The sequence below is a fragment of the Yersinia antarctica genome, assembly GCF_056636475.1.
Map to the genome: position 1 here is coordinate 3,859,534 of NZ_JBSJQF010000001.1, position 230,686 is coordinate 4,090,219.

Here is a 230,686-nt window from a genome sequence, read left to right on the forward strand (position 1 = left end):
TAATCTTTACTAGACACTCTGCTATCAGACGTTGATTATAACACCGTCTCATTTATATAAGCATAAATACTATTCTTAGCCAAGCAGGTGTGTGTAATAAAAAAAATAACAGGATATCTAATTTAATACCCTATCAGAAGTAATTATTATTCCCCTTGACGTTTATCAAGGGGAATGGGATAGAATTAAAGCAAACATATTACATAATGAACTCGACCACACCACCATTTAAGTTGTACATGCTACCTACTATTTTTACTTTCCCTTCTTTTTCTAAGTTTCTAATTATTTCGCTATTTTTACGTATCTCATCTATGGTGTGTTTGACATTATTCTTCGCTACAGCATCGACGTATTTTTCATTTTTACTGCTTTTCTCTCCATCAAATTGCGTCGACTCAATTGCTGGCTTAATCTTATTAAGCAGACCAGTCAGGTTGCCAAGTTCAACGTTATCAATAGCTCCCTTGATTGCACCACAAGCCGTGTGCCCCATAACCAGGATGACTTTAGCTCCCGCAGCAGCACAAGCAAATTCCAGGCTACCTAATAAATCATCATTAGAGATGTTACCGGCAATTCTGGCATTAAAGGTTTCACCGATCCCCGTATCCAGCACTATCTCTGCTGGTGCGCGGGAATCAATACAACTCAAAATGACAGTGGTAGGGAACTGCCCTTCTGCACTACTGCGTTTTTGTGCAAGATAATCATGTTGTTGCATTTTACCAGAAACAAACCGCTTATTGCCCTGTTTTAAACTCTCAACTATTTGATCTGGCGTTAACTTATCACGTTCTTCTCTGGTCATAGCCGCTGCATATGATATTTGGGGTAGCCCCAAACCAATCCCACCGATGACGCTCGCAGCAGTGATACCCAATGCAGCTTTTAGTACATTCCGTCGGCTATTCGGGTGGTTATCTTCTGAACAACAACTTGGTATTTTACTCATACTCTCTCCTTGAAACTATTGTTGCCATTTTTGTTACTGCCGAATTAGTGAGCAGTCTTTTAAATGTAGTACATACAACTTGTATTACGCGACTGCCAATAGCGGAATTGAGAAAAAATAGGATCTTCTTGGCACGACAATAATCCTAGTCACTCCTTGCCCTTGAGGGCTTGATGATGGTCTCTCATCCATTGGGCCAACGAATCCAATGTTGGCTGTAATGTTTTGCCCAATGACGTAATTTCATATTCAACACGTGGGGGAACTTCGGCATAGATCTTGCGATAGACCAAACCGCGTTGTTCAAAAGCACGTAATTGCCGGGTAAGCTCTTTTTGGGTGATAGGCGCAATTGCCCGCTGCAACTCACCAAATCGGATAGGAGCCGCAGTGACGATCAAACGATAAAGAATTGGGATAGCCCACTTCCCCGCGATAAGTTCGACAAATTGCACCATCGGACACTTTTCTTCCACAATCGAATTGCCCGGCTCTAATTTATTTTTTGCTGTCAGCGGCTGATAGGTTGTCATTGCTTTCCTGTTGCATCATTAGTATCCAATTGGTACCTACTATACTTTAGATACTTTTGTATTAAAAATGGTCTTCCATTGTTATTAATGAGAAGACTCACCATGAATCGTTTAAATGATAAATATGCACTAATTACAGGAGGAACCAGTGGCATCGGGCTGGAAACTGCTCGTCAATTTCTGGCTGAAGGTGCAACCGTAGCAATCACGGGTAGAAATAGCGCAGCCTTGCAGGCCGCATATGAAGAGCTTGGCGACCAAGTTTTGCTGCTAAATAGTGATGCCAGTAATATTGCCGATCAATATCAGCTAGCGACAAAACTTACCCTGGTTTGGCCACGTCTCGATATCGTCTATATCAACGCAGGCGATGTTACTCATCGTTCGATAGAAGAGTGGGATGAAGAAAGTTTTGAGCGAGTATTATCAACTAATCTGAAAGGCCCTTTCTTCCTGTTACAAGCACTGTTGCCACTGCTAGCTAACCCTGCCTCGGTGATTCTTTGTGGCTCCGCCAGTGTTCATATCGGTTTACCGCAAAGCAACGTTTATGCCGCCAGCAAGGCGGGGTTACTCTCTCTTGCGCGAACCTTGTCAGGCGAGTGGGCAGACAGAGGAATCCGGGTCAATGGCTTGAGTCCTGGGCCGACACAGACGCCGGCACTGCAAAAACTGGGATTATCCGGCAGTGAACAAGAGCACCTTGCTGAACAAATCCGCCAACTGGTACCGATTAAGAGAATGGGAACATCTAGTGAGATTGCCCATGCTGCGGTCTTTCTCGCCTCAGATGAATCCAGTTTTATCGTCGGAACAGAATTACGGGTAGATGGAGGCGTCAGCAGCCTTTAAATACCTTATCTAACAAGAAAATTAGTCACTTACTGGGCATATTGTCTTCATAATAAATTGGGTGCAGATTGGTGACTATTGCTAAATAGCACACTAATGTGAGGTGACACGATGAAGGCTGCAATAGTAGAGGCATTGGGTGAAGCGCCGGTTGTGGGGCAGTTTGTGGAGCCAACACCGCTGCACGGTGAAACGGTGATAAATGTTGCGGTTGCTGGTATCAAACAACTTGATCGCGGTATCGTTAAAGGCACCCATTATTCCAGCCCGAAAACATTACCTATCGTTCCTGGTACTGATGGTATCGGGCATTTACCTGATGGTTCACGTGTTTATTTTGCTTCATTTCGCCAACCTTTTGGTGCCATGGCCGAACGCACAGTAGCATCCTGGTATGTTCCGGTTCCGCCAGAAGTTGACAATGCGACTGCGGCAGCCTTGATTAACCCGGCATTGGCTGCCTGGTTACCGCTTTCCTGGCGGGCCAAGATCCAACCGGGTGAATCCGTGCTTATCCTTGGTACGACGGGCACCTCAGGCAAACTGGCCATCGCAGCAGCACGTCATTTAGGGGCGGGCAGAGTCATCGCCGCCGGGAGGCGTCAGGATGTATTGGCAACACTGGGGGCCGATGCCACAGTAGACCTGACATTGCAGGGTGCGGAATTGACGCAGGCATTTACTCAAGCGGCGGGTCCCGCTGGGTATAACGTGATTGTGGATTATATCTGGGGGCCTGCTACCGAGGCTCTCTTCGCCGCACTGACCCATCATGACCTTGCCTCTCATGCTGGTGGCTCTGATCAAGGCATACGTTTAGTCAATGTTGGTTCCATGGCATCTCAAACACTACAACTCCCCGCCGCGGTGTTACGCAGCGCAAATTTGCACATACTGGGTATGTGGTACAGGTAATTTCCCAGCGATCCCTGAATTAAAACAAATTGTTTCAGATATTTTCGTTCTGGCGGCACAACAAAAGCTCGCTATTGAGACCCAGCTTCATTCACTGGATGATGTCACGGCAATCTGGGATATCAATAAAAACAGCGATATCCGCTCGGTGCTATCCATCGGATAATATCTGAGATAGAAAGAGCAAAATACGGGTTGGCCGAAATGGGCACAACCCGTGCTATCGCATTAAGATATCTGCAAGAAACGATCGAGCTGCCTGCGCAGTTGGTCATTTTCTTTCTTTAGCTGCTCAACCCTTTCCAGCAATGTTAGGGTCATTGCTACACCAGACCAGTCCAGATCCAACTCATTTTGTAGCCGCTGGGCGCGTTGAAGGCAACTCAGTGCATCAGCGTCAAAAATCCAGACGCTGTCAGCAGGCTCAAGTGGCACAATCACACCCAACCCGACCACCTCGACCAGTTCATCCTGCATTATTCCTGTTGACTGACATAATTCAGTCACGGTATAGGTGATTTCTATTTCAGCCATAATCTGTTACTCCCACCCGGTGCGAGGATTAAACGATGCCTGATCTGACAGTTGTTGCCAGAGCGCTCGCATTTTCTCGTCCGGTTTTGGCGGCATCACTACCTTGAGGATCGCGTACAGATCGCCGGTGCCTTTTTTGCTGACTAGCCCCTTGCCTTTGATACGCAATTTCTGACCACTTTGGCTACCTGCCGGGACCGTTAACGTTATTTTGCCCGTCAGTGTTGGCATCTCGACATTGGCACCTAATGCTGCTTCCCATGGGGCTAACGGCACCACTATTTGCAAATTCTGACCATCAACATCAAACAATGGATGCGGCGCAATACGAATAACCAGGAATAAATCGCCATTGGCTCCCCCGGCAAAACCCGGTGCACCCTGCCCTTTAAGACGAATACGCTCGCCATCTCCCACACCCGCAGGAATTTTCACTTTTAGCGTTTTGGCGGTCTCCGCTCCCGGATACCCGGAAGCATCAACTGTCGGTATTTTATAAGAAATAGAACGCGTCTGTTCCGCTAAAGTCTCTTCTAAAAAGATGGGTAACTCCATCTCAAGATCCTGGCCGCGTACACCGCGAGGTGATCGCTGAGAGGTGTGATGAGCGGAAGCACCACGGTTGGCAAAGAAAGATTCAAAAAAGTCTGAGAAATCTTGGGAACCGGCACCCGCACTGCTGTGCCATTGTTGATTACCTGAATTATAGGCAGCCTGTTGCTGTGTAAAACGCGGGTCATTACGGTGTAGCCTTAACTCGTCGTATTCGGCGCGCCGTTCAGTATCTTTTAATACCTCATAGGCCTCAGCGACCTCTTTGAACTTACTTTCAGCATCGGGTTCAGAGCTGACATCCGGGTGGTATTTACGCGCTAACTTGCGATAGGCCGTTTTAATATCTTTCAGGGAAGCGGTTGGTTCTACTCCCATCACGGCATAATAGTCTTTAAATTCCATGCGGTAATATCCTTAAATTCAATGTGCTATACCCAATAGATTTCAAGGTGCAGGAAGGCGGCAAGAAAAAGACAAATCGGTGGTGAACCGATTTGAACAACGTTGATACTCGCCCCGTCAGGTGAGCCTTAATCAGGCTCACTAATCCCGATCATGCTCACTCACGACAACTCAGTGATTAGGGGGACAAATCTGTCGGGAGCAGATTTGAACGCTGCTTGCAGCGGCCCAGAGGCAAGCCCATGAATGGGCCAAGTAACGGGAACAGCCAACCCACCTGCATTCTGAAAGATGACGGGTAAGATATAAGATATCCCCATCTGACTTATATAAAACTCATTTATGCATATTTCTCTCTTTGCCCGCCGTAAACAGTGCAAAGCTAACTGTAAACTATAGCGGTAATTGCTATTTTATGAGATAGACATTGATGATTTTCCATACTAAGAATTACAAATCATATAACTGATCCAATGGCTTATTTGCCGTAGACATCACTCTTTTCTGATTGACCTGCTTGACCGAAGCACGAGCCACTAATTTGCCCTGCAATAAGGTATTACTGAAGGGCGCATCTGGGCGTAATAAGCGTCGTTGCAATAACTGTATAGCTTCAGCCCCCAACTCATCTCGGGGAACATGCACCGCCGTCAGTGGAACATCATGAATCTCTGCCAGATTAAAACCATCCATACTCATAACGGATACGTTATCAGGCACGTTCATGTTCAGTTTATTCAATGCATTAACCGCACCAACCGCCATATAGTCCCCCCCGGCTAAAATGGCTGTCGGCAGTTGGCTCTTATCTTCACAACCTATGATAAAAGCGGTTAACGCTTGCTCAGCCTCTTCCGCGCCAAAGCCATGAGTGGTAATCAGATGCTGCCCATCATCAAAGCGCATATTGTTATCGGCGAAAGCCTCTTTTATTCCCACCAAGCGCAGTTCCATTGTGTTGCGGCGTAAACATTGCAGGGTCAGAATGCGCCGATGCCCTTGCTGTATCAAGTAGTTGGCAGAAAACTCACCAATCAGTTGGTGGTCTGGCGACACACTATCCAATGACATTTCTTTGTCACGGCAATTAATTAACACCGACGGCTTATGCACCCCAGCTGCTAATGTATGAATGCGTGGATCGTCGATACCAATAATGATTGCTGCTTCGGTTTGAGGATGGGTTATTTTTTCCAAAAATAACCCAATATCACAGTGAGTTTCGGATAATCCACAGTAGCGAATCATGACTTCATGTTGGCTGACCGCCTCAATAATCCCCTGAATAACTTTGTAGTAAAAAATATCGGTACGTACATCAAAGGCGCGATGAGGAGCAAATACCATAATATTATTTAGCATCAACCGCCCGCTGGACAAATTCTGCAATATCCCCTGCGACTGCGCATACGCCATTACCTGCTGTTTTGCTTTCGCACTGGTATTGGCTTTACCGGCTAATACTCTCGATACCGTGCTAATTGAAAGGCCAGTCTGATTAGCAATTTCTTGTATTTTTAGCTTTCCATTCATTTTGTGATCTCTCTCAAATTAGCAAATGAAAAAATTCTCATAGCCGGTGAATAGCTTATTCAGGCCGTTATTCAATATAAATGCTGAAATATTGCCCAGCTTATGAAAATCCTTTCAAAAAAATGCGTATTAAAGCCAATTTAAGCTAGCTACCTTGTTTTGGTAAACCAATTTTAAAAACTTATCAGTCCGGTTAACTTTGATTAAACATACAAAAAACAAATATTATCAATAAGTTGAGTTTTTTAAATCGAGTTTAATGTGAACGGAGTCACATTAAAACTCAGCGTAATCTTAATAACCGAGAATAGATCATACCAAAACAATAAGTTGGTCCGGTTAATTTACTGCCGACTAACATCAGGAGGCTGGGATGAGTGTTGAGATTAATCAATCCGCTAAAGTTGTCGAGCGGCGAAAAATAAAATCATTACGCTGGTGGATGCTGGCACTATTTCTACTCGGGGTCACCGTTAACTATATTACCCGTAACTCTCTAGGTATTCTGGCCCCTGAGTTAAAAACCAGCCTGAATATGACCACTGAACAATACTCGTGGATTGTGGCGTCTTTTCAGTTGGCTTACACCGTCTTCCAGCCACTCTGCGGTTGGCTGATTGATGTCATCGGCTTGAAAATGGGGTTCCTGATCTGCGCCAGTGTCTGGGCGGTGGTATGCATGATGCACGCAGGGGCTGGTACCTGGTTTCAATTGGCGGTGCTGCGCTTCTTTATGGGTAGTGCTGAAGCGGCGGCAACACCGGCAAACGCCAAAGCGATTTCTGACTGGTTCCCGAAAAAGGAACGCCCCATTGCTGCTGGCTGGGCGGGGGTGGGGTTCTCTATTGGTGCGATGTTAGCCCCACCAATTATCGTATTGGCTCATGTGGCTTTCGGCTGGCAAGGTGCATTCTTATTCTCCGGTGCTTTGGCTATGGTTTGGGTTGTGCTGTGGTGGCGTTTTTATCATTCACCTGACACCCATCCAAACCTGAGTAAGGAAGAGTTTGAACTGATTCACCAAGACAATGAACCGGTACTCCCTCGACTGCCTTTCCTTAAATCATTGGCTATTCTGAGTAAGAATAAGAAATTTTACGGTATCGCTATCCCGGCATTTTTAGCCGAGCCAGCATGGGCAGTATTTAGCTTCTGGGTTCCACTTTATTTGGCAACCGAGCGGGGCATGGACCTGAAACAGATTGCCATGTTCGCCTGGCTCCCCTTCCTGGCGGCAGATATCGGCAGTGTTGCCAGTGGCTATTTAACCAAACTCTACCAAAAATGGTTCGGTTGCAGTCGTATCAACTCAGTGGTTGCCAGCTCCGTAACCGGTGCCTTTATGATGGTTTCACTGGCCTTTGTTGCCATCACCAAAGACCCTTATCTGGCTATTGCTTTAATCTCTATTGGTGGCTTCGGTCATCAGGTTATCTCTTGCATGCTCAGTGCGTTAGTAGTTGATTCTTTTGATAAAAACCAAGTGGCCACCGTCAATGGTCTGCGCGGCTCTTCCGCCTGGATTGCCAGCTTCCTGTTTACTTTATTGATTGGGGCCGTATCCGACACCATTGGCTTTAACCCGCTGTTTATTGCTATGGGTTTCTTCGATTTGATTGGTGCTGTGTTCCTGGTTGCCCTGTTTGCTGAGCGCCGCAATAAAACACAACCGGTTGCCTGATGCTATTAACCCGGCAACGGTGCACCCGTACTGTTGCCAGAAAAAAGATGAGCTGTGATGAAAACATTAAAAAACTGGCAGTTAATAAATCAATATCCCGACCATTTGGAATTACTGGTCGATGATCATCATATATTTTGTCTGTATATATTAGAGCCAAACCTCTGCCGTGTGCTGATTAAAAAGAATGGTGAGCTGGCCTTAAACCGCACCTGGAGCATTGCCCCACAAGGCGATGTGCCATGGTCTGGCCGTGACCGACTTAGCCTGGACGGTTTCTCCATCCCAGGTTATCAATTGGAACACCATGAACAACAGTTGATAGTCACCACTGAATGTTTGCGAGTGACCATTTATCAACCGCTATATCTGGCATGGGAATATAAAAATCAGCACGGCGAGTGGCAGCCACTGGCGGCGGATCGGCCCACCAGCGCTTATTTACTCAGCCCCCATGGAGAAGCCATTGCTCACTATCAGCGGCGATATCCCAATGAGCAATATTACGGATTAGGTGAAAAGGCCGGTGATCTTAACCGTGCGGGTCGCCGCTTTGAAATGCGCAATTTAGATGCTATGGGTTACAACGCCGCCAGTACTGACCCACTCTACAAGCATATCCCGTTTACCATCACTCGCCGTGATGATGTCAGCTTTGGTCTTTTTTATGACAATTTAAGCAGTTGCTGGTTAGATTTAGGGAATGAGATTGATAACTACCATCTGGCCTATCGCCGCTATCAGGCTGAAGCTGGCGATCTCGATTACTATATGTTCCTCGGCCCGAAAGTGTTGGATGTCACCAAGGCATTTGTCCGCCTGACCGGCAAAACCAAATTTGGCCCCAAATGGAGCCTTGGGTACAGCGGTTCAACCATGCACTACACCGATGCTCCCGATGCACAGGTGCAATTGCAAAAATTCATTACACTCTGTCAGCAGCATGATATTCCTTGCGACTCTTTCCAGCTCTCATCGGGCTATACCTCAATCAACAACAAGCGTTATGTTTTTAACTGGAATTACGACAAAGTGCCGCAGCCCAAGGTGATGAGTCAGGCTTTCCTGCAAGCGGGCATTAAGTTAGCCGCCAATATTAAACCGTGTCTATTACAAGATCACCCACAATATCAGCACGTTGCCGAACGCGGATTATTTATTCGTGATGGCGAAAGCGGGTTGCCAGAGCGCTCTTCATTCTGGGATGATGAAGGCTCCCACCTTGATTTTACCAATCCGGCAACCGTGGATTGGTGGCAGGAGAATGTGACCAAACAACTGCTGGAGATGGGGATCGGTTCTACCTGGAATGATAATAATGAATATGAAGTGTGGGATGGTGAAGCGCGCTGCAATGGATTCGGTGAATCTATCGCTATCAAACATATCAGACCGGTAATGCCTTTGCTGATGATGCGTGCCTCAATGGAGGCTCAACAAGCATTTGCACCAGATATACGCCCGTATTTAATATCACGCTCTGGTTGTGCCGGTATGCAACGCTACGCCCAGACCTGGAGTGGTGACAACCGTACCAGTTGGCAAACGCTGCGCTATAACATCCGCATGGGGCTGGGGATGAGCCTGTCAGGGTTATACAACCTCGGCCACGACGTCGGTGGTTTTTCGGGTGACAAACCCGAAGCCGAGCTATTTATTCGCTGGGTACAAAATGGCGTGATGCATCCACGATTTACTATTCACTCATGGAATGACGACCACACGGTAAACGAGCCCTGGATGTACCCTGCTGCCACGCCGATGATTCGTGATGCTATGGCGCTGCGTTATCGGTTACTGCCCTATTTTTACACCTTACAGTGGCAGGCCACCCATGATGATGAGCCTATGTTGCGCCCTACTTTCCTCGATCATGAGCACGATAGTCGCACGTTTACAGAAAATGACGACTTTATGCTGGGTCGCGACTTGTTAGTTGCCAGTGTGGTAGAAGCCGGACAACGCCTGCGGGAAGTGTACTTACCTGATAATAGCCAGCCTGATAATAATGGCGGCTGGTATTGTTTCCACACCGGCCAATGGTATGGCGGCGGGCAAAAGATCATCCTTGATGCGCCACTGGAGCGTTTGCCACTATTGGTACGAGCCGGCGCAGCGCTGCCGCTGTCACGCCGCATCGCCTTTGTTAATGCCAAGTTGGACTCACAACGCGAGTTGGCACTCTACCCCACCAAGGGCGCGGGGCGATCGAGTGGAATGCTGTTTGAAGATGATGGCGAAAGCCACCGCTGGCAGCAGGGCCATGCATTGTGGCTGAGTTGGCAGGTGACTACCGATAATCACCGTATTGATATCACCTTTGCGCGCACCGGCAGCTATCAACCGGCGTGGCGTGAATTATCCGTTAGCCTGCCCGCAAATGAATATCGCAAGTTGTATATCAATGGTGTCGCCAGTAACGTATTGCAATTAAGCCAGTTAACTTAACCCACTGATAGCCAATAAAGAAACGGGTTCCATGCCAGAACCCGTTTCTTTTCCATTGATAACCTACCTGACTAGCGCAGCAGTTTTAACGCGCCAGTCAATGAACGAATCCATTTTTCTGGCCCGACCAATCCCAAACCATCGAGCTGTTCATCACAGAGAGAGTGTTGCGGGAACGCATCTGCATAATCCTGAAAGCTGTGCATTGCACGCGCAAATGCCGGGAAAGGCACAATTGCCCGTTCATTGGTCGCCGCCAATGCTTTCAACAGCACCTCTCTCATCTGCGAAGCATTTGCCTGTAAAATAGGTACCGGTAATTTTGAGCTAACATCAATTTCTTTCCCCCCTGAATCGGACAACATTGTCCCCGCCAGTTGCGGAAATTTTGCTGCTAAACCAATCCCTACCGCGCTGGTGGTATTGGCAATTAAACCAACAGGGAGTTCAGGGTTAACCATAATCGCGATCCGCATTTGCTCTGCCACAGCCACTGTCCTTTTACCGATAATATTTGCTCATAATCATATCCCTCGCTGGCAGGTAAGTGCTTTCTTTTATCACCTGAATTCAGCTAATATTGGTAATACATTCCCAAATAAAATAACAATCAGGTAGAAAATGCCATCATCACTCATAACACCGGCAGATATTAAAATACTGAAACAGTTACAGCATGCTGGCCGTATGACGAACCAGGAACTGGCCGATAAAGTCGGGATGGCAACCTCCCCCTGCTGGCGGCGGGTAAAGCAATTAGAAGAGAGCGGAATTATTACCGGTTATCAAGCCAATATCGATCGACGAAAAATTGGTTTGGGAATCTTGGCATTTATTCGGGTGAAAATTGACAGCCACAGTGAAGAAGAAGCCAAGCTATTTGAAATGCAGGTAGGGGAGTTAACGCCGGTTATCGCTTGCTATGCTGTCGCTGGAGATGCTGACTTCCTGCTGCAAGTGGTCGCGGAAGACCTCGATAGTTTCTCCACTTTCGCCATGTCAGTTATCCGCCGATTATCGGGCATTAAAGAGATGCAAACCACCTTCGTCCTGCGCGAGGTAAAACCACTCGATCATTTGCCGCTGGAATAGATAAATGCTACGACCAGGCTATGGTGTTCGTATAGCGGCTAGTTATCGGTAAAGAGAGGTCAGCTAATCCCCCACTTATCGGCCTATGCCGCCAGCACCCTATTTCGCCCTGCCGCTTTTGCACGGTAAAGAGCCTCATCCATGCGTTTGAATAAGCTATCAGTATCTTCGCCAGCCTGATGTTGTGCTACACCAATGCTTACAGTGAGTCGCGGCATATTGGGTTGACAGACTAACTGAACAGCCTCACGAATAGACTCCGCCACTTGTAATGCGCCCGCTAAATTGGTTGAAGGAAGCAGAATGGCAAACTCTTCGCCTCCCCAGCGGAAAATCATGTCACTTTCACGAATGCGAGATTCCAGGGTTCTTGCCAGTAATATCAAGACTTCATCACCCTTATGATGCCCGTGCAAATCATTTACTTGCTTGAAATGGTCTGCATCAACCAACATCAAGCTGAAGCCTTGTGCATAACGTTGGCTTTGCGCATTAGCATGTTCAACAAGATTAAAGAATTGCCGCCGATTCCCCAAGCCAGTCAGTGGATCCCGTAAGGCCGCATCTTCTAATGCCTGTTCAAGGCGTTTTTGTTCAGTAATGTCATGAATGATACAAAGCATTAACCGCATACCATCCAACTCAACGGGGCCGGCGTAAGTTTGCACGTGACGGGTATTTCCATCGGCTAATTTATGGATGAAGTTGAGAGGCTTGTGCCCACCAGGTAGCTTGGCCACTTCACGCATTACGGGCAAAACATCCTTACCCATGGTATTAATTTCCCAAGTATGTTTCATACACATCTCATCCCGGGAATAACCATAGAAACGGGTTGCTGCTTGATTAGCATCCACAATTTGGCCATCGTCCGATGGATCAATCAATAACATCGGGGCGGTGTTGGTGTCGAAAAATTGCTCATAAAAACCCCGTTCGTCGCGACAGTAGGGTTTAGAGCACAATCGACCGACATTGGGGCGAGTAACCTCCACACCTGCAATATAAAGCCCTTCGAAAACAATAACGTCTCCGTGCGGTTCCAATTGTGTCAAAGAGAGCCGACAACTCAGGGGAAAGCTATTGCCTGCTGTTTGAATAGTCCAGATTTCAACGATTTGATCTTCTTCTGCCAAAGCCGGCAGGTATGCATCCAAATGCTGCTGTGCATGTGCTGAAAACCGGCCATTGCGCAGTAACTGGAGTGGGCTATCACCTGCAATTGTTCGGGCTTCCTTGTTAGCAAAAAGTATTTCCTGATTTTTGGGTAAAACGACCCAAACAGGCGTGCTCAAAATATTTAACGCATCTAAGTAGGCTATCAACATAGGGAATACCGATAGATATTTGGCATAAGAACAGAATACAGTTAATTACTTTGGTTTCACTACTTTTTAACGGCCGGCAAACAAACAGATCAGAGAGAATCACACTTCCTTCTTTTCTAGGTTATTCAGCGTAAAAACAATCACCTTCTAGCCGTAAATAGCGAGTGAATGTGATCTTTAAGCGATCTGATTCGTCACAGGTTAGTACCAACAGAACTGAACGTATCGGGTATTTTATCGTTCCTAGTGTTTTGGCTGGTTTTGAAGTGAGGAGCATAAAGAATCGCTCCTTTCAGTATGGCGATATCTGCGTTAACGTGCTCACGGTATCGAGCGTAATTTCATATTCCGAGAAGAGGTTTATAAAATAAAACAATAAGTTAAAAATAAATAATACAATCGAATCAGATTAATAATGCGTTTTCTCTCACATCTTTTCCAGAAAGTGCTCGCGTAGGCCCCTCTCCGTTGCCAAACTCGCTGAATATCCCAACAACTAGGGAGGGAATTCTCATGGGTGTGCCACAAACCAAATTAGAACTCCTATTAGCAATAGACAAAAACTTTAATAAATTGTCAGGTTATCTCGCATCAATTCCGCCCGAATCAGCATCAGATGAATCAATGGAAGGACATGCGAAAGACACTGTAATGAGCGTTTGCAATCTTGTCTCCTACTTACTTGGCTGGAACAATTTAGTTATCAAATGGATAACGCTTGATGAAAAGGGAAAGCCTGTTGATTTCCCGGAAACGGGTTATAAATGGAACCAACTGGGTCTTCTCGCCCAACGGTTTTATCGCGACTATAGCTATTTGGATTTACGCTCGCTAAGCAGCCAACTACAGAACGCTAAAAGCGAAATCGTTGAATTGATCAATAAGCGATCTGACGATGACCTGTATGGAAAAGCTTGGTATGGCAAATGGACCATGGGAAGAATGATTTCTTTCAATACATCTTCCCCCTACTCCAACGCCTGCGGCAGGTTAAGAAAATGGGCAAAGGAAAACAACCTCAAGCTATGAGGGAAGCTGCCGGGAAAGTGGGGCGCGGGAAGTGGTTCTTCTGGGTTTGGTACCTCCTCTCAGGTATAGCGTTCAAAAACTGCGACGACGTCCTTATCTCTGCACGACAAACTGGTTACCAGACTCAACCAGACGGCTATGTGCGCTTTGACTGGCGCGGTAAACCTATGGAAGGGGAGTTTTACCGGTATGAGTCGTTTGGCGCTGAAATTGATCCTAAACTTGGATATGTCCGGCCATTTGGTAAAGCGTTCAGACAGCAACTGGTTGATAATTTGCAGGTAACTCAGAGATAGCCTTAACTCCACACCATAACTTTTCATTACCCGGAATTAAAAACGTGCCAGGGAGGCTCCCGGCGGCGTTTGGTGCATGTCATGGTTTATGTCTGCAACGTGCATTGACGATATCTCCTCATCCGGCCCCTGCCAGAAAACGGTGATGAAAATAGGATGGCCTGCCAGAAAAGCCAAGGCTAATTTTCCAACAGTGTGAAAACGAGCGATTGGAAGGTGTCGGAAAACGGTCGTTTATTGGCAGCGAAACCGGGAGTAGCATTACTGGAACAGTTTGGCAAAGTTGATTATTCTTTTGTGTTCAACTTTCAAATAAGAATATGAACTAATGCGAACCCGTCGAGCCGCAAGATTACTGATCATCAACAACACTAATGACGTGCTACTTTTCCGCTTTACACATACTAGTGACGCGTTAGCAGGAAGTTCTTACTGGGCAACTCCCGGCGGTGGACTTGAAGGTCATGAAACTTTCGAACAGGCTGCTATTCGAGAGCTTTACGAAGAAACGGGAATAAAACGGGACTTCATAGGTAGCGCGGTCGGGAACAGCACTTTTGAAATGCTTCTTCCAAAGGGTGAAACCGTTAAAGCAGAAGAACGCTTTTTTGTCGTGAGGGTTACCGATACGAGCATTACTCAGGAAGGTTGGAGTCAACATGAAAAAAGTGTTATTTACCAGCATCATTGGTGGACTAAGGATGAACTTAAAAACACCACGGAAACGGTTTATCCATTGAATATTTTGGAAATGCTGTCTGATCTCCACTAGTCACCTGTCGTTTGTTGGCGCTTAAGTCGAACTTGAACATGTTAGGTTGAAACCTTCATTCACTGAGGATAATTGAATGATTAAAGACGCGATTTTTTCACCGTGTGGTAAATATCGTTACTCATTATCGAGAGTCTGGGACGAATCAAAACCGTATACACTTTTCATAGGGCTTAATCCTTCATATGCAGATGCGGAGAACAATGATCGCACATTAAGTCGCTGCATATCATTTGCCAAAAGCTGGGGCTACGGTGGAGGCTATGTGGCCAACCTATTCGCTTTTGTTCACACTCAACGCTTCGAGATGATGAAGGTTGTTGATCCAATTGGTGCGGATAACGACAGCCATTTAATACGGTTATCGCCGCCATCGATGCCGGTAATCTGTTACCGGTGGCGCTGGCATGCCGCACCCGTTGGCCTCGCGCGAAAATCATCATTGCGGCTGATAATGATGTGAACCCGCAAGGTGCTGCTAATACCGGCCAACTGGCCGCAGAAAAAGTGGCCAGCGTGGTCGATGGTTGGGTGACACTGCCGCCGACCCCGTATAAAGCCGATTGGGATGATTACCGCCAGCAAGCCGGTACCGGGCAGGCGCGTAACAGCTTCTATCATGGTTTGTATCAGCCGCCGCCGGAGAGTCAAGCGTCTGAAAATAAAGGGTTATATCCGACATTATCGCAAATGGCCGCCAGCCAGCGCGGGCAGTTATTGGCCGAACATTACGGGCAGATTGCGGTGCATACCGAGAGTGAAACGGTTTATCACTATGATGGCGAGCGCTGGGATAAGCTGCCCGATGGTGTGTTGCGGCGCGAACTGGTGATGATTTTCAACGCCAACGACACGCCTTATTCACCGGCCGGTATCCGCAATGCCATTGAAGCGATGAAGCTGCAAATCCCGATCATGGCCGAGCCGTCGCGCCACTTGATCGGCTTTCAGAATGGGGTTTATGACCTGAAAGCCAGACAGTTCTGGCCGCATTGCGCCAATGATTGGTTGCAGCATCATAACGACATCATATTCACCGAACCGCGACCAGACGAAAATCTGGCACGCCACGCCCCCCATTTCGCCAAGTGGCTGGCCCATGCGGCCAATGACGAATTACCCAAAATGGCCCGCATCAGAGCCGCGCTGTTCATGATCCTGTCTAACCGCTTCGACTGGCAATTATTCCTCGAGGTCACCGGCGAGGGCGGCAGCGGGAAATCGGTATTCACCCACATCGCCACCTTGCTGGCTGGCCGCCAGAACACCGCCTCCGGCAATATGGCGGCGCTTGATCAGGCCAGAGGGCGCGCGCAGTTTGTCGGCAAAAGCCTGATTACGTTGCCCGATCAGGTGAAGTATGTCGGTGAGGGGGCGGGTATCAAGGCCATCACTGGCGGAGATTTAGTGGAAATCGACGGCAAATATGAGAAACAATTCAGCACTTTAATAACCGCCGTGGTGCTGGCGACCAATAACGAGCCGATGAGTTTCACCGAGCGGCAAGGCGGTATTGCCCGACGGCGGGTGATTTTCGCGTTCAACCATCCAGTGAAAGAGGCGGATAAAGATCCGCTGATCGGCGAGAAAATCGCGGCAGAACTGCCGGTGGTGATCCGCTGCCTGCTGGCCGAATTCGCCGATCAGGACAATGCGCGAAAGTTGCTACTTGAGCAGCGAGATTCACGGGAGGCGATGGGGGTTAAGCGGGATGCCGACCCGCTTTATGGCTTCTGCGCCCACATTGTCGAGCTGGGCGAAGCGGTCGGTATGTATATGGGAACGCTGGCAATTTCCCCGCGCGCTCCGCGTATTTATCTGTATCACGCTTATCTGGCTTATATGGAGGCTTACGGCCATCAGCGTTCATTATCGTTAACCAAATTCGGCAAAGACTTTCCCAAAGTAATGAAAGAATTCGGTGCAGAATACAAAAAAGCCAGAACAGACAAAGGCTTCCGCTACAACATGGATTTATCCGACACCGCCAATGACTGGCTCCCCGCTCTGGCACTGCCCCACCATCCGCAACCGGAAGAGCCACCCCACTAATTATTTCTCACCTCTGGCTTATTCAGAGTGTTCAGAAATAGATTTAATTAATTGAAATACAAAGATAAAAACCGACTGAATAGTTTACCAATAACTGTTCAGTCAGTATTCAGAGGTATTCATTAATTCGTGGATGGCAGGTATTAAAAACTGAACACCTGAACAGTTGCTGAAGAGTCTGAGGGGGAGTATTCAGAGAGGCTGAGGCCAGAGCGGGCAAGGGGTGTGGGGGCGATCTTGTTGCTTGGTGAAGGGGGTGAAGGGGGTGAAGGGTTGGGAGTGGGGAGAAGATGGAGGAGTGGGGACGTTGCGTTATATCCCTATCCCATCAGCCGCAAAAATTACATTAAAAAGTATCTTGCTCCCCCAAACAACTACCTGATTTCATTCAATAACTCAGGGTGTTTATCAAGCACTTGCAACAATTTTATCGTTGATGGGTGTGGCAACGCCTTACCCTTTTCGTAACGCGAAAAAGCATTCACTCCACCTCCAAAAATCTCACTAGCTTCCCGCTGGTTTAGACCCAATTTTTTTCGCACCTGCACAATATATGCGGGTGCAATCGATTCTGTATTAACCATTTTTCGCAAAAGCATTGTTTTTGCTGCATAGGTATCGGACTCAGCTTCAGTCATGATTGTTTCACCGCATGCCGGGCAATGTTGTCCTATCACGCCTTCGACGATGAACTTACGCCCTTTATAGGTAAAGGGGACGTCACGCGCTTCGTGGATTAATTCTGCACCACCACAAACTGGACATTTCATCATTAAAACTCCTTAAACGAGACAATCAAAACATCATCGATAACCGTGATTTTCAAATAAACTCTACCGCACGAAAGCATGGGGCGGTAAACATCCTGCCAAATCGTATGATCTTGATGTGTCGTCATACTTTTATAAAAATCGGCGCTAGTCAGTTCGCAAACTACATCACACATATCCCTAAAACTCAGCCCCAACTCTTCAGCGCCATCTCTGGCAGTTCGAGTCGATTTAACATTCCCTTTCAATACCAATTCTTTTACTTTTAGTAAACGAGTATGCGGAGTCCGTTTCTCCATTTCATTGCCATCCTTGAGCAAGTTTTACTCGATAAATATAACCTATTAGGTTATTTATAGCAAGAAAATAACCTAGTAGGTTTGTTTTGCATATGATTTAATAAATATCAATAAGTTATGGTTATTGATGTGACGAAGCCAGTCATTTTTATTACAGCATTTACAAAATCATCTGTGCCGCCCGGCATTTATAAATTGCTGCTAATTTTTCTCTGGTTTTCTTCTGTGGGCGAGAATCTACGGCTTCCCATTGAGATACCGCGGATTGGGTGGTGCCAAGTAGTTCTGCTATTTCATATTGCGAAAAACCACGGTAGATACGCCATGCAGCCAGCAAACTGACACCATCGTTTACCATGATTTGAACAACTTCATTCGGGATGGTCTGATCATCATCGTGATCAGCAACATAGGGAATATCCTCGTACTTCGCATTAGAGATAAGTTGCTGGTACTCGGCGATGGGTAAAACCACAAACTGAGGCTTTCCTGTTTCATCATGAATGTATTGTAGTTTTGCCATCTTATTCACCTTAGTTTAGAAAAATAACGCCATGCCTTTGAGGGGAAACCTACTGAGCCAACCTAATAGGTTGTTGTGGTTCGGCGTTTAACTTCCTGAATCGTACATATCACAGGAGTTCCCTCTATAATCTGAAAAATAATCCTGTAATTTCCCACTCGCATCCGATATTGGCTATCACCGGTCTGTAACTTTTTGATATCCAAATCAACAGCAGGGAAATCTGTCAGTTTATTCACTTTTTCACTGATGGATTTTCGATATCTGACATCTATTGAAAGTAACTGCTTAACCGCTTTCCTCGACCAGTCAACCTTGACCACCGTTTCCTCACTTTTATAAGTGATCACATCCGCTGTTATGGTCAAATAGTAAAGCTATATGTAAGTATGGTCAACACAAAAACCTAATTATTTACTAATTTTAATCTTATTTAAAACTGTTTTTTGAATCCAAATAATAATTGATATCGATGCATTAAATACATATTACACCCACAAATGCGGCCCCTCTCGCATCTACAAAAATATTTGTCCTAATTTACCACTGGTTAATTGAACAGTAGAGAATGGCCGGATATAGTGCCCTCGCAGCGGCAAATTCCGCTGCCGTGATTAGCGTCCCGGAATTCAATAGAGCGCACGACCGCACAGGCGGTTACTATGTGCGGGTACAGTTACACCTGTGAAAAAGCAATGGTGGGCTGGACGGGGGCATCGAAAGATGCGCCGGGTTCTCTGTTGACCGGTTACGCTAACCTCGTTCAGCTCACCACCCTCTTGAGGTTAGCGTCTCTTGGTGGTGATTTTAAAGCCATCAACTGAGAGGTTGTCATCATGGATTCGACGACTAAAGCCCCTTGCCTTACCACTTTTCTTCACCCGCCAGCATCACTGGCCGCCACTCTCCGGTCGGAGGTGCGCCATGTACGATAACTCGCCCCGCGAAGTGGAAGACCTCATTGATCATTGCCGTGCGCTCATTTACGCCGTTGTCGTGCTTGATCAACCCGCTGCAAAAGAAATACTCAATCTCGTCCTATGGCAGCAAATAGACCTGCTACATCAAACATATCATCAAGCTATCAGTGAGCCTCTCGAGGCCGAATAACCCCTAAATGCAAAAAGGCATCGTGAGATGCCTTTAAAAAGTTTGGATAACTATTTCAGCCAGATAGCAAATATCCCTCCCCTATGCCCGTTTCCCAAATCTGCCATGAATTACATTCTCACCATTTTCCAGGCTATCCATATAGTCGGCATACCATTGCAGCATTTCTCTACGACCATCCAGATATTGAGCGTGATTATAGGTGCCGCGAATACTGTTTTTATCGACGTGTGCCAATTGTGTTTCTATCCAGGCCGTATTGAAACCCTGCTCATGCAAAATAGTGCTCATTGTGTGGCGAAAACCGTGGCCGGTGGCCCTGCCGCCATAACCGATACGTCGGATTAGTACATTGAGTGTCATCTCACTGATAGGCTTGCTGTGCTGTATTCTGCCGGGGAACACAAACTGATAGCGCCCGCTGATAGGTTGAATCTGCTTTAGTATCGTAATGGCTTGATCCGGAAGCGGCACCATATGTGGCCGACGCATCTTCATTCGCACCGCGGGGATCTCCCATAAGGCATTATCAAAATCAAACTCTGCCCATTCGGCCTGCCGCAATTCACCCGGGCGGGTACCGGTGAGGATCAGCAACCGCATAGCCAATTTAACCAACATGCTGCCGCTATAACTGGCAAGGCTAGAAAGAAATTCAGGGATTTCATTAATCGTAAGATGTGGATAGTGTTCGCGTTTTTGGGGAGCAAAAGCACTGGCAAGGTCAGGGGCGGGATTATATTCGGCTCGGCCTGTGATGATGGCGTATTTCCAAACCTCACCACATCGCTGCCGAACCTTACGCATTTTCTCAGTGGCACCCCGTTTTTCTAACTTGGACAGCACGGCCATTAGCTCAAGTGGTTTAATTTCTTTGATTGGCCGGTAACCGATATATGGAAAAACGTCTCTTTCAAACGTGCTCATCATTTCTAAACGATAGGATTCAGACCATCTATCATAACGCCGCTGATACCACTCTCGGGTGATAGCTTCAAAGGTATTACTACCCTCTCCTTGCTGCACTAACTTTTGTTCTTTTCTTAAATCACTGGGGTTAATACCCACCATAACCAGCTTTTTAGCCTCATCCCTTTTTCGCCTTACCTCAGTTAGCGAGACAGCAGGATAAGTGCCCAATGAAAGCATTTTAGGTTTGCCAGCAAAACGGTATCTGAAGCGCCAACCTTTCGAGCCATTTGGCTCCACCAGCAGCGACAATCCATTACCATCCGCTTTGGTGTAGGGCTTCTCTTGGGGTTTTGCACAGCGTATCTCAAGGTCCGTGAGTGCCATGTGTATAGAATCCAGAGTGTATAAAACATGATGTGTATAGAATTTGGAGTGTAGAGAATTTCTATACAGATAACTATACACGTTTGTATGTGGATTCCCGTGAGCAACAATAGCCGTCAAGAGACAACAACAGTGGCCTAAACCTTGCTCTGACTGGGTTTGATGTACTTCGGGAGATACTGCAAGACGTTAGATTGGAGCGGGTGAAGGGAATCGAACCCTCGTATAGAGCTTGGGAAGCTCTCGTTCTACCATTGAACTACACCCGCTTCGGTGTGCGGTTTGCATTATAACCGGTTCTTTCTCGTGGGCAAGCGAAGATATGGTCTAAGCGCCGGTATTTTAAGCGATTAGATTAAACCAAGTATAACTATGGCGGTTTTTGCTTAGTAAAAAGGGTGCCGTAGCACCCTTATAGATTACCGCTACCACAATAAACTTATTTAACCGGACGCATCGCTGGGAACAGGATAACGTCACGGATGGTGTGGCTGTTGGTAAACAACATCACCATACGGTCGATGCCGATGCCCAAACCAGCAGTTGGCGGCAAACCATGTTCCAGCGCGGTGACGTAGTCTTCATCGTAGAACATCGCTTCATCATCGCCAGCTTCTTTAGCACTAACCTGATCAGCAAAACGCTGAGCCTGATCTTCAGCATCATTCAACTCTGAGAAACCGTTACCAATCTCACGGCCACCGATAAAGAACTCAAAGCGGTCAGTGATAAACGGATTATCATCATTACGACGTGCCAGCGGAGAAACCTCTGCTGGATATTCAGTAATGAAAGTAGGCTGAATCAGGTGGCTTTCTGCGGTCTCTTCGAAGATCTCGCATTGAACGCGGCCCAGGCCCCAGCTCTTCTCAACTTTAATGCCTAATGACTCGGCGATAGCCAAAGCTTTGTCCATATCGTCCAAATCTGCCACATTGGTTTCAGCGCGATATTTGCAAATGGCTTCTTTCATAGTCAGTTTGGCAAAAGGCTTACCGAAATCGAATGTCTGCTCACCATACTGCACCACACTGCTACCCAATACGGTTTCAGTCAGAGTGCGGAACAGCTCTTCAGTCAGCACGATCAGATCTTTGTAATCCGCATACGCCATATAGAGTTCCATCATGGTGAACTCTGGGTTATGACGCGGGGAAACTCCCTCATTACGGAAGTTACGGTTGATTTCGAATACACGTTCAAAACCACCAACAACCAGGCGTTTCAGATACAGTTCTGGCGCGATGCGCAAGTACATATCGATATCCAGCGCATTGTGATGAGTCACAAACGGACGCGCTGAAGCACCACCAGGGATCACTTGCATCATAGGGGTTTCGACTTCCATGAAGCCTTTTTCCACCATGAAACTACGAATACCAGACATCACCTGCGAACGAACTTTGAAAGTATGGCGAGATTCATCGTTAGCGATCAGATCCAAATAACGCTGACGGTAACGGGTTTCCTGATCAGCCAAGCCGTGGAATTTATCCGGCAGCGGACGCAGCGCTTTAGTCAACAGGCGCAGTTCGCTACAGTGGATAGACAACTCACCGGTTTTAGTTTTAAACAGCTTGCCACGAGCACCCAGAATATCGCCCAGATCCCACTTTTTGAATTCTTCGTTATAAACGCCTTCCGGCAGATCATCGCGGGAAACGTACAACTGAATACGGCCACCGACATCTTGTAGTGTGACGAATGATGCTTTACCCATAATACGGCGAGTCATCATACGGCCAGCCACGGTGACTTCGATATTCAGCGCTTCTAACTCTTCATTCTCTTTACTGCCGTACTCAGCATGTAGCTGGTCAGAGAGATGCTCACGACGGAAATCATTAGGGAACGCAATTCCCTTTTCCCGCAGCAAGGCCAGCTTTTCCCGACGAGCTTGTAACTCACTATTGAGTTCTGGTTCTTGCGCTTGCTCAGCGACTTGTGGTTTTTGCTCTGACATCTCAGTTCCTCATAGCCCGGCTTTCAAACTTGCTTCAATGAATTTGTCCAGATCACCATCCAGTACCGCTTGCGTGTTACGTGTTTCCACGCCGGTACGCAAATCTTTGATACGGGAGTCATCCAGTACATAAGAACGGATCTGGCTACCCCAACCGATATCAGACTTATTGTCTTCCAGAACCTGTTTATCAGCATTTTTCTTTTGCATCTCAAACTCATACAGCTTCGCCTTCAACTGTTTCATCGCTTGATCTTTGTTCTTATGCTGAGAACGGTCATTCTGACACTGAGTCACGATATTGGTCGGAAGGTGGGTAATACGTACCGCAGATTCCGTTTTGTTGACGTGCTGACCACCCGCACCGGATGCGCGGTAAACGTCAATACGCAGATCTGCCGGGTTGATTTCGATATCAATATCGTCATCAACTTCTGGATAGACAAAAGCAGAACTGAAAGAGGTATGACGACGGCCACCGGAGTCAAATGGGCTTTTACGAACTAGGCGATGAACGCCAGTTTCAGTACGTAACCAGCCAAAGGCGTAATCGCCGATGATCTTAATGGTGGCAGACTTCAGGCCTGCAACATCACCATCAGATTCTTCGATGATTTCAGTTTTGAAGCCTTTTGATTCAGCCCAGCGCAGGTACATACGCAGCAGCATGCTGGCCCAGTCTTGGGCTTCAGTACCGCCAGAACCCGCTTGTAAATCCAGGTAGCAGTTGGCGCTATCATATTCACCAGAAAACATGCGGCGGAATTCGAGCTGGCCCAGCTTGCCGTCAAGGATCTCTAACTCGGCAATGGCTTCGTTAAAAGTCTCTTCATCGTCAGCTTCAATCGCCAATTCCAGCAAGCCGGAAACGTCTTCCATACCTTGATCCAATTGATCAATGGTCGAGACAATCTCTTCTAGCGCAGAACGTTCTTTACCCAGCGCTTGCGCACGCTCAGGTTCATTCCAGACGTCGGGCTGTTCCAGCTCGGCGTTTACTTCTTCCAGTCGCTCTTTCTTGGCATCATAGTCAAAGATACCCCCTGAGAACGTCTGTCCGATCAGACAGGTCCTGAATTCGGTTTTTTACCGGGTTTATTTCAAACATGGTTTTGAGTCTTACGTTGAGTCGTAGATGACGGAATGTCATTATACCCGTCATACTTCAAGCTGCATGGGTGTTGGCTGTCTTCGTTCACCCGGATCATTGACTGACGTCAACTCATCGGAATTTACTCAGTTGCCGCCTTCCTGCAACTCGAATTATTTAGGGCACAGAATTGGTAATTCTAACGGATCTGTCCGGCGGTTTATAGCTCGTTGACTATATTTCCTGCTTACTTGAAATCACAGTGGCGTTAACGCGACTTATTCACCCGAATCACTGGCCTGAGCCAGCTCATCGGGCTTCATTGGAATGTTGCCTAATAAGGCCACAAATGCTGGACCAACAACTGAACACTACGATTACCACGATATTCATTGATATCGAGTTTGTAAGCCAGCTTAACCTCACGCACACTGCTGTCCGGCCATAAGGTGGTATCGATATTAAACGCAATACCATCGAGTAGCGGACCGCCATTTAGCGGCTCAATCATCAGTTTTAGATGACGCTCCCCCACCAGCCGTTGCTGCAAAATACGGAATTTGCCATCAAATGCCGGTTCTGGGAAAGACTGCCCCCAGGGGCCACCATCACGCAACAACTCCGCCGTTTCCAGCGATAATTCGTTGCCTTTCAGTTCACCATCGGACCAAATAACGCCTTCCAATTGTGAGGCATCCATCCATTCACCGACTAAATCGGCAAAACGCTGACGGAACTCATCGAATTTATCTTGTTCCAATGATAATCCCGCCGCCATTGCATGGCCGCCAAACTTCAGCATCAATCCTGGGTTCAATGTATCCAGTCGCTCAAGAGCATCGCGCATATGTAACCCAGCCACACTGCGCCCCGACCCCTTCAGTAACCCCTCACCCGCTGGGGCAAAAGCAATGACTGGCCGATGAAAACGTTCTTTGATGCGCGAGGCTAAAATCCCTACCACACCCTGATGCCATTCTGGATGGTACATCGCAATGCCGTAGGGCAATGTCGTGCTGGTACGTTCCAGTTGGTCGCACAGTTGCAGCGCCTCAACCTGCATCCCCTGCTCTATCTCTCGGCGCGCCTGATTAAGAGCATCCAAATCGATTGCTAAAGCTCTGGCCTGAGCGATATCGTCAGTGAGAAGAAGTGCAACCCCAATAGACATGTCATCGAGACGACCAGCAGCATTAAGCCGTGGGCCAAGGGAGAAGCCGAGATCATTGGCAGCCAATTGACGGGCATCACGGTTGGCGACTTCCAATAGTGCACGGACCCCTGGACGGCATTTCCCCGCACGAATACGGCTTAATCCCTGATGGACCAGAATCCGATTATTGGCATCCAGTGGCACCACATCCGCAACCGTCCCCAGCGCCACTAAATCCAATAGTTCAGCCAGATTGGGCACGGCTAAAGCTCGTTGCTCAAACCAACCACTCTCTCGCAAACGGGCGCGCAATGCCAACATCAGATAGAAGGTAACACCCACCCCAGCCAGTGATTTGGAGAGAAAATCACAACCAACCAGATTCGGATTAATGATAGCTTCAGCCGCTGGCAAGGTTTCACCCGGCAGATGGTGGTCGGTAACCAGCACCTGAATGCCCAAGGCATGGGCCAAATCCACCCCGGCATGAGAAGAAATACCGTTATCAACCGTGACGATCAATTCCGCACCACGGGCAGCGACCTGTTCAACCACTTCCGGGCTAAGCCCGTAGCCATCGTCAAAGCGATTGGGCACCAGGTAATCAACATTACTGCCACCCATGCTGCGCAAAGCCAGTACTGCCAGTGCAGTGCTGGTGGCACCATCGGCATCAAAATCGCCGACAATCACGATACGCCGTTTGTCAGCCAGTGCTTGCTGTAACAGGGTAACCCCGGCATCAATACCATCGAGTTGCTGCCAGGGCAATAGACCTTTTACGCCTCGTTCCAGTTCTGTCGCAGTTTTAACCCCACGACTGGCATAGAGGCGGCGCAGCAACGGATGCAATTGCGCCGGTAAATGGTTGTCATCCGCCGCCTCACGACGACGAAGTTGAGTTTTGAGTGTCACGGGTGATTAACCCGCCGCTTTTAAGGAAGCCTGATGCTTATTCAGCATTGCCAACATCTCTTTCGGCTCCAGATAACCGGGAACGATAGTGCCGTTTTGCAGCACAATCGCAGGCGTGCCCTGAATACCAAACTGCACGCCGAGCTGGTAATGCTTGCTAATGTCTGTTTTACAGGTAGCCGGTGATATCTCGGTACCTTTCATTGCTTCATCGAACGCTTTATTACGATCAGCCATACACCAGATGGATCGCATATCTTTTTCTGCCTGAGAACTTAAGCCCTGACGTGGGAACGCCAGATAACGCACAGTAATGCCCAGCGCGTTATAGTCTTTCATCTGCTCATGCAACTTATGGCAGTAACCACAGGTGATATCGGTAAACACCGTAACAACATGTTTTTCCTGCGGTGCTTTATACACAATCATTTCACTGCTTAATGCTTCAAGTTTTTTCACCAACATCTGATTGGTCACATTGACTGGCTGGCTACCGCTCACATCATACAGTGGCCCTTGCAACAGATGCTGACCGTCGGCTGAGATATAAAGCACTCCGTTTTCGGTCATCACCGTGCTCAAACCTGGGATCGGCGAAGGCTGGACATCAGCTTGCTGAATATCTAATTTTTTTAGCGTCTGTTGGATAGCGGCATCATCTGCGTTAACCGGGCCGGCGAATGCGGCGATGAACACCGGCAGTAACAATAAACTTTTTCTCATTTATGAATCCTATCTCTTTCCACACAACATCGTTTTTCTACAAAACAATCATGCACGTGGATGATGCTGTTGATGTAGCTGTTTCAAACGTTCCGTAGCTACATGAGTATAAATCTGGGTTGTCGACAAATCGCTGTGGCCCAGTAACATTTGTACCACACGCAGGTCAGCACCGTGATTCAGTAGGTGCGTGGCAAAAGCGTGCCGTAATACATGGGGTGAAAGCCGTTCACTATCAATACCTGCAAGGATCGCATAGTGTTTGATGCGATGCCAGAAAGTCTGTCGGGTCATTTGCTGGCTACGATTGCTGGGGAACAGCACATCTAGTGACTGGCCATTAATCAACCATGGACGCCCATGCTCCATGTAGTTTTCAATCCAGTACACCGCTTCTTCGCCCAATGGCACCAGCCGCTCTTTATTTCCTTTACCAATAACTCGCACCACACCCTGACGCAGGCTGACATCACTGATGGTCAACCCCACCAGCTCCGATACCCGCAAGCCCGTGGCATAAAGCACTTCCAGCATGGCTTTATCGCGCAATTCTAGCGGAATATCAACATTGGGTGAGTTGAGCAGCCTATCAACCTGTGCCTCACTTAAATCTTTAGGTAAGCGTTGCGGCAATTTAGGTGATGAGAGCAGAGCCGTCGGATCATCTTCACGCAGCTTTTCGCGGTATAAATATTGGAACAGACGACGCATCGCACTGAGTAAGCGTGCCGAACTGGTCGCTTTATAGCCGCCTTCAATGCGCTCAGCAAGAAAGGATTGCAAGTCCTGCGAACCTGCACGCAATAAATCACTGCCGTGATGTTCTAACCATCCGGTTAATGCATGTAAATCCAGACGATATGACGCTAGTGTATTCTCAGCCAGGTTTCTTTCCAGCCATAAGGCATCAAGAAACTGTTCAATCAGCGGGTTATTTTGCTGTTGCATTGTTGTTTCTCTCTTTGATTGAACTCAAGCGCCATTATGCCTGATGACGAGACAAATCTGGTACACTCGATGCTATTCCTTATTAGTAATGCTATGGCTATACATCATGAAGATTGGTCTCTTTTACGGCTCCAGCACCTGCTATACCGAAATGGTGGCAGAAAAAATCCGCGATATTCTTGGCGAAGATTTGGTTGATTTGCACAACCTGAAGGATGCCAGCCCCCAGTTAATGGAAGCCTATTCCATCCTGATTTTAGGTATCCCTACCTGGGATTTCGGCGAATTACAGGAAGACTGGGAAGCCATCTGGCCACAGTTAACGCAGCTTAATCTGAAGGGAAAGATTGTCGCCATGTATGGCATGGGCGATCAATTCGGATATAGCGAATGGTTCCTGGATGCTCTTGGTATGCTGCACGATCATATCGCCCCACTGGGAGTGGAGTTTATCGGTTTTTGGCCGACGGAAGGGTTTGAATTTACTAGCCCAAAACCACTCAGCGCCGATGGTAAACACTTTGTTGGTTTAGCATTGGATGAGGTCAATCAATACGATTTGAGCGAAGAGCGCATCGAGCAATGGTGTGATCAAATTCTCTTAGAGATGGACGCGCTGCTGTAGTCAGCCAAACGGGCACCTGATGTGCCCGCTTCTGTATCCCTTGCGTTATATCAATCCCATAAGCGAAACGCGTCGGTACTGCTGCCCTCTACTGCTACCGGTTTATTCACCGTCTTATCGGTATTGGCTTCGGTCGATTTCTGCCCGGTCAATAGCTGTGGGTTAGCCACTTGATACCAGTCTAAATGCCGGGTTAACACCATCACTGCGGCCAGAATAATAAATAGCAACCCTGCGCCGAGTAACAATGCATTGTCTTCCGATTGCAGCAAGCCAAACAAAACCCCGTACAACAGCAATATACCACCAGCAAACAATCCGCCTCGCCGCCACCCGCCCAGCACCGCACTCAGGTAGATAGCGATCAACAAGCTGCAACTCAAACTGGCGATAGTATAAGCCAGCGTGAAGCCAAGATGTTCAGAGAACGCCAGCAACATTAGGTAGAACAGCACCAGGGCGGCCCCCACCAGCAGATATTGAATTGGATGCACACGCAGTGAGGTTAGACTTTCAAACAGGAAGAAGCTGAAGAAAGTGAGGCCAATAAACAAAATGGCATACTTAATGGCTCGTTCGGTTAACTGGTAGTGATCGACCGGTTCAATCAAGCTGGTGCTAAAAGCGGGTAACTCATTGAAGTCGACATGTGGGTCATCACCCGCAAAGTTGATATTTATGTTGTTGGCCAGCCAGTTAGTGCTCCAATGGGCACGAAAGCCTTTTTCGTCCACCTTGCGCTGCAACGGTAAAAACTCGCCGACAAAATTAGGATGCGGCCAATTGCTTTGTAAGGTTAGCTCACTGCTACGCCCGATAGGGACTACCGACAGACTATTGGTGCCAGTCAGCGTCAGTGTAAAGCTAATATCAAATTTTTTCTGTTGAATTTGCGCTAATGAAAGCTCTGCATGAACACCTTGCGCAGTCCGCCCCAGGAAAGCACCGGGTTCGAAGTTAATTTTTTGGCTGCCCACCGTGAGTGGCGAAATTTGCTGTATACCCCGCGAATCGCTCAGCGCCACCACCAGTGACGGTCTGCCGATAGTGACGCCGTCATGTATCAAGTCGTCCAATGCCGTAGCGTCAAATTGCGCGTTGAAATTAAGCGCCCCCTGATAAACTTGCGCTTTATAAATACCCAATCGCCGCACATCAACATCCGGCGCACCGCTAACGGTCATGACCTCCGGCAGTATGTAGCGACTGCGATTAACCCACTCTCTCTTTTTTTTGCCATCAACTTCGCTTTCTACCCATTCGCTATAAGGCACCACAATTAGCGGACCAAGGATCTTCTGCGATCGGCTGGTGCTGTCACTGACTTTATCGATAACACTTTGCCGATAACCACTGCGTTCAGAGATAACGTTCAGTAGCATCTCTTTCGGGATCATCATCAATAGAATTAAGCCCAGCAATGTGGCTATTTTCCAAAACAGTACGGACTTGAACATGACTTGCGCTCCTTTTAAGGTCAGGAGAGCAGCTTAAGTCAGTGAAGTGAAAGCAGAATGAGGCTATGTGAAGTGAAGGTGAAGGTGAAGTCAGCCAATCATGTGGCATCCAGCGGCAACGTTAAATAGGCACTCACCCCTTGTGGCAAGCGGTTCTCCAGCGAAATCCGCCCGCGATGAATAGCGGCCACCTCGCGCACAAAATTCAGCCCCAAGCCAGTACTTTTCGGGCTATCGGCCCTTGGTAATGAATAAAAACGGTCGAAAATTCTCTCTTGAGCGTAATCGGGAATACCGCTGCCATTATCTTCAACCGTTATCAGATACTCCCCCTCATGCCGATCGCCACTGAGTATCACGGCCCCGCCCAAAGGCGTGAAATCCAGTGCATTATCAATCAGATTGGTCAGCGCCTGACTGAGTAATAACCCATCCCCGGTTAATATTGCGCTATCGGCGCTTTTTAGTTGCAGGCAAATACCGCGGCTGACAGCTTGTGCCTCTTTCGCACTGAAGGTTTGCTTGAGTATGTGACTGATATCCAATGGAGAAAATTGTAAATCAACCCGGCTCTCGAGCCGTGCCTGCACCAACATTTTATCTACTAGTTGCCGGATGCGTGCACTTTGCTGCTCAATATTAACAATAAACCGCTGGGCGGTGGCTGGCGGGGGCGACTCACGTAGCAGTTCAGCTGCACCGGTAATGGCGGCTAATGGGCTTTTCAGCTCATGAGTCATGGTGTGAACATATTGTTCGATGTAGGCTTTGCCATCCAATTTAAGACGCATACTTTCCAGTGCGCGGGCCAAATCATTCAACTCGCTACTGCCGATCGCTGGCAGCGCCACAACCTGCCCCTCGGCCACCCGCTCAGCGTAATCTACCAATTTGCCGATAGCGCGGTTTATCCACCATACGAAGCCCAAGCCAATCAGCAGAGCAATACCGAGCAAGACACCACCAGCCAACAAGATCTTACGCTCACTGCGTTTGATAACGGGCGCCATGGAAATATTGGGTTTACCCACACTGAGCACCCCAATGATTTTGTTTTCAGCAATGACCGGTGCCGCCACATACATTACCGAACTTTGTTCATCTGCGGGATTGGTACGGGTGCTGCGTGCGCCATATTCACCGCGTAGCGTCAGCCAAACATCATTCCAGCGCGAATAATCTTGCCCTACCGCTTTACCCGATGAATCAAAAATCACCCGTCCGTCGGTATCCGTCAGATAAACGCGATATTCGTTACGATCCTTGCGAATACCTTCAATATTGGCACCTATTGGCCGCAAATTTAGCGAAGCAAACGCTTGTGCCAATTGACCACTGGCAACGTTATCCAGCAGCATATCTTGCCGGGCAAACTGTGCCAGTAGTGTGGCGGTATCCACTAATGTGCCTTCGGTGGCGCGCCGGACGCCAGGTTTCACCTCTTGTACGAAAATACGAATAACAAAATAACCGGCAATGGCCACTATCAGAAAGTAACCTAGCAGTAAGCGCACGCCGATTTTCATCGCTGACTCTTCATCATCGGTAACTCAGACTATAGCCCAACCCACGATGAGTGCGGATTGGTGACTCCTCATCGTAAGCCATACGCAATTTTGAGCGCAGGGTTTTAATGTGGGTATCGACAGTACGGTCCTGACTCTCTTCTGCCTGCGCCCAAACAATATCCATCAGTTGCTGACGTGAAAATATGCGCTCGGGGGCCAGTAATAAGGTTTTCAGTAACAGATATTCATAGTGGGTGAGCCAGAGAGGCTGCTGATGATAGGTCACCCGCGCGCCGGCCTCATCCAGGGTGAAATCACCGAATTGATGCACCATAGCAGAGGCGGCCAGAATTTGTGATTTTTGTAAGCGCCGCAATACCGTGCGCACGCGGGCACTCACTTCACGGGGTGAGAAGGGCTTAGCAATATAATCATCGGCACCAATCTCCAGCCCGACAATGCGATCCAGTTCTTCACTACGGGCGGTAAGAAATACCACCGGCAGCGCGGGTTCGCGCGCCAATAGACGGCGGCACAGGTCAAAACCATTGATATCAGGTAAGCCAACATCCACTATCGCTAAAGCGGGCCGGCCATCCGCCAGTGCTGCCAGCGCCGGTTCCCCCCGGTCAAACCACCGGAGGGTAAAACCTTCGCTTTCTAAGGTATAAATCAGCGTATCAGCGATACTTGGTTCATCCTCTACCAGCCAGATTAAGGGTTTCATTGATTCATCCCCTCATCTGAGCCAAATGAATGCCGCAATAGCTGACATAATTGCCGCCACTCATCTTCTGACATACTGTCGGCGGCCAGCCACAACCGCTTACGGGCTGAACGGCTGCTCGACTGCTGTAGATTTAATAACACGCCATAACGGGTAATCCATGGCTGTTTGGCCACGATCCATTCGAGCCTTTTCCATAGTACCAAATTGCCGGGTTTCAACCGGATCTCGCCTTGACAGGACGTAATATTTTTCTGGCTGCGGATACACTCAAACACTACCAGCGTCAGCAATACCAACCACAATGCGGTATACCCTTGAGGCCAAGGCGCAACCAAGGTAAGTATCACTAAAACACCATGAGACAATAAAGAGAAGAGTTGAGTGTGCCAGGATACCCGCAAATCACATCGCCACTGGGCCACGGGCTTTATTTCGTGTTTGAATCAGTTTGACCATCTGACGCAGCTCGCTATCCTGCGGCTCCCCGTGATTCATCAGCCAGTTGAATAAGTCTGGGTCATCGCACTCAAGTAAGCGAATAAATGCCTGCTTCTCGTTATTACTCAAGCCATCATACTCATGTTCAAAAAACGGCATGATAGAGATATCAAGTTCACGCATACCACGACGGCACGCCCAGTGAATACGGGCCTTATTATCGATTTCCATGTCCTGATTGACTCCTCAGTGAAGGATATTATCCGAACCCGGCCGCCAATAAGCGCCTGATTCGGTGCGTTGCTAGAGTAACAATTTGATACATCCAACGGGAAGATTATCACCGTTGAATTGTCATTTTAAGATGCTAAATGCTCAGCAAATGCTGTTTTTTTCAAACACCTTTAACATGCTGTTGCAGAATCTGCGGTCATTGTACCTCAGATGTCGGTTAATTTAGATATTGGATAATAATGACCAATCCGTGGAATAACTGCTTGCAAAGCTACTCCGCTATTTTACCATTGGGACATAAGCTCACGGCACCGCCTTGGCAGGTGCTATTCATTGGCAGATACTTTTCATTTGCAGGTAAGCATGGCACATAACACTCCGTTCTCTGCACAACCACCGGTCGCCTCTTCCGGGCTGCCATTAACACTCATCTCGCTCGATGACTGGGCGCTCATTACCTTAACTGGCGCTGACCGAGTGAAATATCTGCAAGGGCAAGTTACTGCGGATATCGATGCTCTGTCCACCGACCAGCATATCCTGTGCGCCCATTGTGATGCTAAAGGGAAAATGTGGAGCAACCTGCGGCTATTTTATCGTGGCGAGGGGTTGGCATTTATTGAGCGCCGCAGCCTGCTGGATAACCAGTTAAGCGAACTCAAGAAATATGCCGTGTTCTCTAAAGTGGCTATTGCTGCACAGCCTGACGCCGTTCTGTTAGGCATTGCAGGGGCAGAGGCGAAAACTGCGCTGGCTGAGGTTTTTGCCGAATTACCGAGTGCCGAGCATCCGGTGACCCAGCAAGGTAATAACACACTGTTGCATTTCTCACTCCCCGCCGAGCGTTTTTTGCTGGTAACTGATGCCGCGCAAGCCCAGCAACTAGTAGAAACACTGGCCGACCGCGCGCAGTTTAACAACAGTAAACAGTGGCTGGCGCTGGATATTGAAGCAGGCTTGCCAATTATTGATACTGACAGCAGCGCGCAGTTTATTCCTCAAGCCACCAATATTCAGGCGTTGAATGGCATTAGCTTCAGTAAAGGTTGTTACACCGGGCAGGAGATGGTGGCCAGAGCCAAATACCGCGGAGCCAACAAACGCGCGCTGTACTGGTTAGCGGGTGCTGCCAGCCGTGTACCGGCAGCCGGTGAAGATTTAGAGTGGCAATTAGGTGAGAACTGGCGTCGTACCGGTTCCGTGTTAGCCGCAATTCAACTCAGTGATGGCACTGTGTGGGTGCAGGCGGTGTTGAACAACGATCTGGCGGCAGACAGTGTGCTACGAGTGCGCGATGATGTTGGCAGTGTGCTGACTATTCAGCCGTTGCCCTACTCACTGAGTGATGAGAAGTAGTCTTACTCGAACCAGAGGCCGGTTATCCGGCCTCAATTTATGCATGTGGCTACAGCATCAAACGTACAAATAGATCGCCATAAAGTGGCAGACACTGCCACCCAACACAAAACCATGCCAGATAGCATGACCGAAACGGATACGCTTAGAGGCGTAGAAAACCACCCCTAAAGTGTAAAGCAAGCCGCCAATAGTCAGTAATGCCAACCCGCCAATTTCAAGTTTCACCGCCAGCTGATAAATCACAATCAGTGATAACCAGCCCATCGTTAGGTAAGTCACGAGCGACAACACCTCAAATCGATGAGCAAAAGCCAGCTTAAATATCACACCGAACAGCGCCAGCCCCCAAATGACCGCCATTAACCCTCTGGCCAGTGGCGAATCCAATCCCACCAGCAGAAAGGGGGTATAAGTGCCGGCAATCAAAATATAAATGGCACAGTGGTCAAACTTCTGTAGCCAGAGCTTCGCCTTACGGTGTGGCACGGCGTGATACAGTGTTGATGCCAGAAAAAGCAAAATAATACTGCCGCCATACAAGCTATAGCTGGTTAGCGCTTTGGTATCAGCACCACTGTCTACTGCCTGCACCAAAAGCAACACCAGCCCGATAATTCCAAACACCACACCAATACCATGGCTAATGCTATTAGCTATCTCTTCTGCCCATGGATAGGCTGGGGTCGTTGTGGCCGGTGACAATATCGAGGGGGCCGCAGAAGTAGGTGGTGTAACTGTAGCAGAGGGTGTAACTGATTTATTATTCAATACTTATTATCCTGAATATTAGCTGTTGTATACCCAAAGACATTGGCGTTGCAGTCAAGCTGCAAGGTAATCAATCCCGATGAGCGGCACGGTAGGTAGCCAATTGCGCAAATATACTGCACTCAGGTTAACTGAGAATGATTCCAGTGTACACGTGTAAGCTTAAATATTCTGTCAATACATGTAACTCGCCATGTCTATCGCCAGATGAAGCAAAAAGAACAGAGTAATTGCAGATAATCAGGTAACGTATTACCGGTCTACCTTTATCTGATTTGAGGGTTGTTTGTTATGTCATTAACACTGCCAGTTCTGGATTTTGGCCCCCTGACCGAGACTGTCCAGTTTCTGATGGAAGTTGATAAGCTAAAAGATATACAGCGCCGCACCAAAGTGATTGCCAGCTTACGGCAGGAAAACTCCGCTGAGCACAGTTGGCATTTTGCGGTGGCGGCAATGAGTCTGGCCCCCTATGCAGGCCCGGATGTTGATATCAACCGCGTAATTCAAATGGCACTGCTGCACGATATTGTTGAAATCGATGCCGGTGATGTCATCGTTTATGATTTGGCCGCCAGAGCCGCCATTCATGAACAAGAAGTGGCCGCGGCTAAACGGTTATTCGGTATGCTCCCTCCCGCTTTAAACGCGCAATTTACCGCGCTGTGGGACGAATATGAAGCAGAAGAAACCGCCGATGCGTGCTTTGCGACCGTGCTGGACCGCATTTTGCCAATGCTGATTAACCTGCATACCGAAGGGCAAAGCTGGATAGAAAATGGTATCCGTTTGCAACAAGTGCTGGATCGCAACCAACGAGTCGCTGAGCGCTATCCTCAGATCTGGCAATATTTACTGCCCCAGTTACAGGCTGCGCAGCAAAAGGGCTGGCTGAAATAATCATGTTGAAGTACATGCGGTTAGGCCAGCTATGTCAATCGACTGGCAAACCGCATCTGTTTTATTTTCCGCCCGCCAGGTCCAATACACTGCCGGTGACATAAGAGGCACAGTCTGACAGCAACCAAACAATCGCCTCAGCAACTTCATGTGGGTGACCACCCCGTTTCATGGGTAACAAGCTTTGGATCCGGTCAACCCGCCCGGGTTCACCACCACTGGCATGGATATCGGTATAGATAACACCTGGCCGTACCCCGTTAACCCTAATCCCCTCAGCCGCCACCTCCAGCGACAAACCGATGGTCAGTGTATCAATAGCCCCTTTGGAGGCCGCATAATCCAAATATTCCCCCGGCGCACCAAGGCGGGACGCGGCAGAAGAAACATTAACAATTGCCCCACCATGGCGCATAGCCATGCGTTTAACCGCCTCGCGACTGCATAAGAAATACCCTGTCACATTGGTCGTTAGCACTCGGTTAATACGTTCGGCGGTCAAGCCTTCAATACTGGTTTGTGGGAACAGAATACCGGCATTATTCACTAATGCACTGATTGGCCCCAGTTGCGCCTCAAGTTGTTCAAACAGCGCCACAACCTGTGATTCATCAGCAATATCCGCCTGTAACGCAATCGCCAACCCTCCCGCAGCCGCTATCTCCGCCACCACCTGCCGCGCGGCCTGCTGGTCATTGATATAATTGACCGCCACCCGATAACCATGTTTTGCCAACAGCAATGCGGTCGCACGACCAATTCCCCGGCTGCCGCCCGTCACTAATGCAACTTTCTTATTCATATCCCGGTTCCCTATGCTGCGATAAAGAGTTGCCAAACTAGCATGCCAATACTGGCGAGATAATCAACATAGCAAAAGGGCCGCATACGCGACCCTCAGATTCATGCACAACTTATCTCTATTTTAAATTACTCATAATCAGCAATTGGGACACATGAGCAGAACAGATTACGGTCGCCGTACACATCATCCAAACGTTTCACCGCTGGCCAGTATTTGTTCTCCATCACACCTGCAACCGGGAACACAGCCAGCTCACGGCTGTAAGGGTGCTGCCAGTCCCCCACCAGCTCCGCCTGAGTATGAGGCGCATTCACCAGCGGGTTGTCTTCCAGCGGCCATTCGCCTTGGGCCACTTTGTCAATCTCGCTACGAATCGCTAACATCGCATCGATAAAGCGGTCCAGTTCCACTTTGCTTTCTGATTCTGTCGGCTCCACCATCAGTGTTCCGGCAACCGGGAACGACATGGTCGGCGCGTGAAAACCGAAATCGATCATGCGTTTAGCGATATCCATTTCACTGATACCGGTCGCCTCTTTTAGCGGACGAATATCCAGAATACACTCATGTGCCACACGGCCATCGTGACCGGTATACAACACCGGATAGGCGGCTTTCAGGCGGGTAGCGATGTAGTTGGCATTCAAAATAGCCACCTGACTGGCTTGCTTCAAGCCATCAGCGCCCATCATGCGAATATACATCCAACTGATAGGTAAAATTGATGCACTACCAAATGGCGCGGCTGAAACGGCACCTTGCTGAGTGGTCATACCGTCGATTTGCACCACACTGTGACCGGGCACAAAAGGTGCCAAATGGGCTTTGACGCCAATTGGCCCCATGCCTGGTCCGCCACCGCCATGTGGGATACAGAAAGTTTTGTGCAAGTTAAGATGCGATACATCAGCCCCGATATAACCCGGCGTAGTGATGCCAACCTGCGCATTCATGTTCGCGCCATCCAGATAAACTTGCCCGCCAAACTGATGAACGATTTGGCAAACTTCACGGATGGTTTCTTCATACACGCCGTGGGTTGACGGGTAGGTCACCATAATGCAAGACAACTCATCACCCGCGTCTTCTGCCTTTTGGCGCAAGTCATGTAAATCGATATTGCCTTGCTTATCACAGGCTACCACCACCACCGACATACCGGCCATTTGTGCTGACGCGGGGTTAGTGCCGTGGGCTGAGCTTGGTATTAAGCAGATATGGCGACTCGCCTGATTGCGACTTTCGTGGTAACGGCGGATAGCCAGCAAACCGGCATACTCTCCCTGCGCACCTGAGTTTGGTTGCATACACACTGCGTCATAACCCGTCAGTTGCACCAACCATTGTGACAGTTGACCAATCATCTGCTGATAACCGGCCGCTTGCTCCGGCGGGCAGAATGGGTGTAACTCAGCGAATTCCGGCCAGGTAATCGGGATCATCTCGGCGGCAGCGTTCAACTTCATGGTACAAGAACCCAACGGGATCATCGCCTGATTCAGTGCCAAATCTTTGCGCTCTAAACGATGCATATAACGCATCATTTCGGTTTCGCTGTGGTAACGATTGAATACCGGATGGGTCAGAATCGGCTCTTGGCGCAGCATCGTAGCCTGTATCGACTGGCTGCTCTGGCTGACTTTTGCGTCAAGCTGGTCAATATCCAGGCCGTGGCTATCACCGGCTAACAGGGCAAAAAGGGCCTGAATATCTTCGCGGGAGGTGGTTTCATCCAGCGTGATACCCACAGCGCCATGAATGTCAGTACGCAGGTTAATACCAAAACTCAATGCACGAGCCAATACCGTAGCTTTGTCTTTGACTTCAACTGTCAGGGTATCGAACCAGTGCTGGAAACGGAGACTCAGGCCTACTTGTTGCAAACCCGCAGCCAGGATATCGGTCATCCGGTGAATACGGCCAGCGATACGCTGCAAGCCCTGCGGGCCATGATAAACCGCATACAGGCTGGCAATATTGGCCAGTAGCACCTGTGAGGTACAGATGTTGGAGTTAGCTTTCTCGCGGCGAATATGTTGCTCACGGGTCTGCATCGCCATACGCAACGCAGTATTACCGGCAGCGTCGCGTGATACCCCAATAATGCGGCCCGGCATCGAGCGTTTAAATTCGTCACGGCAGGCAAAGAATGCAGCATGTGGGCCGCCATACCCCATCGGCACACCAAAGCGCTGAGCGGAGCCAAATACCACATCGGCACCTTGTGTCCCCGGCGCAGTCAACAGCACCAGCGCCATAATATCGGCAGCCACGCTGGTAATGATTTTACGTTTTTTCAGTTCAGACAGCAGCGCGCTGTAGTCATGCAGTTCACCAGTGGTGCCTACTTGTTGCAGCAACACACCAAAAACACCATCCAGCTCCAGCACTTTTTCAGCGCGGTCGACAATCACTTCAAAACCAAAAGTTTCAGCGCGAGTTCGCACCACATCCAGCGTTTGTGGATGAACATCATCAGCCACAAAGAAGCGATTAGCGTCCTTCAGCTTACTGGCTCGCTTGGCTAATGCCATCGATTCTGCCGCAGCAGTAGCCTCATCCAGCAAAGAGGCAGAAGCCAGATCCAACCCCGTCAGGTCTTGTGTCAATTGCTGGAAATTCAACAGCGCTTCAAGGCGGCCCTGAGAAACTTCGGGCTGATAAGGTGTGTAAGCGGTGTACCAGCCTGGGTTCTCCAGCATATTACGCAGGATAACCGGCGGGGTCAGTACCGGGCTGTAGCCCATGCCGATGTAGGATTTATAGCGCTGATTCTGGCTGGCAATCCCTTTAAGTTCCGCCAGCGCCTGGTGTTCAGTGGCGGCATCACCCACTTGTGGTGGGCTTGGCAATTGGATATCTGCCGGAACAATCTGCTGGATCAATGTACTTAACGAGTTGGCACCAATGGCGGCCAACATCTGTTGCTGTTGTTCAGCAGAGGAGCCGATATGGCGCTGAATAAAAGCATCGTTATGTTCAAGCTGGCTGAGATTCTGAGTCATTTGCTACACATTCCTGAATAGGTCATGGGACGGGAGATATTTGAGATTAACCGCGCCTTGGAGAGGTTTTAGAAATACTCACAAAGCCGAACTAAGGGGAAACACGTCGTTCGGGTCGTAGTGGCGTAAGCCACCGGAACGCCCGTAGACGTGGTCAACCCTTAGCTCATTGCACTTCACTCACCTCAGGCTTTTTTTCATTTATTCTTCAATGGTCGCCAAATACGCCTCGGCATCTAACAAACCTGCCAGCTCACCTTCATCAGAGGCTTTGATGCTGAACAGCCAACCATCGGTATAAGGTGCGCTGTTGACCAGTTCTGGTGAGCTTTCCAGCTCAGTATTAACCGCAACAATTTCGCCGCTGATCGGGGCATAAATGTCGGAAGCCGCTTTAACTGATTCAGCAACAGCACAATCACTACCAGCTGAAACTTCACTGCCCACTTCAGGCAAATCAACAAACACCATGTCGCCCAGTAGCTCTTGCGCATGCTCAGTGATACCGATGCTATAGATGCCATCGCCATCGGCACGAACCCACTCATGAGATGACGCATATTTTAACTCTGCTGGTACATTGCTCATTGCTGCTCCTTAAAAAGAGATAGAGCCAAAAGTTTAGGCTCTTATAATTCGGAAGACTTACAGCGCGACCGGCTTACCCGCCCGCACAAAACCGGGTTTTGTGACCCGCACTGGCATTTCACGGTTGCGGATTTGAACCACCGCACTCTCACCAATTCCCGCAGGCACACGGGCCAGCGCAATGCTGAAACCCAATGTAGGCGAGAATGAACCACTGGTTATCACACCGACATGTGAGTTACCCAGCGCATCAGAAAAATGCACGGGCAACTCATTACGTAATACGCCTTTTTCGGTCATGATCAAGCCGACCAGTTGCTCAGTTCCGTCCGCACGTTGCTTTTCCAGTGCTTCGCGGCCGATAAACTGACGGTCTTCTGGCAACCAGGCTACCGTCCAGCCCATATTGGCGGCTAACGGAGAAACACCTTCATCCATTTCCTGACCGTAAAGGTTCATACCCGCTTCCAGACGCAAAGTATCACGCGCACCAAGACCCGCAGGCTTCACCCCAGCGGCGAGCAATTGCTGCCAAAATTCAACAACTTGCTCTTTTGGCAGTGCGATTTCATACCCTGATTCACCGGTATAACCGGTAGTCGCGATAAAGAAATCACCCGTTTGAATACCAAAGAATGGTTTCATGCCCGCGATCGCCTGCTGCTGCTCAGGAGTCAGTAAAGTAGCCACTTTCTGTTGAGCCGTTGGGCCTTGTACCGCCACCAGGGCAAGATCGTCACGCACCGTCACTTCAACCTGGTAAGGTTCAGCATGCTGGATTATCCAGGCCAGATCTTTGTCACGGGTAGCGGAGTTAACCACTAAGCGGAAATAGTCTTCTTGCAGGAAATAGACAATCAAGTCATCGATAACACCGCCGGACGCATTCAGCATCCCGGTGTAAAGGGCTTTGCCCGGTTGGGTTAGTTTGGCAACGTCGTTGGCTAACAGGTAACGCAGGAACTCACGGGTACGGGCACCGTGCAGATCAACGATAGTCATATGAGAGACATCGAACATACCGGCATCTTGACGCACGATATGGTGCTCGTCGATTTGGGAACCATAATGCAATGGCATCATCCAGCCATGAAAATCTACCATGCGCGCACCGCACGCTACGTGCTGATCATACAGCGGGGTCTGCTTAGCCATCTACTCTCCCTCAATATACCCTTCGCACTTGAAGCCGTAGGGGCGTTGGCTACGTTCATTCACCCGAATCACTTACTGGTGTAAGCTCATCGGGAATTCATTCGCTTGCCGCCTACCTACAACTCCAATTGCTTTGGCTATAACATGTCATGAGTGTTTTATACCGGCTTCACCCCCCTAATAAACAGGCATGAATACCGTTACGCAAACGATACCTTTTGCCCAACGTTATCACCGAACTCATCAGGTAACCATAAGCTAAAATAGGCAATAGCACGCCCTAAGAGGACAAAAGGCAGGGGTATTGTGCAGAGTTTTCCACTGAAAAAATGCGCACAGAGGCACATTATTAACAATTAATCAGTGAAAATTGCGATGTTATATAACCAAATAACCAAAACCCTGTCAGTTTCAACTTTTCAGGCTTTGGTTATCAGTGAGAAAAACTAATGCGAAAATAGGGCTGAAATTAGATTATTTCAACTGAGGGAGGTTTAGTGACTCACAAGACTACTCATCTAGCCAATCGGGTAAATCATGTAATCCCATGGCCTGCCGCACTAACGGTGGTTTTATCCCCGGCAAGTTATCAGCCAGCGTTAAGCCAATATCACGCAGGAGCTTTTTGGCAGGGTTACTGCCCGCAAACAGGGAGCGGAAACCCTGCATACTGGCAAGCATCACCGCAGCACTGTGCTTGCGGCGACGTTCATAACGCCGCAGATAGAGATGCTGACCGATATCTTTGCCTTGGCGCTGTAAACGGCGCAGCTCAGAGACTAACTCAGCGGCATCCATAAAGCCCAGATTGACGCCCTGCCCGGCCAACGGATGCACAGTATGGGCAGCATCCCCCACCAGCGCCAACCGGTGTGCCGCGAAGCTACGTGCATAGCGCCCCATCAGCGGGAAGGTCTGGCGCTCACTCTCAAGCCGGCATTGCCCCAAACGCATATCAAACGCCATGCCCAGTTCGCGGTTGAATTGCTCGGCAGGTAGCGCAGCTAACTCGGCAGCACGCTCAGGAGGAAGTGACCAGACTATCGAACTCAAGTGTGGGGAGCTAAACGGCAGGAAAGCCAGAATACCATCACCATGAAATACCTGACGCGCCGTTGCCTGATGTGCTTCTTCCGTGCGGATGGTCGCTACCAGCGCATGGTGGGCATAGTCCCAAAAAGTCAGCGGGATATCCGCATGCTGGCGCAACCATGAGTTAGCGCCATCGGCCCCAACCACCAGCCGCGCACTGAGCATACGGTCATCAGTTAGCGTGATAAAAGCTTCGCTTTCACCCCATGCCACCTGTTTGAGGCTGGCCGGTGCCAACAGCGTAACCTCAGCTAATTGGCTGGCACGCTGCCATAGCGCCTGCTGAATCACTCGGTTCTCAATGATATGACCGAGATGGCTGAAGCCATATTCATCAGCATGAAACGCTATTTTGCCAAAACTGTCTTGGTCCCACACTTCCATGCCGCCATAGGGGCTGGCCCGTAGCGCCAAAATGCTGTCCCATACCCCTATTTTTTTCAATAAGCGCTCACTGGCAGCATTGATCGCCGAGACACGTAGCGCCAACTCATCAGTCAGCGGTGCAGTGAGAGGTTCTGGTGCGGGCTGATGCTCCAGAATAGCGATGCGCAAGCCACTGCCCTGTAAGCCACAGGCCAGCGCCAGACCGACCATTCCGCCACCGGCGATTACCACGTCATATGATTGCATGCCAATATATTCCCATTAAATACTAACGCTCTACCCATCCCAATGTCTGCCGGGCGAAAGTATCACGTATTGCAGGCATCAGCTCCATTGACATCAGAGCAAGGTTACGCCCAACCACCAGTGGCCCATAGCGATTGGCAAACAGACGAATTAAACCATCAGTGACACCAATAGTCGCCTGTTGATCCCCTTGTCGCCGCTGCTGATATTGGCTGAGAACCGCATACTCACCGGGGTCGCCCTCCGCCTGCGCGATAGTTTCAGCCAGCGACATCACATCACGCAGCCCTAGATTGAAACCCTGCCCGGCAATGGGATGCAGTGTTTGCGCCGCATTACCCACTAACGCCAGACGGTGACTGATATGGCGCGAAGCCGTCAATAATTGCAGCGGGTAGCTGTAGCGCTTACCCGCATGGAGAATTTTACCCAACCGCCAACCAAAAGCTTGCTGCAATTGCGCCACAAAACGGGCGTCATCCCAACTATCGACCTGCTGCTTTTCGTGTTTAGCGTGACACCAGACCAGCGAGCTACGCCCTTCAGACATCGGTAATAATGCCAGCGGCCCATTGCGGGTAAAACGCTCAAAAGCCCGACCTGCCGGTAGTTCGGAAGTCGTAATATTGGCAATCACGGCGATCTGTTGATAGTCCTGCTGCTGCCACTGAATATTACAAGCCCGCGCCAGTGCCGAATGAGATCCGTCGGCTGCCACTAGCAGCTTTGCACTCAGTTGTTGGCCGTTATCCAGCGTCACACCGGCTGATGCAACAGTACGAACCACATCTACCACTTTAGCCGGGCAATGCAGCGTCACTCCCGGCGCTTTCTGCAATAAGGCAAACAGCCTTTTACCGGCATCATGTAGCTCAATAACATTACCCAGTGCCGCAACACCATAATCAGCGGCGCGTAAGTTAACAAAACCCGAATGACCGCTATCACTAACATGAACATGTTCAATGGCGGTGGCACAATCAACCAGATGCGCCCAGATACCAATGCGCTCCAGTTGTTGGCAGGTGCCTTGTGCCAAGGCAATCGCTCTGGCATCAAAACCCGGATGCTGCCTGCTATCAGGAAGTTGTGCTTCAACCAAAGCAACCGGTACCCGCCCTTTGGTGAGGGATGAAATAGCCAGCGCCAGAGTTGCTCCGGCCATACCACCACCAACAATGATTACGCTCATCAGTTATCTCGCTGCCGCCATCAGGGCTTCAATGGCATCGGGATCTTTCACCACACCGGCGGTCAGATTTTCATTGCCGTCAGCAGTAATCACGATGTCATCTTCGATACGAATACCAATACCACGGTATTCTGGCGGTACATCAGCATCTGGGGCGATATAGAGACCCGGCTCAATGGTCAGCACCATTCCCGGTTCCAAAATGCGGCCACGGTCACTATTGGTATAATCACCGACATCATGCACATCCAATCCTAACCAGTGGCTTAAACCATGCATAAAGAAGGGGCGATGCGCTTTTTCAGCGATCAATTGCTCGATATCACCTTTTAGAATGCCCAAACCAACCAGACCCGTAATCATAATGCGCGCCACCTCCTCGGTGACTTCGCGGATACTGGTACCCGGGCGGAACAATTCTATTGATTTATTAATCGAGGCCAGAACGATGTCATAAATCTCACGTTGTGCTGGCGTGAATTTGCCGTTAACCGGGAAGGTGCGGGTGATATCACCGGCATAGCCACGGTATTCACAACCTGCATCAATCAGCACTAACTCACCATCCTGCAATTCACTCTCATTTTCGGTGTAATGCAAAATGCAGCCATTCTCACCACCGCCAACGATAGTGTTATATGCCGGGTAACGCGCGCCATGGCGGGTGAACTCATGCAGAATCTCCCCTTCCAACTGATACTCAAACATACCTGGGCGACATTTTTCCATCGCGCGAGTATGGGCTAGCGCACTGATTTCACCGGCGCGGCGCATCACAGTAATTTCTTCAACTGACTTAAACAGGCGCATTTCATGCAACCATGGACGCCAGTCAGTTAGCGTGGCCGGTGCACGTAAATTTTTACGAAAACCGTTACGTAATCTTTCCAGCGCGGCAAAAACAATTTTATCTGCATAAGCATATTGCCCCTGCGCGTGATAAATCACATCAAGGCGATTGAGCAACAAATAGAGCTGTTCGTCGATTTCATCGAAGGATAATGCGCGGTCAACACCTAACTTGAGGGGGGCCGCATCTTGCCCTAAACGGCGGCCAAACCAGATCTCGGCGGTTAAGTCCCGCACCCGGTTAAACAACACGCTGTGGTTATGGGTCTCATCGCTTTTTACCAGAATCAACACCGCCTCCGGTTCATTGAACCCCGTCAGGTAGCTAAAATCGCTATTCTGACGATAAGGGTATTCGGAATCCGCACTGCGCGTAGCCTCCGGTGCGGCGAAAAACAGTGCTGCACTGCCCGGGGCCATCTTCGCCAACAGCGCCTGACGGCGGTTCTGGTATTCTTGCTGAGTCATCACACCCTCCTGGAACATCCGATTTAATCGACTTAATTCAACATATTACACCATATCATTTAATGTAGTGTTGGCTTACGCATCTCTGGTGCAGTCGGCTTCTGTTGAGTAAATTCGATATGGCACAAAATAGCCGCCACACGCACATACTCAATAACTTCTTCTAATGATTGAGCCAGCTCTTCTTGATCTTCATCTTCGTCGTAGCCTAATTGGGCAATATTACGTAAATCATCAATGGCTTCACCCACTTCATCTTTCACCTGCGCCAATTTCGGTTGCAACATACCCAAACCTAACAGGAAATGGTTGACCCAACCTGATAATGCGTCAGCACGGTCAAAAACCGAGATATCGTCCCCTTCAGGGATAAGCAACTGGAACATAAAACCTTCGTTCTCCAGCGCTTCTTGTGTTGCTTCATGTAACTGTTGTAACGGCAATCCCAACGCTTGTGAAAAGGCAACGCCCTCATTGGTCAGGTCATGTACCAGCGTGCGCCAGCCATTGTCTTTACTGCCACCACAGAGCATGCCGCTGATCAGGCCATGCATTTCTGCGGGGGTTAATGCTACCGCTTGCTGGCTTAACGCCAAGGCAAGTGATTGGTAAGTTGGTAATGTATTCTCTATAGACATGCGTATTGGTCATCGTTGGCAGGATAAGTTCGTGTTATGCTACCACCAAGAAAGGTCGCTATACCAGAAAACGCAACGCGCTAGACCCTAATACCCAACGGGTATTAGGGGTTGAATCTTGGTATCGATATATATATAGTGACGCCCGCTTTGCAACTACGAGCATTTTGCCTCTGGTTTACAAGGTTGGCGCGAAAATTAGTCAGGAAGGTGGCATGTCTGCACAACCGGTAGATATTCAAATTTTTGGTCGCTCGTTAAGAGTCAATTGTCCGCCAGAACAACAAGACGCGTTGAACATGGCAGCAGAAGATCTTAACCAACGGTTGCAAGATCTCAAAGTTCGCACTAGAGTCACAAATACTGAGCAGTTAGTTTTTATCGCAGCATTGAATGTCTGTCACGAATTAGCTCAGGAAAGGTTGAAAACCCGTGACTATGCATCCAATATGGAGCAACGTATTCGGATGTTACAACAGACCATTGAACAGGCGTTGCTTGAACAAGGTCGCATCTCTGAACGTCAGGATGCACAGTTTGAATAAATCTCTGTTGAATGATAGATTCAGCAGTGAGTAAAAAATTTCTCTGAGGTGTTTGCCAGCGGGCCAGTCCCCTGAGCCGATATTTAATACCAACAGAATGTAGTGACTCCGTAACTGGTGCGCATGCTCGGTCCGCCGAGAAGCCTTAAGGTTGCGACGCTGCGTTCACCTTGAACCATGGGTTCAAGGGTTACAGCCTGCGGCGGCATCTCGGAGATCCTCTCTTTATCGATTAACCAGCATTTGGGGTTATCACGTTCGTTTTACATTGGCTGTCTACTGGCATCAGCAATATATCTTCCGAATCAATAAAATGTCTTTTTAATCAAAAAATTATCCTTTAAATTAACAACATATTTTTGAATAAATAATATGCCTTTGACTGCGCAATATGCCCTTGAGCGACAAAAGATTCGTAGTGAGATTCGTGAACGTCGGCGTCTGTTGACTGCGGAACAACAGCATCAGTCAGCGCATCTGGCGGCAAAGCATATCGCTGAGCATGACAGAATCCGTCAGGCTAACACCATTGCCGTGTTCCTCTCCTTCGATGGTGAACTCAATACCCGCCCCATTATTGAGCTGCTATGGCAGCAACAAAAACAGGTTTATCTGCCGGTTTTGCACCCTTTCAGCCCCGGTAATTTATTATTTCTGCGTTATCGCCCTGATAGCACGCTTATCCGTAATCGCCTGAAAATCCTTGAACCACAATTAGATGTGCGAGAAGTTCTGCCACTAAACCAATTGGATATGGTAATAACCCCGTTAGTGGCGTTTGATAGCCTCGGGCAACGTTTAGGTATGGGTGGTGGCTTTTATGACCGTACGCTGCAACACTGGCAGCAAGGGCGCCCTTATCCTATTGGCCTGGCCCATGATTGCCAATGGGTAGAGCACTTGCCCTGTGAGCTTTGGGATGTACCATTGCCAGAGATAGTGACACCAACAAAAGTGTGGCAGTGGTAAGAGATAATCCTGCAAAATAAAAAAACACCCGATATTTTATAGATAGCGGGTGTTTAGTCATTCAATACAAATAGTTATTAGTAAAGCAAACGAGCACGGATAGTTCCCGGGATCGCCTTCATCGCCTGCAATGCTTTTTCTGCATTTTCCGCATCATCAGTCTCAACATCAATGACGACATAACCGATTTCAGCACTGGTTTGCAGATACTGTGCCGCAATGTTGACATTCTGTTCGGCAAAGATTTTGTTAATGCTGGTCAGGATGCCTGGGCGGTTCTCATGGATATGCAACAGACGGCGGGTATTATCGCCGTGAGCAGGCAGAGAAACCTCAGGGAAGTTGACCGCAGACAGCGTTGAGCCGTTGTCGGAATACTTCGCCAGCTTACCTGCCACTTCATCACCGATATTTTCCTGCGCTTCCTGAGTGGAACCACCAATATGTGGTGTTAGCAACACATTATCAAACTCGCACAAGGGTGAATTGAACGGGTCCTTATTAGTTGCAGGCTCTTCAGGGAATACGTCGATTGCCGCGCCTGCCAAATGATTGCTGGCCAACGCATCACATAAGGCCGGGATATCGACCACGGTACCGCGTGAGGCGTTAATCAGCATCGCACCCGGCTTCATCAGAGCCAACTGTTCAGGGCCAATCATGTTTTTAGTGGAGTGGTTTTCCGGCACATGCAGGCTAATCACATCACTCATATTCAGTAGATCAGACAGGTGACGCACCTGCTGTGCATTCCCTAACGACAGTTTATTTTCGATATCGTAGAAAAATACTTTCATCCCGACACTCTCTGCCAGAATCCCGAGTTGGGTACCGATATGACCATAACCGATAATGCCCAGCTTCTTGCCACGGGCTTCATAGGAACCCACCGCCAGCTTGTTCCACTCACCACGGTGAGCTTTGGCGTTAGCCGATGGAATGCCTCGGAACATCAGCAGTAACTCGCCCAGTACCATTTCAGCTACCGAACGGGTATTGGAGAAAGGTGCATTGAATACCGGCACACCGCGTTTGGTAGCCGCTTTTAAATCAACCTGATTGGTACCGATACAGAAACAACCTACCGCGACTAATTTTTCTGCTGCCGCAAAAACTTCTTCAGACAGATGCGTACGCGATCGAATGCCGATGAAGTGAGCATCTTTGATCGATGCTTTCAGTGATTCGGTGTCTAAGGCACCTTTATGATATTCAATATTGCTATATCCGGCAGCACGCAGATTATCAACCGTGCTCTGGTGCACCCCTTCCACTAACAGAAACTTAATTCTGTCTTTCTCCAGTGATACTTTTGCCATGTCCCCGACCCTATTTTCAGACTTCAGATGTGGCTGCCGCTATCGAATGAATCCGGTCAGCACCCTGTCAACATAACAAATATTACGCGGGCAGCAATACAAACGATTGCCTGCCAGCCAGCATAACAATCAGTGTCAATGTTAATTTATGGAATAAAAAACTGGCGTGAAGAGGGTTAATGGCAGGTTAATAAAACGAAATGAAGAAATGTGATATATATCACCAAATTTAGCGATTTTAAGAAAAGATATTTAAAGGCAAAAAAACTTTCAGGATGAAGTAGCGAACCTCATCCTGAGAGCGAGTTAACCGATCACTTTAATTTTATGGTCTTAACGCCGTCGGCGGTGCCAATCAGTGCCACATCAGCCCCCCGATTAGCAAATAGGCCGACCGTAACGACACCGGCAATACCATTGATTTTATTTTCTAACGCAATGGCATCCAAAATACTCAGATTGTGGACATCCAAAATAACGTTGCCGTTATCAGTCAGGACGTTCTGACGATACTCCGGTAAGCCACCCAGCTTAACCAGTTCACGAGCCACATAAGAGCGGGCCATTGGGATAACTTCAACCGGCAGCGGGAACTTACCCAGTATAGCAACCTGCTTGGACGCATCCGCGATGCAGATAAACTGACGAGCAATAGCAGCAATGATTTTCTCGCGGGTCAGCGCAGCACCACCGCCTTTGATCATCTGCATCTGGTCGTTAATTTCATCAGCGCCATCAACATAGATATCCAATACATCCACTTCATTACAATCGAATACGTGGATGCCGTAACTTTTCAGTTTGGCAGTAGAGGCATCAGAGCTGGAAACCGCCCCCTCTATCTGGCCTTTGATGGAGCCAAGTGCGTCAATAAAATGTGCTGCGGTCGAGCCAGTGCCGACCCCAACGATGGTACCAGGTTTTACATAATCTAATGCTGCCCAGCCCACTGCTTTTTTAAGTTCATCCTGAGTCATGGTAAGTTCACGCCTTGATGTGAAAGAAAACCTGAGGTCATTATAGAGCATCCGCAGTGGTGATTGTGTGAATAAAGCCAACTCGCGTGGTAGTTAATTCTAGCCGGATCACAGTTATGCCGGTTTATTTGTGGCTGACACCTTGGCATCCTGTCATAACAAACTGGCTAAAATGTGGCATAGTGCTGTATCGACTTAATATTTGGAGAGATGACTCCGATGAAACGCCCAGACTACCGTACGCTACAAGCGCTGGACGCGGTGATCCGTGAACGCGGTTTTGAACGCGCTGCACAAAAACTTTGCATCACCCAATCGGCGGTATCTCAACGCATCAAGCAGTTGGAGAATCTGTTCGGACAACCGCTGCTGGTGCGCACCGTGCCACCACGGCCAACCGAACAAGGGCAGAAACTGCTCGCGTTACTGCATCAGGTTGAGTTACTGGAAGAAGAGTGGCTGGGCAATGATAATGGCGGAGATACACCACTGTTATTGTCGCTGGCAGTGAACGCCGACAGTTTGGCGACCTGGTTGCTACCGGCATTGAAACCGGTGCTGGCTGATTCCCCTATCCGGCTGAATTTACAAGTCGAGGATGAGACTCGAACTCAGGAACGGTTACGTCGCGGCGAGGTTGTGGGTGCTGTCAGTATCCAACCTCAACCGCTCCCCAGTTGTCTGGTTGATCAACTCGGTGCGCTGGATTACCTGTTTGTCGCCTCCAAACCTTTCGCTGAGCGTTATTTCCCTAATGGCGTAACCCGCTCGGCATTGTTGAAAGCGCCAGCGGTGGCGTTTGACCATCTGGATGATATGCATCAGGCGTTTTTACAGCAGAACTTTGATTTATCACCGGGCAGCGTGCCCTGCCATATTGTTAACTCTTCCGAAGCTTTTGTGCAGTTAGCGCGACAAGGAACCACCTGTTGTATGATCCCGCATCTGCAAATCGAGAAAGAGCTAGCTTCAGGCGAATTAATCAATCTGACGCCAGGATTACTGCAACGACGAATGCTGTTCTGGCACCGGTTTGCACCGGAAAGCAGAACCATGAGAAAGGTGACTGACGCCCTGTTGTCTTATGGGCGTCAGGTATTACGGCAGGATTGATTTATTTAGCGGTACTGGTCGCAGTTTGGAGTTCAAACACGACATCAACCTGATCATCAAAATGGATGGTCTGCTGTTCGTAAGTTTGTGCGGCATCGGTGGCTGGTGCCGCTTCAGCGCTTTTAAACATGCGTGCTACCGGCATAGGCTGGTAGTTAGCGACGTGGTAACGAATGCTGTAGACCGGCCCAAGTTTAACTTTGAATCCATCAGCCAATGATCCTGCCTGGCTGATAGCATTTTCAATGGCTTTTTTACGCGCCTGCTCACGGTATGTGTCCGGGTTTGCTACCCCGAGTTCCACCGCACGGATCTCGTTTAGACCAGACTTCAGCGCACCATCTAGCAGCTCATTCAACTTATCCAGTTGGCGTAATGTTACCTGAACCTGGCGCACGGCACGGTATCCCTTCAAGACCGCTTCACCGCTTTTCTGGTAATCGTATTCAGGTTGAGTACGAATATTGGCAGCATTGATATCTTTCTTTTCAATGCCACTTTTACGTAAGAAATCAAAATATTGCGCGACCCTGGTATCCGCCTGTTTTTTGGCATCTGCCGCATCTTTGGCAGATACACTGACTTCAATAGCGATAGTGGCAATATCCGGTGTCGCATCAACACTGGCGGTACCGGAGGTGACAACATGCGGCCCTTCTGGCACTTCGGCTGCCTGAACTTGTAGCGCCAAAGGTAACGTCCCTAATCCCATCATTGCGGCCAAAGCCAATGTCTTCAACTTCACAGTGCCTCCTAAGATATACATGGCAAATTATTTATGACAACTCAGTCGACCTCAGCTAGATAACCAGTGAATTCAATCAGCGACAAATACATTTGCAGTTAATTACACTCACTCGAATCTCATTGGCAGCGTGATTAATTTGCTGTCGGTAACCGGATTAACACATCAACCGTAGCATATCTTATGAATCATGGGATTCGGATTAATGATAAAAACTCACAGATTTAGTGCTTGTTGCGCTAGCTGAAAAGCAATAAACCACATTACCCCTCCGACCAACAGATTAATCACCCGCTGCGACGTTGAGCGGTTAAGCCACGGTGATAACCACGCAGCCAATAGCGCGAGGGCAAAAAACCAGGCAATAGAGGCACTCACGGCTCCCAAAGCGAACCAAGGCCGGGAGTCGGGTAATAACTGGCTGCCAAGGCTACCGAGCACCACAAAGGTATCGAGATAGACATGCGGATTGAGCCAGGTTACCGCCAGTAGGGTTATAACTATTGGCCAACGCCCTTGCGCGCCGGTTGCGGCTGCAGATGAGGAGCCCCTCCCACGCCAGGCTGCCATCAATGCGCCCCAGCCGTACCACAGCAGGAAAGCCACACCGCCCCATGTGACCAGTGCCAGTAACAATGGCGAACGGCTCAGCAAAGCACTACCGCCAAAGATCCCCGCACAAATCAAGATAATGTCACTCAGCGCACAAAGTGAGGCACTCATCAAATGGTGCTGACGCTTAATCCCCTGGTTCATCACAAAGGCATTTTGTGGCCCGAGGGGTAAAATCATCGCAGCACTGAGGGCGAAGCCCTGTAAATAGACAGCTAACATACTGTTACCTTTAAATAATACTCAAAACGGGCCGAGAGAATTGGAGAGGAATTAGCAGCATATTACGGGGAGAGCAGCATCAGAGGAAATTGATATTTCTTATCAATAATAAGTAAAACTAATAATGGCTAAGCAAGAGGGAAAACAAGGATGGAAAAAGGAAAAAACGGGCCGATAACGACCCGATTTGACATGGCTATAGCCAAATTGTAAACAACACTACAGCTTCAGGTACGCAGACTAATCTGCCTCAGTTTTTGCTACCTGATGCAAATGCACGTCCATCTGCGGGTAAGGAATGCCAATTTTGTTAGCATCCAACGCACGCTTGAAGTTTTCCATCAGATCCCAATACACATCCATCGCATCGCCATTGGTAGTCCAGACGCGCACCGTGAAGTTAAGGGAAGAGGCAGCCATCTCATTCAAACGCACGGTAACCCCTTTGTCATGCATGATACGTTTATCTGCGGCAATGATGTCACCCAGCACTTTCTTTACCACATCAATATCAGCATCATAGGCAACACCGATGACCATATCGGTACGGCGATTCGGTTCACGGCTGGTATTGATGATGTTATTAGCAATAATTTTGCCGTTGGGTACCACGATGATTTTGTCGTCGACCGTCCGTAGGGTCGTTGAGAAAATTTGCACCTGAACCACAGTACCGGCTACACCGCCCAGATCGACATATTCACCTGCCTTAAATGGACGGAAGGCCACCAGCAGCACTCCGGCGGCAAAGTTTGATAGCGAGCCTTGTAGCGCCAAACCAACAGCTAAACCCGCGGCACCGATAACGGCAATCACCGATGCAGTCTGCACACCCAAACGTCCCAGCACCGCAACGATAGTGAAAGCCAGAATGCTGTAACGCGCCATTGCTGCCAGGAAGTCTGCGACGGTGACATCAATGCCACGTAACTTCATGACCCGACCAAGCATCCGTGACGCAATTTTGGCGATGATTGAACCGACGGTTAAGATAAGTAATGCTGCGACCAGATTAACCGCGTATTGAATCAGCAAATCTTGGTTATTCACCAACCAGGTACTCGCTTCATTGATACCATCAACTACGTTTAATTCTTCCATTTGAATCATCCTACAAAAAGCTCCCTGCGGGAGAGATTACGCAAAAAATCACCGCAAAATGCTGACGGCTACAACTGACAGCCTGTTTAGGGTAACTAACAATGAGCCTGTTGCCAATTTTGGCAGAGAAATTTACGCTGAAATATCAGACTACTCAGTCAATCAAGGCGGCGGAAATGAGGTTAGATTCGTTTTTTGCAAAAAAAAAAGGCCCCAAGGGGCCTTTTAAGTCGGTCAAAGCAGTATCGAATTACAGAACGTCTTTGGCGTTCAGTTCTTCAAAGGCTTTTTCCAGACGAGCAACCATAGTCACCTGTGCAGCACGCAGCCACGCACGTGGGTCGTAGAATTTCTTGTTCGGCTTGTCAGCACCTTCTGGGTTACCCAGCTGGCCTTGCAGATAAGCTTCGTTCTTTTTGTAGTAGCCCAGAATACCTTCCCACGTTGCCCATTGGGTATCGGTGTCGATATTCATTTTAACTACGCCATAGCTAACCGCTTCTTTGATTTCAGCAGCAGTAGAACCTGAACCACCGTGGAATACGAAGTTCAAGCTGTTGTGCGGCAGATTGTGTTTCTTGGAAACATAATCCTGAGAATCACGCAGAATAGTTGGGGTCAGTTTCACGTTACCTGGCTTGTAAACACCGTGTACGTTACCGAAAGAGGCAGCGATGGTGAAACGTGGGCTGATAGCGTTCAGTTTTTCGTAAGCGTAATCAACATCTTGTGGCTGAGTATACAGAGAAGATGCGTCCATATGGCTGTTGTCCACGCCATCTTCTTCACCACCGGTGCAACCCAGTTCGATTTCCAGCGTCATACCCAGTTTCGCCATGCGAGTCAGGTATTTGCTACAAATTTCGATATTTTCTTCCAGGGACTCTTCAGACAGGTCGATCATGTGAGAAGAGAACAGTGGTTTGCCGGTAGCCGCAAAGTGTTTCTCACCTGCGTCCAACAAGCCGTCTAACCATGGCAGCAATTTCTTGGCGCAATGGTCGGTGTGCAGAATAACAGGAACACCATAGTGTTCAGCCATCTGATGGACATGATGTGCACCAGAGATAGCGCCCAGGATTGCAGCACCCTGACCTTCTGCTTTAACGCCTTTACCTGCGATAAATGCTGCACCACCGTTAGAGAACTGAACGATAACTGGCGCACGCACTTTGGCTGCTGTTTCCAGCACTGCGTTAATAGAGTCGGTGCCGACACAGTTAACTGCTGGCAGAGCAAAGTTGTTCTCTTTGGCTACTGCGAACACTTTCTGAACGTCATCACCTGTGATGACACCTGGTTTTACGAAATCAAAAATTTTAGACATGTACGTTGTCCTGTTTCGTCGACTGAAGATAGCAGCTATCCGGTGAGGATAGGCCCTAAATGTAAATCGCCTATACCCGTCATACTTCAAACTGCATGTGCGTTGGCTGCCATCATTCACTCAAGTCATTGAGTTATCTCAACTCCTTGAGTTCATTTCGTTGCCGCCTTCCTGCAACTCGAATTATTTAGGGTATAAAGCCCGCGAGCTTCATTAGCTAAAAGCGAAACGGGCGGCTTTCGCCCCCCGTTATCTAAATTACTGCTTAGCGCGCTCTTCCAGCATCACCACCGCTGGCAGTTTTTTCCCTTCTACGAACTCAAGGAATGCACCACCGCCGGTAGAAATGTAAGAGATTTGGTCAGCAATACCGAACAGATCGATTGCTGCCAGAGTGTCACCACCGCCCGCGATAGAGAATGCGTCACTCTCTGCGATGGCACGAGCGACTATCTCGGTCCCTTTACGGAAATTAGGGAACTCGAATACACCAACCGGGCCATTCCACAGAATGGTTTTGGCATTTTTCAGGATCTCAGCCAGACGTTGTGCAGACTCGTCGCCCAGATCAAGAATTTGTTCGTCATCTTTGATTTGGTTAGCTGGTTTCAGTGTCGCAACAGCAGTTTCAGAGAATTCGGTTGCAACACGCACATCGGTAGGAACCGGGATATCACAAGTTTCCAGCAGGCGCTTGGCTTCTGGAATCAGGTCTGCTTCGTACAGAGATTTACCGACATTGTTGCCTTGAGCTGCAACGAAGGTATTGGCGATACCACCACCAACAATCAGTTGATCGGCGATTTTAGACAGTGCGCCAAGCACGGTCAGTTTGGTTGATACTTTAGAACCACCCACAATGGCAACCATTGGGCGTGCTGGGTTACCCAGCGCTTTACCCAGTGCTTCCAGTTCTGCTGACAACAGCGGGCCGGCACAGGCGATAGGGGCAAATTTACCCACACCGTGAGTAGAAGCTTGTGCACGGTGAGCAGTACCAAACGCATCCATCACATAGACATCACACAGCGCCGCATATTTCTTAGACAGCGTTTCGTCGTCTTTCTTCTCGCCTTTGTTAAAGCGAACGTTTTCCAGCACAACCAACTCGCCTGCTGCAATTTCAACGCCGTCCAGATAGTCTTTCGCCAGACGTACCGGAGAAGACAGTTTGTCTTTCAGGTAGTTAACTACTGGCAGCAAGGAGAACTCTTCGTTGTACTCGCCTTCGGTCGGGCGACCCAAGTGAGAGGTAACCATTACTTTAGCGCCTTGCTTCAGTGCCGCTTCAATCGTCGGCAGAGATGCACGGATACGCGCATCAGAAGTCACTTTGCCATCTTTTATCGGAACATTGAGGTCCGCACGGATCAGCACGCGTTTGCCAGCCAGATCCAGATCGGTCATCTTAATTACAGACATGGTGAATCCTCTTGTTGATTCTCTTTAAAGTTGCATAAGCTGCACATCAACGCTGATATAACCGCAGTAAAACTGCGGAAAAACAAGACGTTAGCATGCCATACTAGAAACCACTTCGGGCCATCGCCAATGTCGTATCCAACATTCTATTGGCGAAACCCCATTCGTTATCGCACCATACCAAGGTCTTAATCAGGTGCTGCCCACTGACCCGAGTCTGCGTGCAATCGACAATTGCACTGTGCGGATCATGGTTAAAATCGGTCGACACCAAGGGTAATTCCGTATAGTCAACTATACCACGAAATGAACCTCTTGCTGCCTTTTGAAAAAGCTGGTTAACCTCAGCGACACCAACCGGGTTTGTCACGCTAACGCTTAAATCGATAGCGGTTACGTTGATGGTTGGCACCCGTACCGAGATAGCTTCAAACCTGTCACAAAACTTCGGAAAAATACGGGTAATCCCTGCCGCCAGTTTAGTATCAACCGGGATAATTGACTGACTTGCTGCCCGGGTACGGCGTAAATCCTGATGATAAGCATCGATAACGGGTTGATCATTCATTGATGAATGAATGGTGGTCACAGTGCCAGACTCGATGCCATAAGCGATATCCAACAACTGAATAATAGGAATAATGCAGTTCGTGGTACAGGAAGCGTTGGAAACAATCCGGTGCTCCGCCAGTAAATCTTGATGGTTTACACCATAGACTACTGTTGCGTCTAAATCATTGCCGCCAGGATGGGCAAACAGTACCTTTTTGGCACCGGAGGCAATATGAGCCTCGCCATCGGCACGGCTGCCATACACGCCGCTACAATCTAGAACAACATCAATTCCTAACTCACCCCAAGGTAACTGCTCTATTTCTGGCTGATGTATCAGCCGGATGATATCGTCACCGACGTACAAATTGTCACATTCCTGACGAACATCCCAGGCAAACCGGCCATGGCTGGAGTCATACTTCAGTAAATGGGCCATCCCTTGTGCATTAGCCAACTCATTAATAGCAACTACTGAAATTTCTGCCCGGCGACCCGATTCATACAATGCGCGTAAAACGCTACGGCCAATACGGCCAAAGCCATTTATCGCTATGCGGATTGTCATGTTACTCCCTGTTTCTGGTTATTATCATGCAACCCCATAGCGTACTGCACCGTACTCTAAGATGTTAATCGTCTTATCACAATTCAGCCAGAATACTTCCGGCTTTTTCCTCAGCTAATTTTACTGAAACTGAAAATCAATCATGACTGAAACGCTTCAGCCAGAATAAACCAAACTAATCATAAAAGGAATATCTGCCTGATAAAGGGCACAATACATCCATCAATTGGCGAAAAAAAAGACCGCAGAAGCGGTCTTTTAACAGGTGTATTACCGGGATTGTCATCACCGTTTACACCCGGTATACCCTTTGGCTTGGAACTGCTGGAATGCTAGCGGCACCACCAAGTTTTTTGGGCATATTTCATAGTAACGCAGTCTCTTATTTCAATAGCGCCTGAGCTTTCGCTACCACGTTTTCAACAGTGAAACCAAATTCTTTAAACAGCAATTCTGCTGGTGCAGATTCACCGAAGGTGGTCATACCAACCACCGCGCCATTCAGGCCAACGTATTTGTACCAGTAATCGGCAATACCGGCTTCAACGGCAACGCGCGCGCTAACCGCTGCTGGCAATACAGATTCACGGTAAGCGGCGTCTTGTTTGTCGAATGCATCAGTTGATGGCATAGAAACAACACGCACTTTGTGGCCTGCGCCGGTCAGTTGATCTGCTGCTGCCACTGCCAGTTCAACTTCAGAACCGGTAGCAATGAAGATCAGTTCAGGCTGGCCTGCACAATCTTTCAGTACATATGCGCCTTTAGCGATATTGGCTAACTGCTCAGCAGTACGTGGCTGTTGTGCCAGATTCTGACGGGAGAAGATCAGTGCACTCGGGCCATCTTTGCGTTCCAGCGCATACTGCCATGCCACCGCAGACTCAACCTGGTCACAAGGACGCCAGGTGCTCATGTTTGGTGTTACACGCAGGCTGGCCATCTGCTCAACCGGCTGATGGGTTGGGCCATCTTCGCCCAGACCAATAGAGTCATGGGTGTAAACGAATATGCTGCGGATTTTCATCAGAGCAGCCATACGCACCGCGTTACGGGCATATTCCACAAACATCAGGAAGGTTGCGCCGTAAGGAATGAAACCACCGTGCAGAGCAATACCGTTCATGATGGCAGACATACCAAATTCACGGACACCGTAGTGAATGTAGTTACCCGCCAGATCATCGCTCAGTGATTTAGAACCAGACCAGATAGTCAGGTTACTCGGTGCCAGGTCAGCAGAGCCGCCCAAGAATTCAGGTAATACTTTACCGAAGGCTTCCAGCGCATTTTGTGATGCTTTGCGGCTGGCAATCTTGGCAGGATTAGCTTGCAATTGTTCGATGAAATTCTTGGATTCAGTCGCCCAGTTAGCAGGCAATTCACCGCTGACACGACGTTTGAATTCAGCAGCCAGTTCTGGATAAGCTTTGGCATAAGCTGCGAACTTCTCGTTCCAGGCAGCTTCTTTTGCCTGACCGGCTTCTTTAGCATCCCACGCAGCATAGATATTTTGTGGGATTTCAAATGCAGGGTATTTCCACCCCAATGCTTCACGGGTAGCAGCAACTTCATCAGCACCTAATGGTGCACCGTGTGAGTCATGCGTACCGGCTTTCTTCGGTGAGCCAAAACCGATAATGGTTTTGCACATCAGCAGTGAAGGTTTGTCGCTAACTTTGTGAGCTTCTTCGATAGCCGCTTTGATTGAATCAGCATTATGGCCATCAACACCACGAACCACATGCCAACCGTAAGCTTCGAAACGAGCCGCCGTGTCGTCAGTGAACCAGCCTTCAACGTGACCATCGATAGAGATACCGTTGTCGTCATAGAAAGCGGTCAGTTTGCCCAGCTTCATGGTGCCAGCCAGAGAGCACACCTCGTGGGAGATACCTTCCATCATGCAGCCATCACCCATAAATGCGTAGGTGTGATGATCAACAACGTCATGGCTTGGGCGGTTAAACTGTGCGGCCAGCGTGCGTTCTGCAATGGCGAAACCAACAGCATTCGCAATGCCCTGACCCAGCGGGCCGGTGGTAGTTTCTACGCCAGCGGTATAGCCATATTCAGGGTGACCAGGCGTTTTAGAGTGTAACTGACGGAAGTTTTTCAGCTCTTCCATCGGCAAATCATAGCCAGTGAGATGCAGCAAGCTATAGATCAACATGGAGCCGTGACCATTCGATAACACGAAACGGTCGCGATCAGCCCAGTGTGGGTTGGTTGGGTTATGGTTCAAATAGTCACGCCACAAAACTTCGGCGATATCTGCCATACCCATAGGGGCGCCGGGGTGGCCGGAATTCGCTTTCTGCACTGCGTCCATGCTTAGTGCGCGGATCGCGTTGGCAAGCTCTTTACGAGAGGACATGTTTTACTCCAGGTCGGATTAAAAAAAAGCGTTCAAGTTTACCATTTTCTCAGACTCAGCATTGAAACGGCAATCACTAAAACTAAATGAGCTAAAACTTCCATATTTTCAGAATAAAGCTATAGCTGTAACGATTGAGTCGCGTTACCCTCGCTGCGTTTTTAGCCACACAATGAGTGTATTAACCACTCTGTCGGCTGGCAGTGTTCGTTTTTGCAAACAAACCGATATAAACCATACGTTGCCACGAATATTTCGGGCAAGACCTATTGCCGACAGAGTAGAACAACCGTCGTCGATTCAACAGCGATTAATGCAATAGTTAATAAGAATGCAACAGTGACTGTTGGCGAATAATGATGGATAGATAACGCAACTGATACGTTATCATCACGAAGAGAACGGTCCTCTCCAATAATAAAATGGCATAACCACAGGAAGAAAGTGTTATGAAAATTCGTACCTCAATGATTGCACTGAGCCTTACAGCGCTGCTTAGCGGCTGCCAGAATATGAATACTGATGGCTTAATGCAGTCAGGCGCACAGGCATTTCAAGCGGCAACCTTGAATGATGCTGATGTAAAAATGCTCAGCGAAAAATCTTGCGCTGAAATGGATCAGAAAGCGCAGATAGCGCCAACAGACAGTACCTATGCCAAACGGTTGGTGAAAATTTCAGCCGCATTAGGCGATAACATTAATGGTACGCCAGCTAACTATAAGGTGTATGTCACAAAGGATGTGAATGCCTGGGCCATGGCAAATGGTTGTATTCGTGTTTATAGCGGGCTGATGGATATGATGACCGACAATGAAGTGGAAGGTGTACTCGGTCATGAGATGGGCCATGTGGCATTGGGGCATACCCGTAAAGCGATGCAAGTGGCTTATGGCACAACTGCCCTGCGCACTGCGGCCAGTTCCGCTGGCGGGATTGCCGGGCAGTTGTCTCAGTCTCAGTTAGCAGATATTGGCGAGAAATTGGTTAACGCTCAATTTTCACAGAAACAAGAAAGCGAAGCGGATGATTACTCATTCGATTTGTTGAAAAAACGCGGTATCGATCCAAATGGTTTAGTCACTAGCTTTGAAAAATTGGCAACCATGGAAGCAGGCCGTACCAGCAGCATGTTTGACGATCATCCGTCATCACAAGCGCGGGCTGATCATATTCGCCAACGTATTGCTGCTGAGAAGTAAACCCCGTCAATTATCACTGTATAACGCCCGTGATTTTTGCGGGCGTTACTCTCTTATTACTAAATATTACCCGCCACTATCTACGTCCAGATTTACCTCAATCTGATCACCTTTAATGCGCACTGGATAGGTTGCTAAATCCCTATCGCCTGGCTCACGCAAGCACTGGCCGGTCCGCACATCAAACAATGCACCGTGTAATGGGCACTCAACGGTTTCTCCATCCATAAAGCCCTGACTTAACAATGCATTGGCATGAGGGCAAATGTCTTCCATCGCAAAATACTCACCATCAATGACATAGACGCCAATCCTTTTATCATCAATCTGCGCTGAGAAAGGAAAATCGGGCTTGACGTAATTTACCTTACAAACACTGACCCATCCCATTCAAGCACCTCTCAGATAAGCATCATAAATGACCAATATTAGTGTGGTTGATATTTGGACAATCACCAGTGACAGGGGCAAACAAAAAGGGCAAACCTGAGTTTGCCCTTAATATAGAGAGACTTCTTGCGTTGAAAAAGCAGCCGTTAGCCGTTATTCATCTTCGAGATAAGTATAACCGTACAGACCTGCTTCGAACTCTTCCATAAACTGCGCCTGCAACTCGGTATCTAGATCAGTTTCTTTCACCTGATCACGGAATTGGTTCAACAATTTCTCTGGGTTCAACTGAACATATTCCAGCATATCTGCGACGGTATCACCTTCGTCAGTCTGCTCAACTTCAACCGTGCCGTCTGGGAATACATACACATCAACCGCGGCAGTATCACCAAACAAGTTATGCATATTGCCCAGAATCTCTTGATAGGCACCAACCATAAAGAAGCCCAACAATGGCGGGTTTTCAGCATCATATGGCGGCATCGGCATGGTGGTTGCTACCCCATCGCCGTCAATATAATGGTCGATAGTACCGTCTGAGTCACAAGTAATATCCAGCAATACCGCGCGGCGTTCTGGTGGCTTATCTAACCCTTCCAGTGGCAACACTGGGAATAACTGATCGATACCCCAGGCATCCGGCATAGATTGGAACAGCGAGAAATTCACGTACAGCTTGTCGGCCATACGCTCTTGCAGCTCATCAATGATTGGCCGGTGTGCACGATTGCTTGGGTCCAGTTGCTTCTGGATATCATTGCAGATACTCAGGTACATCTGTTCCGCCCAGGCACGTTGTGTCAGGTCCAGTATCCCATGGGCATATTGACTATGCACATCATGTAAATCCATTTGACTGTCGTGCAGCCATTCGCGCAGAGAGCGGCGGTTTTCCGGCTCTTGCATTTCCAGCCAGGTATCCCACAGGCTTATCAGCGCACGAGGTGCATCTTCTTCCGGTGGCTGTGGCTCATTAAATTCATTGCGTTCTACGCCGATCACATTGGAAACCAGCACGGTATGGTGCGCGGTGACTGCGCGGCCCGATTCCGTAATCACGGTAGGATGCGGCAGGCCATGTTCATTACAAGCATCACCAATACCCCAGATAACGTTGTTGGCATATTCATTCAGGCCATAGTTTACTGAGCAATCGGACTGAGAACGCGTCCCTTCGTAATCCACCCCCAAACCACCACCCACATCGAAGCACTGGATATTGACACCCAGCTTGTGTAATTCCACATAGAAACGTGCGGACTCACGAACCCCGGTGGAGATATCACGGATGTTGGATAGCTGAGATCCCAAATGGAAATGCAGTAATTGCAGGCTTTCGAGACTATTGGCGTCACGCAGCATATCAACCAATTGCAGCACTTGGGTGGCAGACAAACCAAATTTAGATTTCTCACCACCGCTGGCCTGCCATTTACCGGAACCTTGTGATGCCAGGCGCGCACGAACACCCAGGCGCGGAACCACATTCAAGCGTTCGGCTTCTTCCAATACCATTTTGATTTCTGACATCTTTTCGATGACCAGATAAACCTTATGGCCCAGTTTTTCGCCGATTAATGCCAGACGAATATATTCACGATCTTTATAGCCGTTACAAACGATAACCGAACGGGTCATACCTGCATGGGCCAAAACCGCCATCATTTCAGCTTTAGAGCCAGCTTCCAGCCCCAACGGCTCACCAGAATTGACTAAAGACTCAATAACCCGGCGATGCTGGTTTACTTTAATCGGGTAAACCAGGAAGTAGTCGCCTTCATAGCCAAATGACTCACGCGCACGTTTAAATGCACCGTTAATTGAGCGTAGGCGATGTTGTAAAATTTGTGGGAAACAGAATAATGCAGGCAGACGTTGCCCCTGCTCGAGCTGCATTCCTTTGACCAGTTGCGCCAGATCGACACGCGCCTCACGAACATCTGGATCAGGGCAAACGCTGATATGACCCAACTCGTTGACGTCATAATAGTTGCCACCCCAATAGGCGACGTTATACGTGCTCAGCATCTTGCTGGCATTACGGTCATTCATGGCAACCTCCTGCATAGAGCGTAAAGAAACATGTGCGCCCGCTGCTGACGGACGGCCAATCAAGTTATCATCAGACATAATTCGCCTCTATTGCGATACTGACGATAAAGTCAGCCACTATCGCAGCTACAACCAGCAAGGACAACCCACGTGGACGCCGAATCGGCAGAATATTACGCTGCAAAGCGCTATCCACAAGTGGTTTATCACTCAGCTATTCATTACCCAAAAGGGTAAAACACGTTTAAATGGAAAATACGTCCGACTGTAAATACGTATTGAGATTTTGTGAATCGGATTAGCCGCAAAGTGGTCAGGCTAGCCAAATTCAGTGCTTCAGGCGGCTGTTAACCTGCCCGCGAATCCTGAGACGCACCCATGTGGGTGTAACATCGCCTTGATGGAGTACAAGAAAGGAAGGTTGCAAAGGGGGATTGAACGTCAGAACGACGTAGCTGTTGATGTGCAGCAACCAGTTGACAACGGATCATTAATCCAACCACCTCCACGCATGCCGCTCAGATTGAACGGACAAGACTTTAAATAAACCCGTCATCTTTCAAGTTACAGGGGAAATAGCTGCATATTGAAATCTATTGGGTATAGACAGATTAAGTAACAGTTTGATGACGCCGCTATTTTCATGCCCATTCACGGTTAAACACCTGAGTGCAAAACTCTGCAAATGTAACAATGAGCTAATGTCATCCTCTGCCATCTTCATCATTGCATATCAAATAAGCTGCGCGCGCAGTTTATACCTATAACGCGAGCAAAATGCAAAATGAAAATAGCGTGTATACCCTAAATAATTCGAGTTACAGGAAGGCGGCAAGCGAGATAATCCCGATGAACTTACTGTCGCAAGTGATTCGGGTTATTGAGTGTAGCCAACGCACATGCAGCTTGAAGTATGACGGGTATAACTGTATCAAGCGGTAAATAAACACCATGACAACCAAAGCAAGAAATATCTTGATGCAAAAAGGGCTGGCATTAAGAGTAAAAGCTGACCTAAAATAGACGTCCAGATGTTAATACATCCAAACATTTTAATTGCTAGAATGCTACGTGTGCGACAAATCATGCAAGGCTTCTAAATTTATACGCCCAAAAAACTTGGCGTTGCGGGTGGGCAGCAGACGAACCAGCCCGATGAGCTTACTCAAATGAGTGGTTCGGAGGACTGCGTGCAGCTAACAACCAGGCGGCTTCAAGTACGAATGGGATCGACTGCTAAAGGCTTTGCCTAAAGAGGCGTTGTAAAACGTCAACGTATCAGAAGACCTAACCAAACGTAGGCTTCTGTTGCCTGGCACCCAACGCTATGCAGTGACTTTTCACTTGTATTCAAGGTAAAGAAAATAATGGCTAAACACTTATTTACGTCGGAATCTGTTTCTGAAGGGCATCCAGACAAAATTGCTGATCAGATTTCAGATGCGGTACTGGACGCAATTCTTGAGCAAGACCCAAAAGCGCGTGTTGCCTGCGAGACCTATGTCAAAACGGGTATGGTATTAGTTGGCGGTGAAGTTACCACTAACGCATGGGTAGATATCGAAGAGATCACCCGTAAAACCGTGCGCGAAATCGGTTATGTTAATTCTGAGATGGGTTTTGATGCTAACTCTTGCGCCGTTTTAAGTGCGATTGGGAAGCAGTCACCTGATATTAATCAGGGTGTTGACCGTTCAGACCCCTTAGAACAAGGCGCGGGTGATCAGGGCCTGATGTTCGGCTATGCCACTAACGAAACCGACGTTTTAATGCCTGCACCTATTACCTATGCACACCGTTTGGTAAAGCGTCAGGCTGAAGTGCGTAAAAATGGCACCTTGCCATGGCTGCGCCCGGATGCAAAAAGCCAGATTACCTTCCAGTATGATAACGGCAAGATTGTCGGTATTGATGCGGTTGTTCTGTCGACGCAGCATTCAGAAGATATCAGTCTGAAAGATTTACAAGAAGCGGTGATGGAAGAGATTATCAAGCCGGTTCTACCTGTTGAGTGGCTCACCGCAGCTACCAAATATCATATCAACCCGACAGGCCGTTTCGTTATCGGTGGCCCAATGGGCGACTGTGGTCTGACTGGGCGTAAAATCATTGTTGATACCTACGGCGGCATGGCTCGTCATGGGGGCGGTGCATTCTCCGGTAAAGATCCATCCAAAGTTGACCGCTCAGCAGCATATGCTGCCCGTTATGTAGCGAAAAATATTGTTGCGGCTGGCCTGGCTGACCGTTGCGAGATTCAGGTTTCATACGCCATTGGTGTGGCAGAACCTACCTCCATCATGGTGGAAACATTCGGCACGGGTAAGGTCTCTGAGGATCAATTGATTACCTTGGTACGTGAATTCTTCGAACTGCGCCCTTATGGCTTGATTCAGATGCTGGATCTGTTGCATCCGATCTATCAAGCAACCGCAGCTTATGGTCACTTTGGTCGTGAAGAATTCCCTTGGGAAAAAACCGACAAAGCCGCCTTGCTGCGTGAGGCTGCTGGCTTGAAATAAGTTTCAACCGTTAAGCGCTGAACAGCAAAAACCCCGCCTGGCGGGGTTTTTTATATCTAACGAGCACGCTCTAGTAGGCTAAATATTGCCATTCCCGCCACCATCGCGGCGACAAAGATAACCCCTTTGAACATCCCTGCGCCCAGCAATACCAGTGCCGGCCCAGGGCATATCCCCGCCAATCCCCAACCGACGCCAAACAACAGGCTACCGCCAATTAACCGCCGATCAATACGATTAGAGGTTGGCAATTGCAAGGGTTGCCCCAGCAAACTGACTTTACGTTTTTTGGCCCAGGTAAAACCGAGTAGCGCGATAGCCACTGCGGCTGCCATCACCAATGCCAATGACGGGTCCCATAAACCTCTAATGTCGAGAAAACCTAAGACCTTGGCAGGGTTGGCCATACCTGCAACTATCAGGCCCAAACCAAATATCAGCCCGGCCAACAGCGAGAAAAATAGATTCATATTCTGTTCCTAAGCAAATAGATGGCGAACCAGCCCCACAGTGATAAAGCCGGTAAACATAAAGCTCAATGTCGCCACCAGTGAACGTGGCGAGAAACGAGCTAGCCCACAGACGCCATGCCCACTGGTACATCCGGCACCATAGCGCGTCCCAATTCCTACCAGCAATCCGGCTAAAATCAGAGTGGGCAAAGCTGCATCAATTTGGATAACCGGTAACGCGGTAAACAGCGAATAAACCAAAGGTGAAATAACCAAACCAATGATGAATGCCATACGCCAGCCGCGATCCCCTGCTTTTGGCGAAAGTAAGCCCCCCAAAATGCCACTAATACCAGCAATCCGGCCAGTGGCTAACAATAGAAACGTTACTGCAACGCCCAATACTGCCCCTCCGGCCAGTGCACTGTAAGGGGTAAAGTTAATCCAATCGATAGTCATATTGCCTCCTTCTCTTGTGGGCAATAAAGCTGATAGAGCAGCTCCAACAGTGCCAAAACTTTACTATCGGCGATTGAGTAAAATATCCGCTTACCGTCGCGGCGAGTGTTCACTAGCCCATCACTACGCAGCACACCAAGCTGTTGTGATAACGTTGGTTGATGAATCCCCAATGCGGCTTCTAATTCACCTACTGCTTTTTCTCCCTGGCTCAATTGGCACAGTAAGAGCAAACGATCCTCATTTGACAGCACCCGTAATACATCACCAGCCGCTGCTGCCGCTTGCCTCATAAGATCCATGCTGATCATTTGATGGTTATTCATAAGCCCTTCGGATAACTAGATTTCATTATATATTTTTATATTATATGTTTTTATATAATAATCTACTCAAAATAGTCCTGCCTACTGGCTTGCATCTGCTTATCGACCGTTTTATTCTTCGGCGATATGAGTACACAACGAATCCCAATCGCGTTACAGCAAGCCGTTATGCGCTGCCTGCGCCACAAATTGCAGTTAGCGAATCAACATCTTGGCACCGCCTACTCGGAGCCGAAAATCAATTATCATCAACGCGGCACTAGCGCGGGTAGTGCCTATCTGCAATCCTTCGAGATTCGTCTTAACCCTGTATTGTTACTGGAAAATCAGCAGGACTTTATCGAGGAAGTGGTGCCGCACGAACTGGCTCACTTGCTGGTTTATCGCCAATTTGGCCGAGTTGCTCCCCATGGTAAAGAGTGGCGCTGGATGATGGAGCAGGTATTGCAAGTCCCCGCCAGCCGCACCCACCAGTTTGAAGTCGCCTCGGTGCGCAGTAAGACCTTCAATTATCAGTGCAAATGCCAGCAACATGCATTAACCATTCGTCGCCACAATAAAGTACAGCGCGGCGAGAGCGAATATCGCTGCCGCCACTGTGGTGAAAAGCTGCAATTTAACGCGCTAAAAAGCTGTTAGGAATTGGTGTTACTTGTTATAAAACAGCATGTTAATTTGCTATCCATCAGTATTATCTATAACCTGCCTGCTTTTCATCATCGGGCTGTTTTGAGATATGTTACGCAATATTCTATTCTTGCTGGTTTTATCCTCCTCGTTGCTTCCTCTGGTCAGTCACAGTCAAAGCATTAATAACTTTTCTCAGGCCAAAGCGGTCGCTGTAAAAATTAATCAGGATGCCCCCAGCAGTTTTTACTGCGGATGCAAAATTGATTGGCAAGGTAAGAAAGGTATTCCTGACCTGAAAAGTTGTGGCTATCAACCAAGAAAAAACGCCCAGCGAGCAGCAAGGATCGAGTGGGAGCATGTGGTTCCGGCTTGGCAATTTGGCCACCAGCGCCAATGCTGGCAACAAGGTGGCCGCAAAAACTGCACTAAAGATCCCATCTATCGCCAAATAGAAACTGATCTGCATAATCTGCAACCGGCTATTGGCGAAGTGAATGGTGACCGCAATAACTTCATGTATTCCCAATGGAATGGCGGCCAGGGCCAATACGGTCAATGTGATATGAAAATTGATTTTAAAAATAAACTGGCAGAGCCGCCAGCGCGTGCTCGCGGAGCAATTGCCCGCACCTATTTTTATATGCGCGATCAATATCAACTGCGACTTTCCAGCCAACAAAGCAAGCTGTTTGAGGTCTGGAACCGCCAGTACCCTGTCACCAACTGGGAATGCCAACGTGATGAGCGGATAGCGAAAGCTCAGGGTAATCATAACCCTTATGTACAACGGGCTTGCCAGCAGCAAAAAGGCTAATCTAGTATATGGGTTGATACTTCCCTGCCTCTGGTCTCCTTAGGCACTTATTTATTTCGCGTGGCACCACTCGCTGCGCGGTATGTTTTCGTTTCAGGACTTAGAGCAACCCATGCGCATACCCCGCATTTATCATCCACAGCCTTTGCAGGCGAATACCGAACTGGCGTTGAGCGATGAGGCAGCCAATCATGTAGGCCGCGTGCTCCGTATGGTTGAGGGGCAAAGCCTGCAACTATTTGATGGTAGCAATCAGGTCTTCGCTGCCGAAATTGTCCGCTCAGATAAAAAAAATCTGCGGGTTCGGCTTGGTGAAGGGCAATTGGAAGACCGTGAATCACCACTGAGCTTACATTTGGGTCAGGTGATCTCCCGGGGCGAGAAAATGGAATTTACCGTGCAGAAATCGATTGAGCTGGGTGTCAATGTGATTACTCCGCTGTTTTCTGAACGTTGTGGGGTTAAGCTCGATGGCGAGCGTTTAGTGAAGAAACTCCAGCAGTGGCAGAAAATTGCTATCGCTGCCTGCGAGCAGTGTGGCCGCAATAGGATCCCGGAAATCCGCAACGCCATGCAACTATCAGACTGGTGTGCTGAGCAGGATGATAGCCTGAAACTGAATCTGCATCCGCGCGCCAGCAACAGCATCAATACCCTTCCCCCTACACTCAACAACGTGCGTTTGTTGATTGGCCCGGAGGGCGGCCTCTCTGCCGATGAAATTGCCATGACCTCGCGCCTTGGATTTACTGATATCCTGCTAGGTCCACGAGTTCTACGTACCGAAACTACAGCTCTTACCGCAATCACTGCTTTACAGGTGCGGTTTGGTGATCTGGGATAAAATTCGTTCCCATTAGGAGAGAAGAATGATCAAGCTCGGCATCGTAATGGACCCAATCTCGTCCATTAATATCAAGAAAGACTCCAGCTTCGCCATGCTGTTGGAAGCACAGCGCCGTGGTTGGGAACTGCATTACATGGAGATGGGCGACCTGTACTTACAGGGTGGTGAAGGCCGAGCCAGTACCCGTCTACTCAGCGTAAAACAGGATAAAGAGAGTTGGTTCAGTTTCGGCGCTGAACAGGATATTCCCCTGCACGACCTTGATGTCATCCTGATGCGCAAAGATCCGCCGTTTGATACTGAATTCATCTACGCCACCTATATTCTGGAGCGCGCAGAAGATAAGGGCACACTAGTAGTGAACAAGCCGCAGAGCCTGCGTGACTGTAATGAGAAGCTGTTTACCGCCTGGTTCCCTGAATTAACGCCGGATACTCTGGTCAGCCGCAATAAAGACCGCATTCGTAAATTCCATCAAAAACACGGTGATATCATTCTGAAACCGCTGGATGGGATGGGAGGGACCTCAATCTTCCGTGTGAAACAAGATGATCCTAACCTGTCGGTGATTATTGAAACGCTGACCGAATTGGGCAGCCGATTCTGCATGGCGCAGAACTTCCTGCCCGCCATTAAAGAAGGCGATAAACGGGTCTTGGTGGTTGACGGCGAGCCGGTACCTTACTGCCTGGCACGTATCCCGGCGCAAGGTGAAACCCGTGGTAATCTGGCGGCCGGCGGCCGAGGCGAAGCCCGTCCACTCAGTGAGAGCGACTGGGCGATTGCCCGCGCTGTCGCACCGGTACTGAAGCAGAAAGGCTTAATTTTCGTCGGGTTAGATATTATCGGCGATCGTCTGACTGAAATTAACGTCACCAGTCCGACCTGCATCCGTGAAATTGAAGCTGCCTTCCCGGATGTGTCCATTACCAAAATGCTGATGGATGCAATCGAAGCGCGGTTAGCTAATAAATAAACCAGATACCCTCCCCAAAGTCATGGGTGTTGCAGGCAGGCGGCAAGAGAGTAACAAATCGGTCAGGAACCGATTTGAACAGCATTTATGCTAGCCCGCAGGGTGAGCCTCAAGGATGAGGCTCATTAATCCCGATGAGCTTACTCAAGTAAGTGATTCGGGTGCGTGAACGCAGCCAACACCCCTGCGGCTTCAAGGACGAAGGGGATCCGTGACTTTATTGGCATTTATCCGCATACTGACAAAAGTTCACCCCTTAACTCAGCGAATCCCCTATATAACATAATGAATTTACAGCATCATTTTCTTATCGCTATGCCTTCACTCCAAGACCCCCTATTTATGCGCTCGGTTATTTACATCTGCGAGCATAACCAAGAGGGCGCAATGGGCTTAGTGATAAACAAACCTATGGAACAATTCACGGTAGAAACTGTGCTGGAAAAACTGAAAATCAGCCCTTCACCGCGAGACCCGGCGATACGTCTGGATAAACCGGTATTAACCGGTGGGCCACTGGCAGAGGATCGGGGGTTTATCCTGCATTCACCAAGGGAGGGATTCGGCTCCAGTATTCCTATCTCAGCCGATACGATGATAACCACCTCCAAAGATGTATTGGAGACCCTAGGGACGCCAGAACAACCTAAAAATCTACTGGTGGCATTGGGTTATGCAGGCTGGCAAAAGGGGCAACTAGAGCAGGAATTGCTGGATAACACCTGGTTGACGATTGAGGCTGATACCAACATTCTGTTCCACACGCCAATTGCAGAACGTTGGCAAGCTGCGGCCAACAAGTTGGGTATCAATATCTTTAATATTGCTCCGCAAGCAGGACACGCCTAATGGCTAATCGCACGATTGTTGCCTTTGATTTTGGGACTAAAAGTATCGGCGTAGCTATTGGCCAAGAAGTGACCGGCACTGCCCGCGCACTAACGTCATTTAAAGCGCAGGATGGCACGCCAGACTGGCAGAAAGTCGAAAAACTGCTGAAAGAGTGGCAACCTGATTTAGTCGTTGTCGGACTGCCGCTGAATATGGATGGCACCGAGCAACCCCTAACTACCCGCGCGCGCAGGTTTGCCAACCGCTTACATGGCCGCTTTGGTGTACAAATAGCCTTACAGGATGAACGCCTCAGCACCGTAGAAGCCCGCGCCAACTTATTTGACAGTGGCGGCTACCGTGCTTTGGATAAAGGCAGTGTCGATGCTGCATCTGCGGTCATTATTCTGGAAAGTTGGTTTGATGAACAGGCTGGCTGAATAGGTTTTTATTCAGCTTCAGATACGGTTACCCAGATTATGTTTCCACCGTCTGGTTTGGCAATCCCCCGCATATCGTGACACCTGTACCCACAGGATTGTATACTGAACCTATGCCAATCAGCGGCTCAAATATTGCACACCCCATGCGGGTGTTTTTTACATTTATTGAGGTTTTCTCATGACAAAAGTGACTGTTGCTGCGACCCAAATGGCTTGCTCTTGGGACCTACCTAAGAACATTGAAAATGCCGAGAAACTGGTACGTCAAGCGCATGCCAAAGGTGCACAGATCATCCTGATTCAGGAGCTGTTTGCCGCACCTTATTTCTGTATTGATCAAAGCCCGGAACACTATGCACTGGCCCAAGAGCTGGATAGTAGCCCGTTAATTAAGCACTTCGCCAAGTTGGCAGCCGAGCTGGAAGTAGTGTTACCGCTGAGCTTCTTTGAGAAAGCTAACAATGCTTATTATAACTCGCTGGTTATGATTGATGCTGATGGCTCGGTGTTAGATGTATACCGTAAGACCCATATTCCTAACGGCCCGGCTTATCAGGAAAAACAATTCTTTATTCCGGGCGATACCGGTTTTAAAGTCTGGCAAACTCGTTATGCCAAAGTAGGCGTTGGCATCTGTTGGGATCAGTGGTTCCCGGAAACGGCCCGTAGCCTGGCACTGCTTGGTGCGGAAATCATCTTCTACCCGACCGCGATTGGTTCTGAACCTGCCTATCCTGAAATCGATAGCCAACCACACTGGACCCGCGTACAGCAGGGGCACGCCGCTGCAAACCTGGTGCCCGTAATTGCATCTAACCGTATCGGTACCGAGAAAAGTAAATTTATAGCGGGCCTGGAAATGACCTTCTACGGATCTTCGTTCATTGCTGACCAGACTGGCGCTCTGCTGGCTCAGGCCAACAAAACGGATGAGGCTGTTTTGGTACATGAATTTGATTTACAAGAAATCGCTGCCCAGCGCGCTTCATGGGGCTTGTTCCGCGATCGCCGCCCAGAAATGTATCAAGCTTTAGCCACTTCTGACGGCAAGACCCGGAGATAATTTATGTCTGCACAAGATGCGATTTTACAAGCTTCAGCTTCACAAGCCCTACCCGGCACACCACAGCAGGATGGCTTCTTTATGCCTGCCGAGTGGGCAAAGCAGGATGCGGTCTGGATGCTGTGGCCATACCGTCAAGATAACTGGCGTGGCAAGGGGGCTCCCGCTCAGCAGACGTTTGCCAAAGTTGCTGAGGCCATCAGCGGTACAATCCCCGTATTTATGGGCGTGCCAGCTGAATTTATGGCTCAGGCTAAAGCAACCCTGCCTGCTAACGTAACATTGGTCGAAATGGCCAGTGATGATGCCTGGATGCGTGACACCGGCCCGACGATGGTGATTAACGGTAGCGGTGAACGCCGCGCTGTGGATTGGCAGTTCAACGCATGGGGCGGCCTTAACGGTGGCCTGTATGCCAACTGGCAACAAGATGAGAAAGTTGCCGTTCAAGTGAGTGACTTCCTGCATAACGCCTATTACAGCGCCCCACTGGTATTAGAAGGTGGTTCGATTCATACCGATGGTGAAGGCACTTTGCTAACCACCGCTGAATGTTTGCTGAATCCAAACCGCAATCCGCATCTGAATCAAGCGCAGATTGAACAGTTATTGCGTGAATACCTGGGTGTTACACACTTCATCTGGTTGCAAGATGGCGTCTATAACGATGAAACTGATGGTCATATCGACAATATGTGCTGTTTTGTTCGCCCGGGTGAAGTTGCCCTACATTGGACCGACGATCAACAAGATCCACAGTACGCACGATCAGTTGCTGCTTTTGATGTGTTATCCAATGCGGTTGATGCCAAAGGCCGCAAGCTAAAAATCTGGAAACTACCGGCTCCCGGCCCACTGTATAACACCGAAGAAGAGACTTTCGATGTGCTATCCAGCGATGCGGTTCCCCGTACCGCTGGTGAACAACTGGCTGGCTCTTACGTCAACTTTTTGATCAGTAACCAACAAATCATTTACCCGTTGTTAGATTACCGTACCGATGGCGTGGCGCAAGATCTGTTGCAGCAGATGTTCCCAGACTTTGTGATTACCGGTGTTCCCGCCCGAGAGATCCTGCTCGGTGGGGGGAATATTCACTGTATTACTCAGCAGATCCCGTCAGCATAATTACCCTTCTTACTTGGAGCCGTGGCAGTGTTAGCGGCTCTCATTCACCCGAATCACTTACAGATCGTAAGCTCATCGGGGTTTATTCGTTTGCTGCCTTGCCACAACCCCAATTACTTTGGGTAACTTCTTCCTACCTGGAGCCGTGGCAGTGTTAGCGGCTCTCATTCACCCGAATCACTTACTGTTGGTTAGCGGCGCTATGTTAATTGGCTAACATTATTCTCTGCCAATATCCCCTGCCTCTCCCGCCGCACCATCCCTTGCTCAAAGGTTTGCATCCCCCATTGCGCGCCAGCTTGTATCACATTCGGGAGCTGATAGGATTTACCTTCACGAATCAAATGGCTGACGGCAGTGGTTTGTATCAGAATTTCAAAAACGGCAATGCGCCCACCGGCTGTTTTATTACATAACTTTTGTGCGATAACCGCACGTAAGCTCGCTGCCAATTGTGCCTGAATAGTGGCTTTCTCTGCCGCAGGGAAAACATCTACCAGCCGATCAATTGCCTGTGTTGCTGTACGAGTATGTAGCGTAGCCAGCACCAAATGCCCCGTTTCAGCGGCAGTCAGAGCTAAACGAATCGTATCCAGATCACGTAACTCACCCAACAAAATGATATCGGGATCCTGACGCAATGCTCCAGTTAAGGCATGACTAAAAGATTGGGTATGGCTCCCCAGCTCCCGTTGCTGGATCAAACATGAAAGACTGCTATGAACAAACTCAATCGGATCTTCGAGCGTAATGATATGACGAGCCTGATGCTGATTGATGGCACTGATCATCGCGCTTAATGTCGTGGACTTACCACTGCCTGTCGCACCAGTAACCAGAATCAACCCATTATCTTGCTCAACGAGTTGGTGAATAATCGGTGGGACATCCAACTCTTCCAGTGATGGGCATGCCGCAGAGATAATACGAAAAGCTACCGATTGCCCCTGCTGTTGCTGAAAAATATTAGCCCGTAGCCGTTGTCCACTAATTGTCGTATAAGCACAATCCACCTGCCCCATTTCCCGCAATCGGCGATACTGCGCCTCGCTTAATAAGTGCCGACTGAGCTTATTGAGCCAGTTGACACTCACCCGTGGCCAGTGAGTGAAGGTTTTCAGTACGCCATCAATACGTAATACCGGGTGATAACCGGTACAAAGGTGCAGATCCGATGCATTATGATTTACACTAGCCGCCACCTTATTCGCGAAGTCCTGTTCATCAAAGCCATCATCGGTATGTTCGGGGCTTTCTAAGTCAATGCATTTAGCTGTGCCATCGCTAAATACAGGGTTATCCTGGTCTGTGTTTTTATCATCCAGACTGGTGAAATCCATATCAAACTCCTGGGTCCATATGAGCACAATTGAGCAGAATCTACAGGATGTCAGAGCGCGGATCGCAACAGTTGCACACAATTGCGCACGCTCTCCAGAAGAAGTGACATTGCTTGCAGTTAGTAAAACCAAACCTGTGAGCGCTATCGAAGAGGCCATCGTGGCAGGGCAATATGCTTTTGGCGAAAACTATGTGCAGGAAGGGGTAGATAAAATCCACTACTTTGCCAATAGCGCCGATCTTGAATGGCACTTTATTGGCCCGCTGCAATCCAATAAAAGCCGGTTAGTGGCAGAAAATTTTGCCTGGTGTCATACCGTTGATCGGCTGAAGATAGCGCAGCGCCTAAGCACTCAGCGCCCAGCAGCAATGCCCGCACTGAACGTACTGATTCAGGTCAATATCAGTGATGAGCAAAGTAAATCCGGGGTTGCCTTAACAGAGCTACCCGCATTAGCAGCCAGTATTAGTGAGCTGCCTAACCTGAATTTACGCGGATTGATGGCTATTCCGGCACCGGAAAGCGATTACCCGCGACAACTGGCGGTATTTGAGCAAATGCATCAGGCTTTCTTGACTTTAAAAGCCAGCTACCCTCAGATGGATACGCTTTCTATGGGCATGACAGATGATATGGCAGCCGCTATTAGTGCCGGAAGTACATTAGTGCGTATTGGTACCGCCATTTTTGGTACCCGCGCTTGACCCCCAAAGTCAGTAGCGTCAGAGCCGCTAATGTTAATTAACACCTTCGGGCTGCGGCTTTAAGTACCAAGGGCATAGGAGAAATTGATGCAACATCGCAACATAACATTCATTGGCGCTGGCAATATGGCTCGCGCAATTATTGCAGGGTTGGTTGCCGGTGGTTATCCCGCTAAAATGATCAGCGTTTGCGCACCTTCAGCTAAAAATCGTGATGCTCTGGCCGCTGAATTTGGTGTCATCAGTAGTGATGATAATAACACTCAAGCACAAAAGGCTGGGGTGATCGTCTTAGCGGTTAAACCTCAATTAATGGCCGATGTATGTCAGGCATTGCGAGATAATGTCGATTTCACCGGCAAACTAGTGCTTTCCATTGCTGCAGGTGTTCAGGTTGCACGTTTCTATGCGCTATTGGGGGATAAACTCAATTTGGTGCGTATTATGCCTAATACCCCATCTCTGGTGGGTAAAGGGATGAGCGGCCTATATGCACCAGAGCAGGTTTCACAGGACGATCGTAACTTTACCGCCTCGCTGATGAGCTCGGTAGGAAAAGTCTGTTGGGTGAATGATGAAAACGGCATCAACAACGTTATTGCCGCAGCAGGCAGTGCACCGGCCTATTTCTTCCTGTTTATGGAAGCAATGCAACAGGAAGCCGAACGGTTAGGTTTTGATAGTGAAACCGCACGCCTACTGGTGCAACAAGCCGCCTCTGGAGCGACTGCACTCGTGGAAGCTAACCCGCAATTGCCACTTTCGACACTACGTGAACAGGTGACCTCGAAAGGAGGGACGACGGCCGAGGCAATTAGGGTATTTAACGAGCAGCATTTACCAGAAACTGTTGCCAGCGCCATGCAAGCCGCTATCAAACGGGCGAAAGAAATGGAAAAGCTGTTCTAACTACGACAAAATTTACAAAATCCGACACTACCCTTATTGCTTTCTCGTTAAGATAGGGGCTTATAAAGTACGCTGATAGATTCTCTATTTGTGTATATCCAATATTAAGGATAAGGACTAAAGCAACTCATGCTAACGCTGACTTTTTTGGCCAAAACGGTCATTGACCTGTATGTGATGGTACTGCTGTTGCGTATCTGGATGCAGTGGGTTCACAGCGATTTCTACAACCCATTCTCACAATTTGTGGTGAAAATTACCCAGCCGATTATTGGTCCATTGCGTCGGATCATTCCTTCCATGGGGCCAATCGACAGCGCATCACTGCTGCTGGCATACCTGCTGATGACCATTAAGTTCCCACTGTTGCTGCTGATTGGTAGCGGTGCTATCTCACTCAACCCTTATAATCTGCTGTTTGGTGTTATTGCACTGTTTAAAGCTGCCGGTTACCTGATTTTCTGGGTAATGATTATCCGTGCATTGATGAGTTGGGTAAGCCAAGGCCGTAGTCCGATGGACTATCTGCTGTATCAGTTGACTGAGCCTTTAATGGCTCCGATTCGCCGCATCTTGCCTGCCATGGGCGGTATCGATTTTTCGGCGATGATCGTTATTCTTATCCTGTATCTGATCAACTTCTTAGGTATGGATATGTTAGGCGAGCTTTGGGTTATGCTGTGAGTGCAGTAACACCCTTGCTGGACGGGCTGGTTCTGAGGCTATATATTCAGCCCAAAGCCAGCCGTGATCAGATAGTCGGTTTACATGGCGATGAACTGAAAATCGCCATTACCGCCCCACCGGTAGATGGCCAAGCTAATACCCACTTGATCAAGTTTATCGCTAAACAATTTCGGGTAGCGAAAAGCCAGGTAGTTATCGAAAAAGGTGAACAGGGGCGGCACAAACAGATCAAAATTGTTAATCCGCAACAGATCCCGCCAGAAGTTGCGGCACTGCTCGAGTGATAGAGACTTCCGCAAGAATAACTGTCAGCTCTAATAAAATTCAGGATCCCTCCATGCAAAAAATAGTATTAGCCACCGGTAACCCCGGCAAAGTGCGTGAGTTGGCAAATTTGCTGGCCGATTTTGGTTTGGATGTGGTCGCACAAACCGAACTAGGCGTAGAATCCGCCGATGAAACTGGCTTAACTTTTATCGAAAATGCCATATTAAAAGCGCGCCATGCCGCACAAATTACCGGTTTGCCTGCTATCGCCGATGACTCGGGCCTTGCTGTTGATGCGCTAGGTGGCGCACCAGGGATTTACTCCGCACGCTTCGCGGGTACTGATGCCAGTGATCAAGATAACCTCGAAAAACTGCTAGTGGCGTTGAAAGATACCCCTGATGCAAAACGCAGCGCCCAATTCCACTGCGTGCTGGTTTACATGCGCCATGCAGAAGACCCAACACCTTTAGTATTTCACGGCCAATGGCCGGGTGTGATTGCCCATCAACCTGCTGGTGCGGCTGGATTTGGTTATGATCCTATTTTCTACATCCCGGCGTTGGGTAAAACCGCCGCAGAATTAACTCGTGAAGAAAAACACGCAGTATCACACCGTGGTCAGGCGCTGAAACTGATGTTGGATGCGCTGCGTAATGCTTAAGTTACCGCCGCTCAGTCTCTATATTCATATTCCCTGGTGTGTGCAGAAGTGCCCTTACTGTGACTTTAACTCTCATGCACTGAAAGGTGATGTTCCTCATCAGGAATATGTAGAGCACTTATTAGCGGATCTTGATGCCGACGTACCACTGGCCAGTGGTCGTGAAATTAGCACTATTTTTATTGGTGGTGGCACCCCGAGTTTACTCAGTGCCGCAGCGATGCAACAACTGCTTGATGGTGTGCGTGCCAGATTACCCCTTACAGCCGGTGCTGAAATCACCATGGAAGCAAACCCAGGCGCTGTCGAAGCTGACCGCTTCAGCGGCTATCAACGCGCCGGTATTAACCGTATCTCCATCGGCGTACAAAGCTTTAGCGCACAGAAATTAACGCGTCTTGGGCGGATTCATGGGCCAGATGAAGCTAAACGAGCCGCAGAGCTGGCAACCTCACTGAACTTACGTAGCTTTAATCTGGATTTAATGCACGGCTTGCCTGATCAAACACTGGAAGAGGCGCTGGATGATTTGCGCCAAGCTATCGCACTGGATCCGCCACATTTATCTTGGTATCAACTGACGATTGAGCCTAATACTGGTTTCAGTTCACGCCCGCCGGTTTTGCCAGATGACGATGCACTGTGGGATATTTTCCAGCAAGGACATCAATTACTTACTGATGCCGGATATCAGCAGTATGAAACCTCGGCCTATGCCAAACCGGGCTACCAATGCCAACATAACCTCAATTACTGGCGCTTTGGTGATTATCTGGGAATTGGCTGCGGGGCGCACGGTAAAGTCACGTTTAGCGATGGCCGCATCCTACGGACGATAAAGACCAAACATCCCCGTGGCTTCATGCAGGGTAAATATCTGGATAAACAGTATGAAGTGGAAACGGCTGACCGGCCTTTTGAGTTCTTTATGAACCGTTTCCGGTTATTAGAAGCCGCACCACGGGCAGATTTCTACCACTTCACTGGTCTGGCTGAAAGCACTATTCGCCCACAGTTAGACGAGGCATTGGCCAAAGGGTATTTAATCGAAACAGAGGAGTACTGGCAAATTACCGAGAAAGGAAAATTATTCCTTAATTCACTGCTAGAACTGTTTTTGTAAATCTATGCGTAAAAAGCAGGTTCAGGCGAAGCCTACAACCTAAACCTGCTTTAGCTAACCCACAATGGATTGAATATCAAGGGGATTTAGTTCAGCGCCTTAAGTAAATCCTTACGCTGCTGCTCCAGTGTCGTCACCCGCCCACAGACTTCATGGCCAAACTGCTGGAACTCCTGTTCCTGATTATTCCATTCGTTCTGAATAGCCTGTTGTAACCCACCCAGATTGCCCATAATGGCTTGCAACGGATTATTACCACCACTACCACTAGTCGCCTGCTTAACCCCCATCTCGTTCAAGCTATCTTGCAACACACCGCCCATACTTTGCTGCACCAACTGGCGACCATCTTTTTCTACCTGATCGATGGCCTGATGATGGAAGGTTAAACCATCGCTACGTTTCTCAATAATACGGTTCATCTGTTGCTTTAGTTGATCATTCAATGTGGTGAGCCGGTTGCGCACATTACTGCTGCTCCCCAGTTGTTGAACAATCACTTTATCCAAAGAAACTCGTGCTTTTTCAAGATGCTGTTGCGCACCCTGATCTATCCACGGCAAATCTTTGCGCAACGCAGTCTGGTAGCGGAACGCCTGTTGGCGCTGCGCATCGGTCAGCGTCAGTGTTTTACCATTACGGGTAACATCGCCATCAGGCGAAATCTGCAAATTACCGCTGGCTCCCACTATCTGCACAGATTGCGGGCTGATAATCACATCATCCTGCGGTTTTACACTACACTGATATTCAGCTTGCACCTGTCCGGCAGTCAGCATCAATACCGTCAGGGCTGCCGTTCGTAATGCTTTCATTTTATGTAACATAAGACTCCTGAAGCGCTGTTTTAAAAAATGGAGCGGCCAATCCGCTGTGCCAATAGCTCTAAGGCAGCAGTTCCGGCAAGAGAGTTCCCCGCATGGTCCAATTCTGGTGACCACACCGCAATACACAACTCATCCGGCACAATGGCGATAATGCCACCACCTACCCCGGATTTGCCCGGCATACCAACGCGGAAGGCAAATTCACCCGCCCCATCGTACATGCCACTGGTAATCATCAAGGCATTAATTTGCCGCGCCTGTATCGGCGTAATCAGCGGGCTATGCCTACCAATACTGCGCCCCTGATTCGCCAGATAGACAAAACAGCGAGCCAGTTCGACACAGCTCATGCGCAGGGCGCAGTAGTGGAAATAGGTCTGCAGTACCGTCAGCACATCGTTATCAAAATTATCAAAAGACTTCATCAGATATGCGATAGCCGCGTTACGATCTGAATGTTCAAACTCAGAACGAGCCACTCGAGGATCGTAGCTGATGCTATCATCGCTCACGAGCTGGCGCACCACTTCCAACATCCGCTGTTTCGGCGCACTCAAGCGGCTTTGTAACATATCGCATACCACTAGCGCCCCTGGATTAATAAAAGGATTGCGTGGTTTACCTTTCTCTAATTCTAGCTGAACCAGTGAGTTAAAGGGCTGGCCGGAGGGCTCTTTGCCTACCCGCTGCCACACCTCTTGCTCGCCGTAACGGGATAATGCCAGAGTCAGACTTAACACTTTCGAAATCGATTGGATAGAGAAGCGTTCATCAGCATCTCCGGCTTGAAAAATCTCGCCATCCAGAGTACACACAGCAATGCCCAGCTTATCTGCCGAGACCTCCGCTAATGCGGGAATATAATCAGCAACCTTCCCCTGACCAATCAGCGGGCGAACCTGCTGTAAGATATCTGCCAGTAAGGCATTATTTAAGATTGTTGCTACCTCTAAAATTTTTGCCAAAAAAATGCTCCCAATAGAACTTAGTAACAGCTTCCACTAGCCATGCCTGATAAAAACAAAGGCGCCTGCTTAGGCGCCCTTATTAATTATCTGCCGTTAAACCGGAAGATCAATCCCACCAGATATCAAATAACTCACTGGTTTCTACATTTTTCAACTTGCGAGCTTCCAGCCATTTAGTAACCAATGCACGGTGCTCATCAGTGCAATGACCGATCTCTTGCAGGCAAATCAAACCTTCCCACTGCAAGTAGCCACTACCATCAAATGCCAGACCATTGGCTTCAATGACTTCATCGATAAAAGCATCGACAGTTTTATCAATTACATCAACACCAGTCCCTTCAGGGAAGGTCCACTGTACGGAAAAACCCAATTCCTGAAACTCGTCGATATGCATCTTCTTGCGTAAACGACGACTACGATTGTTAGCCATTATTCTTTCCTATTTGATTTTAATGGTATTTTTAAGCGCGTAGAGTAAAATCTTAATTTCAACCTACACTTTAATAACCATCTGATTTTCAGTAGCTTATCAATATCACGAGTTTAGCAGATACTAGCAGCATGCGCCTAGCTTACCCTCACTCACTTGAGGTTGCCACTGTCACCAAGCCTTGATTCCATTGGAATCAATTTTAATCGACCTCTAAGGCTTTATGGCAACACCACCTGTTAATATCTACCCAAGGACCTCACTCACCCCGATTTCTGCGTGCTCATCGCGTTACACACTGCAGTTCAGGATAAATTTGTCACATCCCCAATGGCGGAACACCCTTTTCACATCCACTGGTTGGTTGACGGGGGATTTCGAGCATGAAGGAACCCATATCACTCATAGAGAGCGGCATCTATTCCAAGGGACAGGTCAGTCATATTTGGAGCGATGCATCGCACTCATCAGTTTTGTGATCATAACTACTAATAAATTTTCTTTTTATGCATAATTGAGCGGTTTTAGTTAAGAACTCTCACTAAAATTAAATAGGCAATATTAAATATAGTGTTTTTGTTAAGAATTAAAAGGAGAATATCTCTATTAAAAAGAGACATATATTATTTATCCTTGCCGATAAATGCCTATAATTAATTACGTTTTAAAATAAAAAACAAGACTAATTTACATAAGACTCTCATATCATTATGAGATTATTCCTATCCAAGAAATTAAATTAATCTATTGATATATAAACCTTAATTGTTAGCTCCTCGTCCGCCGTGGGATTATTCCTACAAGAGTAGTCTTTCTCTCCTATATATATGTATAACCCCGTACGTTTACTATAAGCACCAATAATGCAACATCAGATTTAAAGCATTCACCAGTGGCAGTTCACCAACACACTTACTTTTTGGTTAAGTGAAAAATGTTGCTCGTTAATTATAACCCAAAATAAATAGAGAAAATTGAGCGTTTTATGAATCGAGTATTTAAAGTCATTTGGAATAGTGCCTTAGGTCGCTACGATGTTGCATCTGAGTTTTCTAAATCAGGAAAAAAGATTAAGTCATTTTGCTCAGGTGCAGAAACTGTCGATACAACTTTAGGTTTAACGACACCCTCTCGCCTGAACCAGATTGCCATTACCTTGATGTTTACATTAGGGACGAACTCTGCTTTTGCTGCAGATATAAGTGTTCCCGGATTTACACCTGAAGTTCAATTTGAACAGATCTCCACCGCCAATTCCCAAACGAAATGCAACAAAGTGACCCACCGGTCAGGTACGGATAAAATAGCCGTATTGACCCTGTCGGAGACCCTGTTGCATGAAGGGAAAACATTTGACTCAGCATGAGCGCTTTTACATCGAAAAACGAAAAGCTGAAGGCGTTAATCAGTCCTGCATTGCCAGAGAACTGGATGTCTCTCGCTCTACCCTGAGCCGGGAGCTCAGACGTAATACGGACCCCGCCTTCAACGGACTTTACTCCTCCAGACGCGCTGATGCCTTAGCCAGACAACGGCGGGGCGCCACCTCGGCACACAATGCCTGTTTCCCTCTGGGCCAGCAGACACAAGACTTTCTCCGGCAGGCGCTGGCTGTACATACCTCCCCTGAGGTTATCTGTGGTTGTAGTGGCATAGTGAATTTGGCCACCTGACCAGAGGTGTTATTCTTGCCTCAATAACTTTACAGGTGATCCATGACCAAATATTTCACGGCTGAATTCAAACTCGAAGCGGCAAAGCTGGTTGTTGACCAGAAATACTCTCATTCGGAGGCCGCTAAAGCCATGAATGTCAGTCTTTCCGCCCTTAGCCGATGGGTGGGTAAGCTCAGATTGGAACGTCAGGGTAAAACCCCCGTTGGGCTTCCACTGACGCCTGAACAAATAGAACTTCGGGAAATGAAGAAAAGGATTCAACGTCTTGAAATGGAGAACGAAATTCTAAAAAAGGCCACCGCTCTCTTGATGTCGGACTCGTTGAACAGTTCGCGATAGTCGATAAATTGAGAGCGCTTTATTCGGTAAAAGCACTGTGTAAGGCTTTTGATGTTCAGCGTAGCAGCTATCGGTACTGGCATAACAGAGAACGCGTCCCAGATGTCGAGCGCACCATTAAACGCAGCCTGGTTAACGAAGTCTGGCATGCTAGCGGCGGGTCAGCCGGTGCCCGAAATATCGCCATAATGGTGACGAATAAGGGCGTAAAACTGGGGCGTTGGCTTGCCGGAAAATTGATGGCAGAGCTGAACATGACAAGTTGCCAGCGTCCCACACACAAATATAAACGGGGTGGGCAGGAGCATGTTGATATATCGAATCTATTGGAGCGGCAGTTTGCAGTAACCCAACCGAATGAGGTTTGGTGTGGCGATGTGACCTATATCTGGACAGGTAAGCGCTGGGCTTATCTGGCTGTGGTGTTGGATCTGTTTGCCCGCAAGCCCATAGGCTGGGCGATGTCGTTTTCACCTGACTCAGCGCTAACGGGTAAAGCGTTACAGATGGCATGGGAACTCAGGGGACGCCCAGGCGGAGTGATGTTCCACAGCGATCAGGGCAGTCATTACACCAGTAAAAAATACCGTCAGTTGCTGTGGCGTTACCGGATAAAACAGAGCCTAAGCCGGCGTGGGAACTGTTGGGACAACGCGCCAATGGAGCGATTTTTCAGAAGTCTGAAATCCGAATGGGTACCGACGACAGGTTACCAGAGCTTCGGGGAGGGCAGAAATGCAATCACCCGATATATAACGGGTTACTACAGCGAACTTCGCCCGCACTGGTACAACGGAGGCTTAACGCCCAATGAATCCGAACGGCTGTTCTATGAACAGTCTACTACCGTGGCCAATTTTAGTTGACCACTACAGGGAGACTGAAAATCCAGTTTGATATCGCCGTCAGCAAAAATACCCTCTACCGCTATATCCGTTCGGACAGACAGGCTGGCGGTAAGCTTTACCTTCAGCTCCCTCACCGGGGTAAACGCTATCGCTATGATACGGGTGAGCCCGGACGCACGCCCATCCCGGACAGGGTTGGCATTGAGCACAGGCCTGCTGAGGCTGAACTCAAACAGGTTCCCGGGCATGTTGAAATCGATACGATTTTTGGCAAAGACCAGAAGTCATTCCTGCTGACGGTCGTGGACAAAGCCACAAAGCAGGTCATTATCCGTAAACTCCCCAATAAGTGCGCTGAGAGCGTCGTGGAAGCGTTCAGGGACATCGTGGCGAATACTTTCTGTGAGTTTAAAACCCTGACGGCAGATAACGGACCCGAGTTTGCGAAACATAAGGACATCACTCAGGTAACGGGCGCAAAGGTTTACTTTGCCCGGCCTTATCATTCCTGGGAGCGGGGGTTGAATGAGCATACCAACGGTCTGATACGGCGGTTTTATCCGAAAGGAACCGATTTTAATGGCGTCAGCGATGAAGATATTGCGAGACTGGAGCACATCCTCAACACTCGGGGGCGCAAATCTCTGGAATACAGCTCACCGAATGAGGTATTTTTAGAGTATCTACTCGCTGCATAACGCATGATGGTTTGTTGCGTTTCGTTCGGGAATGGGGCCACAGGTTCAGGTAATACCTTGTCGGGGAGCTTTGCGAACATAGCTAAAGGCCAAAACGGTTATATAAGCACGACCTTAGGGGCACTTGATCGGTCTCTGATTACATCTGGTGCGGAATTGATCGATTTCAATCGACTCATTATTGGTGCGCAAACAACAGCTATTGAATATGTTGACCCGATCACCGGCAAAAAAGTGAGTGTCAATGTTTACGATAGCAGTAAAATGCAAAGTGCCCCTGCTTCAGCGATTAATGTTACTACTTCACTTCCAGTCGGTGTTGATGGGCAATATGTCGATCGCCGATTCTTCGTGCTGCAACCTAATAGTGATATGACTGTAAATGTGGGTAGCACCGGCTCTAACTGGACATCAGACACTGCCAACTATTTTAATGCTATCTTAAAAGGTACGCAGAAGAAAACTGACACACAACAAGCAGCAACAACAACGTCAGTGTTCCATGTTGTCTCTGATAATACTTCGGTAAGTGATACGGTTCTTAACTATGATGGGAAAACTATTGTTAGCTTAGGCAATCGTAATAACAATATTTCCGATAGTTCAAGCTATGCGGCTTCATTTGTCATTGACGATTACACAGGCGAATTCACGAGTGTTATCGGTCAGCAAAACGTCACTAATTTTGCAGAATTAAAAGCCTATAATGAAGCGCTTATTCAGGCGATTAAAGATAACAAAGTAACATTGACTGACAAAGAGTATGCAGCTCAGTTGGCACTTGCTTTAAAAAATAATAATACCGCACAAAAAGTTATCTTAGATCCTAAAATCAGTGTTGATGACGCAGTTAATTATTTAGTTAATAAAGACCAGGTTGCCTTTATTCATGGCGAGGGTAAGCACTCTATTGTTAACGTAGGCACTGACGCAAATATTCAGGCATTCTACACTGATGCATCGTTAATCCGTTTAACCAACGGCGCAACATTGAACAATAATGGGACTATCGGCTCTGCTGCAGCTACCATTTCAGGTACCTATATTGTTTTCGCAACAAACAGCACGGTCAATAATAGTGTGACCGGGATTATAGATGCGGGTACCAATGACGAAATCAAAGACTTCGCTGCAACTCAAAAACGTGATGTGACAATCGGTGATCATACTGCGATTTTAGCCAATGGTAGCTCTGTGGTCACCAATGACGGCATTATTAACGTAGCCTCCCGTACCAGCAGTGCGAGCACTGCAGTGGCACTATTAAGTGATACCACCCAATTTACCAACAACGGTACTATTAATATGGCTTCCACAGCTGAGATTGGTGATGCGGCTGGTGGCTATTATAATCGTGGTATCGTTACTCAAGGTACTTCAACGTCTAATAATAATGGCCTGATTTATATTGGTCGTGAAGCACAGCGTCAAATTGGTCAGGTGGCAGATGATCTACTGATTAAAATGCGTTCCTATGCAGTATATCTTTCTGGCAACGGTACATTTAATAATAATGCCAGCGGACATATTATTATTGGAAGCAAGACAAGTAACAGCGTTGGTATCGATGCTCGCGGTGCTAATACTACTGTAAATCAGGCTGGTACTATTACTATCAATGGTGCAAGCAGCGATCCGACTGGTATTAACATTGGTATTTCCTCTACCGAGAAGACCCGTAACGTCAATAATACCGGTAAAATTATCCTCAATGGCACCAACTCAGTCGGTATCAAGGTATTTTCTGATGCCACAAAAGTGAATGATAGTGCTTCTGCCTCAAGCTCTGGTGAGATTGATATCAATGGTGGTGTCGATGCTTCAGGTCGGGCTAATTACGGTATCTGGGCCGAAGGTAATAATGCTGTAGCGAATCTGACAGGTAACGTTAACCTATATGGCGACGGCACCATCGGCGTCCATGCCCGTAATAATGGAACAATCAATGTCAGTGCTAATGGGCAGGTAGAATTTAAAAGTGGTAAAAACCAGATTGGTTACTATGCATTTGGCGCTGGTTCAACCATTAATAATAGCGCCGTGGGTAATGAAAAAGTCTCCACTGAAGGTTCGATATTATATCGTATTGATACCGGAGCCAGTTTCGCGGGGAGCAATGCTTCTACATTAGATGCTGACGGTATCAATTCAACACTTATCCAGGTTACCGGGGAGAACAGTACTTTTAATTCGGGTGCTTTGACAATGAACATCCTGGGCGAGGGCTCTACTGGGGTAAAAGTCGAGGGGGGCGCCAGCGGCACCATCACGGCAGATGCCAGCCTGGAATTGAGCGGTGATGGGGCTACTGCCGGGATCGTCGATGGCAACTACTACGGCCTGGATGGTATTGCCACCGGTGCTACCGGAAAATCTGTCTTAACCAGTTCGGCGGTATTGACCACCGGTAACACCGCGTCTGGTGCCTATGGCTATATCGCCCGTAATGGCGGTGAGCTTATCCACAATGGCTCCATTGATTTTACACAAGCAGGCAGTACTGGCGTGCTGGTAGACGGCGGGATTCTGACCAACCAAAACCTCATCACAGTCAATGGGACTGCGGTCAATATTCAGGGCGCTAACTCTACCGTGAATAACAGCGGTACCGTCAACGCAACCGACGGCACCGCCGCTTATCTGCTGGGTGCGGGGGCGAGCCTGACCTTATCCGGTAACGGTGAAACCAAAGCGGGCGGCACTGCCCATGGCGTACTGCTTGATACCGGTGCCACAGCACTGACCGTGGATGGCGCAACCATCACCATGACGGCGGGCGGTACAGGTAATGCGATTGAAAACAAAGCGGAAATTACCGGCATTCAGTTAAAAGACACCTCGCTGACGGTGGGTAATGGTGCAGGTATTCGTACCGGTGCCTCCCTGGCGGCAACCAACTCTGGCACGATCAATGTCAACGGCAGCGGTACCGGTATTCTGTTTGCCAACACCGGCGACACCATCACCGATAATACGCTGGACATGTCCGACTCGGCCGGTCTGGTGATTAACGTCAATTCAGCCGCGGGCAAAGGGATTGTCACCAACTCCCGTCAGGATCTGAAAACCGGTGCCAGCGTAAACGTCAATGATGCCGCAGGCGGTGCAGCCCTGATTGTCAAAGGCACTACCGGCCGTGTCGAGCAGTCCGGTAACCTGATATCAACATCACTCACCAGCCCGGTGGTGGACATCAATAACGGTTATGTCACCAGCTTCGTCAACAGCGGTACCATTCAAGCCAACAGCGCCACCCAGCAGGCTGTCGTAACCAATACTGGGACGGGTCTGGCCTTTACCAACCAGACGGGCGGCACCATTGTCGGTCAGGTTAATCTGTTAACCGGCAACAACACTGTGACCCTGATGCAAGGCAGTAACGGCACTGACTTCACCACCGGCAGCGGCGATGATGCCTTCATTCTGAAAGGGCTGACATTAGCCGATACCGGCGTGTTTAGCTCACTGAACGGCGGTACCGGCAGCGATACGCTGACGCTGGACAGTTCGCTGTATACCCTGAGTGATGCTGATGCTATCCAGAATATGGAATACATCAACCTGATCAATAACTCGACGCTGACACTGGACAATGTGCTGCTGGCGCTGGGTGACAGTCAGGATGACAATGCCAACACCGGTTTTAATCTGGGTGACGGCAGTCTGCTGCAGGTTAATAACCTGAATGCCGTGAGCTTTAACAGCAAGTTGAACGGCCTCGGCACGATGGCCGTTAATACCGCCGGTAATGCCTTTGATTTTACGGCCAATGCGGCACAGAACGCCTTTAACGGGGTACTGGCATTAGGTCACGCCACCTTTGAACTGGCGGCGGATAACACGGCAGCATTAGTGAATGCCACCCTGAAACTGGGCGCGGACAGTATCACCACCGTCGGTGACGGTGTGCAAACTATCGGTGGGTTGGCCTTTGACGGCGGTACGGTGAAATTTAACACCGGCACTCCGGGTGAGACGGTGGCGAAAAGCACTATCCATACCACCAAAGAGATGAACCTACTGCCCCATTCCCGAACGAAACGCAACAAACCATCATGCGTTATGCAGCGAGTAGATACTCTAAAAATACCTCATTCGGTGAGCTGTATTCCAGAGATTTGCGCCCCCGAGTGTTGAGGATGTGCTCCAGTCTCGCAATATCTTCATCGCTGACGCCATTAAAATCGGTTCCTTTCGGATAAAACCGCCGTATCAGACCGTTGGTATGCTCATTCAACCCCCGCTCCCAGGAATGATAAGGCCGGGCAAAGTAAACCTTTGCGCCCGTTACCTGAGTGATGTCCTTATGTTTCGCAAACTCGGGTCCGTTATCTGCCGTCAGGGTTTTAAACTCGCAGAAAGTATTCGCCACGATGTCCCTGAACGCTTCCACGACGCTCTCAGCGCACTTATTGGGGAGTTTACGGATAATGACCTGCTTTGTGGCTTTGTCCACGACCGTCAGCAGGAATGACTTCTGGTCTTTGCCAAAAATCGTATCGATTTCAACATGCCCGGGAACCTGTTTGAGTTCAGCCTCAGCAGGCCTGTGCTCAATGCCAACCCTGTCCGGGATGGGCGTGCGTCCGGGCTCACCCGTATCATAGCGATAGCGTTTACCCCGGTGAGGGAGCTGAAGGTAAAGCTTACCGCCAGCCTGTCTGTCCGAACGGATATAGCGGTAGAGGGTATTTTTGCTGACGGCGATATCAAACTGGATTTTCAGTCTCCCACAGATAACCTCAGGGGAGGTATGTACAGCCAGCGCCTGCCGGAGAAAGTCTTGTGTCTGCTGGCCCAGAGGGACACAGGCATTGTGTGCCGAGGTGGCGCCCCGCCGTTGTCTGGCTAAGGCATCAGCGCGTCTGGAGGAGTAAAGTCCGTTGAAGGCGGGGTCCGTATTACGTCTGAGCTCCCGGCTCAGGGTAGAGCGAGAGACGCCGAGCTCTCTGGCAATGCAGGACTGATTAACGCCTTCAGCTTTTCGTTTTTCGATGTAAAAGCGCTCATGCTGAGTCAAATGTTTTCCCTTCATGCAACAGGGTCTCCGACAGGGTCAATACGGCTATTTTATCCGTACCTGACCGGTGGGTCACTTTGTTGCATTTCGTTTGGGAATTGGCGACTGGGCACCGGGACGGTGGTGGTGGACATCGACAGCGTCGACAACAGCCAGACGCCGGTCAATCCTGTGCTGCCCATCATGGAGCAGGATGACGCCAATACCCTGCTGCAACTGGCGGTGAGTGATGTGGCCGTGCAAGGCAATGGCGGCAATCTGGTGCTGAAAGACCAGAATGGTAATGTCATTACCGATGCCACCACGGCCGATATTGCACAGAATGGCACCACGGTCGCCAAAGGCACTTACGATTATCGCCTGAGCAGCGGTACGGGTAACGACGGTTTGTATATCGGTTACGGCCTGACCGAAGTTGAACTGCTGGGCAGCGGTGCAGATGCACTGGCGCTGTATGCCACCAATAAAACCGGTCCTGCGGCGGATTTGAGTGCCAAAGTGACGGGCAGTGGTGAGTTGGCGATTGATACCAGTGCAGGAAATACGGTAACACTGTCCAATCTGGACAATGATTACACCGGTTCTACCGATGTACGCAGCGGCACCTTGCAGATGCTGAATGATAATGTGTTGGGGAATACCTCGCTGTTATCACTGGCAGCAGATACCGCCTTTGACATGAAGGGTCACAGCCAAACCGTGGGCGAACTGAACAGTACTGCGGGCTCAACGGTTGATCTCAATGGTGGCAGCTTAACCTTGAGTCAGGGCGGTGTGTCTGAGGGTGAACTGACCGGCAGTGGCGCGCTGACAATTGCCGCCAATGTGCTGAGCGTTAAGGGTGCCAATACTGGCCTGAGCGCGGTGACCACCATTGCCAGTGGCGCACAAGCGTTACTGAACAATGCAGCGGGTCTGGGCGATGGCAATATCGTTAACGCCGGTCTGCTGACACTGAAAGGGGCTGCGGGCCAGTTAGCAAATGCTATCAGTGATGCCGGCAGTGTGGTGCTGGAAGATAGCAGCGACATCACATTGAGCGGTGATAACAGCCTGTTCAGCGGCCTGTTTGCTATCACGAACGGCAGCCAGTTAACTGCTTCTCAGGCAGAACATCTGGGGACGGCGGCGGTCACCAACGACGGCGCATTGGTGCTCAATAGTGCGAGTGACTGGTTGCTGGCCAACAGCATTAGCGGCAGTGGCAGCCTGACTAAAAACGGCAACGGTACGCTGTCATTGACTCAAACGGCGGCCTATACCGGCCAGACAGATATCAATGCGGGTGGCCTGATGTTAGGCAGCAGTGCTGACCCCATGACGCTGGCAAGCCAGCAGGTGAATATAGCCAGCGGTGCCTTTATGGGCGGTTTTGGTGGCGTAGCGGGCGCGGTTGATAACCAGGGCGTGCTGTTTGTGGGCAACCCAACGGCACCGGTGGTACCGGCGATGGGACGTCTGGCCCCGGCCAGTAACATCTTTACCGTTGGCACTGACTTAACCAACAGCGGCACGGTATTTATCGGTAACAAAACCAGTGACGGTACGGGCACCACCGGTAACCAGTTAGTGGTCAACGGCAACTATATTGGCAACAACGGTCTGCTGCACTTCAACACCGCGCTGGGTGACGATAACTCGGCCACCGACAGCATGATTGTGAACGGCAACACCAGCGGCACCACCAATGTTAGTGTGGATAATGCGGGCGGTACGGGCGCTAAAACCTTAAACGGTATTGAGCTCATTCAGGTGAATGGTCAATCCGACGGTGAGTTTGTGAACCCTGGCCGTATCGTAGCGGGTGCATATGATTACTCACTCGTACGTGGGGTGGGTTCAAACGCCAGTAACTGGTATTTGACCAGCCTGAGTAATTTGCCGATTGATCCAGAGAACCCGGTTGATCCAGAAAATCCAGTGGGCCCAGGCGAGGAAACTAAACGTCCTGAAGCCGGCAGCTACACCGCGAACCTGGCCGCAGCCAACACTATGTTTGTGACGCGTCTGCACGATCGTTTGGGCGAAACACAGTATATCGACGCCCTGACTGGCGAGCAGAAAGTGACCAGCATGTGGCTGCGTAACGAAGGCGGACATAACCGTTCACGTGACACCAGTGGTCAGTTGAAAACCCAAAGCAACCGCTATGTGATGCAATTGGGTGGCGATATCGCCCAGTGGAGCAACGATGGTCTGGACCGTTTACACCTGGGTGTGATGGCCGGTTACGGTAATAGCAAAAGCGACACCCACGCGAAATCGGGCTATAAGTCGAGTGGTTCGGTTGATGGTTACACCGCCGGGGTGTACAGCACCTGGTATGCCAACGACGAAGACAAGTCTGGCTTGTATGTTGACGGTTGGGCGCAGTACAGCTGGTTTAACAATAGCGTGCAGGGCGACGGTCTGGCGACGGAAGAGTATAAATCGAAAGGGATCACCGCGTCGGTCGAGAGCGGCTACACCTTTAAGATCGGCGAGAATAAGTCTAAGAACGAAACGTACTTTATCCAGCCGAAAGCCCAAATCACCTGGATGGGTGTGAAGTCTGACGAGCACCGTGAAGCAAACGGTACTCAGGTGAGTGGTCAAGGCGACGGTAATATCCAGACCCGTCTGGGGCTGCGTTCTTATATGAAAGGCCACCACGAAAGTGATAATGGCAAGGATCGCGAGTTCCAACCGTTTGTGGAAGCCAACTGGATCCACAACACCAAAGATTTTGGCACCAATATGAACGCGGTTGAAGTGAAACAAGCTGGCGCGAAGAATATCGGTGAACTGAAAGTGGGTGTTGAGGGGCAATTGAACAAGCAACTGAATGTCTGGGGTAACGTCGGCCAGCAATTGGGCGACAAAGGTTACAGCGATACTGCAGTGATGTTAGGGGTGAAATACAACTTCTAATCGTTATTAGCTCTCATCAATAACGGTGCTTCGGCACCGTTATTGATTCATGCAGATACAATAACTGCTCAAAGAAATTCAGCATTATATAAGCGGTACTGTTGCCAATGGCGGCTTTCATTCTTTGCCTACTTAAGTGTTTGCAGTTCAGCACCAGCCTGCGCTAGCGAGATATTAGGGAAGTGACCGATCTTAACTTGGGTGAGTTTGTGAGTTATGGGGCTGGTATAGCGGTAGAAGAAAGCTTTAATGCCGCTAGCGCACAAGTGATCCGTAATGGCGATTTTCGCCGGTATCAACTTGGCCTTATCACCGGGTTTCATCGCGTCGATGGCTTTAGTTGATAGTGGTTTTTTCTGGTTTATCCACCTATTAGCGCCATGAGTGTCACTGTTATATGATATCCATTACACCACAGGTGGATTAACGAGCTACATTCTAATCTACAGTAAAATGTAGGATATCGTGGTTTTTAGTGTGATTTGATGAGATAACAAGAAACCCCACTAAATCACTTATTAATCAACAAAATAAAATAAACTTACTGTTAATCTCATCACGAATAATCAGATTGGAAACTATAATTAGCCATTATTCTTTCCTCTCAAACATCAGATCCCAAACGCCATGTCCCAGACGCTGGCCACGTAATTCAAATTTTGTCAGCGGACGCGAGTCCGGACGAGGAACATAATCATTTTGTTCTGAAAGGTTGCGGTATCCGTTTACACCTGACATCACTTCCAACATATGTTCCGCATAATGTTGCCAGTCGGTCGCCATATGGAACACGCCACCCACTTTTAATTTACTTCTCACCAATTCAACAAAAGGTATCTGGACGATACGACGCTTATTATGGCGCGCTTTGTGCCATGGGTCAGGGAAGAATAGCTGTACCATATCCAGTGAAGCATCTGGAATCATATTTTCCAGCACTTCAACCGCGTCATGACACATAATCCGCAAGTTGCTTAGTCCCGCCTCGTGAGCAGCCCCCAAACAAGCACCAACCCCCGGAGAATGCACTTCTATCCCCAGAAAATTCTGCTGCGGATTACTGGCAGCCATGGTCACCAGTGAAGTCCCCATGCCGAAACCTATTTCCAGTACCACCGGAGCTTCGCGGCCAAACAAGGCGTTTACATCAACTGGCGTTGCTTGATATTCCACGCCCATCACCGGCCAGTAGCTATCTAGCGCCAGTTGTTGACCTTTGGTCAGCCGCCCCTGACGACGGACAAAACTACGAATACGGCGTATGGCTCGGCCGTTTTCATCAAATTCCGGGGATATGACGTCATTTATCATGGTACTTTCTGTCTGTTGATTGCGTATGTGAACGCGCATTATGCAAAGATACGGTAGTTTATCAACTCTGGGCGTCATAAGTACAAAATTAAGCAGTAAATAACGTAGATATAACCAAAGTGGCCGATTAAAGTCAGTGATTCGGGTGCGTGAGTGCGGCTAACACAGTTGTAGCTTCAAGTACGAAGGGGGTTTACAGGGTGAGAACTCTATGCTGCAATCCAGCTCTAATTTATTACCTGCCGGATATTGATACCAACTTATGATGCAAGCGCAACAGTTCGCGCACGAGGTACTTGAGTGGTACCAACGCTTTGGTCGCAAAACCTTGCCGTGGCAATTGGATAAAACACCTTATCAGGTATGGTTGTCAGAAGTGATGTTGCAACAGACTCAGGTTGCGACCGTCATTCCCTATTTCCAACGTTTTATGTTGCGCTTCCCTGATATCAGTGCGCTGGCTGCGGCACCGTTGGATGAAGTTCTGCATTTATGGTCCGGGCTGGGTTACTACGCCCGTGCCAGAAATCTGCATAAAGCCGCCCAAACGGTTGTTGAACGCCATCAAGGCGAGTTCCCTACTACTTTTGACGAGATTCTCGCACTGCCAGGGATTGGGCGCTCAACTGCGGGCGCTATTTTGTCGCTCTCGTTAGGGAAACATTTTCCTATTTTAGATGGTAACGTCAAACGAGTGCTGGCCCGTTGTTACGCTGTTGAGGGATGGCCCGGTAAAAAGGAAGTCGAAGGCCGCCTGTGGCAAATCAGTGAAGATGTTACGCCAGCCAAAGGCGTAGGTCAGTTTAATCAGGCGATGATGGATTTAGGTGCCACGGTGTGCACCCGTTCTAAGCCCAAGTGTGAGCTTTGCCCACTGAATACCGGTTGTATGGCTTATGCTAATCACAGTTGGGCACGCTACCCCGGTAAAAAACCCAAACAGACATTACCGGAAAAAACAGCTTACTTTTTGTTGATGCAAAACGGATCGCAGGTATGGCTCGAACAGCGCCCGCCAGTAGGTCTATGGGGGGGGCTATTTTGCTTCCCGCAATTTTCTGAACAAGCCGAACTGGAGCGTTGGTTGCAGCAACAAAGTATTGCCAGCAGCAGTTTGCAGCAGTTAACTGCTTTTCGTCATACCTTCAGCCACTTCCATCTGGATATTGTCCCCATGTGGCTGAATACGGCGTCATCCCGTGGATGCATGGATGATGGTGCAGGTCTCTGGTATAACTTAGCACAACCACCCGCGGTAGGATTGGCGGCCCCAGTTGAACGCCTATTACATCAGTTGGCAAAACAGCCGAGTGACCAACATAGCTAACCCCCTGCAACTTCAAGTATGAAGGGTATAGCGCCATAGAAGAGGATTTAGCATGAGCAGAACAATTTTTTGCACATTTTTAAAACATGATGCTGAGGGGCAAGATTTTCAGCTCTATCCAGGTGAGATTGGCAAACGTATCTATAACGAAATATCAAAAGAAGCTTGGTCACAATGGATAACCAAGCAAACCATGCTGATTAACGAGAAAAAACTGAGCATGATGAATGTCGAAGACCGCAAACTGTTAGAGCAGGAGATGGTTAACTTCCTGTTCGAAGGGCAGGATGTTCATATTGAAGGTTATACTCCACCGAGTAAGTAACCACACGGGGTCTGCGCTGGCCCCGTTGTTATTCCTCATCAAGATATGGCTTGTAAGATGAAGAAAATTTTAGCTTTGCTGATAATTGCACCATTGTTAGTGTCTTGCTCAGGCAATAAGAATCAAACAGAAAACGAAGCCTATGTCAAAGATACCAACGGTTTTGAGATTTTAATGGGCCAATTTGCCCATAACATTGAAAATATTTGGGGATTAAAAGAAGTCTTAATCGCGGGTCCAAAAGATTACGTTAAGTATACGGATCAATATCAAACCCGCAGCCATATCAACTTCGATGCCGGTACAATTACGGTTGAAACCATTGCCACGACAGATCCGGCGGCTCACTTGCGTCAGGCGATTATTACCACACTTTTAATGGGTGATGATCCTGGCTCTATCGACCTCTATTCGGATGTTAACGATATTCAGATCAGTAAAGAGCCCTTCCTCTATGGGCAGGTGCTAGATAACAATGGCCAGCCGATCCGTTGGGAATGGCGTGCGGCCCATTTTGCTGATTATCTGCTACAAACCAGAATGCAAAAACGCACTTCCGGCCTGCATGTTATCTGGTCGGTCACCTTGCAATTAGTCCCTAACCATCTGGATCAACGTGCCCATAAATACCTGCCACTGGTGCGCCAGTCAGCGGAGCGTTATGGCGTCGAAGAGTCATTGATCCTGGCAATTATGCAAACAGAATCTAGCTTCAACCCATATGCGGTCAGTGGCTCTGATGCGTTGGGCCTGATGCAAGTTGTACAGCATACTGCCGGGCGAGATGTGTTCAAAATGAAGGGTAAAAGTGGCCAGCCAAGCCGTAGCTATCTGTTTGATCCAGAAAATAATATTGATGCTGGTACGGCATATCTGTCAATTCTGCAAAATACTTATCTAGGCGGAATTCAGAATGCCACCTCACGGCGTTATGCTGTTATTACCTCTTATAACGGCGGAGCTGGTAGCGTATTGCGGGTATTCTCCAGCGATAAGAACCAGGCTGTTAATATTATCAACAATATGGCTCCTGGTGATGTATTCCAAACGCTGACCACTAAACACCCTTCAGGCGAATCTCGCCGTTATCTGGTGAAAGTGAACAGCGCGCAGAAGAGTTATCGCCGCCACTAGTTTTATTTATAGCGGATTTTATAGCCCAAGAAATTGGCGTTGCAGGTGGCTAATCCCCCCTGCAACGCCAACCAAGGGAAAACTGAAATGACAGGCTCCACCCACAGTGTCATTTTTTATGTCTAAAGTGTGATTGCCCGACAAAAGTGCACATTTGAATAACAACCATTCTCAATAAAATGTTTATAGTATCGCTAATCATCCTATCCCTACTATCGGCAGATTGAACAAATGGACTTTGGACTTACCCTGTTTGAAATGGTGGTAATCTTCTCCACTATGGTCATCGCTTATATCATCTTTGGTATTACAGGATTTGGTTCTGCATTAATTGCCAGTCCGATATTAGCGCTATTTATTCCTGTCGCTAAGATTGTCCCATTATTGGCAATTGTCGATATGTTTGCAGCCATTACCAATGTAGCTCGCCATAGCCGTCATGCCGACCTTGCTGAACTTAAGCGATTAGTCCCACTAATGATTATTGGTAGTCTGATCGGCGCGACGTTACTGCTACGTACTCGCCCTGATATTTTGCTACTGGCGCTCGGCATATTTGTCATTTTATATGCCATTTACGCCCTTAGCCGGCGTAAACCACAAGGACAATTCAAACCTGTTGCCGCCATTCCTTTTGGCTTGATTGGCGGTATTTTCAGCGCGCTATTTGGCAGCGGCGGGTTTATTTATGCTATTTATTTATCCGGCAGAATAGCCAGCAAAGATAATTTGCGGATTACCCAGACCACGCTTATCGGCCTGAGTACCCTCACGCGAGTTATTTTGTTTACGCTAGCAGGGGTCTACATGGACCTATCTATTTTATGGATGGTACTACTGTTGGTACCGGGGATGTTAGTTGGTTTGGTTATCGCCAATAAAATCAGTTTAGGGATAAGTCGCGACCAGCTTATCCGATTAATAAATATCTTATTGCTGATTTCCGGCACAGTTTTAGTCGCACGCTATTTAGGTTATTGATAAGCCTAATTTGTAATAACTTATTGATAGACAGCCGATGCTCTCGTCGGCTGTCTATCAGTACCTCAGTTTACGGCGTAATGACATAACCAAAGATACGCCGCCACTCTACATCACCTTTTTCGATATAAACGCCCTGCAATTCAGGCGAGAAGCCGGGCAATAAATTAATCCCCTCTTCCAACGCCAGGAAATAACGCTGTACCGCCCCGCCCCACATTTCACCCGGCACTACGCACAATACGCCTGGTGGATAAGGGAGTGCGCCTTCAGCAGCAATGCGCCCTTCAGCCTCGGCAATAGGGATTAGCTCGATATTATCGCGAATAAACTGGATATTGGCATCTTGCGGGTTCATTAATACCGGCGGTAAGCTGGCTTTGCGGAACATATCCTTTTGCAGTTGTTTAACATCATAGCTGACATAGAGATCATGCATTTCTTGGCATAACTGGCGTAGAGTGTAGCCGCGATAGCGCTCTTCATTCTTACGGTATATCGTCGGTAATACATCACACAATAAAGCATCTTGCTCCACGTAGCGCTCAAACTGAACCAGCATATCAACCAGATGTGCCATTTTTGCTGGATTTTCTGCCGGTGTTAGCAGGAACAAAATTGAATTCAGATCGCATTTTTCCGGCACAATGCCATTTTCACGCAAGAAGGTAGCCAGTATCGCTGCCGGAACACCAAATTGGGTATATTGGCCGCTGTTAGCATCGATACCCGGTGTCGTCAGTAATAACTTATAAGGATCAACCAGATATTGGTCTTGGTTATACCCTTCAAATCCATGCCAACGTTCATTAGGCACAAAATTAAAGAAACGTGTGTCATTGGCAATAACGTCCGTATCGTAATCTTGCCAATTTTTACCACCGACAGTGGGAGGAATAAATGGCCGCAACATTGAGCAGCGTTCTAATAATAGTTTACGCGTATCGATGCCCAACTTGACACAATCCATCCACATGCGGCGGCCACTGTCACCAGAATGAATTTTGGCGTTAATATCCAGTGCAGCAAATAATGGGTAGAACGGGCTGGTTGAGGCATGCAACATAAATGCATTATTAAAACGTTTATGATTACAGTGCCGTTTTTGCCCTTTGATATGATTATCTTTTTTATGTACCTGCGAGGTTTGGGAGAAACCAGCCTGCTGCTTGTGCACTGACTGAGTCACAATAATCCCAGGGTCATTTTCATTTAAATCCAGCAATAGCGGTGAGAAATCCTTCATCATCGGAATAAACTGTTCGTAACCTACCCACGCAGAATCAAATAGAATGTAATCACACAAATGACCAATAGTATCAACCACCTGACGTGCATTATACACCGTGCCATCGTAGGTACCCAACTGAATGATCGCCAATCTGAATGGCCGCGCCTCTTCTGCTCTTTCTGGGGCAACCTCCCGCAATTGCTGGCGTAAATAACGCTCGTCGAAACAATGAGCATCAATACCACCAATAAAACCGAACGGGTTGCGGGCCGTTTCCAAATAGATTGGTGTCGCCCCAGCCTGAATCAGCGCACCATGATGGTTGGATTTATGGTTATTACGATCGAACAATACCAAATCACCACGGGTCAATAAGGCATTAGTCACGACCTTATTTGCAGCCGATGTACCATTCAAAACAAAATAGGTTTTATCCGCATTGAAGACCTTAGCTGCATATTTTTGTGCATCTTTAGCTGCACCTTCATGGATCAGCAAGTCACCCAGTTTGACGTCTGCGTTGCACATATCTGAACGGAAAATGGTCTCGCCATAAAACTCAAAAAACTGGCGACCGGCAGGATGCTTACGGAAAAACTCGCCACCCTGATGCCCTGGGCAAGCAAAAGTTGAATTATTCATCTCGACATATTTTTTCAATGTTGAGAAAAATGGCGGTAATAGATTTTTTTGATATTCACTGGCGGCAGCTTCTACCTGAGCATTGTAAAAAGCTTTGTTTGCTTCGCCGAGCGTAATAATCCCCTTAATCAGAGGCAAATAATCGGCAGAAACCGTCTGTTGTGCCGTGACAGCAACAAAAGTAGGAATAGCAAAACCCAGATCATGCAACTTTGACAATATACCGGCATTGGCATCTTCAACCGACATCACCACAGCGGCAACATCAGTAAAATCAGTTTGATTGAGGTATACCATTCCCCGCTGGCTTTCTATATAAGAAGCCAAACGAGCACTTGTTGCTATTTTTAATAGTGTCATGTCACTTACTCTCAAACGGTCAGGTATGAGGCTGCCATTTTGGCATGTATATGACATCGCATAAGGTGAAGATTTTATGCAATGCCGGCAAATTGATATCTATTACGCACACGATCACTCGCTCAAATAGAAGCTAGAATAGTGAGTTAACTGGTCTTCGCATCGACCAATAGACATCAGTAAAATCAGAGATCCAGCTCTATTTTTAATAATGCCTAACAGTGAACGACAGATAGCCTTACCGCATGGAAGTAACAAGGAACTTAACAGCAGATAAACAGGAGAAATAGCATGAGAAGCGCTCATTATGCATTGAATAGTCTACTACTGTCATAACCGCCTCCTGCTTACTTAATCGAAATGATATGGATTAGAGGGATGAATAGTAACGCTAAATTTTCGCAATAATTGCATGTTTTGCCGGTAGGTTCAACCTTGCAGGCCAATAAAAATGCACTTTTAGTGAATATCTAAGCCATTGTTATTTAACACACTAAAAAATAAAAAATCTATAAATCAAGTAGATGAAATATGTAGATGCACCATAAAAATTAACTTCCCAACAGTTTTCTCGCTATTTTTGCATGAAAAGAGAGCAACCGATCGCCTTTATAAGAGAAACTCATTGACGACTTGCCGCCAATACGGTTTAATGCGCCCCGTTGCCCGGATAGCTCAGTCGGTAGAGCAGGGGATTGAAAATCCCCGTGTCCTTGGTTCGATTCCGAGTCCGGGCACCACATTCAGAAGCGCTTGTCAATCATTCAGGATGAAAAATTGACAGGTACGAAATGGGTCAGAACACGCAATAACCGAAGGTGTGGTTGGAAGGTTTCATCCAGCGATACCATTACCCGGTTTTTGTAAAAAGGCTCTTGATAGCCCCGCCTATTGTCGTAGGTGGGGTTTTTCACGTACAATTTTTACAGTTTCCGTATGCGAATGTCAAATTGTGTCAAGGGGATAACCTCATTTAATCTCTCACCCATTAGCCCATTCCTGCTCCAGAAGTTCACGTAAAGCATCAATATCCTCATCAATATACTCCAACGTAGACCGTAAGCTGGAGTGCCCTAACAAGCGTTTAACAGCCTGAATATTACGATCCGGGGACTTCATAAGATTGGTTGCTACCGTGTGCCGAAAACGGTGGGGACTGACGATGAACCGGCATTCCTTAGAGATACGCCGAAAGAAAGCGCGAATAGGGTAAATCCCCATATTCATACAGTGATCTCCTGATTCAAACTGCGCTTTACGTCTCAGGTCAAAACGGTTCACATTGAAAAGCTGATCGTCTGCTCCTGCACCTGCCGCTGAGGCGCATTCCAGAATGGCCTCTAATCGCGGATATAAAATAGACGTTATCGGAACTTTGAATTCGCGGTGATTTTTTGAACCTTCCGAAATGACATCAATCCAACGCTCTTCCAGATTGACATCACACAGCCGTACATGCAGAAGCTGGTTTTGACGCATCCCGGTATGACTTAACGTATCCAGTACAGCCAGCCAAAACCAGGCAGGATAACAGGCATTGGCCCGTGCGCTCATGGCATAAGATTGCGCAAAAAGTCGCTCCTGTTGATGGTGTTGATCCATCAACCGATACACTGTTTTCACCTGTCCCTTTGAGAGCGTTTTTTTCTTCTTTTTCCCTACCCGCACAACTGCCTTATTAAAGGGATTTTCCTTGTGGGATATTAATCCCTTCTTCATTCCAAAATTAAATAATGCCCGCATGTGTGTGACTTTATTATTCCAGGTACAAGCCTCTAATTTCTGCTCTTTAAGAACATGTCTACGCCATTCAAGAACCAACTGATTACTGACATCACCAGGTAATTGCTGCGTGTACTTCTGAAAAGTTCGAACAACTTTCCGGTAACTCCACTCCGTCGCTGGTCGAAGGGAATTACTGAAAAAATACTGCTCCATCAACTGTTCAAACGCCACATCTATCATGCCATAACTCCCTATTTCTTAAGGTTTTATCATCACTGATGGGTTATCCCTTGGAATGTTATGGCCTTTATACAGTTTCTTGGCAACGATAAGGTAGCCGGTCACCTTTTGAAATCGACCTTCCCCGGCCTTATCCTGATAAACATGGCAGGTATACATCACGCCTTTATCTTGCCGATGCCTGCCTAATCGTTCGAACGCATTTTGCAAACCAGCCTTATCCTCTAAATTTTCGCAATTTTCCGATAAAAACTGGTGAAAAATGTTAGGTGCACGAATAAAGACATAGCCTGCAATAATATGAATCCTTGCCTCAACAGTATTAACTGCAAAAGTCCCTGAACAGCACCCTTCACTCAACCATTGCCAAAAACGTTCTCCTATCCCTGCGGGGTCTGAAGAAACGATCTCTTCCCTTAATTCAGTCTCCTTTTGCATCGATATAATCTGCACATCCCGCACCAAATTAATGGGTTCAGAGAAACCCATGACAGCCAATAAATCTCCCGTAGTATCTTCTTCAGGAAAAGTTGACTCTACAGCTTCACTATCAGGCACAGCGCTGTCGAGAGTGAAAACAAGCCCTTCAGATATAGGGCTCTCACCTGGCTGAGAAGAGGAAATCAGCGCCGGTGAAGATGCTGACTGAAGAGGAGTATTCACTAATGGCATTATCGCTTCAAGTACAACCGGTGTGACTGAGGCCGAAGTAGCCGTGGCACTGTCAGGCCCTCTTTTTCCTATTGATGTAGAGATAGCTTCAGAGACAATGGCATTTATTATTCCTGACTCGTTCCGAAATCCCGTTAAATACAACGATAACGTTTTCAGCACTTCCGGCCAGGTACTTAACCAGAGTAATGCCTCATCAGGGATCACTTTCCAGGCCAGCATCGCACTCAGACTCTGAGCCTGTATCACATCAGCAACGGGCTTGAAACGAAAACGGTAGGGTTCGCTAGGCATGGCGTTAAGGGGCATCCAGCGCTGCCCACTCTCCAGCTCAACCTCAATATGGCATAACCTGTCGAGCGACTGCAGCATGGCTGCATAGACAATCACCGCATTCCAGGCGGCACTCTGCGAGGCCTGCTCTTCCGGTTGTGCACCAACGGGCAACAGGTAGTTTTTTGATAGCCGGGAAGCATAGGCCACAGTTTCAAGCAGATGATCCACCATGCCCCCCAGGTAGGCATGATGGTCACTCTCTGTGGCAGGGAACTGCTGCATCAGCGTTACGCAGTGCTCAAGCGGCTGCAGGTAATACTGCTGATAAAGATTTTTTGGTAGTGACGAGTAATCCCATAGCATCTGCAACCACTGCCCTCGCCGGGATGTTGCCAACTGTTCACTGGCCGACGACGGCGCATGATAACCATCCGGCACTTTGAATGATAGCGACTGCGTTGCGGCAGGTTTTTCACTACTACTGATTTTTGCTGGCGAAACAGGTAGATACTTCAGGAATAATTTCAGCATATGTCCCCTCCTTGCTCACCTATTTGGTGGATAATCTGCGGGTCGAGTTTGAAAGGAAATCGCATAGCGTGGTTCCGTTTTACTTGCAAATAGGAGCCTCACTTTATGAAGACGACATATGACTGCAACAAACAACTCTATGTAAGAATTTAAAACTTTCTTCCATAGATGCTCGCTGGTTGAGATCAGTGATTACTCAGACTGGTTCACATATCGCGGCTGCGACCAGATCGATATCTGAATCGATACAGGTGAAAATACCCATTGACAAGGTGAATAACTCGCGAGGCTAAACTGCTCGGCTTCAATTTTAGTTCTATGACTAAGTCTTAGAGCATCATCATCGTCATCATTTGGGATACGTCGAACAGATCTGGGAGGTCTGTATGTACTGACAAAAACGAGGTTTTTCATAGCAGGAGCGATACTTTGGACGATGATATTGCTATTTTATTAACCTAGCGATCATACACATTGGGTTAAATCATTCATATTACTGACGAAATTTATCCAATGCATTGATTTATAATAATTTTAAGAGGTAGTCTATGTTACTCCTGCATCTATCAGATATCCATTTCCGGCTCGATGAAATACGAACGCCGATGGACCCCAATCGGCATCTGCGTAACGAGTTGGTTATAGATGCTAGGGAAATGTGTAGAAAATTAGGAAAATCGCCCTCTGCAATACTAATATCAGGAGATATCGCATACGCAGGGCATCCTGAAGAGTACAAATTTGCTTTGACGTGGCTTGAAACACTGGCTCAAGAGTGTGGCACAAACGTTGAGTGTGTGTTTGTTATCCCTGGAAATCATGATGTTGTTCGTGGCACCGCAGCAAGACCAATAGTGCAAATGGTACACAATGCGATTAAGCAGTCTCCTCAATTTGCACGTGATGGGCAAATGCGTAGTTTTCTTATGGATCAAGAAACCAGCCACCCACTCTATTCATCATTGGATGAATTTAATTCATTTGCTGTACGGTTTTTTTGTGACGTAAAAGCCCCGGATAGAACCATTGCAACCAGAGACCTTAGACTGAACGATGGTTCGATATTGAGACTAAATGGACTGAATTCTGCGTTAGTTTCCAGCCATGCGGACAAAAAAGGCGACCTATATGTAGATCCTGCATGCTTTCAAATAGCGAGAGAAAGAGGGGTGGAGCATGTTGTGCTTTGTCACCATCCGTTCACTTGGTTGGGACATGGGGAAGAGCTAAAAAGTCATCTAAATGATGTTGCACGAATTCAACTTTTTGGGCATGAGCATTCAAGCCGAATTGAACTGCAAGACGATACTGTTCGCATTGCGGCTAGTGCTGCCCATCCAGACCGCGTTGAGCCAGGTTGGGAACCAGGATACAATCTCATAGAAGTAAGCATCGGGAATTCACTAGGTGGGGAAAGGGAACTGAACATAGCAGCCCATGTTCGAATCTGGCAGACAGCACCAGGTCAATTCAGAGCCAAAATTCGTAGGCAAGAAGATGTTTACCGGAAAAAAATTCCTCTGGAAAGCTGGACTCCTGCGACTCAACCGGTAATTACACCAATCAGCGAGTCCATACAACCACCCATAACTTCGGATATCTCGGGTGATCCTATGGATAAGTTACGAAATATAAGCATAAAATTCCACAAACTTACATTTAGCCAAAAATCTGCTATTGCTGGTAAACTTGGTCTACTTGAAGAGGAAGATAGGGACCAACCTGATTTCGAGCGCTTCCGTCGTGTCTTCATAAGAGCACGAGACCGTGGACAGATCGAAGAGTTAGAGAAAGAAATTCGCGCAGTGTCGTGATTTTTACTTTTAAATATGGAGATTATTTAGATGAGTAGCTATAACTTTGCAGATCAATATAAAGCAGCAAATATTTCTCCTGGCCCAGAGATTATTAAGCTACGGAAAGAGGCTGTCGATAAAATACTTACTGATTTAGATGATGATAAAATAATAGACCTAACTAGAATCTATTTCGGCTTGAGCACTTCATCCAAAAATGATTGGTTTAGAGATGCTTTTCTTGAAACAGATCCAAGCTTTAGTTTAATCGATAATAAACGTGAAGCATCTGTATTATCAGTTTGTTTGCTTTCGGCTGCACTTGCAGACGGTGAAATTAATGCCGCCTTAATACCTATTATTACATTAGCGTCAGGCCATAGAGAGCCGTTATTACAACCTGATTTTATCCATGAAGCCCAACAGGCATTGATTGATTATTCCTTTGAGGCAAGAAATAAATCTCAAGTTGATTTCAAAAAAATCAAATCGCCAGCAAAAAATAAAATTGGTCTTGAGGTAGATAAACTCACGGAAGAAACAGACATTTTAAGTTTAGCTAAAATCGTGAAGTCATCATCGAATGAATCCCATGATGCTCTTCAGACAGGTATCAATCAGATCTACGGTGTAATCGTACCATTGGTTAACCAGGTAAATGAATTAAGAGAGGAAGTCGGTATGCTATGGTGGCTTATCGGCGGCCATAGTCGAATACTTAACAAACCATTTTCAGAACTAGATATTGGAGTGGCAGCCATTATGGCAGGCCTAGATTTGGCAACGCTCACACATGGAGATAATAGTCCGGTTGCAACTCCGGCAATTCTTCAGCGAGTTATTATTAATGCACGTTCAAAACCATCAAAAAAACCTGTCGCCCTCGACTCGACGGTTAATTTACTTCCTTCAGACCTACATAATTCATTAGAAATATCAAGTAATTATTCGACAGTTGCAGATCTTTGCGTAATAACCACTGCAATTATTAAGTCCCAAGAGATAGGTCAAGGAGATAGTTGGCAGCAAGCATTCAAAAAAACAACAGGTTTGGATGCAAAAATTCAATTATCTCCTTTAAATCTTGCGGTACAAATGTACCAAGAGTCGTTACTCATTTCTAAATTAAGTTGAGGTATTCATAATGGATGCTAATTTAACTTGTGGTAGAAATGGTTGTGATTTGTCGACAACTGGTACATGTTTGGAGGGACATTCCCCCCCTGAGTCATGCTCATTTATTGGTATGGATGATTCGCATTTAGTTGACTTAGATGGGTATGAAGGTGATGAAGAGGAAGTAGTTAATAACCAATTATTGGATATTAATTTCGTGTCTTTGCCATCTGGGGATACATTGACAATTGTCGACGCAGATCATTTTCTGCTCTCTAAACCAGCTAAATTCATAGCTATCATTGGTGAACTTGATAGTGGTAAAACAACTTTAATTTGTTCTTTATATGAATGCTTTTTGAAAGGAAAATTTTCAGGTTATTCATTTAAAGGAAGTAGAACTTTGATCGGTTTTGAGAAAAGATCTCATCATTCTCGGATTGATTCTGGAAGGGTTATACCCGAAACGTTGCGTACGTCTTTTTTCGATGGACTAAGATATTTCCACCTTTCTCTTGTGAAAGATGAAACAGAAAAAGAACACTATGAGTGTGTGGATTTAATGCTATCTGACAGAGCTGGAGAACAGTACCAACAGGCCAGAAGTAATTCAGAAAGCATAGTGGAATTAATCGAAGTTAGAAAGTCAGATTATATTGTTTTATTACTTGATGGTGCAAAACTAGCTGATCCGTATCAGCGTCATAGTGCGATGCAGGCAGTAAGAAAGACACTATGGGCTTTTTTAGACGCAGATGCTTTATCATTAAAGTCCAAAGTTCAAGTTGTAACAACTAAGATTGATTTATTAAGAGATATATCCAATAAAGAAATACTTGATCAACTAATGCATGATTTTAAAGATGGTCTTATCAAAGATTTGGCTCCAAGACTTGGCGAATTGTCTTTTAGCGAAATATCTGCACGAGATCCATCGGCTCAATATCCAATTGCTTGTGGCCTAGATAAACTAATTAATTCTTGGTGTACCGCTAGGCCATTACTAATTAAACAAGCATTAAAATATAAAGAGTTTGAATCTGAATTTGATCGCTTACTTCTACGTACACCGATGGAGTAACTTTATGATAATACTACAACATACAATTATTGGTATGCCAGGCTCAGGTAAGACGACCTATCTGGCAGCATTATGGCATTTATTAACATCTAAAGAGGTAGATAGTAAGTTTATTTTAAATCGTCTAGTGGGAGATCGTACTTATTTAGATAAAATATCAAATCTTTGGCAAAATTGCGAAGAAGTACCTCGTACTTCATTAGCTGCTGAAACAAAAGTGTCAATTGATGTTAAAGAAGTTGTAACAGGGAAAAATGCTCTTTTACATTTTCCAGAGTTCTCTGGTGAATCATTCGAGCTCCAACTTGCTTCAAGAAAATGTAAGACGGACTATGTCGAGGGTTTTGATGAGGAAGGAGGTATTTTATTATTTGTTACAGCCGATAAAGTTACTGACGGGATGTCAATTGTTGATGTTGCACCTGTTGAACAAGATCAAGAGATAAAAGAAACACCAGAAGAACATGCCGAATGGAATCCCAAAATGGTTCCTAACCAAGTAAACTTAGTTGAGTTATTACAATTTTTACAACATAAACCATTCATAAAATTAAATAGACGACTAGCTATTATCATCTCTGCATGGGATGTAATTGAAGCGCAACCTATACAAGTATCGCCCACTGTATGGTTAGAAAGAGAATTACCATTATTATTCCAGTTTCTAATAAATAATAAGGAAAGTTTTAATTTTCGAGTATATGGTATCTCAGCTCAAGGGGGAGATGTAACTAGCACTTCAAGGCAAGGACTAGCGCTTAAGGTGCCTAGTAAACGTATTTCTTGTATTGGTCAAGATACTGAGCAACATGATCTTACTAGCCCAATAGCTTGGTTAATGTCTAGTGAATAAAATGGTAAAATATATAATGAAAGAGATAGAAATCCATCAATGTCTTTTTGGTTATGAGAATGGACACCGTTTGTTGGCATCATCAATGAAATTGCCTCCTGATGTTGCCTCAACTCTTTTATTATTGAGTGATTTGGCCCCAGGTTTGATGTTATCCTCCAGCGATGGCTATTGGACCGGAACGCCACTCCCTAGTGCTAAAGTATATGCTCTAATGTATACTTGGATGGCATCTGAAATGCCAAGACCTGGCTGTGTTTGGTCACATGTTTTGTTGATCCCATTTCCTGAAATGGCAAGATTACAAGATCTATCTATTCTTTTTTCATATATATCCAGACCTAACTTTAACTTTGGGTTTGACACATATAAAAACTCAATATTACTGAGCTCAAAAATCAATGATAAAATAAATAAAAAAAATGTAATTAATAGCGAAAACATTAAAACAATAATTAATGCTGCATATAAATTGAATGGAAAAGTGCAGATTGAATCCTCTATTGGACATTTAGATGATGCAATCTTTTGCGTATGGTCTCAACAATGGCCTAGATTAAGACGATCTTTTTCATTTAGAACTGCTTCTGGTTCACACGAAATAGAAACCGATAAAACAAAATTTGACATATCCATTATTCAACCATCAATAAAAAAAGTAATAAACAGTACTTTTGAATCATTAAAAAAATCAAGTGACTGGGAAGAATATGCTATAAATGATGTTTTATCTTCTGAAATCACAATGTTCAGAAAGTATTTATGGCGTTATGGATCTGATATTATTTCAGGAAGAAAAAGCTTCAAAAACATTTCAATTATTTACCCTAATATTTTCGGTAATCAATTAATTGGGGAGCAGCTTTTTCTATTGTTAAGGAAATTAATAGAGTATTTCCCATCTATTAATGAAGCGAACACGCTAAAGTCGGATATTATCCTTGGTGGCAAATACTCATATTTCCCACCAGTTAATAAAATGGACTTACTCTTTTTTTATATAAAGAACAATATCCAGGCTTCTTTACCCCCATTGACTAATGATGTCTTTCTCACTATTATTTCTGATTGGAATAGCAGAGAAAATGACATACTCATCATTGGCGAAATTTGCGCTAAAAATGACAACCAAGAATATAATAAAGCCCTAGAAATAATATTATCTCAAGCTAGGAGTGATAGTTTTTTTTCTTGGACAAAAAACACTCCAAAACTGAGGAATCATCTTTTATTGAATAAACCATCGCTCATGGATAATAATGAGCTTGTTAATGTTACTATCGGTGAACTGCTGGAGTACATTGAACTAATACCACGTAATAATATAGCATTGGCAAGTTCTATATTGCAAAAGCTATTAATCATTAACAACGATGATTTAGTTTTAAAAATGTCTAAAAACTTTAATAAAATAACAGTTGATACTGTTATTTTAGCATTTGAGAAGCTTTGCTTAAATAAACGCAGTGAAATTGGAAATTCTTGGCTATCAGTGATAAACAACAACCCTAAATTAATCATTGATGGTGAGTATATTCTTAACTCTAAATCAACTTTAGCATTGTACAAATATTTTTCCATACTGAAACAATCAGATCTACTTTCCTTTATAAATACCGAAGACTGGTCATCATGCTTAAGAAATTCAGTTGACAATATTGCAGGTGAAGAAAGAATTGAACTGGTGTTATATTTATTTGGATTGGGATTAAACTATCCTAGTAAAGATAGTGAAGTGATTTTCGAGAAATTCTTTGAAGAGGTTCATGGCTATTTTGAGCATTCAACTTTAAGTTTCTCTCAAAGTGAGACTTTTTTAGAAAAACTCCCTCACCTAGGTTGGTTTTCTAATTGGGATAATTGCCAGAGACTTCGCGTTGCTATTGTTAATGCATATGTCTATAACGATCTAACAGTAGCAAGTTTTAAGCGATTGACACGGAGAAAAAATTTATACTCGGATCTAATTGACACTCTATCAGAGTCTAATGAAGGAAAAAGATTTATTAAAAGCTTGATTCAATGAGTTAGCTATTAGGATATACATAGTCTCATTTGCTTCCCAAAACAAATGGAGAAACATCTCCCCAGGGAAATGTTTCCCTGGGGAGTGAAAGGTTAATACGTAACCCTGGGTGAAAGTTTAATGCTGTGCCAGTCTGTCGTCCGGCTCATCGATACGGACGAGGTGGACCTGTTCTGGCACAATTTCCAATATGGCAACCAGAAAGTTGCTCGGGGTCAATAAAGGACTCCGGGGAGACCAGACGTTCTGGTCTATCCGGTCCAGGTGGTATTTCTCCACCAGTTGGTTAATTGCTTCAAACACCGGCACGTTAAGCTCAACCAACTCCTGTACAACAGCATCGTCATGCAGGTTAGTATCGTTCAACGTCAGCCCGAAGTGCTTTTTTAGCAAATAGACTGCTATCGTCTGGTATTCGCGAATTGCAATGTCCATCGAGTCTTCCTCCAATAGCGGCTCAGGCGGCAGCCAGGGCTTGTTCACGTAAAATAAGATACTCGAAGGCTTCACGGGCAAAACGGCTTGCCTGGAAGATAGCCTTCTTGTCTTCTTTCAGTGCCTTCAGCCATGATGCAATATAACTTTCATGCTGAACATCACCCTGGATACCCAGTTCGGCGCACAAAAATGCCGAACCGATTTCCGCCACAAGCTCTTCGAACGCATACACCGGGTCCCCAAACCGACGAGTTGAAGACGTAATGCCTTCTCGCGCCAGCCGGGAGATATGACCGGTAGAATGCACCAGCTCATGCAACAGCGTACTGTAGTAATCTGCCGGTCGATGGAACTGCACCGCTTCCGGCATCGTGATGCGATCGGCTCCAGCGCTGTAGAACGCCCGGTCTTGATGCCTGTGCACCACCGGTACGCCACTGCAAGCTACCACCTGTTCTGCCCGCTGGATACGCTCAATATCGTGTTGCTCTGGTGTTTGTACTGTTTCACCGGCGACTGTCACTGGCGTCAGCAGTTTCTCGGGTAAATTCTCACACTGCTCCACGTTGAACAGATGAAAACTGGTCATAAAATTCCGTTGGGAAACGACAGCATTCCCCTGTTCGTCAAACAACGGTTTGCCCTGTTCGTCCGTCTCTTTCTTCTCGAACGGCTTGAACAATGTCACCAGCGTCGATTTCTCGCCTTTACGCACGTTACCGCCGACGTCCAATGCCTGTTTGAATGTCAACCAACGGTGAGAGGTAAACCCCTTGTCCGCTGCGTCAATCCACAACAACAGCACATTGATGCCGCTGTAAGCCCGTCCTGTAATGGCATTAGCCGGTAATCCACTCATATTGACAGAGCGGCCACCGGCGACGGTACGCCACGGCTTGCGCCAGGGAGACGTTCCTTTTTCCAGTGCTGCGACAATTTTATCTGTCACGACCTGGAACAGGTCCACTTTATCCTGGTGACGTGATGCTGCCTTTTTTCTGGTTTGTTTCGTTGTCATGGTAAGTCCTCGCCATAAAAAACGGGGACTTACCCCTTTGCGGGAGTAAATCCCCGCAAGGGTAAGTAAGAGCTAAAATCGTGTTAGTCGATAGTAGCGTTAGTTTTTGAAAGTACGGGTGGCAGTGTCACCGCCAGGTCAAGATGCATGTTGAGCCAGTCTGCTACCTGCTGCCATTCAGTACGCGCCACCGTCGAACAAATGCCATAACACTCGGGACAAAAGTAGCTAGCTAGCAGCAGTGTCGCCATCACCAGAAAATCGTAGGGATGATAACCGGTATCGCAGTGACCTTGTTGCCGTTCAAGAGCAAATGAACGAACCAGGCAGAACGGATCACCTGACAGGCCTGCATCAAAATCACCGTTAAAGGCAATAACGCCGATGCCAATCAGGCTGTCATCATACCTCAGCGGTTTGGTGCCACTGAGGTCGCAAACGACCAGCGGCTTTCCCAACCAGCAAAAATCCGGCTCGTTGCGCACCTGATGATGCACTCGGGTTGTTGCACGACATAACTCGCGCCAGGCCTCATGCGAAGCTGCCTGGTAGTGGATAAACGAATGACGTCGATTCATCACCATCCCGCCGCTGCTGCTGCCGAGTCATTCTGGCCTACGCTGAAAAAGTAGTCCCAGGCTCCTGGACAAATCGTTCTGCCCAGCGCAACAACATCATCGAACAAAACCTTGCAGGAAGGATGTGTATAGCGTGGTGAATCACCACCACATTCCCATGCAAGCGCTTCAGCCAGATGGCCCACAGCCCAGATATTATCGGTAAAATTGTCTTCGTCCGACTGGGTGCCAATATCCAATTTCTCGTAGGCTGCAATAACCAACAGTTCACCTTCAAGGTTCGCCAGGTCGCACAAGTCATCTATCATCGTCATGGTCAGTCTCCAGGAATAAAAAACGGGGACTGACCACCCAGAGGGAAGTCAGTCCCCTATGGGTTAGTAGAAAATACCAGGCGGGTTAACGCCCGTAGAATGTACTAATCAATGGCTGCACCAATCGCCGCCCATTCAGGATGGCGTACAGCAAAAGCACGTAGCCGGTGGTAGCTCTCGATTAAGAAGTCATGTTCAGACTCCGCAAGGGCGCACAATGCATACAATGACACCGTTATCCCCAGCGCCTGGGCACTCATCTCACCCCGGTAATAGTTTGAGTGCACCTCAACACGATAGGTTTTTTCCGTCTGCGGACAGATGAAAAAACCGTCATCGGATTGGGTGTACCAGTGCCAGAAATCACTGCCATAGTTCTCGCCATAGTCCTGACTGAACTTGCGGGCATAGGCGTAGCACATCTGAGTAAAGCTGACCACATGGAGAGTGGCACTGTCCTGGGAAAAACCCTGTTGGACGAGTGCCGAAACCAGGTTGTAGAAACCGGTCATCCAGTCTGTGTTCTCCGCCGTTACAGCGGGCGTTTTTGTCGTCTGTGTCATTCCTGGTCATCTCCAAAAAAAGAGCGAAACCTGCCCTTTGGGGACACGTCCCGCAAAGGATTGAGTAACAATAAGGTTATGCGCCGTTCGTCACCGACGTGGGTAACAACATCTCGCCGTACTCATTCACCATCGCTATACGCTCACGCAATAAACGACTGGCATGGCTAAAACATCGACGGTCACGCTCACTCGCTCGCTTACAGCTCAGATTTTCCAGTTCTGCAAGATGACGTTGAGCACTACCCCGCCATGAACGCCGCTCATCATTCCCAACACAAGCGCAGAAATGGGCATTCGCCAGGGTAAACAGTCGGTCCGTTGCATTCCGGTATTCCGCAACAAGAACAAAGGTTGTCATAAATCACTCCATATCAAACATGACAGGGAGTCATCCCTTTACGGGGATCGGCTCCCGCAAAGGTGAGAATGAAAATCTCTGCCAGGGGAAAAGCTTCCCGGCAGAGACTAGAGCCATTAGCTCGCTAAAGTAATGATCAATTTGTAATCGTCATACTTCACCAGGAAGCACTCTGTCAGCTCAACAGATTCCTCCCCTAGACGGACAAAGAGGGTTAACGAAAATGTCACTTCCGTATCAGAAGGAACTGGCCGCTTACTCCAAGCATCCTGTGCTGCTTTTATCAGCGCAAGTTGCCGACGTTCCCACTCAGCGATGCTGAAGCGATCTACGGCGCGATCCCAGGCCGATAACGTGATAGATACCGGTAAAAACGCCAGTTCTTTGTCTTGGTGTGAGTTCATAGATGTTTCCTTAAGCAAAAAATAAGGGAACACCAATCCCCAAGAGGGAAGCGTGTTCCCTTGAGGGTGAGTCAATCAGATAGGATGCCAATCAAGGCATATTGGATAAGTGCACCTTCATCGCAGTGAACTGCGATCCCCGCTTTCAAAGGTTCAGGGGGGTTACCGCTCTAGAGCGCGTCCTCTCAGGTTAGGGTCGCTTTGGCTTGTGATTGCCCGAGGGCGTCCTTCTCAAATCACCAGGACATTGGCTGTTGTCAGAGACAACGGGTTAGCATGTAAAATCGTACACAATTCAAACGTACTCGACAAGCCCCCTCTCTTCATAAATACTCACCGTTTATAGACTCATACATTAATTGAGTTGTTGTGACTTGGTTGTCACTCATCATCGTTTACTCTATTATAAACCCTGGCAACATAATGCCCGCGCCCATCACCATGCCCCAAATCCATTGAGACCATTGCTTCCGCCTCTTTCCGACTTAACCCGTTATTCATATGATACTCTGTCGCCTCTCTGGAATAGGCATAACGCAGACTGTGAGGAGATTCCTTTCCCGTTAATCCAGCCTCTTTAAGAGTATTTCTATACCGATCAATAGCCGAGTGTAAATTAGGTTTATCTATTAAACGTCCATTGTGTTTATCGGCATATTTTATCGCTTCATTAACTGCACGAATAACTGTTTCGCGATTTACAACCGTTGTATCCCTCGGACGTCCACCTTTCGTTCCAAATACAACACGTATGCGCTCATCGCCATTATTTAATGCCTGCCGCCAGGTTTTTAGTGACTTGGCGGATTGAACTGTCTCTTCGGTTCTCAATCCTAAATAACGGGCTAATTGCATTGCAGCAGCAACCCCTTCGTCTTTATCACGGACTAGGGCGAGCGCTGCGTGATAGCGCTCGCCTGAAATAGCAATTTTAGAACCGTCACGACTGGCCCCAGATAAGCCGAGTGCCGAATTACTTAATCGTTCATGATTGGGATCGGCGAGTTTCGTTCTGCCAGCAGTAGCAAACATCGCCCGAATAGCCGCCATTTCATTTTGCATCGTGCGTTTTGATATATTTTCAGACTGACGATTTTTTATATACAGCTCAACATGATTGGTTTTTACATTACTGATATCACGGATCTGGATATTTAATTTCAACATGCTTTCGGCGAAACGAGATGCTATTCTGGCGCGATCTGAAACAGTTTTAAAACTCCCGCCCGACTTTCGGGCCAACGTGATTAATTGTTTACTTAACTGCTTATTGGCTCTCGACATTCCCCCACTCCTTTCGTCCTGAAAAACGCACGACATTACCGCCTTCGTCCCGAGGGATGAAGGACGTACCGAACTGCATTTTTGATGTACGACAAGACGCCTAAACAACGTTCAGCACGACGATGGTACATCCTGGCCCCGACGACACGGTTTGATTTGCGCTTCCTGCGGCTCGACTGATAACTGTGCATCGGGGTGGCAAAATGTTGAGTTCTTGAGAGGTATCCACAGCTCGCTGAGCTGCTTGCGGCTTGCGCCGGTACCTGACTACTGCCAGGCCACCTCCATCCATCAGCTTTCGCTGATGTTGCCATCGTTACCGAGTCGATTGTTCTCCTTCATTTGATAGATAAGCGTCTTCATAGGGTTACCCCGTTTTTACGACGCGATGGTTTAAAAAATATCCTTTTACTGCTCGGGACGTGCCATAGCCCCTGGTTCGGCCAGGGTACTACGTGTCGGTCAGAGCGTAGAAGACGTGGGTAAAGCCCGTATTACGTGGGTTCGTCCGTCATGCGCTTTGCGCGTCACTTGGTATATGCTTCGCAATTACACAAGTGACGCGCTGCGCAACTCCCGCGCCAAATGCCGCTTCTGCAGATGCCAAATGTTCCAATTGGCATAGCTGAACGCCGCAAATGTTGCCGGGATTGCTGGACGTCGGTCCAAAAAGATAAGGGCATAGACGTGATGTTTCTCCTGGTAATGGAGAAACTAAACCCGCCGGGAAGTTTCCCGCTGGGGTGTCAGTTGTCGTGATGAAACTGACGGTCTGTGAGTGGATAAGTGCACCTTCATCGCAGTAAACTGCGATCCCCGCTCTCAAAGGTTCAGGGGGGTTACCGCTCTAAAGCGCGTCCTTTCAGGTTAGGGTCGCATTGGCTGTGGTCGCTCGAAAGCGTCAGTCTCAGACCACGCTTCTCTCCGTATGACTTTGGCTGTGTGATCACCCTAGGGCGCTTCTCTCAGATCACCTGCGCACTCCTTGCGCTGAAAGCATTGGCTGTTGTCATCGACAACGATAGAACGGGGGAATCATAAAGGAGAGTTCAGAGATCTTCAACAGAAACAAGGCGGGGATATATGCAGCAGAAGAGACGGAGTTTTGCACATACCCACCGCCAGAGTCTGTTCGCTTGCCCCGCTCACAGACCGCTCCCGTTTGCCGGGGTGCTGGGTGGCCCCCGGCTTCACTGGCTTTTCTGACCGTGGATATGTGCATAACTCACTTTATTTTTTCAACATTGACAGGTTCTCAATCGCTTTTTTCTCCGTCAGTTTAATTGCCGGTTTTATATTATCTCCAGCACCTTGAGATACTGTTGAGATAACATCAACGCCCGCTGTTTTTGAGGAATAACTTGTCACCTGTTCAATTAGTCTGATCACATTCCCTGCCGTGACTTCTCCATTAAAGAAACCACTAATCAAGTTAACCAGTCGAGGATCGATAGACGATAATGCAGCCCCGCAAATAATAGATTGCCGGTAAAACTCACCTCGAATTTTCGTGGGCAAACTCTCAACATACCGTTGAGTTAATATATCTTGTGGATATATTGATGGATGCAAATAAGTAATAATCTTCTTTCGCTTATCAACCATAATTAAGCCCTAGCCATAGCCTTGACTAATGCAAATTGTGGCTCCTCTACTTTACTCACTTTATGTCGAGGAAAATAACTCTTAATATACGGATAGATAATTTCCGCACCTCCCCCTGTCAAATAGATACGGTGCATTCCGCTGAAGGATTCAATTTCATTCCTTACCCCATCAGCCAGGGAAGCAGATTCCATTTGTATTACAGATTGAATATTACTTATCTGCTCAACGTCATTGATTAGGGTCCGTAAATAATCCTCATCCGAATAATTCTTAATTATTTCTCCCGTCACATAATAGCTACTTGGGGTCGAGGCATTCATTAATGCATTCATCACTGCCCGGTTAATTCGAGATGTCCCAATCTCTGCATTCCCTTTAACTTCGGTAATACTTTCGAAAGCACCCTGTATAATGCCACAATCCAGCGTTGTCCCCCCTAAATCGACAATAAGGCTACGCTCCAATGGCTTGACCTCATCGGCAATGATGGAAGCCAATGCCGCTGGCAAGGACTCAGGCATGACCTTCACCTCTAGGACTTTAAAGGTTTCTCCTTTATTCAACGAAATATCGCGCAGGACATTATTTTTCTTCGCCTCTATATTCGCCTCATTCGGCTGGTTATCCGCATCGAAAAATTCCGTCACCGGCAGGGTGACCGTCAGGGCAATTTCCTGTGGTGGTAAACCCGATGTCAGCAGGGCATGATGGATGGCAAGCAGGTTCGTGGTGCTGTACTGATAACTGACATGCGTGGTGCCAATCGCAGCGGTGCTTCCCAAATCATGCGAATACTTTTTTCCGTCAACGGTATAGTTGAACACTTTTCGCGTTCCCAGGATGGCAGGGCTCCAGCCATCTTTGAAACTGTTACCCGACAGATGTGTCTTGATTTCACCCTGTTCCAGCCAGGCCAGTTTTACGTAGGTCGATCCATCATCACAAGATACGTTGAGCATAGTTTGTCTCTAATTGCGTATTGATATGACTCATATTGGGAAAAAATGAGCGTGTGAAAACACGCCCACCTTCTGATAAACCTCAAGTTGAGTCTATTTTTAACTCAAATTGAGAAAATTATAATTTCCATACCTCGTCACTCCCTGTTTTGACTCAAAATGCGTCATGATTTGTCTCAGATTGCATCACCCCTCATGCAGTAAACAGGTTGTTTTTGCATCACCGCTGCCGTAAGGTAATCATGTCATGATGAACAGATAAAAGATGAGGGAAGAAGCATGACTAATAAAGCGCAGAATCCGCAGGATGATATCTGGGGTGTTATCGCCAAAGGATTAGTAGAAGCCATTAAAATGATCTTTACAGTTATAGTGGCCATCGTTGCTGCCGGTAGCAAAACAACTAATTCAATAACTCCATCAGAGGAATCAGAAGACTACAATTCTGGCTTCCGTAATGGGCATAGTGGGCCAGGCTATTACGATAGTAATGACCAAAAATTAAAACATTTTGACGATTAACAACAGGTAGTAGAGGATCGTCTACTACCTGTGTAATTACACCTATTTTTTCCCTACCGAAGCACCTTTCGTGGCAACTGTCTTAGCCACTCCAGCGGCAACTCCTGCCCCTTTGGCTCCCGCTTGTTGTGATCCCTCTGAAGATTTAGTAATAGCAGTCGAAACAACACTACCTATCTGTGCACCACTCCAACTCACCGCACCGAACCAAAATGCGGGCAGCACCACAAACATCGACCCCAGTACCAGATTCATAATCCAGCCTTCAGCCCCAACGCTGCTGAACCAGTTGTAATACCCGCGAGCGCCGGTGTAGACAATCTCGATTAGCCGATCATCCATCCAGCTCCCCAGTTCCCACCAGAACGTCACAAACGTCATCGCAAACATGACAAACGTCAGCGTGACTACCACCTTGGGGTCATAGGCACCGAACAGCATCACTAGGGGGATACAAATGACCAGTGCCATCATCAGGATGCCATGCACCATTGGCAACGCCTGGCGCAACGCATCAAACGCCGGTAACTGGGTCGCTTGGGCCGAGAATGCCCCCAGGCCACTGACCATCTGTTTGAAACTGCTATCAAGCGCTATCCCGGTTCCCCGCTGGCTTCCCGCCAGATATGTTTCATGCCCTCCGGACATCAGGGTATTTTGTGGGCTGACCAGCCAGCGCAGCAGGTTCTCCTCCCAGTTCTCACCGTCAACAACCTTCATCCTGTTGGCAACTTTCGTGTTATAGGCTCCCGCCAATCGACTTTTCAGCCCTGTACCGGACGTACTCCACCACTCTTTGCACGTTGGATACCCGCCCCGCCCCACATCGGGATAACCGCTATCCCGACTCTCGCTGTACGGCCACTGCGAACGGGGTGAGGTAGACGTGTAGTAGTCATAATATCCACCCGTATTCAGGAAATAGCTCGAACCTATCCAACCTACCGAATTGATGGTGGCATCAGTAAGCTGGCTATTGGTGGACTTCAGCTTGAAATAGGCCTTGGAATAACACTGGTTGGCAAACTCCTGTACCTCCTGTCGGGTCACCGGATCAATCAGTTGAGTATGTTGCACTTCAAAACGTAGCTGACGCAGCTCCATACCGCAGGGGATAGACGCAATGGCCGCATGTGTCACCCCTTTTGATAGGTTGTGAACCAGGTACCACCACATCGGCACCTTGGCAACTTGACCGTTGAAGTCAGTCAACAACCCCCCGTAACCTGATTCATCCGGCTTGGGCACATTAGTGCCGCATTGCCTCGAACGCGTCTGATCAAACTTCATCACCGTCAAATCAACTTCTTTGAACGGCATTGCGCAGAACAGGATCACCACGAACGCCACGTACAACACCTGCTCGATGCGAGGGAGCGCCAGCGCCCCCTTGTTGCCCTCGTCATCCCCTTCGGTACGTACCTTCAGCCAGACGCCAGCCACTTTCAGTACCAGCGGCAACGCGAATAGCCCCGTCGTAGTGATGATAGTCCACAGGGCGTTATTAATCAGCCAGCCCAGGAACACCAGAAAAAACTCCAGATAACTGTCCGTCGTCATCACATCCCCCAACGGTAACTGGTGAATTCAATCAGCAAGGCCAGGCACACCATCATCACTTCGAGTCGGTACACCACGCCGGGTGAAGGGGCTTGACGCAATAACGCCCTTCGGACACGGTGAAACCACATCGCGGCCACGATGCCGTACAGTGTTAGCCGCCAGATAAACAGCGGAACTCGCGCTTGTTGTAACCAGTCGGTCAACACGGTTTCATTTCCGGCCAGATACAGCCCCAGTGCCGTCGCACATCCCCCCAGAAGCAAAACGCCTACCGTACCGAAAATAAAACCGGCCACTTTACGCCACCGGCGCGGCATTTTTTTCTCTGGTTGGCTTTCGTCTTTCAGTGCTCTTACAGTCGTCATAATTATTCCTCCGTGGACTTGCTGAGTCCCTGGACAGCACTGTCATTTTGTTTGTTGTCCTGGCGCAGGCTGTTATCGATCTCACGCGCTTCCTGACGGGTGATCGCTACCAGAATGGAGTTGTTACTGATGGACTTGCGTATCTCCATCTCATTTTTCAGCGCCTGGATCTCCCGGTCTAAAAACTCCAGACGGCGGTCAGACTCCGCCACAATCAGCTCTTGAGCCGCCACGCTCGGTTCTGATTGCCCCACCATCAACATTCGACGCATCGCCAATGCCGTCGTGATAGTGTCTGCCATCGCCAATTCACCGGCCAGACGCTGTACCAGAGCGCCATTGTCCGGGTCATCCTTCAGCGCCTGGATAACCCCACGCGTGACGGCCAGATCACCGGTTTTCAACGTTGCCAGATTGGTCGCGTTAGGAGCCAGGTTACCGTTCACCAGTTTGACCAGGATTTCCTGATTCTCTTCGGTGATCTTTTCCAACGTGGGAGAAAAACCTTCACCGGGTGTGGAGGTGCCTGGCTCATTTTCCAACCCACCACTGCTGCACTCGCTGCCACTCACACAAGTTCGTAGCGCACGGTCCCCCAGAACTTTAGAGACAGCCTCTGCTGCATCAGCACTGGTGGTATATTTTTGACACAACGAGCCATTACAGGCTGAAGCACTCACGGCAGCATCACTCGTCGCTGACTGTTTATTCAGAATGTTATAGCCCGCCTTGGCTATATCGTAGGTCGGCTTGATGGCTTTCTGACCGGTTCCTCCACGTTGTTGTCCACCAACCCATTTCATCCCTTCTTTGCCCGTGGATTTCTTCAAACTGTCATCCGCACGGATAGCATCTGATGTGCTGGCTATCACATTCTGAAATTCTTCCCCGATAGCAGTTTGCGTTAACTTGCCTGACAAGGAGTAATCAGCCAGTTTCTTCGACATTGTCTGGCAGTTGAGCTGGGCCTTATCGAACGCCACATTGGCCTGCAGGACGCCATTGGTCAGCAGTTCGTACAATCCAGGGTTCGCCCGCTGGATTATCATCGCCGGAAGGCTGGCAACCGCGCCGGTTGCGCCGTTAATCACATCCCCCATCATGTTTTTGAAGCCATCCGTCGCCCCGTTAAGCTGATTCTTGACCGTGGTACTCAAATCGAAGTTGCCGCACATCAGGTCATTGTTCCAACTGATACCGAGCCCCATTTTCTCCATATTGTTGCTACTGGGGGGTTGAGATATGACTGTCCCCCCACCGATGGAATAAAACAGGTTGTCGTTCACCGCCCCTTTCATTCCCTTGCCATAACCGGCGTTCGCCTCTTCCGCCGTGATGCCAAATGCAGCAAAAGCCGGTTGATTCAGTACCAGCAAGACCGAGACTGCCAGCGCCCCTGCCTTCAAAAATGTGTCGAATGTCATTGTGTACACTCCCTTGAGTTAAAAATCAGTGCTGTAGAGGAACGTTTGTCCGCGCCGTTGGCAGCAGGAATAAGGTTGCCAGAGCGCCCAGGCATAAGCGCCATCTGCCGCGATGGGGTTACTGCTGTCCGGGAACACGGCGCAGGAGGAGGAAACCGAGGGAGCCAATTGCTGCCATTTGTGGTTTTTGGTGCCGGTATTCTCCGTCACCGGGTCGGGCGGCCAATATCCGTCACTGCGACTGGCGGTCATCGGGTTATAGACGTGCACCTGACCGGTGCGCGTGATGATGTCTGCCGTGCGTTGTGCGACAACGGCGGCCGCTTTGTAGTCATCCACCTGGGTGACAAACCCACCACGGGGATACACATTGCCCCACATATCCCCTGTTGAACCCACTTCACGCATCCCCGGCGTCAAGGCTTCGGGATAGAGGGTTTCAGGGAGCCCGGTACGCCAGACCTGTGCATCCAGGGTACTGAGGAAGTACGGCACAAATGCCGTGGCCGAACCGGCGCAGGTGTAGCCCATAGACCCCATGAAATTGTTAAATAAAGGGGCGGCTAATGCCGGGTGACCAATCGCATCGGCGTTCTTGAAGCGCAGGTTGTCTTTGCGCAGCCCTCGCTTCTGCTCATTATTACCACCGCCTTCAGCCACACCCGGAATACCCGTCCCCAGCATCGCCACTTCCGACCAGGGGTTATCCCCGGTCTGGGCATAGCTGGACACCACCGCATTGGGGATGTAGTGCTTCACCTTGACAGACGTTCGTACCGTACATCCCCAGGCTGTACAGAACAGCCAGTAACAGACTCCGGCAATCCGGTACTCCAGGCACGTCGGGGATAGGGCACTGGCGACGATCGCTACCGAGTTGATCGCGCTGGCGGTAAACGGTTGTACCGCACTGCACAACAACAACGCCGTCGCCAGCTTGTGGCGGCGTAAGGGGATAAGGTTCATTGTGCCCCCTTATGCTCAGCCAGTTTTGCTTCGGCCAGGGCAACGTCAGCGGTACCGTACACCACATAGCGGTCATCAAACACCACGGCAGGGTATTTTTTCAGGCCAAGGCCATAGGCCTGGATAACACCTTGGTAGGCTTGCGAAATCTGTTGCTCTTTCTGCTGCCAGTCTGGAGACTGCAGCACCGCCTTGGCCTGCTGCTCCGCCTGGCGAGGGTCAGACGACAATTCGCCAAATATCTCAAGTTGAACCGTCTCCGGCGCATCCAGGTAAACCACCTGATGCCCGGTGCCTAATCCAGTCGGGGGATGCTGACTGTCGGTGTACACCACGGTTGCCGCCTGTGCCGATACGGCAGCGCACCCGATAGCCAGCAGGAACACAGCGTTGCGTTTCTTCATCACATCTCACTCCTGTGGGATAAAACCGCAGGGTGACGCGCATTGCTGACAAAAACAGCAAACAACTCGAATTGCGTTGGGAAAAATTAGGAGGCAGGCGGGGAAACGCAGATAAACAATTAGCGGGAAAAATAGCAGCTAATATAGGTTAAAAAACACACCGGCAGAGTAATTTTTTAGAAAACACCCCAACATTCAAACAGATGAGGTCTATTATGAAGAAAATCAGAGCAAGATCCGTGTGTCTTTTCCAACATTAAGGAAAAGTGCTGTTAGCCGAAGCACACGACCCGGTAAAAGATGAACATTTCGTCATGCCTATTGATTGGTGGCGGTATCAAGTTCGGAGAAACCTCAGTAACCGCAGCGAAGTGTGAGGTTCAGGAAGAAATCAGTTTAGTGATCACCGATATGAGCCTGCTCGGCGTCTCACAGAATATTTTTTCTTTTGACGGAAACCCAGGACACAAAGTGGTTTTAGTCTATGAAGGGCATTTTGAAGATATCCGCTTTTACAAACAGGGGATTATTCACGGGATAGAAAGTAACGATACGCCACCGACACTTCTTGGAAAGAATCTGATAGACAGCGAAGGGCAGACTCACCCACATCGGCTTTTCTGGCGCAAAGCCGATGTGGGTGAGAAGCGAGCGTAAATCATATTATGCAATTCATTTTCGATCACTACTTATTAAGTATATTATTAATAATTTCCTTTATTGAACTGATTCCGAGCATTAAATTTACGATTACCTTCAGCGTTATATCGCATCAACTATTGAACAATTGTGGAGTAAAGATCTAATTTTCTTATCTTTATAAGAATTGTTCCGTAAAATAACCATACACATATCCGCATCAAACTGCATAACAAGTAATACCGTTAGTAGCAACTATTAAAAACCAGGCCTATTTTAATAGTTGTTATTTTTAGGTCAATAAAGCATTAAAACCATAATAACACCTCCAATCATATTATAGTTGATTAATAAAATAATATTCTAATTTTTATTGAGATTTTATTTAGGTGGGAAACGTGACAACCCCACCCATCACCAAGATATTACGTCACTATTTTCATGAAAACTAAACACCCAAGTAGTTAGTGTATAAATAAGCAATTCTATACCTTGCTTTATTACCCACCATATATGTAGTTATTATCTTTGTTGCAACTAATATCTGCTTTAACTCACCTAATGTGCTGCCAATAATAACAGGGTACTCATCAATGTTATTATTTTTTATCTGTTGCAACAATTTTTCGAATGATTCCTCTGTAAAGTTACTTTTTTTAAATTCTTCACCAATTTTATTTTTAGAGAAATCTATACAAAAACATTTCACAAACTCATTTCCTTGCTCATTCCATAAGTCCTCCAAATACTTCACTACAGCACTTTTTCTGACGGTTTTACTCGTACAGTAAGCTAGACCAATAATAGCCTCTTTACGGAAGCCTTTCTCTTTATCTTTATCATCTTGCTCTTTTATGGCATTTGTTAGTAGATCAATAAAGGGTCTTAGATTTACTGTTCCATCAGCACTCTGTATATTTCGATAGAGGTCCTGATAAGCTGTGCTTAATTTTCCTCTACTATTTAATTTTGGCGAACCAAAAAATTCATTAATAATTGGCTCAATCAATCCTTTATCCAAAGGTAATTGGTTATGCACTTTCCCTTTAGTTCTTAATTTTTTTTCAACATTTTCCAATAAGATTGGCTTGATATTTTTACTTTTCAAGAATTCAAAAAAACTGTCATTTGAGTAAGTGAAAACAATTTTAAGGAAGTATGAAAATATCTCATTTTGTGACCATTCCAAATCAATAACTCTGCTGCTAAAAGAGTTTTTGTTTGTTAAATTACCTAGTCTGTCGTAAAGATCTCTTCGTAAGAAAAGTTTTGGATGAATATTTGAATATGGAAATCTCATAACCATTTTAACTAGAGGTGCAACTACATCGTTCCATAGAATTGGTTTAATAATATTATCTAGCTGATCAAAAGTAATGATCAAACGCTTATCATCTTTTTTTAAGCTATCATTTATCGAGTTAAGTTCTAATTCAATATTTTCAAATTCACTTACATTATTAATTAAGGATATTATCTTTCCAGGAGCATCAGGCTTGTCTAACTTTATTAAACTTTGGGGGTTCAGTGTTTTAACCGTAGGTCTAGAACACAGAGCATTCCAGATGAAAAATATCCAGAATTTTTTTATAAACAATTCATTTTTAATATATTCATCGAACCCTAAAAATTCAAAATTCTCTTGCTCAAAATTAGTGGCATTTAACACTTCATAATGCATGTGCTGCTTTTGTGCTTTTATTACCAGTTGTTCAAAAAAAACATTTAGTTGCAATGCTTTATAAAAAGCAGTTTTACCTGTTCCTTTGTCACCCAATAAAATACTTTTTTCCGGTATTAAAAGATCTTCCATGCAAGGTCGGTAGTAGAAATGTTTATTAATATACTCGCTAGTGTAATTAATGTTCTCCGCGTATAGGTCCGGCAATTTTGTTCTTATATTTTCAAGAACAGAATCTTGTATTTTGCAATCTAAACTTTCAACATCAACATCAACATCAACATCAACATCAACATCAACATCAACATCAACATCAACACAGGACTGTTCTGCTATATCACCATTTTGAAAATGAGATACTATATTATTAATATGATTGAAGAAACCTTGATATTGAGCAGAGCCGTTCTCACCATTAATAAAGTCATCAACATCACAAGAGTCTTCTAAGGGAGTCCCAATATATTCAAGTGAATTTTGCCGGTCAAAATAAAAAACATCCGAATCTGTATCAGCATTAGATAAACCTTGGATATAACTCTTAAAATTATTTAACCTTCGACTGAAATTAGTACTTATAACTGATAGAACAAACGTGGCGTTAACATTTTTTACATCCAATACTCTTGTCACATATTCTATTCCTGGTTGATTTTGTATGTCATCACCAGCTAATACAACTATATGTTTTGATATGTTAACTAATGCACCAAAAACATTATTAAACCCTGTTCTTGAGTCCACCAATATTACATCAGGTTTATATTTATCATTAATTTCATCTACCAATTTTAACAGGATTGATACTATCGCATCACCTTGAAAATCTACTTTAGCCAAACCCTCTAAATAGCTTAAAGTATCATCCTGATGTGATAAAATGTTTCCTGCAGATATCAAGTTAATAACACCGCTACCGGAGTAACTTTTCTCGATGTTATAGACATAATCGCTAATTTGACTTTCAGCATCAAAATTTTTATCATTCAGATATTCTATTAAACCATTTTTGCAGTTGTCAGATTGTGAGCTGTTAAAGAAATTCAATAAACCTGGCGCCTCAAAATCGCAATCCATTACAAATACATTCTTCCCTTTTCTGGATAAATAGGTTGCAGTTAATGCTAATGAAGTAGTGCGCCCTACACCACCTTTATAACTATAGAAAGTGATAATATTTTTTTCGTTTTCCTTATTAACGTTTGTGTTTAAAAGTGTATTCAAAGACCGTCTTAGACCAAGAGACACCTTATCTCTGTTAAATAGATGTCTATAATCTTCATCTCTTGAAGTACTTTCATCAATAAATTTTATTCTAATGTTAGGGTTATCTAGTTCCTTTTTGGTTAAACTGAATATTTCTAATCCGTCAATATCATTAACTTTGTCGCTCACTATATAGACATCAACTTTATTATTAATTCTTAATTCAATGAAATAATCACAAATGCACAGTTCTTCGACTTTGTTTTTTAGAGCATCTTCAAGTCTGCTTATTAAATCAATTGACTTTAACATTCATTACCTCTTATATTTTCGTCAGAAACAGGCGAGTATAGTTGTAGAAAGAAATGACATCCCGATGGTTACATTGTACATCTTCATATCGAATGTCAGGCTTCCACCCAGATAAAAGTTCGTTTATATCATCCTCATTACATAAAGGAAAAACATCACTTATCTTAGTATCTAACAACTCATGAAGCTTTGTTAAATTATGGATTTTGAAATCTTTATTGAAATTAAATTCAAAATTGGAACAACTACTTTTCGTTACATCTGTAAACTGATCATGACCAAAACATTCAAGTATTTTATACTTTAGTGAACACTCAACAATATATCCAGAAATGTAATACAGGCTCAAGGTAATATATTGATATTCTGATGTCTCATGATCACCCCCTTCGAATTGCTCCAATTTCTCCTTCAGTACCTTACAGGTATGATTATGCCTCTTCGCAGAGGATAAATACTCAGAATACTTCACTCAACACCCCCTAACCTTATAATTATCAATTAATTATAAACCATTTACTTAAAATAATAAATAATTTTAAAACAATGACATTGGTCATGAAGTTAATACTTTTAATTTTCATCGAAAACACAGATAAAGAACTTTTGTAGAGCAAGTTAGAATTTATGCATGCTCATATATTTAGCTAGTGAACTATATTAAAAGAATTAAACATAAAACACTAATTGGCATCATAAATTTTCGTTAGTGGTATTCTTGAGTCAGTCGGAAAGGAGTCAGCGAACCAGGTTTATCAATCCCATAAAATACAACACTTTAAGCGTGCGAAATTTGGCTTCCAAAATTTTCAGAACGAATATAGATGAATATAGCTAAAGACCGCGTGGTGCAATGTGTAGGCTACACAAAAATGCAGCCTATATTACCGAGAAGCTATTTTTTAACCTTGGGCTCCGAGACGCGTAAACGTTCCGCCAACTGCGTCACCAGATACACTGCATCGATCGCATCCGGCAGGTTGATATACCAGCGCGGAGCATGGGCATAATCCTGTTCGCTCGGCCAACGTAATGTGCCGGTGATCGTCAACAACAGATTGACACAGGCACTGGCTCCGACCACTTTTACCGCGACGCAACTGTGATGCCCCACCCGGTGCGGCGAACAGGTGATCGAGACCACAGACGGGGTGCGCCCCCGGATCTGCTCACACAACTCTGCCAACTGCCCGGCATGGACCTCACTGATACGCGGGTTGCCCTGTGGTGGAGCCTCAAACAACACGCCACCTTCACCACCCTCACCGGCCACAATCTCCAACATGGCCTTCTTCAACTGCATCATGCCGCCGCCTTAGCGATACCGCGAGCCACATCCAGTTGGCGAGCAATCTCTTTCGCTGCCGCCAGTTCCGTCACGCCCTGCGCCTGCATTATCGCCCGCCGTGCTGCCTTCTCCTCCTTCTCGGTCATCCCCAGAGCCAGATACAGACTCGGTGGTACCGCCCGGAACAGCGCCTCGATGCGGCTCGCCAGTACCACCCCTTCGGTATAACAACGGGGGGTTTTGGTTGCCGACAGCAACATGGCTTTTTGCTCCGTCGTCAATTTCTTGAAGCGAGCGATCTCTTCCACTTCTTCCGGCGGCATCACCAGGCACAGCCACCATTCGATCATATTGAGCATCTTCTTCGACGTATTCGGAAAATCCTCCAGGTTCTGCGTTGCCAGCCACAACCAGGCTCCCAACTTACGCCACATCTTTACGATCTTGACCACAAACGGTGCCAGCAGCGGGTTGGTCGTTATCATGTGTGCCTCATCGGTCGCAAACACGATTTCCCTGTCCAGGAACTGGTCACGCTCGGCAATGTTATTGATGGTGTTCACCAGCGAAGTGTAAGCCACTGCCAACGCCGCCTCATACCCTTCCCGCGCCAGCGTCCCCAGGTCAATCAGTGTCACATCAGCCTCAGGCCAGTTCTCTCCGGGGCGGTTAAACAGCTCGCCCAGGAACCCCTGCATAAATACGCCCAACGACTCCCCCATGTTCTGCGCACGATTACGGCGTACTTCAGGACGAGCTTCCTCAGCGGCAAACTGGTATAACGCCGCCTGCAGATCGCCGGTGACCATCTGTCGCCCCGCGTTATAGGCTGCTCGCGCGGCCACCAGGATGGCCTCACGCATCATGCCCCGATCAGCCCGCTCCAGTTTGGCCTCTTCCTTGGCTTCCCCACCGGTGATCATCAGTCGTGCCACAATCTCTAGTTCACCCAGAATGTCACGCTCCTCATCGTCATCCTCCTCATCACTGTCTTCAGTCTCGATGCGTTCACTCAGTTCTTCCTCACTCACCATAACGGCAGGCATCTCGATCAGACGGTGCGCATCGGCAAACGGAGCCAGGGAAATGCCGCAACCGGGCTTGATGCTGACCTTGTTCACCGTCAGATCCAGCTCTTCACAATAATCAGCAAACAGGCCGAAGGAGTTACCGGCTTCGGCAATAAACAACCGGGGACGGTGGATAGCCATCAATTGCGCAAACAGGCTGTTCAAAGTGGCCGACTTCCCCGAGCCGGTGGGACCAAACACCACCAGGTGGGCATTCTTGGCGCGGTCCTGACTGTTGAGTGGATCAAAGGTCAGCGGTGCACCGCCTCGATTGAAGAAGGTAAAGCCCGGATGCCCGGTACCGGTATCCCGACCAAACACCGGCAGCAGGTTCGCCATATGTTGGACAAACGTCAGACGCGTGTACCAGTGTTTTTTATCGTGCATCGGGTTAAAACACATCGGCAAGGCCCGCAAATAGCCGTTGAGCGGGGCAACATCGAACTCCGGTTTCACCGGCTGCAACCCGGCGTTCAACAAGACCGCCGTCAGGTCACGCTGACGGGTATTCAGCACCTTGACGGTCGGGGCTTTCAGGTAGAAGGTCATGCTGCCCCGGTACAGCTTGTGTTTTTCCCCCAGATAACGCTTGGCGATCTCCGAGTCTTCACGCACCCGCTCCGACTCGGTATTCTCGCCGATGGCATTCTTTGCCAGGTGATTAAAGCGCTCTTCCAGCACGTCCTGGGGCTGTACCACCAGGGTCAGTGAGACCACCGTTCCCTCCGGCAGCAAATCCATCAACGCATTGATATTTTCCCCTTTGCGTGTTTCGCCCGTCAGGTGCCCCACGGTCGGGGCACGACGCAGCCGGTCAACCGTGACCGCCTTATGCGCCTGGTCGTCAAACCACCAAATGCCGCGCTCCACATCCGAACGCGGCGGCGAAAACAGCACTGTCTCACTGAAATCATTTTCCACCGGTAACACACCCGACTCATCATCCTGGTGCGCCGCCGTGCGATACAAGGTCTCTTTATCGATCCAATCAGGCTCGGGGTTAAACCAACGTAGCAACCAGGCGTGGATCTGCTCTCCGTTCTGGCGGGCAGCCACGACACCCGCACCGGCCAGCGCTGACGAGAGACGTTCACAGACCTGGTTCAACGCCTCTTCAGGCGCATGGGGCTCACGCAGTGCCGGATTGACATAGCGGTAGACCACCATCCGGGTCCGGCGTTGCTGGCCGCGCCAGGGTGCGCCGGTGATCGCCTTGTCGATAAACAACCCCTTGGGCACCGCAATGCCGCGCATATGCCGCTCCATTTCGGTGAGATAGGCCTCGGTAAATGCCGTCCCCTGCGCCCAGGGTTTCACGTAACCGCGCAGGTGATCCAGGTACTCGGTGACGTCGGTTTCATCCTGACAAAAGAATTGGATAACCCACGGGTGAGAATCCCGCTCCTCAAAACTGTCCTGCAGAGCATCTTCCACCACATCGCGGATCTCCTCCAGCCGCTCCGGCGTCCGCCCTTCGGTACCCACCGGCACAATCTCAAACACCGCCCCGACCGACACCCCGTCATCGAGCAACAGGCACTGGCTGCGCGGCAGGTACTCGGCCCACGGCAGGTAATCCACAAACGTCGGGTTGTTCGGGTAAAGTGCCTTTTCCTCGGCCACCGTCAGCTTGCCGGTTTTCACCTGCGGTTCACGTTCTAATAGGGCAGTGTCAGTACCCTCATGGTTATCGGGTAAGCCCGGCGCAGATTTGCTGATTTTTTTCTTGCTAAACAATGAGAACATCACAAAGCCTCCGTACGTTCACCGGGCAGCGCATACTGCACCTGGCTAAAAAACGGGAATACCGAGCTGTAGCCCGGCACTGGCGCAGGGGCATTCCCAGCCATATGCGGGTAGATATAAATCACCATGTCAGGGTTCGGCAGGCGCGGGAACACCTGCTGGATCTCGTTTTCCGCCGTCCGGGTATAGCTCTCCTCGATAGCCTGACGTACAGCGCTATCGTCATAGGTCAATCCCCGGCGTAATGTGCTGCGGGCTTCGGTCGCTGTCCGTGCCGACGAACCTTTGTTTTGCCACAACTCCAGCATGGTCGAGTCCCCCGGTGGCAGCATTTCATCCTTTGACGTCGAGCAGCCAGTCAACAGAACCGCCAGGCACAATAAAGGTAACACTCGCTGTTTCATCACAATCTCCTTAATCCAGCCCATGCTGCTGGCGGATATCAAAATCGTACCGAACCTTCCGGCCCTGTGTTTCAAAATCAATCGGGATTTGGCGGGTGATATGCACCGCCACCTGGGCACCCGGTGGCACATACACGGCGTCAAACATCTGGCCGTAACGCGCTTTCACCCAATCAGCCAGCTCGTTCGTTCCACCTGACAAGGCCTTGCCCAGCGCCACCTGTCCGGCACTGCCGGTCAAGGTACTGGTCACCGTGGTGCCATCCACCGACGTGGTGGTCTGGCTGTTCGCCATCGCATCCGCCGCTGCACCGGCCCCGGAAAGCGCAAACAGGGTGGGCAGGTAGGTGGAGGCGTTGGACTTGCGCTCCCCGGACAGGCAGGGAATGCCGTTCTCATCCGACAACCAGCCGATGCTGCCGACATTTGACTTGCCGTTGCTGCCATCACTGGATTTTGCTGGCGACGGCACAGTACGCACGGTGCCATCGGTAAACACAAAAGTAATGGAATGCACTTCCCCACGGACACAGGACAACACCCAATCACCGGTGGCGGTGCCGGAGACAATCGCCCCTTCCACATCAGGCAGTTCGATACCGTTGGCGGTCAGGTTCTCCTTGCCGATAAGCACCTTGAACGGGTACGGATCAGTCACTTTGCCATCAATCGGCACCCGGCCCAGCAATGCTGTCATGCCACGACTGCCAATCAGCGTCGAGTTCTCCGGCAACGTATACACCGGTGTCGCTTCCTCGATGGCCTGCTGATTTTTCGCCGCCCGGTCCAGTTCGGCTTTCTGACGGTGTAGTGGCATAGTGAATTTGGCCACCTGACCAGAGGTGTTATTCTTGCCTCAATAACTTTACAGGTGATCCATGACCAAATATTTCACGGCTGAATTCAAACTCGAAGCGGCAAAGCTGGTTGTTGACCAGAAATACTCTCATTCGGAGGCCGCTAAAGCCATGAATGTCAGTCTTTCCGCCCTTAGCCGATGGGTGGGTAAGCTCAGATTGGAACGTCAGGGTAAAACCCCCGTTGGGCTTCCACTGACGCCTGAACAAATAGAACTTCGGGAAATGAAGAAAAGGATTCAACGTCTTGAAATGGAGAACGAAATTCTAAAAAAGGCCACCGCTCTCTTGATGTCGGACTCGTTGAACAGTTCGCGATAGTCGATAAATTGAGAGCGCTTTATTCGGTAAAAGCACTGTGTAAGGCTTTTGATGTTCAGCGTAGCAGCTATCGGTACTGGCATAACAGAGAACGCGTCCCAGATGTCGAGCGCACCATTAAACGCAGCCTGGTTAACGAAGTCTGGCATGCTAGCGGCGGGTCAGCCGGTGCCCGAAATATCGCCATAATGGTGACGAATAAGGGCGTAAAACTGGGGCGTTGGCTTGCCGGAAAATTGATGGCAGAGCTGAACATGACAAGTTGCCAGCGTCCCACACACAAATATAAACGGGGTGGGCAGGAGCATGTTGATATATCGAATCTATTGGAGCGGCAGTTTGCAGTAACCCAACCGAATGAGGTTTGGTGTGGCGATGTGACCTATATCTGGACAGGTAAGCGCTGGGCTTATCTGGCTGTGGTGTTGGATCTGTTTGCCCGCAAGCCCATAGGCTGGGCGATGTCGTTTTCACCTGACTCAGCGCTAACGGGTAAAGCGTTACAGATGGCATGGGAACTCAGGGGACGCCCAGGCGGAGTGATGTTCCACAGCGATCAGGGCAGTCATTACACCAGTAAAAAATACCGTCAGTTGCTGTGGCGTTACCGGATAAAACAGAGCCTAAGCCGGCGTGGGAACTGTTGGGACAACGCGCCAATGGAGCGATTTTTCAGAAGTCTGAAATCCGAATGGGTACCGACGACAGGTTACCAGAGCTTCGGGGAGGGCAGAAATGCAATCACCCGATATATAACGGGTTACTACAGCGAACTTCGCCCGCACTGGTACAACGGAGGCTTAACGCCCAATGAATCCGAACGGCTGTTCTATGAACAGTCTACTACCGTGGCCAATTTTAGTTGACCACTACACGGGAAATTTCGTTATCATCCAGGCTGGCAAAGGAAGACGGGAATTGGAAACTGCCCGTGCCCGCTGCCGTACCTACAGCAGCGGCCCCCATCACCGGCTTGCCATTACGGTCGAGTTGAACCGCATCCTGCGGTTCGATCCACATCACGCCGCCGCTGACCGTCCCTGCACTCACTGTGCCCTCACTGCCTTCCAGACCCAGACCAATCGGCAAATCACCCGATTGCCCCTGCCCTGACGCGGATGAACCCGATGAACCGGCAAGCGGTGTCTGGCCTGACGTACCGCCCATCCCCTTCAGACTGTCAATCAGCGTCGCCAGACGCTGCTGCTCCGCCTGAAGTTTCTGCCGGGCCTGTGACTCTTCCTGCTTCGCCACATTGACCGCATCACGAATGCGGCTATCAACATTCGACCCGCCTTCTTTGAGGGTGGCATTCTCTTCCGACAGCGTGACATTCCGCTGTTCCAGACTGTTCTGCTTGTCTTGTATCACTTTCAGACGCGCCACCAGGGTACGCAAGGTGTCTTCCGGCGTATCCCCCTCGATGCCCAGTATCTGTAACTCCTCGTCGGTCAGATCAGCCACCGTATTCGGCTTGGCGCTCGATGAGGCCGGTGTGGTGCCTGAGCCACAGGATTTGACACCGATGGCAATCGCAATAAACAACACCACCGGTACCAGAACTTTCAGCAGGGTATTGGATTTAATTTGCATGGGTTTGTCCTCCTGATGAGGGGCGTGTCTTGCCCTTCACTGCTGGAACCACGGGCTCCGGCAAAAACGCCGCGTCCGGGCGTCCCTGCATCACCAGATACAACAGCGTGGTATCTTCCGGTGTTCCGGCAGCCCCCAGCCAGCGATGCTGGAAGGTGGCCGAATGGAAGGTGCCTTGCAAACGACGTGGATCAAGAACCACTTTCCCCGACCGCTGATTGGTCAGCTTCAGGGCGACCACGTTGTACCCCTGAACACCCCAGGCCGCCAGTGGGCGCACCGTGACCGGCTCGGAGGGCAACAGTGACGTGATGGTCGATGCCAGACCGTGCGAAATAGCGTGTACCCCCGGCAACGCTTCAATCGTACGCAGCGGGGCATAGAGGCTTTGCGCCGCATAACGCGTCAGGGCAATCGGCAGCGGTGTGGTGATACGTGGGGCAGTGTCTTTGGCGGAGGTCTGGCCCTTGCCTTTGATGGTCGTCGTCTCCTCTGCGCTGACCGAGGTGTTATCGCTGCCGGTCGCACTGGAGACGTCGCCCTGATAGACCAGACTCACCGGTTCACGTATCTGCTTACCCTCCAGGGCAGTGATATCCAGCAGGATAAGTTCGCCATTCTCCACGTCCTGCAGTTGCAGCCGCGTCGTGGCAAAGGCGCTGCCCGCTTGAAGATAAACGGCCCCGCCGGTGCTCTGCACCCGCAGTTTGCCGTTCAACTCGGGAGGGAAACCCACCCGGACGTTCTTGTTTACAAACACAATACGTTCTTGCCCCACGGTCAGCGGCACCTGCAGCGGGATACGCTCCCACTTCATCAGCTCTACCGCCTCGACCGGCAGAGGAACACTCAACGTGCCTGCCACACCCAACAACGCCAGGTACAGCGGCAGATAATGACGATGTTTTATACGCATCAAAACAGTCCTTTCTTCTCAACCGGCGCGACCGGAGCCGCTTCCAGGCGTTGGGGAATATCGGCGTAGCAATCGAGTGCCAGACCGAAGGGATTGGCTTCCGGGTTCTGATCCCAGCGCACAATCTTCAGCGGGTAACGCACCAGGGCGCGTTTCACCGGTTCGGTGTGGTAATACTCATCGGCCACCAGATCCAGGCGTACAATCCAGCTATCACGGCTCACCACCGTGACACTGTCGTCCTTGTAACCGCGCCCAGGGACTTCTGAGATCCCCCTGACGCGCTCACGCAACTCCCCGGCAGATTTGCGCTGTTTCGCATCCTTGTTCAACCACTCTTCACAAGTCGGCGTCAGGTAGGCAGAAAGCGTGCTGATACGATACTCATAGTCGGTATTGCCGTCTTTGGGCCAACTGTTCAACTGTTGGAAGATGTAAAACGCAAAACTGTAGACCGTGGACGGGTGAACCTCCCACCAGGCACGGGTCGAACCGGAACGCAAATCGGGGGGATTATGGACGGTCAAATTACGCGGTGACAGCATCCAGCCGGTGAGCGCAACCATCAGCAGGACCAGCAGAACACCGCAAGAACCCCGCAGGGTTGAAATATGGCGATCACGCGCATTGACCGCACTTCTGTACTTACTCATCAAATTCCTCCTGAAGCTGACGGACAACCGGTGTTGAACGGCGCAATGCCCATGTCTGGCTACGGTGTATCAAGTGAGGGTTGCCCAGGCGTTGACGGCTGAGCCACAGCTCAACGCACCGGTAAAGGTAGTTCTCGGGTTTACCTCGTTTGAAGCGGGCCATCAGCTTGCCGCCGAAGAACACCGTAAACAGCGGCATCAGTAAACTGACGGTAGGGAAAGCCAGCCAACCAAGAAGCGGGATAAAGGGTATGGCGACCACCAGGCCGCCCAGTACGCTTAACCCCGCTGTCATAAACAGCTCTGGCGTGGTAAAGCCTTTGAACACGATAGGCTCGGCATTGAGCCTGTCGGGCAGAAACGTGATAGTCGCCATACCGTATCTGCCTTATCCCACGATAACCGTAGCCGCCTTGGTTGCCAGCCAGATGACCGCAACGACAAGAACAATACCGACCACAACCAGTATCCCGAATTTGGCCCAGGTGGCCTTCCCCTGCTGCACTTCAGAGAACGTGGCAATAATGGCGTTGGCCACAACCAGTAATGCGACAGCGGCCATAATCAATCCACCTAACACAATGCCATCATTCAGATAGCCGGAAATCTGGCCGTAGAACGTACTGTCGGTGCTGGATTTAGGGCCCTCAACGGTCGGCAGCGCGGCCTGGGCTGAGGTGACCGACGTTAACGCCAGCAGCAGGGTAGACTGACGGACACGCTGTGCGACACGGCGGGAGGAAGAGAAAAGAGACTGCAGATTCATGGTAGTTTCCTTACAAGTGAATAATGGATGACGTGATTAACTGGCAAACAAATACAGACTGACCAACACAAGGATGACGACACGTACCACAAAGCGTTGAACCGCAGCCCCCTTGATGTTGCCTGCGGCATAGCCCCGGTAGACGTGAACAAATCCCCACCCTGCCCACAGCAATAACACCGCTATCAGTGAGCCGATAAACAGCAGGTTCAGGACAGCAGGCTCGACGTTGCCCGCAGCAGCTTTAAACGCGGCGGTCTGTGCTTCATTCATTACCGACGCTCCTGGCGGTATTGCCCAGAAACTGACGATGTGGTGGGTTGAGCGCGGGACGGTTCGAGGTAAAACTCAATCCCCCGGCGCATGGTGTTGACGTCCTGGGTTGCCCGCAGGTAGTCAAAATGGAAACGCCCGGACTGACCGTCCTGAACCGCCACAACACGGGCGCGCTCCAGGCTGGCCTGCACCTGATCCAACTGCTTCATGACCAGGGCCAGTTCGTCTTTCTCACTGGCCTGGACGGACAGCGCGGTGAGCAGACTGCCTGCAAGACACAACGCCCGCAGCGGTGTTGTGTACATATGAACCTCCTTTTATCAGTAATGGATTGCAGGAGAGAGCTTGGCGAAAAGGGGGGAGAGGGTCAGCAAACAACTAGAATGGGATTTTGAAAATTTATCAGGGGTTCAACGCGTGGCGCGAACCGCGCCATCGGGGGCTTTACCTAAAACCTACAAAATAGGCATCAAAGTAGAAAAGGAACTACTGTGTTGTTCTTCATGCCGTTTTGTACTGGTAATATGCTCGTACAGTTACCTACGAGGATCACTTAGTGCCACCGAACAATTACGGCATAGTTGGTTACCCTAACGAGGAGATAGCTCACCCTGGTGGTCTTGTGTGTTATGGAAGGGTTCCAGAGATGAATTCAAAAAGCGACAGTATTCCTGCCGGAGACATTTTCCTACGTGCCGGTAAGCATAGTGGCCCAAACAGAGGTTTTGGTGTTCGCCATATCTGGGCCGAGCACGAAAGTGAGCTAGCAAAATTAGGGTATGGAACTGTAGACGATGTGGCGCGGTTCGTGAGTGATATTATTCGCCCAGGAGTGCCGATCTATTGTGAATTCAATCACCCTGGCGGGAAGCATAGAACAACGGTTTTAAAGTCATCATTAGGTGTTGTGATTTTGGAGCCAAAAGAAGCTCCTGAGACGGATTCAGGCTGGATATATGTCGTTGTTACTGCGTATACGCGAAGAAAAGCTCATGGTGTATTGATTGGTAAAATTCAATAAAAAAACGGGGCGCAATCAGCACCCCGTATAATTTTGTTGGTAGTCGCAGCATTTCTTTAGCACATAGGGTTCAGAAACCGACTTTTGTCGTAACTACCCGGCAGATGATCAGCCATCTGACTGCCCGGCACAGAAGGCCTGTATCTGATTTGCGCCCCCTGCGAATGCTCTTGCAGTAAAATAATTCTATACGCATTACCGTAAGTATTCAACTAAAGGTTGAGTACCTGTTATCCGCCCCACAGGGATGAACGCACCTATAAGTATTTTTTGAATGATCCCATTGTCACCGATATCGCCAGTCCCATCAGCAGCGCAGCAGGCAGCAACAGCAGGTTCGGATACACCGAGAACGGTGCGGACAGATAGAGGATGCAGGGAATATAGACTGCCGGTTTCACAAACCGCTTGGCATGGTGATACAGAAAGCTCGACTCATACCCCGCGCCGTAACGCCGCAGGTCACGCCTCACCATTCCGTCCACTATCCCCACCAGGGCCACCAGAACAAACAGCGGTACCGACAACACCAGGATGGTGACACGCATCAGGAAAACCAGCGTGACATACATCGAAGCCATCAGGTATTCACGCGCCACCTGTATCAACCAGGCCCCACCGACATTCAGGCTATCCGTGATTGCATTCCCCGTTTGTTGAGTTTGAGCAGACTGGAGCCAGACCATAAAGCCACTGTTTACAAACAGCCATTGATAGCCGACGGTTATCCAGGTGCTCACTGTGGTCACCGGCGCTGACAGCAGCAGACTACGGGTAAATCCTTCTGCAAAATACCCACTTTCCGTCACCATCACCGCACGACTGTGCTCGGCTCCCAGCTCCGGCCAGAAGAAGGCAATGCCGATGTACTCCACTATCAGACTGAACAGCAGGGAAACCAATAACATGCCGATAATTCGCCAGGGCATGTCCCACAATACCGTCATCAGCAAACCATGCCGCTTGGGGGGCAGGTTCTGCTGGACCGGTTGTGCGGAAGAAGATGCTTGTGCCATGATAACCTCTTTAATGTAGCGCCACGACTTCCAGCTCGCACTGCAACAACATCGGCTGAGCGTTTATCGTCACCCAAATCCCTACTTGATCCACCGGGCAGGGCTCTTGCTCACGCCGGGCGTCATACCCTAAGCCGCTTAACGCGGCCACTATCTCTGGGGCAAATGGCGTTGAGCAGTGCCGGGTTTTTAACACGTCCATGATATCTCGGGGTACCTCTGCAGACTGCCCCAGACTGGATGCCAGCACAGCACTGACACGATATTGTTGTTTCATTACATTCCCCTTATCAGGCCACGACACTGTCAATATTTTCTGGCTCTCTATCGCCCGGCAAAGCCGAACCTGACCACCAGGTATCTCCCGTGCGGTAATTTTTCTTCATATACTCGGCAATTTTCGCCAGACTTTCTGGCATCAAGGCATCATTCCCCGCCGCTGGCAACGGCATACGGATCTTCCACAATTTTCCCCCTTCCAGCAAGGCAAAGGCCTGGCCTTTCGGCAGATTAATCACATTGGCGGGGGTGATCAGTGGGGTACGTACCGAACTCACCCTGTCCTGGGTATTGGAGGTAAAATCACTGCCCATCTCTGGGTTGGAGATATCGGTGACGCCAGAGACCAGAGTTTTGGTATACACCTCCACTTCCGGCAGTTGTTTGGTCATCAGTTCTGCCGTTTCGGTATGGCGAACGCGCAGCATCACCAGACTGTTGAAGTTACCCACCACCTGCGCGGCCTTGGCCGCACTGCCCAACCGTGCCTCGATGTCCGGCAGGGTCTGGGTATACGCCGTCACTTCGATGCCCGCACCACCGCCCTTGTTAATAAGCGGAATAAACTCATCGCCCATCAGCTCGTTAAACTCGTCGCAATGCAGGCTTATCGGCGTTTTCTTCCCCGCATCCGGCAAACCATCGTTAATGCCAAACTTATAGATATGACCGGCGACGCTCACCAGGTCAGCAAACATACTGTTGCCCACTGCAGCAGCCACCTCAGGGTCTGACAGCGCATCCAGTCCGATATAGACAATGCCCTTTTTGCGGATCACCTGTTGCCAGTCAAAAATGGGTCGGGGATCGGTCAGGTCGGTATAGTCCGGGGAGATGAGTTGCGCCGTCTTACCGGAAGTCAATTTCTCCAATAATGGCAGCAGGCTGGCGACAATCTTGTCATAATATTTCTGGTCATAGCGCACAGACGAGCGAAGGCCATCAAGGATGGGATCATAAATCCGCTTTCCTTCGTCGCTGCTCAGCACTTGCTCCATCGCGATCACGCGCATGGAACGCCCCTCCATGTGCCGGGGAATATCACGTTCATCAAGGATCGGCACCAACCCCTCAATCTGCCCCCACAATGTGGGAGCATGTTGCGACAGGTAAAATTCGGCGTAATCCTCATACAAATCACTGATGTTATTGACGTAACGCATAATGAGGCCAAAGTCAGGTCGTTGCCCCAGCGCCACCAGGCCACGGGCGATGATGTTGACAAATCGCCAGGCAAACTCACGAAATACCGCATTATTACCGCCGCCTTCCAATTGTCCGGCCACACGAGTAGCTACCTCAGAAATACGGTTAAAACGGCCCACGGCGTTGTAGCGAGCACTGATATCGGGCCACCCCAGGTGAAACACCTGCAGCTCGCTGGCACGACCGGCACGGTGGGCTTCTGCGTAAATGCGCTTGAGCAGATCAGCATCCCCCTTGGGGTCAAAGACAATGGTGACATTGCCACGCCGAATATCCTGGGTGATCAGCAGCTCTGCCAGGCGAGTCTTCCCGACGCGAGTCGTCCCCAGTACCAACATATGCCCCACACGCTCCAACAGACTCAGCGACACGTTCACTTCATCCGGCTCGATGCCATGCAGCGCAGGTTTGCCGCCGACGTCCGGCAGCGGACGCACCGGATTGAGTGCAGACTGGCTGGAAAGCCATTTGCACAACGTAGGATAACGGTACTCATAACGCTGTTCAAAGCGGCGGGCCGCCTGATACAGCGCTGGGGGATTCACGTAGCGCTCCACTTCAGGGCGCAGTGTCGCCAGCAGGCGCTGGGTGTGCTTTTGCTCCCACAAAAACCCCCGCCCCAGAAACAAACGTTGGTGACTTACCGGCACCTGAGCGCTGGTCATCACATAGCGCGGTAAACGGCGGATATTGCGCCGGTAACGCAACACCCGCAGCCCTTCCCCCGTCCGTTTCAACGCGAACACGGCAAACCCACCGGCAGTGACATAGCTGACCGTCGGGGCCAACGCTACCGCCCACGGGGCAGTCACACAGATATAGCTGGCACAGGCGGCAACCACCGCCGTATTCAGTTCAACGGCAGGCCGCAGCATTGCCTCAATCACATAACGATCACTCATCGTGGTCTCCCGCTCTCTTCATTAAACGCTATGTCCTTTTTCAGCAGCGCCAGCAGCCGTTGGCCGCTGAGCAATTCAATCTCGGGGAGTCGCGCCAGTTCGGCGCGACTTTTGGGTCCCGTGCGCCCGGTATGCACAAACAATCCGCGACAGCGTTCACGCCGCACCAACGCCCCGAAATCAGCCACATGGGCCGGGGTGATGGTGCGGCCATAGCGTTTGGCCTGAATAAGGTAACGCTGGCCGTCAATCCACACCTGCCCGTCCAGCCCGCCGTCGCCACTGTATTGCCGGTTACGTTTGATGCGATACCCCCGACGTTCGAACGCCGTCAGTAGCAATTCTTCAAACACGTAGGGATTGATTTTGCGCAGGTAATTCAAGCGCTGGCCGTCACCGGCCAACTGAGGCAGGCGATCGAGAACACGACAGGCCTGGCGCTGATAGCGACGATGACGACTCGCCTTCGTCCCGAGCAACAACACCATCCAGCCCAGCAGGCTGAACATCAAAAGGGTAACAAACGCAGGTTCTTGCTCCAGCATGAAGGAGAAGTTCCTGACATCGATGGGCATCATTGCTCCAGCCCTTTCTCCGTCAGTAACACCGGGTAGTGGGATAAACCCAATCGCTTCGCCAGATCACTGCCCGAGACCGGCAACAACTCCAGCCCATCAGCGTGTTTTTTCAGGTCATTGAGCGCCCCTTCACTGGCAACATTAACCACCAGTCCCACGGCATTTAACTGCCCCAGCGCATCCCGGCGCAGTGACAACCAACGGCGCGACAGGTCATCATCACCCACCAAAAACATCGGGCGCATGCCAGCCAGACTCAACGCTCTGGCAGCGACCTTACCGGGCGTCAGTTCGGGGGTACTGACCGGCAATCCCATGATGACTGGGGTCACCAGCGCAGATGAGGGCGCGGTCTGGAGAGCCGTCCCTTCCCCCTGATTGTTGATGCTGTCGAAATACGCGGCAGTAGACTGCCCCCCCAGATCGGCCACGACCGTTAACTCGGCCTGGACGGTAAAACTGACGATACCCAGTACCCACACACCACTCAGGTAAGTCAATAAACGTGGATTCATGGCGTAACTCCTGCGGCAGGTTCAATGACAACATTCGATGCCAGCACCCCGACAGTGGGTTGCAGGCGACTCAAATGCCGTTTCACAATGGCTTGATAGGTCCGTGCAGGCTGACCGCCTGCCGGATGGTGATAACACCCGGCAGCGGTTATCCAACTCCCCGGTTTGTTGTCGTAGCAGGTCCGCAGAATACGGGCGGCCACATGCAGATTGATATACGGATCAAACGCCTCCCAGCTCGAGCGGAAGTGATGTCCGTTCCAACCCAGATTCACCTGGGCAATCCCGACATCAATGCGTTTGAGTGAGTTATGACGCATAAACCCCAGCAATGCCTGATAGGCCTCCTGCCGGGTCGCATAGCGATAGCCTTTCCCCGCCACATTAATGGTCCACGGCCAGGGGCGAACACCGTGGGGTAGTTTCTTTGACGACTCCGTCAGCGCCAGGCTGTACAACGCCTCAGCGGGCACCCGCTCCTGTACCGCCACCTGGTAATAACCTGACGGGATCTGCTGAGAGGACACGCTTGCCAGACTGCCCGCGCTGCACAACAGAAGCGCCAGCGCACTCAATACGCGGTAACTTGCCATCCGTTTGCCCCCTGTTGCAGCACCACCGGCATACGCCCCTGACCAAACTTGATCCATTGCCCCCGATCGTGATTGAGCGTCAGCGTTTTCGCTTTCACCCGCTCGACAGGGATAGCCAGCTTCTTCGCCCAGGCCCGAACGGCGTCATCCTTCCCCTCGCTACCGACCAGGTAGATATCCAACAGGCGCTGGCTTGCCAGCAGCGACGCCACTTTGCTCTCACATGGCGTCCCACAGTCAGCCCGGACAAACAGCGCCAGCCGACCGTTACCCTGTCCGGCATCCCCGGCAGATTGCACCGGCAGGATACCGGGATAGACACGCACCCAGGCGGCATTCACTTCACGTTGGAATGCCAATTCAGCCTCAACCCGCTGAAAGTCCTGTTTGACGGATAGATCGGCATAATGACGCCGTTCTTCCTCCGTCCGCGCCTCAATACCCAGCGTGGTGATGGGGTCTAACCCCGGTGATAAGATCCCCCGACGCCCTTGACTCAACTGCTGATAACGCTGCCATTCTTCGGTGGTCAGCCCCCATTCCTGGGCACTCTTTTTCGATTGTGCTTCCTCCAGTGCCTGCAAGGTGGTACTGACACTGGCGGTATTACCCTGCTGGGATTGGTCGGTTTGCATTGCTGCCGTGGCGGGGAGAAGTGGCACCAGGCTCATTCCCAGTACCCAAGCGATAGAAGTCAATTTCATCATGCCAATTCCTTATTGAACGTTCAGCGTCTGCGTCCGGCCTGCGACGCTGAACTGGGCCTGATTGCCTGCGGCGGACAGCAGCGTCCAGCCCTGGAAGGTCTCGCCGGTTTCAACCAGTCGGATATCGGCCAGGTTGAACGCTTGCAGCGGAGCGACGGCGACAAACACCGTCCCTCCCCGCCGTTCAATGCTGGTCAGACGGAAAGGGGCGGCGACTGCACGAGCGTGGGTACTCCGAGACGAGTTCTTTTTAACGGTAGGTGTTGGATTGGCAACCGCCGTTGCTGGTTTGGTTGCCAGTGTTTGTGCTGTTCCCGCGCGTTGTTCCAGGGTATCAATACGGGCCTGCAGAAGTACCATCGTAGCTTGGACGCCCTGCAGCGCCTGCACATCTGACGACACCGGTTGGCTGACTTTCGTCTCGAGTGTGCGCACCTGCTGCGCCAGATGGTCAAACGTGGTTTTATCCACGACGGGCGCAACCCTGGCGTCTTCCAGGGAGGCTGACAGCGTTTTCAATGTCTCACTATTACTGATGACCTGCCCGTTCAGCTTATCCAGCTCTTGCTGGACCGCATCCCGGCCCGGAACTTGCCCCAGGGCCGTTTGCAGCGAGACAATCTGGGCAGACTGGCTCACCACTTTTGCCCCAATACCCACAACCGAAATGACCAGGAGCGTGAAGACGCTATAACGCAGCAACCGCATTCCCTTGCCTGGACGTGCGGGCAAGGTCCCTTCCCTTATCTCGCTCATTTCAGCATCCTTTGCCGGGCTGGGGCCGGAGTGGGTTGCGGTTGTACGGTGGGGGCCACTGACTTGATGGCAGGCGGCTGTAGAAAATCATTGCGGGTGATTGGCGCGGGTGTCGGCTCGGGGGGTAACCGGAATCCATCACGCAGCGAGTGGCAAACCACACGCTGCACCGAGTCTACCTCTAGCTGCCAGGCGGGTCCGGCCAGGATTTGCAACGCCTCGCTCAGCCGGATCGGCCCGAGCTGATGATGCACTGTCGGTAAGGCCTGGTTGTAAAGCACGCGATTGGCAGACGTGACGCTGCACAGACTGAACCCAGACTGGCGCAGCGCGTAACGCATGGCATCAGCCACCGTAGGCGTGAGAGACGCCGGAATACGAATATCGATCACCTGTTCCAGCGGGGCGCGTTGTGCCTGGGAAGGGGAGGTACTGACCAGCAGATAGCGGTCATAGCGAACCACCTCTAGCGGCGCGGCAAACGCATCGGGACGAGCCGACTGTACGTTACTTGAGAGCTGGACACCGGCAATCGCAGAGGTGGGGTCGCGCTGCAGGTTCTTTTGCGGTTGGGCACACCCGGTCAGTACCGCAGCGGCCAGTAAACAAGCGGGGAAAGCGTAATATGATTTCATGAATATCCTCAGTAAGCAGTCAAAAAGACGTGCTCACTGTGCGAATCTTCACGGTCACCCTCAACGAACAACTCATTTCCCGAAAATAAAAAAAACGCCAGAGAAGCTCTGGCGTAAAGGAAGGTGCTACATGAACAATCTAGAACGCATTGTCCTGATATTGTTTTTTTTGTGTGTTGGCCGAAGCCTCTGGTGTTGGTGCTGATTTCTCCGCTTTGTAAACCATTTCCTGCCCAACCTTGATCCAACTGATTTTTATCAGCCGGGCTTTCAGGGTAGGCCGGGATTCGCCTGCGTGATCGCCTTTTGTGAGCGTGAACACATCTGCCGTCAGATTGCTGAGTTTAAAGCCGACCAGAACCTTTTTCTCTTCATCGACCGCTTTCTGACAACGTCGGATCAAACCACTGGCTTCTTTACCGGAAACCGTGACATCGAAACGTGTATAGTCAGGTTTTTCAGTAGAGCCGTGTAATGCATTCACCACACAGCTTAGGAATGAACCATTGGTCGTGGTCACTTCACGGATATTACTCACATATCCCAGCCCATCGATATGCAGATTAAAATAGCCGGTCTGAGTCGGTACAGCAGTAGATTGAGTCGTTTGAGACATGGTGTTTCTCCTTGGGAATAAATCGGTATGCAGAGAAACATCCCCAACGGGAGATTTCCCGCAGGGTATCAACGTGAAGACGCTGACTGTCTGTTAAGTTGGATAAGTGCACCTTCATCGCAGTGAACTGCGATCCCCGCTTTCAAAGGTTCAGGGGGGTTACCGCTCTAGAGCGCGTCCTCTCAGGTTAGGGTCGCTTTGGCTTGTGATTGCCCGAAGGCGTCCTTCTCAAATCACCAGGACATTGGCTGTTGTCAGAGACAACGAGTAAGCCTGGTCATTATTCAAACGGGCTAAAAAGAAGTCAACACTAAACTATCAGCCGACATATCATTACGAACAATGCAAAAAAAACGGGAGCGTATCTTCCCGATACGTTCCCGCCATGCCTGCACCACAGGCTATTGTCTAACTGCATTCCATCAACTCAGAGGCCGAGCCTTCGAACCCGACGCGTTTTTCACTGAGACTTTGCGTCTTATACATCATTCCTCGGGTAAAGAAATGATGAATGTTACTGGTGACCGCAGTAATCACGGGGTGCTTCAGAAGCCACGGCAAAATAACAAACTCCCCGTACCCAGTGCAATCGATAATTAGTTTTACCTCAACGCGCTTTCTTTTTGGAAATGCCTCGACACTTGTTCCGCTGAGGGGGATTCACTATCCCGGTTGTAGTGGCATAGTGAATTTGGCCACCTGACCAGAGGTGTTATTCTTGCCTCAATAACTTTACAGGTGATCCATGACCAAATATTTCACGGCTGAATTCAAACTCGAAGCGGCAAAGCTGGTTGTTGACCAGAAATACTCTCATTCGGAGGCCGCTAAAGCCATGAATGTCAGTCTTTCCGCCCTTAGCCGATGGGTGGGTAAGCTCAGATTGGAACGTCAGGGTAAAACCCCCGTTGGGCTTCCACTGACGCCTGAACAAATAGAACTTCGGGAAATGAAGAAAAGGATTCAACGTCTTGAAATGGAGAACGAAATTCTAAAAAAGGCCACCGCTCTCTTGATGTCGGACTCGTTGAACAGTTCGCGATAGTCGATAAATTGAGAGCGCTTTATTCGGTAAAAGCACTGTGTAAGGCTTTTGATGTTCAGCGTAGCAGCTATCGGTACTGGCATAACAGAGAACGCGTCCCAGATGTCGAGCGCACCATTAAACGCAGCCTGGTTAACGAAGTCTGGCATGCTAGCGGCGGGTCAGCCGGTGCCCGAAATATCGCCATAATGGTGACGAATAAGGGCGTAAAACTGGGGCGTTGGCTTGCCGGAAAATTGATGGCAGAGCTGAACATGACAAGTTGCCAGCGTCCCACACACAAATATAAACGGGGTGGGCAGGAGCATGTTGATATATCGAATCTATTGGAGCGGCAGTTTGCAGTAACCCAACCGAATGAGGTTTGGTGTGGCGATGTGACCTATATCTGGACAGGTAAGCGCTGGGCTTATCTGGCTGTGGTGTTGGATCTGTTTGCCCGCAAGCCCATAGGCTGGGCGATGTCGTTTTCACCTGACTCAGCGCTAACGGGTAAAGCGTTACAGATGGCATGGGAACTCAGGGGACGCCCAGGCGGAGTGATGTTCCACAGCGATCAGGGCAGTCATTACACCAGTAAAAAATACCGTCAGTTGCTGTGGCGTTACCGGATAAAACAGAGCCTAAGCCGGCGTGGGAACTGTTGGGACAACGCGCCAATGGAGCGATTTTTCAGAAGTCTGAAATCCGAATGGGTACCGACGACAGGTTACCAGAGCTTCGGGGAGGGCAGAAATGCAATCACCCGATATATAACGGGTTACTACAGCGAACTTCGCCCGCACTGGTACAACGGAGGCTTAACGCCCAATGAATCCGAACGGCTGTTCTATGAACAGTCTACTACCGTGGCCAATTTTAGTTGACCACTACAGGTACAGTCAGGGTAACGCAGGCATCCCCAAAAACTCCCTGATTTCCCCGACCGCTGCGAGGTCATCCCTCCACACACCGGACACGGCGGCGAGGGAGGAACCGTGATGTTTATCGCCTGCTGACGCCCTTTATCAACCAACTGTGCCGTCCAGGCTGACTGCTTTGCCATAAAGTCATCCAGAGACATCTTTCCTTCGGCGATATCATCCAACGCCTGCTCCCACAGGGCGGTCATGCCGGGATCTTTCAACGGCATCGGCAACACATCCATCAGTTCACCGGCCACCACGGCAGCACGCAGAGATTTCCCCTTTTTAACGATAAAACCGCGAGCCAGCAGGGTTTCGATAACACCCGCTCGGGTCGCTTCGGTCCCCAGCCCGGCATTCTCTTTCAGGATTTTTTTCAGGCGCGGATCGGTCACAAACTGCGCGGCATTTTTCATCGCCGCAATCAGGGTGCCCTCCGTATAATACTCGGGTGGCTTGGTCTGCTGAGATTTCACAACAGCACCGGTAACCTGGCACTGTGTCCCCTGCTGCAGAGCGGGAAGCCGGGCATTGTCAGTATCACCCTGCGCTTCATCGCGATCCTGCTCTTTCTCAAATAACACTTTCCAGCCCGGTATTACCACGATATTGCCACGGGTTTTAAACAGTTGACCGCCACAATTCACAGACACGCGAGTCGCATCCAGCTCATGAACCGGCAAAAACTGCGCCAGATAGTGTTGCCGGATCACTTGGTAGACCTGACGCTCCGTTTCACTCATCTTACCCAGGTCACAAGGCTGTTTCGTGGGGATAATACCGTGGTGGGCGGTGATTTTCTTATCGTTCCAGGCGCGGGAAACAAAACCTGACTGCAACCGTTCCAACACTGTCGAGAGCGTTGGGTCACTTTTTACCAGGGCAGAAAAAACGGTGGGCACTTCCGACAACATCGAGGTCGGCAAAAAACCACAGTCTGTACGTGGGTAGGTCGTCGCTTTATGTGTTTCATACAGCGCCTGGGCAATATCCAGTACCTGCTGAGCACCAAGTCCCCAACGCTTTGAGCACTGCTGCTGCAGCGTCCCCAAATCAAACGGGAGCGGGGCCGAAACGGTTTCGCGTTTGGTCTCTATCTCTGTGACCGAAGCAACACCCGTTTGCTGACAGAGTTGGACGACCTGCTGGGCAACCCCTTGCTGAATGCAGCGTTTTTCATCATCACAGTAAGTTGCCGCTGGCACCCATTGCGCCTGAAAAGACTGCCCCCCGGAGGTCAGGCCGAGGCTGACCACAAAAAAGGGCTTTGGCACAAAAGCTGCAATTTCCCGATCTCGCTCAACAATTAGATTGAGCGTCGGTGTCTGCACACGTCCGACTGAGAGTACATTTCCGTAGCCGCTATCACGGGCTTTGACCGTGTAGAGGCGGGTCAAATTCATGCCGATTTGCCAATCTGCTCGAGCGCGGCCAAGACCAGCTAGGTAATAAGGGTATGTTTCATGCCCCGGTTTGATTGCGGCCAGCGCGGCCCGAACACTGGCCTCATCAAGCGCCGAGAGCCACAACCGTTCGACGTTGCCCTGATAGCCACAATAATCCAGGATTTCACGGGCGATCACCTCCCCTTCACGGTCGGCATCCGTCGCGATCACCACACACTCCGCCTTGAGCAACAATTTCTTGATAATCTCAAACTGCACTTTGGATTCGGGTTTGATCTGCATTTGCCACTGGGTGGGTAACACCGGTAGTACCTCCGTTCGCCACGGTTTGCCAAACTGCTCGCCGTACGCATCGGGGCTGGCCTGTTCCAGCAGATGCCCAAACCCCCAGGTCACGGCGACCCCCGAACCAGAAAGATAGCCGCCCTTCTTCTCCGCTGCGCCCAGTACTGCGGCAATGTCCCGTCCCTGACTGGGTTTTTCACACAGAAATAGCTTCATTGCCTCTCCTTGAGAGTGAACCTGCCAGATTCAGAATGCACAACACCCTACCCACAGGGGCATAGTATTAAAATGACAGATGAATAAAGAAAATTCGGTGATGACCCAGCCGGGCCACCACAGGATGCAAACGCTGCTAGCGTACTTTGCCTTCAGCGACCTGTTTGACTTCGGCAAACAGTTTGCCGGTATAGGCTTCGGTAACGTGAGAGGCTTCGCTTGAGCGGAACGTAACGTACAGTCGACTCCCTGAACCATTTTTCTCAAGTTCAATCAGGATATTGTCCTCAATACCCTCATCAGCACCCCAATCCCTGCCCATCTTGTAGTAAGAGCCCGGTTGCGCGTCCCAGGCATATCCCCCCTGAGTAATCGCTGCCGCCTTCACGCCACCTTCTAAGCCTTGCCCCTTAAGTGTGTTCACAACATCACTGGAGGTAAAATTGTAATACCGTTTAACACGGGCAGCAGCAGTATCCACATCAACCGGAACTTCAATTTCTTTTGACGTTTTCTTATCTACCACAATCCTGTTCGCTGATAATGTCGGCAAACCACCACTCTCACTGCTGTCTGTTTTTTTACCCAGAGAGAGTAAGCCGTAGCTCATATCGCTGACGGTCTTATTCAATTCAGCAACATCGCTCCCTGCACATCCACCCAACAGAGAGGCAGACAGCACTACGCCTGCTGCATTACAAAAATGACTCCGTCCCATGCTTATCATCCTTATCTCCTTGTTTATCAATGCTTCCCACTACCTTATGATCCTGGGGTTTATGCCGCAATCGCTTATTTAACAAACGAAGACTTTCAGCATTGACCGGCGGCGAGAAACGAGAACGTTTTTTGCCTAACAGCACCTCACGATCTACATCACCAAAATAGTGCTGCGCCGGGTGTATCGTTTCAGTGTCCATCACAATATCTGTGCGGTTGACAGGGAATGATCGGTAGTGCTGCGCCGCCGAGAATATTTTGCGGATTTGGTATCCCCCCTTGTGTAACTGATCGTCACGATGCTGCCGAGAGATAAATCCGTAATGATGAGCCTGAAATAATTTCAATGCCAGTTGGTCAAAACCAACAAGCAGGTAAACACAGCGATACCCTAAAGGCGTATGACTATGCACACCAATATTAAGAGGGGAGCTGGAAACAACACTGGACAACGAAATACCACTAGGAAGATCGTCTATCAGACTGTTTGCCTCATTTAACAAATGCTGAATATTCTTATGCGCTTCATCAATCAACGTTTCAAGCTGGTACATCACAGCATCCGCATAGGGATTATCAACAAGAGAATCTCGGCTGATGCTGGACACTAACCGGAAAAATCGCGGCATTCCGATGATTGTATCTTTCCTCGCACCTCTTTCTCTTCCTTCCCAGGTACTGATCGCATAGTAAGTATGCAAATCAATCCGCAGTTCTGAACGCAATGCCCCAACTCTATTAGCCGTTTTTTTCTCCGTACTCTCAGTCATAACACCCTCATTTGATAAGTAACGTAGAGAGTGATAGTCGGAGATCAGCTATCTTTCGAACAATGAGAAAGTATTTTTTCGTCTTTGACAATTTTCATTACAGTCTGTACCTATTGATTCCCGGTTATTGATTGCTTAAAACTGATTACAGTGTAATCAGTCTGCACCTATTGATTTCCTGTTATTGATTGTCAAAACAATCACCGCCTGTAAGCCGCACGGATCTCAGCCATCACCTGGGCAATGTTTTCCGCCGATGCTCGCTGGTTTTTCCCTTGCGATTGGACTTGAACAGGCTCTGTAGCACCAACGGGCTGTAGTGGCTGGGATTTTGGCGACTGCACTCGTTTGACCGCACCCACTGTCGAATTGAATTGTCCATTCCTGGCCCGTTTCAGTGTGGCGAGCAGGTAAGCAATCACATTTTTTATCTCACCGGTACCGATACGCTCCGCCACTTCATCCAGAACCTGTTGCCCCAATGGCGCTGGCAGTGCCTGCAGTTGCGGCTCCACGTTATCCCGGTCAACCGTGGTCAGATTTTCAATCAGCACTGACGGCCAGCGAAGCCGATTGCCGTTTTTCCCTGATGCCCCTACGTACGTATCTTTTACACACTGTGTATAACTACGTACGTAACAGTTCGGATTCCGAACTCTGTCATAAACCCTTGTTTCTAGACTGAGTTCGGTTTCCGAACTCGGCAAAACGTCCCCCTCATTGATACTGAGTTCGGTTTCCGAACTCGGTGATATTTGGGTGACAGAAGCCATTTTTTGACTGAGTTCGGTTTCCGAACCCGGTAAAGAAGCCTGTTGTCGCAATGCCAATTCTTGGGGAGATTGTGGCGAAGACAAGCGGGCCTCGATCAACGCAACACGCGAATGACGGTGGCGCATGGACGTATCCTGCTTGATATCACTCAGGACAGACAGCGCCGTTAACCGGATAGTCTTGTTGCCGTGCTGACATGCTTGTGCCACCGCATCCAGCCAGCCGGGGTCAAAATGCTCGGCATCACGTAACCCCAACGGTTCATCATGCTGCGCATAGATGTTGCCACGGACACGTCCACCGTCATCCCTGACTCGCTTACATAAACTCAGCCAACCCGTGAGCCGTAACATCAGCAAGGCGCGACTGACCGTTTCTCGGGAAGCTTTGCCAGAATGAGGGGAGGCAAGCTGAAACTGCAGCTCTTCATAGGTGGGGAACACCGCCCCGTCATTCTGCTGGGCATAGAGACGGATCATCACCCAGGCGGTTTTATCCAGCGGCGATAAACGGGTATCCATATAAAGCTGCCGGGGAATGGCATCATGCACATTCCCCAGATAGAGCAGACCACTCTGCTCGTTTGTCACAGCACCGGACTGTGCTTTTTGCACAATCCGAGCCGTCATCCTGCTTAACGTATGTTGTATGACGCTGTCTACTGCCAAAACCATCAACCAGCTCTCCGCTGTTGCTGTTGTTGCTGCTGCTCGACCCAGCCTTTTACCAACGTCCATACCGACGTTAAGGCAATATCTTGCTGTTCAGCAATCAGCATCATGACCTCCAGCGCTTCCAGCGAGTCCAGATTGTCTATTTTGGCGGTACGCCACTGCTCCCAAACTGAAATCTCTTCTGTTTCACCAGGAGTTTGATTACGCCCTTGCCGGGTAGGAATTCCGGCCAAGCGACGACGGGTACTGACTTCCGCCGCCGTCAGCCCAAAATAGCACTGCATCATTTCTATTGATCCGCCCAACGCCAATGCCCGATCAATACGCTGTATACGAACCTGCTCTTGCCTGGCCTGCGCCAACATCATATTGAGATTGGTGTGATTGATATGGAACGTCAGTATCGAGACCGAGGAGTTCACCAGGTAGTGCAAATCCTCCACCGTAAGTTGGTTCAGTTCCTGGATCTCCTCCAGCGTCAACCCCATTGCCTCACAACGCCGAATGTTGCCGGATTTCAGCTCCATCAAGACCTGCGTCAACAGGCCATTTGTCGTCATACCGGTTTGCGGATTCATATGCAGTTCCCTCCTAAAAGCATCCCTAAATCAATTGCCCACGCCACCACACAAAGCACAACCAGCGTGATACCTGACCTGTCCCGACGGATTTTATTCATAAGACAGCGCCCTATTACCGGTCAGTTTGCCTTGCTCTGCACCATCGACACCGTGATACAAACGGGCATTTTTCCCAGCGACAAAACCGGTTCCACGGGCAATATCCGATCCACGGTATTCTTTAGCATCACGAAGTTTGGTCTGAGATAACGCCAAGGCTTCAAGGTAATGCGCCATAATCTGGCTCTCCTGCTGAGAGGGGCCAAAATCAACAACCACACGTCGAACACCCTCAACCCACCCCTCACGAAACTGGTCGGCACGGGCACGGCGAGTTGACATTTTAAGACGCTTGTTTTGCGTCTTAAGGTAGGCGGTTGTTGCCTCTTTAAGTTGGCGAGAGAGAACATCAAAGGAATACGCAGCCACGGCAGGACGTTCGCCGAAGCCACAGAACATTACGACACGGTGACTGTTGCCAGAGTTACCCAACCGCCAGCTATAGTAAGCGCGACAGCCAAATGCGCGGTTAATAACCCAAACCAGTCTGTCCATCCACTGAGGGACTTTCACCGCATCGGACGGGGCTTTCTGTGTCTGATATTCCCGTACAGAAGAAGACTCGGCATCCAGTTCACTGATACCGTACTTTCGCATCAGCTTCTGGGCTCGGGATAAAGCCTGCCCAGCTTCATTGGCGTTACTGTTATTTTTAGACAATTCCAGCAGCTTACGAATTAACTTCACCAGACGGCTCTGGCGATGTGAATGTGAATGACTCATCCTTATTCCTCCCCATTCTGATACTGCTGTGACTGGCGCTGGATCTCACGCAAGCGCCGTATCACGCGTATTAACCGTAAAAACTTCACGACTTGAATATCATCCAGCAACGGCCAGTCTGCCGGTTGCTCAGTACCGATGACGATATTGGTCAGTTCAGTCGCAGAGAGTGAAACAGCAGCATCACCTGATATCCCTGCCAGCAAACGCGTTATCGGGGATGCCTGGTGAACATTCACCTGCAGGCGATATCCCGCCGAGCCAGGCGCATTGTCTTCACAGATTTCCTGCTCGGCCTCAAGCACTTCAGCCAGCTCAAACGCCAGACGAAAAGCGGCATCCTGCAAATGCTCAATATCGTCCTGCAAGGCGGAAATATGCCAAATATCCGTCACCGGCTCTAAACCGGTATTGGCGAATGAAACCGAAGAATCTGAGGTTGCACTTTCCAGTACAGAAGACGGGTTATCATCCTGCAGTACAGCACCAGATGAGGCTGAAGGTGGGAAAGTCACCGGTAATGTTGACTCCCGAGACTCATTTGGCAGGCCATACAAATCAAGCTGTTCTTCTTCCTTGCACTGCTCGTGATCGGAGGTATCAGCATCAACAGCTACTGAAGGTTTTACATCCTGCAGAGAGATAACGGCATCGGGCTGGCGATGTACAATCGGAAGTTTTTCTTTAATCTGACTATCATCAGATGGAGGAACAGCAAGCGAAGACGCAGCGGGGGTTCCTCCCTCATTCTCCGTGCCTTTATCTGCATTGATAATATGTTGTGGTAGAGGTGCGGGTTCACCGAAGAGTTTCCGGCGATTCTGCTCTTTAGGGTCGAGTTCGATTAACCAGCGGTCATACGTAATCTCCGAGTTAGGCATTGCTTGGAGTAATGCAGCGATCAACTCGTCTTTGAACGTTTCCAAGGTGTAATGGTCTGGATCATCTAAAGAACGACAAACCTCACCAAACACCTCATCAAAACTGCTTGATACTGAAGACTCTATAGAGAAAGCATTCCACGCCTTTTGTGCAGCACTTCGCAAAGTAATAAGTTGAGCAACCTGGGGGCGACCTATTCCTGAGTTAAATAAACCAGGCATATAAGGATATAAATTATCGAGGGTATACTCCATCCTACTAATACTTGATTGACTGACAGGGTAACCTTCAGTACGTAAAAATAACTCCAGCTCTCGCTGAGAAATTGCCTTTCCTATTTGCTCTTCATAAATAGATTTCGCCTTGGCGATACCCAACGCTTTTTCTATAAACAGTAAATCACCCCGAACATCATTTTCAGCCAAATGCCCAATGACACACTTCAACCGCCCCGGCCACGGTTTGAAAATGCACTGAATACGGCGAAAACGCTCATCTTGGGTCTCTTCCCATAGCTCCATTAGGATCGTATAGCGTGTATTACCCCCATCACTGAAGATATACACATCGTCGGCGCTGTCGGGGTTTTTCGTAACTTTTGGTACTGAATCCAGCCCACGCGCCTGGATAGATGCCTTGATATCGTCATACTTGGGATTACGAGTGGTGCGCGGGTTATCCGGGTTGGGCCGCAGTTGATCCAACATTAATACCATTGGTATTTCACTGACCGGCAAGACGGCCACTGCGCCGGACGCTGGCGAACGTCCCCGTTGCAACAATTGTTCCCCCAACGTCTGCACCTTTTTAGAAGTCATAGCGGCCTCCCGAGAAATCTTCAAATCGGGTGATTTCAGGGTGGAACTTCACTTTTATTGTGCCAATGGGGCCATTGCGCTGCTTACCTATAATCAGCTCGGCAACACCTTTATCCGGGCTGTGTTCGTCGTAAACTTCATCACGGTAGATAAACATGATCACGTCTGCATCCTGCTCCAATGCCCCGGAGTCTCTAAGATCACCGTTATTGGGACGTTTATCTGGCCGATTTTCAAGAGCCCGATTAAGCTGCGAAAGGGCAACAACAGGGCAACCGATCTCTTTCGCCAGCGCCTTCAGCGAACGCGAAATTTCGGCAATTTCCTGTGTCCTATTTTCCTGACCAGGACAACGCATCAATTGCAGGTAGTCCAACAGGATCAGCGACGGCTTTCCATATTTACGTACGTTTTTACGTACTCGGGAGCGCAGCATTGACGGGGTCATAAAACTGTCGTCATCAATAACCAGACGATCTTTCCACTCAAGGAGAACTTTGTTCGCGTCCCCTACCCTGGCCCATTCTTCATCACCCATATTGCCGTTGCGGAGGTTTTGCAAAGGGACACGTCCCAGCATGGCAATAAACCGTGATAAAAGCTGGTCGATAGGCATTTCCAGACTGTAGATCTGCACCGATTTGTCTTTTCGAGTCCCCAAAGCACCTTCACATAGACTCAGAGCCAGCGCGGTTTTACCCATTGAGGGACGTGCCGCTAGCAGGATCAAATCACTGTCCTGCAATCCACTGGTCATCCCGTTGAGTTGTTCAAAAGGTGTTGGGGTGCCGGTAATCAGGTCCTCACTGCTGCAACGAAGCTCCAGACGGTCAAGATAGGTCTCCAACGAGGCAATAAGATCAAACGGTTTACCGGACGCCTGTAGTCCAGCGATATCAAAGAGACGCTGCTCTGCCTCTTCCAACAGGGAAGCCACATCCGTGCGGCCATCTTCGGCCTGTCCGGCCATATCATGCCCTAACGCCAGCAGTTGGCGTTTTTGCTTACCTGTAGAGACATATTGTGCATAAGCCACAATGTTGGCCGCACTCGGTGTATTTTTAGACAGTTCAGCCAGGTAGGCAAATCCTCCGACAGTATCAAGCTGCCCGACACGCTCAAGCTCTTCTGATAAGGTGATGAGATCGATGGGCATATTACGGCCAAGCAACGCCTGCATGGCTGCAAATATCGTCTGATGAGGTCGTGAGTAAAAGCTGTCTGCCGTCAGGATCGGCGCAATCTCATCCCAACGGTCATTCTCAAGCATCAGGCCACCCAGGACAGACTGCTCGGCTTCCAATGAATGTGGCAGAACCCGTTGTTGTTCAGTGCTACGCATGGCGAGCCTCCTCAATCTGAACCTCGCGCAATGCACACGCCAGAACTTCACGGAGTCGGGAGGAAGCGACCAGAATCAAGGGTTCCCGATCATAACTCGCGCCAGACTCCAGCAACGGAAGCCCAACTGGCGCTTGCGGGCCCACGGCCATATCACGAAGTTCCGATTCACTCCACAGATTGCAAAACTCGATAAAACCTCTCGCCAGTTCCCATTCATCAGCCAGACGCTCATAAATCCGGCTTTTTGCTGTTTCGTAATCAGGAGCATCGACGAAAACATGAACCTCATCGTGTCCCTTATAGGTATCAACGGAATAAGCGACAGCCCGCCAAATTTGATTGCGATTCATACGCGGATCTCCCGAGCAAGAACATCATCAAACAGGGGTTTCCACTCAGGGAAAAGCTCACAAGCCAGATCACATATAGACTGTGCTGCAGGCGGGGTTTTACGGTCAGTTTCATACTCCAGTCGGTGTGCTGGCTGAGACAAACTGTGTCCCAGTTTATAAACGTCTAAATCGTAGATTTGCGTTGCCAGCATACTGACCGGGATACCTGTGGAACTGTATGTACCTTCATCAATAATCTGCGTTATCGCTGCCAGCGCTTTTTTTGCCAGAACGGTGTAATCCATGCAATTCACCAGAATTTTCACCGGAGGCAATGCGATACCAAAGTCTTTATAAGGCAATAATCCCTCCATCAGCGGGATAGTGCCGCGTAAAAACTCGCGCACATCAGGTACCACCGGCTTGATCATGGCTAGCGCCGTATGGTTTGTTGCCAGCATGACCAGCTCAAGCATGATGGATCGGGCACCCTGTGAATCAATAATAATCACGTCATAGTCGGTAAACAGAGGGTGCTGCAGTAAATTGCGCAGACGAAAACGGCCATCCGGGGCATGCATCATGGCTGTTTTGAGTTGTTCGTGGGGATCGTTAGAGATAATCAGATCAAGGTTGGCAATACTGGTATGGGAAATAAGCTGTTGAGGTTGATTGAGATCAGCCGTCTGCATTAACAACTCATACAGGCCGTAGGGGGCTTCATACTGCAGGTGATAATAACTTGAGGCTGTCGGTTGAGCGTAGTCACCGTCGATCAACAGAGTCTTGAGACCGGCATCGGCACAGAAGCCGCTGAGATTAGCTGCGTGGGTCGATTTCCCTTCGCCGCCTTTGGTAGAGATGATTGAAATTACATGCATATTTGTTACCCGAATTTGTCATTTGGGTAACAGTAAAATCAGGTGAAACTTTAACCGTTTTCAACACGGGGATTGAAAATCCCCGTGTCCTTGGTTCGATTCCGAGTCCGGGCACCAAATTCATAACCTGCTTGTTAAGAACTAAGATTTTTAACAGGCATGACAAAGTACCCGAATCATCATCGTGAAAGTAGGCTGTAACTGCTACACCTTGGTTGAACATAGGGGAACAATAAACCGGAGAATGTCGATGACAAACTTCGGTTTTATTGTGTCTTAAGGCGGAGGAAATTGACAGTTTTTCAGCGCACCTGTCAATATTCTGTTAAGGAAAGCGGTAATTTTTTCTTTCTGTTATGCCGATTTTTAAAAAAAACCTCTTTTCTCTCAAAAGTCTCTTCCAACGCCAGTCTGAGGCTATCTATATGGCACTGTTGCAAAAATCTTGTGATGATAAGCTAAAGCACCATTTCGGCTGAAGGAGTAGCGTATGGCCCCATTCAAAGGTCGGCATTTTCAGAGTGCCATTATCCTCTGGGCTGTTCGCTGGTATTGTAAATACGGCATCAGCTATCGCGAACTCCAGGAAATGCTGGCTGAACGGGGTATCAATGTTGACCACACCACGATTTATCGTTGGGTTCAGCGCTATGCACCTTAAATGGAAAAGCGCCTGCGATGGTACTGGCGTCATCCGACCGACCTTCGTCCCTGGCATCTGGATGAAACCTACGTCAAAATTGGTGGCAAATGGGCTTATCTGTACCGGGCCGTAGACAGCCACGGTAGAACGATTGATTTTTATCTTTCGTCTCGACGTAATACCCAAGCGGCTTATCGACTTTTGAAGAAGATATTAGGTAACTTACGGGATTGGGAACAGCCACGACGCATTATTACAGATAAAGCACCCACCTATGGCAGAGCGCTCGCGTTATTGAAACGGGAAGGTAAATGCCCGCCAAACGTGGTGCACCGTCAGGTGAAATATCTCAACAACGTGATTGAATGTGATCACGGTAAGCTGAAGCGGATAATCAATCCGATGTTAGGCTTCAAATCCATGAAAACGGCTTATGCCACGATCAAGGGTATAGAAGTGATGAATGCGTTGCGTAAAGGTCAGGCTGAACCTTGGTATTATGGTCATCCTCAGGGCGAAGTGCGTCTGGTGAACTACGTTTTCAGCCTCTAATGTTTTTTAGCCTAAGGGAGTGTTGACCCTAACGGGCTATTTGCAACAGTGCCTTAAATATTCTGCCAGATACAGTTGTTGGCGGGTACAGATGATACACAAAGGATAACTTCATCATCCTGCTAGCGACGGATTGTTACCGGCAGAACAATTTTATCTGTTGGCCGCTATAAAAAAATAGGCAGTGCTATTTTGCGGACCTCGATCTGTTAATGCGACATAACTGATCAGAATAGTGGTGTTTTGAGCCTCCAGATCAAAGATGATTGATGAAAAATTCAGCAATACTGACATTTTCCTAGACTGCCTTGTTAAGGCTACTACCTTATAAGTTAATAAAGCTTATGAAACGCTTAAATTTTTCTGAATATTAATTAACATGATATATCATGTTAATTATAGGAGAATCCTTAAAGACAATCAATATGAATATTATACAATGTTCATATTGTAAGTTATTCCATTTTATGAAAATTAATAATTTAATTCCTCGTCTAAATAGATTGTTTTTAGATGACGTATTAATCATTGCTCTATGTTAGTAAAAACACAATATAGAGGTATGTAATTACTGATACTTTTTGTATTTATTTCAATGTCGTTGATATTATGAGGTAGTCATGTCTAAAAGGTTAGCTGCTGAGTTTTTTGGTACTTTTTGGTTAGTATTTGGTGGGTGCTGTATTGGCGGCCTCGTACCCTGAGTTAGGTATCGGCTTTACTGGTGTAGCACTGGCATTTGGTTTGTCTGTTTTAACCATGGCTTACGCCGTAGGGCATATTTCCGGAGCGCATTTTAATCCAGCCGTTACTTTAGGTTTATGGGCTGGAGGCCGATTTAAAACTAAAGATATAGCCCCTTATATTTTTGCTCAGGTCATTGGTGGTATCATTGGGGCCTCTATTCTATTTTTTATAGCCAATGGTAAAACTGGTTTTGATGCATCAGTAAATGGTTTCGCCTCAAACGGCTACGGCGCATATTCTCCCGGTAGCTTCTCTATGCAGGCAGCCATTGTTGCTGAGGTAGTATTGACGGCATTTTTCCTTATCGTTATTAACGGAGTGACCGATAAACGAGCTCCGGTTGGATTTGCTCCATTGGCAATTGGCCTAACGTTGACACTTATTCATTTAATTAGTATTCCAGTTACTAATACATCCGTTAACCCTGCACGTAGTACGGCAGTGGCTATTTTCCAGGGCGGTTGGGCATTACAGCAATTATGGTTGTTCTGGATAATGCCTATATTAGGCGGCATTATAGGCGGCCTTATTTATCGTAACTTACTTAGTGATAAAAATTAGCTATTCATTTAACTTAAAGTGATTTAACCTAATTAGAATAGGTAGCCATTACTTTTATGGCTACCTATTCTAGTTGTTGAACCATTGGGCACTGTTGCAAATATCCAGTGGTGATAAACGATTGTGTCGCATTAAGGTGCAGTCCGGTAACATGCTGTTTTTTTTTGTGATGTTACCTGCCCATGTCTCTAATCCGAAACGCCTTCCGTCGACTGCATTACCCAGCTGATGTTATCGCTCAGTGTGTTCGCTGGTATCTCGCTTATACCCTGATCCTGCGCAATCTCGAAGAGATGATGGCAGAGCGCGGCATTATCGTTGACCATTTCCACATTTCACCGCTGGGTTAGCTGGGTTATCCGCCTGGTGCCGTTGTTGGATAAGGCGTTTCGTCGGCATAAGCGCACAGTGGACCGTCGGTGGCGCATGGACGAAACCTACATAAAAATCAAAGGTCAGTGGAAATATATGTACCGTGCGGTCGATACTGCGGGTCAAACCATTGACTTCCTGCTGACCGCCAGGCGAGACGCCGCAGCCGCATTACGTTTCTTTCGCAAGGCCATTAGACATCACGGCGAACCGGAAGTAGTGACCATTGATAAAAGTGGCACCAACACGGCAGCGCAACTTTTGCTGACTAGCCTACGTTAATACGGCACAACCCTATACTGCACTGGGGATTGAAATGAAGGGAAAAACCGCAGAAGCTGGGCTTTGTGTCGCTGATGAAACAATTTACGAATGTAGATCCGTACCAGTGTGTACTGTGTGATAGCCGGATGGTTTTTAACAGTGCGTGGGCCGGTATCCGGGCAGAAGAGTTGTTGCCCCGACGTCGGCTGGAGTTCAAAACAGAGCGATGATTACGATAGGCAGCATAGGGAAGATCTGCCTGAAATTTGGATTGGTTATCAAAATGGTGTTTATTTAAATCAATCGTCAACCTCACGCTACCTGATCTGATGAAACTCATGGCCCAGTCCCCCTCTTTTGATTCTGACCTAAGGGAAAAAAATGGATCCAACTTCCTAACCATCAAGCGGACCCCTTCAACGACACAACAGCCGCTCAGGTAAGCAAATTCTGACAATCTGAAAGCAGATAAAAAGAGATGTGATACTGGAAAGCTATTTGAAATACCGTGATTGGGGACTTTATATAAAAGTACCAAAATTCAATGGAGTAAAGGCCTTCGTCATTGAACGATGGCCTGAAATTAAATTTTTCTATAAAACATCAGTGAATACTAAATTTGATTAGCATTTTGTACCAAATGGAATCCATTTACTTTGCTGAGCAGTATTACCATTTTTATAATATACTGTTCGATAGCACGTAATTGATATAAACCCATTCTGGACCTTTTTCCAAGGACCATAGATGGTTTTACCACCGCCTCCAGCATTGAACGGAACATTTTGTGCGTAGGCAGGGCCAGATGCAGCGATGCCAAAAATCATCCCAGAAATTAAAATGGATAACAGTTTATTTTTCATTAAAAATCATCCTTAATTAATATATCTACTTATGATGCCATAATAAATAATGGTTAACTTCGTTCAACTGTTCGTTGCTCAACAAAATTGATACATGCGTACTATTTTATTTTGTGACGTAACGTAACGGCCATTTTTGTAATAGTCGCGACTACAATATCTCATAAGTGGCATGTTTTTCGATAAAACCACTCTTTTCCAGGACGTCCAGCCAGTTTTCCCCATTTTCCCGCTACTATCAAAAGGAACGTTCTGAGCAAAAACTGGAGCCATTGTCCCCATAATTACACCAGATACTAAAAGTGATAATAAAAACCCTCTCATCCTTGCCTCTTTTTCATCCAATTAAATTGTAAAATATAAAAACCAAAAAGAACGCGACTAATTTAAAACTAGAGTTTAAATTACAAAGCTAAATTTCAGTCGTATATTACCCTCCATTGGAAAGTTAAGCACTACACTCAACATGAAATAATTTCACTTATTGATAGGATAATGGCTATTAGATAATAATTCAGACAATTCCAATCTCTGCACTAAGCACTAGTTAAACTTTTATACGTCCCGTATAAATAGCTATATTTAAGATCGACGTATTCTTATTTTCCCCACGAACTGTGGATGAATGACTAAGTGAAGTTATGTTTTTAAACTGTTTTGGCTCTGCTGGTTAGCCCAGTGGAAGCTAAGTGGCTCTGTTGCATGAAGCTGTCGTCGGTTAACATACAGTTTTAAGGTGTTATTTGAAATGTCTCTGATAAGAAAAGCCTTCAAACGTCTGCACTACCCGTTGATATCATCGCCCAATGTGTTCGCTGGTATCTCGCTTACGCCCTGAGTCTACGCAACCTAGAAGAGATGATGGCAGAACGCGGTATTATCGTTGGCCATTCTACCCTGTATCGCTGGAACCCCTTTGCTATATAAGGCTTTCAGTCGGCACAAGCGCAGCGTGGGACGTCGGTGTTTACGGCCAGTGGAAATACCTGTGTCATGCTGTGGGCTCCAATGGCCAGACTATCGACGCTCTATTGACCGCCAAACGTGATGCCCCCGCAGCCCTGCGTTTCTTCGGCAAGGCCATTCGTCACCAGGATAAACCCTAGGTAGTCACTATCGATAAAAGTGGTGCTAACACCGCAGCTTTGCCCACGCTCAATGCCGACAAACCCGATGAGGAAGCGATTACCGTCAGGCAAAGTAAGATCCTGAACAACCTTGTCGAGCAAGATCACCGGAATATCAAACGTCGGATACGCACGATGCTGGGATTCAACTCCTTTCGACGGGCACAGACCTTGTTGGCGGGTATTGAGCTGGTACAGATGATACGCAAAGGACAACTTCATCATCCTGCTGGCGACGGATTGTCACCGGCAGAACAATTTTATCTGTTGGCCGCTATAAAAAAATAGGCAGTGCTATTTTGCCGACCTCGATCTGTTAATGCGACAGGGCCAATTATCCCACCCATCGATGAGGAGAGTCACCGGCTCTCATTATTTGCAACAAGCCCATGGGATCGTCGCCTCTATTCTTCTGCTGTCTGAGTAATAAACCAGCGTAATGAATTCAACACTTTAGTTTCAGACATCTTGGCTCTGTTCTCATCAACCAACTTCATTAATACTAATCTTGCAGTATAAATATCCAAATGCGCTTTATCAGCCAACTCTCTGGTTTTTGGCCAACTGCCCACTGGGGGGACAGATCCACCAAACTGTTCTTTCAGAACATTACAAGTTTCTTCCAATATGCCCATGACTTCTTCTTTACGTAGATTATTAGGTTTCATTGACCTCGCCTCAAACAATATATTTATTAAAAATGCATTGTTTTTATTATTTATATTTTCTATACCCGCGCAAAACATTCCCTGTAAATTTAAAAGATAACTTTCAAATCCAGCGAGAACTTAACTTATTTACTTCGCATGGCTTTGTAATGCTTATTTAATTGTCATGATTCCCAAATCAGAATTAACAACTAAGCACAGTTTTAGTACCAGCGTACAGACCAGAGAATAATAGCACTCTGAAAATGCCGACCTGTGAATGGGGTCGTGCTTTACTCCTTCGGCCAAAATGGAGATTTATCTTACCATCATCTTATTTTTGCAATAGTGCCGTATTGGATTTAGTAACTAATTAACTTTTTGACTAATTTTGTTCGATGAAATTTTTTAGGAGGTTCACTTGAAGTTAAAAAAACAATTAACATGTTTTTAATTGTTTTTATAGATGCTGTCTTACAAAGTATACAATCAGCCACAACGGACAAATAGCTATAGCCTCCCATCTTTTCATTTTTTCTACCAAGCACTATAATAAAAGAAAGGGGACTTGACTTCCTTATTTTTTCAATGGTTTTAAATGAATCAAAAAGAGAGCTATTATCTACATCCAGGATATATATATCTCTCTCATCTTTTTTTATATATTTGTTATCTATCAATACATATTTATCTGCATTAATACTTATTTGTTTTTTTGGATTGACATTATTTCTTTAAGGATTATCTCTAGTGAAAAGCGTGTCAAACTACAATAGCCTGAAATAATAACCCGCATAATACGACGCATCCTTTCTCTACTATTCTATCTATATTAAAAATGGACTATAACTTATTTTCGGTGGATGAATAGTGGCACCGAAGTGCCACTATTCAGCTTGTGTCACTCTTATTAGAAGTTGTATTTCACCCCTAACATCACTGCAGTATCGCTGTAACCTTTGTCGCCCAATTGCTGGCCAACGTTACCCCAGACATTCAGTTGCTTGTTCAATTGCCCCTCAACACCCACTTTCAGTTCACCGATATTCTTCGCGCCAGCTTGTTTCACTTCAACCGCGTTCATATTGGTGCCAAAATCTTTGGTGTTGTGGATCCAGTTGGCTTCCACAAACGGTTGGAACTCGCGATCCTTGCCATTATCACTTTCGTGGTGGCCTTTCATATAAGAACGCAGCCCCAGACGGGTCTGGATATTACCGTCGCCTTGACCACTCACCTGAGTACCGTTTGCTTCACGGTGCTCGTCAGCCTTCACACCCATCCAGGTGATTTGGGCTTTCGGCTGGATAAAGTACGTTTCGTTCTTAGACTTATTCTCGCCGATTTTAAAGGTGTAGCCGCTCTCGACCGACGCGGTGATCCCTTTCGATTTATACTCTTCCGTCGCCAGACCGTCGCCCTGCACGCTATTGTTAAACCAGCTGTACTGCGCCCAACCGTCAACATACAAGCCCGACTTGTCTTCGTCGTTGGCATACCAGGTGCTGTACACCCCGGCGGTGTAACCATCAACCGAACCACTCGACTTATAGCCCGATTTCGCGTGGGTGTCGCTCTTGCTATTACCGTAACCGGCCATCACACCCAGGTGTAAACGGTCCAGACCATCGTTGCTCCACTGGGCGATATCGCCACCCAATTGCATCACATAGCGGTTGCTTTGGGTTTTCAACTGACCACTGGTGTCACGTGAACGGTTATGTCCGCCTTCGTTACGCAGCCACATGCTGGTCACTTTCTGCTCGCCAGTCAGGGCGTCGATATACTGTGTTTCACCCAAACGATCGTGCAGACGCGTCACAAACATAGTGTTGGCTGCGGCCAGGTTCGCGGTGTAGCTGCCGGCTTCAGGACGTTTAGTTTCCTCGCCTGGACCCACTGGATTTTCTGGATCAACCGGGTTCTCTGGATCAATCGGCAAATTACTCAGGCTGGTCAAATACCAGTTACTGGCGTTTGAACCCACCCCACGTACGAGTGAGTAATCATATGCACCCGCTACGATACGGCCAGGGTTCACAAACTCACCGTCGGATTGACCATTCACCTGAATGAGCTCAATACCGTTTAAGGTTTTAGCGCCCGTACCGCCCGCATTATCCACACTAACATTGGTGGTGCCGCTGGTGTTGCCGTTCACAATCATGCTGTCGGTGGCCGAGTTATCGTCACCCAGCGCGGTGTTGAAGTGCAGCAGACCGTTGTTGCCAATATAGTTGCCGTTGACCACTAACTGGTTACCGGTGGTGCCCGTACCGTCACTGGTTTTGTTACCGATAAATACCGTGCCGCTGTTGGTTAAGTCAGTGCCAACGGTAAAGATGTTACTGGCCGGGGCCAGACGTCCCATCGCCGGTACCACCGGTGCCGTTGGGTTGCCCACAAACAGCACGCCCTGGTTATCAACCGCGCCCGCTACGCCACCAAAACCGCCCATAAAGGCACCGCTGGCTATATTCACCTGCTGGCTTGCCAGCGTCATGGGGTCAGCACTGCTGCCTAACATCAGGCCACCCGCATTGATATCTGTCTGGCCGGTATAGGCCGCCGTTTGAGTCAATGACAGCGTACCGTTGCCGTTTTTAGTCAGGCTGCCACTGCCGCTAATGCTGTTGGCCAGCAACCAGTCACTCGCACTATTGAGCACCAATGCGCCGTCGTTGGTGACCGCCGCCGTCCCCAGATGTTCTGCCTGAGAAGCAGTTAACTGGCTGCCGTTCGTGATAGCAAACAGGCCGCTGAACAGGCTGTTATCACCGCTCAATGTGATGTCGCTGCTATCTTCCAGCACCACACTGCCGGCATCACTGATAGCATTTGCTAACTGGCCCGCAGCCCCTTTCAGTGTCAGCAGACCGGCGTTAACGATATTGCCATCGCCCAGACCCGCTGCATTGTTCAGTAACGCTTGTGCGCCACTGGCAATGGTGGTCACCGCGCTCAGGCCAGTATTGGCACCCTTAACGCTCAGCACATTGGCGGCAATTGTCAGCGCGCCACTGCCGGTCAGTTCACCCTCAGACACACCGCCCTGACTCAAGGTTAAGCTGCCACCATTGAGATCAACCGTTGAGCCCGCAGTACTGTTCAGTTCGCCCACGGTTTGGCTGTGACCCTTCATGTCAAAGGCGGTATCTGCTGCCAGTGATAACAGCGAGGTATTCCCCAACACATTATCATTCAGCATCTGCAAGGTGCCGCTGCGTACATCGGTAGAACCGGTGTAATCATTGTCCAGATTGGACAGTGTTACCGTATTTCCTGCACTGGTATCAATCGCCAACTCACCACTGCCCGTCACTTTGGCACTCAAATCCGCCGCAGGACCGGTTTTATTGGTGGCATACAGCGCCAGTGCATCTGCACCGCTGCCCAGCAGTTCAACTTCGGTCAGGCCGTAACCGATATACAAACCGTCGTTACCCGTACCGCTGCTCAGGCGATAATCGTAAGTGCCTTTGGCGACCGTGGTGCCATTCTGTGCAATATCGGCCGTGGTGGCATCGGTAATGACATTACCATTCTGGTCTTTCAGCACCAGATTGCCGCCATTGCCTTGCACGGCCACATCACTCACCGCCAGTTGCAGCAGGGTATTGGCGTCATCCTGCTCCATGATGGGCAGCACAGGATTGACCGGCGTCTGGCTGTTGTCGACGCTGTCGATGTCCACCACCACCGTCCCGGTGCCCAGTAGGTTCATCTCTTTGGTGGTATGGATAGTGCTTTTCGCCACCGTCTCACCCGGAGTGCCGGTGTTAAATTTCACCGTACCGCCGTCAAAGGCCAACCCACCGATAGTTTGCACACCGTCACCGACGGTGGTGATACTGTCCGCGCCCAGTTTCAGGGTGGCATTCACTAATGCTGCCGTGTTATCCGCCGCCAGTTCAAAGGTGGCGTGACCTAATGCCAGTACCCCGTTAAAGGCGTTCTGTGCCGCATTGGCCGTAAAATCAAAGGCATTACCGGCGGTATTAACGGCCATCGTGCCGAGGCCGTTCAACTTGCTGTTAAAGCTCACGGCATTCAGGTTATTAACCTGCAGCAGACTGCCGTCACCCAGATTAAAACCGGTGTTGGCATTGTCATCCTGACTGTCACCCAGCGCCAGCAGCACATTGTCCAGTGTCAGCGTCGAGTTATTGATCAGGTTGATGTATTCCATATTCTGGATAGCATCAGCATCACTCAGGGTATACAGCGAACTGTCCAGCGTCAGCGTATCGCTGCCGGTACCGCCGTTCAGTGAGCTAAACACGCCGGTATCGGCTAATGTCAGCCCTTTCAGAATGAAGGCATCATCGCCGCTGCCGGTGGTGAAGTCAGTGCCGTTACTGCCTTGCATCAGGGTCACAGTGTTGTTGCCGGTTAACAGATTAACCTGACCGACAATGGTGCCGCCCGTCTGGTTGGTAAAGGCCAGACCCGTCCCAGTATTGGTTACGACAGCCTGCTGGGTGGCGCTGTTGGCTTGAATGGTACCGCTGTTGACGAAGCTGGTGACATAACCGTTATTGATGTCCACCACCGGGCTGGTGAGTGATGTTGATATCAGGTTACCGGACTGCTCGACACGGCCGGTAGTGCCTTTGACAATCAGGGCTGCACCGCCTGCGGCATCATTGACGTTTACGCTGGCACCGGTTTTCAGATCCTGACGGGAGTTGGTGACAATCCCTTTGCCCGCGGCTGAATTGACGTTAATCACCAGACCGGCCGAGTCGGACATGTCCAGCGTATTATCGGTGATGGTGTCGCCGGTGTTGGCAAACAGAATACCGGTACCGCTGCCGTTGACATTGATCGTGCCAGAGTTGGTTGCCGCCAGGGAGGTACCGGTACGAATACCTGCACCATTACCCACCGTCAGCGTGGTGTCTTTTAACTGAATGCCGGTAATTTCCGCTTTGTTTTCAATCGCATTACCTGTACCGCCCGCCGTCATGGTGATGGTTGCGCCATCCACGGTCAGTGCTGTGGCACCGGTATCAAGCAGTACGCCATGGGCAGTGCCGCCCGCTTTGGTTTCACCGTTACCGGATAAGGTCAGGCTCGCCCCCGCACCCAGCAGATAAGCGGCGGTGCCGTCGGTTGCGTTGACGGTACCGCTGTTATTCACGGTAGAGTTAGCGCCCTGAATATTGACCGCAGTCCCATTGACTGTGATGAGGTTTTGGTTGGTCAGAATCCCGCCGTCTACCAGCACGCCAGTACTGCCTGCTTGTGTAAAATCAATGGAGCCATTGTGGATAAGCTCACCGCCATTACGGGCGATATAGCCATAGGCACCAGACGCGGTGTTACCGGTGGTCAATACCGCCGAACTGGTTAAGACAGATTTTCCGGTAGCACCGGTGGCAATACCATCCAGGCCGTAGTAGTTGCCATCGACGATCCCGGCAGTAGCCCCATCACCGCTCAATTCCAGGCTGGCATCTGCCGTGATGGTGCCGCTGGCGCCCCCCTCGACTTTTACCCCAGTAGAGCCCTCGCCAGACAGGACCATATCTAACGCGCCGGAGTTAAATGTACTGCCAACACCGGTGACTTGAATAAGAGAAGAATCTTTACCGGTGGCATTCATGGTTGAGGCAGTGGTCCCGATAAAGCTGGCACCCTTATCAACGCGATACAGTGTAGAGCCTTCGGTTGAAACCGTTTCATCACCCGTGGCAATGTTATTGACGCTAGAGCCGGTACCGTAAATCAGGTAGCCCACCTGTTTGGTGCCGGAGACAAACTCAACCTGGCCGGTACCGGAGACATTAATGGTACCTTTATCTTCAGCAACCACCCCGATAGCCCCATCGCCCGCCAGCTTTACCTCACCAGAGAGATTAGCCACCGCGCCCGCACCAACCGCCTGAATACCGTAGTTCGCCAGTTTAGTGGCAGCATCAAGCCCGTTATTTACATAAACGTTACCGGCGTTAGTGGCTGAACTGTTGGTCAGTACTTTAATACCGACGGTATTGATACCATTTATAACGATATCACCATTATTGAAGATATTCGTGGCGTTAGCGCTGGAAGAGATACCGATATTCTGTCCTGCATTTTGTCCAGATACAGCACCAGCACCGTTGAGCTCAATAGTGCCGTTTTGATTGACTACTGTTCTCGCTCCTTGTGCAGCAATAGCTGTAGAGTTTTCAGTTTTGCTGCCAATCACGATTTTACCGGTCGCACTATTGGTAAAGGTGGCGATATTGCTCAAGTTAACGGTATCTTGCAGTAATCTAACGGCATAAGACTGAGTCTTAATGGCCAGGTCAGTGACCACGTCAGTTAACGAACGTTGTGATTGACGGCCCACATAGACGGTACCGTTATTTTCAAAGGTAGAGCCTTTCTGAACACTCACCCCCTCATTCAAATAACCTGCTGCAGGAGACAAATCGATAGTTGAAGCAATATTGATCGCGCCGTTATTGACGAAGGATGAGTTGCCATCGATCACCGCCGCGCGAGTATAAGCGCTTGCCCCACGAGAAGCGGTATTAATCACACCATTGTTGGTAACTGACGAAGCTCCATTAGCTAAAATAGCGGTATGACTGCCGTTAGCTATGTACAACGGCAATGTTGAGGTAGGTGTGGGCTTGAAGTCCAGCATCTCAGGATTAGTCCCTGCATCCAGTACCCCAGTAGTGTCAATAATAACCGTACTGTCAGTGGCAAAAATAATATTGGTACCACGAACTGTTGCAGAAGTTGACCCCAAAGTCCCGGCGTTATTCAGGGTTGCACCGTCTTCCAGCCGCACCAGTGAAATATCCGTATTGAACGCCTGAATATTGGCATCAGCACCAATATTCACAATGGCATGCTGACCATCACCATGAATAAAGGCAACACGGTCAGAATCGACAATGTGATTTACGGCATCATTAGCATCAATCCCCATATCAAGATAGATCGGGGTGACTTTTGGTGAAGTATTGGAACCGTTAGTGAAATAGGCCCGCGCCAGCTCGGCTTGATAACCTTTGCTGTCCAGCACGATCGCACCACTTTTAATACCTGCAATCAAGTCATTGTTGTATTTTTGGAAATCAGCAAAATTTTGAACATTTTGGGCCCCTAAATAGGGACTGGTGAAGGTACCGACGAAGTCATCAAGCACCGAATTGGCCACCGCGGTACTACTATCGCGAATGTTATTATTGTTATTACCCAGGTTGACTACAGTTTTGGCGTTATAATTTAAGACTGTATTCTGGGCCGATGTAGTAGAGTCAACATAGAATCCTGAAGAAGTTGTTGTCGCCGCTTCACTTTTCAGGCTGCCTTTAAGAATGGCGTTAAAATAGTTATTGCTGTCATTAACCCAACCTGCGGCCGTGCTACCGACAGCCACGGTCAGATCACTGCTATCCTGCACATGGAATAAGTTGCGATTCACATACTGGCCATTTTCACCAACCGCATAAGAAACAGGTACCACAAAATCGGCAAGCGGTTTAATTGACATCGCAGTACTGCTATACACATTAATAGTAATTAATGCGCCAGTGCCTTTCGGGTCAAGGAAAGTTTCAGTAACCATCTCACCTAAGTTGAAAATGTTTTTACTGATCAGATTCTCAGCACCATAGAGGAAGTTCCCCGGGGGAATATCACCCAGTTTACTGTTTTTAAAACCAATATCTCCCTTAGCGATATTGCTAAAACTGCCTACTAAGGTATTGCCAGTCCCTGTGAAGGTCTGTTCAAATTCTACATCAGGCGTAAATACCGGTACGCTAATATCTGCGGCAAAGACAGAACTCGCCCCTAATGTAAACATCAAGGTCATTGCAATCTGGCTCAGGCGAGAGGGGGTTGTTAAACCTAAGGTTGTATCGACAATTCCTGAGCAAAGTGACTTAGTTTTTTTCCTGATTTAGAGATTTCAGATGCAACGTCATAGCGGCCTAAGGCACTATTCCAAATGACTTTAAATACTTTATTCATGGTGTACTCTCATTAGATTTAGGCCTGACAATTAGTCATACCTATAAATAGGTATGACTTAATATTCACAGGAAAAATTAGAATATCTCATTACTGCTTTTAAGCTATTCGATATCCTGAATCTACTTAATACATATAGATATTAATATAGGCGAAAAGGATGAATTTAGTAGGAAATTTCCCACAAGATGTATTTTTTTCAAATAAATTATTAATTTATTTGGAGTTTTTGTAATAACTCTGCATTAGTTCTCACCCCAATTTTTTTCATTACCGATCTCTTTTGAGCACTTACTGTTTTTTCACTCTTGTTTAGTATTTTTGCTACAGCATGTCCGGGTAAACCACACTTAAAATAAGTGATTATAATAACCTCTTGTTTTGTTAGATTTATTTTTTTTATGTAATTATTTAATGTTAAATCACCAAGTGAAAAACTTAACTGATTGGTATACTTTTTCTTTCGCTTAAGGACTGACATGATTTTTTTTCTAAAATAGATAATGGATCATCAAAACAGAGAAGTGTAACCTTTCCTTTTGTTTCCATCTCAATGAAAAAACGATTAAAATCATAATCATACCTAGATGTTATGATGAATACTTTATCAAATAAAATACTATTAGCTGCACTACTCAATACATTAAATCGGTCAATGTTACTGACATCTATGAATAAAAATTCATTTTCAGAGTAAAATTGAGGTTCTACATTAACAGCACCTTCATAGCCAGATTTTTGTAATACATGATTTAACAATTCGAATAGACCTAACTCTAAGTATTTATTATTAACGACAATAGAAAAATTCTGCATACATACACCTTACCTCCTCCCTCAGATAGCAAGGAAAGAAGCTGAATTAAAACATTCAGACCAGAGATTGGTTTTTAAAAATAGTTAAGCACTATAAAACATTGTTTAAAAAAGAGATACACCGACAACTTTTTAACTTAAAAAAATTAAATCCCGAACCAATCAAAAAAAATGAATTATATAACTTTCATTTCATTTTAGAGCAGGATTTAAAACCAAAAGCAAAGCCTTTAATATTGCAATTGAACTGTTAGGCATTATGGAGTGGGAATGTTCTTAAAAATCATTGGGCACTGAAAAAGAATGGCTGCATTTGGTGATTATATTAATAAAAAATATAGTTATTATGCAAATAGAGATAAGTATATCTTATGTATAGAAATACAGAATGATTCTTATAAATCAAGTTTTTTGCATTTTATTCAGGGTATTAATACATAATACTTTAGGTGTACCGACTATGTAGAAACCATTTTATGAAACTTTATTCTGGCAGTTTCTGGAGCCTGCTTGCATCCCCTATGACCTACTCCCCGTTGATTAGTACACCCCGATGTTAGTAATGTCTTCATTTTGACCCGCTATCTCTTGAGCCAGCGATTACAACAGGAAGGTACCATTCGCGCGATGACTGCCTCCCCGAATGACTCGCGTCTCATGGAGGAGGTACTGGATACCCGCAAAGTGTGTGACAAGACGACGTGGACACTGGCGAGCAGAACGGATGGCAGTGTGCAAGTGATCTATCAGTGCTATATGCCTGTGGCCTGGTTCCAAACGATGTTCGCGCAGCAACTGGAAATTGGAAGGAACAAGGACGGCGAACGCTTGCTGACATAGTGACCAGAAATAAAGTACTGAAAGCAACTGTGCGGGAGAAGAAAAAGCGGGAACCGCTATTGCTTGCAGAAGCCAACGCATTGTTTGAGCAACTTCAGGTCCGTGGCGACCTGGACCGCTATAAATCACTGGTCAAATATGCTTCGATGGGTAATCAGAGTCTGGGAACAGTGAAGGCCTTCTTTGACAGCGAAAATGGGCAGGCGTAGCTGGATACGTATCCCAGGGCCGAGGCGGCGCTGGGCCACCACTGCCACGGAACACAGCTCTTTCGGCATTACCGGCCAATGGCAAAACATTGGCCGCCGGTTGGTTAATTCGAAGGATTTCAAACAAGTGCGGTCACATATTGTGATCTATGAGCAGGGCAGTGGCACTGCATTTAAATCCTTCCAACACGCAGACCATAGCCCTGAACGTGCGTGTCAGCTGCGCGCGGGGCAAAACCGAACTCTTCCACCTCACAATCGCTCAGCGAATGCACAGTCAAATTGGCCACAGCTCCCGCGACATCATTCAATGGGTTGCTCAGTTCAGCACCGAGATTTCTGCTATCTCCGCGAGCTTTCCACCACCACAGTTGATAACAACTCGCGTCAGGTCACGACTCATGTCAGGTACTTCAGTCTTTACCGAATGGGGTGTAATCATCTGCGATACCATCGCGTCGGCGGGCGGCGGGACGACCTTCAGTTCCATCATTACGATAGCTGGATTGAGACCAGCCCCGCCACGCTCAAGCATGACCTCATATCCACCGGTAGAAGTTTCAACCTCGCCTGACACTATAAGCCTGGGCGGCTGCGCATATACAGATGCCTTCCACTCGCCGGATGACTGGATCCGGCATCCCGCCGGTATTTCAGCCGCGACTGTCACAGCCGATGGTATATTCTGTTCAATCGCCGTGGTCGGCAAGACCGCCTGCTCGCGGGATTGTATATTTCCAACCGCAGCAGTGCTGGCACCGGAATTCTGGTTACAGGCAACCAGCATCAAGGATGCCGTCAGCGCGCTAACGCGTAATAATGCAGACTTGTCCAACATAGTCGATGTCTCCCGTGCAATCGCGAGTGATTAATTTTGCAAACATATCATGATTGAACCAAATTTATTGCAAAAAAATGGCTTTGTAATGAAAACTTAGGCTATTCATCTATTATTCAGTGATCCCCATGAAACTCGCTACAGACATGTATCCCCCAAATGGGGAGCTGCGTCCAGATGGGGAAAAATTGCTTGGCTGGGTCTGATTGTGGGTTTATATCACATTGATAACTCACCAGTCTGGGACGTGTAAAAGTCATGTCCCCCTAACCGAACCTTCAAAAAGGGATAATCTCGTGACCAAAAGCATTAGGCTCACTGTCGCAATAACACTGCTTACTGCGACACTGCCCATATTAGCTAAAATGCCAGAAAATTTTGTCTATACCAGCTCTGGCGACCTCGAAGCGGCATCAGTCATTATCGCACGTAGCGATATTGGCGGTGCGCAGATCGTTTACAATTGGCGTTCACTCGAACCTGAGAAGAACAAATACAACTTCTCGCAGATTGAGAAGGACTTGGCTCGTCTTAAGGTAGCCAATAAAAAACTTTTCATCCAGATCCAGGATCGGTTTTTCGAACAGAATGCCCGGTACGTTCCTGATTATCTGATGAATGATGCCAGATACGGTGGGGGGATATCGCCACAATTTGATAATCCTGGCGAAGGAAAGCCGAGTGGTTCGGGTTGGGTGGCACAGCAATGGGATCCTGCTGTGCGCCAACGTTATCAGGCTCTGTTGGCAGCGATTGCAGAGCGTTTCGATGGTCGAGTCTATGGTGTGAACCTACCCGAAACAGCCATTGATCTTGACGAGAAAAAGCTACCCGAGGGATTTTCCTGCGATAACTATTTTGCAGGCGAAATGGAAAATCTCACCTTTGCGCGAAAGGTGTTCACCAAATCCCATGTGGTGCAATATGTCAATTTCTGGCCGTGCGAATGGAACAACGACCACAATTACATGGGCCGGCTGTTTGAGTTCGCGAGTGCCAATAATATTGGACTTGGCGGCCCAGATATTGTTCCCAACCGCAAAGCGCAAATGAAGAACTCATATCCGTTCTTCAACAAATACAAAAGTAAGCTAGCACTCATTGCCATGGCAGTGCAGGAGCCGACCTTGACCTACAAGAACCCCAATACGGGTAAGCCATTTAGCAAGGATGAGTTTGTACAATTTGCCGACAATTATCTTGGCGCAGATATCATCTTCTGGAGCACTACATCTCCCTGGCTGACTAAGAAATAGGTATCAATCGCTAGGGACAGAAAGCCTCACTGCGAGATCATGTATAGGTTCTTTTTCCGGATAAAATCGCGCCAGCCGTCGGACAACAGCACTGATAACCCGCGTAAGTAATGGTGCAGACTGGTTCGAATGTTGGCGCATTTACACAGCGGAAATTTCTGGGGTTCCAGCTTAGGCCCCCTCCTCGGGAACTGATTGCAACATTCAGTTGGGTTCAGTATGAAAGCACCAAGGTATAAATTTAAAACCCATTTTCAGCCCTAAAAATGCCCCAAATATTTAGGGCATTGAGTTCAGTTCGTTGCGGATTTTCTTTGTTAGCTAAACGCGTTGCCCACGCATCCAGGCCACGAGCTGGTATCCGGTTCATTACCAACTGATAGGATGATGCGAACTCTTACAAATATAGTCATACAGACGTTGAGTATCTTCCAATGAACAAAGGCGAGTGCCAAGATTAAGTGTTGCCGCGCTACCTGCTGCAACACCAAAACGTACAATCTCAAACAGGTCTGCACCCTTTGCCAGTTTCAGCGTCATTGCGCCAACCATACTGTCCCCTGCCCCAACGGTACTCATCTTCTTCACCGGCGGGGGAACGATTTGTACCCAGTTATCACGATCGACTGCCAATGCTCCCTGTGGCCCAAGCGACACCACGACTCGCTCGGCAGCGCCACGGTTAACCAACTCCTTAGCAGCATGGCGTACATCATCAGGATGCTTCAACTCCCGCCCTATAAGGGCCGATAGCTCATTCTGATTAGGTTTTACCAAGGCAAGCCCCCCCAAATCTAAGCTCGCTTTTAATGCATCGCCAGAGCTATCAATGATGCACTGCAATCCCATAGCTTTAGCCTGCTGAATCAGGTGAACTAATTTTTCAATACCAGTACCTGGCGGCAAACTACCGCTAATAACCAAAATCGATCCTGAAGGGATGTTTTGCACTTGTAGTACCAGTAGATCAAACTCAGCATCACTCAATCGTGCCCCTGGCATAACAAAACGATACTGTTCACCACTGTTGTCTACGTGGACATGCATGTTCTGCCGTGTCCAATCCTGCGTTTTCAGCGTTTTCGTCTCAATACCTTCCCGATCAAGCAATTCTTTCAAGTGCTCCCCTGTAGGGCCAGCAATAGGAAAAATTGCATGAGCTTGACCACCAAGATAAACAACAGCACGAGCGACATTAATACCGCCACCACCCGGCTCAAAAATAGGTGCCGTGCAACGTAGTTTTCCTTCAGGGTAGATTTTGGGCGTCGTTGTTGCGCTGTCTAGCGAAGGGGATAATGTTAAAGTGAAAATCTGAGTCATGATAATACAACCTTCCTTTTTGGTTTTTATTTCGCAGATTCGGCAAATAAAAATAGAAATTGTGTATTGATGACGGACTTAGAACAGCCACATTAGCGACCCAAAAGCCCGATAAATAACTGACTGTAACCTCAGTAAATACAATGACTACTCTAAGTAAAGCACATAATTCAGTACGTCGTAGTATTAAGATTCAATTGAATAATAGGCTTTATTTATCATTTTATCTGACCATAACGGGGGCTATCGCTGATAAACGATGAAATTAATCGCGATGTTAACATCAGTGAAATTGAGATAATGTTATACGCTATTGAGAATAACAAACGCTCTCATCGAGATTCGTCATCGTTGTTATTTACGCGACAGGATCAATCACAACACCATGGCGAAAATATTAATAAATTGAATCGCTCCTTTCATCGTTAAATCTCCTCTTCACATACTTTACTCGATGAATTATTGCACCCAACAACAGAACGTTAGCTTTTCTTTTCAAAAAACAGTGTCACTTTGGCGACTTCAACACCAAATTTGCGCAGTGATGTCTGGTTGAACAAATGGATATCATCCTGGCGATATAGCCAGTCATCAAAGTGTAGTTTTATGCTGCCGTTCTCTGTTTTCACGTCCATATCATAACGCCAGTTGAAAGCATTACCTGCGGTATAACCATGGGCTACGCCAATGATATCCCCTGCCGTCCCCTGATAGCTGCCATCAGCGTTTCTGATGATGCGCCAGATTCGGGTCTGGCGCTCGCCATCAGCAAAAACAAACTTCTCATTGAGCGTCAGGGTATTGCCGACAACATCGCCCTGGATAACCACCTCAAAACGGCGAGTCTGTTTATTCTGATAATTCTGCAACATTCCCCAGGCGCGGGTTTCACCGCTGAAGTAGCCGAACAAATCGAAAGTAGGTTTATTGTTTTGATAGTCATTGATATCTGCACTGCATCCAGCCAGTACAAACAGGAAAGCCAGTAACAGGCTTTTGATATTCATCAGATACCTCCAGTCAATTGTTGCCGCAAGTCAGGATATTGTGTCGTCGGTGACAACCAGATAGCGAGAAATGCATCTCGGAAAGCACGGTCGAAACGATCACCAATCGGCTTAATATATGGATTAGATGGCGCGCGATAATAAAATTGTCCGCCAGTATTATCACCCACGAAAGTGAGTTGGCTGCCAGAGGTTACTGCCGGCCATATCGTCGCTATCTGCTTGAGCCAACGCTGCTGCTGTGCTGCAGACACGCTGATTTTCATGGCTTGCCATTGTTCTTGTGTAGCGTTCACCAGCTCTTCTTGGGTAATAGAACGCTGATAGTTAATACTCAGTGCCTGCGGCCATCCCCCCTCCTCATAGCGTCCGCTCGGTGTACGCAATACTGAAAAATAAATATCAAAGGGCCCCCAACGTAGCGTGGCACTGCCTACCGTCGGCCACGTGCTCCAATCGCTGGCCTGTGCCACCTGAGTACTCAGACAAAGAAGAAAAGTTAACAGCATCTTCATTCAATTCTCCTGCGTAGTATTGGCCAACTGACAACTGGCAGATAAATAGCCCACCCTAAAGATAGGGTGAGGATCATCATTTCAGGTGCGATTTGTGGGGTCATCGCATTCAATTTCCAACCGATGACATAGGCTAGTGGGCCGGTAAGCGCACCTAACAACACAACTGTTTTCACCGTCGGGATAATCCGTCTCAGTAGCCAATAAAACCAGCTAGTGAAAGTAAGCCACAATGCGCACATCCATATGGGAACACCGCCCCCGCCAGCAAATTTAAAGATATCGAGATAGCACCAAAACGCATCCATGGTAATACCCAGTAGCGCCGCTAACAGGACCCATATACGCTGTTGCCGCGGGGTAAATATCAGTGCCAGCGCAGCGCCCAGAAGTAGAAAAAGCATTACTTGTTCACGCCAAATAATGGCCAGCGTCCAATAAGCATCAAAACCGAGCGTGGTTAGCCAAAATCCGGTGCCCGATCTCATCGACGCTCAGCACTCAGTTGTACGGTGCTGATGGATCGCGCCAGAAAACCAGCTTCGCAATAGCACAGGTAAAATCGCCACTGGCGCTGAAAACGTTCGTCAAATCCCTGATTCTGTAATAAAGGCCAATTCTGCTCAAAACGCTCACGCCATTGTTGCAGCGTGCGGGCATAGTCACGGCCAATATCGAATAGGTCACACATCACCAGATCGCTATGGCGTGTGAGGGTATCGCACAGCGCGGTTATCGATGGCAAGAAGCCCCCGGGGAAGACGTAACGCTGGATAAAATCCACATTGCTGCTGTATTGCTGATAACGCTGGTCAGTAATGGTGATCACCTGTAACACCATTTTGCCTTTAGGTTTCAGTAACTGCTGGCAACATTTGATAAATAGAGGCAGAAAACGTTTGCCTACGGCTTCGATCATTTCGACCGAGACCAGTTTGTCATATTGCCCCGTCAGCTCACGGTAATCCTCAAACAACAGAGTAACGCGATCCTCTAATCCAGCTTGCTTAATACGCTGTTGGGCATAAACGTACTGTTCCTGCGAGATAGTCGTGGTGGTGACGCGGCAGCCATACTCACGCGCGGCAAATTCCGCCAGCGCTCCCCACCCAGTACCGATCTCCAACAGATGATCTTGTGGTTGCAGATCTAACTGTTGGCACAAGCGACGCATTTTAGCCTGTTGCGCCTGTTCCAATGTCATCTCCGTTTCACTGTACAACGCGCTGGAATAAAGCATTTCACTGTCGAGAAACTGCTGATAGAAGCGGTTACCCAGATCGTAATGTGCGGCAATATTGCGCCGTGCCTGCCGCCGACTATTATCTCGTAGCAGGTGCACCAGCCGATGCCAAGGGGCGGTCAGCCAACTTAAACGGGCCTCCATCTTATCGACCAACTGCATGTTACTGGCCAGCAACTGAAGCAGGCGAGTTAGATCAGGACTGCTCCAATAACCGTCAATGTAGCTTTCTCCACCAGCAATGCTGCCACCCAACAGTATTCGGCGGTAAACTCGGGGATCATAAACCTCGATTTCAGCCTGTAGCGGGGCTTGGGTATCACCAAACTGGATTTCACCGACACCTGCTTCACGCAGCAATAATCCGCCCCCTTGCAACTGCTGTAGCAAGGTAAAAATAATGCGACGAGCACCTTTATTGTGACCCGAAAAAGGGGTGCTATCGGCGAGGGTGTATTCTGAGGAACTCATCGTTCATCCTTGCCGCCGGTGGCGGGGTGAGGGTAAATAGGGGTGCGTTTCAGCCATAACTTCAGTGCTTGCCAGTAAATGGCGGTGGCAGTTTTCAGTGTCATTAGAGGCAGAAGCCATAACTGTCGGCGCAACGTTGCCCGCGTTAGAGGGTGTCGATAAAGCAGTAATGTGGCGTCAAATTCGCGGCTGACACGGTGATTTTCGATATGAATGCGCAGTCGCTGTGCGGGGGCAGAGAGCCGCCAGTGGTAGGTCATGTCCATCGGGTTAAACGGTGATACATGAAAAACTTTATCTATGGTTGAGGTACCTTCTGGATTTACGGCATAGGTATGGCGTTCATTCCACGGGGTATTACGAACTTCGGCCAACAACCAACACAGTTTGTCATCATCGTTATACAAATAGTAAAAGTTGACGGGATTGAAGTAACATCCCAGATAGCGCAACTGGCACAACAGCATAACGCGGCCATTCAACTTTTCGCCGGTCAATTGTGCAATACGTTGCTGCGCTTTGTATTTAATATCGCCACCACCCAGATAATCGCCACGATAAAACGACGCTGGGGCAAAGCGTTCCAACGCAATACCCAGCGCGGGCAATTGTGTCAGTTCATCAAGATCAATCAACGGCATGAAGATTTGGTAATCAAAGCTGTGTTGGACCGGGCTGAAGCGACGATGGCGCACATGTCCTACATAAAGGGCGCTATTCATGCGGCGTTCTCCTGCAACAAAACCTGCGTGACGTCCAGCGCACTGCGTACCCCATCCTCGTGGAATCCGTTATACCAGTAAGCGCCGCAGAACCAGGTATTGTGCTGCCCGTTTATCAGCGAACGCTGCTGTTGTGCCAGTACAGTAGTCTGATTGAATACCGGGTGGTGATAACTAAACTGGCGCAGAATTAGCGCCGGTTCAATCGGTTGCTGTGGGTTGAGTGTGATACAAAAGGTCTGTGGCGCATCCAAGCCTTGCAGAATATTCATATTGTAAGTCACGCTGGCGAGTTGATTCTCTGCATGCTCGTCGCTGGCTGGTAAGCGATAATTCCAACTGGCCCAGGCACGGCGTTGGCGTGGCAGCAGACGAATATCGGTATGCAGGATGACTTCATTCGCTTGATAGCCCAACTGAGCTAAAACACGTTGCTCCTGCGGGCTGGCATCGGCCAGAAGACGCAGTGCCTGATCGGCATGGCAGGCAAAAATCACCTGATCAAAATGTTGTTGCCCCAAGGCGCTATGAAGTATCACCCCTTGTGGTTGGCGTTCAACCCGCAGGACTGGCATATTCAGGTGCAATGTCAGGTTGTCTGCCATTATGGCCAACATGCGGCGCACATATTCACGCGAGCCGCCTGGCACTACAAACCATTGTGGGCGGTTGGTGATGTCTAACAGACCGTGGTGATCGAAAAAGCGCAAAAACAGTGCTAATGGAAACTGGCGCATATCAGTCATTGAAGAAGACCAAATAGCGGCCCCCATCGGTAACAAATAATGCTGGGCAAAATAGGGGGAAAAACCTTCCTGTTGCAGAAAATCGTCCACCGTTTGAGCCGCAATACCACCATTCGCCAGGTTTTTCTTACATTGGCGATTGAAACGCATAATCTCTGCCAGTAGGCGATAAAAGCGTGGATTCAGCAGGTTACGGCGTTGGGCAAATAGAGTATTGAGCGTATGGCCGTTGTACTCCAGTCCACTGCGAGGATGCGTAACCGAGAAGCTCATCTCCGTGGCTTGCCCACTGATGCCCAATTCAGCCAACAGAGCAATAAATTGCGGATAGGTCCGCTCGTTATAGACGATAAATCCGGTATCGATAGCGTAGCTGCGCCCTTCCAGCGTGACGTCCACGGTCGCGGTATGCCCACCGGGATAATCATTGGCTTCAAACAGTGTAACCTGATGTTTTTTAGCTAACTTCCATGCACAGGTTAAACCGGAAATCCCGCTGCCGATAATGGCAATTCTCATTGGATTACCTCACCAAACGCTTGGCAAGCCAGCGTTGTAGAGCTTGTGGAAGTAGAGCTGTTAGTCGTAACAGCGCGGCGAACAGTGGGGGAAAAGCAATTTCAGCGGCCCCTTTTGCCAGACCACGGCGAATATAGTGCGAAGCCTGCTTAGGGGTGATTATCATCGGCATGGCAAAATCGTTGCGGTCAGTCAGCGGTGTGGCAACAAAACCGGGTAATATCAGCGAAACATTAATACCGGATTTTGCCAAATCCACGGCCAGGCTACGGGCAAAATAGGCAAGTGCAGCTTTTGAGGCACCATAAGCTTCTGCGCGCGACATGGGGATGATGCTTGCTGTTGACCCCACCAATGCGATCCTGCTCCCGGACGACAGTTGTGGTAACAGGGCATCTAAGCAATTGATCGGACCAAGAAAATTAGTATTAAGCACCCGTGCAACCCGTTCAGCCTCTACGACACCGTTATCAAGGTATTCACAGGTTCCAGCACACAAAATAACCAGATCGGCCGGACATTGCGCCAACGCGCTACGCGTAGCAGACAAATCGGTTATGTCGAAATGACGCGCCGTAATTGCCGAATTATGCGCGCCAAGTGCCATCAACCGGGCTTCATCACGTCCACAGGCGGTCACCTGCCAGCCCTCGGCGGCATAATCGAGCGCCAATTGCTGCCCAATCCCGGAACTGGCTCCGGTGATCACCACGTGTTTCATGCTTGTAGCCTCTTCTTCAATTTGACAACAATCCCGCCGAGTAGCGGTATATGTTCATACAGCATGGCACCCAGATCGTAGTAATCACGCTGATAGATAACCCGCTGTTCAGCAAAGCGTAACTGGCTGATACCCTCTAAACTGAGCAAGCTGCCACGGCGCAGACGGGGATGGGCATAAGTCATATGCCAGCACACAGAGGCTTGTTGGTCATGGTGCTGAATGTCAGTGAGGGTAAAGCTACAAGTGCTTAAGTTACTGAGCAGCAATTGAAAATAAACTTCAAGTGAACTCAATCCCTGATGTTCTCCGACGGGATCGATAAAGTGGATATCGCGATGATAAACATCAGATAGCTCGACCAGACGTGCTGTATCCAACGTGGTATAGAATTGTGAAAAACGTGCCAGCAGTGCTTCAGCGTTACTCATGGTAGTGCTCCGAAGCAAGGATTAGCAGAGCATGGTTATCGATAAGCGTAATATTCAAGCCTGCATCGCACCAAGCTGCTAATTGCCGCCGCTTGGCAGTATTGAGTACGCCATCGGTGCAGAGAAAGTAGCGTTCGGCCTTAAACATAGCCAATTGCGGAGCTTCCAGCGATCCCGGCAAAATATCGATATGCATATTGTTTTTCGCCAGAACGATGGCGGCCATCCACAACTCGGTAGGATCGATGTTTCCCCATCCCAGTAGTAATACATTCTCGCCTGGCTTCTTGCGTGCACCCAGCATACAAAAAGTCGCGTATTCAATGATCACGCCATCCAGCAGACGACTCAGCATGTGCAGCAATTGATGTTCATTCTTAAGCTGTGAACGTAATGGTCTTAGCACATATTCAATCAGGGCCTGAGGTGGATATTCGCGCCCTAATTCAAAGATACGACTACGGAGTTTATGCGGTGCGGGAGCCTGAATCAGCGCCAGTAACTGTTGTTGCAGTGTTACCCAGTTAGTGCTGTCGCCAGGTGCTGTGCCACCGTCGAGTAAAGGTTTGATCTGGCTAACTGGGACGCCGCGTTCTATCCAGCGCACAATAGTGCGGATACGGACAATATCGTCGTCATTGAACTGCCGATGGCCACCTTCAGTACGTTGTGGTTTTAACAAGCCATAACGCCGTTGCCAGGCACGCAGTGTTACTGGATTAATACCACAAAGTTGCGCCACCTCACTGATACTGTATGTAGCCATGCCATTTACCTTGCCGAAAACACCTATAGATTAACCATAGCGGGTTAATACAAACTTGTACAAGAAAATAATAATTGTACAAGTTTGAGCAAGAAACGAAGAAAGGGATTACGGTGGTGAAATTAGGCTGATGCAGCTTTCTACATGTTAAGCCAATTCGCAGCAGAGGAAGATGTATCTGTTACCCAATAACTCTTTTAACTAGCTGAAATGAAACGTTCTATTATCAGGATTACTTGTCAGATCCGCCCTATTCTGATTTCAGCTTGTGACTGAACCAAATAGCATGCCAACCCCCGATGATACCCCCATCGCAAGCGCACTCCAGAAGGTAATTCGAATAATACCTGGCCATATTGGCGCTCCGCCTGCTTTCGCGGCAATCCCCCCCAGAATAGCCAGAGAAGCCAATGCTGACAGGCTAATGGCTGGAATTGCCCAGTCAGCCGTGACAATAAACGCCACCAACAAGGGCAGTATTGCGCCCGCTGAGAAGCTCATCGCAGAAGCCCAGGCCGCTTGTAATGGGCGAGCGGTAGTGATTTCAGATATCCCCAATTCATCACGGGCGTGAGCACCTAACGCATCATGGCTCATCAGTTTTTCAGCCACTTGCTTGGCCAGTGCTACATCAAGGCCGCGATGAACATAAATCGAGGTTAACTCACGATATTCACCTTGAAAATCGGCGTTCAGTTCTGCTTGCTCTTCCGCCAATGCGGCCTTTTCTGTATCTGACTGAGAAGATACCGAGACATATTCCCCTGTTGCCATCGACATCGCACCCGCAACCAGACCTGCAATGCCGGTCAAAAGAATACTTTGATGTGTGGCATTGGCTGACGCGACACCCAATAACAAACTTGCGGTAGAGACAATCCCATCATTAGCACCAAGAACTGCGGCCCGCAGCCAGCCTATCTTTTCTATACTATGCCGTTCTCTGTGCATCGTGGCGCTACCTTTTAGAGTGAAACTTCAGAGTTTATCAAGTCGCTGTTGAATGTCCTGATGACGGCCTTTATCTGCCAATTCTCGGCCTGAACGTGCTGGGGCCGCCAGTGCTTTTTGTAAATAGCCTTTTGCATCCGCTTTGCGCCCTTGCTCCAACAGGAAATCACCATAGAAATAGTTGGGATCTATGCCGGTTGGATTCACCTGTAACGCTTTTTTTAACAACAGTTCGGCTTGTTTTTTATCGCCAAAACCAATAGGCCAACCAGGAACCTGATAATAGAGGGTTCCGAGGCTGGTATAAGCAGAGCCATCCAACGCATTAGCATCGAGTTTTATTGCCAGCTCCAGCTTAACTTTCGCGTCCTTAACCAAATCCAACGCTCCCAGCCCCCCCTTCTCTCCTGCCCAACTGCTTTTAACGATAGCAGACCAAATTAATAGATCAGCACGTGATCCGTTGGCTGAACTGGCCTTATCTGCAATCGTACTGAGTTTTTCCAAACAGGACTCTTTCTGTTTTGCCACCACCTGATATTGGCAAACAGCCCATTGATTTTGGATATCGACCAACTCACTTTGGGCATAAACAGCGGTACTGCCAAAAACGGTAAGTAATAATACTAACGTCTTCATGGTGAATCCTTCTTATCACTGGAAGCCTGAGCATAGCGGGCAATAATAGCGTGTTGCTTCGCGAGAGCTTTATCAACAATGCTGGGGAAAATTGCATTTAATTTGACAAAGAACCGCTCCGGCCAGCCAAGCCAGCGCCGTGTTACTTCTTGATTCAGCGCAATAACTACCTGTTTAGCCACAAACTCGGCACTGTCACTTTTTGTCCCCAATTCTGCATTCATGGCATAAACAGCCGTTGAATTAAGTGTGGTTTGTGTGGCTCGGGGGGCAAAATAGAGAACATTGATGGCCGAACCGCTTAATTCCCGGGCCAGTGCCTCACTAAAGCCACGAAGGGCGAATTTACTGGCGCAATACACGCTATATCCGGCATAACCAATACTGCCAAAGCTGGAACCAATATTCATAATAATGCCGGGATTACTGATATAGGGTAGTAAAGCTCGAGTCAGTAATATCGGCGCCTGAATATTCAGTGATAACTGCTGTACTATCTGTTGCTCACTTTGATCCTCAAGCCACGCAAAGTGATTGGTGCCAGCATTATTGATTAAAATATCAATGCTGGGTTGATCCCTAAGCACTTCAACCTGTTTTGCCAATGCCGCCGAGTCACAAAGGTCGGCTACCCATACTTGATGATCCTCGGGATTAGGTAATGCATTCAAAAGCTGTGTAAGGGCAATTTCATTGCGCCCGTGCAATATCAAACACGCGCCCTGTTTCGCCAATGCATGGGCCAGTGCCCGGCCAATACCGCCACTGGCCCCGGTCAGTAGAACTCGGCTATTATTGAGTTTCATTGCGGTTGATCCATCAGGCCACGCAGCATGTCCCCATAAAGCTGGTAAACCACCTTGGCAGAATGAATAATCGCCGCACGATCTTCGACTTTTTCAACCTGGTTCATTAATGATTCAAAAAAAGTCAGATGTTCTTTATCCAGTTCACCGTGTGAACTGAGGTAGCTCGTGGCTTTTTCCGGTAACCCCAGCCCTTGTTTGAGCTGTTGGGCAACCGTTGTTGCGATAGCAACACTGGTCCCTTCCAGGACGTGCACCATACCAAAAATACCCATCGGGTTAAGGCGGGAGGCATGATCGTAGAGAAACGCTATCATTAACTCTATCGCCAATACTGGCTGACCATGACGAACGGCCTGCGCATCACCGCCACAAGTGCGAATATCATTTAATATCCATTCCTGGTGCCCATATTCTTCATCAATATATTCGGCGATAGCCCCACGAACCCACTCATACTCTGAGCTCATCCGGCCACCCGCCGTCATCAGTAAAGGGACGGTATGGCTAACGTGATAGAAAGCCTGGGTCAAAAAGGCGATATACATTTCGGCGTTAATATTCCCACTACGACAAGCCTCTATAACCGGAGCAGAAAGGAGTTTCTCTCTATCCGCCGCAGTATCATGCTGTAATTGTTGATAGAAATTCATACCCTACCCCCTGCAATTAATTGATCGATACGGAGGTGATACTCGGACAGAATTTGCTGCCTTTTCGGACGCCCGTTATTGGTTAATAACCCGTTTTCTACACTTAGCTGGGCCAGAAGATAATGGTGAACCTGTGCGTAATCAGGCAGCCGTCTATTAAGTTGAGCTATTTGATCTGCAAGACTATTTTCATAACCGGGTGTCGGTTGGATCAAGGCGACATTGGCGGTTAACCCATCACCAAAGATGACAATACGAGATATCGCCGGAAAAACTTGGGCTTCGGCTTCAACCCATTCTGGGGAAAAATTCCGACCAAATGCTGTAATCTGAACATTCTTTTTACGGCCAGTAATATGCAGAAAACCTTGGTTATCAAAATGCCCAAGATCACCAGTCGTCACAGCTTGTGCCGGTGCCGACTCGCCCAAATAGCCAAGCATTGTTGAACCAGAAATCAGAATTTCCCCATCTTGCGCGATGCTTATCTGACAATGCGCTAATGGTTTACCCACTGAGCCGGGCAACATATCCCCCTGCGTATTTAGGGCAACCACCGAACCACATTCTGATAACCCATATCCTTCATAAACCGGCAATCCTAATTGATGTGATTTAGCCACTAAATCCGTGGCAACCTTGCCCCCGCCAACAGCAACAAAACGTAAACTCTGTGTCAGATCTGGATTTATGGCACATAACATCACCAACAAGCGTAATAGCTCGGGTACCAGTACCAAGCTGTGCGGGCGCCACTGTTGAATTGCTTGGGCAAGGATCTGATAGGAGAATTGGCTGGAGCCGGTAAAACCCACTTCAGCAAGCGGCGGTATACGGCTACATGCCCCGCTTAACAGCGGAACATACAGTCCGGTAATGTTTTCAAGTAATGTTGAAAGGGGCAGCAATGTCAGATGCTGTTCAACATTGGCAGGAGCCACTCTGTCGATAAGCGATAGACTGACTTGCATCTGATGATCCCAACTCAGGCATACCCCTTTGGGATGGCTCGTGGTCCCCGATGTATAAGTGATTTTTGCGGTATGCGGTGGTAACTCGGGCACCGCTATCGGTTGGCGGCGTTGCAGAGCGTATTCAAATGATGTGGTAGTTATCCAATCCGCGCGTGCAGGGCCAATCAAAGCATCCGCACCGCTACTATCCAGTAGCCAATTCTGCTGTTCATTACTGAAAAAAACCGGCACCGGTATCATAACAATATTGGCTAATGCGCAAGCCAAATCGATAATGGCCCAGTCAATGCCGTTATCCAGCAAGAGTGCCAGTCGCGCTATTTTCTGGTGGCGGAACCTCTCTGCCAATGCCGCTATTTTGGGCAGTAATTCACCGTAGTTAATCACCTGATAACTATCGCACAATGCAGGGCGCAGAGGGTCTTGCGCCGCCATTTTCGCCAACTGTTCAAAAAGGATCATCGTTGTGTCCTCCTTTGAAAAGTAAAAATGCTGGGCATTGGCGCAAACAAGGAAAGTAATAAGCTGGTTTTACTCAGCACTTGGCGGCCCTGATTTAAGTCCCCCACCATCACACAGGGTTGGCTCTGGTAGTATTCCCCCCATGCAAAAGCCTCTTCACCGAGACGATTTGCCAGCGCAGGGGCCAGTTCCAGTGGTTTTAAATTCAATCGGTGAAAAATATTGCGTAATTTTCGGGTACCGGTAAACACCACGTAATCAAGCTGGTTCTCACATAACAACCGGCAAATAGCCGCAAACATAATTCGTGCATTTCCCGATTCCGAACAAGCAAAATTACCTATTTCAACCAAACGATTACGTAAAACTGAATGCCCTGTTTGCGTTGCAATGACCACCTCAATAGGTGCGTCCAAATAGTGCTCAAGATAAAGTGCCCCGAAATCACCACGATTCAAGCCACAGGCACCAATAAGGACACCATCGGCACGATACAGTCCTAATAAATGAGGTAAAAAATGTGGGATAGTGGCATTGAACTCACGGCTATACTCCCGCTGAATATATTGTTGCAGTTCGTTTTCTTCTTGCTCATTCTGAGCAAATAACAACTGGTAAGGTGCCTGAATATTCATGCTCATAATCGCTCCTTTTACTGATAATAAGGAGTGTAATGATGGATACTTAAGAAAAACTTAAATTGATAACAATATTGGGTTTAGCCGTTAAATGCCTTTATATCCCCAACCCGCACACGTGGGTTTTTCTCCTTAACTCATTGATACTCATTGATACTCATACCACAAGAAATATCTGGAAATGCTCACTATTGAGCAATAGCAAGCTACATTCATAAGCACTATTCAGCTATTCCATATAGTGTCTAAATGAAAATGTACCAAAAATCATATTTGAGGAGATAAACATGTCACAACCCCCAATCAATCAATCAGATATTAAACATTCCAAACAACGGCGCTCACTATTAAAAACTGCGGTAGGAATGTCGGTGCTTGGTATCGCCAGTGGATTAACTCTAGCCACACCAGGGATATCTTACGCAGCAGCATTAACGCGTGAAGAGCGAGATAAACTCACTCCGGAGCAAATTATTGCTGGCATGAAAGAAGGGAATATCCGCTTTAGAGCAGGCAAGATGCAACAGCATGATTATTTGGCTCAAAAACGGGCCAGTGCTGAAGGTCAATTCCCCGCGGCGGTTATTCTCAGTTGTATTGACTCACGGGCTCCGGCGGAAATTCTTTTTGATACCGGGATTGGTGAAACGTTTAATGCCCGTATTGCCGGTAACATTGCCAATAACGATTTGTTGGGCAGTATGGAGTTTGCCTGTGCGGCCGCGGGAGCAAAAGTAGTTCTGGTCTTGGGGCATACTTCGTGTGGCGCAGTTCGGGGGGCAATCGACGGCGTAGAACTCGGTAATCTGACCGGCTTGTTAAATCAAATTAAGCCAGCAATTGACGCAACCCAATTTAACGGAGAAAGAACCGGTAAAAATGATCAGTTTGTCGATGCCGTTGCTAAAACCAATGTTCAGCATACGATCAATGAAATACGGAGCCGGAGTAGTATTCTCAATGGATTAGAGAAAGAGGGGAAAATTAAAATAGTTGGCGCAATGTATAATCTCAATGGCGGGGCCGTTGAGTTTATTAGCTAATAGATTACAAGCTCCGGGCTTTATCGCTCGGAGCAAATTCATAATGATATCGAGCCGCTATTTTCTGTGGTGGTAGGCAACTAATAAGTGATGCCAGATTCCATTATCTATTTTTTAAACAACATGTTATACAGAAAAGCATCACCAAAGACACAGGATAAAAGAAAGTCGTGCTACGCTTTAATTAAGCGATAACGTTAATTTAGCTATTCTTTATGCTAATAGAATTCCTACACGAAAAAGTTCCTTAGCCTCACCGTTATCAGGAGCGTCACCATGAATCCTCCAATATATGTTTGTTAGCCCTATTTAAAAAACTTAAATAACAGATCACTATTTTACCTGTGTGGGGCCTCGATATGTTTCACTTTGATGCTTATGGTACGCTCGTTGCTGCAACGCTGGTGCTATTGCTAGGAAGGCAATGTGTCCAGAATATTCCTCTACTACAAAAATATGCTATCCCGGAACCTATTGCGGGTGGTTTGCTGTTCGCATTACTGTTTCTGCTTATTCATCAGACAACCGGTTGGGAAGCCAGCTTTGATACATCACTACGTGATCCGCTAATGCTGACTTTTTTTGCCTCAATTGGCCTTAATGCGAATCTGGCAAGCTTAAGGGCTGGCGGTAAGGTATTGATAAAGTTTTTTGTGGTCGTTATTGGTTTGCTGTTACTGCAAAATATGGTTGGCATCGGTATGGCCAAAATTCTGGGGCTGGAGCCACTGATGGGGCTGCTGGTGGGAACCATAACACTTTCTGGTGGGCATGGCACCGGTGCGGCTTGGAGTGCCGTATTTGCGGAGAATTATGGCTTAAGTAATGCTACGGAAGTTGCCATGGCCTGCGCAACTTTCGGTTTGGTATTAGGTGGCTTGATCGCCGGCCCTATTGCCCTTTATCTCATTAAACATTCCGCCACTCCCAATGGCAGAGCCGAAGATGCCTTGCAACCCACAACCTTCGAGAAACCTCAGTCAGGGCGGATGATCACTGCGCTGGTATTAGTAGAAACTATCGCCATGATTGCCATTTGTTTGATGGCTGGTCGCTATATCTCGGGGTTACTGGCGGGATCTCTATTTGAATTACCGATCTTCGTCTATGTCTTATTTGTCGGGGTTATTCTTAGTAATCTACTCACTTATACCGGGTTTTATCAGGTTTTTGACCGTGCAGTCTCCGTAGTTGGTAACGTAAGCCTCTCCCTTTTTCTGGCAATCGCGCTGATGAGCCTGAGATTGTGGGAATTGGCGTCTCTGGCATTACCGATGTTGGCGATTTTATTGGTGCAGACGCTAACCATGGCTCTGTATGCCATATTTGTCACTTATCGGATTATGGGAAAGAATTATGATGCGGCCGTTCTTGCTGCTGGGCATTGTGGTTTAGGTTTGGGGGCAACTCCAACAGCAATTGCGAATATGCAAGCGATTACCGAGCGTTTCGGACCATCTCACGTTGCGTTTCTGATTGTACCGATGGTCGGCGCTTTCTTCCTGGATATCGCCAATGCAGTAGTGATCAAACTGTCTTTGTTATTACCGATGTTTACGCAACTTGGCTAAAAGCCAGTATTCATGGTGGCATCAACCGGCCAGAAGACGGAAACCCAGTATAAGCCAGCACATACCCTATAGTATGTGCCGGTGTTTATTCACCAGTGCACCTCTAACGCGCTAAATCTCCTCCCCCCTCGCGCCATGCTCTTCTTAAGTGATAACTGTTGATCTAGCATTGATTTCATAAGGTATTGCCGGTATAACTAACAGCCATTTAGAGATATAGACGTCTAAACGGATAAAATATCATGCACTCACCTGTTCCCGTCGAAGGGCAGTTCAAACGTACAATGAAGGCCCGGCATCTGGTGATGCTCTCTCTCGGGGGCGTGATTGGCACCGGCTTATTCTTCAACACCGGCTATATAATATCCACCACGGGTGCCCTCGGCACACTGTTGGCCTATATGATAGGTGCTGTGGTGGTCTATCTGGTAATGCTCTGCCTGGGTGAACTGTCGGTAGCAATGCCAGAAACCGGGGCTTTTCACGTGTATGCTTCCCGCTATCTTGGCCCAGCCACTGGCTATACCGTTGCCTGGTTATACTGGCTGACCTGGACAGTAGCCCTCGGTTCCAGTCTGACCGCCGCTGGGTTCTGTATGCAGTATTGGTTCCCTCAATCACCGGTGTGGTTATGGTGCCTTATCTTTTGTCTGGCTATTTTTCTGCTCAATGTGGTCACTACCCGCTTCTTTGCCGAAAGCGAATTCTGGTTCTCACTGATCAAGGTCGTCACCATTTTGGCGTTTATCATTTTGGGCGGTGCGGCGATGTTCGGCCTATTACCGATGAAGGACGGCACACCTGCCCCCTTCCTACACAATCTGACCCAATCTGACTGGCTGCCAAACGGCACCTTACCGATCCTGATGACCATGGTGGCGGTCAATTTCGCTTTCTCCGGCACCGAGTTAATCGGTATCGCTGCGGGCGAAACAGAGAAACCAGAAAAAGCGATTCCGTGGGCAATCCGCACCACAGTGATCCGCCTGAGTGTTTTCTTTATCGGTACGGTATTTATTCTGGCTGCGTTGATCCCGATGGATCAGGCCGAGGTTGTCAAAAGCCCGTTTGTACTGGTATTTGAACGTATCGGTGTACCCTATGCCGCCGATATCTTCAATTTCGTGATCCTGACTGCCATCCTGTCAGCCGCTAACTCTGGTCTTTACGCCTCTGGCCGCATGCTGTGGTCATTGGCCAATCAGCGAACACTGCCTGCTTATTTTTCCCACATCAATAAACGCGGCATTCCTATTAATGCGCTGATCTTTAGCATGCTCGGCGGCTTGTTGGCACTGTTGACCAGTGTTATCGCGCCAGATACGGTGTTTGTCGCACTATCAGCGATTTCTGGTTTTGCCGTCGTCGCAGTCTGGCTGAGTATCTGCGCAGCCCACTATGTTTTTCGCCGCAACTACCTACGCAGTGGGCTGCCAATCGAGGGACTGAAGTACCGCGCGCCGGGTTACCCGCTGACGCCGATCGCAGGCTTCAGCCTGTGCCTGTTAGCCTGTATCGGTCTGGCCTTCGATCCTGAGCAACGTATCGCCCTATACTGCGGGCTACCCTTTGTTGCCTTGTGCTATATCACCTATTACCTGACCCATCGTGCCGGGAAAAACCAACCATTGGGAGAGAGTCATGCCGGTTAACAACCCTATCTCTGCGCTCTTAAGCGCTGATCGCACATTGATTTTGGATGGCGCATTAGCCACTGAACTGGAGGCGCGAGGTTGCTCTCTTAGTGATCCGCTGTGGTCCGCTAAGGTGCTAATTGAGAATCCTGAACTAATTTATCAGGTTCACTTGGACTATTTTAACGCAGGGGCACAATGTGCCATCACCGCCAGTTACCAGGCGACCCCACAGGGTTTCCTGCGCCGTGGCCTCGACCAGCAACAATCGTTGGAACTCATTGCCAAAAGCGTTCAGTTGGCACAGCAGGCACGCAACGACTTTTTGAATCAGCACCCGCAAGCTGAGCCGCTGCTGATTGCCGGTTCCGTTGGCCCATACGGCGCTTATATCGCAGATGGATCTGAGTATCGAGGCGATTACCGGCTGCCACAGGATGAGATGATCGCCTTCCACCGGCCACGTATCGCGGCACTGGCTGAGGCTGGGGTTGACCTGCTGGCCTGTGAAACACTGCCATCGTTCGATGAGTTGCAAGCGTTGCTAACACTACTGCAACAATTCCCTACTTTGGGTGGCTGGTTCGCATTCACGCTACGCGACAGCCAACACCTGAGTGACGGTACCCCCCTGACCGAAGTTCTGGCGCTACTGCGCGGCAATCAGCAAGTATTGGCCATCGGCATAAACTGTATTGCGCTGGAAAACGTGACCCCGGCGCTACAGCAGTTTGCGGCACTGGCTGACAAGCCGCTGCTGGTGTATCCAAACTCAGGGGAACATTACGATGCTGTAAGCAAAACCTGGCATGCCTGTGGTGGCGAACACAACCACCTGATTGATCTGGTTGGGGAATGGCAGCGCCTGGGAGCACGACTGATTGGCGGTTGCTGTCGTACCACACCAAAAGATATTCGCATCATCGCTGAGCACTGTAAGCCGTAATCCCCCAGTGATATTGTAGCTAAGCGCCAACAGTATCACTGGATAAGCTTTGCCGCCTGATGAACTGCGGCAAAGCCTCTAAATATGCTGCTTCACCTGAGCGGCATTATTTAGTCGCCTAATTGCCGGCGTCAGGCTGGCGGCGATAGTCGCTATCACGACAGCAACGGCTGAAGCCAGCAAAACGGCCCGGCTGCCATAGTGCATAGCGAGAGGCCCCGCAGCAAGTTCCCCGATAGGAATTGCCACAAATGACCCCATCGCATCATAGGCATAAACACGCGCGAGTTTCTCGGGTGGAATATGGGTTTGTAGAGAATGTGCCCACACAACACCGAATTGCCCAAAACCGACGCCGGCAATAAAAAATGCCCCCATAAGGATGGCAGTCGAAGACACCATACTAAGGAGAGTGATAGGGACTGCACAAAGTGCAACCAGAAGGACACCAATAAACAGATCGCGTCGTGGCCGCCAGCGGAGTGCAATAAAAGAACCGGCAATCAGGCCAATACTTTGTGCGGCAACAATAATCCCCCAACTGGCACGCCCAAATGAAGCATCAGCCACTATCGGGCCAAGGATCATCACTACGCCGCTAAAAGCGGCATTAACAATAGTGAACTGGGCAACAATAGTCCACACCCACGCACGAGCAATAAACTCCTGCCAGCCATCCCGTAGATCCTGCAAGATATTGGTTTTCGATGCGAGGAGCTGTGCCGAGGCAGTGCGAATCAAGAGATAAAGCGGTGCTGAAGCGGCAAACCCCAAGGCATCGACGGCCAATCCCCAGCCAGGCCCAATGGCAGCCGTCAGAACCCCGCCCAGTGAGGCGCCAATCACCGTCCCGCCATAGACCCCCAACTGGATAAAAGCGTTTGCTTCCCTGAGGTTACGTGCTGGTACTGTTTGTGGAACCATTGCTGAAGAAGCAGGAAGGGCAATACCCGCTGCCGCGCCGTTAATCGTCCCAAGGACCGCTAACCACATAATTGTGGCTGTTCCATCCAGCACCAACCAGGCAACAATCCCTTGAGATAAGGCGGCAATAACAGATGAAGACAGCAGAACCTTACTTCGCGAGTAACGATCCGCAAGTACTCCACCAATCAATAAGAAGGCAACATTGAAAACAGAACGTGCAGCTACCACCAGACCTAAATCTGCTGCGGAACCGCCGATATCCAACACCGCGAAAGCCAGTGCAATCGGTGCGATTCCATTACCTAATACCGTGAGGAGGCGGGCAAAAAACAAGTTTCGAAACGGGGCATAGTGAAATACATGTCGGGAAGATGGGACCGTGGCGTTCGCGTTCACTCACTTTTCTCCGCACTGATTTCAATACCTTGCAGGCTCTCACTGCTATCTTTCAATGGGGCTATTTCATACTTTTTTTGTTTATTCATTTTGGGCAACTTTTCATCACATGACGCGCTTGTAGCAGGGGTGCCGCCGTGACATCCTCTGCCTTCACAAATACCATTGCCAAATATGTGTCTTTATCTGTATGAATGCCAAGATTAATTGATTTGAATGTATAAAATTATTCAAATCATCTGATGAAAACCCTAACTTTGTCAGGTAGCAGATTTATTACACCGTTACCCCTAAGTTGCTATAGGGATAACGGCGGTCTCAGCTACGGGTGCTGTTCCATATTGGGTAACGCCAGCAACGCATAGCGGTTCAGCAGTTGACTAAACCGACTGTCAATCTGTTGGCGCAGTGCCGATGACGGAGTCTGCCCTGACTCGGACTGTACCTGATACTGACGCAACAACTCTTCCAGCGGTAAGGTTTTTGCCAGCGGCTGTTGTATCGCAAACACCACCGTTTTCAGCTCCGAAACCGTCATATAGCGTCCCTTCTTTTCATCCAATCCATTCAGTCGCTCTGCCAGTTGCCGCAAACGCTCTTGTGCCAATGCATAGTGTTTCAACTCCACCAATGGCGCAGCACCGGCTTCTCGTTGTTGTTGCCATAATGCACTCAGTCGGTTGACTTCTTGACTGGCGGGCCACAGTTGCTGCGCTTGTGATAACACCCCATCCCCCCGCATTTGTGCCCATAACGGCGGTAACTGTGTCAGTTGTTCCAACTGTGTGCCACTGCCTTGCAATACCGGGCCAGCCAATCGTACCAACTCAGCATCTGAGGTTTGTTTTCTCAGTTCATCGATTGATTTGGCTGCCAGTGGCGCAGGTAATGGCGCGACGCTGGTCAGCAATGCCTCGCGCAATGGATTAGATGACAGCGACTGCCAGATAAAGAAACTGCCCACCATCAAAACAGCCATCAGCGATAGCCCGGCGACAAACCCCTGCCCCGCTTTCCAACGTGGTGGGGGCGGCAAAGGCGGCGACAACTCCACCTCAACACGCGCCGGGGCCGGTTCGTTGACAAGATAAACCAGTGGTTCGCTGACCGCAGCCGACGAGAATGTCGGTTGTGGCTGTCGTTGTGGTTCAGAGACACCGGCATGCCGTACCGGAATACTTAATCGGTCTGGCGTATCAGCGGCGGCCTCGGCGCTCTCCAGACGTAGTGCTGCGTTATGCAACATCAGGCGCACCCCATCCAATTTACTCAGATGTTTGAGCTCTAGCGTTTGCAACTGCGTGCACAACTGTTCCAACGCACGCTCTGCCCGGTACACCTGAGCCAGGTCACCGTAGCATAACGTCATGGTGCGCCAAACTTGCTGCAACCGGTCACTCAACCAGGCCAATAACGCCACCCGGGCATGTGTTTGCGGCGGCCATAATGCACTCCACTGATGAGACAGCAAGCCCGCCAACAGCTCCAACCCTTCACACAACCCGGCAAGACCGGCAATGTGCGTACGTGCCAAGGTAAAATCTACCGTGGTCTGCAACTCAACCCCGTTCTGGCGAAACAGCGCCAAACAAAGCTGCTCGACCCGCCCCCAGTCAACATCCGGGCGAGCTGGATGATGTAATTTGCCGATTTCGTCACGTAAGGCACTAAATTCAGCAAAATGGCGGGGGTCACCGCCGGTTTTAACCGTGCGCTCAGTATTCGATATCATGTGTTTGTCTTCCCTGAATAGGCGTTAAGATGACTCACCCGGATTGAGATAATGTTGTTGTTTAAGATGACGTATCAGCACCCGGCCTTCCGGCATAAATGCCGTGCCGTAACGCACCAGTCCTAGCCCTTTCAGTTCCGCCTCAATGGCATACTCCAGATGGCCAGGGGCGGATTGTGGCAGTAGCAGCACGTTGATACTTTTCAACCGTGGCTCATATTTTAGCAACGTGGCTGAGAGCGTAGTCAGCAGCGCGTGCGCACTGCCCGGCAATCCCTGTAGGATCTCGCTCATATCCGGCAGACCATAATCGGGCAGATGACTGAGTGTACCGGCGCGGCAGTTGAGAATGCGCTGCATATTGTCGAGCACCGAGAGAATGACCTGGTTAGCTTCACTGACCTGATGTAGTTCAAGCCCGCCAGTGAAATTGCCCAGCAATTGCTCATACAGTGACGGCGAGGAGGCGTCCGGCATTACTTTGTCTCCGCCCGCAATGTCAGGCTGTTATTACCCAATTCAAGGGTCCGAGGCTTATCGGGATGCAGGTCGTCCAGCGTCAGAATCAGACGCCAGTGGTCTTTGGCCATATCTGGATGGCGGAACAGCGCTACCACCGCCACAAACCGGGTATCTTTTTCCATCGGCATATCCAATGTTACCGCACCGCCCGGTTTCACTATCACGCTGCGGCTGGCCAGCAGGTCATCTTTAAGTGCCGCCTCCCCGTCGCTCGCCAGTTGTTGATACACCGTTTTTAAGAAGGTTTTATCATCACGTAACTGATAAACCCGCACCATCACCGGCTCCGATGACGAGTTCGCTTCGTGCTCATCGGTATTCAGAGCCTCACGGGCGGTAAAATCCAAATGCAGTACCTTTATCTGCTTATAAAACAGTGATTTTGTGGCCGATACGGTGCCATCAGTCACTGCTTGCGTCAGCCCACAGCCACTGAGCAATAAAACCAATGCTGAGATGCAGATTTTATTTTTCCAGGCGGCCCAAGTTTTATTTTTCGAAGTACAGATTTTATTTTTCGAAGTAATAGCTAACACGTCGGTTTCCTTCTTGGTATTTCTGTGGAGTCAGTCCACTGTAGTGTCCCAGCTCCACGGTATAGTATTCAGGTATATCGTCTGACAGCGTATCGTCATCCAGCCCCAGCACCCCGGTCAGTCCCAATCTTACCGGCGTCTCATCCAACACCAACGCCGGCAGCAACCGTGTTGCGACAGTCAGTTGAATACAGGCTCGATAGCGCCAGCCCAGATACACCCGCAACAGCACCAGAAAATCGGTATACAGCGGGCCATCCGGTAACCAGTCACCGGCCTCGTCGCGGTCTGCCGTCTGCAGAGAAATCAGTAACTGACTGTTGGCATCGATGGCCTCATCGCCCAGTACGGTGTAACCGTCCAGCCAGTTGCCCCCTTCGTCGGCAAATATCATCTGTGAGGTCAGACGAACCGTACGCAGGCAATGGGGCGTCACATCAGCCTGCGTAAAGGGGGCCAGCAGTCGGACCAGTGCCTGTACCCCTTCGGCAGTTCGCCCCGGTTGACGCATCACCCCCAGCAGGGCCAGAAAGCGTGATGTCGGGGTGGCAAAATGCTGCTGCGAACCTGGAATACCCATGCCAATCAGCCCCAACAGGCTTTGGGAGGTGCTATCTTTGCCGCCCGACTCAAAAGTGGCCGGATAGGAATATTTGCGCCAAATGCGATAAAACTGCGTCATAAAACGATGGTTGAAAATATCGAGGAACCCTTCCAGCGCCTCATGCCCTTCCCGCTGCTGGGTGATATCGTCGATATAGGCCGTCGGCAGAGGCGAATCTACACCGTACAACCCCATAAAGGTGGTGCGCGCCGTCAGCGGGGCATCAGGCTGCGCCGGATCAGTTTCCAGCGCCTTCAGCTCACTGACCGGGAAACCCATGCCCGGATGCGGACGAAAGCGCACCGGATCATCCGCTGGGTTATTGGTACTCCCCAGCGGCAAGGTTCCCGGTTGTTGCTCCAGCAACTGACAGAAGCGGTAAAAATTGATCTGTCCGATATCCCGCTTAAGCCGAGTGATCAGCCGGGAATGCGGGTCGTGTGATTCTCTTCCCATTCCAAACGTTCTCCTGTCGGTTGCAGTATCAGAGTCAGACGATTAAACAGATGAATATCGGTATACAGGGAAAAGAAGCGACTGAGCATTTCCCCGAACAGACAAATATCCCCGGTACCGGTAAAGCCGTTGCTGTCGAGAGTGATTTCAATGTGCACCCCGCGCAACAGATAGCCCCTCTCAAAGCGTTCAATCTCGCTATGTTTAACCTCGGCGATAGCCTCCAGTCGACGTCGGTTCATTTCGTTGTCCGTCCAGTCATACAGCGCCAGCGTGCCGCGCAGCACTTCGGCGTTATCCATCATCCACAGAAAACTGCTGCCCAGATGGCTCAGCACCCGCCAGTGAAAACGGTCGCGGTTGGGCGGGTAACACGGCAACGAAGGCGCCGACAGATTGCGCACCCGAACCTGAGCACCGGTGGATTTCACCGCGGTATCCAGCACCGTGCTTTGCAGCGCTTTACGCGGTAACTGCCCGTTGGTGCCGGTCAGGCTCAGCGACAGATTTTCATTATCCGGTACGCTGTGGTTATCAAACGCCTCGCCCCCCAGTACCAGCCAGGTATCGTGTAACCCCGAAGGCCCACGTTTGACCCGCGTATGGTAGTAATACTCAGGCGCATCATGGCGCAACATTCCGCCCTTGTGGCGAAAACTGGTGAAAGGGACATAAACCTGATGCCCACTATGGCGGGAAGAAATCACTGAATCTACCGAATAAATTTCGGTATAGCCGTCCTGAATGCGCATCGGGCGAAGCTGATATTCGGTCTGTAATGAAGAGAGCGACAGCGGGTCAGATTCCAGCGGGAACAGGTTAATCACCGGCACACAATGCAGGCGCAGATTCTTTTCGGAGAATGAAAAATCATGTTCCCAGCGTTTTTCCAGCACCACATCAATCTCAAACCAGGGCAGTTCTGCTGGCAGTTCGACCCCCTCCAACCCCTTCAACGCAACAAACATAAACTTTTCGCGGAAGGTGAAGTACTCCAGCAGGAGCTGATAACCACTGAACGCACTGTCGGCCTTCGGCCACAAGGTATCCTTCTCACCGAACCCCAGCGGGGCAAAATAGCCGTCCAGCGGCTGGCGATCAGCCTGCCCCGGCAGACGGATCCAGAGTTTGGCGGTATTCAGGGTCAGCGCCTCATGCAGGGCGCAAGCCAGTGGCGCATCGGCATCAAAATAGAGCGGTAGGCGGCTCAGGTTGATACGGCTCCAGTCGGCCAGTGCGCTGCAATCAAAGCGCAGCCGGATAACCGATCGGCCATCGGGTTCGCTGTCCAATTCGGCACGGCGTAGTGTCAGCGGGAGTAAGTCCATATCCTGCGTGGTGGTGTAGCGACAGCGGGTTTCACGCTCCCCAATCGGGCGGGAAAGCACTTCAAAACCTTTACTCACCCCCATGCGTTCTTTCATCCCCTGCCATTGTGGGGTGAACTCCACAATAGAAAGCGACGGAATGGTGCGCAGGTAGTGCGGCCACAGCAGGCTGACCAGCCCTTCAGTCAGCTCCGGCAGATCGTCATCCAATTTCTCCCGCAGTCGGCCCATCAGGAAGGCAAAGCCTTCAAACAGGCGTTCCACATAGGGGTCACGCGCCCCGGCTTTATCCAGATTTAATCCGGCAGCCCGATCAGGATGTGCACGCGCAAACTCTTCGCCCGCTTCGCGCAGGTAGCGCATTTCAGCGTCAAAATAACGCAGGGTTAAGTCATCCATAATGATATTTTTCGTTGTGCTAATGGAAAGGGTGAAATACAAAAAAACAGTGTTTCAGAAACAGCGTGGAGCAAGGAAAAACACGTTTTTTATGCAATATTTTTCTTTTCGGTTATCCGCATAATACGGCCGCACGGGCCGGGTCAAGGGCAATAAGCCCACTGAGCAGGCTTTCCATTTCGACATGCAGGCGGGTTTTGTCACTGTCGCTGCGTTGTGCTTTCATCCGCAGCAGCTTCAGACTTCGGGCTTTGACTTCAAACGCCAGCCCCGGCTCCCACTGCGGCAAGGTTAGCAATGCGCCGCTGCTATCAAGGTCACTCAACAGATGCAGTGCCATATCGTTCTTGCCGTACTGCTCCGCCACGCGGGCCATCACCAAACGCAGCAGCCACTGATGGCGGGCAGTGGTAATACCCGGACGGGATTGCAACCAGTTAAGTGCGGCTTCAATCCCTTCACTGTCCGCCTGAGCCAGAGCTTCTGGCTCCAGCAACAGAATGCCATCTTCACCGGATGACACCACGGCAGCAGGCTCGCTGCCCCAGCCCGACACCGACTCCAGCACCTGCTGGTTTATCCACCCCAGCGTCACCTCATCAGCAAACGGCGTGCCGTCACTCCAGCATAGCCCTTCCAGCCCTGGTAGCCGGGTCAGTAACAGACGTAAATCCTGGGTGATACAAGCTGCCCAGCCATCGAATGGGGCGCCCGCTTTACTGAGTGCCTGATGCAGATACCACTGCACATCGAGCCAGAAATGGTTGACCCCTTCGGCAAATATCGATTCCGCCTGTTCCAACAACTCCAGCCAGTTTTGTTGCAGATAAAGACGCTTGAGCAGCGCGCGATATTCCGGGCGCGGCGGTACCAGTCTGGTTCGTCCACTCACATCCAACGGCGGTGACTGGTGTACCGTATCCCAGCGCACGCTCTTGATAAGATGATGCCCAGAGAGCCATCCCTGCGGCTGGTTACGCAGGTATTTTGCTAACGTTTTAGCCTGGTCGAGCAGGTCACGCCCCGACTGGACTGGCCGCAACTCCGGTGAAACCATAGCAGTCTGGCCCTGACTCCCTGCCGATGATGACCCGCTGCTGTTTTGTGGCACCACCGCATTCGGTCCACCGGACTGCGCCAGACGATGTTCCAAGGCAAGATACAATCCACCAAACTGCGGACGGGATGCGTCATCCCAGCAGCTAAGGCTCTGTTCGATTAACGCCAGTGCGCCAACGATGCGTGCAAAATCCGCATTATCCACTTCAGGATAGAGCGACAAACTGTCCAGCACGCGAGAACTCGATAGCCATTCCAGCGCAGTTTTCCGACTGGCTGCGCGCAACGGATGCAGGGTTTCACCAAAACGGCTGATAAGCCCGGCCAGCAGTGCCAGTCCATCCGCCAGCCCAGCCTCGCCATCACGGTGTAAACGCGCCCAAATGTAATAGGTTGCCACCCGCACATCTTTGCCATGCAGGGTTAACAGTTTTTCTGCCAGCTCGCTGGCTAACGTGGTATCAGCACCTGAGAGTTTATTGACCTCTTCACGCATCTGCTGGAAGTCGTCATTGTAACTGAGGTCTTCTCCACTGTGCTGGTCAGTCGTCACCGGCTGCAACCAGCGCTCCCAAAGTGTAACCTGTTGTTCTGCCTTTAATAACAGTGAATCAGGGGCCGCGGCACAGGCAGTGATCAGGGTATTTAACGTCGCCATCATGGCTCCTGTTGGTCAATATCAGGGGGTTACAAAAGAGATTAATCCTCTGCCATATCCTCATCATCGGTCCGATCAGATGCCGCTGGGGGGGCGTTCTGTATCAGAAAAATTTGCGCAGGCAGGGTGAAGTTACGCAGTTGCAGCAGACCTAATGGGCCTTTGCCCAGCTCGGTGCGTAATATCCATTGCAGTGATTGGTTATCCATGGTGGTGAAGGTCAGTTGATAACGCCCTTCATCCAGCTTTTTCTGTTTTGCCTGTTCCAGCCAGCGGATCAATCCCCATGTCCCCTGATAATCACCGTATAAACGGGCCCCGGAATTCACGCCAGTCCAGGTCAATAGCGTGCCGGGTTTGTAGGTATCACCCGGCCAGCGGAAACTCTGCCAACTTTCCATCTGGTTGAAATAATGCAATTTCTGTCCATCAATCGCTAAATTGGTTTCCACCACATTCGGAACCGGACGTGCCAGTAGCTCAAAGCGCAGCCCCTGACTGCCGTCAGTGAACAGAATATCGGAGACTTGACTCAGTTGATTAATGGCCGCCAGAAAGTCCGGGTTAAACGTCAGCCCCTGGCTGTTCACTTTACTCGGAACCCAGCGCGTCCCTTCTTTATGCAGCACGCCACCCAGCTCACGGGTCAGGAAGCTGTCGATACGCCCGCTATCCTTACGAATAAATTCGGCCAGCATCGGCAGTGAAGCATCGCTTTTACTGGCGGCAAACGGGTAACGCCCGTCAAAGGCTGATTTCCAATTGGCCACCACCGCGTTTTTCCACTGGTCGTTAAGGCTGGCCGACGAAGGTTGCAACACGGTCTCCCACGCCTGAGTCAGCGGCTGAACAAACATCGTCTGCCCAAAACTGCTCCATTCCTCTCCCAGACTGGCGGCAATCAGGCTGCCGTACTCCTGCGTGTCCGTCAGGTCGACACTTTTCCCTTGGAAAACGGTCTGGGCCAGTACCTGAGTCATCTCTTGTGGGTTCGAGGCATTAACCACTTGCTGGAGCTTAAGCCGTACCCTAGTCACGCGGGTGAGTAACGTTTGCAGGCTCAGCGAGCTGTCGGACGACATCCTGTTTTGTGCATCACCTTTGCCCATCAATGCCAACAGCGGGCCAAAGGTCTCGTCCAGCGGGCCTACTGGCCCATCGGCACTCTGGTCAATGGCCGGGGTCTGATCTTTATGCATCAGCGCCTTGGCGGACTTCACCAGAGAATCCGATAACGCCTGATTCTGCTGCCCAGTCTGTCCTTGCCACGCCAGCGTGTTCATCAGCGCAATCAGCGGCGACTGGCGTACATCACTCATCAGCGTCAGTTGGTCAATCACATCCGACAAGTTATGCGCCTCATTCCAGTGCAAACTGTTGAGAAAACTCAGCCAACTCCCAGCAAAATCGGTGAAATAACGTTCCGTCAGCCGCTTTTTCAACGCTTCCGGTGAAATGTCTTCTGATATCGCACGGCGGTTATCACTCAATACCCAGTCAATTTCTTCGCGACGGGAGGCCACCGTTTTATCTATTGCCTGCTGAATTTGCTCATCCCAGGCCTTGCGGGTAAACATACCGGGCACAGATTCCGAGGTCTGGAACAGACGCTGAGCATCAGTGTCGCCGGTCATGTCCGTCAGCGTCATGTCGGCATAGTTGCGACGCACCGATAGCAGCATGTTTTCATACAGCGTACTTTCTGCATTGCGCTGACCAATCTGCCCCAGCAAGACCTGCCGTACCTGGCTTACCAACCCGGTATCCGGTTTAATTTTCCAGTCCGGCTGAGCAGGCAGATTTTGCGCATAAAATTGCCATAAGTCTGGGGCCAGACTCTGCCACAGACCAGGAGACACACCGGCACGCGCAGGCTCGGTGGTCTGCATCACCTGTGCATAAAATGCAGCATCGGCTTTTTCCGGGCGTGACATCATCAAATAGGCCTTTAACTGGTCATAGCCTGTTTTTGCCAGTGCCGCACGTTGCGGGCTGTTAGCCGGCAGTTCCGCCAGTTCACTGAGTTTCTGATGCAGGCTTTGCGCGGTGGCATCCCTAAGAATGCGGTTGTTGGCCTGGCCATACCACGGCATCAGGACCTCAAGCAGCGGCGCATTATGATCCAGGCCAAAGCGCTGATACCAAGGTGCCCCCTGCGCCACGCGAGATTGTAAGCGCCCGATATCATTGCGCAGGGCTTGTAGGGCCATGAGTTGCTGGTCAGAGACCGCTTGCGACTGCGCCAGTTGCTGTGCCTGCTGCGCGGCAGAGACCATTTGGTGACGGTTGACCGCAAATGACACCACACTGCCCACGCCCCACAGCACTATCAGTGCCAGCAAGCTGTAGCACAATGTCTGCTCCCACGGCAGCCCGACACGGCGTCCACGGGCAGAACGACAGTCATCCAGTACCCCCTGCCAGCGGTCAGATGCAGTCCAGTTTTTCTCGTGCACACGCGCCGCCGATGTTGATACCGCCGGCAAACTGAACATCAACCCACGCAGGGGAATACGCGTCGCATACTCGGTAAACCACGGTGTCAGACGCTGCCGCCAGCGGGTGGCGTCACCCTGCTCCAGCGACTGCGCCAGGCGCAACAAAAAATCGTGGTGTGGTTCGACAGAGAGCTGCTGCATCCCCTGCTCACGTAACTGAGGCAACAGAGAGCGCAGTTGAAGCTCAACCGCCTCTGGCGTGGCTTTCGCTGGGAACACCACCCCGACTGGCTGCTCCACCCGCGTATCCTGAGCCCACTCGCTGTCGCAGACCTGCCACAGATATACCGGTGGTTGATAACGCAAGGTTGCACCCATTTTTTCCAGGGTTCGCAGGCCGTTGTCCATCCACTGTGGAGTGCCACTCTGCGCGGCGGGTATCGCCCAAACAATGCCATCAAACGGGCGGCCACGGCGCAGTTTACGCCACTCACTCAGCCCCGCTTCATCAGCCGAATTTTGCACGCTACCACCGTGGATCAGCACCGTACGCTGCCCTTCCAACCAGCCCTGTTCCGCCAGTTGCGGTGCCAATGCGGCGATTTCGTCAGGTTCACCCACCACCATCAGCAGCCGGACTTTGTAGCGCCAGAACAGACCGTAACGGCGGCGCAGACGGGTTTTCAGCTTAATGGATTCAGAGTAGGGTGTTTTCTGTCGAGTGGCTTTAAGGGTGCGTTTGGGGCCCTGAACTTTATCTTTGATGAGCTGACGGGCGGCAATAAAACCTAATGTCAGTACGCTCAGCGAGATAATCCAGATAAAGAGACATATCATCACCAGATTACGCACCACGTTCCAGTCGGTAGATTTTTGCTCCCCCCAGAACCACCATGCCAGCCCTCCCAGAAAGATGACCAGCGTCAGCGTAGTGATAAAGATAACAACGGTAAGGGCCACTGATATTTCAGTAGGCTTATTTTCCTGATCCATAGGGTTTAACAATTCCAAGCGCGAGTGTGTGATTAGGATCGCGAGCCAGCCAGCCACAAGGCATTGCATGGTGTTCCGCGAAGAAGGCGGCAAGCGTTTGAGCCACCATCGATTCAATCTCAGCAAGCTCACCCCAGTTGAGATCCTGAACATGCTGAGTCACATTCCACCCCGTTTCATTCAGGTCAGGAATAGGGGGTTGTGAAAATAAAAAGCTGGTATCGGGGGGCTGAGTTAATTCACTTTGATCTAATGCTCGCTGGGCAACAGCGACGATACTCTCATCAGGGGAAGGGTTATAAACCTCTCCACGCGAGAATTGCACTTTACCTGTCTGGCCCAGTAGCCACAAAACAGCGGCTTCCCCAGCCGGTAATCGGCTTTCATGTGAAGCCGGGAGTGAGCAGCATCCCGCACAGAGAAAGAAAGACTCAGGTGCCGAATGCGCAAGCTCATCAATGATTTCTGTCATGCTTTCCTCACCTCTCCATACGACAGGATGCGCGGGTAACACGACGTCGGGAAAGGACAAGGCCATTTGCGTGGAAAAAACTAACCAGGACGCCGCTGAACCTGACCAGTAACAACGCAGCGGCGTTATTGCCAGTGGCCCCTGATGCTGCTCGCGCCATTGTAATACCAGGGTTTTCGCCAGATGCTTTTCTCTTTCCGTGATATCGACGGCAAACGAGTGCAGTAAGCGCAGTGCCTTGCCACCGGACTCAATACGGACGTCCGGTTGACGGTGATCGCGATTAATCAGCCGTTGCCACTGGGTTAACGTTGTTCCGGCCGGCCCGATTAAGACCGCCTCGGTCAACGCGATATGCTGGCAGTGCCGCGCCCACCATTGCTGCTGAACCTGTTTCACTTCATAGTGATATAACCGCGCGTTATGCGTCGCCATACGATAAAACAGGACGCGTAGCCCCCAGACCAACGCACTTAGCACGGTAATAAAGCCAACCACCATGACCACCTGGCCGTACCCTGCTTCCGGGTGACGTAGCAGTGCAGCGATACCGCCGGTCAGCAATAACACGGTTGCCCCGGCAGCCAGCCAGCGTTTACCTGTCGGCGGGCGGGCATGACGGTAAGCGGGAAAGGTTGGCTGGGGTCTCATTGCTCTATCCCGACATCGGGGAAAGAACTCACCAGCGTGCAGCCACAGGCGCAGCGATGCCCGTGTAACGCGACAGGCTGCCCGTCAACCTCTGAGATGGCACTGCCTTCCACAATGCGGGTCATACCATGGCGGTGACACAGGGCTGCATCTCCTTTGCAGGCGATACCTTTACCAAAGCACTGGTAATGCCCCCCCAACACTTTGCCACCGTATTCCCGCAGGCTGTCGCCCTGTCGTATGATATTTTTCATGGTTTAACTCCTGACTACGACGTCAGTAATGACTCCGCCTGTGCCCAGCGCGAGGCAATCATTGTTTTTGCCTGTTCGAGCTGTTGTTCACCGAGGAGCTCTTTCTGCAGACTGGCCACGGCACCAGGTACCTGCGTGAATGCCGTCAACAGATCGGCTTCCGGCAGCATGGGAAGTGGCTCTCCGGTAATTAAATCCAGCGCTTTGGCTTCCAGAGCCATCACACTCGCGGTACCTGCCAGTCCTGACAATTTTCCCGCCAGTTTTTTCTGTTTAAAGCTAAAGATGACTCCGCCAACCAACGTGGCCACACCCACCACATTGCCCGCAATGGTCAGCAGTGACAGTTCTTTATTGCAGTTGTCGCCGAAGTAGACCATTCGGTCGCGGAAATAGCCGCCCCAGGGCTCGCGGCTACCAAAGGTGGCGTGCAGGAACCACGCACGGGAGTCATGAACTTGGTCGTCATATAAGTCGCGAAGTAAGCCACTGGGTTGCTCGGCATTGCTCGCTTCCCCCTGCGGCGGGAACAGCACCTTGACATGCGCGTCGCCATCGGCTTTCATCCGTTTGAATTCTGCCCGCTCGTCATCGGTATTGATCAGGAAAATGGCCGTTTGTGGGATTTTATCCAGCACCAACTGCCAGGTACTGGTCAGGCTGCGTGATTCGCCACGATAGTCATGACCAAACTCCTGAGCGGCCTGATAGAGCTGGGTTTTGGCGATATCTGGGTCAAAATCCTTCACCCCCGGAGGTAGGAGTGGGGCTGGGTCACCAGGGCGATGTTCAGCCAGTAATTTTTTCCTTTCTTTTTCCACATCCGCCTGTTTGGCATCGCGCGCATCTTTGGAAGCTTTGAGTTGCAAAGCGGTACCATCTTTATCATTTATTTGCTGATAAAACGGGGTGTTAAGCAGAGTAGCCCCAGCATAGCGATTAATACGCCAGGCAGTGATCCACCCCATCTGGTTATCCACCGCTTTTTCAAGCGTGACGCTGGCACGCACCGGTTCAAACTGTGCAGCCTGTTCAGCGGTTAACTCTTGTGGGGCTGGCGGCAGATTTAGTGTGACTTCACGCCAGGCGTTGAAGCGGGTGATGAGATCTTGTGCGATCGCAAATTGGCCTAGAACTTCAGCATCAAACGCGCGCCAAGAGTCTTTTTGTAAGTCTTTGGGTAAAATTTCAGCCCTAACTTTAAGAGGTGCACCGGCATTAAAAGCCGATGCATACAATTCATGTAGCGCAATTTGTGATAATAAGAAACGATCATTACTTCCATTAGCTTTCCCTTGATCGCCTGGCGGATAACCACCACCTAAATCGGAATGCATCCCCGGATAGACGACTTCCACACTGTTCGAGGGGTATTTACCGTCGGTGTGACGAATAGAATCCAACGGGAAGCATAACCGCTGCTCATTAGACGAAATCAGATGCACACAACGTTTGATAAATCCGCCATAGGTGGCCTCATCGGGCAGTTCCTGGGTACCGTCGGCCCAGGCCATATGCCCTTCGGCGACCGGTGCCACATGGGCAATACCCACCGATGCCACCGTATCCAATAGCCCAAGGAACTCGATACTCAATGGGATTTTTAAATCATTTATCGCCAGACATTGTTCCGGCTGCAGGCCTTCAGCTTCTGGTTTTGGCAACAACTCACTCAGCCAGCGGACAAAGGCGCGCGCCTCGGCAGCACCACGGGAAAAACCGTACACATACAGCTTGATGCCCAGCAACTTAGCCTTGCCCGGCTCGGCCGGTGCCAACGCAGTGCGCAGCTTCGATTCAAGCTGTTTGAGCTGCTTACTGAACTCTTCATAGCGGTTATGTGACCCGCCGAATCCAAGAGATGCCCAGGAGGTATTCATTCCTTTTATCGCCGACAAGCAGGCGCTATCATCCAGTTTACCCATGCCCATGGTCCGCATCAGGGCATCAATCAGCCGCAACAACCCCCAGTTGATCCGGTCTTCACCAAAGCGTGCCCCCGCCAGTCCGGTCATGCTGTATTCAAGGTCATTAATCTCAGGGAATGGGGTACCGACGCCGGGAATATAGTATTTGAAATATTTTTTGCTGATGCTGTCGCTGCTATCCAGCGGTTCTTTTTCCGCGCCCCCGGCATAGCCGGTGCCGATGGTGGCACGAAACAGCCGGGCAATATTGGTTGGGTGTTTCGGGTCTGACAAATACTGATCGTTGTTAAGGTTATTGCCGGTACCGTCGAAGAACAGGCTGATATGCAAAGTGTTACAGCATGGCGGTTCGACCCGCCGGTCTGCGGCCAGGCACAGCTCCTGCCGATAGGCCCGTTCTTGGCTATCCTGCTGATGGCAGTTTTTCCCCACCAGTGCCGCCTGGGTCGGTAACCGCCCTTGAGCCGGAAATTGCGCCGGATACCAGGCAATATCCTTTTCTGTGCTTATTTCGGACATACTTTAGGCTCCGGCATCTTCAACGGTTCTTTTATCGGGTAATTAGGGCTGTTGTAGGTGGCACAGGAAGTGGTGACTTTTACCTCATCACAAGGCATATAGTGCACCGTGATACCGCAGGTTTTTTGCCCGGTGTAATCAGGTACGGGTACTACCTTGCTATGTTGGCGATGACTTGCTTTTATTTTTTCCTCCCATTCTAAGTACTTAGATTCATTTTCAAATCCCGGAAAATCCTTTGTAGAGGACTCTCCTGTCTCCCAGTCAATTCTGACTGTCATTCCCGGTCGCCATGGCCCCGGTACACCATAGCAGCAACCGCCGCCCCCTCCCTGATAAGGGCCGATGGCATCAATGCCGGACTGACCATCAACACTGAAGTTGTTGATGGCCCAATGGGTGTGGTTGATGGCTTCGATGGTACCGCCCCCGCCGCCCTGTGCTTCAGCTCCGGGCTGGGTACATGCTGAGAGCAGAAAAAGCCCTGCCAGCAGGCTGAATTTGTCGAGTTTCATGTCACTGTTCCTTCCGTTGAGGTAAGACTGATGAATAACACGTGGCTTAGGATTTACCGCTCACCAAGAAATCAGGAAATCATAAGCACCGTTTTATCAGTAGGTTAATAGGATGAAGAGTCCTCTGGGATACTTATTTCGGACATACTTTTGGCTCCGGCATCTTCAGCGGTTCTTTAATTGGGTGATTAGGGCTGTTGTAGATGTAACAGGAGGTGGTAACTTTTACCTCATCACAAGGGATAAAATGTACTGTGATACCGCAGGTTTCTTGCCCGGTATAGTCCGGCACAGGTACCACTTTGCTATGCTGCCGGTTATTGGCACTCATTTTTTTTTCCAGGCTTTATATTTAACTCTGTCAGCAAACCCTGGAAATCCGTCCATTTCACCGACACCACTCTCCCAATCAACTCTGACGGTCATCCCCGGGCGCCATACCCCCGAGACGCCATAGCAGCAACCGCCGCCGCCGCCCTGATAAGGGCCGATAATGTCGATGCCCGACTGGCCATCGACGCTGAAGTTATTGATAGCCCAATGAGTGTGGTTGATGGCTTCGATGGTACCGCCCCCGCCGCCCTGTGCTTCAGCTCCGGGCTGGGTACATGCTGAGAGCAGAAACAGCCCCGCCAGCAGGCTGAATTTGTCGAGTTTCATGTCACTGTTCCTTCCGTTGAGGTAAGACTGATGAATAACACGTGGCTTAGGATTTACCGCTCACCAAGAAATCAGGAAATCATAAGCACCTTTTTATCAATGAGTTAAGCGTTCAGAAGTCAACCGAGACACTTATTTCGGACAGTCTTTAGGCTCCGACATCTTCAGTGGTTCTTTAATTGGGTAGTTAGGGCTGTTGTAAGTGGCACAGGAGGTGGTGACTTTTACTTCATCACAGGGCATAAAGTGCACCGTGATACCGCAGGTTTTTTGCCCGGTGTAATCAGGTACGGGTACAATCTTGCTATGCTGACGATTCAATGCTTTGATTTTCCTTGACCATTCTTGTTTTTGTTCGAAATATTTCTGCCAGAGATCAGAATTTTGCGGAGCAGAGACGGGGCGTTTTGGTTGTGGAATCTCAGGGACATCACTCGCAAACGCGACACCACTTTCCCAGTCAACTCTGACCGTCATCCCCGGTCGCCATGGCCCAGAGACGCCATAGCAGCAACCGCCACCACCGCCCTGATAAGGGCCAATAACATCAATACCGGACTGACTATCGACGCTGAAGTTATTGATAGCCCAGCGAGTGTGGTTGATGGCTTCGATGGTGCCGCCACCACCGCCTTGCGCTTCTGCGCCAGATTGGGTACAAGCCGAAAGCAGAAAAAGCCCCGCCAGCAGGCTGAATTTGTTGAGTTTCATGTCACTGTTCCCAAGAGGCGTTGCTTGACGAAATCCTCCCTTTCGTCATCCATCAATAACCCTGCCTCCGTGGCCGCCATCATTCCCTCGTAACAAACAGAGAACACTGTTTCCTGCCCCATTATTAAGGTATCTGGAACAGTGAGGTGTCTGAGTAATAGATTCACGTCACAGACACACATTAAATTTTCCAGTTGCCTGTCGTCGAGGATCAGCATAGATATCTCCTCCTCACGTTTGAGCAATGCGCCATTCCCTGCGATTTGACGGGGTTGGTTATCTCTGTCCAGCCAGCTCCAAAAAATAGCCGGGCGCAGAAGATGAGCTTGCTGGTTGGCATCGAGAATATGCGAAAATAGCAAAGGAAAAATTCGGGAGTCATAGAACCGAAAAATCCCCTCCTGGCTGCCACAGACCACGTTAGTACAGCGAGTTAAGTAATCAGCGAGACTGGCGAAGGGCCAGACCGAACAGAGCATTAATAATTGCCCTGTCCCGGCTAACTGCATGGCCAATTCAATCATCCATTGCCGCTGTAGCGTATTGTCGAGATCGATACGGATCAACAACGGCGCATCCTCCAAAAGTATTTCTTCAGGAAGGTCTTTAAACAGAGAGTCCCATTGAATGGCAGTTTCAAAGTTTGTGAGTGTCGGGAGCAACGAAAAGTCACTTCCCGCCTGATCGATAATCATATCGATGTGTTTTATTTTTAAATCGCTACAGGATGACTCAATTAATTCAACCCACTTAATAACCTGCTCGTTATTCATTGTTATGCGCTCCTTGGCACAAAGCCTTGCGCGAGTGCCTGTGCCTTTTTAAGGCACTCTTTACACACCGAATTGGGTAATTCTGGCAATGGGAAATCCTGGCTCGCCGGGGACTCCATTTTATGCATCCCTTTGAGGCTTAATAGTCCTGGCCCGTGGATTTCAATTTCACCCTGTGGTGTTAAACGGATATATGCCCCACCGCACCCCAGTGTAATGCCGTTCTTGGCGGTCAATTGCAGATGCCCTTGAGTTGACTGGACAGTGACATCTTTTAATGCTGTCAGGGAAAGTACATCGCCGTGTGACTCAACTTCTAATGGCCCTTTGCCTGAGACCAGCCGCATCCCTTCCTGTTGTGAAAGCAGAGAGACCGCTTGGGAGGCATTTGCCGAAAATCGCTGAGAGCTGGTCAGGTTTATTTCCCCCTGACTTTGCAGATACATTGCTTTGCCACTTTGCAGCAACAGACTTTCAGGCGTAACCGCGCCAATACCTTGTGGCGCACTCATCAACAGGACAGGACCTTTAAGCTGGGTTGAGTCAGTCAACAGCTGCTTCAAACTGCTGTTCTCTGGCGGGAAATTATGATGCGTCTGAGTAATGCTTCCCCATTCCGTCATCTGGTTTAGCGCACCTTTCATCAAACTGATAGGTTGCGCCATCTCCAGCACCTGCCCCTGGGCTTTGGCCTGACCGTCGGCACTGATAAAGAGGCCCTTTTCTGCACGCAATGCACCAAAACTGTCGGTACGCAGCTCAAAACCTTCACCCCGAGGCTGTTTCTCGTTATCAACTAAATGCCCCAGATTCAACTGGCTTTTGCCGCCGTATTCGGTGCTGAGCTTGATGTGCTCTTTACCTCGTTCATCTTCAAGGCGCAGTTTATTATTCGACGGAGTGCGCAGTACGTTGCGTTTGTAATTACTGATGGTGACATGGTCGCCGTGCGCCGAGTCGTGCAACACAGAGGCAATATACGGCCGGTCCGGGTTGCCATCCTCAAACGCAATCGCCACTTCGGTGCCCGCCAGCAGCGGCAGGTGCAGGCCGTAGGTGTCACCCGCATACGGGCGAGCCTGACGAACCCACAAGCTTTCGTAACCCGGCTCCCAACTGTCACGGTCGAACATCAGATTGACACGGTAACGCCCGTCTTTGTCGATATGACCATAAGTGTCGTTCGCAGTGGTGCTGGTCACCCGCGCCGGCAAGGTCCCGGCCATGGTCGGCTTGCGGATAAGTGCTGGACGGAAGCAATAATCTTCGGAGTAAGGGATGGCCTCAAAATGCACTTCATAGCTGCGGTCACGGCGGGCATAGCTGGTGATGCGGGTGATGACCACCCCTTTACCAAACTGTGCCGGTACATCGTTTCCGGTGACTTTCAGTTCCTGACCCGGCCCCAATGTCGCCGCATTGGCCACCCCCGAAAAGCGCGCCTGATTGTTCAGGTAGCGTTCATGGCGCAGGCGGGCATAAAACGCCCCACTTTCACTTTCCGGCTCACGCCCCTCGCTGCCTGCGGTCAGGTAGTTATCGGCGTAATGATAAGCTTCGCCGTAGGTGGTGGTATCACCCCGAGTGATATCGGCCCCGGCCATCATATCGGCAGTCGCGGTGCGATAGTTGTAATCGCCGGTACTGACCGATTTTTCAACCACCTGATGAGCACTGGACAAGTCCCAGACCGACTCCACGCCGCTGTCGTGCATCCCCGAAGGTGGCACCGCTTGTAGCGTCAGCCCTGGCGGGTAAAAACGTTGGTCATCGTAAAATTCCACCACATCAATATTGAGTTTGGGGTCAGCGGTAAAACGAAACCAGATCCCCACTTCCGCCAGCAGGCGGCTGATAAAGGTCAGGTCATCTTCGCCGTATTGCATCACCTGCTCGCGGCGCGGATATTCACGGGCCAGCGTGAAGACAAAATCCTGACCGCGCATGTCATGGCGCTCACGCAGAATTTTTTCCACAATCTGCGGCACCGACATGTCCTGATAAATCCCGTTCTGATGGCTGCGCGACAACAAAGCCAAACGCGGTTGCAGACTCAGTTCGTAACGGCATTCATCATTTGAAGCAGACAGGCGTTTAAATCCGGTCACCACGCCGTGGATCACCCGCTGGGTCTGCTGAACCGTCACGCCAAAGGCTTCGGCCACCGGGGCCGCCAATGTCAGTGACGCGTCCTGCATCAGCATCGTGGCCGGGTCAATCGCCTTGTCTGCGCTGGTGAATTGAATGTCGTAACAGAACGGCTGGCTTAAACTTTCGTGACCTTCAAAGCCCAGTACATCAACAGAGGCCGTGCTGTCGCGGACCACCAGTTTGTGGTGGCTATGGTCAAACCGAATAGCAGGGAGAGAGGTATTCATTTTTCGCCTCCTTCAAATTCAAGGGTAATGCCGTCGGCTTCATCCCAGCCCAAGGTCAGCGAGGTGGTGCGCTGTTGCTCACTCATGCGGCTTAACAGTTGTTGGCTCAGCACCGGTAAAATCTGCTGATTGAGCAGGCTATCGATGTTGCGCGCGCCAGTGTCCGGCAGCAGGCAGGCGGCGACTAGCGTGTCGTACAGGCTTTCTTCAATCGAGCAGTGCAAGCCGTAATGTTTGTTCAGGCGTTTAGCGACCTGTGCCAGTTTCATCTCGACGATGGTACGCAACGCGGTGGCATCCAGTGGGCGGTAGATCAGGGTCTGGAAGCGGGCCAGCAAGGCGGGCTGGAAGTGGTCACGTAGGATCGGGCGCAGCAGTTCATGCAGATCGCTATGGGTCGCTTCCGGTTGTTCATCCAGTAACTGCATCAGATGATCACTGCCCAGATTGGCGGTCATCAGGATCACGGTGTTACGAAAATCAATTTCGCGCCCTTCACCGTCGCGCATAAAGCCACGGTCAAATACCTGATAGAACAGGTTAATGACATCAGCGTGCGCTTTCTCAACTTCGTCAAGCAGCACCACGCTGTACGGGCGCTTGCGCACCGCCTCGGTCAGAATGCCGCCCTGACCGTAACCGACATAGCCCGGTGGCGAACCTTTCAACTGAGAAACGGTGTGCGCCTCCTGATATTCAGACATGTTGATGGTGATCAGCGATTTCTCGCCACCGAACAGTGTGTCGGCCAGTGCCAGCGCAGTCTCGGTTTTGCCCACCCCACTGGGGCCAACCAGCAGGAACACCCCCAGCGGGCCATTTTCGGACGTCAGGCCGGTTTTGGCGGCGCGCAGGCGTTGTGCCATCTCAACCAGCGCCGCATCCTGACCGACCACCCGGGTCGCGAGGTGGTTTTCCAGTTGCAATAAATCGGTCTGTTCGTCTTTCAGCAGGCTGCTCAACGGCACGCCGGTCCAGTCGGCGATAACCGTCGCCACCGTGCGCACATCAACATCCAGCGACAGCAGCGGCGCATTACCCTGAATCTGACTTAACTCTTCCTGCAACCTGGCCAGATGTGCCGCGTTGGCGATATCCTGACGCGCGTCGATAATCAGGGCGGTGAGGCGTTGCTCTGCTGCATATTGCTGTTCAAGCGTTTGCTGCCCAACCAGCAGTTCTGCGCGGCGTAGGTCAATCTCAGATAAGCGGGTTGAACCGATACTCGGCAGCAGGAGCAAATCCTGTTCGATGGCCTGTTGCTCCATCGCCAATGCAGCCAGTTCGGCGTTAATTTCCATCAGCGCGACCGGTAGCGTGTCGATGCTCATGCGCACGCGGGCACCGGCAGTATCGAGCAGGTCCACCGCTTTATCCGGCAGTTGGCGACCGGTCAGGAAGCGCCGCGACAGGGTAACCGCAGCGGTAATAGCAGAATCCAGAATATGCACGCCGTGGTGCTGGGCGTAGCGGCCCTTTAAGCCGCGCAGCATCAGGCTAGCTTTGGCGTCGTCCGGCTCGTCAACTTTCACCATCTGGAAGCGGCGTTCTAATGCGGCATCCCGTTCAAAATACTGTTTGTATTCCGACCAGGTGGTAGCAGCAATGGTGCGCAGTTCACCACGCGCCAGTGCTGGTTTCAGCAGGTTGGCGGCATCTGCGCCACCGGCCTGATTACCGGCACCGATGATGGTGTGGGCTTCGTCGATAAACAGCAGCACTGGCGTCGGTGATTGTTGCACTGCTTCAATAACATTTTTCAGCCGCTGTTCGAACTCGCCTTTGACCCCAGCCCCGGCTTGCAACAGGCCCAAGTCCAGGGTGCGCAGGCTGACGGTTTTCAGGCTATCCGGCACGTTACCTTCGGCAATGCGCAGCGCCAGCCCTTCAACCAAGGCGGTTTTACCCACACCCGGTTCACCGACCAGAATCGGGTTGTTTTTACGGCGGCGCGACAGGATGTCGACCATCTGGCGGATCTCGGTATCGCGACCAAAAATCGGGTCAATCTGCCCGGTTTTCGCTTTAGCAGTAACATCGAGGGTAAATTTATCCAGCGCCGCTTGCAGGGCGTCATTGAGTTGCGGCTGGCCACTGGTAGAGGTAGTAGTCGCTGCCTCATTGGTCAGATTGACCGGGCTGTCTGCCAGTGCCGCTGCCTGCTGCACCTCAGGACGTTCATCGGATTGGCTATCCAACAACGGTAGCAAGCGGTGTAACTGGGTGGTGCTCAGGCTGAGCAACGGCCATCCCGCCTCTGCGGTTAATAATGATGGCGAATTTATCAGAGCAGATAACAGATGAACCGAGCGCACCGCATCGGCATCTTCCTGCAACGAGGCATCTAGCCAGGCACTTTTGATCAGTTGCTGTAACGCGGCTGACAACTGGGGTTTGCCCTGCACCGTGCGCGGCAAAGTATCCAGATGGGCCAGCAACCCCTGCCACAGGCTGTCCATGTCCCACTCATAACGACGGGCAATCACCGTAATATCGCCTTCACCCTGTTCCAGCAGTTTCAACAACCAATGTTCAACGGTTATCTCGGCATGGGCACGGGTCTGACACAGGGTTGCAGCACCGGCCAGTGCCTGCGCGCAATAGGGATTTAACCGACGTAATAAGTGTGCTGAATGCGTTGTCATAAATTCTCTTCCTTGTATGCGAAACCTGATACGTTAGCCGGTTTCACTGGCGTTATTGTCGCCGTCAGTTTGAACACGGACAGCGCGCAAGGCCCGGAGCGTACACGCAGTACGTGATGGCCCGAGCACTGCCCAGGTGCAAAATGGCAAGTAAAATAGCCAGATGAAGCTGGCGTCGGGCACGCTACCGCCCATAGCCATAAACCAAGGCCCATAAGGTCATCTGATAAAATGTGTGTGCGTTTGGCTGAATACCGATACCCCGATACTGAGCTAAAAACACAAAAAGCAGACGGCGAACCGCCTGCTGCTGCGGGTTACCCTAAATAATTCGTGTTGCAGGCAGGCGGCAAATGAACGAATCCCTGGGAGCATAGATAACTATGTGACCCGAGTGAGCGAACGTAGCCAACGCACCTGCGGCGCGAAGAATGACGGGTAATTACGCGGTAGTACGCTCGTTCCAGGAATCGGAATGAATGATGTTGCCGTCTTTGTAAGTCCAGGTGATTTTTTCGTAACGCAGCTCAATGGCTTCGAGGTGATTGTGTTTCTCTTTGGCCGGATCCTTGATGTCGTGCATCTTCGGTGCCACTTTCACCAGTTTCACGTTCTCAAGCTTGGTATTGAAATATTCCACTTCCTGGCCCGCATCGTTAATGCGATACCATTTGAACTCAGCGGATTTCAGGGTCTGGCCGGTGGTTACCGCTTTGTACAGGTACGGGCTGGAAGAATCGATTTCCTTGGTGAACAGGAACGGGGTATGGATACGGGTGCCGGTCAGCTTGCCCGTGTTGTTGTCTGTCGGGATATACAGGTTATGTTCCTGTGCCACGATCTCAATGCTGCCTTCGCGATCTTTAACATCTACGGAACCTTTAATGTCCGCACCGCCATCATCTTTCAGCCACAGATATACTGGAATTGCCATGGGTTACTTCTCCATTTCTAGGTTAATCACTCATCAATCATTTGATGAGTCTTGGGGGCTGGTGCTTTGCAGGCATCAACCTGCGGCACCAAACTAATATCGACACGACGGTTGAGCGCACGGCCTTCCGCAGTGTCATTTGTTGCAATCGGGCGTGTCGCCCCGTAGCCCTGAACCGCAAAGCAGGTGGGTGAGACGTCGCTGGTTGAGAGCATCCAGTCGCGTAGTGCTTCTGCGCGTTTAAGTGACAGCGTCTGATTAGCGTCGGCATCACCCGTAATATCGGTATGCCCTGCAACCACTATCAGCCAGCCGGGTTTGGCTTTGATGTCGATAAGCGCGTTGACCAGCATTTTGGTACTGCCCGGTTTGAGCTGGAACTTGCCCGTATCAAATAACGACAGCGCGTCGAGGCGTACCGTTGTTGCTACGCCCACTTCCTCTATCGCTGGCGGTGGGATATAGGCTTGAACAGCATCGAGTAGAGGCTGGTGCAGACGTTCCCCCTGATACAGCCCCAATCCCATACGCAGTGATTCACCATTACGGAACCACTCATTGAGCTGTGCAGCATCATGGCGTAATACCTCAACAGCTTTTGCTTTTGGGCCATAATCCGTCATGGCTATGCTGTGGTAATGGCGAATATCAAAACTCACACGGTGCAACAATTGTCGGTTTTGCCAGGCACTGCTGCACAAAGCCACTATTGCCGCCAGGGTCAGTAAAGTGACGCCATGGCGCAGCACCCGGCGACGTGACGACACACCACTGCCGAGGGGAAGTGTTGAAAAGACAAAATCTGGCAAAGGCAAGACGTCATGCGCAGCCGTCGACGGTGGATGCCAACCGGACACCTGTCTCAGCGAGGTATGGGCGGTTAGCCAATGTTGCCAGAGGGAGCTTTGCTCTATATCTGGCAGACCAGCAACCTGCTGCTGAATAATCTGCTGTACAGAGACCGGTGCCACATCCTCATTGCGCGCCTGCAACACCGGGAGCACTTGTGCTTTCAGCCAGTCATGATGGCAGCTGAACAACACTGTCTGTTTCAGTCGTTCCGCCTGTACAACATTGCTTTGTGCGCGCTGCCAGTCGGCCAGAGATCCCGGCGTCGAGATGGTTGACCAGAGCGTCAGCGGCGGAGTTTGCTGGTGTGACAGCCAAACCACATCACCGGTAAGCGAAGTGGCCACCGTGCTACTCACCAGCAAGGGAATGTGATGGCGGCTATCGCTACGCAGTTGCATCAGTTGCCAGCGCAGCTCTTGCAGATCGGTGGCCAGCAGGCGCTCATCGCTGCGTTGCTGTGGATTCACCACCACCATCACCGCCAACTGAGAGGCCCATTCAGGCCGCTGCCACAGAAGCTGTCGGGTAAACAGTTGTAGGCTGTTTATCTCATCCACTCGCAGCCAGCAGCCTTGCGCAGTCTGCAGCATCCTCTCGGTGCCAAATAATGATGCCAGACCATCACCACAGACCAGCACCACCGGTAAACGGTGGTTTTCAGGTGGAAGCGGATTTTCGGATGGTAGGGAGAATAGCGGTTCAGAGAATGCCATGTTCGGTTGACGTCTAGCCCGCCCTATTCCCACCAAGCAAATAAGGGCAACCAGCAACAGCATAAGCCAGCCGACTAACAGAGAGAAAGGCAGGAACGCCAGACACAATATGACCGCCAGAAGACCCGCCCATAGCCATAACCCATATCGCCACAGCGGACTCATCACATTGGCCCCGGTAACAATGTCGGTAACAAACCAGATAGCCAGTGGTCAAGACCCCACCACAGCAGCGCGACCATCAGCGCAGCCAACCCCAGTCGCACTGGCCAGTAACGCAGCCAGACCCCAAGACGGTTACGGGATGAGGCAGTTGCCAAGATCCCACGTGATGGTGAAAAGCTGAACGCCGGTACCCGTGCGGTCAGTTGGCTGACCAGTTGTTCCCGTTCAGGTACCGCAATAGAGCGATATCCCCCGAGGAACCCCAACATCAACACCCGGTGAAAACAGGTCAGTACTGCACTATCTGGTGCGGGCTCACGCAACACGGTGCGCATCTGCTCATAAAGCTGGTTACCGGCATCTAGAGTGTTGAAAAAATGCGCCTGCAAGGGCGAGTGACACCACACAAAGTAGGCATCATCCTGTACACCGCGGCCTTTCACAGTTTCATCCAGCAGAGCACATTGTGCGTACCTGATGTGCTGGCAACTTTGTTCGCTGTGGCCGGCGTCTTTCAGCGCCTGATGGACACGTTCAATGTCTGCAACACAGCGTTGCCAAAATGCCTGCCCTTCACCTTCGGAGCAGGCCATTCCCTGACGCAGGCTGATCACCTGCAGCCAGGTATCCTGTAGTAATGCATCAATATTCCCCGTAGGGGAGTGTTCAGTTATTTGATGGTTCATGCGCGCAACACCGCAAACAATTCCAGTTGGATCTCACCCAGCGTACCAGGCACATAGAACACACAAGCCCCTGCCTCCATCATCTGCTTCGCAGCAGGGTGGCTGAGATCAAGGGAGAAATACTGATTTTCCAGGCGCAATGGGATGGCGGCAGGGACATGACTCAGTGGACGCAATGGGATCCCGCTCAGTGCAACATTCACCACATTACCGACATCATCCGGCGCTCCGGCTTTACACAACTGCGGGAACTGGGTTTGTAACTGCGCTGAAGACAGAGTGGAACGTACCGACAGATAGAAATCGGCCCCCTCACGCAAGCGAGGATCACGCAGGGTCGCTCGCCACTGATTGATACGCGGTTCATGCTCCAGCTCAATCGCCACCACCCGAGAAGGGAGGCTGGCTTCCAGCAGAATATTCAGCAAAGCAAATAAGGGAGGAAAGACGCGGGTCAGGTGTTCATGCTGATAGGCTGGGATCGCTGTCACCTCGTGTTCAAGGGAAAACGTCAGCAAACTGCCCGCCAGTCTTGCCAGTTCCTGATACAGCCGTTCTGGGTGGATCTGTGGATAACGCTGAAAATTCCCCAGCACCGGTTCAGCGCTGTTAAGGGCATTGAGCAGCCAGAACAGCGACACATCCGCGACAGCAAAATCGGCCATTCGTGCATTGCTTTCCCGGCGCATGCCCATCAGTCGCTGTAAACGCGCCCGAAGCTGCACCATCAGTAATTCCAACTGTTCGCCACACCAGGCACTGGCCTGCAGGCTCAGCATAGGCGGGATAAAACGTGGGTCCAGTGTCCAGCGACCTTGCGCATCCCGCAGCAAACGCGCCACCGGGCAGACCTGATAATCGCCGTTTTCCTGACTGTCCAACCGCAGGGTCAGTTGGTGGTACATCACCGCGACCTGCTTTTTATCATCCCCATACTGATTTTGTACATCGCGCCAGGCCTGACGATGGCGCACGGGCCGTTCGCCCCGCTCATCGGGTTGCAGACAGTTCCCCCCGTTGGCATACAGTTGTGGCATCGCCAGCATAACCGTGGCTTCGGTGGCCTCCGGCGGCAGATTGGCGGCCAGTGTCAGTGTCGGGGGCAACACATCAGCACAATCGGTGTCCACCAGGACACCGTCCTGAAAACGAAGGTGCAAACGTTCTGCTTTCAGGCGGCCCTGAGCCAATGCATCTAATGCAAAAGTGGCCTGAAGGACTCCCCAGGGATGCATGACGCCCATTTGTGCGATGCATTCATTGGTCCAGGCCTCCCAAGAAGCCTGTTGTTGAAATTGCTGCGGGGAAATCAAAACTCCGCGAGTCCACAGAGGACGTTCAATCTTCATGGGTACTTCCTTGCGTACAATCATGCCCGATAAATTTCAAATTACGGCAAGGGCATTCACCCCGGTCATTGACTGGGGTGAATGGGCGTAGCCAACAATGCTGCAGTTTGAAAAATGATGACAATCAGGCTTTCGCCTTCGGCATCTGGGAAACCAATGACAGATTCACGTCCATACCTTCAACCTGGAAGTGCGGCACGGCATACAGCTTCACGCGGAAGAAACCGGGGTTGTCTTCGATATCTTCCACCGTGACTTTTGCATCACGCAGCGGATGGGAAGCCTGCAAGTCATCACCCGGATCAGTCATTTCCGTCACCAACCCACGGATCCAGTTATTCAGCTCCAGCTCCAACAGACGGCGGTCTTTGGTGGTGCCGATGTTCTCGCGCTGAATAAGCTTCAGGTAATGGGCAATGCGTGACAGCAAGAAGATGTATGGCAAGCGGGCATTAATACGGCTGTTGGCAGTGGCATCAGCGGTGTCATACAGCGCAGGCTTCTGGGCAGAGTTGGCCGAGAAGAAGCACGAGTAATCACGGTTTTTGTAGTACGACAGCGGAATAAAGCCCAGATTGGCAAACTCAAATTCGCGCGTTTCCGGGATCATCACTTCTGACGGGATTTTGACCTGATTACCGGTACCCAAATCGTACAGGTGAATAGGCAGGTTGGTCACCGCGCCACCGGCCTGCGGGCCACGGATCTGCACACACCAGCCGTTTTTGATGAAGCTTTTCACCATATTGGCGGCAAAGGCAAACGAGGCGTTGGTCCACAGATAACGGTCATGGTCCGGCCCTTTCACCTGCTCTACGTAGTTAAAGCTGCGTACCGGCACCGTGTCCGGGCCGTAAGGTAAGCGCCCCAGCACGCGCGGCATGGTCAGGCCGATATAGCGGGAATCATCTGAGTCGCGGAAGGCTTTCCACTTGATGTATTCGGCACGGTCAAAGTAGTTACCGATATCTTTGATGGCGGCCACTTCTTCCATGTTCTCTTTACCAAAGAACTCTGGACCCACTGAGCCAATAAACGGCATATGGGCTGCCGCGGCGACCTTGGAGATATTGCGCAATAGCGCGATATCTTGCGGGCTACGGTCGAACTCGTAGTTGGAGATAGCGGCGGCAATCGGTTCGCCACCGGGGGTGTCGTATTCCTGAATGTAAGTCTGGGTGTAGAGACCGCTTTGCACGATTTCAGGGGCGTCTTCAAAATCCTGCACCAGATGATCTTTACTGATATCCAGCAGTTCGATACGCACGTTTTGACGGAAATCGGTTTGATCGATAAGGGATTTCACGCCACGCCAGGTCGACTCCACCCGTTGGAAATCAGGGTGATGCATCACCGCATCCAACTGGCGACTGATTTGATCATCCAGCGCCGCAATGTGGCCATCCAGCAGGGTTTTATCCAGCTTTTCCACTTTTTTCGACGACTGCTTCAGCAGGTCTAAAAAGACACTGACGGCGGCAGTGACACGCTCATCAGTAGTGGCATCCGCCATGGTATCGTTGTTCTGGAAAGCATCCAGACCCGTCAATGAGGAGACTGGGCTCAGGTTGATTTTTTCAAATAAAGAGGCATAAACCCCCTGGGCTACGGGACGGTTTTTCTCTAATACGGTCGTCGTGTAGTGGTCAACTAAAATTGGCCACGGTAGTAGACTGTTCATAGAACAGCCGTTCGGATTCATTGGGCGTTAAGCCTCCGTTGTACCAGTGCGGGCGAAGTTCGCTGTAGTAACCCGTTATATATCGGGTGATTGCATTTCTGCCCTCCCCGAAGCTCTGGTAACCTGTCGTCGGTACCCATTCGGATTTCAGACTTCTGAAAAATCGCTCCATTGGCGCGTTGTCCCAACAGTTCCCACGCCGGCTTAGGCTCTGTTTTATCCGGTAACGCCACAGCAACTGACGGTATTTTTTACTGGTGTAATGACTGCCCTGATCGCTGTGGAACATCACTCCGCCTGGGCGTCCCCTGAGTTCCCATGCCATCTGTAACGCTTTACCCGTTAGCGCTGAGTCAGGTGAAAACGACATCGCCCAGCCTATGGGCTTGCGGGCAAACAGATCCAACACCACAGCCAGATAAGCCCAGCGCTTACCTGTCCAGATATAGGTCACATCGCCACACCAAACCTCATTCGGTTGGGTTACTGCAAACTGCCGCTCCAATAGATTCGATATATCAACATGCTCCTGCCCACCCCGTTTATATTTGTGTGTGGGACGCTGGCAACTTGTCATGTTCAGCTCTGCCATCAATTTTCCGGCAAGCCAACGCCCCAGTTTTACGCCCTTATTCGTCACCATTATGGCGATATTTCGGGCACCGGCTGACCCGCCGCTAGCATGCCAGACTTCGTTAACCAGGCTGCGTTTAATGGTGCGCTCGACATCTGGGACGCGTTCTCTGTTATGCCAGTACCGATAGCTGCTACGCTGAACATCAAAAGCCTTACACAGTGCTTTTACCGAATAAAGCGCTCTCAATTTATCGACTATCGCGAACTGTTCAACGAGTCCGACATCAAGAGAGCGGTGGCCTTTTTTAGAATTTCGTTCTCCATTTCAAGACGTTGAATCCTTTTCTTCATTTCCCGAAGTTCTATTTGTTCAGGCGTCAGTGGAAGCCCAACGGGGGTTTTACCCTGACGTTCCAATCTGAGCTTACCCACCCATCGGCTAAGGGCGGAAAGACTGACATTCATGGCTTTAGCGGCCTCCGAATGAGAGTATTTCTGGTCAACAACCAGCTTTGCCGCTTCGAGTTTGAATTCAGCCGTGAAATATTTGGTCATGGATCACCTGTAAAGTTATTGAGGCAAGAATAACACCTCTGGTCAGGTGGCCAAATTCACTATGCCACTACATCGCAGTACCCTGCGCACTGTTTTCCTGTACAGACATCAGCATGTTCCTTTTCTTCTTTCTACAAGCAGCCAATCCGGCGATTAACAGTCTTTGGGGGCCAATGCCGCCAGTTCAGCACGCAGCTCATCGCTCAATGCTTCGTCTTTGAGGATGTTTTCCAGCTCACGGCGGAAGGTGGCGTTGTCCAGCAAATTGGACTTGAGATCACGCAGCAGATTGCGCATTGCCAGCAAGGCACGCAGTTGTGGGATTTGACGGGCGACACTTTCCGGCTCGAAATCTTTCATGTCGTTGAAGGTCAGAGATACGGCGGTATCGGTATTATCCCCTGCCAAAGTATCAGGCACCGTTAATTTCAGGCTCGGTTGGAACTCGGCCAACACGCTGTTGAAATTATTTTTATTGATATTAAGCTTTTCACGTTCGGACAGCGGACGCTGTTCCTGACCGTTGCTGTAATCGCCCATCACCAGAAGTTTTAAAGGTAGTTCGACTTTCTTCTGGGCACCGCCGGTGTGGAGGTCTAATTTAATATTAATACGCGCTTTGGGTATCTCATTTTGGAAGCTTGACGAGGCCATTGACTTTCCTTGTTAGAGGACGGGAATTTAGGAAATCCACCCCTGAAAAGATGCGTAAAAATAATCGGCATCACCTGGAACAATACGGCGCGTGTCAAGGTAGTTGTCGCCTCAGTTAATTCATGCGGCCAACGTTTCACGTTCCGGATTTAACCAGACCTCATCCTGCCGGTGCCAGTTTCTCGTTGAACCTGACCACCGATGTGGATTCTGCATTTTCGCCGCTTCATAGACCGATTTACGCTGCGCCAGTAGTGCCCGATCTTCACCTCTGTGTCGTTGCCCTGGTGTGACGTAACGGATACCACTGTGCCGATGTTCTTCGTTATACCAGCCAACGAAGGTTTCTACCCACGCCTGCGCATCCTCCAGCGTCGCGAAGCCCTTCTCCGGCCAGCTCGGCACGTATTTCAACGTCCTGAACAGCGATTCAACATACGCGTTATCGTTGCTCACCCGTGGCCGGCTGTGCGACGGGGTTATCTTAAGTTCCGCAAGCTTTACCTGCAGCACCTGTGACTTCATCGGGGCTCCGTTATCCGCATGCAGTACCAGCGGCTCCTGCCAACAGCGTTCGCTCAGCACTGTCCGATTCATCAGCTCTGCCGCATGCTCACCACTTTCAACCAAGTGAACCTCGTGACCGACGATTTTGCGGCTGAACACGTCTTCTATCAGGTACAGATAGAACCAGTGTCCTGCCGTCAGCGACCTCAGCCAGGTAATATCCCATGACCACACCTGATTCGGTGCCGTCGCCCTCCAGGTCGATAGCGGCTTGCTTTGCGCTACCCTCTGCCGACCACGGTGCGTTGTTTCGCCAGCACGTCTTAGTATCCGATAAAACGTTGACTCACTGGCGATATAGCGCTTTTCATCCGCCAACAAAGGAACGATTTGCGTCGGTGGCAGGCTGGCGAACCGCAGTTCATGACAGAGGGCTAAAACCTGTTGTTCCTCTTCGGCAGTGAGTTTGTTCTTCGGGATGGGCCGTGACGCCGTGGGTCTGCGGTCATGCGTCCCTTTTCCCCAACGCTGTAATGTTCGCTCACTAAGCCCAATAGACTGGCAAGCCTCGCTCAGCCTCGCGCCTGCAGCAACGGCTTCCTTTACGATTGTCATCAATCGCAGCCTGTCCGGAGTCGGCGTCATTCGTCCCCGTTTTCCTCGACGAACAACGCCTTGAACTTTTTTTGCAATATCAGCAATGCCGCAGCCTCAGCCAACGCCTTATCCTTGCGGGCAATTTCACGCTTAAGCTGATGAATTTCGTTTTGCTGTTTCTTGACGAGTGCTTTCTCTTCACGCGGATCTGGCTGCATTATCTCATTCTTCCACTGCTGAATTTGCTCAGGGTAGAGCCCTTTACGGCGACAGTACTCAGCAACAGCATGGGCGGAAAGAGGTGCCGTTTCAACCAGGATGGCAAAACGAGCCTCACGGGACCATTGCTGCGGGGTTTTTACCTCAACGTGGGTGCTCGCGGTCGAAATACCTGCCTTGGAGCGCCAGGTGTAAAGCGTATTGACAGGGATCCCCTCAGAGCGTGCAATCTGAACAACCGGCTGATTGTGTGGTGGCATCATTCTGGCAATCACAGCGGCTTTAAGCTCAGGTGAATACGTTTTCATTCTTGTTGTCTCCAGCCCCTTGGATGTTTTCAGTTAGAGGCGACAACTACCCTGACATGGGGGGAATAGCCATCGCTCACCAATAAACCGTGGCAATGAAATTAAGGAAAATAATTGTTCGTAGATAACCTTCGCATTCGCAGGATGGCATAACACAGTATCTGACAGGTATTTTTCACACACATAAGTATATCGATTAAATACCCAGTGGCGGCAGTGTAAAAACATTAGCCAGGTAACACCAATGGGTTAAATGTTACAAAATGTTACAAAATGTAACTATTAGCATTTCAGAAAAAATGCAACATCACATTGAAGAATAAGAAGTTTCTTGTTAGGTAAGAAAAAATCCTTGTGCCTTAGCACGTTAAAAATCATCATGAAATTTAAACCAAGACTGCACGAAATGCATTGTAGGAATGGTCCTACATTTTATTTTTTTAAGAGTGTGATCTGGCGCCAGAGTATTTCACAACAAAGAGGGATAAAGAGGGACCTAACGGTTATCACAATGAATCAGTTAACTGTTAATAACGTAAAAATGACTTATCGATATATAATTTCATTGAATGATACATGCAGTACCAGAAAATAGAGGTATGTGGCAGATTTATACCGATGAGAAACTGCTGTGCAGCGAAAAATACGATTATCAACGCAGTTGGTAATACAAGTAAAAAATGATATCCGAGAACAATCCGGTTTCGGTTGTACGGAGTTGACTCTCTCCAGCGTCAGCCACGCTAAGTGTATAGCTAGGTGATAAATGTATAAAATCAATTACATAGGTCAATAAGTTGATATTGATCACTTAATCAGCTCGCCTCAGCAAGACTAATCCTATGAAAATCATCACTGGGCGATCATTTTTAATACAGCCAAACCTGGCATTTGCCAGAAAAATCCGCCCCTCCCTACCCCGATAACCATCAATTTACCTCGTCAGCATAATGCTGTACGGTCCGGGTGGATTCAGAACGAAGGTTAAAAGAGAGCTGTACCATCGTAGCGACAAGTCCCAAATTATCGACAAAAAAACTCTCTTGATTTTGGCACCATCTAGATTACGCCAAACACGCCTCATTAATATGAAAACGATACGATTGTATTCTTTTTCCATTTTTATCTTTTTCATTATTGAGTTATTATGTGCATTAACCGTTTTGATGCTGAGCTTGATTATCTGGGCTATAGTCACTGGGTTAATACCTAACTTTAAATAACACATAACGGTGCGTTCCTTGCCCATGAGTGCGTTCTCACTGGCCGGGTAACTCATTGCATTACTTTCAGCTTGTAACTCTTTTCCCTCCAGTAAACCAATAGTACTCTGGATTATATTGTCAATTATATTATTACTGTAATTACCATATATAATGCCTGGGTTATTATCAGGTAATTTACCGTCGGCAGCTAAACCCTGACTATCATTCAAGAACACAATAAATAATGTATGTTTTTGTTACCCTGAGTATCCCGAACATGGCGTTCACAATAGCGTTGTGTATCCTGCTTTGAAACCAGATTTAATACTTGTGTTTTTTTAGCCAGAATAATAGATGAATCATTAAGTATTAATTCAGTTATCTTATCTAAATGCTTGGATAGTTCAGATTGCAATGCTAAAGAGAAAAAGATATTTTTTTATGAATAACCACCATAACGCATTTGTTCATAAACCCTCTTGGGAGATCTGCTGGTATCTCGGTAATTCTCAACATAAAAATTTAAATCGTATCGATGACACCTAAACACACCTAATGACAACTACAACAAACACCCTAAAAACAGCATTTATTCTATTTCAAGATCAACAATGCGG

Annotated in this window: 206 protein-coding genes, 2 tRNA genes, 1 other RNA gene and 11 pseudogenes; 66 read left to right on the plus strand and 154 right to left on the minus strand. The window is 49.1% G+C overall.

Going from position 1 to position 230,686, the window contains the following annotated elements; genetic code table 11:
* Positions 1-199 precede the first annotated feature (199 nt).
* On the minus strand, positions 200-955 hold the full coding sequence (locus tag ACWJJO_RS17910; protein WP_083162797.1) for a carbonic anhydrase: 756 nt from the start codon (positions 953-955) through the stop codon (positions 200-202).
* A gap of 149 nt (positions 956-1,104) precedes the next feature.
* A complete protein-coding gene (locus tag ACWJJO_RS17915; protein ID WP_083162795.1) occupies positions 1,105-1,488 on the minus strand; it encodes a winged helix-turn-helix transcriptional regulator in 384 nt (127 codons plus the stop codon).
* 102 nt (positions 1,489-1,590) lie between these two features.
* On the opposite strand from ACWJJO_RS17915, the gene ACWJJO_RS17920 reads away from it, so the two are divergent.
* Both ACWJJO_RS17920 and ACWJJO_RS17925 read left to right on the plus strand, forming a co-directional pair.
* Positions 1,591-2,340, plus strand: a complete 750-nt coding sequence (locus tag ACWJJO_RS17920) for an SDR family oxidoreductase (protein WP_083162793.1) — start codon at positions 1,591-1,593, stop codon at positions 2,338-2,340.
* A 111-nt stretch (positions 2,341-2,451) separates the two neighbouring features.
* Positions 2,452-3,255 (plus strand): quinone oxidoreductase family protein, encoded by an 804-nt coding sequence (locus tag ACWJJO_RS17925; protein WP_481091319.1) that lies wholly within the window; start codon positions 2,452-2,454, stop codon positions 3,253-3,255.
* 228 nt (positions 3,256-3,483) lie between these two features.
* Here the strand turns inward: ACWJJO_RS17925 and cbpM are convergent, their stop codons facing one another.
* The 3 genes from cbpM to ACWJJO_RS17940 form a co-directional block, all read right to left on the minus strand.
* Positions 3,484-3,789, minus strand: coding sequence for a chaperone modulator CbpM (cbpM, locus tag ACWJJO_RS17930; protein ID WP_083162789.1), 306 nt, complete (start codon positions 3,787-3,789; stop codon positions 3,484-3,486).
* Positions 3,790-3,795: 6 nt separating this feature from the next.
* Positions 3,796-4,746, minus strand: a complete 951-nt coding sequence (gene cbpA / locus ACWJJO_RS17935; RefSeq protein WP_083162787.1) for a curved DNA-binding protein — start codon at positions 4,744-4,746, stop codon at positions 3,796-3,798.
* 450 nt (positions 4,747-5,196) lie between these two features.
* Positions 5,197-6,279, minus strand: a complete 1,083-nt coding sequence (locus tag ACWJJO_RS17940) for a LacI family DNA-binding transcriptional regulator (RefSeq protein WP_102970537.1) — start codon at positions 6,277-6,279, stop codon at positions 5,197-5,199.
* 373 nt (positions 6,280-6,652) lie between these two features.
* On the opposite strand from ACWJJO_RS17940, the gene ACWJJO_RS17945 reads away from it, so the two are divergent.
* Entirely contained in the window at positions 6,653-7,960 is a 1,308-nt protein-coding gene (locus ACWJJO_RS17945; protein WP_083162785.1) for an MFS transporter, read from the plus strand.
* Between the two features lie 57 nt (positions 7,961-8,017).
* Positions 8,018-10,408: a glycoside hydrolase family 31 protein gene (locus tag ACWJJO_RS17950; protein WP_481091320.1), complete on the plus strand. Its 2,391-nt coding sequence runs from the start codon at positions 8,018-8,020 to the stop codon at positions 10,406-10,408.
* Positions 10,409-10,479: 71 nt separating this feature from the next.
* On the opposite strand, the gene ACWJJO_RS17955 is transcribed toward ACWJJO_RS17950, so the two are convergent.
* Entirely contained in the window at positions 10,480-10,902 is a 423-nt protein-coding gene (locus ACWJJO_RS17955) for a DUF2000 family protein (RefSeq protein ID WP_372569576.1), read from the minus strand.
* 127 nt (positions 10,903-11,029) lie between these two features.
* Between ACWJJO_RS17955 and ACWJJO_RS17960 the strand changes: the two genes are divergently transcribed.
* Positions 11,030-11,500: an Lrp/AsnC family transcriptional regulator gene (locus tag ACWJJO_RS17960; protein WP_083162779.1), complete on the plus strand. Its 471-nt coding sequence runs from the start codon at positions 11,030-11,032 to the stop codon at positions 11,498-11,500.
* An 83-nt stretch (positions 11,501-11,583) separates the two neighbouring features.
* Here ACWJJO_RS17960 and ACWJJO_RS17965 read toward each other — a convergent pair whose 3' ends face one another.
* Complete coding sequence (locus ACWJJO_RS17965; RefSeq protein WP_481091321.1) at positions 11,584-12,828, minus strand: sensor domain-containing diguanylate cyclase; 1,245 nt, start codon at positions 12,826-12,828, stop codon at positions 11,584-11,586.
* 513 nt (positions 12,829-13,341) lie between these two features.
* Here ACWJJO_RS17965 and ACWJJO_RS17970 point away from each other — a divergent pair.
* From ACWJJO_RS17970 to ACWJJO_RS17990, 5 genes and pseudogenes are all read left to right on the plus strand, one after another.
* The gene (locus ACWJJO_RS17970; protein WP_372569579.1) at positions 13,342-13,857 is read left to right on the plus strand and encodes a ClbS/DfsB family four-helix bundle protein; all 516 of its coding nucleotides are present in this window, start codon (positions 13,342-13,344) and stop codon (positions 13,855-13,857) included.
* A complete protein-coding gene (locus ACWJJO_RS17975; RefSeq protein WP_193784785.1) occupies positions 13,854-14,153 on the plus strand; it encodes a hypothetical protein in 300 nt (99 codons plus the stop codon). The genes ACWJJO_RS17970 and ACWJJO_RS17975 overlap by 4 nt, the downstream gene beginning before the upstream one ends.
* A gap of 328 nt (positions 14,154-14,481) precedes the next feature.
* Positions 14,482-14,925 carry an NUDIX hydrolase gene (locus ACWJJO_RS17980; RefSeq protein WP_420072885.1) on the plus strand — a complete coding sequence of 148 codons (444 nt, stop codon included), beginning with the start codon at positions 14,482-14,484 and terminating at the stop codon, positions 14,923-14,925.
* A 76-nt stretch (positions 14,926-15,001) separates the two neighbouring features.
* Positions 15,002-15,289 (plus strand): annotated as a pseudogene (locus ACWJJO_RS17985) (DUF1643 domain-containing protein); the annotation flags it as partial.
* Positions 15,274-16,977, plus strand: a pseudogene (locus ACWJJO_RS17990) (primase-like DNA-binding domain-containing protein); the annotation flags it as partial. The pseudogenes ACWJJO_RS17985 and ACWJJO_RS17990, both read left to right, overlap by 16 nt.
* A 374-nt stretch (positions 16,978-17,351) precedes the next feature.
* On the opposite strand, the gene ACWJJO_RS17995 reads toward ACWJJO_RS17990, so the two are convergent.
* The 4 genes from ACWJJO_RS17995 to ACWJJO_RS18010 all read right to left on the minus strand — a co-directional run bounded on the left by ACWJJO_RS17995 (position 17,352) and on the right by ACWJJO_RS18010 (position 18,892).
* Positions 17,352-17,750 (minus strand): type II toxin-antitoxin system MqsA family antitoxin, encoded by a 399-nt coding sequence (locus tag ACWJJO_RS17995; RefSeq protein WP_049562359.1) that lies wholly within the window; start codon positions 17,748-17,750, stop codon positions 17,352-17,354.
* On the minus strand, positions 17,750-18,046 hold the full coding sequence (locus ACWJJO_RS18000; protein ID WP_420072884.1) for a type II toxin-antitoxin system MqsR family toxin: 297 nt from the start codon (positions 18,044-18,046) through the stop codon (positions 17,750-17,752). The genes ACWJJO_RS17995 and ACWJJO_RS18000 overlap by 1 nt, the downstream gene beginning before the upstream one ends.
* Before the next feature lie 160 nt (positions 18,047-18,206).
* On the minus strand, positions 18,207-18,569 hold the full coding sequence (locus ACWJJO_RS18005; protein WP_020283553.1) for a helix-turn-helix domain-containing protein: 363 nt from the start codon (positions 18,567-18,569) through the stop codon (positions 18,207-18,209).
* A gap of 62 nt (positions 18,570-18,631) precedes the next feature.
* Positions 18,632-18,892 (minus strand): type II toxin-antitoxin system RelE family toxin, encoded by a 261-nt coding sequence (locus ACWJJO_RS18010; RefSeq protein WP_005166028.1) that lies wholly within the window; start codon positions 18,890-18,892, stop codon positions 18,632-18,634.
* A gap of 339 nt (positions 18,893-19,231) precedes the next feature.
* Here ACWJJO_RS18010 and ACWJJO_RS18015 point away from each other — a divergent pair, with 339 nt between their 5' ends.
* The gene (locus ACWJJO_RS18015; protein ID WP_005174987.1) at positions 19,232-19,393 is read left to right on the plus strand and encodes an ash family protein; all 162 of its coding nucleotides are present in this window, start codon (positions 19,232-19,234) and stop codon (positions 19,391-19,393) included.
* 100 nt (positions 19,394-19,493) lie between these two features.
* Entirely contained in the window at positions 19,494-19,679 is a 186-nt protein-coding gene (locus ACWJJO_RS18020) for a hypothetical protein (RefSeq protein ID WP_186374462.1), read from the plus strand.
* A gap of 81 nt (positions 19,680-19,760) precedes the next feature.
* On the opposite strand, the gene ACWJJO_RS18025 is transcribed toward ACWJJO_RS18020, so the two are convergent.
* From ACWJJO_RS18025 to xerD, 7 genes are all read right to left on the minus strand, one after another.
* The gene (locus ACWJJO_RS18025) at positions 19,761-20,975 is read right to left on the minus strand and encodes a tyrosine-type recombinase/integrase (protein WP_481091322.1); all 1,215 of its coding nucleotides are present in this window, start codon (positions 20,973-20,975) and stop codon (positions 19,761-19,763) included.
* Between the two features lie 195 nt (positions 20,976-21,170).
* Positions 21,171-21,244 (minus strand) — tRNA-Gly (locus ACWJJO_RS18030).
* Positions 21,245-21,414: 170 nt separating this feature from the next.
* Entirely contained in the window at positions 21,415-22,938 is a 1,524-nt protein-coding gene (gene lysS / locus ACWJJO_RS18035; RefSeq protein ID WP_481091323.1) for a lysine--tRNA ligase, read from the minus strand.
* Between the two features lie 9 nt (positions 22,939-22,947).
* A protein-coding gene (prfB, locus tag ACWJJO_RS18040) for a peptide chain release factor 2 (RefSeq protein ID WP_102970535.1) occupies positions 22,948-24,046 on the minus strand; the annotation gives its coding sequence in 2 pieces (ribosomal slippage) (positions 22,948-23,970 and positions 23,972-24,046; 1,098 coding nt in all).
* A gap of 316 nt (positions 24,047-24,362) precedes the next feature.
* Positions 24,363-26,096, minus strand: coding sequence for a single-stranded-DNA-specific exonuclease RecJ (gene recJ, locus ACWJJO_RS18045; protein WP_372569585.1), 1,734 nt, complete (start codon positions 26,094-26,096; stop codon positions 24,363-24,365).
* A gap of 6 nt (positions 26,097-26,102) precedes the next feature.
* Positions 26,103-26,819, minus strand: coding sequence for a bifunctional protein-disulfide isomerase/oxidoreductase DsbC (gene dsbC, locus ACWJJO_RS18050; RefSeq protein WP_083162767.1), 717 nt, complete (start codon positions 26,817-26,819; stop codon positions 26,103-26,105).
* Between the two features lie 48 nt (positions 26,820-26,867).
* Positions 26,868-27,767 carry a site-specific tyrosine recombinase XerD gene (gene xerD / locus ACWJJO_RS18055; protein WP_005185989.1) on the minus strand — a complete coding sequence of 300 codons (900 nt, stop codon included), beginning with the start codon at positions 27,765-27,767 and terminating at the stop codon, positions 26,868-26,870.
* Between the two features lie 106 nt (positions 27,768-27,873).
* Between xerD and fldB the strand changes: the two genes are divergently transcribed.
* Positions 27,874-28,392, plus strand: a complete 519-nt coding sequence (gene fldB, locus ACWJJO_RS18060; RefSeq protein ID WP_083162765.1) for a flavodoxin FldB — start codon at positions 27,874-27,876, stop codon at positions 28,390-28,392.
* Positions 28,393-28,442: 50 nt separating this feature from the next.
* On the opposite strand, the gene creD is transcribed toward fldB, so the two are convergent.
* The 5 genes from creD to sdhE form a co-directional block, all read right to left on the minus strand.
* Complete coding sequence (gene creD / locus ACWJJO_RS18065; RefSeq protein ID WP_481091324.1) at positions 28,443-29,849, minus strand: cell envelope integrity protein CreD; 1,407 nt, start codon at positions 29,847-29,849, stop codon at positions 28,443-28,445.
* A 98-nt stretch (positions 29,850-29,947) separates the two neighbouring features.
* Complete coding sequence (gene creC, locus ACWJJO_RS18070) at positions 29,948-31,375, minus strand: two-component system sensor histidine kinase CreC (RefSeq protein WP_083162761.1); 1,428 nt, start codon at positions 31,373-31,375, stop codon at positions 29,948-29,950.
* Between the two features lie 13 nt (positions 31,376-31,388).
* Complete coding sequence (creB, locus tag ACWJJO_RS18075) at positions 31,389-32,084, minus strand: two-component system response regulator CreB (protein ID WP_481091325.1); 696 nt, start codon at positions 32,082-32,084, stop codon at positions 31,389-31,391.
* A complete protein-coding gene (locus ACWJJO_RS18080; protein ID WP_083162757.1) occupies positions 32,081-32,509 on the minus strand; it encodes a protein YgfX in 429 nt (142 codons plus the stop codon). Before ACWJJO_RS18080 ends, creB begins: the two co-directional genes overlap by 4 nt.
* The gene (gene sdhE / locus ACWJJO_RS18085; RefSeq protein WP_083162755.1) at positions 32,490-32,756 is read right to left on the minus strand and encodes an FAD assembly factor SdhE; all 267 of its coding nucleotides are present in this window, start codon (positions 32,754-32,756) and stop codon (positions 32,490-32,492) included. The genes ACWJJO_RS18080 and sdhE overlap by 20 nt, the downstream gene beginning before the upstream one ends.
* Positions 32,757-33,122: 366 nt before the next feature.
* Between sdhE and ygfZ the strand changes: the two genes are divergently transcribed.
* Entirely contained in the window at positions 33,123-34,115 is a 993-nt protein-coding gene (gene ygfZ, locus ACWJJO_RS18090; protein WP_083164102.1) for a tRNA-modifying protein YgfZ, read from the plus strand.
* A gap of 57 nt (positions 34,116-34,172) precedes the next feature.
* Here ygfZ and trhA read toward each other — a convergent pair whose 3' ends face one another.
* Positions 34,173-34,886, minus strand: coding sequence for a PAQR family membrane homeostasis protein TrhA (gene trhA / locus ACWJJO_RS18095; protein WP_372569589.1), 714 nt, complete (start codon positions 34,884-34,886; stop codon positions 34,173-34,175).
* Positions 34,887-35,177: 291 nt separating this feature from the next.
* On the opposite strand from trhA, the gene ACWJJO_RS18100 reads away from it, so the two are divergent.
* Complete coding sequence (locus ACWJJO_RS18100; protein WP_083162753.1) at positions 35,178-35,786, plus strand: HD domain-containing protein; 609 nt, start codon at positions 35,178-35,180, stop codon at positions 35,784-35,786.
* 61 nt (positions 35,787-35,847) lie between these two features.
* On the opposite strand, the gene ACWJJO_RS18105 is transcribed toward ACWJJO_RS18100, so the two are convergent.
* The 8 genes from ACWJJO_RS18105 to ACWJJO_RS18140 all read right to left on the minus strand — a co-directional run bounded on the left by ACWJJO_RS18105 (position 35,848) and on the right by ACWJJO_RS18140 (position 46,211).
* Positions 35,848-36,588 (minus strand): SDR family oxidoreductase, encoded by a 741-nt coding sequence (locus tag ACWJJO_RS18105; RefSeq protein WP_481091326.1) that lies wholly within the window; start codon positions 36,586-36,588, stop codon positions 35,848-35,850.
* A gap of 128 nt (positions 36,589-36,716) precedes the next feature.
* Entirely contained in the window at positions 36,717-39,596 is a 2,880-nt protein-coding gene (gene gcvP, locus ACWJJO_RS18110) for an aminomethyl-transferring glycine dehydrogenase (protein ID WP_481091327.1), read from the minus strand.
* A gap of 201 nt (positions 39,597-39,797) precedes the next feature.
* Complete coding sequence (gene gcvH / locus ACWJJO_RS18115; protein ID WP_005193111.1) at positions 39,798-40,184, minus strand: glycine cleavage system protein GcvH; 387 nt, start codon at positions 40,182-40,184, stop codon at positions 39,798-39,800.
* 57 nt (positions 40,185-40,241) lie between these two features.
* Positions 40,242-41,339 (minus strand): glycine cleavage system aminomethyltransferase GcvT, encoded by a 1,098-nt coding sequence (gene gcvT / locus ACWJJO_RS18120; RefSeq protein ID WP_083162747.1) that lies wholly within the window; start codon positions 41,337-41,339, stop codon positions 40,242-40,244.
* A 510-nt stretch (positions 41,340-41,849) separates the two neighbouring features.
* Positions 41,850-43,064: an FAD-dependent 2-octaprenylphenol hydroxylase gene (ubiI, locus tag ACWJJO_RS18125; protein ID WP_372569591.1), complete on the minus strand. Its 1,215-nt coding sequence runs from the start codon at positions 43,062-43,064 to the stop codon at positions 41,850-41,852.
* Between the two features lie 22 nt (positions 43,065-43,086).
* Positions 43,087-44,256, minus strand: coding sequence for a 2-octaprenyl-6-methoxyphenyl hydroxylase (gene ubiH / locus ACWJJO_RS18130; protein ID WP_083162743.1), 1,170 nt, complete (start codon positions 44,254-44,256; stop codon positions 43,087-43,089).
* Between the two features lie 3 nt (positions 44,257-44,259).
* A complete protein-coding gene (gene pepP, locus ACWJJO_RS18135) occupies positions 44,260-45,573 on the minus strand; it encodes a Xaa-Pro aminopeptidase (protein WP_083162741.1) in 1,314 nt (437 codons plus the stop codon).
* A 59-nt stretch (positions 45,574-45,632) separates the two neighbouring features.
* Positions 45,633-46,211, minus strand: coding sequence for a YecA/YgfB family protein (locus ACWJJO_RS18140; RefSeq protein WP_083162739.1), 579 nt, complete (start codon positions 46,209-46,211; stop codon positions 45,633-45,635).
* 215 nt (positions 46,212-46,426) lie between these two features.
* Between ACWJJO_RS18140 and zapA the strand changes: the two genes are divergently transcribed.
* The 3 genes from zapA (at position 46,427) to ACWJJO_RS18155 (ending at position 47,725) form a co-directional block, all read left to right on the plus strand.
* Complete coding sequence (gene zapA, locus ACWJJO_RS18145) at positions 46,427-46,756, plus strand: cell division protein ZapA (protein ID WP_004706812.1); 330 nt, start codon at positions 46,427-46,429, stop codon at positions 46,754-46,756.
* Positions 46,757-46,793: 37 nt separating this feature from the next.
* Positions 46,794-46,977: non-coding RNA, 6S RNA (gene ssrS, locus ACWJJO_RS18150), on the plus strand.
* Between the two features lie 151 nt (positions 46,978-47,128).
* On the plus strand, positions 47,129-47,725 hold the full coding sequence (locus ACWJJO_RS18155) for a 5-formyltetrahydrofolate cyclo-ligase (RefSeq protein WP_372560647.1): 597 nt from the start codon (positions 47,129-47,131) through the stop codon (positions 47,723-47,725).
* 77 nt (positions 47,726-47,802) lie between these two features.
* Here the strand turns inward: ACWJJO_RS18155 and serA are convergent, their stop codons facing one another.
* Both serA and rpiA read right to left on the minus strand, forming a co-directional pair.
* Positions 47,803-49,044: a phosphoglycerate dehydrogenase gene (serA, locus tag ACWJJO_RS18160; RefSeq protein WP_083162735.1), complete on the minus strand. Its 1,242-nt coding sequence runs from the start codon at positions 49,042-49,044 to the stop codon at positions 47,803-47,805.
* Between the two features lie 314 nt (positions 49,045-49,358).
* Complete coding sequence (gene rpiA / locus ACWJJO_RS18165) at positions 49,359-50,021, minus strand: ribose-5-phosphate isomerase RpiA (protein ID WP_083162733.1); 663 nt, start codon at positions 50,019-50,021, stop codon at positions 49,359-49,361.
* A gap of 219 nt (positions 50,022-50,240) precedes the next feature.
* Between rpiA and ACWJJO_RS18170 the strand changes: the two genes are divergently transcribed.
* The gene (locus ACWJJO_RS18170) at positions 50,241-51,134 is read left to right on the plus strand and encodes a LysR family transcriptional regulator ArgP (RefSeq protein ID WP_005163344.1); all 894 of its coding nucleotides are present in this window, start codon (positions 50,241-50,243) and stop codon (positions 51,132-51,134) included.
* A 1-nt stretch (position 51,135) separates the two neighbouring features.
* On the opposite strand, the gene ACWJJO_RS18175 is transcribed toward ACWJJO_RS18170, so the two are convergent.
* The 7 genes from ACWJJO_RS18175 to tkt all read right to left on the minus strand — a co-directional run bounded on the left by ACWJJO_RS18175 (position 51,136) and on the right by tkt (position 60,060).
* Positions 51,136-51,879: an oxidative stress defense protein gene (locus ACWJJO_RS18175; RefSeq protein WP_083162731.1), complete on the minus strand. Its 744-nt coding sequence runs from the start codon at positions 51,877-51,879 to the stop codon at positions 51,136-51,138.
* 216 nt (positions 51,880-52,095) lie between these two features.
* Entirely contained in the window at positions 52,096-52,713 is a 618-nt protein-coding gene (gene argO, locus ACWJJO_RS18180; protein WP_481091328.1) for an arginine exporter ArgO, read from the minus strand.
* Positions 52,714-52,953: 240 nt separating this feature from the next.
* Complete coding sequence (gene mscS, locus ACWJJO_RS18185; protein WP_083162727.1) at positions 52,954-53,814, minus strand: small-conductance mechanosensitive channel MscS; 861 nt, start codon at positions 53,812-53,814, stop codon at positions 52,954-52,956.
* Between the two features lie 250 nt (positions 53,815-54,064).
* Positions 54,065-55,141: a class II fructose-bisphosphate aldolase gene (gene fbaA, locus ACWJJO_RS18190; RefSeq protein ID WP_005192802.1), complete on the minus strand. Its 1,077-nt coding sequence runs from the start codon at positions 55,139-55,141 to the stop codon at positions 54,065-54,067.
* A gap of 258 nt (positions 55,142-55,399) precedes the next feature.
* Entirely contained in the window at positions 55,400-56,563 is a 1,164-nt protein-coding gene (gene pgk, locus ACWJJO_RS18195; RefSeq protein WP_050086390.1) for a phosphoglycerate kinase, read from the minus strand.
* A 103-nt stretch (positions 56,564-56,666) separates the two neighbouring features.
* Positions 56,667-57,683: an erythrose-4-phosphate dehydrogenase gene (gene epd / locus ACWJJO_RS18200; RefSeq protein ID WP_083162725.1), complete on the minus strand. Its 1,017-nt coding sequence runs from the start codon at positions 57,681-57,683 to the stop codon at positions 56,667-56,669.
* Positions 57,684-58,065: 382 nt separating this feature from the next.
* On the minus strand, positions 58,066-60,060 hold the full coding sequence (tkt, locus tag ACWJJO_RS18205; RefSeq protein WP_083162723.1) for a transketolase: 1,995 nt from the start codon (positions 60,058-60,060) through the stop codon (positions 58,066-58,068).
* A 449-nt stretch (positions 60,061-60,509) separates the two neighbouring features.
* On the opposite strand from tkt, the gene loiP reads away from it, so the two are divergent.
* Positions 60,510-61,262 (plus strand): metalloprotease LoiP, encoded by a 753-nt coding sequence (gene loiP / locus ACWJJO_RS18210; RefSeq protein ID WP_083162721.1) that lies wholly within the window; start codon positions 60,510-60,512, stop codon positions 61,260-61,262.
* Positions 61,263-61,328: 66 nt separating this feature from the next.
* Here loiP and ACWJJO_RS18215 read toward each other — a convergent pair whose 3' ends face one another.
* The 3 genes from ACWJJO_RS18215 to ACWJJO_RS18225 form a co-directional block, all read right to left on the minus strand.
* Entirely contained in the window at positions 61,329-61,652 is a 324-nt protein-coding gene (locus tag ACWJJO_RS18215; protein WP_083162719.1) for a non-heme iron oxygenase ferredoxin subunit, read from the minus strand.
* 153 nt (positions 61,653-61,805) lie between these two features.
* On the minus strand, positions 61,806-63,785 hold the full coding sequence (gene speA / locus ACWJJO_RS18220) for a biosynthetic arginine decarboxylase (protein ID WP_083162717.1): 1,980 nt from the start codon (positions 63,783-63,785) through the stop codon (positions 61,806-61,808).
* 269 nt (positions 63,786-64,054) lie between these two features.
* Positions 64,055-64,198, minus strand: a complete 144-nt coding sequence (locus ACWJJO_RS18225) for a hypothetical protein (protein WP_420070940.1) — start codon at positions 64,196-64,198, stop codon at positions 64,055-64,057.
* Positions 64,199-65,074: 876 nt separating this feature from the next.
* Here ACWJJO_RS18225 and metK point away from each other — a divergent pair.
* Positions 65,075-66,229: a methionine adenosyltransferase gene (metK, locus tag ACWJJO_RS18230; RefSeq protein WP_083162713.1), complete on the plus strand. Its 1,155-nt coding sequence runs from the start codon at positions 65,075-65,077 to the stop codon at positions 66,227-66,229.
* 56 nt (positions 66,230-66,285) lie between these two features.
* On the opposite strand, the gene ACWJJO_RS18235 is transcribed toward metK, so the two are convergent.
* The 3 genes from ACWJJO_RS18235 to ACWJJO_RS18245 are packed head-to-tail and all read right to left on the minus strand — an operon-like array spanning position 66,286 to position 67,466.
* Entirely contained in the window at positions 66,286-66,699 is a 414-nt protein-coding gene (locus ACWJJO_RS18235; RefSeq protein ID WP_083162711.1) for a DUF6691 family protein, read from the minus strand.
* Positions 66,700-66,708: 9 nt separating this feature from the next.
* Entirely contained in the window at positions 66,709-67,140 is a 432-nt protein-coding gene (locus ACWJJO_RS18240) for a YeeE/YedE family protein (RefSeq protein WP_372569595.1), read from the minus strand.
* Complete coding sequence (locus tag ACWJJO_RS18245) at positions 67,137-67,466, minus strand: metalloregulator ArsR/SmtB family transcription factor (protein ID WP_193784784.1); 330 nt, start codon at positions 67,464-67,466, stop codon at positions 67,137-67,139. The genes ACWJJO_RS18240 and ACWJJO_RS18245 overlap by 4 nt, the downstream gene beginning before the upstream one ends.
* Positions 67,467-67,592: 126 nt before the next feature.
* On the opposite strand from ACWJJO_RS18245, the gene ACWJJO_RS18250 reads away from it, so the two are divergent.
* The 8 genes from ACWJJO_RS18250 to aguA all read left to right on the plus strand — a co-directional run bounded on the left by ACWJJO_RS18250 (position 67,593) and on the right by aguA (position 74,198).
* Positions 67,593-68,105, plus strand: coding sequence for a SprT family zinc-dependent metalloprotease (locus ACWJJO_RS18250; protein WP_083162707.1), 513 nt, complete (start codon positions 67,593-67,595; stop codon positions 68,103-68,105).
* Positions 68,106-68,202: 97 nt separating this feature from the next.
* Positions 68,203-68,910, plus strand: coding sequence for a deoxyribonuclease I (gene endA, locus ACWJJO_RS18255; protein WP_372569596.1), 708 nt, complete (start codon positions 68,203-68,205; stop codon positions 68,908-68,910).
* 112 nt (positions 68,911-69,022) lie between these two features.
* Positions 69,023-69,754, plus strand: a complete 732-nt coding sequence (gene rsmE, locus ACWJJO_RS18260; RefSeq protein ID WP_083162699.1) for a 16S rRNA (uracil(1498)-N(3))-methyltransferase — start codon at positions 69,023-69,025, stop codon at positions 69,752-69,754.
* A 25-nt stretch (positions 69,755-69,779) separates the two neighbouring features.
* Complete coding sequence (gshB, locus tag ACWJJO_RS18265; protein ID WP_372560631.1) at positions 69,780-70,733, plus strand: glutathione synthase; 954 nt, start codon at positions 69,780-69,782, stop codon at positions 70,731-70,733.
* A 285-nt stretch (positions 70,734-71,018) separates the two neighbouring features.
* Positions 71,019-71,582, plus strand: a complete 564-nt coding sequence (locus tag ACWJJO_RS18270; RefSeq protein WP_083162695.1) for a YqgE/AlgH family protein — start codon at positions 71,019-71,021, stop codon at positions 71,580-71,582.
* Positions 71,582-72,004, plus strand: coding sequence for a Holliday junction resolvase RuvX (gene ruvX / locus ACWJJO_RS18275; RefSeq protein WP_083162693.1), 423 nt, complete (start codon positions 71,582-71,584; stop codon positions 72,002-72,004). Before ACWJJO_RS18270 ends, ruvX begins: the two co-directional genes overlap by 1 nt.
* 181 nt (positions 72,005-72,185) lie before the next feature.
* Complete coding sequence (gene aguB / locus ACWJJO_RS18280; protein WP_083162691.1) at positions 72,186-73,070, plus strand: N-carbamoylputrescine amidase; 885 nt, start codon at positions 72,186-72,188, stop codon at positions 73,068-73,070.
* Between the two features lie 3 nt (positions 73,071-73,073).
* Entirely contained in the window at positions 73,074-74,198 is a 1,125-nt protein-coding gene (gene aguA, locus ACWJJO_RS18285; RefSeq protein ID WP_481091329.1) for an agmatine deiminase, read from the plus strand.
* Between the two features lie 200 nt (positions 74,199-74,398).
* On the opposite strand, the gene ACWJJO_RS18290 is transcribed toward aguA, so the two are convergent.
* Positions 74,399-75,538: a type IV pilus twitching motility protein PilT gene (locus ACWJJO_RS18290; protein ID WP_193784783.1), complete on the minus strand. Its 1,140-nt coding sequence runs from the start codon at positions 75,536-75,538 to the stop codon at positions 74,399-74,401.
* Between the two features lie 19 nt (positions 75,539-75,557).
* On the opposite strand from ACWJJO_RS18290, the gene ACWJJO_RS18295 reads away from it, so the two are divergent.
* From ACWJJO_RS18295 to hemW, 6 genes are all read left to right on the plus strand, one after another.
* Positions 75,558-76,244 carry a YggS family pyridoxal phosphate-dependent enzyme gene (locus ACWJJO_RS18295; protein ID WP_083162687.1) on the plus strand — a complete coding sequence of 229 codons (687 nt, stop codon included), beginning with the start codon at positions 75,558-75,560 and terminating at the stop codon, positions 76,242-76,244.
* Positions 76,245-76,331: 87 nt separating this feature from the next.
* Positions 76,332-77,153, plus strand: a complete 822-nt coding sequence (gene proC, locus ACWJJO_RS18300) for a pyrroline-5-carboxylate reductase (RefSeq protein WP_372569597.1) — start codon at positions 76,332-76,334, stop codon at positions 77,151-77,153.
* A gap of 129 nt (positions 77,154-77,282) precedes the next feature.
* On the plus strand, positions 77,283-77,837 hold the full coding sequence (locus tag ACWJJO_RS18305; protein ID WP_083162683.1) for a YggT family protein: 555 nt from the start codon (positions 77,283-77,285) through the stop codon (positions 77,835-77,837).
* Entirely contained in the window at positions 77,834-78,124 is a 291-nt protein-coding gene (yggU, locus tag ACWJJO_RS18310) for a DUF167 family protein YggU (RefSeq protein WP_083164094.1), read from the plus strand. Before ACWJJO_RS18305 ends, yggU begins: the two co-directional genes overlap by 4 nt.
* 53 nt (positions 78,125-78,177) lie before the next feature.
* On the plus strand, positions 78,178-78,771 hold the full coding sequence (locus tag ACWJJO_RS18315; protein WP_481091330.1) for an XTP/dITP diphosphatase: 594 nt from the start codon (positions 78,178-78,180) through the stop codon (positions 78,769-78,771).
* A complete protein-coding gene (hemW, locus tag ACWJJO_RS18320; protein WP_083162679.1) occupies positions 78,764-79,894 on the plus strand; it encodes a radical SAM family heme chaperone HemW in 1,131 nt (376 codons plus the stop codon). The genes ACWJJO_RS18315 and hemW overlap by 8 nt, the downstream gene beginning before the upstream one ends.
* Positions 79,895-79,980: 86 nt before the next feature.
* Here hemW and ACWJJO_RS18325 read toward each other — a convergent pair whose 3' ends face one another.
* The 3 genes from ACWJJO_RS18325 to ACWJJO_RS18335 all read right to left on the minus strand — a co-directional run bounded on the left by ACWJJO_RS18325 (position 79,981) and on the right by ACWJJO_RS18335 (position 82,122).
* A complete protein-coding gene (locus tag ACWJJO_RS18325; RefSeq protein WP_372560623.1) occupies positions 79,981-80,721 on the minus strand; it encodes a YggN family protein in 741 nt (246 codons plus the stop codon).
* A 20-nt stretch (positions 80,722-80,741) separates the two neighbouring features.
* Positions 80,742-81,686 carry a glutaminase B gene (glsB, locus tag ACWJJO_RS18330; RefSeq protein WP_193784782.1) on the minus strand — a complete coding sequence of 315 codons (945 nt, stop codon included), beginning with the start codon at positions 81,684-81,686 and terminating at the stop codon, positions 80,742-80,744.
* Between the two features lie 109 nt (positions 81,687-81,795).
* Positions 81,796-82,122, minus strand: coding sequence for a YggL family protein (locus tag ACWJJO_RS18335; RefSeq protein WP_083162675.1), 327 nt, complete (start codon positions 82,120-82,122; stop codon positions 81,796-81,798).
* A gap of 985 nt (positions 82,123-83,107) precedes the next feature.
* On the opposite strand from ACWJJO_RS18335, the gene ACWJJO_RS18340 reads away from it, so the two are divergent.
* The 5 genes from ACWJJO_RS18340 (at position 83,108) to ACWJJO_RS18360 (ending at position 89,820) form a co-directional block, all read left to right on the plus strand.
* A complete protein-coding gene (locus ACWJJO_RS18340; RefSeq protein WP_481091331.1) occupies positions 83,108-83,488 on the plus strand; it encodes an ESPR domain-containing protein in 381 nt (126 codons plus the stop codon).
* Positions 83,460-83,795 (plus strand): helix-turn-helix domain-containing protein, encoded by a 336-nt coding sequence (locus ACWJJO_RS18345; RefSeq protein ID WP_481091332.1) that lies wholly within the window; start codon positions 83,460-83,462, stop codon positions 83,793-83,795. Before ACWJJO_RS18340 ends, ACWJJO_RS18345 begins: the two co-directional genes overlap by 29 nt.
* A gap of 42 nt (positions 83,796-83,837) precedes the next feature.
* Positions 83,838-85,003 (plus strand): IS3 family transposase gene (locus ACWJJO_RS18350; protein ID WP_481090614.1). Its coding sequence is split into 2 segments (ribosomal slippage): positions 83,838-84,093 and positions 84,093-85,003, totalling 1,167 coding nucleotides; the frame shifts between segments, so codons are not numbered across the junction.
* The gene (locus ACWJJO_RS18355; RefSeq protein ID WP_481091333.1) at positions 85,000-85,683 is read left to right on the plus strand and encodes an IS30 family transposase; all 684 of its coding nucleotides are present in this window, start codon (positions 85,000-85,002) and stop codon (positions 85,681-85,683) included. The genes ACWJJO_RS18350 and ACWJJO_RS18355 overlap by 4 nt, the downstream gene beginning before the upstream one ends.
* Positions 85,684-85,686: 3 nt before the next feature.
* The gene (locus tag ACWJJO_RS18360; protein WP_481091334.1) at positions 85,687-89,820 is read left to right on the plus strand and encodes a beta strand repeat-containing protein; all 4,134 of its coding nucleotides are present in this window, start codon (positions 85,687-85,689) and stop codon (positions 89,818-89,820) included.
* On the opposite strand, the gene ACWJJO_RS18365 is transcribed toward ACWJJO_RS18360, so the two are convergent.
* Positions 89,744-90,718 (minus strand): IS30 family transposase, encoded by a 975-nt coding sequence (locus ACWJJO_RS18365; protein ID WP_481090692.1) that lies wholly within the window; start codon positions 90,716-90,718, stop codon positions 89,744-89,746. The two genes, ACWJJO_RS18360 and ACWJJO_RS18365, sit on opposite strands and share 77 nt — an antisense overlap.
* 93 nt (positions 90,719-90,811) lie before the next feature.
* Here ACWJJO_RS18365 and ACWJJO_RS18370 point away from each other — a divergent pair.
* Positions 90,812-93,613: pseudogene (locus ACWJJO_RS18370) on the plus strand (autotransporter outer membrane beta-barrel domain-containing protein); the annotation flags it as partial.
* A gap of 128 nt (positions 93,614-93,741) precedes the next feature.
* Here ACWJJO_RS18370 and ACWJJO_RS18375 read toward each other — a convergent pair.
* Complete coding sequence (locus tag ACWJJO_RS18375; protein ID WP_481091335.1) at positions 93,742-93,936, minus strand: hypothetical protein; 195 nt, start codon at positions 93,934-93,936, stop codon at positions 93,742-93,744.
* 268 nt (positions 93,937-94,204) lie between these two features.
* Positions 94,205-94,924 carry a tRNA (guanosine(46)-N7)-methyltransferase TrmB gene (gene trmB, locus ACWJJO_RS18380; RefSeq protein ID WP_083162671.1) on the minus strand — a complete coding sequence of 240 codons (720 nt, stop codon included), beginning with the start codon at positions 94,922-94,924 and terminating at the stop codon, positions 94,205-94,207.
* A 262-nt stretch (positions 94,925-95,186) separates the two neighbouring features.
* Between trmB and mutY the strand changes: the two genes are divergently transcribed.
* From mutY to ACWJJO_RS18400, 4 genes are all read left to right on the plus strand, one after another.
* Positions 95,187-96,251, plus strand: a complete 1,065-nt coding sequence (gene mutY / locus ACWJJO_RS18385; protein ID WP_481091336.1) for an A/G-specific adenine glycosylase — start codon at positions 95,187-95,189, stop codon at positions 96,249-96,251.
* A 52-nt stretch (positions 96,252-96,303) separates the two neighbouring features.
* Positions 96,304-96,576: an oxidative damage protection protein gene (locus tag ACWJJO_RS18390; protein ID WP_083162670.1), complete on the plus strand. Its 273-nt coding sequence runs from the start codon at positions 96,304-96,306 to the stop codon at positions 96,574-96,576.
* Positions 96,577-96,633: 57 nt separating this feature from the next.
* On the plus strand, positions 96,634-97,710 hold the full coding sequence (gene mltC / locus ACWJJO_RS18395; RefSeq protein ID WP_372560618.1) for a membrane-bound lytic murein transglycosylase MltC: 1,077 nt from the start codon (positions 96,634-96,636) through the stop codon (positions 97,708-97,710).
* 231 nt (positions 97,711-97,941) lie between these two features.
* Positions 97,942-98,691, plus strand: coding sequence for a sulfite exporter TauE/SafE family protein (locus tag ACWJJO_RS18400; RefSeq protein WP_083162668.1), 750 nt, complete (start codon positions 97,942-97,944; stop codon positions 98,689-98,691).
* A gap of 70 nt (positions 98,692-98,761) precedes the next feature.
* Here ACWJJO_RS18400 and speF read toward each other — a convergent pair whose 3' ends face one another.
* A complete protein-coding gene (gene speF / locus ACWJJO_RS18405; RefSeq protein ID WP_481091337.1) occupies positions 98,762-100,924 on the minus strand; it encodes an ornithine decarboxylase SpeF in 2,163 nt (720 codons plus the stop codon).
* A 664-nt stretch (positions 100,925-101,588) separates the two neighbouring features.
* Between speF and ACWJJO_RS18410 the strand changes: the two genes are divergently transcribed.
* A tRNA-Phe gene (locus tag ACWJJO_RS18410) sits at positions 101,589-101,664 on the plus strand.
* 241 nt (positions 101,665-101,905) lie between these two features.
* Here the strand turns inward: ACWJJO_RS18410 and ACWJJO_RS18415 are convergent.
* Both ACWJJO_RS18415 and ACWJJO_RS18420 read right to left on the minus strand, forming a co-directional pair.
* Positions 101,906-102,889, minus strand: coding sequence for a tyrosine-type recombinase/integrase (locus ACWJJO_RS18415; RefSeq protein WP_481091338.1), 984 nt, complete (start codon positions 102,887-102,889; stop codon positions 101,906-101,908).
* Positions 102,890-102,907: 18 nt separating this feature from the next.
* Positions 102,908-104,368, minus strand: a complete 1,461-nt coding sequence (locus ACWJJO_RS18420; RefSeq protein ID WP_481091339.1) for a TraI domain-containing protein — start codon at positions 104,366-104,368, stop codon at positions 102,908-102,910.
* A gap of 548 nt (positions 104,369-104,916) precedes the next feature.
* On the opposite strand from ACWJJO_RS18420, the gene ACWJJO_RS18425 reads away from it, so the two are divergent.
* The 5 genes from ACWJJO_RS18425 to ACWJJO_RS18445 are packed head-to-tail and all read left to right on the plus strand — an operon-like array spanning position 104,917 to position 111,240.
* The gene (locus tag ACWJJO_RS18425; RefSeq protein WP_481091340.1) at positions 104,917-106,182 is read left to right on the plus strand and encodes a metallophosphoesterase; all 1,266 of its coding nucleotides are present in this window, start codon (positions 104,917-104,919) and stop codon (positions 106,180-106,182) included.
* 30 nt (positions 106,183-106,212) lie between these two features.
* A complete protein-coding gene (locus ACWJJO_RS18430) occupies positions 106,213-107,298 on the plus strand; it encodes a GTPase-associated system all-helical protein GASH (protein WP_481091341.1) in 1,086 nt (361 codons plus the stop codon).
* Between the two features lie 10 nt (positions 107,299-107,308).
* Positions 107,309-108,361, plus strand: coding sequence for a TRAFAC clade GTPase domain-containing protein (locus ACWJJO_RS18435; RefSeq protein WP_481091342.1), 1,053 nt, complete (start codon positions 107,309-107,311; stop codon positions 108,359-108,361).
* Positions 108,362-108,365: 4 nt separating this feature from the next.
* Positions 108,366-109,214 (plus strand): TRAFAC clade GTPase domain-containing protein, encoded by an 849-nt coding sequence (locus ACWJJO_RS18440; RefSeq protein WP_481091343.1) that lies wholly within the window; start codon positions 108,366-108,368, stop codon positions 109,212-109,214.
* A gap of 16 nt (positions 109,215-109,230) precedes the next feature.
* The gene (locus tag ACWJJO_RS18445; RefSeq protein WP_481091344.1) at positions 109,231-111,240 is read left to right on the plus strand and encodes a GAP1-N1 domain-containing protein; all 2,010 of its coding nucleotides are present in this window, start codon (positions 109,231-109,233) and stop codon (positions 111,238-111,240) included.
* Between the two features lie 117 nt (positions 111,241-111,357).
* Here the strand turns inward: ACWJJO_RS18445 and ACWJJO_RS18450 are convergent, their stop codons facing one another.
* The 10 genes from ACWJJO_RS18450 to parM all read right to left on the minus strand — a co-directional run bounded on the left by ACWJJO_RS18450 (position 111,358) and on the right by parM (position 118,767).
* A complete protein-coding gene (locus ACWJJO_RS18450) occupies positions 111,358-111,675 on the minus strand; it encodes a TA system toxin CbtA family protein (protein ID WP_481091345.1) in 318 nt (105 codons plus the stop codon).
* 22 nt (positions 111,676-111,697) lie between these two features.
* Positions 111,698-112,696 carry an ArdC family protein gene (locus ACWJJO_RS18455; protein WP_481091346.1) on the minus strand — a complete coding sequence of 333 codons (999 nt, stop codon included), beginning with the start codon at positions 112,694-112,696 and terminating at the stop codon, positions 111,698-111,700.
* Between the two features lie 83 nt (positions 112,697-112,779).
* Entirely contained in the window at positions 112,780-113,274 is a 495-nt protein-coding gene (locus ACWJJO_RS18460; RefSeq protein ID WP_481091347.1) for a hypothetical protein, read from the minus strand.
* A complete protein-coding gene (locus ACWJJO_RS18465; protein ID WP_481091348.1) occupies positions 113,274-113,588 on the minus strand; it encodes a hypothetical protein in 315 nt (104 codons plus the stop codon). The genes ACWJJO_RS18460 and ACWJJO_RS18465 overlap by 1 nt, the downstream gene beginning before the upstream one ends.
* 104 nt (positions 113,589-113,692) lie before the next feature.
* Complete coding sequence (locus tag ACWJJO_RS18470) at positions 113,693-114,151, minus strand: antirestriction protein (protein WP_481091349.1); 459 nt, start codon at positions 114,149-114,151, stop codon at positions 113,693-113,695.
* A gap of 76 nt (positions 114,152-114,227) precedes the next feature.
* Entirely contained in the window at positions 114,228-114,512 is a 285-nt protein-coding gene (locus ACWJJO_RS18475) for a hypothetical protein (RefSeq protein ID WP_481091350.1), read from the minus strand.
* Positions 114,513-114,628: 116 nt separating this feature from the next.
* Complete coding sequence (locus ACWJJO_RS18480) at positions 114,629-114,916, minus strand: hypothetical protein (protein WP_411928613.1); 288 nt, start codon at positions 114,914-114,916, stop codon at positions 114,629-114,631.
* 381 nt (positions 114,917-115,297) lie between these two features.
* On the minus strand, positions 115,298-116,200 hold the full coding sequence (locus ACWJJO_RS18485; protein ID WP_481091351.1) for an integrase domain-containing protein: 903 nt from the start codon (positions 116,198-116,200) through the stop codon (positions 115,298-115,300).
* A 1,230-nt stretch (positions 116,201-117,430) separates the two neighbouring features.
* Positions 117,431-117,805, minus strand: coding sequence for a plasmid partitioning/stability family protein (locus ACWJJO_RS18490; protein WP_481091352.1), 375 nt, complete (start codon positions 117,803-117,805; stop codon positions 117,431-117,433).
* A gap of 2 nt (positions 117,806-117,807) precedes the next feature.
* Positions 117,808-118,767 carry a plasmid segregation protein ParM domain-containing protein gene (gene parM / locus ACWJJO_RS18495; RefSeq protein WP_481091353.1) on the minus strand — a complete coding sequence of 320 codons (960 nt, stop codon included), beginning with the start codon at positions 118,765-118,767 and terminating at the stop codon, positions 117,808-117,810.
* A 279-nt stretch (positions 118,768-119,046) separates the two neighbouring features.
* Here parM and ACWJJO_RS18500 point away from each other — a divergent pair, with 279 nt between their 5' ends.
* Positions 119,047-119,289, plus strand: a complete 243-nt coding sequence (locus ACWJJO_RS18500) for a hypothetical protein (protein ID WP_481091354.1) — start codon at positions 119,047-119,049, stop codon at positions 119,287-119,289.
* Positions 119,290-119,331: 42 nt separating this feature from the next.
* Here the strand turns inward: ACWJJO_RS18500 and ACWJJO_RS18505 are convergent, their stop codons facing one another.
* Genes ACWJJO_RS18505 through ACWJJO_RS18525 form a run of 5 tightly spaced genes read right to left on the minus strand, consistent with a single transcriptional unit; the run spans position 119,332 to position 124,011 of the window.
* On the minus strand, positions 119,332-120,849 hold the full coding sequence (locus ACWJJO_RS18505) for a conjugal transfer protein TraG N-terminal domain-containing protein (protein WP_481091355.1): 1,518 nt from the start codon (positions 120,847-120,849) through the stop codon (positions 119,332-119,334).
* Positions 120,849-121,217 carry a hypothetical protein gene (locus ACWJJO_RS18510; RefSeq protein WP_481091356.1) on the minus strand — a complete coding sequence of 123 codons (369 nt, stop codon included), beginning with the start codon at positions 121,215-121,217 and terminating at the stop codon, positions 120,849-120,851. Before ACWJJO_RS18510 ends, ACWJJO_RS18505 begins: the two co-directional genes overlap by 1 nt.
* Before the next feature lie 2 nt (positions 121,218-121,219).
* Positions 121,220-122,641, minus strand: coding sequence for an integrating conjugative element protein (locus ACWJJO_RS18515; RefSeq protein WP_481091357.1), 1,422 nt, complete (start codon positions 122,639-122,641; stop codon positions 121,220-121,222).
* 18 nt (positions 122,642-122,659) lie between these two features.
* Positions 122,660-123,607 (minus strand): TIGR03756 family integrating conjugative element protein, encoded by a 948-nt coding sequence (locus ACWJJO_RS18520; protein WP_481091358.1) that lies wholly within the window; start codon positions 123,605-123,607, stop codon positions 122,660-122,662.
* Positions 123,604-124,011 (minus strand): TIGR03757 family integrating conjugative element protein, encoded by a 408-nt coding sequence (locus ACWJJO_RS18525; RefSeq protein WP_481091359.1) that lies wholly within the window; start codon positions 124,009-124,011, stop codon positions 123,604-123,606. The genes ACWJJO_RS18520 and ACWJJO_RS18525 overlap by 4 nt, the downstream gene beginning before the upstream one ends.
* 300 nt (positions 124,012-124,311) lie before the next feature.
* Here ACWJJO_RS18525 and ACWJJO_RS18530 point away from each other — a divergent pair, with 300 nt between their 5' ends.
* Entirely contained in the window at positions 124,312-124,668 is a 357-nt protein-coding gene (locus ACWJJO_RS18530) for an NUDIX hydrolase (protein WP_481091360.1), read from the plus strand.
* Positions 124,669-125,098: 430 nt separating this feature from the next.
* On the opposite strand, the gene ACWJJO_RS18535 is transcribed toward ACWJJO_RS18530, so the two are convergent.
* From ACWJJO_RS18535 to ACWJJO_RS18555, 5 genes and pseudogenes are all read right to left on the minus strand, one after another.
* The gene (locus tag ACWJJO_RS18535) at positions 125,099-127,849 is read right to left on the minus strand and encodes a KGGVGR-motif variant AAA ATPase (RefSeq protein ID WP_481091361.1); all 2,751 of its coding nucleotides are present in this window, start codon (positions 127,847-127,849) and stop codon (positions 125,099-125,101) included.
* An 895-nt stretch (positions 127,850-128,744) separates the two neighbouring features.
* Positions 128,745-129,155: a hypothetical protein gene (locus ACWJJO_RS18540; RefSeq protein ID WP_481091362.1), complete on the minus strand. Its 411-nt coding sequence runs from the start codon at positions 129,153-129,155 to the stop codon at positions 128,745-128,747.
* Entirely contained in the window at positions 129,152-131,953 is a 2,802-nt protein-coding gene (locus tag ACWJJO_RS18545) for a conjugative transfer ATPase (RefSeq protein ID WP_481091363.1), read from the minus strand. The genes ACWJJO_RS18540 and ACWJJO_RS18545 overlap by 4 nt, the downstream gene beginning before the upstream one ends.
* Positions 131,953-132,357, minus strand: coding sequence for a TIGR03751 family conjugal transfer lipoprotein (locus ACWJJO_RS18550; protein WP_481091364.1), 405 nt, complete (start codon positions 132,355-132,357; stop codon positions 131,953-131,955). The genes ACWJJO_RS18545 and ACWJJO_RS18550 overlap by 1 nt, the downstream gene beginning before the upstream one ends.
* A gap of 10 nt (positions 132,358-132,367) precedes the next feature.
* Positions 132,368-133,207 (minus strand): annotated as a pseudogene (locus ACWJJO_RS18555) (TIGR03752 family integrating conjugative element protein); the annotation flags it as partial.
* Positions 133,208-133,235: 28 nt separating this feature from the next.
* Here ACWJJO_RS18555 and ACWJJO_RS18560 point away from each other — a divergent pair.
* Positions 133,236-134,401 (plus strand): IS3 family transposase gene (locus ACWJJO_RS18560; RefSeq protein ID WP_481090614.1). Its coding sequence is split into 2 segments (ribosomal slippage): positions 133,236-133,491 and positions 133,491-134,401, totalling 1,167 coding nucleotides; the frame shifts between segments, so codons are not numbered across the junction.
* Positions 134,402-134,792: 391 nt separating this feature from the next.
* On the opposite strand, the pseudogene ACWJJO_RS18565 reads toward ACWJJO_RS18560, so the two are convergent.
* The 7 genes and pseudogenes from ACWJJO_RS18565 to ACWJJO_RS18595 form a co-directional block, all read right to left on the minus strand.
* Positions 134,793-135,128, minus strand: a pseudogene (locus ACWJJO_RS18565) (TIGR03752 family integrating conjugative element protein); the annotation flags it as partial.
* Positions 135,118-136,044, minus strand: a complete 927-nt coding sequence (locus ACWJJO_RS18570) for a TIGR03749 family integrating conjugative element protein (RefSeq protein WP_481091365.1) — start codon at positions 136,042-136,044, stop codon at positions 135,118-135,120. The pseudogene ACWJJO_RS18565 and the gene ACWJJO_RS18570, both read right to left, overlap by 11 nt.
* Positions 136,044-136,697, minus strand: coding sequence for a PFL_4703 family integrating conjugative element protein (locus tag ACWJJO_RS18575; protein ID WP_481091366.1), 654 nt, complete (start codon positions 136,695-136,697; stop codon positions 136,044-136,046). Before ACWJJO_RS18575 ends, ACWJJO_RS18570 begins: the two co-directional genes overlap by 1 nt.
* A complete protein-coding gene (locus ACWJJO_RS18580) occupies positions 136,690-137,073 on the minus strand; it encodes a TIGR03750 family conjugal transfer protein (RefSeq protein ID WP_481091367.1) in 384 nt (127 codons plus the stop codon). Before ACWJJO_RS18580 ends, ACWJJO_RS18575 begins: the two co-directional genes overlap by 8 nt.
* 12 nt (positions 137,074-137,085) lie before the next feature.
* The gene (locus tag ACWJJO_RS18585; protein ID WP_411928712.1) at positions 137,086-137,457 is read right to left on the minus strand and encodes a TIGR03745 family integrating conjugative element membrane protein; all 372 of its coding nucleotides are present in this window, start codon (positions 137,455-137,457) and stop codon (positions 137,086-137,088) included.
* Positions 137,458-137,499: 42 nt separating this feature from the next.
* The gene (locus ACWJJO_RS18590) at positions 137,500-137,736 is read right to left on the minus strand and encodes a TIGR03758 family integrating conjugative element protein (protein ID WP_481091368.1); all 237 of its coding nucleotides are present in this window, start codon (positions 137,734-137,736) and stop codon (positions 137,500-137,502) included.
* Complete coding sequence (locus tag ACWJJO_RS18595; RefSeq protein WP_411928596.1) at positions 137,736-138,044, minus strand: integrative conjugative element protein, RAQPRD family; 309 nt, start codon at positions 138,042-138,044, stop codon at positions 137,736-137,738. The genes ACWJJO_RS18590 and ACWJJO_RS18595 overlap by 1 nt, the downstream gene beginning before the upstream one ends.
* A 341-nt stretch (positions 138,045-138,385) precedes the next feature.
* Here ACWJJO_RS18595 and ACWJJO_RS18600 point away from each other — a divergent pair, with 341 nt between their 5' ends.
* The gene (locus tag ACWJJO_RS18600) at positions 138,386-138,760 is read left to right on the plus strand and encodes a hypothetical protein (RefSeq protein ID WP_050135329.1); all 375 of its coding nucleotides are present in this window, start codon (positions 138,386-138,388) and stop codon (positions 138,758-138,760) included.
* 257 nt (positions 138,761-139,017) lie between these two features.
* On the opposite strand, the gene ACWJJO_RS18605 is transcribed toward ACWJJO_RS18600, so the two are convergent.
* The 10 genes from ACWJJO_RS18605 to ACWJJO_RS18650 all read right to left on the minus strand — a co-directional run bounded on the left by ACWJJO_RS18605 (position 139,018) and on the right by ACWJJO_RS18650 (position 146,563).
* Positions 139,018-139,776: a TIGR03747 family integrating conjugative element membrane protein gene (locus ACWJJO_RS18605; RefSeq protein WP_481091369.1), complete on the minus strand. Its 759-nt coding sequence runs from the start codon at positions 139,774-139,776 to the stop codon at positions 139,018-139,020.
* Positions 139,777-139,786: 10 nt separating this feature from the next.
* Positions 139,787-140,053 carry a hypothetical protein gene (locus ACWJJO_RS18610; RefSeq protein WP_053011986.1) on the minus strand — a complete coding sequence of 89 codons (267 nt, stop codon included), beginning with the start codon at positions 140,051-140,053 and terminating at the stop codon, positions 139,787-139,789.
* A 13-nt stretch (positions 140,054-140,066) separates the two neighbouring features.
* Positions 140,067-142,163: a type IV conjugative transfer system coupling protein TraD gene (traD, locus tag ACWJJO_RS18615; protein ID WP_053011987.1), complete on the minus strand. Its 2,097-nt coding sequence runs from the start codon at positions 142,161-142,163 to the stop codon at positions 140,067-140,069.
* On the minus strand, positions 142,160-142,651 hold the full coding sequence (locus ACWJJO_RS18620) for a restriction endonuclease (RefSeq protein WP_481091607.1): 492 nt from the start codon (positions 142,649-142,651) through the stop codon (positions 142,160-142,162). Before ACWJJO_RS18620 ends, traD begins: the two co-directional genes overlap by 4 nt.
* An 86-nt stretch (positions 142,652-142,737) precedes the next feature.
* Complete coding sequence (locus ACWJJO_RS18625; RefSeq protein WP_481091608.1) at positions 142,738-143,232, minus strand: integrating conjugative element protein; 495 nt, start codon at positions 143,230-143,232, stop codon at positions 142,738-142,740.
* A gap of 20 nt (positions 143,233-143,252) precedes the next feature.
* Positions 143,253-143,849 carry a lysozyme family protein gene (locus tag ACWJJO_RS18630; protein WP_053011990.1) on the minus strand — a complete coding sequence of 199 codons (597 nt, stop codon included), beginning with the start codon at positions 143,847-143,849 and terminating at the stop codon, positions 143,253-143,255.
* A complete protein-coding gene (locus tag ACWJJO_RS18635; RefSeq protein ID WP_481091609.1) occupies positions 143,828-144,484 on the minus strand; it encodes a TIGR03759 family integrating conjugative element protein in 657 nt (218 codons plus the stop codon). Before ACWJJO_RS18635 ends, ACWJJO_RS18630 begins: the two co-directional genes overlap by 22 nt.
* Before the next feature lie 81 nt (positions 144,485-144,565).
* Positions 144,566-145,312 (minus strand): hypothetical protein, encoded by a 747-nt coding sequence (locus tag ACWJJO_RS18640; RefSeq protein ID WP_481091370.1) that lies wholly within the window; start codon positions 145,310-145,312, stop codon positions 144,566-144,568.
* The gene (gene pilL2 / locus ACWJJO_RS18645) at positions 145,309-145,947 is read right to left on the minus strand and encodes a PFGI-1 class ICE element type IV pilus protein PilL2 (RefSeq protein ID WP_481091371.1); all 639 of its coding nucleotides are present in this window, start codon (positions 145,945-145,947) and stop codon (positions 145,309-145,311) included. The genes ACWJJO_RS18640 and pilL2 overlap by 4 nt, the downstream gene beginning before the upstream one ends.
* A gap of 139 nt (positions 145,948-146,086) precedes the next feature.
* Entirely contained in the window at positions 146,087-146,563 is a 477-nt protein-coding gene (locus ACWJJO_RS18650) for an STY4534 family ICE replication protein (RefSeq protein WP_481091372.1), read from the minus strand.
* A 745-nt stretch (positions 146,564-147,308) separates the two neighbouring features.
* Here ACWJJO_RS18650 and ACWJJO_RS18655 point away from each other — a divergent pair.
* Positions 147,309-148,474 (plus strand): IS3 family transposase gene (locus ACWJJO_RS18655; protein ID WP_481090614.1). Its coding sequence is split into 2 segments (ribosomal slippage): positions 147,309-147,564 and positions 147,564-148,474, totalling 1,167 coding nucleotides; the frame shifts between segments, so codons are not numbered across the junction.
* Here the strand turns inward: ACWJJO_RS18655 and ACWJJO_RS18660 are convergent.
* The 10 genes from ACWJJO_RS18660 to ACWJJO_RS18705 all read right to left on the minus strand — a co-directional run bounded on the left by ACWJJO_RS18660 (position 148,438) and on the right by ACWJJO_RS18705 (position 159,018).
* Positions 148,438-150,420 (minus strand): DNA topoisomerase III, encoded by a 1,983-nt coding sequence (locus ACWJJO_RS18660; RefSeq protein WP_481091373.1) that lies wholly within the window; start codon positions 150,418-150,420, stop codon positions 148,438-148,440. The genes ACWJJO_RS18655 and ACWJJO_RS18660 overlap by 37 nt on opposite strands.
* A 136-nt stretch (positions 150,421-150,556) precedes the next feature.
* Complete coding sequence (locus ACWJJO_RS18665) at positions 150,557-151,138, minus strand: hypothetical protein (RefSeq protein ID WP_481091374.1); 582 nt, start codon at positions 151,136-151,138, stop codon at positions 150,557-150,559.
* A complete protein-coding gene (locus tag ACWJJO_RS18670) occupies positions 151,116-151,910 on the minus strand; it encodes a PFL_4669 family integrating conjugative element protein (RefSeq protein WP_481091375.1) in 795 nt (264 codons plus the stop codon). The genes ACWJJO_RS18665 and ACWJJO_RS18670 overlap by 23 nt, the downstream gene beginning before the upstream one ends.
* Before the next feature lie 200 nt (positions 151,911-152,110).
* The gene (locus ACWJJO_RS18675) at positions 152,111-153,358 is read right to left on the minus strand and encodes an STY4528 family pathogenicity island replication protein (RefSeq protein ID WP_481091376.1); all 1,248 of its coding nucleotides are present in this window, start codon (positions 153,356-153,358) and stop codon (positions 152,111-152,113) included.
* Positions 153,358-153,936, minus strand: coding sequence for a DUF2857 domain-containing protein (locus ACWJJO_RS18680; RefSeq protein ID WP_053011997.1), 579 nt, complete (start codon positions 153,934-153,936; stop codon positions 153,358-153,360). Before ACWJJO_RS18680 ends, ACWJJO_RS18675 begins: the two co-directional genes overlap by 1 nt.
* 93 nt (positions 153,937-154,029) lie before the next feature.
* Positions 154,030-154,761 (minus strand): DUF2786 domain-containing protein, encoded by a 732-nt coding sequence (locus tag ACWJJO_RS18685; protein WP_481091377.1) that lies wholly within the window; start codon positions 154,759-154,761, stop codon positions 154,030-154,032.
* Between the two features lie 2 nt (positions 154,762-154,763).
* Positions 154,764-156,461 (minus strand): ParB family protein, encoded by a 1,698-nt coding sequence (locus ACWJJO_RS18690; protein ID WP_481091378.1) that lies wholly within the window; start codon positions 156,459-156,461, stop codon positions 154,764-154,766.
* Positions 156,451-157,803: an SPI-7-type island replicative DNA helicase gene (gene dnaB-PI / locus ACWJJO_RS18695; protein ID WP_481091379.1), complete on the minus strand. Its 1,353-nt coding sequence runs from the start codon at positions 157,801-157,803 to the stop codon at positions 156,451-156,453. The genes ACWJJO_RS18690 and dnaB-PI overlap by 11 nt, the downstream gene beginning before the upstream one ends.
* The gene (locus ACWJJO_RS18700; protein ID WP_481091380.1) at positions 157,796-158,155 is read right to left on the minus strand and encodes a hypothetical protein; all 360 of its coding nucleotides are present in this window, start codon (positions 158,153-158,155) and stop codon (positions 157,796-157,798) included. Before ACWJJO_RS18700 ends, dnaB-PI begins: the two co-directional genes overlap by 8 nt.
* Positions 158,152-159,018, minus strand: a complete 867-nt coding sequence (locus tag ACWJJO_RS18705; protein ID WP_481091381.1) for a ParA family protein — start codon at positions 159,016-159,018, stop codon at positions 158,152-158,154. Before ACWJJO_RS18705 ends, ACWJJO_RS18700 begins: the two co-directional genes overlap by 4 nt.
* Before the next feature lie 490 nt (positions 159,019-159,508).
* Here ACWJJO_RS18705 and ACWJJO_RS18710 point away from each other — a divergent pair.
* The 3 pseudogenes from ACWJJO_RS18710 to ACWJJO_RS18720 form a co-directional block, all read left to right on the plus strand.
* A pseudogene (locus ACWJJO_RS18710) lies at positions 159,509-160,213 on the plus strand (IS6 family transposase).
* 620 nt (positions 160,214-160,833) lie between these two features.
* Positions 160,834-161,521, plus strand: a pseudogene (gene aqpZ / locus ACWJJO_RS18715) (aquaporin Z).
* A gap of 182 nt (positions 161,522-161,703) precedes the next feature.
* Positions 161,704-162,166 (plus strand): annotated as a pseudogene (locus ACWJJO_RS18720) (IS6 family transposase); the annotation flags it as partial.
* A gap of 614 nt (positions 162,167-162,780) precedes the next feature.
* On the opposite strand, the gene ACWJJO_RS18725 reads toward ACWJJO_RS18720, so the two are convergent.
* The gene (locus ACWJJO_RS18725) at positions 162,781-163,020 is read right to left on the minus strand and encodes a hypothetical protein (RefSeq protein ID WP_083162650.1); all 240 of its coding nucleotides are present in this window, start codon (positions 163,018-163,020) and stop codon (positions 162,781-162,783) included.
* Positions 163,021-163,768: 748 nt separating this feature from the next.
* Here ACWJJO_RS18725 and ACWJJO_RS18730 point away from each other — a divergent pair.
* Positions 163,769-164,435 (plus strand): annotated as a pseudogene (locus tag ACWJJO_RS18730) (IS6 family transposase).
* A 116-nt stretch (positions 164,436-164,551) separates the two neighbouring features.
* Here ACWJJO_RS18730 and ACWJJO_RS18735 read toward each other — a convergent pair.
* The 6 genes and pseudogenes from ACWJJO_RS18735 to ACWJJO_RS18760 form a co-directional block, all read right to left on the minus strand.
* Positions 164,552-164,815, minus strand: coding sequence for a faeA-like family protein (locus ACWJJO_RS18735; protein WP_083162648.1), 264 nt, complete (start codon positions 164,813-164,815; stop codon positions 164,552-164,554).
* Between the two features lie 341 nt (positions 164,816-165,156).
* Positions 165,157-165,474, minus strand: coding sequence for a hypothetical protein (locus ACWJJO_RS18740; RefSeq protein ID WP_481091382.1), 318 nt, complete (start codon positions 165,472-165,474; stop codon positions 165,157-165,159).
* 230 nt (positions 165,475-165,704) lie between these two features.
* Positions 165,705-172,616: an autotransporter outer membrane beta-barrel domain-containing protein gene (locus ACWJJO_RS18745; protein WP_481091383.1), complete on the minus strand. Its 6,912-nt coding sequence runs from the start codon at positions 172,614-172,616 to the stop codon at positions 165,705-165,707.
* A 74-nt stretch (positions 172,617-172,690) separates the two neighbouring features.
* Positions 172,691-172,774: pseudogene (locus ACWJJO_RS18750) on the minus strand (ESPR-type extended signal peptide-containing protein); the annotation flags it as partial.
* Between the two features lie 211 nt (positions 172,775-172,985).
* On the minus strand, positions 172,986-173,255 hold the full coding sequence (locus ACWJJO_RS18755; protein ID WP_481091384.1) for a helix-turn-helix transcriptional regulator: 270 nt from the start codon (positions 173,253-173,255) through the stop codon (positions 172,986-172,988).
* On the minus strand, positions 173,213-173,590 hold the full coding sequence (locus tag ACWJJO_RS18760; protein ID WP_481091385.1) for a hypothetical protein: 378 nt from the start codon (positions 173,588-173,590) through the stop codon (positions 173,213-173,215). The genes ACWJJO_RS18755 and ACWJJO_RS18760 overlap by 43 nt, the downstream gene beginning before the upstream one ends.
* An 839-nt stretch (positions 173,591-174,429) precedes the next feature.
* Here ACWJJO_RS18760 and ACWJJO_RS18765 point away from each other — a divergent pair.
* Positions 174,430-174,639, plus strand: coding sequence for a hypothetical protein (locus ACWJJO_RS18765; RefSeq protein ID WP_083162638.1), 210 nt, complete (start codon positions 174,430-174,432; stop codon positions 174,637-174,639).
* Positions 174,640-174,958: 319 nt separating this feature from the next.
* Here the strand turns inward: ACWJJO_RS18765 and ACWJJO_RS18770 are convergent, their stop codons facing one another.
* Positions 174,959-175,477 carry a hypothetical protein gene (locus tag ACWJJO_RS18770; RefSeq protein ID WP_083162636.1) on the minus strand — a complete coding sequence of 173 codons (519 nt, stop codon included), beginning with the start codon at positions 175,475-175,477 and terminating at the stop codon, positions 174,959-174,961.
* A 365-nt stretch (positions 175,478-175,842) separates the two neighbouring features.
* On the opposite strand from ACWJJO_RS18770, the gene ACWJJO_RS18775 reads away from it, so the two are divergent.
* Entirely contained in the window at positions 175,843-176,733 is an 891-nt protein-coding gene (locus tag ACWJJO_RS18775) for a hypothetical protein (protein WP_372569913.1), read from the plus strand.
* 369 nt (positions 176,734-177,102) lie between these two features.
* On the opposite strand, the gene pfkB is transcribed toward ACWJJO_RS18775, so the two are convergent.
* From pfkB to ACWJJO_RS18855, 16 genes are all read right to left on the minus strand, one after another.
* Complete coding sequence (gene pfkB / locus ACWJJO_RS18780; RefSeq protein ID WP_083162632.1) at positions 177,103-178,056, minus strand: 6-phosphofructokinase II; 954 nt, start codon at positions 178,054-178,056, stop codon at positions 177,103-177,105.
* Positions 178,057-178,538: 482 nt separating this feature from the next.
* Positions 178,539-179,063, minus strand: coding sequence for a DUF3833 domain-containing protein (locus tag ACWJJO_RS18785; protein ID WP_083162630.1), 525 nt, complete (start codon positions 179,061-179,063; stop codon positions 178,539-178,541).
* Positions 179,063-179,578 carry a hypothetical protein gene (locus ACWJJO_RS18790; RefSeq protein ID WP_193784779.1) on the minus strand — a complete coding sequence of 172 codons (516 nt, stop codon included), beginning with the start codon at positions 179,576-179,578 and terminating at the stop codon, positions 179,063-179,065. Before ACWJJO_RS18790 ends, ACWJJO_RS18785 begins: the two co-directional genes overlap by 1 nt.
* Entirely contained in the window at positions 179,575-180,066 is a 492-nt protein-coding gene (locus ACWJJO_RS18795) for a DUF2878 domain-containing protein (RefSeq protein ID WP_481091386.1), read from the minus strand. Before ACWJJO_RS18795 ends, ACWJJO_RS18790 begins: the two co-directional genes overlap by 4 nt.
* On the minus strand, positions 180,063-181,292 hold the full coding sequence (locus tag ACWJJO_RS18800; protein WP_083162626.1) for a class I SAM-dependent methyltransferase: 1,230 nt from the start codon (positions 181,290-181,292) through the stop codon (positions 180,063-180,065). The genes ACWJJO_RS18795 and ACWJJO_RS18800 overlap by 4 nt, the downstream gene beginning before the upstream one ends.
* On the minus strand, positions 181,289-182,014 hold the full coding sequence (locus tag ACWJJO_RS18805; protein WP_481091387.1) for a DUF1365 domain-containing protein: 726 nt from the start codon (positions 182,012-182,014) through the stop codon (positions 181,289-181,291). Before ACWJJO_RS18805 ends, ACWJJO_RS18800 begins: the two co-directional genes overlap by 4 nt.
* Positions 182,011-183,279: an NAD(P)/FAD-dependent oxidoreductase gene (locus ACWJJO_RS18810; RefSeq protein ID WP_083162622.1), complete on the minus strand. Its 1,269-nt coding sequence runs from the start codon at positions 183,277-183,279 to the stop codon at positions 182,011-182,013. The genes ACWJJO_RS18805 and ACWJJO_RS18810 overlap by 4 nt, the downstream gene beginning before the upstream one ends.
* 4 nt (positions 183,280-183,283) lie before the next feature.
* Positions 183,284-184,000 carry an SDR family NAD(P)-dependent oxidoreductase gene (locus ACWJJO_RS18815; RefSeq protein WP_372569605.1) on the minus strand — a complete coding sequence of 239 codons (717 nt, stop codon included), beginning with the start codon at positions 183,998-184,000 and terminating at the stop codon, positions 183,284-183,286.
* Positions 183,997-184,431, minus strand: coding sequence for a nuclear transport factor 2 family protein (locus ACWJJO_RS18820; protein WP_083162619.1), 435 nt, complete (start codon positions 184,429-184,431; stop codon positions 183,997-183,999). Before ACWJJO_RS18820 ends, ACWJJO_RS18815 begins: the two co-directional genes overlap by 4 nt.
* Positions 184,424-185,197: a MerR family transcriptional regulator gene (locus ACWJJO_RS18825; RefSeq protein WP_083162617.1), complete on the minus strand. Its 774-nt coding sequence runs from the start codon at positions 185,195-185,197 to the stop codon at positions 184,424-184,426. The genes ACWJJO_RS18820 and ACWJJO_RS18825 overlap by 8 nt, the downstream gene beginning before the upstream one ends.
* 261 nt (positions 185,198-185,458) lie before the next feature.
* The gene (locus tag ACWJJO_RS18830) at positions 185,459-186,148 is read right to left on the minus strand and encodes a VIT1/CCC1 transporter family protein (protein WP_083162615.1); all 690 of its coding nucleotides are present in this window, start codon (positions 186,146-186,148) and stop codon (positions 185,459-185,461) included.
* Between the two features lie 27 nt (positions 186,149-186,175).
* Positions 186,176-186,787, minus strand: coding sequence for a tetratricopeptide repeat protein (locus ACWJJO_RS18835; protein WP_083162613.1), 612 nt, complete (start codon positions 186,785-186,787; stop codon positions 186,176-186,178).
* Entirely contained in the window at positions 186,784-187,593 is an 810-nt protein-coding gene (locus tag ACWJJO_RS18840; RefSeq protein ID WP_083162611.1) for an SDR family oxidoreductase, read from the minus strand. Before ACWJJO_RS18840 ends, ACWJJO_RS18835 begins: the two co-directional genes overlap by 4 nt.
* Positions 187,590-188,246 (minus strand): iron-containing redox enzyme family protein, encoded by a 657-nt coding sequence (locus tag ACWJJO_RS18845; RefSeq protein ID WP_083162609.1) that lies wholly within the window; start codon positions 188,244-188,246, stop codon positions 187,590-187,592. Before ACWJJO_RS18845 ends, ACWJJO_RS18840 begins: the two co-directional genes overlap by 4 nt.
* Positions 188,243-189,682: an AMP-dependent synthetase/ligase gene (locus ACWJJO_RS18850; protein WP_083162607.1), complete on the minus strand. Its 1,440-nt coding sequence runs from the start codon at positions 189,680-189,682 to the stop codon at positions 188,243-188,245. The genes ACWJJO_RS18845 and ACWJJO_RS18850 overlap by 4 nt, the downstream gene beginning before the upstream one ends.
* Positions 189,679-190,323, minus strand: coding sequence for a thermostable hemolysin (locus ACWJJO_RS18855; protein ID WP_083162605.1), 645 nt, complete (start codon positions 190,321-190,323; stop codon positions 189,679-189,681). The genes ACWJJO_RS18850 and ACWJJO_RS18855 overlap by 4 nt, the downstream gene beginning before the upstream one ends.
* A 284-nt stretch (positions 190,324-190,607) precedes the next feature.
* On the opposite strand from ACWJJO_RS18855, the gene ACWJJO_RS18860 reads away from it, so the two are divergent.
* The 4 genes from ACWJJO_RS18860 (at position 190,608) to mmuM (ending at position 195,514) form a co-directional block, all read left to right on the plus strand.
* Positions 190,608-191,363, plus strand: coding sequence for a carbonic anhydrase (locus ACWJJO_RS18860; RefSeq protein ID WP_083162603.1), 756 nt, complete (start codon positions 190,608-190,610; stop codon positions 191,361-191,363).
* A 359-nt stretch (positions 191,364-191,722) separates the two neighbouring features.
* The gene (gene gltS / locus ACWJJO_RS18865) at positions 191,723-192,934 is read left to right on the plus strand and encodes a sodium/glutamate symporter (protein WP_442849076.1); all 1,212 of its coding nucleotides are present in this window, start codon (positions 191,723-191,725) and stop codon (positions 192,932-192,934) included.
* Between the two features lie 242 nt (positions 192,935-193,176).
* Entirely contained in the window at positions 193,177-194,586 is a 1,410-nt protein-coding gene (gene mmuP / locus ACWJJO_RS18870; RefSeq protein WP_083162599.1) for an S-methylmethionine permease, read from the plus strand.
* Positions 194,576-195,514, plus strand: coding sequence for a homocysteine S-methyltransferase (gene mmuM / locus ACWJJO_RS18875; RefSeq protein WP_481091388.1), 939 nt, complete (start codon positions 194,576-194,578; stop codon positions 195,512-195,514). The genes mmuP and mmuM overlap by 11 nt, the downstream gene beginning before the upstream one ends.
* 78 nt (positions 195,515-195,592) lie before the next feature.
* On the opposite strand, the gene ACWJJO_RS18880 is transcribed toward mmuM, so the two are convergent.
* The 26 genes and pseudogenes from ACWJJO_RS18880 to ACWJJO_RS19005 form a co-directional block, all read right to left on the minus strand.
* Positions 195,593-196,837, minus strand: coding sequence for an MFS transporter (locus tag ACWJJO_RS18880; RefSeq protein WP_481091389.1), 1,245 nt, complete (start codon positions 196,835-196,837; stop codon positions 195,593-195,595).
* A 322-nt stretch (positions 196,838-197,159) separates the two neighbouring features.
* Positions 197,160-198,569, minus strand: coding sequence for a VasL domain-containing protein (locus ACWJJO_RS18885; RefSeq protein ID WP_442850650.1), 1,410 nt, complete (start codon positions 198,567-198,569; stop codon positions 197,160-197,162).
* 24 nt (positions 198,570-198,593) lie between these two features.
* Positions 198,594-199,046, minus strand: a complete 453-nt coding sequence (gene tssE / locus ACWJJO_RS18890; RefSeq protein WP_083162591.1) for a type VI secretion system baseplate subunit TssE — start codon at positions 199,044-199,046, stop codon at positions 198,594-198,596.
* Positions 199,046-199,627, minus strand: a complete 582-nt coding sequence (gene tssJ / locus ACWJJO_RS18895; protein ID WP_083162589.1) for a type VI secretion system lipoprotein TssJ — start codon at positions 199,625-199,627, stop codon at positions 199,046-199,048. Before tssJ ends, tssE begins: the two co-directional genes overlap by 1 nt.
* Positions 199,602-200,687 (minus strand): type VI secretion system baseplate subunit TssG, encoded by a 1,086-nt coding sequence (gene tssG / locus ACWJJO_RS18900; protein WP_481091390.1) that lies wholly within the window; start codon positions 200,685-200,687, stop codon positions 199,602-199,604. Before tssG ends, tssJ begins: the two co-directional genes overlap by 26 nt.
* Positions 200,651-202,414: a type VI secretion system baseplate subunit TssF gene (tssF, locus tag ACWJJO_RS18905; protein WP_481091391.1), complete on the minus strand. Its 1,764-nt coding sequence runs from the start codon at positions 202,412-202,414 to the stop codon at positions 200,651-200,653. Before tssF ends, tssG begins: the two co-directional genes overlap by 37 nt.
* Positions 202,415-202,526: 112 nt before the next feature.
* Entirely contained in the window at positions 202,527-204,131 is a 1,605-nt protein-coding gene (tssA, locus tag ACWJJO_RS18910) for a type VI secretion system protein TssA (protein ID WP_481091392.1), read from the minus strand.
* A 41-nt stretch (positions 204,132-204,172) separates the two neighbouring features.
* Positions 204,173-207,562, minus strand: a complete 3,390-nt coding sequence (locus ACWJJO_RS18915; RefSeq protein ID WP_481091393.1) for an ImcF-related family protein — start codon at positions 207,560-207,562, stop codon at positions 204,173-204,175.
* Positions 207,546-208,685, minus strand: coding sequence for a hypothetical protein (locus ACWJJO_RS18920; RefSeq protein ID WP_481091394.1), 1,140 nt, complete (start codon positions 208,683-208,685; stop codon positions 207,546-207,548). Before ACWJJO_RS18920 ends, ACWJJO_RS18915 begins: the two co-directional genes overlap by 17 nt.
* Positions 208,682-208,939 carry a PAAR domain-containing protein gene (locus ACWJJO_RS18925; protein ID WP_025377078.1) on the minus strand — a complete coding sequence of 86 codons (258 nt, stop codon included), beginning with the start codon at positions 208,937-208,939 and terminating at the stop codon, positions 208,682-208,684. The genes ACWJJO_RS18920 and ACWJJO_RS18925 overlap by 4 nt, the downstream gene beginning before the upstream one ends.
* Before the next feature lie 14 nt (positions 208,940-208,953).
* Entirely contained in the window at positions 208,954-211,386 is a 2,433-nt protein-coding gene (locus ACWJJO_RS18930) for a T6SS phospholipase effector Tle1-like catalytic domain-containing protein (RefSeq protein ID WP_481091395.1), read from the minus strand.
* Positions 211,374-211,901: a Tli1a family immunity protein gene (gene tli1a / locus ACWJJO_RS18935; RefSeq protein ID WP_481091396.1), complete on the minus strand. Its 528-nt coding sequence runs from the start codon at positions 211,899-211,901 to the stop codon at positions 211,374-211,376. Before tli1a (ACWJJO_RS18935) ends, ACWJJO_RS18930 begins: the two co-directional genes overlap by 13 nt.
* A 133-nt stretch (positions 211,902-212,034) precedes the next feature.
* Positions 212,035-212,561 (minus strand): annotated as a pseudogene (tli1a, locus tag ACWJJO_RS18940) (Tli1a family immunity protein).
* 132 nt (positions 212,562-212,693) lie between these two features.
* Complete coding sequence (gene tli1a, locus ACWJJO_RS18945) at positions 212,694-213,272, minus strand: Tli1a family immunity protein (protein ID WP_372569617.1); 579 nt, start codon at positions 213,270-213,272, stop codon at positions 212,694-212,696.
* Positions 213,269-214,045, minus strand: coding sequence for a toxin Tle1 chaperone Tla1 (tla1, locus tag ACWJJO_RS18950; RefSeq protein ID WP_481091397.1), 777 nt, complete (start codon positions 214,043-214,045; stop codon positions 213,269-213,271). Before tla1 ends, tli1a (ACWJJO_RS18945) begins: the two co-directional genes overlap by 4 nt.
* A gap of 2 nt (positions 214,046-214,047) precedes the next feature.
* The gene (gene vgrG, locus ACWJJO_RS18955) at positions 214,048-216,423 is read right to left on the minus strand and encodes a type VI secretion system tip protein VgrG (protein WP_481091398.1); all 2,376 of its coding nucleotides are present in this window, start codon (positions 216,421-216,423) and stop codon (positions 214,048-214,050) included.
* Entirely contained in the window at positions 216,420-219,068 is a 2,649-nt protein-coding gene (gene tssH, locus ACWJJO_RS18960) for a type VI secretion system ATPase TssH (RefSeq protein WP_481091399.1), read from the minus strand. The genes vgrG and tssH overlap by 4 nt, the downstream gene beginning before the upstream one ends.
* 442 nt (positions 219,069-219,510) lie before the next feature.
* A complete protein-coding gene (gene hcp / locus ACWJJO_RS18965) occupies positions 219,511-220,002 on the minus strand; it encodes a type VI secretion system effector Hcp (RefSeq protein ID WP_004711812.1) in 492 nt (163 codons plus the stop codon).
* A gap of 26 nt (positions 220,003-220,028) precedes the next feature.
* Complete coding sequence (locus ACWJJO_RS18970) at positions 220,029-221,732, minus strand: OmpA family protein (RefSeq protein ID WP_481091400.1); 1,704 nt, start codon at positions 221,730-221,732, stop codon at positions 220,029-220,031.
* Entirely contained in the window at positions 221,732-222,418 is a 687-nt protein-coding gene (gene tssL, locus ACWJJO_RS18975; RefSeq protein WP_083162569.1) for a type VI secretion system protein TssL, short form, read from the minus strand. Before tssL ends, ACWJJO_RS18970 begins: the two co-directional genes overlap by 1 nt.
* Positions 222,415-223,767 (minus strand): type VI secretion system baseplate subunit TssK, encoded by a 1,353-nt coding sequence (gene tssK, locus ACWJJO_RS18980; protein ID WP_050292348.1) that lies wholly within the window; start codon positions 223,765-223,767, stop codon positions 222,415-222,417. Before tssK ends, tssL begins: the two co-directional genes overlap by 4 nt.
* Before the next feature lie 124 nt (positions 223,768-223,891).
* Positions 223,892-225,448 carry a type VI secretion system contractile sheath large subunit gene (tssC, locus tag ACWJJO_RS18985; RefSeq protein WP_481091401.1) on the minus strand — a complete coding sequence of 519 codons (1,557 nt, stop codon included), beginning with the start codon at positions 225,446-225,448 and terminating at the stop codon, positions 223,892-223,894.
* A protein-coding gene (locus tag ACWJJO_RS18990; RefSeq protein WP_481090614.1) for an IS3 family transposase occupies positions 225,414-226,579 on the minus strand; the annotation gives its coding sequence in 2 pieces (ribosomal slippage) (positions 225,414-226,324 and positions 226,324-226,579; 1,167 coding nt in all). Before ACWJJO_RS18990 ends, tssC begins: the two co-directional genes overlap by 35 nt.
* Positions 226,580-226,732: 153 nt before the next feature.
* Complete coding sequence (gene tssB, locus ACWJJO_RS18995) at positions 226,733-227,233, minus strand: type VI secretion system contractile sheath small subunit (protein ID WP_083162567.1); 501 nt, start codon at positions 227,231-227,233, stop codon at positions 226,733-226,735.
* 120 nt (positions 227,234-227,353) lie between these two features.
* A protein-coding gene (locus tag ACWJJO_RS19000) for an IS3 family transposase (RefSeq protein WP_481090522.1) occupies positions 227,354-228,864 on the minus strand; the annotation gives its coding sequence in 2 pieces (ribosomal slippage) (positions 227,354-228,429 and positions 228,429-228,864; 1,512 coding nt in all).
* 934 nt (positions 228,865-229,798) lie between these two features.
* Positions 229,799-230,143 carry a helix-turn-helix transcriptional regulator gene (locus ACWJJO_RS19005; RefSeq protein ID WP_481091610.1) on the minus strand — a complete coding sequence of 115 codons (345 nt, stop codon included), beginning with the start codon at positions 230,141-230,143 and terminating at the stop codon, positions 229,799-229,801.
* Between the last annotated feature and the right edge of the window lie 543 nt (positions 230,144-230,686).

Coding starts and splice junctions, on each gene's coding strand:
- ACWJJO_RS17910 (WP_083162797.1), bottom strand. CDS start 955: ATGAGTAAAATACCAAGTTGTTGTTCAGAAGATAACCACCCGAATAGC.
- ACWJJO_RS17915 (WP_083162795.1), bottom strand. CDS start 1,488: ATGACAACCTATCAGCCGCTGACAGCAAAAAATAAATTAGAGCCGGGC.
- ACWJJO_RS17920 (WP_083162793.1), top strand. CDS start 1,591: ATGAATCGTTTAAATGATAAATATGCACTAATTACAGGAGGAACCAGT.
- ACWJJO_RS17925 (WP_481091319.1), top strand. CDS start 2,452: ATGAAGGCTGCAATAGTAGAGGCATTGGGTGAAGCGCCGGTTGTGGGG.
- cbpM (WP_083162789.1), bottom strand. CDS start 3,789: ATGGCTGAAATAGAAATCACCTATACCGTGACTGAATTATGTCAGTCA.
- cbpA (WP_083162787.1), bottom strand. CDS start 4,746: ATGGAATTTAAAGACTATTATGCCGTGATGGGAGTAGAACCAACCGCT.
- ACWJJO_RS17940 (WP_102970537.1), bottom strand. CDS start 6,279: ATGAATGGAAAGCTAAAAATACAAGAAATTGCTAATCAGACTGGCCTT.
- ACWJJO_RS17945 (WP_083162785.1), top strand. CDS start 6,653: ATGAGTGTTGAGATTAATCAATCCGCTAAAGTTGTCGAGCGGCGAAAA.
- ACWJJO_RS17950 (WP_481091320.1), top strand. CDS start 8,018: ATGAAAACATTAAAAAACTGGCAGTTAATAAATCAATATCCCGACCAT.
- ACWJJO_RS17960 (WP_083162779.1), top strand. CDS start 11,030: ATGCCATCATCACTCATAACACCGGCAGATATTAAAATACTGAAACAG.
- ACWJJO_RS17965 (WP_481091321.1), bottom strand. CDS start 12,828: ATGTTGATAGCCTACTTAGATGCGTTAAATATTTTGAGCACGCCTGTT.
- ACWJJO_RS17970 (WP_372569579.1), top strand. CDS start 13,342: ATGGGTGTGCCACAAACCAAATTAGAACTCCTATTAGCAATAGACAAA.
- ACWJJO_RS17975 (WP_193784785.1), top strand. CDS start 13,854: ATGAGGGAAGCTGCCGGGAAAGTGGGGCGCGGGAAGTGGTTCTTCTGG.
- ACWJJO_RS17980 (WP_420072885.1), top strand. CDS start 14,482: ATGCGAACCCGTCGAGCCGCAAGATTACTGATCATCAACAACACTAAT.
- ACWJJO_RS17995 (WP_049562359.1), bottom strand. CDS start 17,750: ATGATGAAATGTCCAGTTTGTGGTGGTGCAGAATTAATCCACGAAGCG.
- ACWJJO_RS18000 (WP_420072884.1), bottom strand. CDS start 18,046: ATGGAGAAACGGACTCCGCATACTCGTTTACTAAAAGTAAAAGAATTG.
- ACWJJO_RS18005 (WP_020283553.1), bottom strand. CDS start 18,569: ATGGCAAAACTACAATACATTCATGATGAAACAGGAAAGCCTCAGTTT.
- ACWJJO_RS18015 (WP_005174987.1), top strand. CDS start 19,232: ATGTGCGGGTACAGTTACACCTGTGAAAAAGCAATGGTGGGCTGGACG.
- ACWJJO_RS18020 (WP_186374462.1), top strand. CDS start 19,494: ATGTACGATAACTCGCCCCGCGAAGTGGAAGACCTCATTGATCATTGC.
- ACWJJO_RS18025 (WP_481091322.1), bottom strand. CDS start 20,975: ATGGCACTCACGGACCTTGAGATACGCTGTGCAAAACCCCAAGAGAAG.
- lysS (WP_481091323.1), bottom strand. CDS start 22,938: ATGTCAGAGCAAAAACCACAAGTCGCTGAGCAAGCGCAAGAACCAGAA.
- dsbC (WP_083162767.1), bottom strand. CDS start 26,819: ATGAGAAAAAGTTTATTGTTACTGCCGGTGTTCATCGCCGCATTCGCC.
- xerD (WP_005185989.1), bottom strand. CDS start 27,767: ATGCAACAGCAAAATAACCCGCTGATTGAACAGTTTCTTGATGCCTTA.
- fldB (WP_083162765.1), top strand. CDS start 27,874: ATGAAGATTGGTCTCTTTTACGGCTCCAGCACCTGCTATACCGAAATG.
- creD (WP_481091324.1), bottom strand. CDS start 29,849: ATGTTCAAGTCCGTACTGTTTTGGAAAATAGCCACATTGCTGGGCTTA.
- creC (WP_083162761.1), bottom strand. CDS start 31,375: ATGAAAATCGGCGTGCGCTTACTGCTAGGTTACTTTCTGATAGTGGCC.
- creB (WP_481091325.1), bottom strand. CDS start 32,084: ATGAAACCCTTAATCTGGCTGGTAGAGGATGAACCAAGTATCGCTGAT.
- sdhE (WP_083162755.1), bottom strand. CDS start 32,756: ATGGAAATCGATAATAAGGCCCGTATTCACTGGGCGTGCCGTCGTGGT.
- ygfZ (WP_083164102.1), top strand. CDS start 33,123: ATGGCACATAACACTCCGTTCTCTGCACAACCACCGGTCGCCTCTTCC.
- ACWJJO_RS18100 (WP_083162753.1), top strand. CDS start 35,178: ATGTCATTAACACTGCCAGTTCTGGATTTTGGCCCCCTGACCGAGACT.
- ACWJJO_RS18105 (WP_481091326.1), bottom strand. CDS start 36,588: ATGAATAAGAAAGTTGCATTAGTGACGGGCGGCAGCCGGGGAATTGGT.
- gcvP (WP_481091327.1), bottom strand. CDS start 39,596: ATGACTCAGAATCTCAGCCAGCTTGAACATAACGATGCTTTTATTCAG.
- gcvH (WP_005193111.1), bottom strand. CDS start 40,184: ATGAGCAATGTACCAGCAGAGTTAAAATATGCGTCATCTCATGAGTGG.
- gcvT (WP_083162747.1), bottom strand. CDS start 41,339: ATGGCTAAGCAGACCCCGCTGTATGATCAGCACGTAGCGTGCGGTGCG.
- ubiI (WP_372569591.1), bottom strand. CDS start 43,064: ATGCAATCATATGACGTGGTAATCGCCGGTGGCGGAATGGTCGGTCTG.
- ubiH (WP_083162743.1), bottom strand. CDS start 44,256: ATGAGCGTAATCATTGTTGGTGGTGGTATGGCCGGAGCAACTCTGGCG.
- pepP (WP_083162741.1), bottom strand. CDS start 45,573: ATGACTCAGCAAGAATACCAGAACCGCCGTCAGGCGCTGTTGGCGAAG.
- ACWJJO_RS18140 (WP_083162739.1), bottom strand. CDS start 46,211: ATGTCTATAGAGAATACATTACCAACTTACCAATCACTTGCCTTGGCG.
- zapA (WP_004706812.1), top strand. CDS start 46,427: ATGTCTGCACAACCGGTAGATATTCAAATTTTTGGTCGCTCGTTAAGA.
- ACWJJO_RS18155 (WP_372560647.1), top strand. CDS start 47,129: ATGCCTTTGACTGCGCAATATGCCCTTGAGCGACAAAAGATTCGTAGT.
- serA (WP_083162735.1), bottom strand. CDS start 49,044: ATGGCAAAAGTATCACTGGAGAAAGACAGAATTAAGTTTCTGTTAGTG.
- rpiA (WP_083162733.1), bottom strand. CDS start 50,021: ATGACTCAGGATGAACTTAAAAAAGCAGTGGGCTGGGCAGCATTAGAT.
- ACWJJO_RS18170 (WP_005163344.1), top strand. CDS start 50,241: ATGAAACGCCCAGACTACCGTACGCTACAAGCGCTGGACGCGGTGATC.
- argO (WP_481091328.1), bottom strand. CDS start 52,713: ATGTTAGCTGTCTATTTACAGGGCTTCGCCCTCAGTGCTGCGATGATT.
- mscS (WP_083162727.1), bottom strand. CDS start 53,814: ATGGAAGAATTAAACGTAGTTGATGGTATCAATGAAGCGAGTACCTGG.
- fbaA (WP_005192802.1), bottom strand. CDS start 55,141: ATGTCTAAAATTTTTGATTTCGTAAAACCAGGTGTCATCACAGGTGAT.
- pgk (WP_050086390.1), bottom strand. CDS start 56,563: ATGTCTGTAATTAAGATGACCGATCTGGATCTGGCTGGCAAACGCGTG.
- epd (WP_083162725.1), bottom strand. CDS start 57,683: ATGACAATCCGCATAGCGATAAATGGCTTTGGCCGTATTGGCCGTAGC.
- tkt (WP_083162723.1), bottom strand. CDS start 60,060: ATGTCCTCTCGTAAAGAGCTTGCCAACGCGATCCGCGCACTAAGCATG.
- loiP (WP_083162721.1), top strand. CDS start 60,510: ATGAAAATTCGTACCTCAATGATTGCACTGAGCCTTACAGCGCTGCTT.
- ACWJJO_RS18215 (WP_083162719.1), bottom strand. CDS start 61,652: ATGGGATGGGTCAGTGTTTGTAAGGTAAATTACGTCAAGCCCGATTTT.
- speA (WP_083162717.1), bottom strand. CDS start 63,785: ATGTCTGATGATAACTTGATTGGCCGTCCGTCAGCAGCGGGCGCACAT.
- ACWJJO_RS18225 (WP_420070940.1), bottom strand. CDS start 64,198: ATGATCCGTTGTCAACTGGTTGCTGCACATCAACAGCTACGTCGTTCT.
- metK (WP_083162713.1), top strand. CDS start 65,075: ATGGCTAAACACTTATTTACGTCGGAATCTGTTTCTGAAGGGCATCCA.
- ACWJJO_RS18235 (WP_083162711.1), bottom strand. CDS start 66,699: ATGAATCTATTTTTCTCGCTGTTGGCCGGGCTGATATTTGGTTTGGGC.
- ACWJJO_RS18240 (WP_372569595.1), bottom strand. CDS start 67,140: ATGACTATCGATTGGATTAACTTTACCCCTTACAGTGCACTGGCCGGA.
- ACWJJO_RS18245 (WP_193784784.1), bottom strand. CDS start 67,466: ATGAATAACCATCAAATGATCAGCATGGATCTTATGAGGCAAGCGGCA.
- ACWJJO_RS18250 (WP_083162707.1), top strand. CDS start 67,593: ATGAGTACACAACGAATCCCAATCGCGTTACAGCAAGCCGTTATGCGC.
- endA (WP_372569596.1), top strand. CDS start 68,203: ATGTTACGCAATATTCTATTCTTGCTGGTTTTATCCTCCTCGTTGCTT.
- rsmE (WP_083162699.1), top strand. CDS start 69,023: ATGCGCATACCCCGCATTTATCATCCACAGCCTTTGCAGGCGAATACC.
- gshB (WP_372560631.1), top strand. CDS start 69,780: ATGATCAAGCTCGGCATCGTAATGGACCCAATCTCGTCCATTAATATC.
- ACWJJO_RS18270 (WP_083162695.1), top strand. CDS start 71,019: ATGAATTTACAGCATCATTTTCTTATCGCTATGCCTTCACTCCAAGAC.
- ruvX (WP_083162693.1), top strand. CDS start 71,582: ATGGCTAATCGCACGATTGTTGCCTTTGATTTTGGGACTAAAAGTATC.
- aguB (WP_083162691.1), top strand. CDS start 72,186: ATGACAAAAGTGACTGTTGCTGCGACCCAAATGGCTTGCTCTTGGGAC.
- aguA (WP_481091329.1), top strand. CDS start 73,074: ATGTCTGCACAAGATGCGATTTTACAAGCTTCAGCTTCACAAGCCCTA.
- ACWJJO_RS18290 (WP_193784783.1), bottom strand. CDS start 75,538: ATGGATTTCACCAGTCTGGATGATAAAAACACAGACCAGGATAACCCT.
- ACWJJO_RS18295 (WP_083162687.1), top strand. CDS start 75,558: ATGAGCACAATTGAGCAGAATCTACAGGATGTCAGAGCGCGGATCGCA.
- proC (WP_372569597.1), top strand. CDS start 76,332: ATGCAACATCGCAACATAACATTCATTGGCGCTGGCAATATGGCTCGC.
- ACWJJO_RS18305 (WP_083162683.1), top strand. CDS start 77,283: ATGCTAACGCTGACTTTTTTGGCCAAAACGGTCATTGACCTGTATGTG.
- ACWJJO_RS18315 (WP_481091330.1), top strand. CDS start 78,178: ATGCAAAAAATAGTATTAGCCACCGGTAACCCCGGCAAAGTGCGTGAG.
- hemW (WP_083162679.1), top strand. CDS start 78,764: ATGCTTAAGTTACCGCCGCTCAGTCTCTATATTCATATTCCCTGGTGT.
- ACWJJO_RS18325 (WP_372560623.1), bottom strand. CDS start 80,721: ATGTTACATAAAATGAAAGCATTACGAACGGCAGCCCTGACGGTATTG.
- ACWJJO_RS18335 (WP_083162675.1), bottom strand. CDS start 82,122: ATGGCTAACAATCGTAGTCGTCGTTTACGCAAGAAGATGCATATCGAC.
- ACWJJO_RS18340 (WP_481091331.1), top strand. CDS start 83,108: ATGAATCGAGTATTTAAAGTCATTTGGAATAGTGCCTTAGGTCGCTAC.
- ACWJJO_RS18345 (WP_481091332.1), top strand. CDS start 83,460: ATGAAGGGAAAACATTTGACTCAGCATGAGCGCTTTTACATCGAAAAA.
- ACWJJO_RS18360 (WP_481091334.1), top strand. CDS start 85,687: ATGATGGTTTGTTGCGTTTCGTTCGGGAATGGGGCCACAGGTTCAGGT.
- ACWJJO_RS18365 (WP_481090692.1), bottom strand. CDS start 90,718: ATGAAGGGAAAACATTTGACTCAGCATGAGCGCTTTTACATCGAAAAA.
- ACWJJO_RS18375 (WP_481091335.1), bottom strand. CDS start 93,936: ATGAAACCCGGTGATAAGGCCAAGTTGATACCGGCGAAAATCGCCATT.
- trmB (WP_083162671.1), bottom strand. CDS start 94,924: ATGATAAATGACGTCATATCCCCGGAATTTGATGAAAACGGCCGAGCC.
- mutY (WP_481091336.1), top strand. CDS start 95,187: ATGATGCAAGCGCAACAGTTCGCGCACGAGGTACTTGAGTGGTACCAA.
- ACWJJO_RS18390 (WP_083162670.1), top strand. CDS start 96,304: ATGAGCAGAACAATTTTTTGCACATTTTTAAAACATGATGCTGAGGGG.
- mltC (WP_372560618.1), top strand. CDS start 96,634: ATGAAGAAAATTTTAGCTTTGCTGATAATTGCACCATTGTTAGTGTCT.
- ACWJJO_RS18400 (WP_083162668.1), top strand. CDS start 97,942: ATGGACTTTGGACTTACCCTGTTTGAAATGGTGGTAATCTTCTCCACT.
- speF (WP_481091337.1), bottom strand. CDS start 100,924: ATGACACTATTAAAAATAGCAACAAGTGCTCGTTTGGCTTCTTATATA.
- ACWJJO_RS18415 (WP_481091338.1), bottom strand. CDS start 102,889: ATGATAGATGTGGCGTTTGAACAGTTGATGGAGCAGTATTTTTTCAGT.
- ACWJJO_RS18420 (WP_481091339.1), bottom strand. CDS start 104,368: ATGCTGAAATTATTCCTGAAGTATCTACCTGTTTCGCCAGCAAAAATC.
- ACWJJO_RS18425 (WP_481091340.1), top strand. CDS start 104,917: ATGTTACTCCTGCATCTATCAGATATCCATTTCCGGCTCGATGAAATA.
- ACWJJO_RS18430 (WP_481091341.1), top strand. CDS start 106,213: ATGAGTAGCTATAACTTTGCAGATCAATATAAAGCAGCAAATATTTCT.
- ACWJJO_RS18435 (WP_481091342.1), top strand. CDS start 107,309: ATGGATGCTAATTTAACTTGTGGTAGAAATGGTTGTGATTTGTCGACA.
- ACWJJO_RS18440 (WP_481091343.1), top strand. CDS start 108,366: ATGATAATACTACAACATACAATTATTGGTATGCCAGGCTCAGGTAAG.
- ACWJJO_RS18445 (WP_481091344.1), top strand. CDS start 109,231: ATGAAAGAGATAGAAATCCATCAATGTCTTTTTGGTTATGAGAATGGA.
- ACWJJO_RS18450 (WP_481091345.1), bottom strand. CDS start 111,675: ATGGACATTGCAATTCGCGAATACCAGACGATAGCAGTCTATTTGCTA.
- ACWJJO_RS18455 (WP_481091346.1), bottom strand. CDS start 112,696: ATGACAACGAAACAAACCAGAAAAAAGGCAGCATCACGTCACCAGGAT.
- ACWJJO_RS18460 (WP_481091347.1), bottom strand. CDS start 113,274: ATGAATCGACGTCATTCGTTTATCCACTACCAGGCAGCTTCGCATGAG.
- ACWJJO_RS18465 (WP_481091348.1), bottom strand. CDS start 113,588: ATGACGATGATAGATGACTTGTGCGACCTGGCGAACCTTGAAGGTGAA.
- ACWJJO_RS18470 (WP_481091349.1), bottom strand. CDS start 114,151: ATGACACAGACGACAAAAACGCCCGCTGTAACGGCGGAGAACACAGAC.
- ACWJJO_RS18475 (WP_481091350.1), bottom strand. CDS start 114,512: ATGACAACCTTTGTTCTTGTTGCGGAATACCGGAATGCAACGGACCGA.
- ACWJJO_RS18480 (WP_411928613.1), bottom strand. CDS start 114,916: ATGAACTCACACCAAGACAAAGAACTGGCGTTTTTACCGGTATCTATC.
- ACWJJO_RS18485 (WP_481091351.1), bottom strand. CDS start 116,200: ATGTCGAGAGCCAATAAGCAGTTAAGTAAACAATTAATCACGTTGGCC.
- ACWJJO_RS18490 (WP_481091352.1), bottom strand. CDS start 117,805: ATGGTTGATAAGCGAAAGAAGATTATTACTTATTTGCATCCATCAATA.
- parM (WP_481091353.1), bottom strand. CDS start 118,767: ATGCTCAACGTATCTTGTGATGATGGATCGACCTACGTAAAACTGGCC.
- ACWJJO_RS18500 (WP_481091354.1), top strand. CDS start 119,047: ATGACTAATAAAGCGCAGAATCCGCAGGATGATATCTGGGGTGTTATC.
- ACWJJO_RS18505 (WP_481091355.1), bottom strand. CDS start 120,849: ATGACGACGGACAGTTATCTGGAGTTTTTTCTGGTGTTCCTGGGCTGG.
- ACWJJO_RS18510 (WP_481091356.1), bottom strand. CDS start 121,217: ATGACGACTGTAAGAGCACTGAAAGACGAAAGCCAACCAGAGAAAAAA.
- ACWJJO_RS18515 (WP_481091357.1), bottom strand. CDS start 122,641: ATGACATTCGACACATTTTTGAAGGCAGGGGCGCTGGCAGTCTCGGTC.
- ACWJJO_RS18520 (WP_481091358.1), bottom strand. CDS start 123,607: ATGAACCTTATCCCCTTACGCCGCCACAAGCTGGCGACGGCGTTGTTG.
- ACWJJO_RS18525 (WP_481091359.1), bottom strand. CDS start 124,011: ATGAAGAAACGCAACGCTGTGTTCCTGCTGGCTATCGGGTGCGCTGCC.
- ACWJJO_RS18530 (WP_481091360.1), top strand. CDS start 124,312: ATGAACATTTCGTCATGCCTATTGATTGGTGGCGGTATCAAGTTCGGA.
- ACWJJO_RS18535 (WP_481091361.1), bottom strand. CDS start 127,849: ATGTTAAAGTCAATTGATTTAATAAGCAGACTTGAAGATGCTCTAAAA.
- ACWJJO_RS18540 (WP_481091362.1), bottom strand. CDS start 129,155: ATGATGCAGTTGAAGAAGGCCATGTTGGAGATTGTGGCCGGTGAGGGT.
- ACWJJO_RS18545 (WP_481091363.1), bottom strand. CDS start 131,953: ATGTTCTCATTGTTTAGCAAGAAAAAAATCAGCAAATCTGCGCCGGGC.
- ACWJJO_RS18550 (WP_481091364.1), bottom strand. CDS start 132,357: ATGAAACAGCGAGTGTTACCTTTATTGTGCCTGGCGGTTCTGTTGACT.
- ACWJJO_RS18570 (WP_481091365.1), bottom strand. CDS start 136,044: ATGCGTATAAAACATCGTCATTATCTGCCGCTGTACCTGGCGTTGTTG.
- ACWJJO_RS18575 (WP_481091366.1), bottom strand. CDS start 136,697: ATGAGTAAGTACAGAAGTGCGGTCAATGCGCGTGATCGCCATATTTCA.
- ACWJJO_RS18580 (WP_481091367.1), bottom strand. CDS start 137,073: ATGGCGACTATCACGTTTCTGCCCGACAGGCTCAATGCCGAGCCTATC.
- ACWJJO_RS18590 (WP_481091368.1), bottom strand. CDS start 137,736: ATGAATGAAGCACAGACCGCCGCGTTTAAAGCTGCTGCGGGCAACGTC.
- ACWJJO_RS18595 (WP_411928596.1), bottom strand. CDS start 138,044: ATGTACACAACACCGCTGCGGGCGTTGTGTCTTGCAGGCAGTCTGCTC.
- ACWJJO_RS18600 (WP_050135329.1), top strand. CDS start 138,386: ATGAATTCAAAAAGCGACAGTATTCCTGCCGGAGACATTTTCCTACGT.
- ACWJJO_RS18605 (WP_481091369.1), bottom strand. CDS start 139,776: ATGGCACAAGCATCTTCTTCCGCACAACCGGTCCAGCAGAACCTGCCC.
- ACWJJO_RS18610 (WP_053011986.1), bottom strand. CDS start 140,053: ATGAAACAACAATATCGTGTCAGTGCTGTGCTGGCATCCAGTCTGGGG.
- traD (WP_053011987.1), bottom strand. CDS start 142,163: ATGAGTGATCGTTATGTGATTGAGGCAATGCTGCGGCCTGCCGTTGAA.
- ACWJJO_RS18620 (WP_481091607.1), bottom strand. CDS start 142,651: ATGGTGTTGTTGCTCGGGACGAAGGCGAGTCGTCATCGTCGCTATCAG.
- ACWJJO_RS18630 (WP_053011990.1), bottom strand. CDS start 143,849: ATGGCAAGTTACCGCGTATTGAGTGCGCTGGCGCTTCTGTTGTGCAGC.
- ACWJJO_RS18635 (WP_481091609.1), bottom strand. CDS start 144,484: ATGCAAACCGACCAATCCCAGCAGGGTAATACCGCCAGTGTCAGTACC.
- ACWJJO_RS18640 (WP_481091370.1), bottom strand. CDS start 145,312: ATGAGCGAGATAAGGGAAGGGACCTTGCCCGCACGTCCAGGCAAGGGA.
- pilL2 (WP_481091371.1), bottom strand. CDS start 145,947: ATGAAATCATATTACGCTTTCCCCGCTTGTTTACTGGCCGCTGCGGTA.
- ACWJJO_RS18650 (WP_481091372.1), bottom strand. CDS start 146,563: ATGTCTCAAACGACTCAATCTACTGCTGTACCGACTCAGACCGGCTAT.
- ACWJJO_RS18660 (WP_481091373.1), bottom strand. CDS start 150,420: ATGAAGCTATTTCTGTGTGAAAAACCCAGTCAGGGACGGGACATTGCC.
- ACWJJO_RS18665 (WP_481091374.1), bottom strand. CDS start 151,138: ATGGGACGGAGTCATTTTTGTAATGCAGCAGGCGTAGTGCTGTCTGCC.
- ACWJJO_RS18670 (WP_481091375.1), bottom strand. CDS start 151,910: ATGACTGAGAGTACGGAGAAAAAAACGGCTAATAGAGTTGGGGCATTG.
- ACWJJO_RS18675 (WP_481091376.1), bottom strand. CDS start 153,358: ATGGTTTTGGCAGTAGACAGCGTCATACAACATACGTTAAGCAGGATG.
- ACWJJO_RS18680 (WP_053011997.1), bottom strand. CDS start 153,936: ATGAATCCGCAAACCGGTATGACGACAAATGGCCTGTTGACGCAGGTC.
- ACWJJO_RS18685 (WP_481091377.1), bottom strand. CDS start 154,761: ATGAGTCATTCACATTCACATCGCCAGAGCCGTCTGGTGAAGTTAATT.
- ACWJJO_RS18690 (WP_481091378.1), bottom strand. CDS start 156,461: ATGACTTCTAAAAAGGTGCAGACGTTGGGGGAACAATTGTTGCAACGG.
- dnaB-PI (WP_481091379.1), bottom strand. CDS start 157,803: ATGCGTAGCACTGAACAACAACGGGTTCTGCCACATTCATTGGAAGCC.
- ACWJJO_RS18700 (WP_481091380.1), bottom strand. CDS start 158,155: ATGAATCGCAATCAAATTTGGCGGGCTGTCGCTTATTCCGTTGATACC.
- ACWJJO_RS18705 (WP_481091381.1), bottom strand. CDS start 159,018: ATGCATGTAATTTCAATCATCTCTACCAAAGGCGGCGAAGGGAAATCG.
- ACWJJO_RS18725 (WP_083162650.1), bottom strand. CDS start 163,020: ATGAAAAATAAACTGTTATCCATTTTAATTTCTGGGATGATTTTTGGC.
- ACWJJO_RS18735 (WP_083162648.1), bottom strand. CDS start 164,815: ATGAAACCTAATAATCTACGTAAAGAAGAAGTCATGGGCATATTGGAA.
- ACWJJO_RS18745 (WP_481091383.1), bottom strand. CDS start 172,616: ATGACCTTGATGTTTACATTAGGGGCGAGTTCTGTCTTTGCCGCAGAT.
- ACWJJO_RS18755 (WP_481091384.1), bottom strand. CDS start 173,255: ATGTCAGTCCTTAAGCGAAAGAAAAAGTATACCAATCAGTTAAGTTTT.
- ACWJJO_RS18760 (WP_481091385.1), bottom strand. CDS start 173,590: ATGCAGAATTTTTCTATTGTCGTTAATAATAAATACTTAGAGTTAGGT.
- ACWJJO_RS18770 (WP_083162636.1), bottom strand. CDS start 175,477: ATGTTGGACAAGTCTGCATTATTACGCGTTAGCGCGCTGACGGCATCC.
- ACWJJO_RS18775 (WP_372569913.1), top strand. CDS start 175,843: ATGCCAGAAAATTTTGTCTATACCAGCTCTGGCGACCTCGAAGCGGCA.
- pfkB (WP_083162632.1), bottom strand. CDS start 178,056: ATGACTCAGATTTTCACTTTAACATTATCCCCTTCGCTAGACAGCGCA.
- ACWJJO_RS18785 (WP_083162630.1), bottom strand. CDS start 179,063: ATGAATATCAAAAGCCTGTTACTGGCTTTCCTGTTTGTACTGGCTGGA.
- ACWJJO_RS18790 (WP_193784779.1), bottom strand. CDS start 179,578: ATGAAGATGCTGTTAACTTTTCTTCTTTGTCTGAGTACTCAGGTGGCA.
- ACWJJO_RS18795 (WP_481091386.1), bottom strand. CDS start 180,066: ATGAGATCGGGCACCGGATTTTGGCTAACCACGCTCGGTTTTGATGCT.
- ACWJJO_RS18800 (WP_083162626.1), bottom strand. CDS start 181,292: ATGAGTTCCTCAGAATACACCCTCGCCGATAGCACCCCTTTTTCGGGT.
- ACWJJO_RS18805 (WP_481091387.1), bottom strand. CDS start 182,014: ATGAATAGCGCCCTTTATGTAGGACATGTGCGCCATCGTCGCTTCAGC.
- ACWJJO_RS18810 (WP_083162622.1), bottom strand. CDS start 183,279: ATGAGAATTGCCATTATCGGCAGCGGGATTTCCGGTTTAACCTGTGCA.
- ACWJJO_RS18815 (WP_372569605.1), bottom strand. CDS start 184,000: ATGAAACACGTGGTGATCACCGGAGCCAGTTCCGGGATTGGGCAGCAA.
- ACWJJO_RS18820 (WP_083162619.1), bottom strand. CDS start 184,431: ATGAGTAACGCTGAAGCACTGCTGGCACGTTTTTCACAATTCTATACC.
- ACWJJO_RS18825 (WP_083162617.1), bottom strand. CDS start 185,197: ATGGCTACATACAGTATCAGTGAGGTGGCGCAACTTTGTGGTATTAAT.
- ACWJJO_RS18830 (WP_083162615.1), bottom strand. CDS start 186,148: ATGCACAGAGAACGGCATAGTATAGAAAAGATAGGCTGGCTGCGGGCC.
- ACWJJO_RS18835 (WP_083162613.1), bottom strand. CDS start 186,787: ATGAAGACGTTAGTATTATTACTTACCGTTTTTGGCAGTACCGCTGTT.
- ACWJJO_RS18840 (WP_083162611.1), bottom strand. CDS start 187,593: ATGAAACTCAATAATAGCCGAGTTCTACTGACCGGGGCCAGTGGCGGT.
- ACWJJO_RS18845 (WP_083162609.1), bottom strand. CDS start 188,246: ATGAATTTCTATCAACAATTACAGCATGATACTGCGGCGGATAGAGAG.
- ACWJJO_RS18850 (WP_083162607.1), bottom strand. CDS start 189,682: ATGATCCTTTTTGAACAGTTGGCGAAAATGGCGGCGCAAGACCCTCTG.
- ACWJJO_RS18855 (WP_083162605.1), bottom strand. CDS start 190,323: ATGAGCATGAATATTCAGGCACCTTACCAGTTGTTATTTGCTCAGAAT.
- ACWJJO_RS18860 (WP_083162603.1), top strand. CDS start 190,608: ATGTCACAACCCCCAATCAATCAATCAGATATTAAACATTCCAAACAA.
- gltS (WP_442849076.1), top strand. CDS start 191,723: ATGTTTCACTTTGATGCTTATGGTACGCTCGTTGCTGCAACGCTGGTG.
- mmuP (WP_083162599.1), top strand. CDS start 193,177: ATGCACTCACCTGTTCCCGTCGAAGGGCAGTTCAAACGTACAATGAAG.
- mmuM (WP_481091388.1), top strand. CDS start 194,576: ATGCCGGTTAACAACCCTATCTCTGCGCTCTTAAGCGCTGATCGCACA.
- ACWJJO_RS18885 (WP_442850650.1), bottom strand. CDS start 198,569: ATGATATCGAATACTGAGCGCACGGTTAAAACCGGCGGTGACCCCCGC.
- tssE (WP_083162591.1), bottom strand. CDS start 199,046: ATGCCGGACGCCTCCTCGCCGTCACTGTATGAGCAATTGCTGGGCAAT.
- tssG (WP_481091390.1), bottom strand. CDS start 200,687: ATGGGAAGAGAATCACACGACCCGCATTCCCGGCTGATCACTCGGCTT.
- tssF (WP_481091391.1), bottom strand. CDS start 202,414: ATGGATGACTTAACCCTGCGTTATTTTGACGCTGAAATGCGCTACCTG.
- tssA (WP_481091392.1), bottom strand. CDS start 204,131: ATGGCGACGTTAAATACCCTGATCACTGCCTGTGCCGCGGCCCCTGAT.
- ACWJJO_RS18915 (WP_481091393.1), bottom strand. CDS start 207,562: ATGGATCAGGAAAATAAGCCTACTGAAATATCAGTGGCCCTTACCGTT.
- ACWJJO_RS18920 (WP_481091394.1), bottom strand. CDS start 208,685: ATGAGACCCCAGCCAACCTTTCCCGCTTACCGTCATGCCCGCCCGCCG.
- ACWJJO_RS18925 (WP_025377078.1), bottom strand. CDS start 208,939: ATGAAAAATATCATACGACAGGGCGACAGCCTGCGGGAATACGGTGGC.
- ACWJJO_RS18930 (WP_481091395.1), bottom strand. CDS start 211,386: ATGTCCGAAATAAGCACAGAAAAGGATATTGCCTGGTATCCGGCGCAA.
- tli1a (WP_481091396.1), bottom strand. CDS start 211,901: ATGAAACTCGACAAATTCAGCCTGCTGGCAGGGCTTTTTCTGCTCTCA.
- tli1a (WP_372569617.1), bottom strand. CDS start 213,272: ATGAAACTCAACAAATTCAGCCTGCTGGCGGGGCTTTTTCTGCTTTCG.
- tla1 (WP_481091397.1), bottom strand. CDS start 214,045: ATGAATAACGAGCAGGTTATTAAGTGGGTTGAATTAATTGAGTCATCC.
- vgrG (WP_481091398.1), bottom strand. CDS start 216,423: ATGAATACCTCTCTCCCTGCTATTCGGTTTGACCATAGCCACCACAAA.
- tssH (WP_481091399.1), bottom strand. CDS start 219,068: ATGACAACGCATTCAGCACACTTATTACGTCGGTTAAATCCCTATTGC.
- hcp (WP_004711812.1), bottom strand. CDS start 220,002: ATGGCAATTCCAGTATATCTGTGGCTGAAAGATGATGGCGGTGCGGAC.
- ACWJJO_RS18970 (WP_481091400.1), bottom strand. CDS start 221,732: ATGAGTCCGCTGTGGCGATATGGGTTATGGCTATGGGCGGGTCTTCTG.
- tssL (WP_083162569.1), bottom strand. CDS start 222,418: ATGAACCATCAAATAACTGAACACTCCCCTACGGGGAATATTGATGCA.
- tssK (WP_050292348.1), bottom strand. CDS start 223,767: ATGAAGATTGAACGTCCTCTGTGGACTCGCGGAGTTTTGATTTCCCCG.
- tssC (WP_481091401.1), bottom strand. CDS start 225,448: ATGAACAGTCTACTACCGTGGCCAATTTTAGTTGACCACTACACGACG.
- tssB (WP_083162567.1), bottom strand. CDS start 227,233: ATGGCCTCGTCAAGCTTCCAAAATGAGATACCCAAAGCGCGTATTAAT.
- ACWJJO_RS19005 (WP_481091610.1), bottom strand. CDS start 230,143: ATGAGTTACCCGGCCAGTGAGAACGCACTCATGGGCAAGGAACGCACC.